Source organism: Nodosilinea sp. E11 (genome assembly GCF_032813545.1).
In the GTDB taxonomy this organism is placed as follows: Bacteria; Cyanobacteriota; Cyanobacteriia; order Phormidesmidales; family Phormidesmidaceae; genus Nodosilinea.
The window spans coordinates 3568246-3798931 of sequence record NZ_CP136520.1 but is presented as its reverse complement, the minus strand read 5'-3'; the positions used below and the strand labels follow the sequence as shown (position 1 = coordinate 3798931).

203 protein-coding genes and 2 tRNA genes (2 of these 205 running past the window's edge) are annotated in these 230686 nt (G+C 56.0%); 106 read left to right on the top strand and 99 right to left on the bottom strand.

What is annotated here, in order from left to right:
- The 4 genes from RRF56_RS19030 to RRF56_RS19015 form a co-directional block, all read right to left on the bottom strand.
- Nucleotides 1-1157, bottom strand: the 5' portion of a protein-coding gene (locus RRF56_RS19030; protein ID WP_317034738.1) for an ABC transporter permease subunit. It extends 22 nt beyond the left edge of the window; 1157 of the gene's 1179 nt are visible here — the first part of the coding sequence; its start codon is at nucleotides 1155-1157; its stop codon lies beyond the left edge, outside the window.
- Between the two features lie 235 nt (nucleotides 1158-1392).
- Nucleotides 1393-2457, bottom strand: coding sequence for an amino acid ABC transporter substrate-binding protein (locus tag RRF56_RS19025; protein ID WP_317034737.1), 1065 nt, complete (start codon nucleotides 2455-2457; stop codon nucleotides 1393-1395).
- A 397-nt stretch (nucleotides 2458-2854) separates the two neighbouring features.
- Nucleotides 2855-3064, bottom strand: coding sequence for a hypothetical protein (locus RRF56_RS19020; protein WP_317034736.1), 210 nt, complete (start codon nucleotides 3062-3064; stop codon nucleotides 2855-2857).
- An 86-nt stretch (nucleotides 3065-3150) separates the two neighbouring features.
- Nucleotides 3151-3918: a ComF family protein gene (locus RRF56_RS19015; RefSeq protein WP_317034735.1), complete on the bottom strand. Its 768-nt coding sequence runs from the start codon at nucleotides 3916-3918 to the stop codon at nucleotides 3151-3153.
- Between the two features lie 434 nt (nucleotides 3919-4352).
- Here RRF56_RS19015 and RRF56_RS19010 point away from each other — a divergent pair, with 434 nt between their 5' ends.
- Both RRF56_RS19010 and RRF56_RS19005 read left to right on the top strand, forming a co-directional pair.
- The gene (locus RRF56_RS19010; protein ID WP_317034734.1) at nucleotides 4353-6749 is read left to right on the top strand and encodes a putative PEP-binding protein; all 2397 of its coding nucleotides are present in this window, start codon (nucleotides 4353-4355) and stop codon (nucleotides 6747-6749) included.
- Between the two features lie 132 nt (nucleotides 6750-6881).
- Nucleotides 6882-7346 carry a glutathione peroxidase gene (locus RRF56_RS19005; protein ID WP_317034733.1) on the top strand — a complete coding sequence of 155 codons (465 nt, stop codon included), beginning with the start codon at nucleotides 6882-6884 and terminating at the stop codon, nucleotides 7344-7346.
- Nucleotides 7347-7364: 18 nt separating this feature from the next.
- Here the strand turns inward: RRF56_RS19005 and csaB are convergent, their stop codons facing one another.
- Nucleotides 7365-8423, bottom strand: coding sequence for a polysaccharide pyruvyl transferase CsaB (gene csaB / locus RRF56_RS19000; protein WP_317034732.1), 1059 nt, complete (start codon nucleotides 8421-8423; stop codon nucleotides 7365-7367).
- A gap of 101 nt (nucleotides 8424-8524) precedes the next feature.
- Between csaB and RRF56_RS18995 the strand changes: the two genes are divergently transcribed.
- Nucleotides 8525-8833, top strand: a complete 309-nt coding sequence (locus RRF56_RS18995; RefSeq protein WP_317034731.1) for a DUF2499 domain-containing protein — start codon at nucleotides 8525-8527, stop codon at nucleotides 8831-8833.
- 145 nt (nucleotides 8834-8978) lie between these two features.
- Complete coding sequence (locus RRF56_RS18990; protein WP_317034730.1) at nucleotides 8979-9314, top strand: DUF3593 domain-containing protein; 336 nt, start codon at nucleotides 8979-8981, stop codon at nucleotides 9312-9314.
- A gap of 89 nt (nucleotides 9315-9403) precedes the next feature.
- Here the strand turns inward: RRF56_RS18990 and RRF56_RS18985 are convergent, their stop codons facing one another.
- The 6 genes from RRF56_RS18985 to RRF56_RS18960 form a co-directional block, all read right to left on the bottom strand.
- Complete coding sequence (locus RRF56_RS18985) at nucleotides 9404-10033, bottom strand: TenA family transcriptional regulator (RefSeq protein WP_317034729.1); 630 nt, start codon at nucleotides 10031-10033, stop codon at nucleotides 9404-9406.
- A gap of 314 nt (nucleotides 10034-10347) precedes the next feature.
- Complete coding sequence (gene lptC / locus RRF56_RS18980; protein WP_317034728.1) at nucleotides 10348-11496, bottom strand: LPS export ABC transporter periplasmic protein LptC; 1149 nt, start codon at nucleotides 11494-11496, stop codon at nucleotides 10348-10350.
- 19 nt (nucleotides 11497-11515) lie between these two features.
- Entirely contained in the window at nucleotides 11516-12166 is a 651-nt protein-coding gene (locus RRF56_RS18975) for an NYN domain-containing protein (protein ID WP_317034727.1), read from the bottom strand.
- 66 nt (nucleotides 12167-12232) lie between these two features.
- The gene (gene metG / locus RRF56_RS18970; RefSeq protein WP_317034726.1) at nucleotides 12233-13840 is read right to left on the bottom strand and encodes a methionine--tRNA ligase; all 1608 of its coding nucleotides are present in this window, start codon (nucleotides 13838-13840) and stop codon (nucleotides 12233-12235) included.
- 260 nt (nucleotides 13841-14100) lie between these two features.
- A complete protein-coding gene (gene lepB / locus RRF56_RS18965) occupies nucleotides 14101-14682 on the bottom strand; it encodes a signal peptidase I (RefSeq protein ID WP_410510641.1) in 582 nt (193 codons plus the stop codon).
- Between the two features lie 196 nt (nucleotides 14683-14878).
- Entirely contained in the window at nucleotides 14879-15877 is a 999-nt protein-coding gene (locus RRF56_RS18960; protein ID WP_317034724.1) for a cysteine synthase A, read from the bottom strand.
- 301 nt (nucleotides 15878-16178) lie between these two features.
- On the opposite strand from RRF56_RS18960, the gene RRF56_RS18955 reads away from it, so the two are divergent.
- Both RRF56_RS18955 and RRF56_RS18950 read left to right on the top strand, forming a co-directional pair.
- Nucleotides 16179-16943, top strand: a complete 765-nt coding sequence (locus RRF56_RS18955; protein ID WP_317034723.1) for an HAD-IA family hydrolase — start codon at nucleotides 16179-16181, stop codon at nucleotides 16941-16943.
- Between the two features lie 105 nt (nucleotides 16944-17048).
- The gene (locus tag RRF56_RS18950; protein ID WP_317034722.1) at nucleotides 17049-17672 is read left to right on the top strand and encodes a TenA family protein; all 624 of its coding nucleotides are present in this window, start codon (nucleotides 17049-17051) and stop codon (nucleotides 17670-17672) included.
- 6 nt (nucleotides 17673-17678) lie between these two features.
- Here the strand turns inward: RRF56_RS18950 and RRF56_RS18945 are convergent, their stop codons facing one another.
- Both RRF56_RS18945 and purT read right to left on the bottom strand, forming a co-directional pair.
- Entirely contained in the window at nucleotides 17679-18959 is a 1281-nt protein-coding gene (locus RRF56_RS18945) for a sugar ABC transporter substrate-binding protein (protein ID WP_317034721.1), read from the bottom strand.
- 262 nt (nucleotides 18960-19221) lie between these two features.
- A complete protein-coding gene (purT, locus tag RRF56_RS18940; RefSeq protein ID WP_317034720.1) occupies nucleotides 19222-20430 on the bottom strand; it encodes a formate-dependent phosphoribosylglycinamide formyltransferase in 1209 nt (402 codons plus the stop codon).
- Nucleotides 20431-20822: 392 nt separating this feature from the next.
- On the opposite strand from purT, the gene pilM reads away from it, so the two are divergent.
- The 4 genes from pilM to RRF56_RS18920 all read left to right on the top strand — a co-directional run bounded on the left by pilM (nucleotide 20823) and on the right by RRF56_RS18920 (nucleotide 25871).
- On the top strand, nucleotides 20823-21923 hold the full coding sequence (pilM, locus tag RRF56_RS18935) for a type IV pilus assembly protein PilM (protein ID WP_317034719.1): 1101 nt from the start codon (nucleotides 20823-20825) through the stop codon (nucleotides 21921-21923).
- A gap of 2 nt (nucleotides 21924-21925) precedes the next feature.
- Nucleotides 21926-22699 (top strand): PilN domain-containing protein, encoded by a 774-nt coding sequence (locus RRF56_RS18930; protein ID WP_317034718.1) that lies wholly within the window; start codon nucleotides 21926-21928, stop codon nucleotides 22697-22699.
- Nucleotides 22696-23586: a hypothetical protein gene (locus RRF56_RS18925; RefSeq protein WP_317034717.1), complete on the top strand. Its 891-nt coding sequence runs from the start codon at nucleotides 22696-22698 to the stop codon at nucleotides 23584-23586. Before RRF56_RS18930 ends, RRF56_RS18925 begins: the two co-directional genes overlap by 4 nt.
- Before the next feature lie 107 nt (nucleotides 23587-23693).
- On the top strand, nucleotides 23694-25871 hold the full coding sequence (locus RRF56_RS18920) for an AMIN domain-containing protein (RefSeq protein ID WP_317034716.1): 2178 nt from the start codon (nucleotides 23694-23696) through the stop codon (nucleotides 25869-25871).
- A 240-nt stretch (nucleotides 25872-26111) separates the two neighbouring features.
- Here RRF56_RS18920 and RRF56_RS18915 read toward each other — a convergent pair whose 3' ends face one another.
- Nucleotides 26112-26660, bottom strand: coding sequence for a hypothetical protein (locus RRF56_RS18915; protein WP_317034715.1), 549 nt, complete (start codon nucleotides 26658-26660; stop codon nucleotides 26112-26114).
- Between the two features lie 281 nt (nucleotides 26661-26941).
- Here RRF56_RS18915 and RRF56_RS18910 point away from each other — a divergent pair, with 281 nt between their 5' ends.
- The 5 genes from RRF56_RS18910 to RRF56_RS18890 all read left to right on the top strand — a co-directional run bounded on the left by RRF56_RS18910 (nucleotide 26942) and on the right by RRF56_RS18890 (nucleotide 31563).
- Nucleotides 26942-28063 carry an ABC transporter ATP-binding protein gene (locus tag RRF56_RS18910; protein ID WP_317034714.1) on the top strand — a complete coding sequence of 374 codons (1122 nt, stop codon included), beginning with the start codon at nucleotides 26942-26944 and terminating at the stop codon, nucleotides 28061-28063.
- Between the two features lie 172 nt (nucleotides 28064-28235).
- The gene (locus RRF56_RS18905; RefSeq protein WP_317034713.1) at nucleotides 28236-29354 is read left to right on the top strand and encodes a spermidine/putrescine ABC transporter substrate-binding protein; all 1119 of its coding nucleotides are present in this window, start codon (nucleotides 28236-28238) and stop codon (nucleotides 29352-29354) included.
- Between the two features lie 28 nt (nucleotides 29355-29382).
- Nucleotides 29383-30282, top strand: a complete 900-nt coding sequence (locus RRF56_RS18900; protein ID WP_317034712.1) for an ABC transporter permease — start codon at nucleotides 29383-29385, stop codon at nucleotides 30280-30282.
- A 72-nt stretch (nucleotides 30283-30354) separates the two neighbouring features.
- Nucleotides 30355-31143 carry an ABC transporter permease gene (locus tag RRF56_RS18895; RefSeq protein ID WP_317034711.1) on the top strand — a complete coding sequence of 263 codons (789 nt, stop codon included), beginning with the start codon at nucleotides 30355-30357 and terminating at the stop codon, nucleotides 31141-31143.
- A gap of 225 nt (nucleotides 31144-31368) precedes the next feature.
- Nucleotides 31369-31563 carry a hypothetical protein gene (locus RRF56_RS18890; protein ID WP_317034710.1) on the top strand — a complete coding sequence of 65 codons (195 nt, stop codon included), beginning with the start codon at nucleotides 31369-31371 and terminating at the stop codon, nucleotides 31561-31563.
- Nucleotides 31564-31797: 234 nt separating this feature from the next.
- On the opposite strand, the gene psb35 is transcribed toward RRF56_RS18890, so the two are convergent.
- A complete protein-coding gene (psb35, locus tag RRF56_RS18885) occupies nucleotides 31798-31992 on the bottom strand; it encodes a photosystem II assembly protein Psb35 (RefSeq protein WP_317034709.1) in 195 nt (64 codons plus the stop codon).
- 23 nt (nucleotides 31993-32015) lie between these two features.
- Here psb35 and RRF56_RS18880 point away from each other — a divergent pair, with 23 nt between their 5' ends.
- Nucleotides 32016-32144, top strand: coding sequence for a hypothetical protein (locus tag RRF56_RS18880; RefSeq protein WP_317034708.1), 129 nt, complete (start codon nucleotides 32016-32018; stop codon nucleotides 32142-32144).
- Here RRF56_RS18880 and RRF56_RS18875 read toward each other — a convergent pair.
- From RRF56_RS18875 to RRF56_RS18860, 4 genes are all read right to left on the bottom strand, one after another.
- Nucleotides 32133-34607, bottom strand: coding sequence for a penicillin-binding protein 1A (locus RRF56_RS18875; protein ID WP_317034707.1), 2475 nt, complete (start codon nucleotides 34605-34607; stop codon nucleotides 32133-32135). The two genes, RRF56_RS18880 and RRF56_RS18875, sit on opposite strands and share 12 nt — an antisense overlap.
- An 84-nt stretch (nucleotides 34608-34691) precedes the next feature.
- Nucleotides 34692-35744: a chlorophyll synthase ChlG gene (gene chlG / locus RRF56_RS18870; RefSeq protein WP_317034706.1), complete on the bottom strand. Its 1053-nt coding sequence runs from the start codon at nucleotides 35742-35744 to the stop codon at nucleotides 34692-34694.
- Nucleotides 35745-35916: 172 nt separating this feature from the next.
- Complete coding sequence (locus RRF56_RS18865) at nucleotides 35917-37017, bottom strand: ArsA family ATPase (RefSeq protein WP_317034705.1); 1101 nt, start codon at nucleotides 37015-37017, stop codon at nucleotides 35917-35919.
- A gap of 345 nt (nucleotides 37018-37362) precedes the next feature.
- On the bottom strand, nucleotides 37363-37563 hold the full coding sequence (locus RRF56_RS18860) for a DUF2862 domain-containing protein (RefSeq protein WP_317034704.1): 201 nt from the start codon (nucleotides 37561-37563) through the stop codon (nucleotides 37363-37365).
- A gap of 144 nt (nucleotides 37564-37707) precedes the next feature.
- Between RRF56_RS18860 and hisF the strand changes: the two genes are divergently transcribed.
- Both hisF and RRF56_RS18850 read left to right on the top strand, forming a co-directional pair.
- Complete coding sequence (gene hisF / locus RRF56_RS18855; RefSeq protein WP_317034703.1) at nucleotides 37708-38478, top strand: imidazole glycerol phosphate synthase subunit HisF; 771 nt, start codon at nucleotides 37708-37710, stop codon at nucleotides 38476-38478.
- A 146-nt stretch (nucleotides 38479-38624) separates the two neighbouring features.
- A complete protein-coding gene (locus RRF56_RS18850) occupies nucleotides 38625-38924 on the top strand; it encodes a hypothetical protein (RefSeq protein WP_317034702.1) in 300 nt (99 codons plus the stop codon).
- 215 nt (nucleotides 38925-39139) lie between these two features.
- Here the strand turns inward: RRF56_RS18850 and RRF56_RS18845 are convergent, their stop codons facing one another.
- Complete coding sequence (locus tag RRF56_RS18845; RefSeq protein ID WP_317034701.1) at nucleotides 39140-39943, bottom strand: peptidoglycan-binding domain-containing protein; 804 nt, start codon at nucleotides 39941-39943, stop codon at nucleotides 39140-39142.
- A 143-nt stretch (nucleotides 39944-40086) separates the two neighbouring features.
- Here RRF56_RS18845 and RRF56_RS18840 point away from each other — a divergent pair, with 143 nt between their 5' ends.
- The 5 genes from RRF56_RS18840 to RRF56_RS18820 all read left to right on the top strand — a co-directional run bounded on the left by RRF56_RS18840 (nucleotide 40087) and on the right by RRF56_RS18820 (nucleotide 46737).
- A complete protein-coding gene (locus RRF56_RS18840; protein ID WP_317034700.1) occupies nucleotides 40087-40887 on the top strand; it encodes a hypothetical protein in 801 nt (266 codons plus the stop codon).
- A 160-nt stretch (nucleotides 40888-41047) separates the two neighbouring features.
- Complete coding sequence (locus RRF56_RS18835) at nucleotides 41048-43588, top strand: HDIG domain-containing metalloprotein (RefSeq protein WP_317034699.1); 2541 nt, start codon at nucleotides 41048-41050, stop codon at nucleotides 43586-43588.
- A 282-nt stretch (nucleotides 43589-43870) separates the two neighbouring features.
- Nucleotides 43871-44833, top strand: coding sequence for an ABC transporter permease (locus RRF56_RS18830; protein ID WP_410510640.1), 963 nt, complete (start codon nucleotides 43871-43873; stop codon nucleotides 44831-44833).
- Nucleotides 44823-45752: an ABC transporter permease gene (locus tag RRF56_RS18825; protein WP_317034697.1), complete on the top strand. Its 930-nt coding sequence runs from the start codon at nucleotides 44823-44825 to the stop codon at nucleotides 45750-45752. The genes RRF56_RS18830 and RRF56_RS18825 overlap by 11 nt, the downstream gene beginning before the upstream one ends.
- A gap of 175 nt (nucleotides 45753-45927) precedes the next feature.
- A complete protein-coding gene (locus RRF56_RS18820; protein WP_317034696.1) occupies nucleotides 45928-46737 on the top strand; it encodes a polysaccharide deacetylase family protein in 810 nt (269 codons plus the stop codon).
- Here the strand turns inward: RRF56_RS18820 and RRF56_RS18815 are convergent.
- The gene (locus tag RRF56_RS18815; protein ID WP_317034695.1) at nucleotides 46658-47491 is read right to left on the bottom strand and encodes a Cof-type HAD-IIB family hydrolase; all 834 of its coding nucleotides are present in this window, start codon (nucleotides 47489-47491) and stop codon (nucleotides 46658-46660) included. The genes RRF56_RS18820 and RRF56_RS18815 overlap by 80 nt on opposite strands.
- Nucleotides 47492-47534: 43 nt before the next feature.
- A complete protein-coding gene (locus RRF56_RS18810; protein ID WP_317034694.1) occupies nucleotides 47535-47942 on the bottom strand; it encodes a hypothetical protein in 408 nt (135 codons plus the stop codon).
- Nucleotides 47943-48289: 347 nt separating this feature from the next.
- On the opposite strand from RRF56_RS18810, the gene RRF56_RS18805 reads away from it, so the two are divergent.
- The gene (locus RRF56_RS18805) at nucleotides 48290-48865 is read left to right on the top strand and encodes a peptidoglycan DD-metalloendopeptidase family protein (protein WP_317034693.1); all 576 of its coding nucleotides are present in this window, start codon (nucleotides 48290-48292) and stop codon (nucleotides 48863-48865) included.
- 75 nt (nucleotides 48866-48940) lie between these two features.
- On the opposite strand, the gene RRF56_RS18800 is transcribed toward RRF56_RS18805, so the two are convergent.
- Entirely contained in the window at nucleotides 48941-49996 is a 1056-nt protein-coding gene (locus RRF56_RS18800; RefSeq protein ID WP_317034692.1) for an MBL fold metallo-hydrolase, read from the bottom strand.
- A gap of 208 nt (nucleotides 49997-50204) precedes the next feature.
- Between RRF56_RS18800 and RRF56_RS18795 the strand changes: the two genes are divergently transcribed.
- Nucleotides 50205-51581 (top strand): sensor histidine kinase, encoded by a 1377-nt coding sequence (locus tag RRF56_RS18795; protein ID WP_317034691.1) that lies wholly within the window; start codon nucleotides 50205-50207, stop codon nucleotides 51579-51581.
- Between the two features lie 369 nt (nucleotides 51582-51950).
- The gene (locus RRF56_RS18790; protein WP_317034690.1) at nucleotides 51951-54614 is read left to right on the top strand and encodes a DUF3536 domain-containing protein; all 2664 of its coding nucleotides are present in this window, start codon (nucleotides 51951-51953) and stop codon (nucleotides 54612-54614) included.
- Nucleotides 54615-54949: 335 nt separating this feature from the next.
- Here the strand turns inward: RRF56_RS18790 and RRF56_RS18785 are convergent, their stop codons facing one another.
- Nucleotides 54950-56323, bottom strand: coding sequence for a flavin monoamine oxidase family protein (locus RRF56_RS18785; RefSeq protein WP_317034689.1), 1374 nt, complete (start codon nucleotides 56321-56323; stop codon nucleotides 54950-54952).
- A 297-nt stretch (nucleotides 56324-56620) separates the two neighbouring features.
- Entirely contained in the window at nucleotides 56621-58357 is a 1737-nt protein-coding gene (gene ribBA, locus RRF56_RS18780) for a bifunctional 3,4-dihydroxy-2-butanone-4-phosphate synthase/GTP cyclohydrolase II (protein WP_410510639.1), read from the bottom strand.
- A gap of 289 nt (nucleotides 58358-58646) precedes the next feature.
- Here ribBA and argC point away from each other — a divergent pair, with 289 nt between their 5' ends.
- On the top strand, nucleotides 58647-59714 hold the full coding sequence (gene argC / locus RRF56_RS18775) for an N-acetyl-gamma-glutamyl-phosphate reductase (RefSeq protein ID WP_317034687.1): 1068 nt from the start codon (nucleotides 58647-58649) through the stop codon (nucleotides 59712-59714).
- Nucleotides 59715-59749: 35 nt separating this feature from the next.
- Here argC and RRF56_RS18770 read toward each other — a convergent pair whose 3' ends face one another.
- Entirely contained in the window at nucleotides 59750-60133 is a 384-nt protein-coding gene (locus tag RRF56_RS18770) for a hypothetical protein (protein ID WP_317034686.1), read from the bottom strand.
- A 145-nt stretch (nucleotides 60134-60278) separates the two neighbouring features.
- Between RRF56_RS18770 and RRF56_RS18765 the strand changes: the two genes are divergently transcribed.
- Nucleotides 60279-61040, top strand: a complete 762-nt coding sequence (locus tag RRF56_RS18765; protein WP_317034685.1) for a metallophosphoesterase family protein — start codon at nucleotides 60279-60281, stop codon at nucleotides 61038-61040.
- Nucleotides 61041-61068: 28 nt separating this feature from the next.
- Here the strand turns inward: RRF56_RS18765 and purL are convergent, their stop codons facing one another.
- The 4 genes from purL to RRF56_RS18745 form a co-directional block, all read right to left on the bottom strand.
- Complete coding sequence (purL, locus tag RRF56_RS18760) at nucleotides 61069-63465, bottom strand: phosphoribosylformylglycinamidine synthase subunit PurL (protein ID WP_317034684.1); 2397 nt, start codon at nucleotides 63463-63465, stop codon at nucleotides 61069-61071.
- A 49-nt stretch (nucleotides 63466-63514) separates the two neighbouring features.
- On the bottom strand, nucleotides 63515-64021 hold the full coding sequence (locus RRF56_RS18755) for an N-acetyltransferase (RefSeq protein ID WP_317034683.1): 507 nt from the start codon (nucleotides 64019-64021) through the stop codon (nucleotides 63515-63517).
- Between the two features lie 37 nt (nucleotides 64022-64058).
- Nucleotides 64059-65045, bottom strand: coding sequence for an FHA domain-containing protein (locus RRF56_RS18750; RefSeq protein ID WP_410510638.1), 987 nt, complete (start codon nucleotides 65043-65045; stop codon nucleotides 64059-64061).
- A gap of 136 nt (nucleotides 65046-65181) precedes the next feature.
- A complete protein-coding gene (locus tag RRF56_RS18745) occupies nucleotides 65182-65889 on the bottom strand; it encodes a DUF3120 domain-containing protein (protein WP_317034681.1) in 708 nt (235 codons plus the stop codon).
- Between the two features lie 378 nt (nucleotides 65890-66267).
- Between RRF56_RS18745 and RRF56_RS18740 the strand changes: the two genes are divergently transcribed.
- The 6 genes from RRF56_RS18740 (at nucleotide 66268) to RRF56_RS18715 (ending at nucleotide 73235) form a co-directional block, all read left to right on the top strand.
- A complete protein-coding gene (locus tag RRF56_RS18740; protein WP_410510637.1) occupies nucleotides 66268-67173 on the top strand; it encodes an undecaprenyl-diphosphate phosphatase in 906 nt (301 codons plus the stop codon).
- A 159-nt stretch (nucleotides 67174-67332) separates the two neighbouring features.
- Nucleotides 67333-68766, top strand: coding sequence for a TIGR03279 family radical SAM protein (locus RRF56_RS18735; protein ID WP_317034679.1), 1434 nt, complete (start codon nucleotides 67333-67335; stop codon nucleotides 68764-68766).
- Between the two features lie 206 nt (nucleotides 68767-68972).
- Nucleotides 68973-70649, top strand: a complete 1677-nt coding sequence (locus RRF56_RS18730; RefSeq protein ID WP_317034678.1) for a TolC family protein — start codon at nucleotides 68973-68975, stop codon at nucleotides 70647-70649.
- A gap of 28 nt (nucleotides 70650-70677) precedes the next feature.
- Nucleotides 70678-71226 carry a M67 family metallopeptidase gene (locus RRF56_RS18725; protein ID WP_317034677.1) on the top strand — a complete coding sequence of 183 codons (549 nt, stop codon included), beginning with the start codon at nucleotides 70678-70680 and terminating at the stop codon, nucleotides 71224-71226.
- Nucleotides 71227-71301: 75 nt separating this feature from the next.
- The gene (moeB, locus tag RRF56_RS18720; protein WP_317038367.1) at nucleotides 71302-72474 is read left to right on the top strand and encodes a molybdopterin-synthase adenylyltransferase MoeB; all 1173 of its coding nucleotides are present in this window, start codon (nucleotides 71302-71304) and stop codon (nucleotides 72472-72474) included.
- A 164-nt stretch (nucleotides 72475-72638) separates the two neighbouring features.
- Entirely contained in the window at nucleotides 72639-73235 is a 597-nt protein-coding gene (locus tag RRF56_RS18715; protein ID WP_317034676.1) for a hypothetical protein, read from the top strand.
- Nucleotides 73236-73270: 35 nt separating this feature from the next.
- Here the strand turns inward: RRF56_RS18715 and RRF56_RS18710 are convergent, their stop codons facing one another.
- The gene (locus tag RRF56_RS18710) at nucleotides 73271-74188 is read right to left on the bottom strand and encodes an alpha/beta fold hydrolase (RefSeq protein ID WP_317034675.1); all 918 of its coding nucleotides are present in this window, start codon (nucleotides 74186-74188) and stop codon (nucleotides 73271-73273) included.
- A gap of 135 nt (nucleotides 74189-74323) precedes the next feature.
- Between RRF56_RS18710 and RRF56_RS18705 the strand changes: the two genes are divergently transcribed.
- Together RRF56_RS18705 and RRF56_RS18700 are read left to right on the top strand one after the other, a co-directional pair.
- Complete coding sequence (locus RRF56_RS18705; protein WP_317034674.1) at nucleotides 74324-75796, top strand: hypothetical protein; 1473 nt, start codon at nucleotides 74324-74326, stop codon at nucleotides 75794-75796.
- Between the two features lie 281 nt (nucleotides 75797-76077).
- The gene (locus RRF56_RS18700; RefSeq protein WP_317034673.1) at nucleotides 76078-76617 is read left to right on the top strand and encodes a hypothetical protein; all 540 of its coding nucleotides are present in this window, start codon (nucleotides 76078-76080) and stop codon (nucleotides 76615-76617) included.
- A gap of 87 nt (nucleotides 76618-76704) precedes the next feature.
- On the opposite strand, the gene RRF56_RS18695 is transcribed toward RRF56_RS18700, so the two are convergent.
- The 3 genes from RRF56_RS18695 to RRF56_RS18685 form a co-directional block, all read right to left on the bottom strand.
- Entirely contained in the window at nucleotides 76705-77481 is a 777-nt protein-coding gene (locus tag RRF56_RS18695; protein WP_317034672.1) for a proteasome-type protease, read from the bottom strand.
- A gap of 199 nt (nucleotides 77482-77680) precedes the next feature.
- Complete coding sequence (gene psbM / locus RRF56_RS18690) at nucleotides 77681-77791, bottom strand: photosystem II reaction center protein PsbM (protein WP_017300174.1); 111 nt, start codon at nucleotides 77789-77791, stop codon at nucleotides 77681-77683.
- 201 nt (nucleotides 77792-77992) lie between these two features.
- Complete coding sequence (locus RRF56_RS18685; RefSeq protein WP_317034671.1) at nucleotides 77993-78313, bottom strand: 2Fe-2S iron-sulfur cluster-binding protein; 321 nt, start codon at nucleotides 78311-78313, stop codon at nucleotides 77993-77995.
- A 355-nt stretch (nucleotides 78314-78668) separates the two neighbouring features.
- Between RRF56_RS18685 and psbB the strand changes: the two genes are divergently transcribed.
- From psbB to RRF56_RS18665, 4 genes are all read left to right on the top strand, one after another.
- On the top strand, nucleotides 78669-80201 hold the full coding sequence (gene psbB, locus RRF56_RS18680; RefSeq protein WP_317034670.1) for a photosystem II chlorophyll-binding protein CP47: 1533 nt from the start codon (nucleotides 78669-78671) through the stop codon (nucleotides 80199-80201).
- Between the two features lie 114 nt (nucleotides 80202-80315).
- Nucleotides 80316-80414, top strand: coding sequence for a photosystem II reaction center protein T (locus RRF56_RS18675; protein ID WP_017300177.1), 99 nt, complete (start codon nucleotides 80316-80318; stop codon nucleotides 80412-80414).
- A gap of 212 nt (nucleotides 80415-80626) precedes the next feature.
- Nucleotides 80627-81142 (top strand): transcriptional regulator NrdR, encoded by a 516-nt coding sequence (nrdR, locus tag RRF56_RS18670; RefSeq protein ID WP_317034669.1) that lies wholly within the window; start codon nucleotides 80627-80629, stop codon nucleotides 81140-81142.
- A 247-nt stretch (nucleotides 81143-81389) separates the two neighbouring features.
- A complete protein-coding gene (locus RRF56_RS18665) occupies nucleotides 81390-82370 on the top strand; it encodes a 30S ribosomal protein S1 (protein ID WP_317034668.1) in 981 nt (326 codons plus the stop codon).
- 6 nt (nucleotides 82371-82376) lie between these two features.
- On the opposite strand, the gene RRF56_RS18660 is transcribed toward RRF56_RS18665, so the two are convergent.
- Together RRF56_RS18660 and glgX are read right to left on the bottom strand one after the other, a co-directional pair.
- On the bottom strand, nucleotides 82377-82739 hold the full coding sequence (locus RRF56_RS18660) for an MGMT family protein (RefSeq protein WP_317034667.1): 363 nt from the start codon (nucleotides 82737-82739) through the stop codon (nucleotides 82377-82379).
- 9 nt (nucleotides 82740-82748) lie between these two features.
- On the bottom strand, nucleotides 82749-84902 hold the full coding sequence (glgX, locus tag RRF56_RS18655) for a glycogen debranching protein GlgX (protein WP_410510494.1): 2154 nt from the start codon (nucleotides 84900-84902) through the stop codon (nucleotides 82749-82751).
- Nucleotides 84903-85164: 262 nt separating this feature from the next.
- Here glgX and aqpZ point away from each other — a divergent pair, with 262 nt between their 5' ends.
- Nucleotides 85165-85929 (top strand): aquaporin Z, encoded by a 765-nt coding sequence (gene aqpZ / locus RRF56_RS18650; RefSeq protein ID WP_317034665.1) that lies wholly within the window; start codon nucleotides 85165-85167, stop codon nucleotides 85927-85929.
- Nucleotides 85930-86055: 126 nt separating this feature from the next.
- Here aqpZ and RRF56_RS18645 read toward each other — a convergent pair whose 3' ends face one another.
- Nucleotides 86056-86577 (bottom strand): zinc ribbon domain-containing protein, encoded by a 522-nt coding sequence (locus RRF56_RS18645; RefSeq protein WP_317034664.1) that lies wholly within the window; start codon nucleotides 86575-86577, stop codon nucleotides 86056-86058.
- Nucleotides 86578-86971: 394 nt separating this feature from the next.
- Here RRF56_RS18645 and RRF56_RS18640 point away from each other — a divergent pair, with 394 nt between their 5' ends.
- The gene (locus tag RRF56_RS18640; RefSeq protein ID WP_317034663.1) at nucleotides 86972-87445 is read left to right on the top strand and encodes an NUDIX domain-containing protein; all 474 of its coding nucleotides are present in this window, start codon (nucleotides 86972-86974) and stop codon (nucleotides 87443-87445) included.
- Nucleotides 87446-87476: 31 nt separating this feature from the next.
- Here the strand turns inward: RRF56_RS18640 and RRF56_RS18635 are convergent, their stop codons facing one another.
- Entirely contained in the window at nucleotides 87477-87872 is a 396-nt protein-coding gene (locus tag RRF56_RS18635) for a hypothetical protein (protein ID WP_317034662.1), read from the bottom strand.
- A 177-nt stretch (nucleotides 87873-88049) separates the two neighbouring features.
- Here RRF56_RS18635 and hslO point away from each other — a divergent pair, with 177 nt between their 5' ends.
- Nucleotides 88050-88961: an Hsp33 family molecular chaperone HslO gene (hslO, locus tag RRF56_RS18630; protein ID WP_317034661.1), complete on the top strand. Its 912-nt coding sequence runs from the start codon at nucleotides 88050-88052 to the stop codon at nucleotides 88959-88961.
- A 65-nt stretch (nucleotides 88962-89026) separates the two neighbouring features.
- Here hslO and RRF56_RS18625 read toward each other — a convergent pair whose 3' ends face one another.
- The 5 genes from RRF56_RS18625 to rsfS form a co-directional block, all read right to left on the bottom strand.
- On the bottom strand, nucleotides 89027-90343 hold the full coding sequence (locus tag RRF56_RS18625; protein WP_317034660.1) for a four-carbon acid sugar kinase family protein: 1317 nt from the start codon (nucleotides 90341-90343) through the stop codon (nucleotides 89027-89029).
- A gap of 114 nt (nucleotides 90344-90457) precedes the next feature.
- Nucleotides 90458-90534, bottom strand: a tRNA-Met gene (locus RRF56_RS18620).
- A gap of 148 nt (nucleotides 90535-90682) precedes the next feature.
- Nucleotides 90683-91645, bottom strand: a complete 963-nt coding sequence (locus RRF56_RS18615) for an asparaginase (protein ID WP_317034659.1) — start codon at nucleotides 91643-91645, stop codon at nucleotides 90683-90685.
- A gap of 80 nt (nucleotides 91646-91725) precedes the next feature.
- Nucleotides 91726-92211 carry a CGLD27 family protein gene (locus tag RRF56_RS18610; RefSeq protein ID WP_317034658.1) on the bottom strand — a complete coding sequence of 162 codons (486 nt, stop codon included), beginning with the start codon at nucleotides 92209-92211 and terminating at the stop codon, nucleotides 91726-91728.
- Nucleotides 92212-92353: 142 nt separating this feature from the next.
- Complete coding sequence (gene rsfS / locus RRF56_RS18605) at nucleotides 92354-92797, bottom strand: ribosome silencing factor (RefSeq protein ID WP_317034657.1); 444 nt, start codon at nucleotides 92795-92797, stop codon at nucleotides 92354-92356.
- A 354-nt stretch (nucleotides 92798-93151) separates the two neighbouring features.
- Here rsfS and RRF56_RS18600 point away from each other — a divergent pair, with 354 nt between their 5' ends.
- Entirely contained in the window at nucleotides 93152-94432 is a 1281-nt protein-coding gene (locus tag RRF56_RS18600) for a hypothetical protein (protein WP_317034656.1), read from the top strand.
- Nucleotides 94433-94564: 132 nt separating this feature from the next.
- Here RRF56_RS18600 and nrdJ read toward each other — a convergent pair whose 3' ends face one another.
- Nucleotides 94565-99076 (bottom strand): ribonucleoside-triphosphate reductase, adenosylcobalamin-dependent, encoded by a 4512-nt coding sequence (gene nrdJ, locus RRF56_RS18595; RefSeq protein WP_317034655.1) that lies wholly within the window; start codon nucleotides 99074-99076, stop codon nucleotides 94565-94567.
- 370 nt (nucleotides 99077-99446) lie between these two features.
- Between nrdJ and RRF56_RS18590 the strand changes: the two genes are divergently transcribed.
- On the top strand, nucleotides 99447-99599 hold the full coding sequence (locus tag RRF56_RS18590; protein WP_317034654.1) for a hypothetical protein: 153 nt from the start codon (nucleotides 99447-99449) through the stop codon (nucleotides 99597-99599).
- Between the two features lie 149 nt (nucleotides 99600-99748).
- Here the strand turns inward: RRF56_RS18590 and RRF56_RS18585 are convergent, their stop codons facing one another.
- From RRF56_RS18585 to RRF56_RS18565, 5 genes are all read right to left on the bottom strand, one after another.
- Nucleotides 99749-101362 carry a B12-binding domain-containing radical SAM protein gene (locus RRF56_RS18585; protein WP_317034653.1) on the bottom strand — a complete coding sequence of 538 codons (1614 nt, stop codon included), beginning with the start codon at nucleotides 101360-101362 and terminating at the stop codon, nucleotides 99749-99751.
- A gap of 118 nt (nucleotides 101363-101480) precedes the next feature.
- Complete coding sequence (gene ytaF / locus RRF56_RS18580; RefSeq protein WP_317034652.1) at nucleotides 101481-102149, bottom strand: sporulation membrane protein YtaF; 669 nt, start codon at nucleotides 102147-102149, stop codon at nucleotides 101481-101483.
- A 110-nt stretch (nucleotides 102150-102259) separates the two neighbouring features.
- Nucleotides 102260-103741, bottom strand: coding sequence for a RecQ family ATP-dependent DNA helicase (locus tag RRF56_RS18575; RefSeq protein WP_317034651.1), 1482 nt, complete (start codon nucleotides 103739-103741; stop codon nucleotides 102260-102262).
- 255 nt (nucleotides 103742-103996) lie between these two features.
- A complete protein-coding gene (locus RRF56_RS18570; RefSeq protein WP_317034650.1) occupies nucleotides 103997-104809 on the bottom strand; it encodes a hypothetical protein in 813 nt (270 codons plus the stop codon).
- 308 nt (nucleotides 104810-105117) lie between these two features.
- Nucleotides 105118-106044 (bottom strand): serine hydrolase, encoded by a 927-nt coding sequence (locus tag RRF56_RS18565; RefSeq protein WP_317034649.1) that lies wholly within the window; start codon nucleotides 106042-106044, stop codon nucleotides 105118-105120.
- Nucleotides 106045-106430: 386 nt separating this feature from the next.
- On the opposite strand from RRF56_RS18565, the gene RRF56_RS18560 reads away from it, so the two are divergent.
- The 5 genes from RRF56_RS18560 to RRF56_RS18540 all read left to right on the top strand — a co-directional run bounded on the left by RRF56_RS18560 (nucleotide 106431) and on the right by RRF56_RS18540 (nucleotide 112127).
- Complete coding sequence (locus tag RRF56_RS18560) at nucleotides 106431-108998, top strand: GAF domain-containing protein (RefSeq protein ID WP_317034648.1); 2568 nt, start codon at nucleotides 106431-106433, stop codon at nucleotides 108996-108998.
- A 154-nt stretch (nucleotides 108999-109152) separates the two neighbouring features.
- Entirely contained in the window at nucleotides 109153-110097 is a 945-nt protein-coding gene (gene accD, locus RRF56_RS18555) for an acetyl-CoA carboxylase, carboxyltransferase subunit beta (RefSeq protein WP_317034647.1), read from the top strand.
- A gap of 223 nt (nucleotides 110098-110320) precedes the next feature.
- Nucleotides 110321-110827, top strand: coding sequence for a photosystem II cytochrome c-550 (gene psbV / locus RRF56_RS18550; RefSeq protein WP_317034646.1), 507 nt, complete (start codon nucleotides 110321-110323; stop codon nucleotides 110825-110827).
- Nucleotides 110828-111049: 222 nt separating this feature from the next.
- Nucleotides 111050-111466, top strand: coding sequence for a plastocyanin (gene petE, locus RRF56_RS18545; RefSeq protein WP_317034645.1), 417 nt, complete (start codon nucleotides 111050-111052; stop codon nucleotides 111464-111466).
- A gap of 142 nt (nucleotides 111467-111608) precedes the next feature.
- Nucleotides 111609-112127, top strand: coding sequence for a GrpB family protein (locus RRF56_RS18540; RefSeq protein ID WP_317034644.1), 519 nt, complete (start codon nucleotides 111609-111611; stop codon nucleotides 112125-112127).
- A gap of 44 nt (nucleotides 112128-112171) precedes the next feature.
- On the opposite strand, the gene RRF56_RS18535 is transcribed toward RRF56_RS18540, so the two are convergent.
- Complete coding sequence (locus RRF56_RS18535) at nucleotides 112172-113767, bottom strand: photosystem II high light acclimation radical SAM protein (RefSeq protein ID WP_317034643.1); 1596 nt, start codon at nucleotides 113765-113767, stop codon at nucleotides 112172-112174.
- A gap of 502 nt (nucleotides 113768-114269) precedes the next feature.
- On the opposite strand from RRF56_RS18535, the gene RRF56_RS18530 reads away from it, so the two are divergent.
- The 5 genes from RRF56_RS18530 (at nucleotide 114270) to RRF56_RS18510 (ending at nucleotide 118270) form a co-directional block, all read left to right on the top strand.
- On the top strand, nucleotides 114270-114635 hold the full coding sequence (locus RRF56_RS18530) for a DUF1830 domain-containing protein (RefSeq protein ID WP_317034642.1): 366 nt from the start codon (nucleotides 114270-114272) through the stop codon (nucleotides 114633-114635).
- Between the two features lie 131 nt (nucleotides 114636-114766).
- Entirely contained in the window at nucleotides 114767-115204 is a 438-nt protein-coding gene (locus tag RRF56_RS18525; protein ID WP_317034641.1) for a DUF4079 domain-containing protein, read from the top strand.
- A gap of 150 nt (nucleotides 115205-115354) precedes the next feature.
- Complete coding sequence (locus RRF56_RS18520) at nucleotides 115355-115942, top strand: hypothetical protein (protein ID WP_317034640.1); 588 nt, start codon at nucleotides 115355-115357, stop codon at nucleotides 115940-115942.
- A gap of 332 nt (nucleotides 115943-116274) precedes the next feature.
- Nucleotides 116275-117414: an ABC transporter ATP-binding protein gene (locus tag RRF56_RS18515; protein WP_317034639.1), complete on the top strand. Its 1140-nt coding sequence runs from the start codon at nucleotides 116275-116277 to the stop codon at nucleotides 117412-117414.
- Nucleotides 117415-117598: 184 nt separating this feature from the next.
- Nucleotides 117599-118270, top strand: coding sequence for an SH3 domain-containing protein (locus RRF56_RS18510; protein WP_317034638.1), 672 nt, complete (start codon nucleotides 117599-117601; stop codon nucleotides 118268-118270).
- A gap of 36 nt (nucleotides 118271-118306) precedes the next feature.
- Here the strand turns inward: RRF56_RS18510 and RRF56_RS18505 are convergent, their stop codons facing one another.
- The 3 genes from RRF56_RS18505 to wecB all read right to left on the bottom strand — a co-directional run bounded on the left by RRF56_RS18505 (nucleotide 118307) and on the right by wecB (nucleotide 121551).
- On the bottom strand, nucleotides 118307-119215 hold the full coding sequence (locus RRF56_RS18505) for an MBL fold metallo-hydrolase (protein WP_317034637.1): 909 nt from the start codon (nucleotides 119213-119215) through the stop codon (nucleotides 118307-118309).
- A gap of 266 nt (nucleotides 119216-119481) precedes the next feature.
- On the bottom strand, nucleotides 119482-120132 hold the full coding sequence (locus RRF56_RS18500) for a sigma factor-like helix-turn-helix DNA-binding protein (protein WP_317034636.1): 651 nt from the start codon (nucleotides 120130-120132) through the stop codon (nucleotides 119482-119484).
- Between the two features lie 291 nt (nucleotides 120133-120423).
- Entirely contained in the window at nucleotides 120424-121551 is a 1128-nt protein-coding gene (gene wecB / locus RRF56_RS18495) for a non-hydrolyzing UDP-N-acetylglucosamine 2-epimerase (protein WP_317034635.1), read from the bottom strand.
- A gap of 327 nt (nucleotides 121552-121878) precedes the next feature.
- Between wecB and RRF56_RS18490 the strand changes: the two genes are divergently transcribed.
- Nucleotides 121879-122355: a CRR6 family NdhI maturation factor gene (locus RRF56_RS18490; RefSeq protein ID WP_317034634.1), complete on the top strand. Its 477-nt coding sequence runs from the start codon at nucleotides 121879-121881 to the stop codon at nucleotides 122353-122355.
- A 70-nt stretch (nucleotides 122356-122425) separates the two neighbouring features.
- Here the strand turns inward: RRF56_RS18490 and RRF56_RS18485 are convergent, their stop codons facing one another.
- Together RRF56_RS18485 and RRF56_RS18480 are read right to left on the bottom strand one after the other, a co-directional pair.
- Complete coding sequence (locus RRF56_RS18485) at nucleotides 122426-123145, bottom strand: EcsC family protein (protein WP_317034633.1); 720 nt, start codon at nucleotides 123143-123145, stop codon at nucleotides 122426-122428.
- 94 nt (nucleotides 123146-123239) lie between these two features.
- The gene (locus RRF56_RS18480) at nucleotides 123240-124082 is read right to left on the bottom strand and encodes a DNA adenine methylase (protein WP_317034632.1); all 843 of its coding nucleotides are present in this window, start codon (nucleotides 124080-124082) and stop codon (nucleotides 123240-123242) included.
- A gap of 299 nt (nucleotides 124083-124381) precedes the next feature.
- On the opposite strand from RRF56_RS18480, the gene RRF56_RS18475 reads away from it, so the two are divergent.
- The 5 genes from RRF56_RS18475 (at nucleotide 124382) to RRF56_RS18455 (ending at nucleotide 131143) form a co-directional block, all read left to right on the top strand.
- A complete protein-coding gene (locus tag RRF56_RS18475; RefSeq protein WP_317034631.1) occupies nucleotides 124382-124909 on the top strand; it encodes a hypothetical protein in 528 nt (175 codons plus the stop codon).
- A 288-nt stretch (nucleotides 124910-125197) separates the two neighbouring features.
- The gene (locus RRF56_RS18470; protein ID WP_317034630.1) at nucleotides 125198-126466 is read left to right on the top strand and encodes an efflux RND transporter periplasmic adaptor subunit; all 1269 of its coding nucleotides are present in this window, start codon (nucleotides 125198-125200) and stop codon (nucleotides 126464-126466) included.
- Between the two features lie 31 nt (nucleotides 126467-126497).
- Nucleotides 126498-129725: an efflux RND transporter permease subunit gene (locus RRF56_RS18465; RefSeq protein WP_317034629.1), complete on the top strand. Its 3228-nt coding sequence runs from the start codon at nucleotides 126498-126500 to the stop codon at nucleotides 129723-129725.
- Nucleotides 129726-129797: 72 nt separating this feature from the next.
- On the top strand, nucleotides 129798-130469 hold the full coding sequence (locus RRF56_RS18460) for a hypothetical protein (RefSeq protein WP_317034628.1): 672 nt from the start codon (nucleotides 129798-129800) through the stop codon (nucleotides 130467-130469).
- A 116-nt stretch (nucleotides 130470-130585) separates the two neighbouring features.
- Nucleotides 130586-131143, top strand: a complete 558-nt coding sequence (locus RRF56_RS18455; RefSeq protein WP_317034627.1) for a Uma2 family endonuclease — start codon at nucleotides 130586-130588, stop codon at nucleotides 131141-131143.
- Nucleotides 131144-131507: 364 nt separating this feature from the next.
- Here RRF56_RS18455 and RRF56_RS18450 read toward each other — a convergent pair whose 3' ends face one another.
- On the bottom strand, nucleotides 131508-133118 hold the full coding sequence (locus RRF56_RS18450; protein WP_317034626.1) for an EAL domain-containing protein: 1611 nt from the start codon (nucleotides 133116-133118) through the stop codon (nucleotides 131508-131510).
- Nucleotides 133119-133562: 444 nt separating this feature from the next.
- Between RRF56_RS18450 and RRF56_RS18445 the strand changes: the two genes are divergently transcribed.
- Both RRF56_RS18445 and RRF56_RS18440 read left to right on the top strand, forming a co-directional pair.
- Nucleotides 133563-134528: an ABC transporter ATP-binding protein gene (locus RRF56_RS18445; protein ID WP_317034625.1), complete on the top strand. Its 966-nt coding sequence runs from the start codon at nucleotides 133563-133565 to the stop codon at nucleotides 134526-134528.
- 206 nt (nucleotides 134529-134734) lie between these two features.
- Entirely contained in the window at nucleotides 134735-135508 is a 774-nt protein-coding gene (locus RRF56_RS18440) for a hypothetical protein (RefSeq protein WP_317034624.1), read from the top strand.
- 121 nt (nucleotides 135509-135629) lie between these two features.
- Here RRF56_RS18440 and RRF56_RS18435 read toward each other — a convergent pair whose 3' ends face one another.
- The 4 genes from RRF56_RS18435 to RRF56_RS18420 all read right to left on the bottom strand — a co-directional run bounded on the left by RRF56_RS18435 (nucleotide 135630) and on the right by RRF56_RS18420 (nucleotide 137857).
- Complete coding sequence (locus RRF56_RS18435; RefSeq protein ID WP_317034623.1) at nucleotides 135630-136313, bottom strand: HAD-IA family hydrolase; 684 nt, start codon at nucleotides 136311-136313, stop codon at nucleotides 135630-135632.
- Between the two features lie 51 nt (nucleotides 136314-136364).
- Nucleotides 136365-136697, bottom strand: a complete 333-nt coding sequence (locus tag RRF56_RS18430) for a DUF86 domain-containing protein (RefSeq protein WP_317034622.1) — start codon at nucleotides 136695-136697, stop codon at nucleotides 136365-136367.
- Nucleotides 136694-136984, bottom strand: a complete 291-nt coding sequence (locus RRF56_RS18425; RefSeq protein ID WP_317034621.1) for a nucleotidyltransferase family protein — start codon at nucleotides 136982-136984, stop codon at nucleotides 136694-136696. The genes RRF56_RS18430 and RRF56_RS18425 overlap by 4 nt, the downstream gene beginning before the upstream one ends.
- Before the next feature lie 84 nt (nucleotides 136985-137068).
- Nucleotides 137069-137857, bottom strand: coding sequence for a TIR domain-containing protein (locus RRF56_RS18420; protein ID WP_317034620.1), 789 nt, complete (start codon nucleotides 137855-137857; stop codon nucleotides 137069-137071).
- A 302-nt stretch (nucleotides 137858-138159) separates the two neighbouring features.
- Here RRF56_RS18420 and RRF56_RS18415 point away from each other — a divergent pair, with 302 nt between their 5' ends.
- On the top strand, nucleotides 138160-139659 hold the full coding sequence (locus tag RRF56_RS18415; protein ID WP_317034619.1) for a glutamine synthetase family protein: 1500 nt from the start codon (nucleotides 138160-138162) through the stop codon (nucleotides 139657-139659).
- Between the two features lie 317 nt (nucleotides 139660-139976).
- The gene (locus RRF56_RS18410; protein ID WP_317034618.1) at nucleotides 139977-141371 is read left to right on the top strand and encodes an acetamidase/formamidase family protein; all 1395 of its coding nucleotides are present in this window, start codon (nucleotides 139977-139979) and stop codon (nucleotides 141369-141371) included.
- Between the two features lie 94 nt (nucleotides 141372-141465).
- Here RRF56_RS18410 and RRF56_RS18405 read toward each other — a convergent pair whose 3' ends face one another.
- The 6 genes from RRF56_RS18405 to RRF56_RS18380 form a co-directional block, all read right to left on the bottom strand.
- Nucleotides 141466-141987 (bottom strand): rhodanese-like domain-containing protein, encoded by a 522-nt coding sequence (locus RRF56_RS18405; RefSeq protein WP_317034617.1) that lies wholly within the window; start codon nucleotides 141985-141987, stop codon nucleotides 141466-141468.
- Nucleotides 141988-142135: 148 nt separating this feature from the next.
- Complete coding sequence (locus RRF56_RS18400; protein WP_317034616.1) at nucleotides 142136-145186, bottom strand: EAL domain-containing protein; 3051 nt, start codon at nucleotides 145184-145186, stop codon at nucleotides 142136-142138.
- The gene (locus RRF56_RS18395; RefSeq protein WP_317034615.1) at nucleotides 145167-146027 is read right to left on the bottom strand and encodes a FecR family protein; all 861 of its coding nucleotides are present in this window, start codon (nucleotides 146025-146027) and stop codon (nucleotides 145167-145169) included. The genes RRF56_RS18400 and RRF56_RS18395 overlap by 20 nt, the downstream gene beginning before the upstream one ends.
- A 377-nt stretch (nucleotides 146028-146404) precedes the next feature.
- The gene (gene glnT / locus RRF56_RS18390; RefSeq protein ID WP_317034614.1) at nucleotides 146405-147769 is read right to left on the bottom strand and encodes a type III glutamate--ammonia ligase; all 1365 of its coding nucleotides are present in this window, start codon (nucleotides 147767-147769) and stop codon (nucleotides 146405-146407) included.
- Nucleotides 147770-147991: 222 nt separating this feature from the next.
- On the bottom strand, nucleotides 147992-148720 hold the full coding sequence (locus RRF56_RS18385; protein ID WP_317034613.1) for a type 1 glutamine amidotransferase: 729 nt from the start codon (nucleotides 148718-148720) through the stop codon (nucleotides 147992-147994).
- A gap of 300 nt (nucleotides 148721-149020) precedes the next feature.
- Entirely contained in the window at nucleotides 149021-149926 is a 906-nt protein-coding gene (locus tag RRF56_RS18380; RefSeq protein WP_317034612.1) for a glycine zipper family protein, read from the bottom strand.
- 433 nt (nucleotides 149927-150359) lie between these two features.
- On the opposite strand from RRF56_RS18380, the gene glnT (RRF56_RS18375) reads away from it, so the two are divergent.
- The 5 genes from glnT (RRF56_RS18375) (at nucleotide 150360) to ftsH4 (ending at nucleotide 157289) form a co-directional block, all read left to right on the top strand.
- On the top strand, nucleotides 150360-151685 hold the full coding sequence (gene glnT / locus RRF56_RS18375; protein ID WP_317034611.1) for a type III glutamate--ammonia ligase: 1326 nt from the start codon (nucleotides 150360-150362) through the stop codon (nucleotides 151683-151685).
- 130 nt (nucleotides 151686-151815) lie between these two features.
- Complete coding sequence (locus RRF56_RS18370; protein ID WP_317034610.1) at nucleotides 151816-153000, top strand: iron-containing alcohol dehydrogenase; 1185 nt, start codon at nucleotides 151816-151818, stop codon at nucleotides 152998-153000.
- A 390-nt stretch (nucleotides 153001-153390) separates the two neighbouring features.
- On the top strand, nucleotides 153391-154791 hold the full coding sequence (locus RRF56_RS18365; protein ID WP_317034609.1) for an aldehyde dehydrogenase family protein: 1401 nt from the start codon (nucleotides 153391-153393) through the stop codon (nucleotides 154789-154791).
- Between the two features lie 95 nt (nucleotides 154792-154886).
- Entirely contained in the window at nucleotides 154887-155177 is a 291-nt protein-coding gene (locus RRF56_RS18360) for a YkvA family protein (protein ID WP_317034608.1), read from the top strand.
- A 246-nt stretch (nucleotides 155178-155423) separates the two neighbouring features.
- Nucleotides 155424-157289 carry an ATP-dependent zinc metalloprotease FtsH4 gene (gene ftsH4 / locus RRF56_RS18355; protein ID WP_317034607.1) on the top strand — a complete coding sequence of 622 codons (1866 nt, stop codon included), beginning with the start codon at nucleotides 155424-155426 and terminating at the stop codon, nucleotides 157287-157289.
- 402 nt (nucleotides 157290-157691) lie between these two features.
- Here the strand turns inward: ftsH4 and RRF56_RS18350 are convergent, their stop codons facing one another.
- Nucleotides 157692-158993, bottom strand: coding sequence for an SUMF1/EgtB/PvdO family nonheme iron enzyme (locus RRF56_RS18350; protein ID WP_317034606.1), 1302 nt, complete (start codon nucleotides 158991-158993; stop codon nucleotides 157692-157694).
- 207 nt (nucleotides 158994-159200) lie between these two features.
- Here RRF56_RS18350 and RRF56_RS18345 point away from each other — a divergent pair, with 207 nt between their 5' ends.
- The gene (locus RRF56_RS18345) at nucleotides 159201-160253 is read left to right on the top strand and encodes a Rieske 2Fe-2S domain-containing protein (protein ID WP_317034605.1); all 1053 of its coding nucleotides are present in this window, start codon (nucleotides 159201-159203) and stop codon (nucleotides 160251-160253) included.
- Nucleotides 160254-160484: 231 nt separating this feature from the next.
- Here RRF56_RS18345 and RRF56_RS18340 read toward each other — a convergent pair whose 3' ends face one another.
- The gene (locus RRF56_RS18340) at nucleotides 160485-161501 is read right to left on the bottom strand and encodes a septal ring lytic transglycosylase RlpA family protein (protein ID WP_317034604.1); all 1017 of its coding nucleotides are present in this window, start codon (nucleotides 161499-161501) and stop codon (nucleotides 160485-160487) included.
- Nucleotides 161502-162374: 873 nt separating this feature from the next.
- Here RRF56_RS18340 and RRF56_RS18335 point away from each other — a divergent pair.
- From RRF56_RS18335 to RRF56_RS18300, 8 genes are all read left to right on the top strand, one after another.
- On the top strand, nucleotides 162375-162581 hold the full coding sequence (locus RRF56_RS18335; RefSeq protein ID WP_317034603.1) for a hypothetical protein: 207 nt from the start codon (nucleotides 162375-162377) through the stop codon (nucleotides 162579-162581).
- A 267-nt stretch (nucleotides 162582-162848) separates the two neighbouring features.
- Nucleotides 162849-165305 (top strand): EAL domain-containing protein, encoded by a 2457-nt coding sequence (locus tag RRF56_RS18330; RefSeq protein WP_317034602.1) that lies wholly within the window; start codon nucleotides 162849-162851, stop codon nucleotides 165303-165305.
- 308 nt (nucleotides 165306-165613) lie between these two features.
- Nucleotides 165614-167005 carry an NAD-dependent succinate-semialdehyde dehydrogenase gene (locus tag RRF56_RS18325; protein ID WP_317034601.1) on the top strand — a complete coding sequence of 464 codons (1392 nt, stop codon included), beginning with the start codon at nucleotides 165614-165616 and terminating at the stop codon, nucleotides 167003-167005.
- Between the two features lie 79 nt (nucleotides 167006-167084).
- Complete coding sequence (locus tag RRF56_RS18320) at nucleotides 167085-168722, top strand: acetolactate synthase large subunit (protein ID WP_317034600.1); 1638 nt, start codon at nucleotides 167085-167087, stop codon at nucleotides 168720-168722.
- A 227-nt stretch (nucleotides 168723-168949) separates the two neighbouring features.
- Entirely contained in the window at nucleotides 168950-169678 is a 729-nt protein-coding gene (locus tag RRF56_RS18315; RefSeq protein ID WP_317034599.1) for a hypothetical protein, read from the top strand.
- Nucleotides 169679-169797: 119 nt separating this feature from the next.
- Nucleotides 169798-170610 (top strand): carbon-nitrogen hydrolase family protein, encoded by an 813-nt coding sequence (locus RRF56_RS18310; RefSeq protein ID WP_317034598.1) that lies wholly within the window; start codon nucleotides 169798-169800, stop codon nucleotides 170608-170610.
- A 101-nt stretch (nucleotides 170611-170711) separates the two neighbouring features.
- Nucleotides 170712-172163 (top strand): cation:proton antiporter, encoded by a 1452-nt coding sequence (locus tag RRF56_RS18305; protein WP_317034597.1) that lies wholly within the window; start codon nucleotides 170712-170714, stop codon nucleotides 172161-172163.
- Between the two features lie 56 nt (nucleotides 172164-172219).
- A tRNA-Thr gene (locus RRF56_RS18300) sits at nucleotides 172220-172292 on the top strand.
- 134 nt (nucleotides 172293-172426) lie between these two features.
- On the opposite strand, the gene RRF56_RS18295 is transcribed toward RRF56_RS18300, so the two are convergent.
- The 3 genes from RRF56_RS18295 to RRF56_RS18285 all read right to left on the bottom strand — a co-directional run bounded on the left by RRF56_RS18295 (nucleotide 172427) and on the right by RRF56_RS18285 (nucleotide 174466).
- The gene (locus tag RRF56_RS18295; protein ID WP_317034596.1) at nucleotides 172427-173428 is read right to left on the bottom strand and encodes a hypothetical protein; all 1002 of its coding nucleotides are present in this window, start codon (nucleotides 173426-173428) and stop codon (nucleotides 172427-172429) included.
- 14 nt (nucleotides 173429-173442) lie between these two features.
- A complete protein-coding gene (locus RRF56_RS18290; protein ID WP_317034595.1) occupies nucleotides 173443-173649 on the bottom strand; it encodes a hypothetical protein in 207 nt (68 codons plus the stop codon).
- A 154-nt stretch (nucleotides 173650-173803) separates the two neighbouring features.
- Complete coding sequence (locus RRF56_RS18285; protein ID WP_317038366.1) at nucleotides 173804-174466, bottom strand: TetR/AcrR family transcriptional regulator; 663 nt, start codon at nucleotides 174464-174466, stop codon at nucleotides 173804-173806.
- A 137-nt stretch (nucleotides 174467-174603) separates the two neighbouring features.
- Here RRF56_RS18285 and RRF56_RS18280 point away from each other — a divergent pair, with 137 nt between their 5' ends.
- Complete coding sequence (locus tag RRF56_RS18280; RefSeq protein WP_317034594.1) at nucleotides 174604-175572, top strand: NAD(P)-dependent alcohol dehydrogenase; 969 nt, start codon at nucleotides 174604-174606, stop codon at nucleotides 175570-175572.
- Here the strand turns inward: RRF56_RS18280 and RRF56_RS18275 are convergent.
- The gene (locus tag RRF56_RS18275; RefSeq protein ID WP_317034593.1) at nucleotides 175559-175795 is read right to left on the bottom strand and encodes a hypothetical protein; all 237 of its coding nucleotides are present in this window, start codon (nucleotides 175793-175795) and stop codon (nucleotides 175559-175561) included. The genes RRF56_RS18280 and RRF56_RS18275 overlap by 14 nt on opposite strands.
- On the opposite strand from RRF56_RS18275, the gene RRF56_RS18270 reads away from it, so the two are divergent.
- Nucleotides 175794-176747 (top strand): hypothetical protein, encoded by a 954-nt coding sequence (locus RRF56_RS18270; protein ID WP_317034592.1) that lies wholly within the window; start codon nucleotides 175794-175796, stop codon nucleotides 176745-176747. The two genes, RRF56_RS18275 and RRF56_RS18270, sit on opposite strands and share 2 nt — an antisense overlap.
- Before the next feature lie 211 nt (nucleotides 176748-176958).
- On the opposite strand, the gene RRF56_RS18265 is transcribed toward RRF56_RS18270, so the two are convergent.
- The 3 genes from RRF56_RS18265 to RRF56_RS18255 form a co-directional block, all read right to left on the bottom strand.
- A complete protein-coding gene (locus RRF56_RS18265) occupies nucleotides 176959-177477 on the bottom strand; it encodes a hypothetical protein (protein WP_317034591.1) in 519 nt (172 codons plus the stop codon).
- Between the two features lie 216 nt (nucleotides 177478-177693).
- On the bottom strand, nucleotides 177694-178572 hold the full coding sequence (locus RRF56_RS18260) for a hypothetical protein (protein WP_317034590.1): 879 nt from the start codon (nucleotides 178570-178572) through the stop codon (nucleotides 177694-177696).
- 144 nt (nucleotides 178573-178716) lie between these two features.
- Entirely contained in the window at nucleotides 178717-178983 is a 267-nt protein-coding gene (locus RRF56_RS18255) for a hypothetical protein (protein WP_317034589.1), read from the bottom strand.
- Nucleotides 178984-179495: 512 nt separating this feature from the next.
- On the opposite strand from RRF56_RS18255, the gene thrC reads away from it, so the two are divergent.
- Nucleotides 179496-180533, top strand: coding sequence for a threonine synthase (gene thrC / locus RRF56_RS18250; protein WP_410510636.1), 1038 nt, complete (start codon nucleotides 179496-179498; stop codon nucleotides 180531-180533).
- 154 nt (nucleotides 180534-180687) lie between these two features.
- Here the strand turns inward: thrC and RRF56_RS18245 are convergent, their stop codons facing one another.
- The gene (locus RRF56_RS18245; protein ID WP_317034587.1) at nucleotides 180688-181656 is read right to left on the bottom strand and encodes a LysR family transcriptional regulator; all 969 of its coding nucleotides are present in this window, start codon (nucleotides 181654-181656) and stop codon (nucleotides 180688-180690) included.
- Nucleotides 181657-181940: 284 nt separating this feature from the next.
- Nucleotides 181941-182759, bottom strand: a complete 819-nt coding sequence (locus tag RRF56_RS18240) for a TIGR01548 family HAD-type hydrolase (protein ID WP_317034586.1) — start codon at nucleotides 182757-182759, stop codon at nucleotides 181941-181943.
- Nucleotides 182760-182846: 87 nt separating this feature from the next.
- Here RRF56_RS18240 and RRF56_RS18235 point away from each other — a divergent pair, with 87 nt between their 5' ends.
- Nucleotides 182847-183146 (top strand): 30S ribosomal protein PSRP-3, encoded by a 300-nt coding sequence (locus RRF56_RS18235; protein ID WP_193967853.1) that lies wholly within the window; start codon nucleotides 182847-182849, stop codon nucleotides 183144-183146.
- A 253-nt stretch (nucleotides 183147-183399) separates the two neighbouring features.
- Here RRF56_RS18235 and atpC read toward each other — a convergent pair whose 3' ends face one another.
- Entirely contained in the window at nucleotides 183400-183807 is a 408-nt protein-coding gene (atpC, locus tag RRF56_RS18230; protein ID WP_317034585.1) for an ATP synthase F1 subunit epsilon, read from the bottom strand.
- A gap of 70 nt (nucleotides 183808-183877) precedes the next feature.
- On the bottom strand, nucleotides 183878-185332 hold the full coding sequence (atpD, locus tag RRF56_RS18225; RefSeq protein WP_317034584.1) for a F0F1 ATP synthase subunit beta: 1455 nt from the start codon (nucleotides 185330-185332) through the stop codon (nucleotides 183878-183880).
- A gap of 257 nt (nucleotides 185333-185589) precedes the next feature.
- On the opposite strand from atpD, the gene ppk1 reads away from it, so the two are divergent.
- Complete coding sequence (gene ppk1 / locus RRF56_RS18220) at nucleotides 185590-187752, top strand: polyphosphate kinase 1 (RefSeq protein ID WP_317034583.1); 2163 nt, start codon at nucleotides 185590-185592, stop codon at nucleotides 187750-187752.
- A 52-nt stretch (nucleotides 187753-187804) separates the two neighbouring features.
- Here the strand turns inward: ppk1 and RRF56_RS18215 are convergent, their stop codons facing one another.
- Complete coding sequence (locus RRF56_RS18215; RefSeq protein ID WP_317034582.1) at nucleotides 187805-189064, bottom strand: DEAD/DEAH box helicase; 1260 nt, start codon at nucleotides 189062-189064, stop codon at nucleotides 187805-187807.
- 435 nt (nucleotides 189065-189499) lie between these two features.
- On the opposite strand from RRF56_RS18215, the gene RRF56_RS18210 reads away from it, so the two are divergent.
- Nucleotides 189500-190285 carry a class I SAM-dependent methyltransferase gene (locus RRF56_RS18210; RefSeq protein ID WP_317034581.1) on the top strand — a complete coding sequence of 262 codons (786 nt, stop codon included), beginning with the start codon at nucleotides 189500-189502 and terminating at the stop codon, nucleotides 190283-190285.
- Nucleotides 190286-190390: 105 nt separating this feature from the next.
- Here the strand turns inward: RRF56_RS18210 and RRF56_RS18205 are convergent, their stop codons facing one another.
- Entirely contained in the window at nucleotides 190391-190840 is a 450-nt protein-coding gene (locus tag RRF56_RS18205) for an SRPBCC domain-containing protein (RefSeq protein WP_317034580.1), read from the bottom strand.
- Nucleotides 190841-191047: 207 nt separating this feature from the next.
- On the opposite strand from RRF56_RS18205, the gene RRF56_RS18200 reads away from it, so the two are divergent.
- Nucleotides 191048-192439: an NAD-dependent malic enzyme gene (locus tag RRF56_RS18200; RefSeq protein WP_317034579.1), complete on the top strand. Its 1392-nt coding sequence runs from the start codon at nucleotides 191048-191050 to the stop codon at nucleotides 192437-192439.
- Nucleotides 192440-192465: 26 nt separating this feature from the next.
- Here RRF56_RS18200 and RRF56_RS18195 read toward each other — a convergent pair whose 3' ends face one another.
- The 5 genes from RRF56_RS18195 to RRF56_RS18175 form a co-directional block, all read right to left on the bottom strand.
- Nucleotides 192466-192939, bottom strand: a complete 474-nt coding sequence (locus tag RRF56_RS18195; RefSeq protein WP_317034578.1) for a GNAT family N-acetyltransferase — start codon at nucleotides 192937-192939, stop codon at nucleotides 192466-192468.
- Between the two features lie 135 nt (nucleotides 192940-193074).
- On the bottom strand, nucleotides 193075-194538 hold the full coding sequence (locus RRF56_RS18190; protein WP_317034577.1) for a lipopolysaccharide biosynthesis protein: 1464 nt from the start codon (nucleotides 194536-194538) through the stop codon (nucleotides 193075-193077).
- Nucleotides 194539-194589: 51 nt separating this feature from the next.
- Entirely contained in the window at nucleotides 194590-195513 is a 924-nt protein-coding gene (locus RRF56_RS18185) for a glycosyltransferase family 2 protein (protein WP_317034576.1), read from the bottom strand.
- 235 nt (nucleotides 195514-195748) lie between these two features.
- Nucleotides 195749-196972, bottom strand: coding sequence for an ABC transporter permease (locus RRF56_RS18180; RefSeq protein ID WP_317034575.1), 1224 nt, complete (start codon nucleotides 196970-196972; stop codon nucleotides 195749-195751).
- Nucleotides 196973-197057: 85 nt separating this feature from the next.
- The gene (locus RRF56_RS18175; RefSeq protein ID WP_317034574.1) at nucleotides 197058-198395 is read right to left on the bottom strand and encodes an efflux RND transporter periplasmic adaptor subunit; all 1338 of its coding nucleotides are present in this window, start codon (nucleotides 198393-198395) and stop codon (nucleotides 197058-197060) included.
- 276 nt (nucleotides 198396-198671) lie between these two features.
- On the opposite strand from RRF56_RS18175, the gene RRF56_RS18170 reads away from it, so the two are divergent.
- The 3 genes from RRF56_RS18170 to RRF56_RS18160 all read left to right on the top strand — a co-directional run bounded on the left by RRF56_RS18170 (nucleotide 198672) and on the right by RRF56_RS18160 (nucleotide 202079).
- Nucleotides 198672-199772 (top strand): Gfo/Idh/MocA family oxidoreductase, encoded by a 1101-nt coding sequence (locus tag RRF56_RS18170; RefSeq protein ID WP_317034573.1) that lies wholly within the window; start codon nucleotides 198672-198674, stop codon nucleotides 199770-199772.
- A gap of 172 nt (nucleotides 199773-199944) precedes the next feature.
- Nucleotides 199945-200742, top strand: a complete 798-nt coding sequence (locus RRF56_RS18165; protein ID WP_317034572.1) for a hypothetical protein — start codon at nucleotides 199945-199947, stop codon at nucleotides 200740-200742.
- 224 nt (nucleotides 200743-200966) lie between these two features.
- Nucleotides 200967-202079: a 4-hydroxyphenylpyruvate dioxygenase family protein gene (locus RRF56_RS18160; protein ID WP_317034571.1), complete on the top strand. Its 1113-nt coding sequence runs from the start codon at nucleotides 200967-200969 to the stop codon at nucleotides 202077-202079.
- Nucleotides 202080-202222: 143 nt separating this feature from the next.
- On the opposite strand, the gene RRF56_RS18155 is transcribed toward RRF56_RS18160, so the two are convergent.
- Complete coding sequence (locus RRF56_RS18155; RefSeq protein ID WP_317034570.1) at nucleotides 202223-202831, bottom strand: CPP1-like family protein; 609 nt, start codon at nucleotides 202829-202831, stop codon at nucleotides 202223-202225.
- Between the two features lie 304 nt (nucleotides 202832-203135).
- On the opposite strand from RRF56_RS18155, the gene RRF56_RS18150 reads away from it, so the two are divergent.
- The 4 genes from RRF56_RS18150 (at nucleotide 203136) to RRF56_RS18135 (ending at nucleotide 207552) form a co-directional block, all read left to right on the top strand.
- The gene (locus tag RRF56_RS18150; RefSeq protein WP_317034569.1) at nucleotides 203136-204773 is read left to right on the top strand and encodes a sodium:proton antiporter; all 1638 of its coding nucleotides are present in this window, start codon (nucleotides 203136-203138) and stop codon (nucleotides 204771-204773) included.
- Nucleotides 204774-205480: 707 nt separating this feature from the next.
- Complete coding sequence (locus tag RRF56_RS18145) at nucleotides 205481-205966, top strand: hypothetical protein (protein WP_317034568.1); 486 nt, start codon at nucleotides 205481-205483, stop codon at nucleotides 205964-205966.
- A gap of 180 nt (nucleotides 205967-206146) precedes the next feature.
- Nucleotides 206147-206695 (top strand): GTP-binding protein, encoded by a 549-nt coding sequence (locus RRF56_RS18140; RefSeq protein ID WP_317034567.1) that lies wholly within the window; start codon nucleotides 206147-206149, stop codon nucleotides 206693-206695.
- A gap of 23 nt (nucleotides 206696-206718) precedes the next feature.
- Entirely contained in the window at nucleotides 206719-207552 is an 834-nt protein-coding gene (locus RRF56_RS18135) for a DUF4388 domain-containing protein (protein ID WP_317034566.1), read from the top strand.
- Between the two features lie 179 nt (nucleotides 207553-207731).
- Here RRF56_RS18135 and RRF56_RS18130 read toward each other — a convergent pair whose 3' ends face one another.
- On the bottom strand, nucleotides 207732-208409 hold the full coding sequence (locus RRF56_RS18130) for a TrkA family potassium uptake protein (protein WP_317034565.1): 678 nt from the start codon (nucleotides 208407-208409) through the stop codon (nucleotides 207732-207734).
- 250 nt (nucleotides 208410-208659) lie between these two features.
- Here RRF56_RS18130 and RRF56_RS18125 point away from each other — a divergent pair, with 250 nt between their 5' ends.
- The 3 genes from RRF56_RS18125 (at nucleotide 208660) to RRF56_RS18115 (ending at nucleotide 211853) form a co-directional block, all read left to right on the top strand.
- On the top strand, nucleotides 208660-209469 hold the full coding sequence (locus RRF56_RS18125) for a glucose 1-dehydrogenase (RefSeq protein WP_317034564.1): 810 nt from the start codon (nucleotides 208660-208662) through the stop codon (nucleotides 209467-209469).
- Nucleotides 209470-209685: 216 nt separating this feature from the next.
- Nucleotides 209686-210114, top strand: coding sequence for a photosystem I reaction center subunit II (locus tag RRF56_RS18120; RefSeq protein ID WP_317034563.1), 429 nt, complete (start codon nucleotides 209686-209688; stop codon nucleotides 210112-210114).
- A gap of 206 nt (nucleotides 210115-210320) precedes the next feature.
- Nucleotides 210321-211853 (top strand): anthranilate synthase component I family protein, encoded by a 1533-nt coding sequence (locus RRF56_RS18115; RefSeq protein ID WP_317034562.1) that lies wholly within the window; start codon nucleotides 210321-210323, stop codon nucleotides 211851-211853.
- Here the strand turns inward: RRF56_RS18115 and RRF56_RS18110 are convergent.
- Nucleotides 211850-212593: a hypothetical protein gene (locus tag RRF56_RS18110; protein WP_317034561.1), complete on the bottom strand. Its 744-nt coding sequence runs from the start codon at nucleotides 212591-212593 to the stop codon at nucleotides 211850-211852. The two genes, RRF56_RS18115 and RRF56_RS18110, sit on opposite strands and share 4 nt — an antisense overlap.
- A gap of 205 nt (nucleotides 212594-212798) precedes the next feature.
- Here RRF56_RS18110 and RRF56_RS18105 point away from each other — a divergent pair, with 205 nt between their 5' ends.
- Nucleotides 212799-213728, top strand: coding sequence for an S-layer homology domain-containing protein (locus RRF56_RS18105; protein WP_317034560.1), 930 nt, complete (start codon nucleotides 212799-212801; stop codon nucleotides 213726-213728).
- 161 nt (nucleotides 213729-213889) lie between these two features.
- Here the strand turns inward: RRF56_RS18105 and RRF56_RS18100 are convergent, their stop codons facing one another.
- Together RRF56_RS18100 and rpsF are read right to left on the bottom strand one after the other, a co-directional pair.
- The gene (locus RRF56_RS18100; RefSeq protein ID WP_317034559.1) at nucleotides 213890-214435 is read right to left on the bottom strand and encodes an Npun_F5560 family protein; all 546 of its coding nucleotides are present in this window, start codon (nucleotides 214433-214435) and stop codon (nucleotides 213890-213892) included.
- A gap of 361 nt (nucleotides 214436-214796) precedes the next feature.
- Nucleotides 214797-215162 carry a 30S ribosomal protein S6 gene (gene rpsF, locus RRF56_RS18095; RefSeq protein ID WP_317034558.1) on the bottom strand — a complete coding sequence of 122 codons (366 nt, stop codon included), beginning with the start codon at nucleotides 215160-215162 and terminating at the stop codon, nucleotides 214797-214799.
- 160 nt (nucleotides 215163-215322) lie between these two features.
- On the opposite strand from rpsF, the gene RRF56_RS18090 reads away from it, so the two are divergent.
- Entirely contained in the window at nucleotides 215323-216099 is a 777-nt protein-coding gene (locus tag RRF56_RS18090; protein ID WP_317034557.1) for a fumarylacetoacetate hydrolase family protein, read from the top strand.
- Between the two features lie 52 nt (nucleotides 216100-216151).
- Here RRF56_RS18090 and RRF56_RS18085 read toward each other — a convergent pair whose 3' ends face one another.
- The 4 genes from RRF56_RS18085 to rimO all read right to left on the bottom strand — a co-directional run bounded on the left by RRF56_RS18085 (nucleotide 216152) and on the right by rimO (nucleotide 220025).
- Nucleotides 216152-216646, bottom strand: a complete 495-nt coding sequence (locus RRF56_RS18085) for a Tic20 family protein (RefSeq protein WP_317034556.1) — start codon at nucleotides 216644-216646, stop codon at nucleotides 216152-216154.
- A gap of 157 nt (nucleotides 216647-216803) precedes the next feature.
- Nucleotides 216804-217001 (bottom strand): hypothetical protein, encoded by a 198-nt coding sequence (locus RRF56_RS18080; protein WP_317034555.1) that lies wholly within the window; start codon nucleotides 216999-217001, stop codon nucleotides 216804-216806.
- 185 nt (nucleotides 217002-217186) lie between these two features.
- Nucleotides 217187-218590, bottom strand: a complete 1404-nt coding sequence (locus RRF56_RS18075) for a DEAD/DEAH box helicase (RefSeq protein WP_317034554.1) — start codon at nucleotides 218588-218590, stop codon at nucleotides 217187-217189.
- Between the two features lie 82 nt (nucleotides 218591-218672).
- Complete coding sequence (gene rimO, locus RRF56_RS18070) at nucleotides 218673-220025, bottom strand: 30S ribosomal protein S12 methylthiotransferase RimO (protein WP_317034553.1); 1353 nt, start codon at nucleotides 220023-220025, stop codon at nucleotides 218673-218675.
- Nucleotides 220026-220398: 373 nt separating this feature from the next.
- Here rimO and btpA point away from each other — a divergent pair, with 373 nt between their 5' ends.
- Both btpA and RRF56_RS18060 read left to right on the top strand, forming a co-directional pair.
- On the top strand, nucleotides 220399-221244 hold the full coding sequence (btpA, locus tag RRF56_RS18065; protein WP_317034552.1) for a photosystem I biogenesis protein BtpA: 846 nt from the start codon (nucleotides 220399-220401) through the stop codon (nucleotides 221242-221244).
- 119 nt (nucleotides 221245-221363) lie between these two features.
- A complete protein-coding gene (locus tag RRF56_RS18060; protein ID WP_317034551.1) occupies nucleotides 221364-222284 on the top strand; it encodes a vitamin K epoxide reductase family protein in 921 nt (306 codons plus the stop codon).
- Between the two features lie 24 nt (nucleotides 222285-222308).
- Here RRF56_RS18060 and RRF56_RS18055 read toward each other — a convergent pair whose 3' ends face one another.
- A complete protein-coding gene (locus RRF56_RS18055; RefSeq protein ID WP_317034550.1) occupies nucleotides 222309-223286 on the bottom strand; it encodes an RluA family pseudouridine synthase in 978 nt (325 codons plus the stop codon).
- A 32-nt stretch (nucleotides 223287-223318) separates the two neighbouring features.
- On the opposite strand from RRF56_RS18055, the gene RRF56_RS18050 reads away from it, so the two are divergent.
- Entirely contained in the window at nucleotides 223319-223786 is a 468-nt protein-coding gene (locus RRF56_RS18050; RefSeq protein WP_317034549.1) for a VOC family protein, read from the top strand.
- 16 nt (nucleotides 223787-223802) lie between these two features.
- Here the strand turns inward: RRF56_RS18050 and RRF56_RS18045 are convergent, their stop codons facing one another.
- Nucleotides 223803-224135 (bottom strand): hypothetical protein, encoded by a 333-nt coding sequence (locus RRF56_RS18045; protein WP_317034548.1) that lies wholly within the window; start codon nucleotides 224133-224135, stop codon nucleotides 223803-223805.
- Between the two features lie 125 nt (nucleotides 224136-224260).
- Between RRF56_RS18045 and RRF56_RS18040 the strand changes: the two genes are divergently transcribed.
- The 5 genes from RRF56_RS18040 (at nucleotide 224261) to RRF56_RS18020 (ending at nucleotide 228715) form a co-directional block, all read left to right on the top strand.
- Complete coding sequence (locus RRF56_RS18040; RefSeq protein WP_317034547.1) at nucleotides 224261-224497, top strand: helix-turn-helix transcriptional regulator; 237 nt, start codon at nucleotides 224261-224263, stop codon at nucleotides 224495-224497.
- Nucleotides 224498-224528: 31 nt separating this feature from the next.
- Nucleotides 224529-224828 (top strand): hypothetical protein, encoded by a 300-nt coding sequence (locus tag RRF56_RS18035; RefSeq protein WP_317034546.1) that lies wholly within the window; start codon nucleotides 224529-224531, stop codon nucleotides 224826-224828.
- A 294-nt stretch (nucleotides 224829-225122) separates the two neighbouring features.
- The gene (locus RRF56_RS18030; RefSeq protein ID WP_317034545.1) at nucleotides 225123-226028 is read left to right on the top strand and encodes a restriction endonuclease; all 906 of its coding nucleotides are present in this window, start codon (nucleotides 225123-225125) and stop codon (nucleotides 226026-226028) included.
- A gap of 50 nt (nucleotides 226029-226078) precedes the next feature.
- Complete coding sequence (locus RRF56_RS18025; protein ID WP_317034544.1) at nucleotides 226079-228208, top strand: GNAT family N-acetyltransferase; 2130 nt, start codon at nucleotides 226079-226081, stop codon at nucleotides 228206-228208.
- Nucleotides 228209-228217: 9 nt separating this feature from the next.
- Nucleotides 228218-228715 (top strand): ASCH domain-containing protein, encoded by a 498-nt coding sequence (locus tag RRF56_RS18020; protein ID WP_317034543.1) that lies wholly within the window; start codon nucleotides 228218-228220, stop codon nucleotides 228713-228715.
- A 344-nt stretch (nucleotides 228716-229059) separates the two neighbouring features.
- Here RRF56_RS18020 and RRF56_RS18015 read toward each other — a convergent pair whose 3' ends face one another.
- Nucleotides 229060-229281 (bottom strand): nucleotidyltransferase family protein, encoded by a 222-nt coding sequence (locus RRF56_RS18015; protein ID WP_317034542.1) that lies wholly within the window; start codon nucleotides 229279-229281, stop codon nucleotides 229060-229062.
- A 107-nt stretch (nucleotides 229282-229388) separates the two neighbouring features.
- A protein-coding gene (dxs, locus tag RRF56_RS18010; protein WP_317034541.1) for a 1-deoxy-D-xylulose-5-phosphate synthase crosses the window boundary here: on the bottom strand, nucleotides 229389-230686 show its 3' portion. The gene runs 610 nt beyond the window's last position; only the last 1298 of its 1908 coding nucleotides appear in the window; its start codon lies beyond the right edge, outside the window — the gene reads right to left on this strand; its stop codon occupies nucleotides 229389-229391.

The window sequence follows — 230686 nt, the reverse complement described above, 5'->3', positions numbered from 1 at the left end:
GTGCGGTTGAGCTGGTTCATCACTAGGGTGATCAGCAGACAAAGAATCAGGTAGGTGGCCATCAGCACCACAAACACCTCCACCGGTCGACCGGTCTGGTTGTAGGTGGTGGTAGCGATGGAATACATCTCGGGAAAGGCGATCGCAAACGCCAAACTCGTGTTCTTGGTCAGGTTCATGTACTCGCTGTTCATCGGCGGAATGATCACCCGCAGCGCCTGGGGAAACACCACCAGCCGCATGACGATACCCGCATGCAACCCTAGGGAGCGGGCGGCTTCCCACTGGCCCTTTGACACCGACTGAATGCCCGCTCGCACAATCTCGGCCACAAAGGCAGAGGTATAAAACACCAAGGCCGTGAGGGCCGCCACATATTCTCGCGACAGGCGCAACCCACCGGTTACCCCCCCCGCCTCCAGCCCCGAGGGAATCGTCCAGTTCATGCCCAGCACGACAATGCCCAGCCACACTACACCGAGCACGGCTAAAGCAATTGATTGGGCCTTGCCACCAACCCCAGTTTCAATGCGAATTTTAGTGCGCCACTGCCAGAGGTATAGAGCCGCGATCGCCGCCCCGATTGTCGCCGCAATTCCCAGCAGAGCTAACACCGCACTCCCAGCCCAAGGAATATAGACCCCTCGGTTATTCAAGAAGGCGATACCCAACACACTAATTTGATCGACAGGTCGGGGTAGGGTGCCATAGATGGCGAAATACCAAAAAAATAGCTGTAGCAGCAGTGGAATGTTGCGCACCAGCCCTACGTACAACCGGCTGAGTTTGTGCACCAACCAATTCTTAGAAAAGCTGGCAATTCCGGCTACGGTTCCCAGCAGCGTGGTCAGTGCAATGCCGCCCGCCACTAGGGTGATGGTATTGCCGAGGCCCACCATCAATGCCCGCCAGTAGGGATCGTTGGGCCGATATCGAATCAGGCTCTCGCCAATACTGAAGCCAGCCGGGTTGCGCAGGAAGTTGAAGCTAAAGGCACGTCCCTGCTGGAGCAAGTTGCGGTTGAGGTTGCCGAGGAAAAAGCTCAGTAGGGCAATGACAACGATTAGCGTAATCACCTGGAAGGCAATCTTCCAAAACCGCTCGTCGCGCAGCATCGCCTTCAAATCGAAGGACCTGCCACCACTATCGTGGGCCATTTATGTCACCTGTGTCGGATTCAACAGGTTGGCTTAGCAGACAACCTGTAAGCAAAATAATCTAAGAGAGATGTCAAGAAAAGTTCAATTTGTTACAAGGTTTTATGAAAAAGGCGCAGCCGCGCTGCGCCTTCTCAGATCGCGTTTCCAAATGTACCGACAGCTAAGTTTTTAGGGAAGCAATGCTTCCCTAAAAACTTAGGCCAGAACCATCAACTGGTTCTCAAGCGTCTTTTTAGCGGAAGGGAGGCGCATACATGAGGCCACCCTCGGTCCATAGCGCGTTTTGGCCACGCTCTAGGGCAAATTGAGAATCTGCACCCAGGTTGCGATCAAACACCTCGCCGTAGTTACCCACCTGGGTAATCACCTGGGCCATAAAGTCATTAGGCAAACCCATGTCGGTACCTAAGGTCCCTTCTTGACCCAAGAAACGGGCAATATCGGGGTTATCAGTGCCTTCGAAGGTAGTGATATTGTCAGAACTGATGCCAAACTCTTCAGCCTGAATCAAACCGTAGGTAACCCACTTAACTACGTCGTACCAGGCAGAATCGTTATTGGTGGTGACGGGGCCTAGAGGCTCCTTCGACATAGTCACTTCGAGCAGGGTGTGCTCGTCGGGGTTGGGCAGGGTGCTACGGCGGGCAATGAGCTGCGACTTGTCAGAGGTCATCCCTTCGCAGCGACCTTCGTCGTAGGCCGCATAGGCCGCGTCGGCATCCTGAAACACCACCGGTTCAAAGTCAACGTTGAGTTGGCGCATTTGATCGGTCAGGTTGAGCTCAGTGGTGGTTCCGGTTTCCACACACACGGCCTGCCCGGCAAAATCTTCCAGACTGGTAATGCCGCTATCGGCACGCACCAACATGCCCTGACCATCAAAAAAAGTAGTGGGGGCAAACTCTAAGCCCACGCTGGTGTCGCGGCTGATGGTCCAAGTGGTGTTGCGGGAGAGCATGTCTACCTCACCCCCGGTCAACGCAGTAAAACGCTCGGTAGAGTCTAGTCGACGATACTCTACAGCTTCGGCATCGCCCAGCACGGCGGCAGCCACGGCCTTACAGACATCGACATCTAAGCCAGAATAGGTGCCGCTTTCGTCGACAAAGCTAAAGCCTGGGATGCCGCCATCAACGCCACAGATGAGTTGCCCACGGCTCTTAACTACATCTAAACGACTACCGCCGCCACCGCCGCCAGCGGTCGTGCTACCGTCTCCACCGGCAGTAGTTGTGCCACCGCCGCAGGCCGCCAAAGTCAGCCCTAAGGCAGCTGCGAGTAAACCCCACTTACGCATACATTGATCCTCACTCACAAAAAAAACATTGCAAAGTTTGTATCCAAACCAGCCGGATACTATTCCTAGGCAAGCCGGAATTAACACCCAAACCATTGGAGTGTTGCACTTGCTTAACACTCCAATGGTTTGGGTTTTCATTTTGCATCAGAGATAACAATATACCGGCAGAGCAATAAACTCAGCCGGCTACTTAATCATTAAACACGGATCCAGTCAGTACTATTAAACTTTTGATAGTGACTGATTTACCTGACTCAATATCAAATTTTTGGGTTTGCTTGGCCTCATGCCAAGTCTAATTGTGCTTAGCTCGGCACCGAGTTTACTACGGCTCAACTCAGCACCAAGCTTGCGGCTTCTTGGCTCAGCGCCAAATTGATTGAAGCAGAAAAGCCTATCGCTCTTGAGCGAGATCGCGAATCAGGGGAATCTTGGCGCGAATGTAGTGGTTGAGCTGGTCAGTTTCAGCTTGGTCAATGGGGCGCTGCCCAGAGAACTGCTCTAGCAGCCAGTGCACTAGGCTGTTGTCATCTAAGGCTAAGAGATGACTGCTTTGGGACCGCTCTACCAGGGACCACAGGTGCCGTAGGAGGTGGGGACTCATAGAAACTGTTAATAATTTCTTTAGATTTATAGTAATGCACTATCTCCCCAGTGCACCAGGGCCGAAGAATTACTAATATGCCCCACTCAGCCACCGTGCCCCATCTGTCGAGGGGACGGTATGTGTTCAGAGTTGGCCTGAGGATGAGTCTGTGCCCAAACTACGGCGCGGGACACGGTGCAAATACCGCCGACGGAAATGCCGCAGCGACGGAGGGTTTGAGCGGCCGATTGGGCGGTAGCTCCAGTGGTAAAGATATCGTCGATCAGCCACACCGTGCTTTGCCGTAGCGCGTTGATCTGCTCAGGGGAGACGGCAAAGGCCTGGCTGAGGTTTCGCTGGCGATCGGCGCGACTGAGGCTGTGCTGGGCTTGGGTGGCCTGCACCCGGAGTAAGCCATGACTGTGCAGCGGCAACCGGGTAAGGCGGCAAAACCACCGGGCGATTAAATCAGCCTGATTAAAGCCTCGCTGCTGAAGTTTAGCCGGGTGAAGGGGAATGGGGACGATCGCCACTGGGCGCGCGCCTTGCCCTGGAGTAAGGCGCTGATCTAGCCAGGTTTGCCCCAGTTCGGTACCTAGATATTGGGCAATGTCGGTATGACCATCGTATTTGAGGTGGCCGATGAGCTGACGCAGGCTGCCTTCGTAGCGCCCCCAGCTCACCACCGGCAGGCCGGGCTGACTGCGATCGCAAGGGGTAGCCGTCTGGCACTGGCTCACCTGGCGACGACAGCTAGGGCACAGGGGAGTTGTGGTAGACCGCTGGCACAGGGGGCAGGAGCTGGCCAAAAATAGACTCAACAGCGGCGGCTGCCCTTGGCGCAGCCAGGTGGCTGGCAACAATCGATGCATAGATTCTTTCCCCAAACTGCCCCGATCGCGATCGCTGGCTAGAGCACCTGGCTAGAAAACGTGATCTTGGGTCTATTGTTGCTGGAGGTCGGGGGGCGCGGCGTGGGTAAAACTAGGGAATTTGAACGCTGCATTACTTTTGAGCGTTGGGCAGTACCAGAGCGTCAGGGCAGTAGTGATTGCGCCAATTAGGTAGAATAAATAGACATAAGATTTAGATTCGATAAAAATACTGACGCCTTGCGATCGCGGCTGAGTCTGGCCGCCCCGGCCTTGAGTAAAAGGTCTGGGGTTGACCACCTGCACCCATAGCCTATGGCCAGACGTAATTACCTATTTAATTAAAGTAAGCGCCACCCATACCTTAAGCGCCCCCAATAATTGGTTGCCCCCGGCAGTCGATCAGGCCTGCCGAATCGCTTTCTTCCCTTTGCATGACCTGGCTTCGATCTCTGGATGAGCTAGATGTAGCGAACCTTCGCGCCGTTGGCCATAAGGCCTATCACCTGAGTGTGCTACGGCAGCAGGGCTTGCCCGTGGCCCAGGGGTGGGTGCTGACAGCGGCGGCCTGGCACCATAGCCTGGCACAAATGCCGTGGCCAGAATCGACGGGCGATCGCCTAGCGCCACTCACCCAAGGTGGGTTTCAAGCCCTACAGCACACGAGTCAGCAGTGGCAACAGGCCCTGCGGGAAATTCCGGCGATCGCCCCCGCCCCTGCCGATTGGCAGAGCCGCACTAGCATCACCGAGTTTGTTCCCGCTGCCTGGATGCTGCGGGCTTCTGTGTGGATGGAGGCTAAGTCGCGGTTCAACAGCACAATCGCTGCCGCCAGTGGCCTTTTAGCGGCCCAAATTGAGGCCGACTTTGACGCTTTACCCCAGGTTTTACCCCAGTTTTGGAGTCAGGCGCTAACAGCCCGTTGTCTTGTCGTTTGGGCAGCCCATTGCCAACATTTGCAAGATCTAAGCCTCGCTACGTTGATTATGCCGGTGTACCCCGCTCTGGTGTCAGGGACCCTGACCTTTGCCCACGGGCAGGCCCAGGTAGCCGTAGTGGAAGGGTTGGGGCTAGCCCTCAGCCAGGGAGAGGCGATTCCGGCGCGCTGCTGCGTTAGCCAGGGCAGAGTAGCTGATGTGGTTTGGGAAGTAGGCTTTCAGGAGCGTCGACATCAGCTGATGCCAGCCTCCAAGTACCGCAGTCGCCAAACCACCATTGCCCAGGCTATTCAAGTAGTGCAGCGCGATCGCCCTGAGCTTTCGCCCCCCCTCGACAATGCCCAACTTGCCCAACTCTTAGCGATCGGCGACGCCACCCAATCGGCACTTAATACGCCCAGCGTGCGCCTTGAGTGGCTGCTCTATCCTGGCCCGAACCCCAGCCGGCCTACGCTGGTGATTACCCAGGCCGACCCCTGGATCGACTCAGCCGGGGTTGCCCCACCCCCCCGCCCCCGCCGCCAACCGCCGCTACTTCCCCTAGCCAGCACTGTTGTACAGGGTATTGGGGCCTCGGCGGGGCGTGCCCAAGGCGTGGCCGTCGTCGCCCAAACTCCTCAAGATCTGCCCAAACCCCTACCGCCCCGGTGCGTTGTAGTGCTGCCTGACCTCCAACCCGATGTATTTTTGCAGCTCGGCACCATCGCGGGCATTGTGACTGAGCGGGGCGGAGCCACCTGCCACGCCGCTATCTTAGCCCGCGAGATGGGCATTCCAGCGGTGGTGGGGGCTCCCCAGGCCACCCAGCTGCTAGACGATGGCATGGTGCTCTGGCTTGATGGCGATCGCGGGGTAGTCTATGGCCTGCCAGAAGACGCCGCTACCGACCGTAGGTTTCAAGCGGCGATCGCCCAGGTGCCTCCGGCATCGGCAACAGTTGGCTCGCTGTCGGTCGAACAGTGGAGCCGCTACCGGCGACTCACCACTAAAGTGATGATTAATCTGAGCCAAACCCGTCAGCTATCGGCGCTGCCCCTCGACCACATTGCTGGCGTTGGGCTACTGCGCTCCGAATGGCTGCTGCTCGATATTTTAGAAGGCCGACACCCGTGGGACTGGATCAACCGGGGTCAGGAAGCTGAGCTACAGGGGCATATTGTGCAACAGCTAGAGCCCATTTTGCAGGCCTTAGGGAACAAACCGCTACGCTACCGCAGCTTAGATTTGCGATCGCACGAGTGGCAGGGACTGGCTGGCAGCCCTCCAGTCGAGCCCAATCCCATGCTGGGCCTGCGAGGCACCCTCAGCTACGACATCGACGATCGCCTGTTTCAGGTCGAGCTCGGGGCACTAGCTACTCTTCAGCGGGCCGGCTATACCAATCTGCAATTGATTTTGCCCTTTGTTCGCACTGTTGAAGAAGTGATTGCCTGTCGCCAGCCGATCGAACAGGCAGGTCTGAGAGACTATAACGACTTTGCCCTGTGGATTATGGCCGAAGTGCCCTCAGTGCTGTTTTTGCTGCCTGCCTACGCCAAGGCTGGAGTGCAGGGTATTGCCATCGGCTCCAACGACCTCACCCAGCTGCTGCTAGCCGTCGATCGCGATCAGCCGATTATGGCCTCGGCCTACGACGAACGCCATCCAGTGGTGCGCCTGGCCATGGCCCACCTCGTACAGGAAGCTGAGCGCTGTGGCCTATTGTGCTCGATCTGCGGTCAGGCACCGGTACGTCACCCCGAGCTGATCGCTGATCTGGTGGCCTGGGGAATTGGCTCCATTTCTGTCGAAGCCGCTGCGCTGCCCTTTACCCTGGAGTCGGTGTGGCAGGCGGAGCAGTCGGGGGCCGAGGTAGATGAGCAAGGCAGCGGGGCACGGGGAGTGAGGGAGTGAGGAGGTGAGGAGGTGAGGGTCTGGGGGCAAACGGCACTGACCCTGGCAAGGGGCAAACACCCAGCAGCATCGCCCAACAACCGGTCGGAGATCACCGATAATAAAAACCGTTGTGCAGACCGTTACTCTCCTATGTCTCTTCCTAGTAATCTAGCGACCCTAGACGGTGCCCCGTTGGCCCCCGAGTCGCTGACTGACAAAGTTGTGCTCTTTGTGAATGTGGCCAGCAAGTGCGGCCTCACCCCGCAGTATTCGGGCCTAGTCGAACTCGATCAGGCCTACGGCGATCGCGGCCTGGTGATTGTGGGCGTGCCCTGCAACCAGTTTGGCCAGCAAGAACCCGGCAGCCCCGACGAGATCAAAGACTTCACCAAAACCAAGTACGACGTCGATTTCACCCTGCTCGAAAAGCAGGATGTCAACGGCCCCGATCGCAGCCCGCTCTACCAGTTTCTAGTCGGCGACGGCCCCGATATCGGCTGGAACTTCGGCAAATTTCTCGTGGGTCGCAACGGCGAAGTGATTGGCCGCTTTGAGCCCCAGACTGCCCCCAACGATCCGGCCCTCAAGACCGCGATCGAACAGGCACTGGGTTAATTGCCTATGGGTTTCACCCTACTGGGTTAGCACATCTCGCAGCAGATCTTGATGCATCAGGGCGCGGTCTACCCGCGACCTGATTTGGTCGGGCGACAGCGGATCGCCGTTGGCATAGACCTCTAGCCAGGTGGTAGTCATCTGCTCGGGGGTGTCTGGCCAGCGGTGGTTCGCCCCCTGAGGGTTGAGATCTGTCCAGGGCAGATCGAGGTCGGTCATCAAGTAGCTGACCTTGGGGTCATAGCTCAGCCCAAAGCAGCGACAGCCCTCAGCGGCCGCCATAATCAAGGCGTGCAGCCGCATAGCGATCGCCATGTCGACCCCGCGAAACAGACCCTTGAGCTGGCAAGGGTCACTAAGGGTATAAATATGGCTCGGCCCCGGTAGCCGGGGCTGGATGTATTCGGCGATCGCCAAGTCTTTAGCAGGCTGAAAGGGCACCAGCAGCAAGCAGGTCTGGGTCGCCTTTTGAAAAGAAGCCAGCGCCTGGGTGAACTGATCGAGGCGGGCTTCAGTCAGCCAGGGATGCGGACGCAGCGCCACCGCGACCCGAGGCGCAGGCAGATCCCACAACCCGTCTAAGGGCGTTCCGGCCAAGGCCCATACCGGGTCAGGGGCCTGCATACCCGGCACTTGCCAGCGCGCCAACCAGGCCGCTGACCCATTGTCGCGCACGCTCACAGCGTTGCAGTGGCCGAGGGCATAGCGCCCCAGCCCCTGACTCAGAGGGTGGGTGAGGGGGCCAATGCCCTGCCCCCAGGCAATGGTTTTTAGCCCTAGCCACTGGGCCAGCACCAGCAGCCCCCCATAGTAGATCGGGTTTTGCAAGCTAGTGGCATCTTGCAGTAGACTCCCCCCGCCCAAAATTAAGACATCGGCTCCCCGCAGAGCTTTAATGACGGCCTTAAGGTCTTTGCGGGGCACGGCTTCGACCCCGTAGCGCTGGGCTGTTTGCACAGGGGTAGCCGACAGCACCACTGGTGTGACCGTGGGCGGCAGCATTTGCAGCAGGGTGGCCAGCAGGGCTTCGTCGCCGCCGTTGCCCAAACCGTAGTAACCACACAAAACCGCTCGCATGCTCACCTGCCCAGAATTAACCCCATCGTCAGATCGCTAAATCGCTATGCGCAGCACACTGACCTCTCTACAATAGAGGCTGTTGTTACCGCCTGAACCCCATGCATGCCCTCTCGCTACCCACCTGGATGATTCATGTCTCAAGCGTGTTGGAGTGGATGGTGGCGATGTGGTTTATCTGGCAGTTTGCCACAGTGACCCAGCGCCCAGTGTGGCGATGGCTGGCGATCGGCATGTTTCCAGCCCTGGTGAGTGCCATGGCCGCCTGCACCTGGCACCTGTTTGACAATGCCCCCACTTTAGCTTGGCTGGTGACTCTGCAAGCCGCGATGACGGTGGTAGGCAACGGAACGCTGTGCCTAGCAGCCTGGTGGATTTGGCGGCAGGAGCAACAATCAGCAGAGAGCTGATCGATAGGGGTTGAATCCCTCTCATTGGCTGGGCAACTGGCGGTTGCCAGACCAAGTTGCGCCTCCATCGCCAATGCGACAGAGGCCGCTAACGCTACAGGCGCACTTCTTCAACGCTTTACCCCTTCCTGTCAGACCTCCAATCATGCTCGACAAAAACACGCTCTTCGCCATGTCTCTCTTCCCCTACCTGGGGTTTTTGTGGTTTATGACCCGCACGAAAACGACCCCCAGACTAGCGCTCATTGGCTTCTACGCGCTGCTAGTCTTTGTGGCGGTGACTATTCCGGCAGGCCTCTACGCCAAGGTAGGCCTCGGGGAAGAATTGGCCAATGTAGACTGGCTCCACGGAAGTGCTGAGGCTTTTTTAACCCTGTCAAATATTTTTGTGGTGCTGGGCTTTCGCCAGGCAGTAGTGCAGGGGCGGGCCGGGGCAGAGCGTGGGGGCGATCGCAGTCCTTCCCCCTCCCCAGCCGAGTAGGAGGTTGCAAGGGTGTAGGCGCAGGTTGGACTCAGGTTGGATATCAGTTGAAGGAGACGGCACGCCAATGCCCCTGACAGTGTCTTTACCTAGGGGTTAGCCGCCTCAAAGGCCATCTGCCAGAAGGCAGCCTCAAGTTCGGCAACTTGCAGAAAAGCCGCCTCTGCCTGAGTCTGAACCTCAGGACTGGCGGTGACAAGGGCATCGTCGGCCTGGGTAGCCAGCAGGTGTACGTAGTCTGTAAAGCCGGGATTCCCCCAGCGATCGGCAAACTCGGTGTAGGGTTCGGGCATTGGGCCGGGCCGCTGCCAGCCCTGGTTGTAGGCGTATTCGATCGCCCACAGGGCCGTAGCCTGAACAGAATAAGGCTGGTTAGTCAGGCTAGCCATAAACTCGCAGTAACGCTGGCAAGTGGGCTGGGGTGGCGTGGCTAAGTCGAGCGATCGCTCAGCCGCCTTGGCCTCAAACCACAGCAGCTCGTCTTTGAGGGCACCCAGCCCAGCCAGCAGCACATCGATATCGGCATCGGGAGCAGCCCCCAGCACGCGCCCCACCATGCGGGTAAAGTCTTTCACAAATAAATAATCTTGCACCAGCCAGGTATTGAACTGGGCCGAGTGCAGGGTACCGCTGTGGCATCCGGTCAAAAACGGGTGAGTGGTGGCCTGGGACCAGGCATTGGGGTGGGTGTGCAAGAGCGATTGGCAAGTGAGCACCATGGTAATCTCCGTGATCAGTGACATATAGCCATAGTCACCTAGGTTAGGACATCCAGAAATCTTAGAAACGTTTGAACGTTCAAACGTTCCTAGGGAGAAATGTCTTAACCGGACTGGCTACAGCTATAGATAATCGATAGAGAGAACAGAGCCCAGTTGGCTCCAGATCGAGAAAGGCCCAGGTCGAGAGAGGCAGCGACGGCTTGCTACCGAATCCGGATCGCATAAACCCAGTTCCCAAAAGGTCAACCTGTAGGGACAAATGACCTTGGCCCTGCCAAATCGGGGGTAACCAAGCAGGATTTAGGATGAGCCTAGTTGGGCACAATCTCGGTGACCACCCGGCCACCGTCAACGACGATGGTTTGGTCGTCGAGGCGACCCACCGCCCGCGCTCCATTGAGGTTCACGGAGGGGTTGACCTGGCGGTAGTTGACCCGCCCTTCGGCCACCACCTGCTGGGCGTTGACATCCCAGGTCAGGCGATCGCTGGTCATGCGAGCCTGGTTTTCTTCGCCCACAGCCACCACCTCCTGGGAGAGGAAAATCTGCTCTTGGGCCAAATCCATCCGGCCCTGACGAGCCGTAACCCGAATTCTATTTTCGGGATGCACGAGAGTCAGGGGCTGGTTGACGGTAACCTGTTCTTCAGCTACCTGCCAATCTAGGGCTTCGCTAGTCATGGTCAGCGGCATCTCTAACATCTGCATAGCCACCTGCCCCCGCAGTTGCACCAGCTGATCAGCCAGATTTACCGTCCCCTGCTGACCGGTGACTACATCGGTAATCGCATTTTGCTTAAACTGCTCAACCCGCAGCGGTTGGGCACTGTCAATGCGCTCTTCCTGCCAAAACCAAACCAGCTCCTGCGCCTGAAGCTTGAGCCAGGGAGTAGTTTGAGGGTTTTCTACCACCGTGCTGGCTACCACATTCCCCGCCAGCTCCATTCGGTTTTCGCGGTTAAAGACTCGGGCTTCACCGGCTGTGGCCCGTAGCTGGGGGTGAGTGCCGGTGATCTGATCGCGCATAATCAGCATGTCATCCTGGGGCCGCCATTCCATCTCGTTGCCCCGCAGAATTGCGCCATTTTTAATGCCAGTGGCCACGATATTGCCCCGTAGCAAAATTACGCTGCCATTTTCGCGCACCTCACCCGTGTCGGCAATCACTTCATAAATGGGCTCACCATCCTGAAACAGTTCGCCATCAGGGCGGGTAATGAAGGCCACCTGCTGGTTGGCGCTGTAAGTAACTTCACTGCCCTTGACCCGCCAGAGCAGCCGCCCCTGGTCATCGGGTTGCTCAAGGGTGACATCGCGCAGGGTGAGCCCAGGTTCGACCTCCTCTCCCACCGGGGTAGTCCCATCGCCAGAGCGAGGCCCCTGGGTAAGCAGACTACTTAGCCCCACGACTAGGGCCGCGATCGCCAGGCCGCCCAGAATCAGTTGTCGCCACCGTGCCATCCTGCTGCGCCTGTAGAGATTATTCGCTAACGGCGATGCCGTCTTCTGGTGTGGGCTCGTTGCTAGAGGCTACGTTAGACAGCGGGCGATAGGTGTAGCTATGGCTCGAGCCGCGAGGCAGCTTGCGAATGTCGTCTTTAACCCCTTCGAGGTCAATGTAGCGATCGGCCACATTGATCAGACTGTCGCTCGTCATCGATCGCAGACTGACCACTTCCACCCGTGCCCCTCGATAGCTGGCAGCATCAGCAGCATAGGCCAGATCGCCATCGCCACTCACCAACACAGCCGTATCGTAATAATCGACTAGAGCCACTAGATCTACGGCGATTTCAACATCTAAATTGGCCTTTTTCGAGCCATCGGGCAGCTGCACCAGGTCTTTGGCAATCACCCGGTAGCCATTGCGCCGCATCCACAGCAAAAACCCCTGCTGCTTTTCGTTGGTGCGATCTACCCCGGTGTAGAAAAACGAGCGAAATAGTCGTGACCCGGCCGTCAGCTTGCACAGCAGCTTGGTGTAATCAATCTCAATGCCTAGTTGCAGCGCCGCGTAGAACAGGTTAGAGCCATCAATAAAGATGGCCACTCGCCCCCGGTTGTCGAGCACCTGCTCGGGGGTAAAGATAGAGTCGTCGCTAAGGAGAGAATGGGCGTGGGTGTCTAACATGAGTTTTTATTAAGTGTGTTAAGCGAGATTTGAAAGAAAAGCTAAAAACATAGATTGAGATCCACCCTAAGCGCTGGCCACTGGCTCAGGCAGCTCTAGCCGCTGAAACACCGGAGACGCTTCTCCCAAGGGTTGGCCAGGGGGCAACAAACCCCAGCCGACTTGATCGTCATAGCCCAACGCTTGACCAATCGCCCGATCGTTAAAGTCAACGGCAAAGCCCAGCTGAGCATAAATCTGATTGCTAATGCCGGGAATGATCGGCGACAGCAGGTAAGCAGCCTGCCGCACCGATTCGAGTACAGCGTATAAGACGACCTCGGTTTCCGCCTGTTTCCCCTGTTTGTAAAGACTCCAAGGAGCTTGGTCATCCAAGAATTTGTTACTGGCCTGCACCAGGGTCAAAACGGCATTGCAAGCCTGGCTAAACGCCAAGCAGGAGTAGGCTTTAGGCACGGTTTCAGTCAGCGATCGCCCGATCGCCCGGAGTGGATGGCCATCCGCCATTGCCTGAGGGTCAACCCCTGGCACCTTGCCGTCGCAGTAACGCCCAGCCATCTTCAGGGTGCGGTTGAGCAAGTTGCCCAAATCGTTGGCCAGATCAGCATTGAGCACGTTGATGAAGCGAGTTTCGTTGAAATCGCCGTCTTTGCCAAACTCAATTTCACGCATGAAGTAGTAGCGGACTGCGTCCGGGCCATAGCGCTTGACCAGATCCACCGGGTCCAGGGTGTTGCCCTGGCTTTTACCCATCTTTTGGCCGTCCTTGGTCAGAAAGCCGTGGCCATAGACCCGCCCTGGCACCGGCAACCCCGCCGACATCAGCATGGCAGGCCAATACACCGCGTGAAAGCGCAAAATGTCTTTGCCAATCAGGTGAATGTTGATCGGCCACCAGTGGGCAATGGCCTGCTCTAGGCTGGGCGGTTCGTTCGAGTCTTGCAGAGCAGTGATATAGCCCAGCAGGGCATCAAACCAGACGTAGAGCGTATGGCCAGGGTCGGTGGGCACCGGAAACCCCCAGTCGAGGTTGATGCGCGAAATCGAGAAATCTTGTAGCCCCCGCTTGACGAAGCTCAGCACCTCATTGCGGCGCGACTCGGGCTGAATAAAGTCGGGGCGTTCAGCGTAGAGCTGCTCTAGCTGCGCCTGGTAGTTAGACAGCTTAAAGAAGTAGTTAGACTCATCGCGCCACTCGACCGTTTTATTGGTGTGAATAGGGCAGCGCTGGTCGGGGAGCAGGTCACGCTCTTCTTTAAACTCTTCGCAGGAGACGCAATACCAGCCCTGCTGTTGCCCCTGGTAAATATCTCCCCGCGCCCAAACCCGCTGAAAAAACTCGTTGACGATGGTGTTGTGGCGGGGGTCGGTGGTGCGAATGAAGCGATCGCAGTTAATGTTGAGCAACTCCCACAGATGTTCAAACCCAGCCACATACTCGTCGCAGTGGGCCTGGGGTGAGACGCCGCGCTCTTCAGCGGTGCGCTGAATTTTTTGGCCATGCTCGTCGGTGCCCGTAATCATCAGCACCGGGTGGCCCATCAAACGATAAAACCGAGCCACTACGTCAGCGGCGATGGTGGTGTAGGCACTGCCAATGTGAGGCAAGCCATTGACGTAGTACAACGGCGTAGTAATGGCAAAGGGCGGCTTATCTACAGGGGAAAGAGTCATACAAAAACCGGAACATTAGCCTTCAGAGAGGCCTCTGAGTAACAGCAACAGCAAACCAAAAAACACATCAGCCCCGAGGAATTAGATCCCTAGGGCTAACACCAACAAACCATAAGGATAGCAGCGGCGGAAAACAGCTAACGACGGCAGCCTCTAAACCATCAAGACAGCTTGCATCCTAGCTTGCTATGTTAGGGTTCCCGATATAAGCCCCGGAAGATTTAAGCATCTGTACTCAGGCCACCTGATTCAACAGTGCTTTAGTCATCGATCAACCCCACCCGATTCACCGGCCAGAAGCGCACCACAGCTCTGCCAATGATATTTTCTTCGGGCACAAATCCCCAGGAGTGGCTGTCATAGCTGCTGTTGCGATTGTCGCCCAGCACCAAATAAGACGCCTCGGGAACCGTTTCAGGCCCCCACTCATAATCGGGGGGCGCTTCGATGTATGGTTCGGTCAACACTTCGCCGTTGCGAATGACTTCACCGTTGCGCACTTCAACCACATCTCCCGGCAGGCCAATCACGCGTTTAATGAAGGCATCGCGCCGCTGACCAGGAGCAGTAAGACTCTCCGGCGGCCAAAACACGACAATATCTTCATGCCTAGGCGGGTTGAAGTGGTAGCTGATTTTCTCGATTACCAAGCGGTCTCTGACCTGGAGCGTGGGTTCCATAGAGCCGGAGGGAATATAGCGGGCCTCTGCCACAAAGTGGCGAATGCCCAAGGCCAGCACAACACTGAGCCCGATGGTTTGCAGGCCTTCGACCCAGGGGTTAGGCTGGGGTGCTTGCTTTTTTGCCGCCGGGGCAGAATTGAGAGCAGAGTCGGGTGGCAGCGAAGATTTATCAGACTGATCGGTCACAGGTGTGTCCCCGAAAGTAGAGATTGAGATGAAGGCTAATCTAGACTAGCTTTTGGAGCGTACGCCCAGAAGATCGTACCCGCCGAATCTGTCCTAGTGTAGTCGATCTGTTCTGTAACCAGGCGACCCCGGTGGACGGTTACGGCTAGCCCCAAAGACCGGAGGTAGCTTAAGCATTAGCGGCGGGGGCCAGATCCTCGGACCACAGCCCTTTGGCTTCGAGCCAGGGGCGACTGTAGAGGCGCGACTGGTAGCGAGAGCCACCATCGCACAGCACAGTGACAATTTTGTGGCCAGGGCCGAGCTGCTGGGCCAGTTTAACTGCCGCCGCCACGTTGATGCCCACCGAACCGCCCATAAACAGCCCGTCGTTATAGAGCAGTTGATAGATAGTACGCAGGGCCTCTGGATCTTCAATTTGGATGGCGTCGTCGATGGGCACCTCGGCCATATTGGCGGTGATGCGGCTATTGCCAATGCCTTCGGTGATCGAGTTGCCCTCACTGTTGACTTCGCCGGTTTTGATGTAACTGTACAGCCCACTGCCCATAGGGTCAGCCACTACACAGCGAATGTTGGGGTTTTGCTCTTTGAGAAACATAGCCACGCCAGCATAGGTGCCGCCAGTGCCGGTGGCCGTAACCCAGGCGTCGATAGTGCCCTCGGTTTGAGCCCAGATTTCAGGGCCGGTGGTTTCGTAGTGGGCTAGGCGGTTGGCCAAATTGTCGAACTGGTTGGCCCAAATGGCATTATCGAGGTCGGCGGCGATGCGACCCGACAGCTTCACGTAGTTGTTGGGGTCGCGGTAGGGCACAGCGGGCACCGGGCGCACCTCAGCGCCCAGGGTCCGCAGCAGGTCAATTTTTTCTTGAGACTGAGTATCGGGAATGACGATCAGGCAGCGGTAGCCCTTGGCGTTGCAGATGTGAGCCAGGCCGATACCGGTGTTGCCTGCGGTGCCTTCGACCACGGTGCCACCGGGCTTGAGTAAGCCCTTAGCTTCGGCATCCTGAATGATGTAGAGGGCCGCACGATCTTTGACCGACCCGCCGGGGTTGAGAAATTCTGCTTTGCCCAAAATGTCACAGCCGGTAGCTTCGCTGACGCTGTTGAGACGAATCAGGGGAGTGTTGCCGACTGTGGCGACAAAACCGTGTTTAATATCCATGCCTTTCGTAACCGTTGATAACAGCCTCCTGCACCGGGGTCAGGCGATCGCCCATCCTGAGGTTAGCTCTGAATATTCCAGTGTAGGTCGCTTCTTCATCCTACGGTGAAACGGCTGGCTTCTCGGCTAGAATCGGGGGGCTTTCTGGGTGGGTTGGCTGGGTGCTGAGACGCGATCGCTCTTGAGACTTAGGTAGGTCTACCGCTGGGTACCCCTCCCTCAGCTCTGGGTGCATGGCCCAGGCCGGGTTAGCCCCTCAACTCTTCCCCAGGTGGGAACCCTTGCTGCGTTTATATCCCCGATGAAAACCCTTGAGGCGCTGATTTTTGATGTCGATGGCACCCTGGCCGAAACTGAACGCGACGGCCACCGGGTTGCCTTTAACCAAGCTTTTCAAGAATTTGGTCTGGCCTGGCACTGGCCCGTTGGCCTCTACGGCCAGTTACTGCGGGTAGCCGGGGGCAAAGAGCGGATTCGCTACTATATTCACCGCTACCAAACCAAGTTTGAAGCTGAGGATATCGACGGGTTAGTGATCGCACTGCACCAGGCTAAGGCCAAGCATTTTCAATCTCTCGTCGAGAACAATGTGATTCCTTTACGGCCAGGGGTGCGGCGGTTAATTGAGGCGGCTCAGCAGGCGGAGGTACGGTTGGCGATCGCCACCACCAGCGCCAAGGCCAGTGTGATTCCCTTGCTAGAAAATTTGCTGGGGCCAGACTCGCCCCGCTGGTTTGAGGTGATTGCCGCCGGAGACATGGTCGCCACCAAAAAGCCCGCCCCAGATATTTACGAACTGGTGATCAACGCCATGGATCTGACTCCGGCAAACTGTCTAGTGATTGAAGACAGCCAGCAGGGGCTAGAGGCGTCCAATGCCGCCGGGCTAACAACCGTCGTCACCGTCAACGACTACACCCGCAACCATGCCTTCGCCAGCGCCCGCCTGGTGATCAATCACCTGGGCGAACCCAACCTGCCCTTTGAAGTGCTCCACGGCGATGCCGCCCAGGCCTATTATTTTTCTTTAGATCTGGCTCAAACCCTTGTGCTACCTCAGAGGTAAGTCAGCGAGTTTGCCCTGTGTTGATAGCCCAAGGCCATGGTGGGCATTGCCCACCCTACGCTCTACTACCCATCCACCCATCCACCCATCTACTCATTCACCCCCATGCCCCTCTCTCAAGCTCTCTGGCAGGCTAACCAAGACCTTGCCACCGCCTTCCTCCAGCATCCCTTCGTTCAGGGCCTTGGCGATGGCACCCTGCCCGTAGAGAAATTTGCCGACTACGTGGGTCAAGACGCCTTTTTTCTCGAAGCCTTTGCCCGCGCCTACAGTATTGCCGCTGCCAAAGCCCCTACCTGGGAGACCTTTCAGGTGTTTCACCGGCTAGCCGATGGGGTGCTGGCTGAGTTGAATCTACACAGCGGCTATGCCCAAACCTGGGGGGTAGATCTCACTACCGTCACCCCCGGTGCCGCTACCCGCCGCTATACCGATTTTTTGCTCAGCACCGCCTGGGGCCAAGCTTCCGATGCTACAGCGGTGGCCATGGCCCCCTGCATGCGGCTCTACGCCTTTTTGGGGCGATCGCTAGCTCAGCTCAACCCACCCCCCCACCGCTATAGCGACTGGATCGAAACCTACAGTAGCGACCAGTTTGAACCCCTGGCCGCCCAGCTAGAAACGTTGATCGATACCCAGTCAGCCGATACCCCTACCCACCATGCTGCCTATCGCTACGCCATGGACTGCGAACTGGCCTTTTTTGAGGCGGCCTGGCAGGGTCAGTGAGGGCCGTTAACGCCCATTCCAGGCGGCAGCGGCATCGGTGACCGCCTGGTCTACGGTTTTTTGGCCCAGCATGGCGGCTTGCAGGTTGTCGTAGATGATTGACTGGAGGTCTTTGACCCCATCCATAGCTGGAATCAACACTTCGGCCTGGTTCATCTGCTCGGCGCTGACCGAGCGGGCCTTGTCAACTCCCTTGGTGCCCTCGGCGGCAAAGTAGCTGTCTTCTAAAGCACCGGCGGTGGAGGGCAACACATTGGCGGCTTGGGCAAAGCTGAGCTGGTTGGCGTCGTTGGTGACATACAGGGCAAAGTCGATCGCCGCCTCGGGCACGTCGGTCGCCGCTGGAATCACCAGATTCATCACCGCCACGTTGGTTTTGCCAGTGTCGCCGGTGATCTGGGGGCCGCTGCCAGTCACAGCAGCAATATCGGGGGCGTTGGCTTCAATAGTGGGGAAAAATTCTGCCCCGGTTGAGAGCAGGGCAACTTCTCCGGCCTGGTAGAGCTCGATCGCACGGCGGTGGCCCTGGGTCAGCACCTCCCGAGGCAGCAACTCTTGCTGGTAGAGATCGGTCCAGTACTGAAAAACGGCCCGCCCCTCGGCAGTGTCAAAGGCGGCCTGGCCCTGGTCATCGACTAGGTCAACTCCCATCTGCACAAAGGATTGCAGCACATCGGCGGCATCTTCGGGCACAAAGGTGGTGAAGAAGGCATACTTACCAGTCGCCTGTTTCACTTGGCGGGCGACCTCAGCTAACTCGGCGTAGGTGGTGGGCGGCTCGACGCCCGCTGCATCGAGCAGCGCCTGATTGTGGAGGGTGACGTTGGTAGTCAGGTACCAGGGAAACCCAAAGCTTTGGCCGTTGAGGGTGTTGGCCTGCCAGATGTTGGGTAAGTAGACCTGTTTATCGGCTTCAGAAACCCGCTCATCGAGGGGCAACCAGGCGTTGCGGCTGGCTAGCTGAGCAGCAAAGTCTGGGTTAAGGTTGACCACATCGGGGGCGGTGCTAGCGGTGACGGCGGTGAGAATTTTGCTCTGCATATCGGCCCAGGGCACATCGACCCAGCGCACGGTGATGTTGGGGTTTTGGGTTTCGTAGTCGGCAATTAGCCCGTTGAAGTAGTCGGTAAAGTCTGGCTGAAGCTGCATCGTCCAAAACTCGACCTCTTGACGGCCATCGGCGGGAGCCGTGGCGGTGGGCTGGCCGCTGCCACAGGCCACTAGCCAGCTCAGCATCAGCCCCAGCAGGGCAAACAAACCAAAGCGGGCATAGGGGCGTAGTTTCATGGGTGGGTTCGGTTTCTAAAGAGAGGGGCTACCGCAACGCAGTCAACCTCAACTCAGCCAAACGCTTAGGGGCGCTGACGAGTGAATGGCTTTCAAACGTCTGTACAGTTAAAACAGGTTAGACGTAGGGGCATTGCAGTGCAATGCCCCTACCAAAGGATTTTTGCTGCAAGATTTTTGCTGCAATATGGTTGTTCATTTTCCCTTAAAGTGGGCGGCATTGGTGGATCTATAGGACCAATCCAGCGAATGCTTGCTTCCCCTAGAGGATGACCTGCACAGCGCTAGCACAGGCGATCGCCCGTTCTTTGGCCTGCTCCACTGTGTCGCCCAGGGCTAAGGCTACCCCCATGCGGCGGTGAGGATGGGCCGTAGGTTTGCCAAACAGCCGTACCTTGCTGGTGGGCACCTGAAGCGCCTGATCGAGGCCGGAGTAGCAGGGATGGTCACTCTGGCCAGGGGCCAAAATTACCGCCGAAGCACCGGGCTGCACCAGAGAAATCTCGCCAATGGGCAGGCCCATGATCGCCCGCACATGCAGCTCAAATTCTGACTGGTGCTGGCTGACCAGGGTAACCATGCCCGTGTCGTGGGGGCGGGGGCTGACCTCGCTAAAATAAACAGTCTGAGGTTGATCTGCCTCTCCGGCAATAAATAGCTCGACCCCAAATAGGCCCCAGCCGCCCAGGGCATCGGTGACGGCTTTGGCCATGGCTTGGCAGGCCGCTAGGGTGTCTGGGTGCAGGGCACAGGGCTGCCACGACTCACAGTAGTCACCAGACTCCTGGCGGTGGCCGATGGGAGGGCAGAAGTGGGTGCCGTCGATCGCCCGCACCGTCAGCAGCGTGATTTCAGCGTCAAAGGGCACAAACCCTTCTACGATGACGCGATCGCTCTTGCCCCGGCCCGCTTCTGCCGCATACTTCCAGGCGGGTAACACCTCAGTTTCTTGCCGTACGGTGCTCTGCCCCTTGCCCGACGAACTCATGATCGGCTTGACCACGCAGGGCAAGCCAATGGCTGCCACCGCTTCTAGATACTCGGCCTCGGTGCTGGCAAAGCGAAAGGGTGAGGTCTTTAGCCCCAGCGCTTCTGCCGCCAGGCGACGAATGCCCTCACGGTTCATGGTTAGCTGGGTAGCGCGGGCGGTGGGGATGATTCGCCAGCCCTCGGCCTCTAGAGCGACCAGGGTATCGGTGGCGATCGCCTCCACCTCCGGCACAATCAGGCTGGGGCGCTCTAGCTCAACTACCCGCCGCAGCGCTTCGCCGTCGAGCATGTCGATTACGTGGCGACGATGGGCTAGGGCCATGGCAGGGGCGCGATCGTAGCGATCGACGGCAACCACTTCCAGCCCCAGGCGCACGGCCTCCAGAGCTACCTCCCGACCGAGTTCTCCCGAGCCGAGCAGCAGCAGCCGCTGGGCCTTGTCTTGCAGGGGGGTACCGAGAACGGTCACAGGATCGGTCATAGGGAGAGACTCCAAGCGTGAAGAAATACGGCAGGCAAGCAATATTTTCTCAATATTAAGTGCTCACTTTTCAGAATTGTGTGTAACATCGCTGGTGATGCCAAGCGATAGTTTGCGCGGCATTCTGCCAGAAGCAGCAACGAAATCATCGGGTGCGTAGTCGGGAGATCGGGTTTTCTATCCCTTAAAGAAGAAAAGTGGAAATTCTGAATTAAATTGTGTACCATTCGTTAGCACTTTTTCCCCAGGGATGGTTGCTAAGCCACTGTAGCTCTCTTGAAGCATCTGCAACGTCGCTTCTCTAGAGAGTTAGCTGGTTTGTTTGGGTCTGCTTGGTTGTCGTATTGACCGGGCAGGTTTTCTGGTTACCCACCTGTTTTTCGGATACTGCCGTGGATAGTCTCAAAGCCATTTTTAATCGCAAGCCTCGGGGTGTTGGCATTGAGCTGACCCCGGAAAAAGTTAACTTAGCCCACATCAAAAAGCAGGGGACAGCCCTCAAGCTAGACACCCTGGCCTCGGTAGAACTGGCGGAGGGCATCTATGAAGAAGGGCAGATCTTAGACACGGCTGCCATGGCCGACGCCATTCAAATGGTGCTGACCGAAAGCAAGCTGAAGGTTAAGCAAGCCACCACCTCAATTCCAGGCCGAGCCATTACCCGCGTGATTCCGGTGCCCGCCGAGCTCGACGATGACGAGCTGCGAGAAATGGTGCTTAACCAAGAAGCCAGTCTCTACCTGCCTTTTCCCCGGGAAGAAGCCGACGTAGACTACCAGAAACTTGGCTATTTCGTCGATGAAGACGGCATTGAGAAGGTGCAGGTGCTGCTGGTAGCCGTGCGCAAAGACCTCACCGATCCTTACATTGAGGTGTTTCAGCAGGCAGGGCTGATGCTCAACGTGCTAGAGACGTCGAGCTTTGCGCTAATTCGCACGATTCGCGAGCAGCTGCGCCAGTTCACCCCCCAAGAAGCCGCCGCCGTGGTCGATATCGAGTTTGAAAGCACCGAAATCTCCATCGTGGTAGATGGGGTACCCCACTTTTCGCGCACCGTGCCCATTGGCACCTTTCAAATTCAAAGCGCCCTCAGCCGCGCCATGAATCTGCCGCCCTCGCGCAATACTGAGCTACTCCAGGGCATGACTGTCCCCATTCAAACGATGGACACTGTAGGTGCGCCCCAGATGGGCAACACCAACCCTGGCACCACGGCCATGCTGCGGGTGCTGGGCGAACTGTCTGACGAACTGCGTCGCTCCATCGACTTCTACCTCAACCAGGGTGACGATATGGAGGTAGCCCAGCTACTGCTGGCGGGGCCAGGGGCGTCGATTGGCCAGCTCGACGAGTTTCTGGCCCAGCGGCTCAGTCTGCCCGCTAGCCAGATTGACCCCATTTCAGCCCTGGCCCTACAGGTCGATGAAGACATCCCTCCAGGGCAGCGAGCCGGGTTAGCAACGGTAATCGGTCTTGGCCTGCGGGAGGTATAGCCATGTATAGTCTCGATATTAATTTCCTTAAAGACCGCGAGGTGCGGGTTTTTGAAGCTAGGCCTCGAGCCCGCGGTCCAGTCGTCCAGGGCGATCGCCGACCGCTGTATCTGGGTCTGGCGGCAGCGCTGATTCCGCTGGCGCTCGTGGGGGGCTACTGGGCCGTCACTCGCAACCAGATCAACCAGCTCCAGGCGCGCAGTATTGAGCTTGATGGTGAACTGGCTCAGCTCCAGGGGCAGCTCCAAGAGATCAGCACTATTCAAGGGCAAATTGAGGCTATTCGAGCCGAGAACAACGCCTTTGTGTCTGTCTTCAATGAGATCGTCCCTTGGTCGGCCCTGCTGCAAGATATTCGCAGCCGTACCCCCGCCCGCATTCAAATCGTTAGTCTTAACCAGGGGGAAGGCACCACCCTAGAGACTGACCCTAATACCACCCCACCCCGAGCTGGAGGCATTGCCATCGACGGCGTAGCCTGCTCCTACGACGACATCAACGACTTTGCCCTGGTGCTTCAGCGATCGCCCCTGTTGCAGTCCCAAACTGTTGCCATCAGCCAGGCCCAGCAGCAGCCCACCCTGCTCGACCCCCAAACCCAAGGCCGCTGCCCTGGTACCGCAGTAGGCGACGCTGACTTTTTAATTGACTACACCATTGGTGCAAACATCACCAACACCCCGGCCTCTCAGCTCGTCGATGAGCTAGAGCGCCAGGGCACCGTTGGTTTAGTGAGTCGCTTGCAGGCCCTACGAGAAAAAGGAGTAATCGAATGACCGCAACCGGTGATTTTCTCCCCGCAGAAGAGAATCAGGGCTTAGAACAAGTTGGCCCCACTTACCCTACGGCCTTTGGCATAGAGCTAACGCCAAAGGTACAGGGCATTGGCATCGCCATTCTGGGCTTAATCGGAGCCTTTGCGCTCTACAACTTTGTCGTTCAGCCAGTCCAAGAGCAGCGCAATGCCCTGGAAGCCGAAGTTAACCAAAAGCAGGCCCAGGTTGACCAACAGCGAGCCAGCCTGCAAAACCGGGCCGAACTCCAGGCCCAGCTCGATGCCGCCCTCGCTCAACGAGTGGGGGTTTATAGCCTATTGGGCGATGCCCAGACCCTCGATACCCTGTTACTCGACATCAATCAACAAATTCAGAATAGCAACGCCGCGATCGCCGATGTCCTGCGGGCCAACCCCGCCCAGCTCGACAACGCCCAACTTGCGGCCCTGGGCTTAACCCGAGAGCAGCTCGAACGGGTTAGAACCGAGTTTGCCGGCGATCCCCAGGTGCGAAATCAACTGTTTACCTCAGAGCTATTGAGGTTTAACCCTAGCCCGTCAGTCCTCGTCGTCGATGGCCCACCAGAGCTGAGCGGCAAACTAGAACGCGTGACGGTTGACGTCTCCATGCAGGCTCTGTTTCCCCAGACCCTCAGCATCATGCGCAACATCGAGCGCCTAGAGCCGCTAATCATCATCCGCGACATGCAGCAGAGCATTGCCCCGCCGCCCGCCGGGGCCAGTGAAGAGCAGCTCCTAGGCATTAGTCGACTGCTGCTCACCGACTACACCCTAGAGGTGCTAGTGCCCGTAGGCGACCCCAACGTGCCACCGCAGCCCGCCGCCGAAGAGCCGGCTGAAGGTGAAGCCCCGCCCGAAGGGGGCTAACCCTCTTAGTCGACCCTCGCCTTGGTCACCCAGTGACCCAATCTACCCTCGCCTAGCCAATCAAAACCCACGCGGCCCTGACCGCACCTGTGATGGAGGAGTGAACCGTGAACCCCCTGATGAAATTGCACCCTATTCTGCTCAGTAGCGCCCTGATAACCCTGGCGGCTCAGCCTGGGCTGGCCTCAATGACCAGCATTACGAACGTCCGCCTTAACCCCACTGCCACTGGGCTAGACCTGGTGTTTGAGACTCGGGGCGGTGACAACAGCAATATCTTTACTGTCAACCAGGGCAACACCCTACAGGCCGACATTACCCGAGCCCAGCTAAATTTGCCCAACGGCAATAGCTTTACCCAAGCCAACCCCGCCCCTGGCATCAGCCAAATTTCGGTGGTGCCCCTCGATGCCAACAGTGTGCGCATCACGGTCAACGGCACCGGCCAGTCGCCGGTCGGCCAAGTAGCATCTAACGGCAACCAGATGGTGTTGTCTATTCGCAGCGATGGTCAGGCTACACAGCCGCCCACGCCAGTGCCCACCGAGCTAGAGACGGTGCCAGCTCCGGCCACCCCGCCTACCGTCGCCCAAGCGGCCCCTACGACACCGCCCGCTACAGCACCCGAGGTGCCCACCCAAGCCAACCCCAACGTGCTGGTGCCCAACCCCGATGTCATCATCGACGGCACCCCAGTGCCCCGGCCCCAGGTACAGCAAGCCCCTCCGTTCTTGCCCCGTGCCGTAGCTCCCCCGGTGGGCGACATCGCCGTCGCCGAAGGGGTACCGGCCTTTGGCAGCATCAATTTGGGAAGCAACGAGCGCATTCCTAAACTCCTGCTTCGCGATGCCCCGGCTCGCGAAGTACTATCGCTGCTAGCCCGTGCCGCAGGCCTCAATTTAGTCTTTACCCCTGGTGGAGCAACCGGCGGTCAGCAAGCTGCTACCGCTGGCAGCCCCGATGGGCCTCCAGTCAGCCTCGATATTGAGAATGAGTCGGTGCAGGACGTGTTTAACCACGTGCTGCGGGTTACTGGCCTACAAGCCAATCGAGTAGGTCGCAGTATTTATGTCGGACCTACTTTGCCAGTTTCCGCTCAGAGTATTAGCGCTCGTACCCTAAGACTGAACCAAGTTGATGCAGGTGTTGCCACCAACTTTCTAGTTGCTTTGGGAGCTGAAAGTGCGGTCAGCCGTGAGCGGTTAGTCACCAATGTCAATGCTGTTACAGTTGGTGAAGGTTCTCCTCCCATTACCGAAACTCAAACATCAACGATTGAGCAAATCGAAGTAAGTCGGGTTGACTACCAAGATAGCCAAGGTATGTTAAGGGGGTTGCAAGTAGTTGGCGATGAGCGGACTAATTCAGTGACCCTTGTTGGCCGAGCAGATCTAATCGCTATTGCAACAGAGCAGCTTACTCGTATTGACGTGAGACGGCGTCAGGTAGCCATTAACGTCAAGGTCATTGATATCGACTTAAATTCTCTCAACGCCTTTGGTACTAGCTTTTCATTTCAAACTGGGAATTTTGGATTTGTTAGTTCTGGTGGTCTAGGAGTACTGAATTTAGGGGCAGGCGTTCCTTCCTTTCCTATTGCACCAACAGTGCCTACAGGAACCCCAATTGGGCCTAGAGCCATAAGTGGACCTGGATCAAATGCTACTTCAACAAATTTCCTAGTTCAACTGTTGGCTACCGTTCAAAATGGCAACGGCAAGATCATCACTGACCCAACGCTCATTGTTCAGGAGGGACAAGTAGCAACGGTCCAGCTTACTCAAGACGTTGTAACTGATATTGAAACCACAACGACCATCGCTGATGGGTTAGTCACAACCGAACAAACTATTGAGTTAACTCCTGCTGGCCTTATCCTGCAAGTCAATGTTGATCGCATTGATGATAATGGTTTTGTGTCTTTGTCTGTAGCACCTAGCATCTCTGCCCCCACAGACACTTTTTCTCTGGGGGATGCCAATACCATCTTCTTGCTATCCCAAAGACAACTAAGTTCTGGACAGGTACGAGTGCGTGATGGCCAAACCCTTTTACTTTCAGGGATTATCCAGGAATCAGAACGCTCTAGCGTAAATAAAATTCCGATCCTTGGAGACATCCCAATTCTTGGGGCGCTTTTCCGTAGCACAGTTACTGATAGTCGGCGTCAAGAATTAATTATTTTGCTAACTCCCCAAATTCTGGATGATTCTGATCAGGCCGTTTTTGGCTATCAATACACCCCTAGTGAGCAAGTGCAAGAAGTCTTGGAACGAGGCCGCTAAAGCCAATCCAAGAATAGACAGCGGAGGTTCAACGTGCTTCTGTAAAGAAGACCATCACATATAGGGATAGGTGCAAGCAATGTCTGCATCTATCCCTTTTTTTAAAAGCCTATTTTTATACTGAATTCTGTTTGGCTACCCCCGGTTCAGCAGGGCGCATGCTATACGCCCCTACGGTTTGGCCTTTTGGGCATCGGGGTGATGCAATTCGGATTTGGTATCAGTCTTTGCAGGCAAAGGCTATTCTGCAAAGTAGGTGCCATACATGATGTATTCATCGTTTTGAAGCTGGCTGGCATCGCTGTAAAACGCCACTTCTATAGAATTAGACGCACCGTTAGTATCGGCTTTGGGAATGAGCTTGATGTAGCGGTTTTGGGTGTCGTAAAAGCTGGGGTTGGCCTCTAGCTGAAGCAGGTAACCACCTTCAGTGCTGATTAAGGTGTAGGGGCTAGTTTGGCCGCTACCCCACTGCACTTGCTCAGGGCCAATAGTCATGGGGCCAAAGGCTAACAGCACATTGCTGAGGGGCTGCCAAGCTTGAACCAACGCATCGGGGAGGGTTGCCCCGGCCTGACCAGGGGCCGGGGTGGTGGGTGCAGGGGCCGATGGCTGGGAGGTAGGAGCGGGCGCAGGTGCAGTAGGTGCAGTCGGGGGCGGAGCAAGATCGTTGGCTGGGGGGGTGGGGCGGCAAGCGGCGATCGCCCCAACAGCCACACCCAACAGCAGCACCCGCCCCAGAGATAAGCCGCAGCGCTGAACCGCTAAGGGTAAAAGTTTTACGGCCATCACGTCACTCCAGGTCAATACCTGGTGACATGGTAGCGTTTTGCCCGACCTCCCAAGACCGTTTTTGCAGCGTCTATTCGCTCTGTTAGCCTGATGGGCGCTCAAAGTTTGAGCTTTTTGGAGGTAAGAATGCGTCGCCAGCGACAAGGCTGGGTAAAGTAGAGGCAGCGCCACCGTCGATAGCCGGGTCAATGTCTTGACCCAGCTATCGGTGTTATGGCGATACCTTGTAGATCCTAGGCGCGATCGCTACAGTTGGGGGGAACCCAGGAGACACAGCCATGGCCCAAACGGTGCAGTCGGCAACAGCGGCGGCAACCACCCAAGCTCAACCAGACGTTGAGCTGCGTCAGGTATTCAAAACCTTTGGCCCCGAAATGGCGGTGAGCCACCTCGACCTAGCGGTGCGTCAAGGTGAGTTTTTTAGCATTCTTGGCCCCTCGGGCTGCGGCAAAACTACTACTCTGCGGTTGATTGCAGGCTTCGAGACCCCCACCACTGGCGATGTGCTGATCCAGGGAGCTAACGTGAGCGCGGTGCCAGCCTACCGTCGCCCCATCAACACCGTCTTTCAAAGCTATGCCCTGTTTGACCACATGACGGTCAAAGACAATATTGCCTTTGGCCTCAAAATTCGGCGAATGGGGGCAGCACAGGTGCGCGATCGCGTTGCCGAAGCCCTGCGCCTAGTGCGCCTAGAACCGATGGCCAACCGCTACCCCGCCCAGTTGTCTGGGGGGCAGCAGCAGCGGGTAGCCCTAGCCCGCGCCCTGGTCAATCGACCGGCGGTCATGCTGCTAGATGAACCCCTAGGTGCCCTTGATCAAAAATTGCGCAAGCAAATGCAGGTAGAACTGACCACGCTGCACCGGCAATTGGGCATCACCTTTATTATGGTCACCCACGATCAAGAAGAAGCCCTGTCGCTCTCCGATCGCATTGCGGTGATGAACAACGGCCAGATCGAGCAGATCGGCACCCCCAGCGACATCTACGACCACCCCCGCACCCCCTTCGTCGCCGACTTCATTGGCGATACCAACCTGCTGCCCGGACGCATCGATCGGGCCAACACCGCCCAGGTGCAGGTGATCACCGAGAGCGGTTTGCGGGTCACCGCCCGCGCCACTGATATGGCCCCCGCGCAGGCCGTAGTAGTCAGTGTGCGACCCGAAAAAATTAACCTCAGCCTTGAGGCCCCCGAGGGCACGGGTAACTGCTACCGAGGGCAGATTAGCCACCTGATGTACTTGGGTACCCATTTGCATTGCATCGTCCGGCTAAGCTCGGGCGAACCATTGACCGTTCGCCAGCCCAACCGCGCCGACACCCCGATCGCCGTCAATACGCCCGTCTATGTTCACTGGGCCGCCAAAGATTGCCTTGCCCTGGGGGCTGCTTAGGCTGAGCCATACACCAATCTAGGGCAAGGGTAGCTCTACCATAGACGCATGCTTCTATACTTTATAGACATTAGCGCTCTGGACGCCCATGGAACCCATTGTGCTGGGTATCCCCCTTAGCTGAGCCATAGCCCACCGTAGTAGACACCCTGGGAGACTATCCGTGCCTGGAATGCGAAGACTGACAGCCTCCTCCCGCCATCGCCCTATTCTCGGTCGACGGCGGTTTTTGCAGGGGTCGGCAGCAGTAGTGGCGGGGTTGGCCGCCACCAACTGTCGTCAAAACCTGGCCGGGCCAGGCGGCGGTGGCGGTGGTAGCGATGCTCTGCATATCTACACCTGGGCCAACTACACCGATGATGGCCTAGCCGCCGCCTTCACCGAGCGCACTGGCATTCCGGTGGTAGTAGATATTTTTGACTCTAACGAGATTATGCTCACCCGCATCCAGGCCGGGGGAGGCGATGCCTACAGCATTATCTATCCCTCCGACTATATGGTGTCGGAGATGATTGAGCTAAACCTGCTGACCGAGCTAGACCAGAGCCGTATCACCGGGCTAGAAAACCTCAAGGCCCAGTGGGCCAACCCCGCCTACGACCCCAACAATCGCCACAGCGTGCCTTTCAATTGGGGCACTACAGGCTTACTCTACAACCGCGATGTCATCCCTACGGCCCCTACCGACTGGAACTTTCTCTGGGAAAACCAGACCGCCCTCTCCCGCCGCATTACCCTGCTTGACGACATGCGCGAAACCCTAGGGGCCAGCCTTAAATCCCTGGGCTATTCTTACAACAGCAACAACCCGGCAGAGATTGAAGCGGCCTATAACCACCTCCTTGAACTCCAACCCCACATTGCGGCCTTCAAGACCACCGGCTTTGAGAATGAACTGTTGGGGGGGGACTTAAGCGTGTCAATGGCCTACTCCAGCGATGCTATTGAGCTCACCCTAGAAGACGATCGCATTGAGTATGTCATTCCAGCCAGCGGGTCATCTCTCTGGACTGACACGCTGGCGATTCCGACCACGGCCCCCAATGTCGATGCCGCCTACCAGTGGATTAACTTTCTGCTGGAGCCGGAGGTGGCCAGCGCCGCCGTTGAGCGTCTCTATTTTGCCACCGCCAACCAGGCCGCCTTTGAACTGCTGCCCAACGAAATCAGAGAAAACCCCGATCTGTACCCTGCCGAAGAGATTTTGGCGAACAGTGAAGGCATTGTTGCCGTAGATGCCACCAGCACCGACCTCTTCGACCAGTTCTGGACTGAAGTAACCAGCGCCTAGCTTCTCTAAGTCGTTATTACCTTGCGCTATGGCCCCTACCCCCGCTCCACCGCTGGCCCCTTGGACCGCTCGCTTTGCCCCTAGGCGATGGGTAGGGCCAAGCCTGCTGCTGGCTCCGGCGGGGGTATGGCTGCTGCTGTTGCTGGTGTTACCTACCCTGCTCATCCTCGAAATTAGTCTGGTGCCAGGGCTGCGTCTGGGGCAGCCCAGCGGTGGCTATGGGCTGGGCAATTATCTGCAAATTTTGCAGCCGGTTTATTTACGGGTGATTGGGCGATCGCTGGCCTTTGCGGTGGGGTCTACGGTGCTGTGTCTGGGGCTGGGGTTTCCAGTGGCCTACTGGTTGGCGCTCATGTCACCCCGACGCTGGCGCAACCTGCTGCTGGTGGCCTTCATCCTGCCCCTGTGGACCTCATCGCTGCTGCGGGCCTACGCCTGGACGACAATTTTGCGCCCCAGCGGAGTGCTCAATACCCTCCTCACAGCAGTAGGGCTGCCGTCCCAAAACTGGCTGAATACGCCTATGGCGGTGTTTATTGGGCTCACCTACAGCTTTTTGCCCTACATGGTGCTAATTCTCTATGCCTCGCTCGAAAAGCTTGACACCCGCCTGCTAGAGGCTGCCGCCGACCTGGGGGCCACCCCCCGCCAGAGCTTTTGGAAAATTACGGTTCCCCAAATCCTGCCCGGTATTGCTGCCGGGTGTCTACTGGTGTTCATTAGCGCCCTGGGCGACTTTGTGGTGCCTACCCTACTGGGGGGCGCGTCCTCAATGAATATTTCGCGGCTGATCTACAACCAGTTTCTTGGCCCCACCCGCGCCTGGGGGTTTGGCTCTGCCCTGAGTATGGTGCTGATTTTGGCCGTGAGTTTGGCGATCGCCCTGCTGCTTCGCTACGGCGACAGAAGCACAATTAAAGAAGCCTGATCACCATCGGCGACGGTGCCTTGCCAATGCACCGCCTAATTTATCTTTAGGTATTCCCTTTCTGTCTTCGCCATGCCCCGCTTCACCTGGCCCAGCCTGTTTACCGCTTTCATGTATGCCTTTATGTACTTCCCCATCATTGTGCTGGGGGTGTATAGCTTCAACGACTCGCGCTACAACGCCAGTTGGGAAGGGTTTAGCCTGCGTTGGTACCGGGCGCTATTTAGCGATCGCCGGTTGCTCTCGGCCCTGCAAGACAGCCTCACCATTGCCACTGTAGCGGTGGCGATCGCGGCGGTACTGGGCACCCTCATGGCCATTGGCCTAGCCCGCTACCGGTTTCGGGGTAAGAGCCTATATCGGGGGGTGTCGTACCTGCCGCTGATTGTGCCTGACATTGCGATCGCGGTGGCTACCCTGGTGTTTTTGGCCTCCCTGGCCGTGCCCCTCAGCCTCAGCACCATTATTGCGGCGCACATTGTCTTTTGTTTGGCCTACATCGCGGTAGTCGTGTCTAGCCGCCTACAGCGCCTCGATCCCAACTTAGAAGAAGCCGCCCTCGACCTAGGGGCGACCCCAGCCCAAGCCATGATTAAAGTGCTGATTCCCCAGTTGGCACCAGGCATTGTGGCAGGCTGTCTGCTAGCCTTTGTGCTCAGCATGGATGACCTGCTGATCTCTAGCTTTACCGCCGGAGGAGGCGCTAACCCCTTACCGATCGAAATTTTTAGCCGAGTGCGAACGGGCGTTAGGCCCGACATCAACGCCCTGAGCGTGGTGCTAATTTTAGGATCGGCCCTGCTAGCGGGCCTAGCCGAATACGTGCGTTATCGGGGCGATCGCACTCAGCAAGCACCCTAGGAAATTTTTGAGAAAGAAAATGCCAGCTTTAATCCAGCGACTGTAGCCGCCGTAGAGTGGGCACTTTGCACCATTAGAAAAATTGTGATTTAAACCACGCCTGCTACCGGCTTAAATCACCGTAGCGCCAGCCTAGGATCATGCTCAGCTCAAGGCAATATCACTGAGCAGGCGGGAACAACAGGGGATATTGGGGTATAGCCCCAACCTGTTCTGGTCACTGCCATGTCTCACGCCACCAGTCAATCTCTCAAAGTTCTCGTCGATCAAATTTTTGCCGATCGCCGCATCAACCGCCAGGTGCAGCAAGAGCTGATGGCGATCTTACTCAGCCAGCCCCACCTGAGTAACCAAGACCACGTCACCGCTCAACGCGTGTTCGACGCTATTCGTCAAGGTCGGCTCCGGGTGGTCGATTGACCGCTTGACCAACTTTCTAACAACTAGAAGACTTCACTAAACACCACTTGATAACCTTAAGCAGCTTTCTCCCCAAAGGCGGTTAAGCGGGGCCTAAGCAAAAACAGCGCCCCAAGGTTGGGAGTTAGAACAACATGAATTGTCCTAACTCCCAAGGAGTTCTATCGTTATGGCTGCCATCCAAAAAGGCTCTATCGGCCTTCTTGCCTAGGCTTGCCAGACCACTGGTAAGGTCTAGCCCTCTTTGCCTTCCTCTGGCTTGACGGTAGGTACGAAGTCGGGCTTTTCTTTGTTTTCCCAACCGGCAGGGCGCTTGGAGTTGTACCAGGCAACCGAGCCGATGGTAACGGCTGCAATGAACCCCACGACATAGACCAGCACAAAGTCAAAAGGTAAACCTTCGCCAGCGACCGCAAACAAGAGTGCCATAGCCAATTAGACTCCAAAATCAGTTGTTTTTAACATCCTACGACGACGCGTCAGCCCTGGGGATCATCCCCAGGGCTGACCTGATGCGATCGCCCAATACCGCCAACTCAGCCCTGCCGCCCAAGCCTCTATCTGAAGGTCTAATCGCCTGAAGACAACGGCGGCGGTGCTTCTAAGGGCGGTGGGGGAGCCACGATGGGCGGCGGTGCCGGGGCAGGCGGCGCTGGGGCCGGTGGGGCCGGGGCGGGTGGAGCTGGAGCCACAGGGGCCGGAGCGACAGGGGCCGGAGCCGCAGGGGCGGCAGGTCGAGGAGCTGGGGCTGCCGCTGGAGGTTCGTTGGTACTGGTCGGCGCTTCAGGGGCCGCCGATTCTGTTGCACCACCGCTACTAGACCCCCTACCTCGGCCGCTACCACCACTAGATTCTGTAGCTCTGCCACCATCGGCAGCGTCAGAGTCTGATGCGGCTGTGGTGGTCTGGCGGCTGCCACCACCGGAGCTAGAGGACGCCTCCGAGGAGCGAGAAGGGCCAGAATCGGCTACGACCCGCCCCGGCTTCACTGGGCTGAGGGTAATAGTGCCCTCGCGCCCGCCCAAACGGGGCAAAGTCGGAAATGGCTCTGACGGAATGTCGTCGGTGAGCTGCGCCATAAAGCTGCGCCAAACCGATGCCGCCATGCTGCTAGCTCCCCGGGTGGGGGTATTGTCATCGTTGCCCATCCACACCCCGGTGGCCAGCTGAGGAATATAGCCCACAAACCAGAGGTCCCGGTATTCTTCTGACGTGCCTGTCTTACCGGCCACAGGACGCCCTATGTAGGCATTGCTGCCGGTACCGCCCTCAACCACTCCACGCAGCATCCAGGTCATAATCGCGGCGCTATCGGCATCGATCGCCTGGACCGACTCGTTAGGCCGCTCATAGATAACCTCGCCATTACGGTCTATTACCCGGCGAATGCCGTGGGCCTCGCGGTGAATACCCTTATTGGCCAAGGTACCGTAGGCACTCGTCAACTCTAGAAGATTGACCTCAGAGGTACCCAGCGCCAGGGAATAGGCGGGCAATAGGGAAGATTTAATTCCCATGCGCTCGGCTAGCTGCACGACAGGGTCAAAGCCGGTATCAACCAGCAGCTTCACCGCCACAATGTTGACTGAGTTACGCAGCGCTTTGAGCAAATCCATACTGCCGCTGTACGTTTCGCCGTAGTTTTTGGGCTCATAGCCATCAACGACGTAGCGGGCATCCACGTAGTCTTTGTAGGGTGACATACCCCCGGCAATAGCGGCAGCGTAAACAAAGGTCTTAAACGTTGATCCGGGTTGCCGCTGGGCCTGGGTAACGCGGTTGAATTGGTTTTCGCTGGTAAAGTCGGTACCGCCCACCATCGCTTTAATTTCGCCGTTGCGAGGGTCTACAGCGACTAGCGCCACCTGTCCTATTCGCTGCCAGCCGCTGTAGCGCTCGGCTGCATCTCTAACGGTTTCTTCAGCCCGGCGTTGCCAAACCACATTGAGCGTAGTTTCGACCGTTAGCCCGCCTGCCTCTAGCTGTTCAGGGGGTAGCAGAGTCTCTAGCTGCTTCTGAATATGAATCGTGAAGTAGGGAAACTCACTGTACAAAAACTTCGGCTGGTTAGTGGCGATCGCAACATCGGCATTGATTGCCTCTTCAGCCTCTACTCCGGTAATCGACTGACTGGCCAGCATGCGGCGAATTACCCGGTTTCGCTGACTGCGCGCCGCCTCGACATTTACCGATGGCGAGTACAGGCTAGGAGCAGGAGCCATCCCGGCGATCATCGCCGATTCGGCTACAGTCAGCTGATCGATGGTTTTGCCAAAGTAGATCCAGGCCGCATCGGCCACTCCGTAGGCCCCTGACCCCAGGTAGACCAGGTTGAGGTAACGCTCAATAATCTGCTCTTTGGTTAAGCTTTCTTCTAGCTTGAGGGCCATCATGGCCTCTTTGACCTTGCGCTGAATACTGCGCTCTTGGTCGAGAAACACAATGCGGGCAAGCTGCTGGGTAATAGTACTCGCCCCTTCGACCACGTCGCGGCTCTGCACGTTGGCCCACACCGCCCGAGCAATGCCCCGATAGTCAATGCCGTTGTGCTCGTAGAACCGCCGGTCTTCTGAAGCAATAAAAGCCTCGACTAAGTGCTCTGGGATAGCGTCGTAGGTGATAGTCTCACGGGTAGCTGGGCCTAGCTTTTGCAAAATTACACCGTCGGCTGACACCATGGTGACGGTGCCATCTCGCTGGTAGATCAAAGCCGTGGTAGGGTCGGGCAGGCTATCGTTGGTGACTTGCAAAACCCGATAGACGCGGGTGCCCCCACCGGCAATACCCGCCCCGGCTAGCACAATCACCCAAAATAAGGGGCGCAAAAACAGCGGCCTGTAGCGACGCGGCGTTGAGCTTTCCTCATCCTGGGTAGACAGGGGCGCTGGCTCTGAGGAGTCAGTTTTTGAGCGGCGCGGCCCTAGTTTACGGGGAGTAGTTGCCCTAGACGCATTTACTGGAGTAGCCCCAGCCGATCGACGCCCTGAGGAACGGGACGACTTCCCCTGCGGGAACGACAGCCAGCTTAACCAAGATCGAGCCATAGCACCGTTGCCCTCTATATCCTCTGTGAACTGTATGGGGTTTCGACCATTTCTTCAAGGGTACAGTCGGGGGATCAGGCTGTGCTAAAGGGCGCTATGCCCCAGAGCAAGGCCGGTTACCAACATTCCTAACACCAAAAAGGGCTGAGCACTCGCCTGGTATTTAACATCGTTCTCCAGGGGGTTGCGGAGAAAGTACATATCTTGGAAGGTGATCTGGGGAATGATCAGCAGTACCAGCAGCACGGCGTAGAGATTTTGGTGAATCGTCATCAGGTAAGCCGCGACGCCCCCTTGAAAAATATCGATCGCCAGCACGCAGATCCAGGCGGCCGTGGTGACGCCAAACATCACCGGCAGCGACTTGAGGCCCATTTGGCGATCGCCCTCGACGCTTTTAAAGTCGTTGACTACCGCAATGCCTAGCCCTGCCAAGCTGTAGAACAGGGTGAGCACCACAATCTGCCAGGTGAGGGTGCCAAACAGGGCATGGCCCGCCCACCAGGGTAGGGCGATGTAGCTGGCCCCCAAGGCGTAGTTACCCAGCCAGCCATTTTGCTTGAGCTTGAGCGGTGGAGCCGAGTAGATGTAGGACACCAGCGACCCGCCCAGCGCCAGGGCCGTGATCGTGGGAAAGCTATGACCTGCCCAGCGATCGAGGCTATAGGCGACGGCAATGCCCCCCACCAGCAGCACCAAAATTTGCGTCACTACCTGGGGAATTGAAATTACCCCGGAGGGAATGGGCCGGTAGGGCTCGTTAATGGCGTCGATGTCACGATCGTAGAAGTCGTTGAGGGTTTGGGTGTAGCCGGTCAGCAGCGGCCCCGAGAGCAACATGCAAGCAGCAGAAATTAGCACGTACTCTAGATTCCAACGGTAGTTACCCGAGGAGGCGGCCCCGCAGACCACACCCCAAATTAGAGGAATCCAGGTGATCGGCTTCATCAACTGGAGACGAATCTTCCAGATCGAGGTTTCGCCAGCCTTGGCTCCTTTCATGCCCAGCAACTGCCGGGCGGCATCGCCCTGACGGGCAGCCACGACCTCGGGGGCTGGGGCTGGGGCGACCTCGGATTGGTCTAGGCCTTGGTCTAGATCGTCGTTAACCGGGGTAGAGGACGGGGGTTCAACCATGGTGACGTGAAACTGCTACAGGTCAAAAAACTATGGGATCAGCGCCATACCTTCCCACGGTGCCACATTTTCTGGTTTAGGATCAAACCTCTGACAGGGGCAAAGCCGCTTTTTTGGCAAATTAATGACATAAACCCCTGGATAAACACCCCGAGAGTACGGTGCGATCGCCCTAACTAAACGAAATCACCAGGTGCTGATCTTGAAACTTGGCTCCGGCCACAGCTTTGCCCTGAAGAGCTTGAGGTAGCAGCAAGTTACGCCGCTGATCGCCCGCCTCAATGGTGACTTCGGGGCCATACTGGGTGAGTTTGACCTGGGTTTTGTCAAAACTGGGCAAGAACAAGCGCACCGACTTAGCCGCTACATCCACACTGACGGGACGGGGAGCCGCCGCCGCCCACTGAGCCGGGTCAGGCAGGGCTTCGATCGCCGCATCCCACCCCTGGTCAGTTACTGACGGCAGGGGCACCTGGGGCAGCGGCGCAAAACTATGTACCTGTTCGGTGTCGAGTACGCCGTGGTTGACTAACACTCCGCCCACGGTCAGACCAATCTGCTGGGCGCTACCCCACAGGTAGCGGGCGGTGGCGACCGCTCCAGCGGTGGGGGTGGTGACCAAGAAAGCCGCAACTCGGTTGGGGTTGGTCACCGCCTGACGACCCTCTTCAAGCTGCGATCGCACCTGCCCGGTGGGCTGATCTAGCACATCTCCCGACCAATCGACGGCCAGCACGGCTGAGGCCATGGGCTGCAAAAACGGCGACAGTCCCCGCCCTACGTCAGACTGCTGAAACACGCCGCGAAACCGCCGCAGATACCAGTCGAGAATTTCGGGCATGCCCAGCATGCGCAGGGTCGCTAGGGCATCGGTACCGTCGTAGATAATCACGTCGTAGCGATCGCTGCCGTCAAACTGGCGCAGGGCATTCAGGGTGAGGGCACTATCCATACCTGGCATGACCCCTAGCTCTTGGCCGTAGACCGCCTTGAGAAAGGGCGTGCGCAGATACTGAGCTTCTAAGGTTTTCACCTCGTCCCAGCTTTGCTCTAGCAGCTTGGCCGACTGAAGCTGCATAACCCACAGGTTATTGTCTAGCTCAGTGGGTTCAGGCCCCAAGGGTTGCCCTAGCAACAGCCCCGGTGCTGGAGTTACATCTTGGATCAGCAGCAGCACCCGCTGGCCTGCCCGCGCCCGCTGCTTAGCCGCCGTTATGGCAACAGTCGTGCTGCCGCAGCCGCCTTTACCCAGGTAGGTCAGAATTAATGCCATAGAAAAATTGAGCCTCGCGTTCGGTCAGGTGCTCACGGTGAGGATGGATTTAGAGACAACTCTTCCACCTCTTCTCACCATAAAACTCTTTAATTCTTACGACTAAGCGCCCGCTGAGCATCCCCCCTTAGCCAGGAGATGGGATTTTGAGGCTTAGAGATAGCCTAATTTGGGAGTTTGCCTGGACACTTTGGCTCAGAAATAAGCTACTGGAAATAGCTGCCATAGGCCTGCCGAGCGTTCACCATGCCAATCCCTAAACTAGAGATTACTTATTGATGAAATCGCATAGACGACGCAGGGCAGGTTCTAGCACGGTAGAAGTGGCCTCAGCCATGACGCTCGCTACTGAATAGCAGACAGCTCATCCTCAAAAAACCAGGTGGAATAGCGATCCTCAAAATCGACCACAACTCCTACACCGCTGCCGTCTACCATTTTAAACTGGCTGATCACACCACGCTTACCGAGGTAAGCTGCTACATCCTTCGAAACCCGATCGCGTAACCGGGTGACCTTTACTTTCTGGCCAATCTCTAAACCCATGTTTACTGAGGGCTCCAACTGCATGTCCAACATAAAACCAAGACACAGTGTATCAGCGTCTTGGCCTCTGTTGATCGTCATAATCCTCTATTGTGAAACCTGGAGATGGTGAAACCTGGGGATGGGTTAAAGGAACAGCGAGACATGCTAGCAAAACGGATTGTGCCCTGCCTAGATGTGAAAGCGGGGCGGGTTGTGAAAGGGGTTAATTTCGTTGACCTGCGCGATGCCGGTGACCCAGTGGAGCTGGCCCAGGCCTACAACCAGGCGGGGGCCGACGAACTGGTGTTTCTCGATATCACAGCCACCCACGAAGATCGTGACATTATCTACGACGTGGTCTACCGCACTGCGGAGCAGGTGTTTATTCCGCTAACGGTGGGTGGAGGGGTGCAATCCTTAGACACGATTAAAAAATTGTTACGTGCGGGGGCCGACAAGGTCAGTATTAACTCGGCAGCGGTCAAACAACCCACGCTGATCAAAGCGGCCAGCGATCGCTTTGGGGCGCAGTGCATTGTGGTGGCAATAGACGCCCGCCGCCGCCCCGACCCCCACCATCCCGGCTGGGATGTCTATGTCCGGGGAGGGCGCGAGAATACGGGCCTGGATGCCCTAGAGTGGGCCGAAACGGTGGTCAACCATGGGGCTGGCGAACTGCTAGTCACCAGTATGGATGCCGACGGCACCCAGGCGGGCTACGACCTTGAACTGACCCGCGCGATCGCCGATCGGGTGCCGGTGCCGGTCATTGCTTCGGGCGGGGCGGGCAACTGCGATCACATTCACCAGGCCCTGACCGAGGGTAAAGCAGAGGCAGCCCTGCTGGCCTCGCTGCTGCACTACGGCCAGCTCACGGTGCAACAGGTGAAGGAGCATTTGCGCGATCGCGCGGTGCCTGTCCGCCTTGCATAGCTCAGGGCAATTAGCAATCTAAACAGGGAGCAAATCCGAAAACATTCTGTGGAATCGTGTCAGCTTTATGAATGCCTGTTACGATGTGTAACATATGGAGTCAGTAGATTAATTCTGACGGTTCACATCGTTACAAACCCGTTTTCATGCTGTTGCTTATCCTGACGATTGTTATAGCTCTGGTGGCCTGGGCGCTCCGGCTGATGGAGCAGGCCGTCAAAGGTCAGGAGTTTTCCCTGATGCTAGCGGGCTTTTTGGTGGCTTCTTCTGCCGCAGCCCTGATGGGCGTTTACTTTCTCATGGGCAACTACATGCTCTATATGGATCAAGCTGCCCAGCAGATGTCGACCCTAGAAGCGATGGACATGCCCTATTCCACCTATGCCAGCGCTACTGTGCCTAACTCAGCCAATTGGTCAGACACTTGGCTCATCCAGGCTGAGTAATCTCTACGGCCTGCATGAAAACGCCTAACTTAGAGAGCTTAAAGAGTCTTTAGAAACACTTGTCTAGCCGCCGGGAGCGATCGCTCCCGGCGGTGTTTTAATGCGGCAACCGCTTAGGCGACTTCTGGAAAACTTTCTCCCTCGTGGTGGGCAATGCCCACTACGGTGGCTACAGTTGCCGAGTAAAGCGGGGATCTTCTTTTCTGGCAATCTTCTTAGTTCAGTACCCGCCAGGTGGCAGGGCCAACGATGCCGTCTACAGTAAGGTTGTTGGCGGTTTGGACTTGGCGCACGGCAGCTTCGGTTTGGCTACCAAAAATACCGTCAATGGTGCCGTTGTAAAACCCCTTGGTGCGCAGGCGCTGCTGCAACTGGCGCACGGCATCGCCCTCCATACCCGGACGGAGTATGGGCAGTGCCGCCGTAGAACCCGCGCTAGCGGGGGGATTGCTGGCCGCCGGAGGAGGAGTGCTGGCCGGAGGGGTAGTACTAGCGGGAGGAGTAGTGCTGGCAGGAGGAGTACTGGCAGGGGGAGTGCTAGCTGCCGGAGGAGTGCTAGCCGCCGGACTGCTGCCACTGGTCGGGGGGGTAGCCGTGGGTGGGTTTGCCTCCCCCGGGGGCGTGGGAAAGAGGCGGCTCCAGGTGGCGGGGCCAACAATGCCATCGGCGGTAATGCCAGCCGCGCCCTGAAAACGACGGGCAGCGGTGGCGGTGTCTTCGGTGTAGACTCCGGTGACCGGGCCAGGATAGTGCCCCAGCAAGATCAGCATCGATTGCAGCTCACGCACTGACTCACCCTGGCTACCCAGCTGTAGGGTAGGCCTGACAATGCGCCCACCGCTAACTGTGGGAGAAGCGATTTGGCCGGCGGCGGGAGCCGCTTCAGGGGCATTGTTTTGGGCGAGGGCCGGAAGAGCCAACCCGCTACCGCCTAAGGCGATCGCTACGGTTACTCCCCAAAGGCTGGAACCCAGCCAACCGGGAACGGTGCGGTTGATCGAGGGGGAGAGGCAAACCATAAACTTTGCTCCAGGCAGAGGTAACGCTCATCGGCAGGGGTTAGACAGCAAGCATTATAGAATTGCTGCCCACAAATGAGCACAGACCTCTATAAAGATAGTGTGACTCATCAACCGTGTGGCCCATTAACACTAGTGCCAGAATGACACCCATTTTGCTCGACCAGTCTGCGGCCCTCTGCGATCGCCTAGCGGCCACCCTAGAGGCCATTGTGATCAGCGATCGCTGGGTTGCACACCACCGGGGGTGCGATCGGCCCTCACGTTGGCAGCAGGGATTGATGCAGACAGCACAGGCCTGCGCTACTGGCGAGCCGCTCACTGCCCAGGTATGGCAGCCTCACTTCCATCGCCTAGGGGAACCAGCGGCGGTGTTGATTAACGCCCTCCCCTACCTGTGGCTCAAGGCCGATGCCCACAGCCACCACCGAGCTACCGTAGAGGGCTGGCTCACCGACCTCCAGTTGCCCCCCGCAGAAGCCAAGGCTTGCAAAGACCTGTTTTTGCTCCTATGTGGGGAGATGCGGCACGCCACCCCTGGCCGTCACCGGTCGCCTGTGGCCCCCGCCTTTAACTGGCGGTTTTCTGGAGAGCCTGAGCCCGAGCTAGGACAGGCCCTCGCTCTTGTGGCCCAAAGCCAGGGGCAGATGGCGGTAGCCCTAAAGGTTGCCGCCCAGCGGGGCTGGGGCTCAGCCACCATTGCCCTCGTGGGTCTGCTGGTGGGGTTGACGGGCGGACGGGCCAGTCTGGGAGCTAAGCTGCGCCAGCGCTGGCTGATCGACTATTCTGATCCTAACGCCGGTACCCCTGACGCCGATCCTTGGCATCTGTTAGACGCTCATCACCTAGAGGCGATCGCCACAGAGCTTCACCACCGCTGGGCAGGGTTAGGGGCTTACTCAACCCTGCCAGAGCCTGCCTTTCCTTTGGGGATAAGGGTTTGAACCTAGGGTCAGGGCGTTGAGCAGAACCGCCACCTATAATAGGCTTCAGAGAGGTCCCAGTTGGGCTGGTCGCCCTGGTGTGTTCGGGGAATAGGGCACTCTCCCACCCTTCTCTCCGAGGTTCCCCGCCTCTGCCCCACCTCTCTAGCCGTCTTAATCTATGAAGGCAATCCAGGAACTTGTGGCTGTGGTTGAGCGCTGGTGGGTCTTAGAACAGCGAGCTTTGAAGCCGCTTGCCCCCCGTCCGACCCTCAGCCCGCCAGCGTCATCTTCCCCCAGTGCGGAGCCATCCCAGCAGGATGCCGTTGTCGTTACCTCCTCTAGTTTGCGACGGACCGGTTCGGGGCGACCGCTGCCCTGTTATCCCCGACGACGGCGCAAAAACATTCGCCACCCTCGGCTGGCCTTTGCCCTGACTGCCCTCAGTCTGACCGCCATCCTGGGCCAAAGATTCTACAATCAGCCGGGTTTACAGGTCGGTAGCATTGCCCCCAACACCATCTTTGCCCCCGGTGATGCTCGGGTAGAAGACAGAGAAACCACCGAGGAGCGCCGTCGGGATGCTCGTAATGGAGCACTAAGGGTGCTACGGGTAGACACCACCACCGATGAGGCGGTACTGCGATCGCTGAATAACCTCATGGCTCAGGTAGGTGACATCCGCCGCCAAGCTGGCAATGTTCCCTTCGTGTCTACGGGTGTTTTATCGACCGAGGTGCAGACCTACCTACGGCAGTCCGACGATGCCACCTGGCTAAAGGTACGCAGCCTCATCGATCCACTGGCCGACGACAACTCAACCCCCGCCATTCGAGGAGAACGCATTGAGCTTGACACCCTACTGCGCAACCAAACCCTCACCCCTGACCAACAGGTAGCTCTGGGCGAACTGTGGGCCTATGGCCAACGCACCAGCAGCCAAGAGTTTGCCCAACTGCTAAATTCGGTAGAGGAAGCCCGCCAAGGCTACCAACAGGCGATGGCTAATTTCACTCTGCTGGCAAGCCAAATTGACGGCGTCTCTGAGACGCCACAACTGTTCGACGTGTCGCTACAAGACTGGACCAACGCTCAAACTAAGATTCGCAGCGCGGCAGAACGCATGCTGGCCCAGGGAATTTCCTCAGGGCTTCCCCCAGAGGTGCTCAACCGCGCGACCCATCTTCAGCTCAAAGACACCCTGCCTCGCGCCATTGAGCCCCTCGCCCGTGAGCTGCTGCTCTCTAGCCTTCAGCCCAACCTCGTAGAAGACAGCGATCGCAGCCGTCTCCAGGCCGATATGGCCGCCGAAGCCGTCAAACCCGTGTATGTGGATGTTCAGCAGGGGGAGTTGATTGTGGCGGCGGGCGAGACGATTACCCAGAGCAAGTTTGTGCTGCTCGACAGCTTTAACCTCAGCCAGCGGCGCTTTAACTACTGGGGGCTGGCCATGTTTGGAGGGCTGGTGGCGGGCAGCCTAGGGGTGTTTCTGCTCATTGAACGCTGGGTACCCCAGCGCCTGAGGCAGCAAGATTACTTTCTGCTGACCGCCATGGTGTTTAGCACCGGCATTATGAAAATGGTGGGGGTAGCGGCCTATGGGTTACCCGCCATTGGCCTGCTGGCGGGCAGCTTCTATGGGCCAGTGCTGGGGGGCACCCTGGTGCTGCTGGTGGCGGTGCTGCTGCCGGTAGGGTCGGCGGTGGGCAGCATTTCGTTTATGGCCGGGGTCTCGGGGGCCTTTGTGTGCAGCCTGATGGCCAGCCGCATGCGATCGCGCGAAGAGCTGGCCCTGCTGGGGGGCGGGGTCGGCCTCACCCAGGGGGTGGTCTACCTATTGCTCACCCTGATTGTCAGCCCAGTTTCGCTGATTTCTGCCTGGTCAGGGATGCTCACCGGGGCCGCCCTCCAGGGGGTCTATGGCGTGATTTCTAGTGTTGCTGCCCTAGGCCTCAGTCCCTACCTAGAGCATCTGTTTGATCTGGTCACCCCGATTCGCCTGGCCGAACTGTCAAACCCCAACCGACCCATGCTCAAGCGGTTGGCCTCGGAGGCACCGGGCACCTTTCAGCACACCGTATTTGTGTCGAGCCTGGCCGAAGCCGCCGCCCGCGCCCTGGGCTGCAATGTAGAGCTGGTGCGGGCGGGCACCCTCTACCACGACATCGGCAAAATGCACGATCCTCAAGGGTTCATTGAAAATCAGATGGGTGGCCCCAATAAGCACGACACCCTCAACGACCCCTGGCTCAGTGCCACCATCATCAAAAAGCATGTCACTGAGGGCATTGTGATGGCCCGCAAATGTCGGTTGCCCAAAGCAGTGCGATCGTTTATCCCTGAGCACCAGGGCACCATGCTGATCAGTTTCTTCTACCACCAGGCCCAGGAGATGGCCAAGGAAGACCCCACCGTCATCGTTAAAGAATCCGATTTCCGCTACGACGGCCCCATTCCCCAATCGCCAGAGACCGGCATTGTCATGCTGGCCGACTCCTGCGAAGCGGCGCTGCGATCGCTCACCGATGCCACCCCCGACGAAGCCCTGGCCATGGTAAACCGTATTCTACGCGCCCGTTGGAAAGACAACCAATTGGTAGAATCAGGCCTCAGCCGCGACCACATGACTCTGATTGCCGAAATCTTTGTGCAGGTATGGCAGCAGTACAACCACAAGCGGATCGCCTACCCGAAGGCGGCACTAGCGCCGAAGGCGGGGTAGGGAAGGGGAGAGTGGGAGGGTGGGAGAGTGGATGGGTGGATGGGTGGATGGGCAGGCTCCGTATCTGTCCTGATGTTGCATAGGGAACTTTGGCTTTGGGAGGATGAGTGGGGGAAGAGATGAGTGGGTAGGTGAAGCGATGGAACGGCGAAAAGGCCAAGCCGAGCAGCAGTGAAGATGCCATCAACTCCCATTCCAATCCCTATTACCCGCCTACCCGCCCACCCGCCTACCCGCCTACCCGCCCACCCATCCACCCATCTACCCATCCACCCCCTGCCAATGCTCGGCTATTTGCTCAAGCGCCTGCTAATCGCCATTCCAACACTACTGGCGATCAGCGCCGTGATTTTTTTTATTCTGGCTCTGGCACCGACCAATCCCCTGGGCGATCTGGCCACCAATCCAGCGATTACGCCGGAGGTGCGGGAGAATATTCGGCGATCGCTCGGTCTCGACCAGCCGATCCCAATTCGCTACTTGAAGTGGACGATCGCATTATTTAGCGGCAACCTGGGCTACTCATTTACCAGTCGGCTGCCGGTGGCCGATTTGATTGCCCAGCGGCTGCCAGTAACCCTGTGGGTAATTGGCGTAGCCTACCTGCTGAGTGTGGCTCTGGCCCTGCCCCTGGGGATAGTGGCGGCCCTGCGCCACAACACCTGGGTTGACCGGGCCATTACCACCGTGGCGTTTATGGGGTTTTCGACGCCGCCGTTTTTTTCGGGGCTGGTGCTGATTATTGTGCTGAGTGTGCGGCTGGGTTGGTTGCCTTTTATCTACGACAACACCCTGGTGGTACAAGATGTGGCCAGCTTTGTCCAGTGGCTGCGGCAGTCGATTATGCCCATTGCCACTCTGGTGCTGTTTCAGACGGCGGTGCTGCTGCGGTTTGTGCGGGCCGCCATGCTCGAAGAAATCCCGCAGAACTATGTGAAAACGGCGCGGGCGAAGGGGCTGGGCCGATGGCGGATTGTCACGCGGCACATGCTGCGCAACGCCCTTATCCCGGTGGTGACCCTGGTAGCGCTAGATATACCCACGATTTTTACCGGGGCGATCGTCACCGAGCAGGTGTTTCGAGTGCCGGGCATTGGGGCGCTGCTGATCGAGGCGATCTACCGGGGCGATACGCCCGTGGTGATGGCGATCGCCTTTATTTATGCCCTTCTAGTGGTGGGCTTTAACCTGGTGGCCGATTTGCTCTACGGGGTGATTGACCCCAGGGTGCGCTATGGCCATTAACTCAGACCTGGTGCCAGAGCCAGTCATAGCGTCAAAGACAGTCGAGCATACCGGCAGCAAGAGCCGGATTTGGGGGCGGCTGTGGGGCGATCGCACCGCCCAACTGGCCCTGGTGGTGCTGGGGGTTTTAATCGCTGCGATCGCCCTCGGCCCCCTGCTCTACCCAGCATCGCCTAGCACCATCGACTTTAGCCGTGCCTTTTTACCACCGGGGGCTGGACAACCCCTCGGGACCAACGATCTCGGCCAAGACCAGTTGGCCCGGCTGTTGATTGGGGGCCGCATTTCTCTGGCAGTGGGGCTGGCGGCGACCCTAGTGGGCATTGGCCTGGGGGTGGGTATTGGCGCGGTAGCCGGGTTCTACGGCGGCTGGGTCGATGGGGTGCTGATGCGTTTAACTGACTTATTTCTGGCGCTGCCCCAGCTACCCCTGGTGCTGCTGGTGGTCTACCTGTTTGGCGACCCGGTGCGCCGTGCCCTGGGGCCAGAACGGGGCATTTTTCTGCTGGTGGTGGCGGTAATTGGCCTGCTCAACTGGATGTCGGTGGCGCGGCTGGTGCGGGCGGGGTTCTTGAGTCTCAAACAGCGCACCTTCGTGCAGGCAGCGGTGGCCCTGGGGGCCAGACCCTGGGGCATTGTCAACCGTCATCTGCTGCCCAACATGCTTGGCCCGGTGATTGTGGCGGCCACCATTGGCGTGGGCAACGCTCTGCTGGCCGAGTCTACCCTGAGTTTCTTGGGCGTGGGCTTTCCGCCCGATGTGCCCACCTGGGGGCGTATGCTCTACGACGCCCAAAACTATATCGAGAATGCCCCCTACCTGGTGCTGGCGCCCGGTCTGGCCATCTTTCTGACGGTGCTATGTATCAATACCCTGGGCGATCGCCTGCGGGATAGTTTGGACCCGACGAGTCGGTGAGTGAGTGGATGGGTGGATGGGTGGATGGGTGGATGGGTGGATAGGTGGATAGGTGGATGGGGCGCACAGCGGTTGGGGCGCACAGCAGTGCGCCCGTACGGTGAGGGGCTAGCGGCGGTAAACTGGTTCTGTTAGCCAGTTCCTATTGGCTCAGCTTGGCTGAGCGATCGCCCCTATGGCTCCTCCCCACCATCAGCTGCTCACCCAGGTTGCCCGGATGTTTCCGGATGCGCTGTTTTATGCGCCGACCCAGGTGCCCCTGGTGTCGCTTACCATTGACGATGTGCCGACACCGGGGGAGCGAGACGATGCCTCGACTCGACTGATTCTCAAAGCGCTCGATACCTACAACCGCACCGCAGAGCATCCGGTACGCGCCACCTTCTTTGTGATCACCGACCACTTCAACCCCGGCAGCACCATTCTGCAAGAGATTCTCGCCAGTGGTCACGAGATTGCCAACCACGGCACCACCGACACCACCCCGGCGATTTTGCAACCGGCCCAGTTTGCCCGCCACTTTCAAGAGGCCCACGATCGCATCACCGACCTCACCCAGCAGCCAATTCGCTGGTATCGTCCAGGGCGGGGCCTCTACAACCGAGCCATGGTCGACCACATTCGCCTCACCCCCGGCTACGAGTCGCTGGTGGCCCTAGCCTCAATGATTCCCTTCGACACCATGCAGCGGCTGAGCACCCCCAACCTCAACACCTGGTACCTGGCTCAGTTTATTTTTCCGGGAGCGATTTTTGTCATGCACGGCGGCTCAATGGCGCGCTGTGTGCAGACGGCCCAGGCCTTGCCCGGCCTGCTCAGGCTGATTGACCGCCAGGGCTACCGGGTGGTGACGCTCTCAGAGCTGTACGACAGTCTGGCCCAAGACGCTACAGATACCCCAGGCCCTAAAGCAGAAACTCCTGCAGCGCCATTGCCACCCCATCGGCCTCTACCCCCGGAGCCACCCAGTCGGCCCCCTGCTTGACCGGCTCTGGGGCATCGCCCATGGCTACACCGATGCCCGCGTAGCGCAGCATTTCGAGGTCGTTGTAGTTGTCGCCGATGGTCATCACCTGGTCGGGCTTGAGGCCCAGCAGGTCTTCGGCCAAAAACCGCACCGCTTCGCCTTTGTTGGCCTTGGGGTGGGTGGCTTCAACAAAGTATTCGACCGATCGCGTCAAATAGAGATCGTCGGTGGGGTAGCGCTGGCCGAGATGGCTCAAAATGTCAGTGAGCAGGTCGATGTTGGTGCTCAGGGTCAGCAGCTTGGTGGTCTCGATCGCGACATTGTTAGCCAGCAGAATCGCTAGATCTCCGGCGGCGATCGGCCGAATGCCCGATCGCTCGGCGTAGGCCTCGGTGTCATCAATGATCGCCCGTACATGGAGCTGGTCATCAATGTAGAGGTGAATCGACAGGTCGTTGTTGGCCTCCATCGGGGCCAGGTAGGCGAGAATTTCGAGCGCTAGCTGCCGGGGTAGGGGGGTGTGGCGGTGCAGTTTTTGGGTGTTGGGATCTTTGATGAAGGCCCCCTGATAGGCCATCAGCGGCAGGGTCGAGCCGACGATTTGGTAAAACCGCAGGGCCGATTGGTACATGCGCCCCGTGGCGATCGCCACGGCAACCCCCCGCTGCTGCACCGCCCGAATTGCTTCCAGCACGGGTGCATTAATTTGGTTAGACACGCCGGCTAGGGTGCCGTCGATATCGAGCACAAGCAGTCGAATGTCGGCAGTCATATCATGAGTCTGTAGAGGGGTTCGCGGGCCTTGGCGGGCAGGCTTAAGATTTTAGCAGCTGGTCTAAAATCGACCGGGCGGGCTGCGCTCGCTCTAGGGCACCCTGGTAGTCACCGTAGAGTTTGAGCAGCTTAGACAGGCCGCTAATGCCGCCGCGGAGTTCTTCTAAATCATCGCCCGAGAGCAGTTCGCCATCGAGCAGGCGCAAGATTAGGGGTTTGATATCGCCGACATCTTGGCGGGCTTTTTGCAGCTTTTCTACGGTGCTCAGCAGGGTTTTGAGATCTTTGAAGAGGTCATCGATCTGGTCGGGGTCTACAGCATCAGAGGCGATCGCGTCATCGTCTACCCCTGGGGCCTCCATCGCCACAGTCGCTGCTGCCAGATCGGCCTCCGCACCGCCTGGAGCTGCGGCTTCTGCCGCAGTGCTATTGGTCTTCGCCTGTGCCATTGCTCTATCTCCCTAAAAACCTAAACCCGCTGAGGCATGCCCCAAACTCAGTTCAATTGTACTGTCGCACTATTCAGTCTGGTTGTCTGAGTTGTACCACGCTCTTTCCTGGGGCGATCAACGAGTTGAATTCAGCTACCTAGCTTGAGGCCGCAGGTAAGGCGATCGCCCCCTCTATTCAAACATCCAGACTGCTTCCTGCCCATCGGGCTGGGGCTAATCAGCAGCGCCAGCAATCCTCCGAGGAGCAGAGGCGGTAGGCAACGTTGTGCCGTCGAGTACTGGGGGTGAGTCAGGCCCAAAAGCTGGGCATTCTGAGCAAAATTCTCTCCCGGATGGAGACACCCATGGGCCCAAGAGCGCAAGGCTACTTCAACGCTATCCTCAAAAACTATAGGACTGGCGCGTTAACCATCATTACCACGCTCTTAGTCCTCGTGAGTGTCAACTTTCACAGCAAGGCCCATGCCACCATTCGGTGGAAAATGCCCTGGCCAGCTGGCTTTACCCCCCAACTCACCCAAGGGGTGCATCAAGACGGTCTAGTTGGCGGCCTGTTGGCGTTTGACCTTTCGCTGCCCGCTGGCACACCAGTGCTGGCCCCCATAGACTCCACTGTGGTGCGCCACTGCATTGCCCAGGGCACCGACAACCATCGTTCTATCTTGCTGCGGACTAGAACTGGGCAGCAATACTCCCTTGGCCACGTCACTACCAGCACCGTGCAGAGAAGCTACCGCCAGGGAGAGCAAATTGGCGTCGTTGCCCCTGAACAGCACGTGGATGATCCTCGGTGCGCCACCTCGACGGGAGCGCACCTGCACTTTGGCTTGCCTCAGGTGCCCACGACCATTGATAACCAAACCCTCACTCGGTTTAGCACCCGGGGTGAGCAACTGACCTCCACCAATCAGCGGCGATAGAGTTGCCGTTGCTGCCAAGCTTCAACTAGTGCTTATCAAGCTGAGGGTGCCAGGCTCAAATCGCTAGGCAGACTCCTAAGCCTCAAACCCAAAATCCCAGACAATCGGCTCCCAGCCGTAGGCCTCGCCTTGGGTGCGCACATGGCCGAGGCCAGGGAAGGGCATGTGGGGCACCAGCAGCCTGCGACGATCGCCCGCGACGGTTTCCAGTAGCTGTTTCCGGGTGGCCACGCCCTGAGTAGGGTCGGTGTCAAAGACTACTTCCCAGTCAGGGTTCTCCAGGTTGAGGGGGTCGCTAAAGAACACATCGCCGGTGGCTAGCAGGCTGTCGTCGCCGGAGGTGATCAGGTAAACGGCCTGGCCAGGGGTGTGGCCTACCGCAGGCACCGACACAATGCCGGGAATGATCTCGTCGCCCAGGGCAAAGCGGGTAGTGCGGCTGGCGATCGCCCCCAACCATTCCTGCGCCACGCCAATCAGGGTGGCTTGAGTGTCCTCATCGACCAAGGTGTTGGGCATGTCTACCGTCGGGGCCGTCCAAAAGTCCCACTCTGGCTCCGAGATGTAGTAGCTGGCATTGGCAAACACCGGGTTGCCGCTGTCGTCGAGAATGCCGCCGATGTGGTCGGGGTGGGCATGGGTGACAATGATCGTGTCAATGGTGTCGGGGGCAATGCCCGCCGCTGCCAGGTTGTTTGCCAAATAGCCGACGGTGGGGCCAAAGGTATTGCCCGCCCCAGTGTCGATCAGCACCCGGTGCTCGTCAGTCTCCAGGTACAGCACATTCAGGTGGACCAAGACATTGTCGGTCGGCAAAAAATTGTCCGCTAGGGCGGCGGCGGCGGCGGCAGGGTCCGCATTAGGCACAAAGAAGCCCACAGGCAGGGTCAGCGTACCGTCGCTCACCACCATGGCTTTGTAGTCGCCCACGGTGAATCGGTAGGCCATGGCATTGGTGGGGGTGGCCCGCTCTAGGGCGGGGGTTTGGGCCAGGGCCTTAGAAGCTGGCAGGTTCAGCCCACCCAGCCCGAGGGAAACGCCGAGGGCCACTGTGGCGACGAGGGCCATCAGTCCCCATCGATTTAAGCCCCACCGCGTTGAACGCTTTGCAGCAGCTAAAAAATTGGGCACGGATCATCTCCTCAGTACAATGTCAGACTTTGATCGGGGAATCGGTCCCGTATTCTCACCTATGGTAAAGCAGGAGGTTGGTTGCCGCAGGCCGTTGGCTTAGGATAAAACCAGCGATCGCCCCCGATCGCCGCCCACCTCGCCACAAGAGGCAGCCAATGCCCCTGCTCACCACCAATCTGCTCAACTAAAAATGCCTTAGATGTCTATGTTTCAGGCGACTCGGCAGCGACTGGCGCTTTGGTATACGGCGGTTACAGCAGTGTTACTGCTGCTGTTCGCCAGTGGGTTTTACCTCTACGTGCGCACCACCTTGGTAGAACGGGTAGATGACACCCTGAACCATGTGGTGGAAATAGTGGAGCGATCGCTGGTGATCGAACCCGATGCCGCTGGGGATCACATCTTCGCCACCGTCAATGCCAATGCCCCCCCGGTGCGGGTGAATGTCGAGGCCAGCTTTCGCGACAACGCCCGCGCTGTCGAAGACGACCACATCGACCTGGAATGGTTTGGCCCCGGTGGGCAACTGCTGTGGTCAACCTTTTCAGAGGTGAACCCGGTACCTCTGCACGTCAACCCGGCGGGCGAAACCGTGCGGGTGGGCGAAGAAACGGTGTTTCGTCAGATCACCGAGCGGGTGCAGGCCGACGGCCAGGTGCTGGGCTACCTGCGGGTTAGCCACCCCTGGTTCGAAGTCACCAAGCCCAGCCGACGACTGATTGTCGATCTGGCCCTGGGCACCAGCCTGATGGTGGCAGCAGTGGCCGCGATCGGCTGGTTGCTGTCGGGGATCGCCATGGCTCCGGTGCGCGACTCCTACCAGCAGCTCAAGCAGTTCACTGCTGACGCCTCCCACGAGCTGCGCAACCCGATCGCGGTGATCCAGACCAATGCCCAGGTGGCGCTGTCAGACCCCAACCCCGACGTAGACATTCAGCAAAAACAGTTTCAGGTGATCGAGCGGCTGACCCGACGGCTGGGGCGACTGGTCGACGATCTGCTGTTTTTGGCTCGCCAGGAGAGCGGGTTGATTGCCCTTACCCCGGCTTCTCTAAGCTTAGAGGGGCTGCTAGAGGAGGTGGTAGAGGAGCAGCAGGTGATGGCCGCCGAGCGGCAGATTAGCCTACGCGTGGAGGCGTCCCATGGGGATTCAGGCAAGCATCGTCCCAGCGGGCAAAAAATCCTGGCGGCACCTCCCACCGCCAGTTCCACAATTTTGGGCGATCCCAGCCAGCTCACCCGGCTGTTTACCAACCTGATCAGCAATGCGGTGCAGTATACCCCCGAGGGCGGCACCGTCACGGTGCAGATCAGGCCTGCGAAGCACCAGGGACAGCCGGGGATCCAGGTAACCGTCAAAGATACGGGTATGGGCATGGATGAGGAGGCGTTGGCCCATGCCTTCGATCGCTTCTACCGGGCTGATCCGTCGCGGCTGCGCAGCGGGGATCAAGGCACAGGGCTAGGGCTGGCGATCGCTAAGGTGATCGTCGACACCCACCGAGGCCACATCCACCTCGACAGCGCCCCCAGGGAGGGAACAACGGTGACTGTGGTGCTGCCCCAGGCGCTTCCCTCTTGAGATGGATGGGCCAGACACTGGGCTGCTCTAACGTAACAGGAGACTAGTTTGGTCACGACTGTGACCAAACATCAACGGAGATTAAGCGCTCCAGCCTGTTTCTCAAAAGAGGGTTAAAATCATTTGAGATTGCAAACATCTAGCAGTTGTGCCCCAACTGAGGCGAATCTTACCGCTTGCCCCCGCTGCTGCTGCAATCCCCACGGTTTTGCTTCCCGGCGTTAAAAGCCGATCACCATGGCCAAGCACCGCCTAGGACCTTGATCCCCGGTTCCCAAGTTTTTTTAAAACCTGATTTCCAGCCACTGCAACGCTCTTTTGAGTCTGCGGCTCGGCTTGTAGCTTCCTCACCCACTTTCTTTTTTACCTATGGCTGATATATCCCAGCATTCAGCGTTACAGGCTACTCCTGCGGCCATCACTCCCCATGAAAGCCTTAACGACGGGCTGATCCCCGCCGTTAGCACAGGGGTGTTTGTCTGTGTGCACGGCCACTTTTACCAGCCGCCCCGTGAGAACCCCTACCTGGATGCGATCGAGAAGCAGCCCAGCGCCGCCCCGTTCCACAACTGGAACGAGCGCATCCACCACGAGTGCTACCGGCCCAACGCCTACGCCCGCATTCTCAACGATCGCGGTGAGGTGGTGCGCATTGTCAACACCTTTGAGTACATCAGCTTTAACATTGGCCCCACGCTAATGAGCTGGATGGAGCGCCACGATCTGGAGACCTATCAGCGCATTCTCGACGCCGATCGCAATAGCTGTGAGCGACTGAGCGGCCACGGCAATGCGATCGCCCAGGTCTATAACCACATCATTTTGCCCCTGGCCAACCCGCGCGACAAAACCACCCAGGTGCGCTGGGGTATCGAAGACTTTCGCCGCCGCTTTGGCCGCCAGCCCGAAGGCATCTGGCTAGCCGAAACCGCGATTGATTACCCCACCCTCGACGTGCTCCACGCCGAGGGGATCAAGTTCACGATTCTCGCTCCATCTCAGGTGCAGCGCTGCCGTCCCATGGTCAGCTACAACGGCGAACGCGACACCTGGCAGGAAGTGGCCGGCGGCCAAATCGATCCTAGCCGCCCCTACCGCTGCTTTCTCAAACAGGCTGACGGCAGCCCCGATCCCAGCCGCTACGTCGATATTTTCTTCTACGATGGCCCGATCTCCCGCGACATGGGCTTTAACGATGTGCTGAGTTCATCCAACCATTTTGCCGGTCGCATCGGCCAAGCCATCCACGGCGATCACCGTCCCTTTCAGCTAATTTCGGTCGCTACCGACGGCGAAACCTTTGGCCACCACCGCAGCGGGGCCGAAAAAGCACTGGCCTACGCCGTCACCGAAGAATTTCCGCGCCAAGGCTGGACGGTGACCAACTACGCCCACTACCTGGCCACCCACCCGCCCACCTGGGAAGCTGAGCTCAAGCCTGTCACCGCCTGGAGCTGCTCCCACGGCGTCGACCGCTGGCAGGATGACTGCGGCTGTGGCGGCGGCGGGGTGTGGCACCAAGGGTGGCGGCGGCCCCTGCGCGATACCCTCGACTGGCTACGCGATCAGTTAGTTACGGTTTTCGAGGAGCATGGCGCGGCCCTGCTGCGCGATCCCTGGGCGGCGCGAGATGCCTATGGGGCGGTGATGGGCGATCGCAGCCCCGAGAGCCTCAATGCCTTCTTTAAGACCCACCAAACCCATAAACTCTCAGCCATCGAGCGGGTCACCGCCCTGCAACTGCTCGAAATGCAGCGCCATGCCCTGTTTATGTACACCAGCTGCGGCTGGTTTTTTGAAGAGATCTCCCGCCCCGAGGGCACCCAAATTCTGCGCTACGCCACCCGCGCCATGGAATTGGCAGGCGAGGTAGCTGGGATCGCTTTGGAGCAAGAGTTTGTCAAGCGCCTGGGCCATGCCCCCAGCAACGTTGAAGAATTCGTCACCGGCACCGGGGTTTATGACTCACTGGTCAAACCCTCCCGCATTTCGCTGGAACAGGTGGTGGCCCACTATGCCATGGGGTCGCTGTTTACCGACTATCGCACCGAGCAAACCATCTACTGCTACACCGTGACGCAGCACGACTACCGCCGTCAGCGCATGGGGCCGCTGTCTTTGGCGGTGGGGCAGGTCGAGATTAAATCAACCGTTACCCGCGAGAGCCTTAACCTTGCCTTCGCCGTCGTTCACCTGGGGGGCTGGGACTTCCACTGCGGTATCAAAATAATGCGATCGCGCCTCGCCTACACCCGCGCTAAAGCGGCAGTGTTTGACAGCCTGGCTCACGCCAGCGCCGCCCAGGTGATTTTGGCCATCAATAGCGCCTTTGGACCCCAAACCTACGGCCTGCAAGACCTATTTGCCGAAGAGCGCCACCGCATGATGGGCCTGCTTTCCCAAGACACCCTGCTGCGCCTCGACCAGCTCTACGCCCAGGTCTACCGCGACAACTACGGCGTGCTGTGCGCCTTCCACCGCGACGGCCTACCGGTGCCCAAAGAACTGCAAGTGGCGGCAGATATTGCCCTCAGCCACCGGGCGATGGAGGTGCTGCAATCCCTCGAACGCGAAACCAGCGATCCCACCGCTAGCCCCCTGGGCCAGGGTGAAGACTATTTGAATGAACTGGAGGCGATCGCCACTGAAGCCAGCACCTGCAATGCTACCCTCTCACTGGCGGCGGCCAAGCCGATGCTAGAGCGGCTGATCGGGCGATCGGTCTGGCAAATTCTCAACCAAGAACCCACTGAATCTTTAGCGGCTGAAGTGGATTGGCTGGGGCGGTTGGTGAACCTGGGCCAGCAGCTTTCCCTGGGTCTTTCGTTAGAACGCCCCCAAGAGCTGTATTACCAGCACCTTAACCGCCAGGTGTTTGCCCTGCTGAAGCAGGCGGCAGTAGCCAAGAAGCCCCTCGGTCCTGATAGCCGTGCCCAGGTCAACGACATTCTCCGCCTCGGCGAATACCTATCGATGGATGTGGGAGCCGTGCTGAAAGCGCTAGACCACCTCGATCCCGGTCGACCTGCATAAACAGACTAAGGTTGGAAAAAGCGCTCCCTTAGAGGAGCGCTTTTTTGTTGCCCACCTACAAATTGTGGCGACGTTCCACGCCGCCATGCCGCCCATGGCGCTCCTGCGCTTTGGGGACAGAGACGCAGAGCGTCTGGGGAGGCGTGTCACCGCAAAGCGTTGGCACGAGCAAATTTCGCTAAATTTCGTCGATCGTTATATTTGGCATGGGCTAACTCCCCATTTCATGATGATCACGTTGACCATCACCCGCCCCAGATACTCAGATAACTTATGCGTCATACCAATCAACCCTCGGCGGTCGATATGCATGGGCATTGTTGGGCACCACCAGATTATATTTCCAGGATTTCTTGGGCTGCACGCAAACCCGATAAATATGCGCCATGAGCAGTCCCGAAATAGTCCTCATTAGATGCTTCGCCCGCGAAAAACACGGACTTTTCGAGCGATGTAGCAAGCTCTTGGCGCATCTTTGGCACGGCACCCACAGGATTATATGAATATGAACCCAACGAAAACGGATCGCTTGCCCAACGGGTAATTTGATAGTCAACAGGTTCGGGGATACTGACTCCATGGATCGTCCTTAAGGTTTGCATGGCACTCGCAACAACTTGTTCATCCGACCATGCTTCAATCGCTCTCCCCCGATCGGCAGCATTAAATCCTAGCAATACGGGTAGATTGGCTGCCTGCTTGAAACTTACCCACTCTGTCCACTCACCATGCCTTGCCGAAACATACTCCAACCAGTCAACATCAGCGCTCCAAAAAACATCGGGGAATCGAAGATAGCACTTGTTCAAGACACCCATGCCCAGTTTGGCGATCGCATCCTGTTTGCTGCGGGGTAATTCAGGAGAGAAACGAACACTTTTAGCTTGCAAAACCCCAAGTGGCAGAGTCACTACAACATGGTCAGCGATGAACTCTGTCTTTTGAGTAATCACTCGAACGGGCGAGCGATGCCATTGAATTTCTTCTACCACTTGACCCAGTTCAATCTGCAACCCTTGTGCTAGCAATTCTGGAATAACTTTGAATCCTTGAGCGAATAGAACATCATCGCCATCAAATTCTTGAGCACTGTCATACCAGAGTGCAGAGAGGTTTTCAACACTTCCCGAATATTCCTGCTCGATCGCGCCACTCAAAATAAAATTGATGAATCGGTAGGATTCTGAGGATTCGTCAAACTGATTTATGAATGGCTCAATCACTTGCCAAATTGAAGCGTCATCATCCTCATCTTGTGCTTTTTGCAATGCTCTAAACACTTGTGTTCTCAAGTCCTCCATGCGGACTTCTTCTGCTTCAGAAAGGGGGTTGCCGGAGGTGTTATAGGTGACTGTCCTGTCGTAACTAGTCGTAAGTCGTTTGGCGTTGATTTGTTCTGCCAAATCTGTCAATGGATTACCCTGCGGTCCATGTATCCATGTTGCTCCAAAATCCAAGGGCATATCAGCCCACTGGGTACTTGTCCAAATTCGACCACCAATCCGCTCACGGGCTTCGACGACAATAACTTCATGCCCTCGCCTGTACAATTCTTGGGCAGCAGCAAGACCAGACAACCCAGCACCGATTACCACAATACGCTTCTTATTTGATGTAGCTATATATCCTTGCGATTCTTCACCACAGGCACTATTGACAGATACCAACAGCGTTAAACCAAATATTTTCAGAAAATTTCGCCTGTGCATAAATAATCTCAATTCACAAGTTGCTGCCCAACAACTTCTTATGCCGACAGCTTCTCTATAATATGAAGTCCGTTTAATTAACCAACAGAAAACGGCTTACCTGTCATTCCCGCAGAGGCGGGAATCCATTTTGGAGTAACTCATCAACCATGGATTCCCACTTCCGTGGGAATGACAGATTAGGAGCATTTAAGCGGACTTGATATAATTCTCCTCAATAAAGGGTAATTACACAGATAAACCTTAAGAAGGATAAGCTCAGGGGGAGCAGCTTTCTTTCAACAAGTTTACCCCTTCCTAATCGGCTGGAAGGTGGCTGGAGAACACGTAAATGCGTTGGCTTTCTAGGCTTTCGCAGAGGTCGGAGGGTTTGACGGTTTCGGCAGTGGGTACCCCATCGCGCTGAAACACCTGGCGATCAAGTTTCACCTGTAAGCCACTGAAGGGGTCGCTGCCATCGGAGATCAGGAAAGCTAGCTGATCAACATCGGGCCAGGCGGCGAGTTTGTCAAGCAGGGTGGCGATCGCCTGCATTTTCGGCTCATTACAGTCTCGATACCAGGTTTCGGCCCCAGCTTCGCTCACCCCTTCTAACCCTAAATTGACAATACTATCGGGCTGGCTAAACAGGGCCGCTGCCACCGGGCGGGCTTCCTCTTGCAGCATCAGCCCCAGCGACTGGGCCAGCCCACGCAGTTGCTCTAGCTTTTGGTAGCGGTCTTGCACGGTCAACTCACCACTGCGCCAGTGAATTGCTACCGTGACCAAGTAGGTGTGCATCAGCAGATGGCCCAGCTTCTGGGCCTTGGTGGCCAGGTAGCCTGAGTTGTGGGCCGTAGCTTCAATAATCAGCGGCACCCGGCTCACCATATCTAAGCCGTAGCCCTTGATGCCTGCGATTTTGCGAGGGTTGTTGGTGATCAGGCAAAACTTCTGCACGCCGATGTCGTTGAGAATCTGCGCGCCGATGCCGTAGTTGCGCTGGTCTACCGGTAGGCCCAGTTTTTCGTTGGCCTCTACCGTGTCGAGGCCCATGTCTTGTAGAGAATAGGCCTTGAGCTTGTTGACCAGGCCAATGCCGCGCCCTTCCTGGCGCAGATAGACCACCACGCCGCGCCCAGCCGCATCGATCATCTTTAGCGCCGCCTGGAGCTGCATACGGCAGTCGCAGCGCAGCGAGCCAAAGGCATCGCCGGTCAGACATTCGGAGTGGACGCGCACCATCACCGGCTGGTCGGCAAAGGTGGCGGGGTCGCCTTTGACCATGGCCACATGCTCTGAGCCATCGAGCAGGTTGCGGTAGGCATAGATGGCAAAGTCGCCAAACTGGGTGGGCATGGTGGCTATGGCTTCTCGCTGCACAAAGCGCTCGTGCTGAAGTCGGTAGCTGATCAAATCGGCAATGCTGATCAGCTTGAGGCCAAAGGTTTTGGCGTAGTCGACCAACTCAGGCAGCCGCGCCATCGAGCCATCGGGGTTTTGAATTTCGCAAATCACCCCGGCAGGGTAGAGACCTGCCAGTCGCGCTAGATCAACCCCGGCTTCGGTGTGGCCCGCCCGCTTCAGCACGCCGCCGTCTTTGGCTCGCAGCGGAAAGATGTGCCCTGGGCGGCGCAGGTCGGTGGCGCGGGCGTTGGGGTTGATGGCGACTTGAATGGTGCGGGCGCGATCGTCGGCAGAAATGCCGGTAGTGACGCCCCAGCTCAGGGCAGCGTCAATGCTGACGGTAAAGGCGGTTTGCTCGTTTTCGTCTTCGAAGGCACTGGGGCTGACCATCAGCGGCAGGTCGAGCTCATCGAGGCGATCGCCCGTCATGGCCAGACAGATCAACCCGCGCGCTTCTACCGCCATAAAGTTGATGTTGTCGGGGGTAGCAAACTGGGCCGCACAAATCACGTCGCCTTCGTTCTCGCGGTTTTCGTCATCAACCACCACAATCGACTTACCAGCGGCCAGATCGTGAAGGGCCGACTCGATTGAGTCAAATTTAAAATCGGGAGGAAGCTCTGGGGTGGGGCGGCTGGCAGGGGGCATCTCCGATTTTGGGTCGAGCACGGTGGGGCTAACCTTCATAAAGTACGTTCACTCTTCAAATTCTAGCCTTACCGCCTGCCCTTCACCCGAATGCCAGCCGCCCCCTCTGGTCCGATTGAGGTAGCCAAAGATGTCACTGCTAGCATTCCAAGCAACCATGTTGATGTGAGATTACTGGTTTACTATTACAGTGCTTATCTAAGGTGATGGTGCTGACACCGTTAGCTACCACTGCCTGCGATCAACCTCACTGCCCTGTCTACCCCGCACCCTAGCCAGCCCCAAAACCATGAGCGAGTCATCCCCAGCAGGAAAAATTACGGTCGGTATAGTAGGCGCATCGGGCTACGGAGGGGTACAGCTGGTGCGGCTGCTGACCCAGCATCCTGAGGTAGAGCTGGTGTATCTGGGCGGCGACAGCAGCGCTGGGCAGTCCTATACCGATATCTATCCCCATCTGGCGGGCTCTGTCAATTTGACCGTTGAACCAGTAGATGTAGAGGCGATCGCCCAGCGCTGCCAGGCTGTTTTTCTCTCGCTGCCCAATGGCCTGGCCTGCACAATGGCCCCCGCATTGCTAGAGCGGGGCTGTCGGGTGCTCGACCTATCTGCCGACTATCGCTTTGAAAATTTGAATACCTACCAATCGTGGTACGGGGGCGATCGCAGTGACCAGGTCACCGTTGCCGAAGCTGTCTACGGGCTGCCAGAACTCTTTCGCGATCGCATTCGCGATGCCCGCCTAGTCGGCTGCCCCGGCTGCTACCCCACCGCTAGCCTGCTGGGCATTGCACCGTTGCTCAAGCAGGGCCTGGCCCAGCCCGAAACCCTGATTATTGATGCCAAATCGGGCACCTCTGGCGGTGGTCGGGTGGCCAAAACCGGCATGCTGCTAGCGGAAGCGAGTAATTCGCTGGGGGCCTACGGCGTTGCCCGCCACCGCCACACCCCCGAAATCGAGCAGATCTGCACCCACCTGGCCCGCCACGAAGTCACCGTGCAGTTTACGCCCCACCTGATTCCGATGGTGCGGGGCATTTTGGCCACCATCTACGCTAATCTGCGCGACCCCGGCCTAGTGCGCGACGACCTACTCACCATCTACACCGCCTTCTACCGCGCCTCTCCCTGGGTGACGGTGCTGCCCAACGGCGTATACCCCCAAACCAAGTGGGCCTGGGGCACAAACCGCTGCTACATCGGCCTCGAAACCGACCCGCGTACCGGGCGAGTTGTGGTCATGTCGGCGATCGACAACCTAATGAAGGGGCAGGCCTCGCAAGCGGTGCAATGCTTCAACCTGATGATGGGCCTAGAAGAATCGCTCGGGTTGCCCACCACCACGTTCTATCCGTAGAGTTTAGCCCCATAGTTAACGGCCGTTGACTGGCCTCAGTCGGTCCACACCACCGGCCGTTCTGATTCGCTTCGGTAACCTGTCTGCTCTTGAATCACCCGCCCGGCTTGGGCTGGGTCAAAGTAGCGATCGAAATCTGAGCGCAGGCGAGTGGTCGTCGCTTCGGTTTCGGCGAGATCTTGACGCACGGTTTCTAGCTGCTCTACCTGAGCCTGTAAATGAGGCACCAACCGGCCCAAAGAGACTGCCGCCACCAGGGCTAAGAAGCTATTGACGCCCAACCGTGCACTGACTTCGAGAACCGGCGTATGACGGGCTAACTTGCGCAACGCCCCTCCTTGGCGACGCCGCCTGCGCCGCTGAGGTGTAGGCAATAGAGACTGAGTGGACGACTGCTTTAGAGTGGGCGAACGGCGCATAGGATGGGGTGCTTGAGGCTGGCCTTTATTATGCCTGAGAACGATGAAAACGCCCGTCAAATCGATCGAAACTCGTTCAGATGGCGGAAAATTGGGAGTTGAGTTGGGGGTTAAGGCATAATAAAGACAACGGACTTACTGCCTCATGCCCCGAAGAATCTTTATCGGCGATATTCACGGTCATTTTGACGGCCTCAAACGGCTGTGGGATGCGATCGCCCCTGAACCTGACGACCAAATCTACTGCGTTGGCGACCTGATCGATCGCGGTCCTAAAAGCGCCGACGTAGTCGATTTTGTCCGTGAGCACGCCACGGGCTGCGTGCGGGGCAACCACGAGCAGCTCATCCTCGACACTTTCATTGACGGCAAAATTAACCCCCCCACTCTCCAAGGCTGGCTCTTCAGCGGCGGCCAAGCCACCCTCACCAGCTACCACGGCTCTGCCTCCACCCTCGAAGATCATCTGGAGTGGCTGCGCCAGTTACCCCTGTTTATTGACCTAGGCGATTTGTGGCTGGTGCACGCCGGGGTTAACCCCATGCTGCCCGTCGCCGAGCAGAGCAGCTACGAACTGTGCTGGATTCGCGAAACCTTTCACAGCAGCCTGACGCCGTTTTTCTCCGACAAGCTGATCATTACCGGCCACACCATTACGTTCACTTTCCCCGGTGTAGACCCCGGCCAGATTGTCGCTGGGCGCGGCTGGCTCGATATTGATACCGGCGTCTACCACCCCCGCAGTGGCTGGCTCACCGCCCTCGACTGGGATAACCAAATCGTCTACCAGGTGAATGTGTTTGAGCCCATCGAACGGGTGCGATCGTGCGCCGAGGCGATCACCTACCTCGACCCGACGCTGATCAAAAAGCGCTCCCGCGATCTGGCCACCCGCGCCGCGTATTAAACCCGCACCGCGTATTAAAGCGGACAGGCTAGGCCTCGGTAGTGGCGGCTAGCCGTTGCTCGATGGCGCTGTGCCAGGTTTGAGCTAGCCGATCAACCGCATCAGCAATAATCGACTGGCTATCTTGACTGACGATCGCCAGCCGATCGGCCTGTACCGTGCCAAGCCGTTGCCATGACTCGGCCAGCTGAGCGTTTAAGTAGGTCTCCCACTCCGCCTGGTGCTCAGGCGCGATCGAAACCACAATGCGGGCACCGCCTTCTCCAAAGAGCAGCCGATCCCACCGTTGCTGGGTCAAGTTGGCGTCTAGGGGCAGTTGAACAGCCGCCCCGTGGCCGCTGCTGATGCAAGACTCAGCCAGGGCGACGGTGAGCCCGCCCTCGGCGCAGTCGTGGGCAGACTGCACCCACCCCTGGGCAATGCCGTGACGGCAGACCGCCTGTACTCGCTTTTCTAGCACCATATCAATGGCAGGGGGCTGGCCAGTGGCCTGACCATGCACGGCTGCCAAATACTCTGAGCCGCCCAGGGTGACCAGCGGTAACCCCTCCACTACAGTTGTCGTAGCTCCTTCGACAGGCACCCCCAGCAGATAAATCAGGTCTCCGGTTTGTCGCCACCCCTGACCACAGGTAAGGCGCAGATCTTCAATAATGCCGACCATACCGACGACGGGGGTGGGGTAGATGGGCTGAGGATTGCCCTGGCTGTCGACGGTTTCGTTATAGAGCGAGACGTTGCCGCCAGTCACGGGAGTCTCAAACTCGCGGCAGGCGTCAGATAGTCCGCGGCAAGCTTCGGCCAGTTGCCAATAGCCAATGGGTTTTTCGGGACTGCCAAAGTTGAGATTGTCAGTCACGGCCAAAGGCAGTGCACCGACACAGCTGAGGTTGCGGGCGGCTTCGGCTACGGCAGCTTTAGCTCCCTCGTAGGGGTTGAGGTAGACGTAGCGGGCGTTGCAGTCTACGGTGGCGGCTAGCCCTCGCTGCACCGCCCCTGGCTGGTAGCCGGGCACCGCTTCTAGGGGCCGCAGGCGAATGACGGCGGCATCTCCCTGACCGGGGCGCTGCACCGTATTGTTTTGCACTTGATGGTCGTACTGGCGGTAGACCCACTGTTTAGAGGCGATCGTGGGCTGGGCTAGCAGTTGGTGGAGTACCTCAGTCCACGACATAGCCCCCGACGCTGATTGGGCTAGGGCTATACCCGCGACAGTGCAATCGGGGAGACTATTTTCGGCCCAGGCCCAGGCGGCTTGGGCATAGTCGGGGGGGGTAGCCAGCAGCTCACGGTGGTAGATCGGTGTATTTTCAGCCAGGGCTAGGGCCGGAATCTCGGCAGCCACACCCCCTTTGAACAAAATCCGCACGATCGGCTTCTCGATCACTGTGCCTGCGACTACCGCATGGAGACCCCAGCGCTCGAAGATGTCAATCACTTCGGCTTCGCGTCCGGCTATTACGACAAACAGCATCCGCTCCTGGGACTCTGACAACAGATACTCGTAGGGCACCATGCCGGTTTCGCGCACCGGAATCAGATCGAGGTCAAGCTCGATGCCGACCCCGCCTTTGGCAGCCATTTCCGCCGTAGAGCAGGTGATGCCCGCCGCTCCCATGTCTTGAGCCGCGACGATCGCCCCGGTCTTAAACGCCTCTAAGCAGGCTTCTACCAACGATTTTTCGAGGAAGGGATCGCCCACCTGCACAGCGGGGCGATCGGCCTCAGATTCATCGGTGAGTTCGGCACTGGCAAAACTGGCTCCGCCCATGCCGTCGCGCCCGGTGGTAGACCCCACGTAGAGCACCGGGTTGCCCAAACCTGCCGCCCCAGATTTGACAATGTCGGGGGTTTCCATAATGCCGATCGCCATGGCATTGACCAGGGGGTTGCCGTTGTAGGCAGCATCGAAATAGACCTCACCACCCACAGTGGGAACCCCAAAACAGTTGCCGTAGTGGGCAATACCGGAGACTACCCCCTGGCACAGACGACGGGTGCGGCTATCGGCTAGATCGCCAAACCGCAGGGAATTGAGCACGGCGATCGGGCGTGCGCCCATGGTGAAGATATCGCGGAGAATGCCACCTACTCCGGTCGCGGCCCCTTGAAAGGGTTCCACCGCCGAGGGGTGGTTGTGGGACTCGATTTTAAAGGCTACCCGCAGGCCATCCCCTGCGTCGATGATGCCGGCGTTTTCCCCAGGCCCGACTAATACCCGTGGCCCCTCGGTAGGAAACTGTTTTAGCAGAGGTCGAGAGTTCTTATAGCAGCAGTGTTCTGACCACATCACCCCAAACATGCCCAACTCGGCGCGGTTGGGGTGACGACCCAGGCGTTGCACAATATCGTCATACTCCTCGGGTTTGATGCCTTCGGAGGCGATTTCTGCGGGGCTAAAAGGAGCGGTAGAAAAAGCTGTCATGCTGGCAGGGAGGAAGTTGCTTACCGATCTTAGCCCTAAGTCGTCCTTGCTACGCGCAGTCTGCAAACTCGGGTCGATACTGCACCAACCCCTGGCACCCCTCTAAGGCTCCAGATTGCAGCTCTAGCACCCGAAATGCCCCGTCTGGCACGGTGTATTCGCACCGCAGTTGCTTCTGGGCTGCCGGGATGAACCCAAACCGAGCATAGAACGCTGGATCGCCCAGAACTACTACCGCCTGGCCGCCCGCCAGGGTGCAATCTTTTAGACCCTGACCTATGAGCTGTGACCCAATTCCCTGGCGCTGATGCTCTGGCAGCACTGCCACTGGCCCCAGTCCCAGTATCAACCCCGGCGCAGTTGCCACAGTTTGAATGGTGACTGGGCTGAAGCAAATAGGGCCCACGATCGCATCATCGGCCAGGGCTACCAACGATAGAGACTTGGGCAATCCTCTGAGCCGATTGACCAGGTTGGCTTCATGGTGGCGACCAAAGGCGATCGCATTGACCCGATAAATGGCCTCACTATCTCCGGCTTGTTCTGCTCGAATCATGGTTATGGGGGATAGGCATGAGCACCACTATGTTCGATCAAGCTTGGGTCGCCAAAAACTGGTTTAGGTCGGTGAATGTGCCCGCTCGAGTCGTGATTGGGTCTTCGTAACCCTTAAAATCGACGGTGAATTGTTTAAAGTGCTGGTCGTTCTTCTGCGCTTTTGGCAGGTACTTGTAGGTGGTTTCGCCCATGGCCAGATCAAGTCCTAGCTGCTTTGTCGAAGATTCGAGCCGAAAGGCAGCATTGACGGTATCGCCCAGGGGGGTATAGTCGGAGCGATCGCTGCTGCCGCTGTTACCCACCATCGCGTAGCCGGTATTGATGCCGGCCCCGATGCGCAGCGGGAACGGCAGCGGAAACTGCTCGTGGAGTCGGCTGGTCATCTCTGCCAAGTTGCTAACCGCCTGCAAAATCTGCATTAAGCTTTCTTGGTCAGCCTCTTCTTTGCCATGGATCCATACAGCCATGACAGCATCACCAATGTATTTGTCCACCCAGCTGCCATGCTGACCAATGATTTCTCCAGCCCGCCGAAACCAGGTGCCAATCGCTTCGGAGAGAATCTTTTCGTCGATTTGGCGAGTTAGGACGGTGAAGTCACGGATATCGACCACCATGATGGAAATCAGCCGTCGCACATGGAGCATGGCCGTGGCCGTGGAGTCTGGCTTAGAAGCACCACCAAGGATGACATCGGCGGCTTCAGGAACTTCGGTGGGGGAGAAAAACTGGAGCTCGGTCTGGCCAAAGGTCAGCAGATCGCCATCCCGTAAGATCATGGGCACACTAACGCGGCGACCATTGATAAAGGTGCCATTCCGACTGCCCAAATCGAGCAGATAAAATTGGCCGTCGTGGGTGCCCTGGAGCATGGCATGGTTGCGCGAAATCCAGCGATCGGGCAACACAAAGTTGTTGTCGTCGCCGCGCCCTACCGTCCAATAATTGCTGCCCACTAGCGAAAGCTGGCGATCGCCGGAACCTGTTTTAAGCGCAAGGTAGGGGCCAGAGGAAAGAGTCACAGCGGTACGGTGAAGCCATAGACTAAACGCAATAGAGCACGATCGCCCCGCAGGGTAGGCTACGATCGCAGCAGACATCCCCGAGGTATCCCTGAGCTGCCCCTATTATGCCAGAGATGCCTACTCTAGGCTTTACCTAGGCCAGCGCCGCCGTCAAAAAGAACAACCCATCGACAATTAAGGTACTAAAAACGGCACCGCCAAAGGCCCACCAGGCAAGCTGTCGAGAGGTAGTCAAGGCGATCGCCGTTGCCACCAGCAAAAAGATGACTAAAACAATGGCTCGACAGGCCGCGACATCCGACTCTAGGCTGGCGCTAGCGGTTCGCAGCACTAAAGGGGCCAGATCGGGGCTAGTCAGCATCAGCTGTCGCCAACTGGGGAATAGGTGCATCCAGTTGATATAGAGATCGGTAACGGCTGTACCCAGCAAAGACCCCAGAAAAAAGTAGCTGCCCACCCGGCCCCAGCCCTGGCGCAAACAGACCAATGCGATCGGTAGCCCCAGCGCCTCAATTGGCAAATGCATCACCGGCTCCCAGCGAAACCAGCCCCAGTACAGCGAACCCGTTAGCCAAATCCACCCAAAGCCAACAATGAGGTCTCCCCACAGGTGCCCCTTCGGGCGCTGCATCATCCAGGTACCCAACCCTAACCAGAAAGGAGTGATGGCCAAACTGACCCACGGAAAGTAACGCACCAGGGGAGCCTGCACAAAGACAGGCAAAATTACCAGAGCCAAAGACGCGGCAAAGACCTGAAGTTGCAGCCGAGAGCTAGCAACCCAAGCTAGGGCTGGGGCTAACCAAGTGGGAGATACTTTTTTGGAGTAAGAAAGACTCAATGGAATCCTGAGAGCTGGGTTAACTGTTGTTAACATAACATGCCCCCCCGGGGCATGCACGGAGCCAAGACCTTGGAAAAACCAAGGTGGGCCTCTGTTAGGGAAATTGACCTAGGTATTAAGCCTGCACAAAGAATTTATATTCTCGCCCTGAGCTACCTTAGGGTTTCGTAAAATGCCAGACAAAGCCAGGTAGTCAAGTGTCGTCAATTTCTCCTTCAGTATATGTATTTATTTGTAAAGGGTTCTACAACCACTGACAGGCAGTCTGCTTGTCAGTGGTTGTAGATTCGGGTCTTAGCTTGTGGCGGCTTGCCCCCAGCTGCGGTAGAGACCGCTCCGTTATGTGCAGAATTTACTGTGGTTGCGTGTATGACAATGAATGTTGTGAACTTTCTACCTTGGTTGGCCCAGGCCAGTAGCCCTGATGACGGTATGCTCACCGATATGTCACTGTGGCAAGCCATTGTGATTGGTGTGGTGCAGGGGTTTACAGAATTCTTGCCGATCAGCAGCACGGCCCACGTCAAGATTGTGCCGGTCATGCTGGGCTGGGGCGACCCTGGGGTGGCCTTTACCGCAGTCATTCAGCTGGGTAGCATTGCTGCCATTCTTTGGTATTTCTGGGCCGACCTGGTGCAGGTCACAACGGGCATGGTCAAGGCTGTAGGCGATCGCAACTTTGACGCCCCTGACTTTCGCCTGGGCATGGGCATTTTAGTGGGTACCCTACCGCTGATTGTGGGCGGCATCTTTGTCAAAGTCTTCATCCCCGACTTTGACAACTCCTTTTTGCGGGGCAGCGCCACGATTGCGATGGTCTCTATTCTGATGGCCGGGCTGTTAGGCGTAGCCGAGACCTTTGGTAAACGCATCCGCACCTTTGAATCGCTCAAGTTCTATGACGGCATCGGTATGGGCTTTGGCCAAGCCCTGGCGATTATTCCTGGGGTGTCGCGGGCTGGCTCTACCCTCACCGCTGGGCTGTTTATGGGCCTAGAGCGGGCCACCGCCGCTCGCTTCTCCTTTCTCATGGGGATTCCAGCTATTGTGCTGGCTGGTCTGGTGGAGGTGAGAAACTTCTTCGACGCCGGTACCGCCTCTGTGAGCCTAATGCCACTGACCGTCGGTCTGATTGCCACAGTGATTTCCTCCTACGTGTCGATTGTGTGGCTACTGGGTTTTCTAAAGCACCACACCACCTGGGTATTTGTGTGGTATCGACTGGCTTTTGGGGTGGCGATTTTGGCAGCGATCGCCATGGGTCATACGCCAAGCCTTTAAGCAATATGCCGCTGGGAGGGGAACATTTTGTCGATGGCGTCTGGGCTAGGGCTGAACAGCATACCCAACACCCTATCCCTTGCACCCAACACCCAACACCCAACACCCAATACCCGACACCCTCTACTATAGAAGGGCAGATTTTCAACCGTTACTTCCATGGGCACCCAGGCCATTCGTCCCGCCCGCATCACCGCCGTGCTGCCCAATTCCATCGCCGAAGAGATTGGGTTTGAGCCGGGGGATGCCCTCGTGGCCATCAACGGCCAAAAACCTCGAGATTTAATTGACTACCGCTTTCTCTGCGCCGACGAAGATCTCTCTTTAGAGGTGCTCGATGGCCACGGTAAAACTCACCGGGTCGAGATCGAGAAAGATATCGACGAAGATTTGGGCTTAGAGTTTGAGACTGCGCTGTTTGATGGACTCATGCAGTGCAACAACGCCTGCCCGTTTTGTTTTATCGATCAGCAGCCTCCGGGCAAGCGTGGCACCCTGTATCTCAAAGACGACGACTACCGCCTCAGCTTTCTCTACGGCAGCTATCTGACGCTCACCAACCTATTGCCTCAGGAGTGGGAACGCATTGCTCAACTGCGACTGTCGCCCCTGTATGTATCGGTGCATGCGACCGAGCCCGAGGTGCGATCGCGCTTGCTCAAAAACGCCCGGGCGGGGCAGATTTTAGCTCAGCTGGCCTGGTTTCAGGAGCAGCGCTTGCAGATTCACGCCCAGGTGGTGGTCTGCCCCGGCATCAACGATGGGGATCACCTGCAAACTACCCTGCGAGATTTAGCCCGATTTCACGAGGGCGAGATACCTGCGGTCGCCTCAGCAGCGGTGGTGCCCGTAGGATTGACCCGGTTTCGGCCACCCGGGGATGAGTTGAGCCCGGTTAGCCCGGCCCAGGCTCAGCAGGTGATTGCCCAGGTGCAGGCCTTCCAAGCCGATTGCCAGCAGCGCTTCGGCACCAATTTTGTATGGCTGGCCGACGAGTGGTTTTTGATCGCCCAGCAGAACGTGCCCACCGAAAGCCACTACGAAGACTATCCTCAGCTGGGCAATGGGGTAGGCTCTATTCGTCAGTTTTTGAAGGCGTTTGAGCAGTCGGCGGCGGCACTCCTACCAACAGCGGTAAGTCCGCCCCGCACCCTGACCTGGGTGGTCGGCAATGCTGTCGAACATGCCTTTCAGCCCATGGTTGACCGCCTCAATCGGGTAGAGGGGTTGACCGTGCGCCTAGCGGCTTTAGCCAGCGACTATTGGGGGCGCGACCTAACGGTAACAGGACTCTTGACAGGCCATGACCTGCTGCTTGCGTTGTCCGACCTGCCCAGTGACCCGTCTCAGCCCCACCCCCTAGGCGATGCCCTATTGCTGCCCTCAGTCATGCTCAAGCCCAGCGACTCGGGCGATCCCCAAGCAACATTATTTCTCGACGACATGAGCGTGGCTGAGGTCAGCCAACGCCTCGGTTGCCCAATCCTGCCCGTGGATGACACAGACGCTCTGATCATGGCCTGCTGCGGCGAGCTACCCCAGCAGCCGTTTGCTGATTTGCAGCCTGCGGCAGGGTACTGGGCACCCAATTGATTGTACTAAACCGTTTAGTTTGTTAAGCTATGAACTGAAAATTCTTTGATCAATTCTTCTGGCTAGGGGAATAATTTCGCCTGTGCCTGAGGGTATAGATTGCGTTGAGCCAGGTGAGCTTAGGTCAGATGCCGATATGCTAAAAAGCTAGGGGTAGAAAATTTCCATTTTTCCCGTTGGTGACTCGATTTTGCTAGTGATAGCCCATGGTGCCTATGCTTTACTCCTACTGCCGTTGTCTTATACCGCTAAGCTTGGGCATTACTCTATCGGGTTGGGCGACGGCGGGGCTGGCTGCCCCTGATTCGCTCACCTCGACTGAAGCATCGTCGGAGGCCAACCTTGCCCAGGTCGAATCTGAGGCTTTAGATAGTCCTACATTTCCCTCGGTTGAGACTAATAGGATGCCCCGCGAAGTCAATACCTTGGGGTTGGAGCCCGGCGAGGAAGCGTTGCCCTTATCTGTCGATAGCGAGGGATCGACCCCCCTTAGACAAGGACAGCGGACCGGACCTGCTTTGCCCCAGTCGGAGCGCCCTACTGAGCAGGGGTTTGAAACGCCGCCCGATTATCTAGAACCTGATCCCAATCCGCTGCTGGTGCCTACCCGCCCAGAGGAAGTTGAGATCCTAGGGACTCAGCCGCTTTCTCTAGAGACGGCGATTGATTTGGCCTACCGCAACAGTGAGCAGCTGCGAATTGCGCTGCTCCAGCTCGATCGCACCCAGGCAGGGCTACGGGCAGAGCGGTCTTCGCTGCTGCCCACCCTAGACCTCGGCAGCAGCCTCACAACCACTAATCAATCTTCTCCCGGCGGGGGGCTGGGGGGCGGCGGTGACTCTACCAGCACCACCCTCTCAGGCAACCTCAGAACCGAGTACGATCTGGGCTTATCTGGGGAGCGAGCGGCCCGCATTCGGTCAGCCGAGCGGCAGGTGCGTCTGGCTGAGATTCAGGTAGAGCAAACCCGCGAAGAACTGCGGCTAGCCACCATTACTGACTACTATGCGGTGCAGGAGGCGATCGAGCAAATTCGCATCAATCAGGCGTTTTTAACCGCCGCCGAGCGCAACCTCAGCGACACGCAGCTGCGCGAAGAAGTCGGGGTAGGAACCCGCTTTGACGTGCTGCAAGCCGAGGTGCAGGTGGCCAATGCTCGCCAAACCTTGACCCAGGCCCTGAGCCAGCGGCAAATTTCCCAGCGGCAGCTGGCTCGTCGGCTCAATATTCAGCCCTCCATCGATCTCACTACCTTGGCTGTCAATATTGCTGGGGCTTGGCCGCTCTCGCTAGAAGAAAGCATTGTGCTGGCTTACCAAAATCGGGCTGAGCTAGAGCAGTTTTTGGTTCAGCGAGAATTCAACGAGGCCCAGCGCCAGGCTAATCTGGCGGCCCTGCGGCCCCGTTTGGGTGTCTTTGGCCAGTACGGGGTGCAAAGCTTGCTGACGTCGACCACCGGGGTGGGCTCTAGTATCAATGATGGGTTCTCGGTGGGGGCACAGCTCAACTGGCGGCTGTTTGACGGCGGTGGGGCCAGGGCCAGGGCGGCTCAGAGCGAGGTCGATATTCAAATCGATGAGGCCGAGTTTGAAGACGCTCGCAACACCATTCGCATTGAGGTAGAAGAGGCCTATTACACCCTCGTGGCCAACCAGTCTAATATTGATACCGCGTCTGTGGCGGTGAACCAGGCCATTGAGGCGCTGGATCTGGCTAACCTGCGGTTTAATGCGGGGGTTGGCACTCAGCTAGAGGTGATCAATGCCATTCGCGATCTCACCGAAGCTGAGGGTAACCTGGTGACGGCGGTGCTCAACTACAACCGCGCCCTGGCCCGCCTAGAGCGTTCAATCAGCAATCTAGACAGCCCCGAGGGGCTCTAGGGGAGCCTATAGTGCCACGGGCGACCTCATGGCTGAACTGCGGATAGCTTCAGATTGTCTCCAGGCGATCGCCCGAGCGGCGGCGGCTAGCTACCCCCAGGAGTGCTGCGGCCTGCTGGTGGGGCAGCGGTTTTTTGCCGCAACTATGGGCTCTGCCCCAGCGATAGAAACCCATCGAGTGGTGACGGCGGTGGTGGCCACAGACAACGCCTGGGAGCCCTCGCTGTTGAGCTACACCGATGCCCAGGGGCAGGATAGTCAGGCCCCTGGTGAGGCTCATAGTGTTGGCGATCGCTACTGGATCGATCCGGCAGTGATGCTGCAAGTCCAGCGCTCGACTAGAGAGCAGGGGCTGGAGATCGTGGGTATTTACCATTCTCACCCAGACCACCCAGCGATTCCATCGGAGTGCGATCGCACCCTAGCCTGGCCCGTTTACTCCTATATCATTGCTTCAGTGAGACAGGGCCAAGTCGTTGACCTCAAAAGCTGGCGACTCGACGGCCAACATCAGTTTCAGCCTGAGCCTGTGAAAATGATTGGATCATCTGCCAACAAAGCCCCATTCTTGTCCTAAGCTGAAATGATGTAAAAAGCGGTCGTGCCCCAGGCCGTTTTTTGTTTTTACCGCCACACTTTTTCTGCCGAGGCCATGCTCAACCCAAACCTGGACGACATTCAGCTAACTAAAGAGGAGTACGAGCGCTACTCCCGCCACATTATTCTGCCGGAGGTGGGCCTCGACGGGCAGAAAAAGCTCAAGGCCGCCAGCGTGCTCTGTGTAGGCACGGGGGGCTTAGGGTCGCCGCTGTTGCTGTATTTGGCCGCCGCCGGCATTGGCCGCATTGGCATTGTCGATTTTGACACAGTCGATCAGTCAAACCTGCACCGCCAGGTGATTCATAGTGAGTCGTGGGTGGGCAAACCCAAGATTGAGTCGGCCAAAAGCCGCATTCTCGAAATTAACCCCCACTGCCAGGTCGACCTCTACGAGACTCGCCTCAGCGCCGAAAACGCTCTGGGCATTTTCGAACCCTACGATGTGGTAGTTGACGGCACCGACAACTTCCCCACCCGCTACCTGGTCAACGACGCCTGCGTACTGCTGAACAAGCCCAACGTTTACGGTTCGATCTTCCGGTTTGAGGGCCAGGCCACAGTCTTCAACTACCAAGACGGCCCCAACTACCGCGATCTCTACCCCGAGCCGCCGCCGCCGGGGCTGGTGCCCTCCTGTGCTGAGGGCGGTGTATTGGGCGTGCTGCCGGGCATCATCGGCGTGATTCAGGCGAACGAGACCATTAAAGTCATTTTGGGCACAGGCAAAACCCTCAGCGGTCGGCTGCTGCTCTATAACGCTCTAGAAATGACCTTTAGAGAGCTAAAGCTGCGTCCTAACCCAGTGCGTCCGGTGATCGAAGGGCTGATCGATTACGAAGAATTTTGCGGTATTCCCCAGGCGCGTATGGAGGCAGAGAAGGAGTTGGCTGAGATCGCTGAAATGACTGTTGCCGAACTTAAACAGGTGCTCGACAGCGGCGACGACAACGTGGTGCTGCTCGATGTTCGCAACCCCAACGAGTACGAAATTGCCCGCATCCCCGGCTCTGTGCTGGTACCTCTGCCCGACATTGAGAACGGCGATGGCGTCGACAAAGTAAAAAGTCTAGCGAACGGCCACCGGCTGATTGTGCATTGCAAGATGGGTGGGCGATCGGCTAAGGCCCTGGGCATTCTCAAGCAGCACGGCATTGAGGGCACCAATGTGAAAGGCGGCATCGCGGCCTGGAGCCGAGAGGTTGATCCCTCGGTGCCTGAATACTAGGCGTCTATAGCACAGCCTGTCTTTGGGCATGACCTGCTAGGCGATCGCCCCCTTAACCTGCCTCATAGAATGCCCCGATGGAGATCATCCACCGGGGCATTCTGTTGATTCGTTCTAGTCCAGAGTTGTTATCATCGGGCACGGGTTCCTTGAGAGGTAGGGCGATGGCAATAGGGTTTAGGCGTGGGCTGAGCTGGGCAATGGTAAGGAGTAGCTCTCTAACCCTGGCCGCTCTTGCGATCGCAGCTCAACCGACCTGGGCAATTCCGGGCCAGACCACTACCCTGGCCGAAACCTGGATTCGCAACAACACTACCCTACGCCCTGCGGCCAGAGAGCGACTGGCGATCAATCGTTTAATTGCACCGGGGCAACGGTTCACTTTTCAGGCATCGGTGTTTCCGGTCAGCGGCGTCAGCCCTGCCATCGACCGTCGCCAGATTCGCACCGAGCGCTTTAGCGTTGTGGACCACGCTAACCCGATCACGCCAGAGCGCCTCGACGAGTCGCTGCGAGCGATCTATGGGCAAGAAATTTTTAATGACTACCGACAGGCCGCAGTGCTACTGCGCTATCCCCCTCGGGGCGCTAGACCGGCTCCTGGCGAGAACGTAGTGCTCCGGGGAGAATTGCGCGAGGGCGATCGCTTTGCCTACTGGCAAGAGATCGCCTACGATCGCGCCGGTACCGCCTACTTAGGCCGCATGGCCGTCTTTCTCAAAGCCGATCTGCCAGCCCTAGAAGCTCAGCTGTCTCCCTAAAATCCAGCCTACTAGGCCAAGCCCCCCACGCCATCTCATCCACCCGCCATCTCATCCACCCGCACACCTACCGTTCCCAATACCCACTCGCGCAGTAGCCCGTTCACCTGGTCAGGCACCTCGTCATGGGGGCAGTGGCCCGCTTGCAGGTAATGTTCGCTCAGAGCGGGATAGTACTGACGAAACTGGGCCCCTTTCGCCCGGCAGTTCATCCAGGGGTCGCCTTCGCCCCAGAGCATCAGCAGGGGGCAAGAGAGCTTTTGCAGCAGTTCATCGACCTTTTCGCCCTGGCGCGACTTAAACACCGAGGCAAATACTCTGGGGGCACCAGGGTCGAGGGCGGGACGGCGAATGTCTTCGACCAGTTGGTCGGTGATCGCAGTTTGGTCCAGGTACACCTGCTTGAGGGTGCGGCGAATGGTGGCGGGCTGGCGCACGTACTGAAACAGCAGCCAACTGGGCAGGGGCTGAAGCATGAGCGATTGAATAGCTTTGGCGATCGGGTTGGGGGGCGGGGGCGGGGTTTGTGCCGGGGTAGAAAACGGCCCGGCACTGTTGAGCAGCACCAGCCCAGCAGCAGATTCGGGGTGGTTGGCCGCTACGCAGAGCGACGCATAGCCCCCCAAAGAATTGCCCGCCAGCACCACCGGGCGACCAATCACCTCAGTAATGAACTCGTGGAGTTGAGCTTGCCACAGGTCACCGCTGTACTGCCAGTCGGGCTTAGCCGATCGCCCAAAGCCAAGCAGATCAATCGCCCACACCTGAAAGTCGGCCCTGAGCCCCTCAATATTTTTGCGCCAGTGGTCGGTCGAGGCACCGAACCCATGGACCAGCAGCAGAGGGGGCCGGGAATCGTGAGCATCCCCGGCTACGACGTAGTGAATCGCCTGGTCACGCCAGGGCCAATAGGTGAGTTGGGAGCGATCGGAGGAAGAAAGGGCGGCGGTCATAGGAGGTTCGCGAACAGCCTTGTAAACAAATGTTAATAATGATGGTAGCGAATCTGAGCAGAACCAGCTTGGTAAGGATGACAAAAGGCCGAAGACCAGGCATTGTTGCAGAGGAATGCACTTGAGTCCGCGACTATGGCTGCCCTATCTCGCCCCCGCAAATCGGCTAACCGCCGCGAATTTTCTAAGTTCGATGCCCGCCGCACCAAATCGCTTTGGTTTGAGCGCCTCATGGCCACAGTGGCGCTGCTTAACCTGGCGTTGGTGATTGGCGATCTCAGCTATATTCCGCTGCGCGATTTATACCTGCGGTTTTTGCCCGAGTTGACAACTTGGTACGGTGAAACCTTTAAAGGCATTGAACCTCACCGATTTACCGCCAACTACTTAGCAACCGTCGATCAACTCGAGCAACAGGTGTCACAAACCGGGCTGACCTCCCCAGCGGCCCAGGCGATCTTGGCCGATCTCCAGCAGCAAAGTGCCGCCATGATTGCTGAAAATCCTTTTCAAATCGCCAATCGGTCAGGCAACCTGGAACGGATTAAGAACAATATGCGCGATCGCATGGACAATGAATCTGCCACCGACGCGTTTACCGAATTTTGGGAAGTTGCTCACTTGGGCCAGGCGGGCTTCCCCACAGAGATCGCGTTTTTCAACAGCGAAATTCGCCCCTTAATGGAGACTAATTTTTTTCGCCACATCGCCGTTCATGGGGGCTTTAAAGACCGCTTCTGGCGCATCGATATTTGGTTTAACCTGCTGTTTGGCTTAGAGCTACTGGCCCGCAGTATCTACCTCGATCGCCGCTATAAAAACTTCACCTGGCGCGATGCCATGCTCTGGCGCTGGTACGACCTGCTGCTGATCATTCCCTTTAGCGCCCTGAGGTTGCCCTGGTTAGCGCTGTCTCGCCTGATCCCTACCACCATTCGCATCAACCAGTCGAATTTAATTAACCTCGACCCCATTCAGAACAGCATTAGCCGATTTGTGATCAGTCAGGTAGCCGTAGAAGTCACCGAGATCGTGGTACTGCGCATTATTGACCAGATGCAGGCGCTCATTCGCGACGGTAGCCTAACTCAGACCCTGCTCGAACCGGCCTCAAACCGGCGCTATATCGATGTCAGCGGCATGAACGATCTTGAGGTGCTGGCCCAACGCCTGGCCGCCCTGACGGTCTATAACGTGCTGCCCCAGGTCAAGCCAGAAGTCGATGATCTGCTCAAGCACACCGTCACTCAAGCCTTTGACCGGGCTCCCGGTTACCAGGGGTTTCGGCAACTCCCTGGTATTGGTAACCTGCCCGACCAGGTGGCCCAGCAGGTGGTCGCCCAACTATCGGCTAACCTCTATAGCGCGGTTAAAGGATCCCTCGAAAACCAGGCCGGTGGTGAGAAAACCCAGGCGCTAATCGACAAACTCACCGAAACGTTCAAAATTCAGCTCAAGGAAAATGAAAACATTGAGGAACTGGAAGCCTTGGTGGTGAATTTCCTCGAAGAATTTAAGCTCAACTACGTTAAGCGTCTGGCCGCCGAGGATGTCGATCGCCTGATTGAAGAGCGCTATCAAATCTACAACGTTACCCAGGGCAATTAGGTACGGCTAATCCGCGAAACTTAAATGCATACGTTCTCTTGCTAAGGGCTTGTAGTTAAGGGCCTTCGCAAAAAGAACTGAGCTTGAGGTTCAATTGCGCTCCAAAAGAGCATCACCTTTCTTTAGATGGATACACCAGGCTACTAATCTACTCCCCTGAATTCCATCCCTTGGTATAGAAAGTTACCTCCCTCCCGTTGTTACAGTGAGCACAGTTTAGAAGGCATCTACACAATCACAAACGCCTTTAGCTAATACCTTCACTGTGGGAGGACAAAACTATGTCTACTCGAAATATTGATCCCAATAATCGGGATCTTGAATCTTCCGTTAATACTCGCCCTGCTACCCAAAACGAAATTGCCTACCGTGACGGCTATGTGCGAGGCAAGTCGGCAGAGCAGCTAGAGCGCGATCGCCGTCGCGCTGCTGAGGCCCGAGTCTACGAAGAAAACGCTCGGCTGCGAGCTGACAACGGCGTGTCTACCGGCGTCGTGCTGGGCTTTATTTTGGCGGCGATCGCCGCAATCTTTGGCGGCGTACTCTATCTCTACAACAACGAAGCTGGCACAGGTCAAGGCACTACAAATCCTACCCCTGCCACCACTACTCCAGCCACCACTGCCCCAGAGCCCCCTACCAACGAGACCACCATCATTGAGCGCACCATCGAACGCACTCAAGAAGTGGTGCCTGCGCCTAGCTCAGCAGAACCGCCTCAAATTAACGTGGAATTAAACAACCCATTTCAACCGGGTACTGCGCCTAACCCCCAGGCTGATCCAAACCAACCCCCCGCTGAAACGCCCCAGGCAGAATAGTCTTGCCATCCTCACCCGTCACGATCAAAATCAAGATCAAAAAAGGAGCCGCTGGCGGCTCCTTTTTTGTGGCTTAGCTTGCTACGCCTAGGTTTCTCCCAAATCAGCAATGCCCAGGGGAGGCATTGTGCCGTCCTGGTTCCAAGAAATATCGGGCATGCTGGCTGAGGCCTCTCGCAAGGCTACTTCCCAGTGTTTGCGCATTTTGATCAAGTACGGATCACCCGCTTGAAACTGGGCTCGATGACGCACCTCAAAACTATCGGTCTGATACAGCACCATATGAATGGGTGGCCCCACCGACAGGTTCGAGCGCATGGTCGAGTCGATCGAGAGCAGGGCGCACTTGGCCACCGCATCGAGGGGCACGTCAAACCCCAGCGTTCTATCTAAAATGGGCTTGCCGTACTTAGTTTCTCCGATCTGCAAAAATGGCGTCTCGGGAGTAGCCTTGATGCAGTTGCCCTGGCTGTAGACCAAAAACAGCTCCGGCGCTTCTCCCCGCACCTGACCGCCGATCAAAAAGCTGCACTGAAAATCGATCTTGTCCTTGGCCAGCCAAGCTCGGTCAGCCTCTTGCAGAGTACGAATTTTATCCCCTAAATAGCGAGCGACATCGTACAGAGTAGGTAGGCTGTGCAGGTTGGGTTCGCAGTCGCGCTTAATGTCTTGGTTGAGCTGGTGAACCACCGCCTGGGTAATCGACAAATTGCCCGAGCTACACAGCAAGATCACCCGTTCACCGGGATTAGAGAAGTCAAATAACTTGCGATACGACGAAATGTAGTCAACCCCAGCGTTGGTTCGAGAGTCGGCGGCAATCACCAGCCCGTCTTTTACCAAAATGCCTAAACAGTACGTCATTGGTTTAATCAAGGATGTGCGATCGCGATTGCGGACGCTGTCAAAGGCCGCCAAAATAAACTCAGCCTACAAAAAAGCGCCGGTCAGACCAGCGCCCGCAGAATACACCTAAACCCTATAGATTTGGCCCTGAGGCCAAACTGCTCTCATCCCTATACCGCTCATCTAAGCAGCTACATCGAGCTTCCAGGCCAGGGGCTTAGGAGCCGGTTTGCTTACTTGAGGTTTGAATGTACAGAATCAGCAGAAAAACCGTCGGTACCAGAACAAAGAGAATGCTGGCCACAAAGCCAAGTTTATTAACTTCCATGCTTGCCTCTACTCTCAACCCAACAACGTCGCATTAGTCCTTTGGTATCGGCAGAGCCTCAGCCCCCAAACCCCACTTGGCCTAGCTGGCTAACGCCTGCACTGCCCAAAGACCTAACGCCCTTAGAATATCACTCTAGCCGATACGAAACGTAGTGGTTGGTCAAAGCTCCCCTGGCAAGCCTAGGTACTTTGAAAAGCTTTAAGCAGACGCCTTAGCCTTGCGGTTGGGCTTAGTCACAACGGAAACCGGCCCATGCACCGTGGTTTGGCAGGCCAAGCGGCAGCTAGAGGGCCATTTCTTAAGCTTGCGCTCTTCTACCTGAGTGCGAGGAGACAGATTTTCGCCACCGGCAACAACATCCACCACACAGGTGCCACACTGCCCGTAGCCACCACAGTTCATCAACTTGCCGCTAAAGGTATAGATGTCGATGCGGTTTTCCAGAGCCTTAAAACGCAGGTTGGCCCCGTCGGCCATGGTGATCTCTGTGTCTTCGTTAACAAACTTAACATTGGCCATCAAGGGAATCTCCTTTGCGTTCTGCGTCAATAATGGCGGTAGATCAAGCCTTTAGCCGTTAGACCAAGGTGCCTCCGTACCGTAGCTGCTGGCGATCGCCCCCGACAACGGTCCAACCTAGTTGCGAGGGAAATTCGGACTGGTTACACTTCGTTAAGTAATTTCATTGTTACATCTCATCTGTACCAAATGATTCACCATCCAAACAATGGCGGTGTCTATCGAGGCACACCGGGACGATGGGGTTAATTGGGGCAATTCTGAGAGCCCGATTCTGATAGGCTAATCAGTATCTGGCATGCTTAAGACAATTCCACAAAACAACATTGTTTTACCTAGAGGAGGAGCGTAGTCAATGGGACTACCCTGGTACCGGGTACATACGGTCGTCGTTAACGATCCCGGGCGACTGATTGCTGTACACCTGATGCATACGGCTCTGGTAGCTGGCTGGGCCGGCTCGATGGCCCTGTTCGAACTATCCACCTTTGACCCCAGTGACCCCGTACTGAACCCCATGTGGCGGCAGGGCATGTTTGTGCTGCCCTTTATGGCTCGGCTCGGCGTCACTGAGTCGTGGGGCGGCTGGAGCGTCACTGGCGCAACCGCTGTCAACCCTGGTTTTTGGTCATTTGAAGGCGTAGCTGCTGCCCACATCGTGTTGTCGGGTCTGCTGTTTCTAGCCGCCTGCTGGCACTGGGTCTATTGGGATCTAGACCTATTCCGCGATCCTCGCACCGGAGAACCGGCGCTGGATTTGCCCAAGATGTTTGGTATTCACCTGTTTCTGTCGGGCCTCCTCTGCTTTGGCTTTGGAGCTTTCCACCTCACTGGCCTCTGGGGGCCAGGCATGTGGGTATCTGACCCCTACGGTCTGACCGGCCATGTGCAGGGGGTTGCGCCCGAGTGGGGTTCTGCAGGCTTTAACCCCTTCAACCCCGGTGGTATTGTGGCTCACCACATCGCTGCTGGGATTGTGGGCATTATTGCTGGCCTATTCCACCTGACGGTGCGTCCACCCCAGCGCCTCTACAAGGCCCTGCGGATGGGTAACATCGAAACCGTACTCTCTAGCAGTATTGCAGCGGTTTTCTTTGCTGCCTTTGTGGTGGCAGGCACCATGTGGTACGGCAGTGCCGCTACCCCCATTGAGCTGTTCGGCCCCACCCGCTACCAGTGGGATGGCGACTACTTTAAACAAGAAATTCAGCGTCGAGTACAGGCCGATGTCAACGCCGGGTACTCCCTGGCCGATGCCTACGCCGGTATTCCTGAAAAGCTGGCATTCTACGACTACGTCGGCAACAGCCCCGCGAAAGGTGGTCTATTCCGGGTTGGCCCCATGGTTCAAGGTGATGGTATCGCCGAGGGCTGGCTGGGTCACCCCGTATTCAAAGATAAGGAAGGTCGCGAACTGTTTGTGCGCCGCCTGCCCAACTTCTTTGAAACCTTCCCCGTGGTGCTGGTCGATAAAGATGGCGTCGTCCGTGCTGACATTCCCTTCCGTCGGGCTGAGTCTAAGTACAGCTTTGAGCAGACTGGTGTCACCGCTACCTTCTACGGCGGCGACTTGGGTGGTCAAACTATCACTGAGCCGGCTTTAGTCAAGCGCTATGCCCGTAAGGCACAGCTAGGTGAACCCTTTGAGTTCGACCGCGAAACCCTCGGCTCCGACGGGGTGTTCCGCACCAGTACTCGTGGCTGGTTTACCTACGGTCATGCGGTGTTTGCGCTGCTGTTCTTCTTCGGTCACATCTGGCACGGGTCTCGTACTCTGTTCCGCGATGTGTTTGCTGGGGTTGACCCCGACCTATCTGCCGAGCAGGTGGAATGGGGCTTCTTCCAGAAGGTGGGCGATACCTCCACCCGCAAAGAAGAAACAGTTTAGTTTCGCTTGAGTTAAGTTGCCCGGCGGTTGAATCCAGACTTTCACCCGTCGGGCACTTTACTTCTAAATACTTGTAAACTGAAGATAACCTGGTCGAGTAGGAGCCTTTTAACCATGGAAGCTGTCGCTTACATCTTCATTTTCGCCTGCATTATTGGCACTCTGTTCTTTGCTATTGCCTTTCGCGAACCCCCTCGCATTCCCAAAGACTAGCCCTAGCGGATTAGTCCCTAAGACAGTCCAACGATTCAAAGTTCGCGCAATTTAAGCGAAACTTCTGAATCATTTCGATTGTTTTCTCACAATTTAATTAATATAGAGGCAAGCCTTCCCTGTATTGGGAGAGTTTGCCTTTATTTTTTTACCAACGCTATCGATCACGCATCGAGGCAGGGGTCAACTTTTCTCCCATTGGGAGTGTGTCTATGCATTGTCCGTTCTGTCAGCATTTAAACAACCGAGTCCTAGAGTCGCGATCGGCGGAGGCCGGGCGCAGCATTCGACGACGGCGGGAGTGTTTGCGTTGCGAACGTCGATTCACCACCTACGAGCGTATTGAGTATGTACCCGTTACTGTGGTCAAACGCAGTGATGATCGAGAACTATTTGAACGTTCCAAGTTGCTCCGAGGCATTGTACGCGCCTGCGAAAAAACGCCCGTGTCGTCCCTGTCCATGGAGGCGATTGTCGATGACATTGAGGCCGATCTCCAGCAGCGAGCTACCCGCGAGGTAACCAGTGCCGAGATTGGTGAGATGGTGCTGATTAAACTCCAGGCAATGAATGAGGTTGCCTTTGTCCGGTTTGCCTCGGTATATCGGCAGTTTCAGGGTATTCGCGATTTTGCCGAAACCCTCAGTCAACTTCAGGATGGCCGGGGCGATCGCCCTACTGGCGGAGCCGAAAACAGTCAGCCATCAACTTATGTGATATCGGCCTAGTGGTTTCTGCCTAATTGATCTAAAACTGAATCGCCGCCTCTTCCGCCGTTGGTTCACCCCAATCCTCGTGGCTGGCGATCAAGAACAGCTTGTCTTCGGCTATAATTTTAATCCTGTGGGTTTATCGGGGCTGTCTACGCCAGCACGCTAGCGCGTGGGGTTTGGGCTGTCACATATCTGAGTTGATTGTTTTGTACGTCTGCAAGGAAACCGCAGTATTACGGAGAAATAATAGGACAACACTAGCATGCTCAATCAGGACGTAAAGGACGCTGACATCGGGTTTACACACGAAGACTTTGCTGCGCTACTAGACCAGTACGACTATCACTTCAACCCAGGCGACACCGTTTCTGGGACTGTGTTTAGTCTTGAGCCTAGGGGTGCCCTGATTGACATTGGTGCTAAAACCGCCGCTTACCTGCCGATTCAGGAAATGTCGATCAACCGGGTTGACAACCCTGAAGAGGTACTGCGCTCCAACGAAACCCGTGAGTTCTTTATTCTCACCGACGAAAACGAAGACGGTCAGCTAACCCTCTCTATTCGCCGCATTGAGTACATGCGTGCTTGGGAGCGAGTGCGTCAGCTTCAGCAAGAAGATGCCACTGTGCGCTCTGGGGTGTTTGCCACCAACCGAGGCGGTGCTCTGGTGCGGATTGAGGGTCTACGTGGCTTTATTCCCGGCTCTCACATCAGCACTCGCAAGCCCAAAGAAGATTTGGTGGGCGAAGATCTGCCCCTCAAATTTTTAGAGGTAGACGAAGAGCGCAACCGCCTAGTGCTTAGCCACCGTCGCGCTCTAGTCGAGCGCAAGATGAATGGCCTTCAGGTGGGTGAAGTGGTGTTGGGTGCTGTGCGTGGCCTCAAGCCCTACGGTGCCTTTATCGATATTGGCGGTGTCAGTGGCCTACTGCACATCTCTGAAATCTCCCACGACCACATTGATACGCCCCATAGCGTGCTCAACGTCAACGACGAGATCAAGGTGATGATTATCGACCTTGATGCCGAGCGTGGTCGGATTTCTCTCTCGACCAAGCAGCTTGAACCCGAACCCGGTGACATGGTGAAAAATCCTGACCTGGTCTACGACAAAGCTGAAGAGATGGCTGCTAAATACCGTGAGGCGATGCGTCGTCAAGCGGCTGAGCAAGCCGGTGAGCTGATCGATGAACCTGAAGAGGTCTATGTCGAAGAAGAGGAAGTGGCTGTGGCCGTTGACTAGGCTAGCCTAGTCTAACTGTTCTCGAAAGACTGCTAGCGCCTGCTCGATCACGGTTTCGGGCGGGCGCCATTTGTATCTGCTGATGTCGATTCGACCACGGTGGTCAAACTCAATGCCCTCGTCTTCAAGCATGGCTCGCTGAATGTAGTCGCTGCCATTGCGCAGGGGTGACTGAGAAACCTCACCCTTGGCATTGATTACTCGCTGCCAGGGGATATCGTCTAGGGTCATATCGACCCGGTAAAGGGCGTAGCCCACTAGGCGAGGTTTACCGACTAGACCCGCGAGTTCGGCAACTTGGCCATAGGTGGCTACCTGCCCCGGCGGAATATGACGGACAATGGCGTAGATCCGTTCGTAGGTAAGCATGCTTTGGCCCTAGGCGAGTTTGGTGCGGCGGCTGGTGAGCACCACCAGGGAAAAGTCTGCCACCGCGATCGCCTCATTGGGCCGATAAACTTCTTTGTCTTCTACAAACCCAGCGGGGCTGTTGGTGTTGAGAATCATAGACCAGCGCTCCTTTTTGACCGATGGAGGGATTTGAAACTCCTGGAGATCAGCTTGGGCGTTGAAGCATAGCAAAAAACTGTCGTCTAGTAGCCGCTGGCCTCTAGCATCAGAAGCCCTTAACTCTTCGCCGTTGAGAAAAACAGCAATAGCCTTTGCAGAGTCATCGTGCCACTGGTGGTCTGTAATCTTACTGCCGTCAGGGTTATACCAACCAATATCATGGATCCCAGACCCATGGATGGCTCGCCCTTGAAACCAGTGGCGATGGGCAAAGACAGGATGTTCCTGACGCAGGCGAATGAGCTGCCGGGTAAAGGCCAGCAGGTCTTGGCTAGCCTGGTCAAAATGCCAATCAAACCACGACAGTTCGCTGTCTTGGCAGTAGGTGTTATTGTTGCCCTGCTGAGTACGGTTTAATTCGTCACCGCCCAACAGCATGGGTACCCCCTGGGAAAGCAACAGGGTGGCCAATAGGTTACGCTGCTGCTTGTGGCGCAGCGCCAAAATTTCAGGTTCTTCAGTTTCGCCCTCGGCCCCACAGTTCCAGGAGCGGTTGTAGCTTTCGCCGTCGCGGTTGTTTTCGTGGTTGGCCAGGTTGTGCTTTTCGTTATAGCTGACGAGATCCCGTAGGGTAAAGCCGTCATGGCAGGTGATGAAATTGATGCTGGCATGGGGACGCTTGCCGTTGGCCTGGTACAGGTCGGAGCTGCCCGTAATGCGAAATGCAAACTCGCCCAACCGGCAATCGTGGTCGCGCCAAAAGTCGCGCATGGAGTCACGGTACTTGCCGTTCCACTCTGACCACAGCAGCGGAAAGTTGCCGACTTGATAGCCGCCTTCGCCAAGATCCCAGGGCTCGGCGATGAGTTTAATGGTCGATAACACCGGGTCTTGGTGGATGATGTCGAAGAACGCAGCCAAGCTGTCTACTTCGTACAATTCGCGGGCCAGCGCCGAGGCCAGATCAAACCGGAAGCCGTCAACGTGCATTTCGAGCACCCAGTATCTCAAGCTGTCCATAATCAGCTTGAGAATTTGGGGATGCCTGACGTTGAGGGAATTGCCGCAGCCAGTGAAGTCCATGTAGTAGCGGGGGGCATCTTCAACTAGGCGATAGTAGGCGGCGTTATCGATACCTCGCAGGCTAAGGGTTGGCCCCAGGTGGCTGCCTTCCCCAGTGTGGTTGTAGACCACATCTAAGATGACCTCAATACCCGCCTGGTGAAGAGCTTTGACCATGGACTTGAACTCGTTCACCTGTTCGCCATGCTGGCCAGCACTGCTGTAGCCACCGTAGGGAGAAAAGTAGTTGAGTGAGTCGTAGCCCCAGTAATTGCGCAGTCCGGTATTGGCCAGGTGCCCTGGGTAGGCGTGGAAGTGATGCACCGGCAATAACTCGACGGCGGTAATGCCTAAGTGAGTCAGGTGATCGATAATGGCGGGATGGGCTAGCCCAGCGTAGGTACCTCGCAGCTCTGTCGGCACCTGGGGATGCTGTTGGGTGAGCCCTTTAACGTGGGTCTCATAGATGATGGTGCGATGCCAGGGGGTATCGGGAGAGCGATCGCCCTCCCAGTCAAAGGCTGGGTCAACCACGATCGCCTTGGGCATATAGGGTGCACTATCGATCTGAGAGAACGACAGATCGAGGCGCTCAAGATCGTCGCTGGACTCGATATCGTAGCCAAAAATGGCTGGATCGAACTGCACATCCCCATCCAGTGCCTTGGCATAGGGATCAATCAACAGTTTGTGGGGATTAAAACGCTGCCCTGCCTCAGGGTCGTGAGGGCCGTGCACCCGAAAACCATAGCGCTGGCCTGGCTTTACCCCGACTAGGTAACCGTGCCAGACAAAGTTATCGACCTCAATGAGAGGAACACGGATTTCTTGATTGCCAGCGTCAAAGAGACAGATCTCGACGGCCGTGGCATTTTCTGAAAACAGGGCGAAGTTTGTACCCGTGCCATCCCAGGTGGCCCCTAGGGGGTGGGGACGACCTGGCCAGACTTGCATTCCCATAATGAGCGCTGTTTCCTACTATCCCTAAGGCATAAAAAGCTGATACTGGGTAGCTCTAGTGATTGTGATCAGAGCAAAGCACCTACCCCAGGGTAGCAGGCTGGGGCAATTGGCGTAGCGAGCCGAGCAAGGTTATAGCGCTTGAGACTTATAAAACTCTTATAGTCTTGCGGTACTGTTGCCTTGAGGTTTTAGTGGCTGATCCAAATCTGTATCAGGCAACACTAATTGACAGAAAAATCGTTGATAGGAGTGGTGAACAATGCCCCTCACAAAGCGTTGTGTGGCTGAGTTTTTGGGTACGTTGTGGTTGGTGCTGGGCGGCTGCGGTAGCGCTGTGCTGGCAGGTCAGTTTTTAGATGGCAGTGGAGCCTTCGATTTAGGTATTGGGTTTCTGGGCGTATCCCTTGCCTTTGGTTTAACCGTATTAACCATGGCCTATGCCATTGGCCATATCTCGGGTTGCCACCTCAATCCGGCAGTGTCCTTTGGTCTGTGGGCAGCGGGGCGTTTCCCAGGAGGAGAGCTGCTGCCCTATATTGTGTCCCAGGTGTTGGGTGCTGTGGTAGGTGCCGGCATTATCTATCTCATCGCTACCGGGCAATCCGATTTTGTGATCGATCCTTCGGTGGGCAACCCCCTGGCGACCAATGGGTTTGGTGTCCATTCTCCCGGCGGCTTTAGCCTGTTGGCCTGCTTGGTGTGCGAAGTGGTGATGACCTTCTTCTTCTTGATGATCATCCTTGGTGCCACCGACTTTCGGGCTCCGGTTGGTTTGGCACCAGTAGCCATTGGTCTGGCCCTAACGTTAATTCACCTGATTAGCATTCCGGTGACCAACACCTCCGTTAACCCGGCCCGCAGTACTGGCCCGGCGCTGTTTGTGGGTGGACCGCTGGTTGCTCAGCTATGGTTGTTCTGGGTTGCTCCTATTTTGGGCGCTCTGCTGGCGGGGTGGTTCTACGCAACATTCTTTGCCGATGACAGCGAGAAAGCGGCACGACTCGAGCGCACGAAACCTGTCTAGGACTATCGAAATGTCTTTGGGCAATCTGGGTAAGACCCAGTCCAGTCTCTAGGAACTGTGAGCTTCATCTAAAAACGTCTTGGGGAAGAATTGTCTCCTGAGACGTTTTTAGCGTATCTGGGGGTGCTACCGCAGCTGATGACCGCAGCTACCACAGAAGCGATCGCTAGCGTCAACCGCTGCTCCGCATTGGGTGCAAAATTTTTGCTTGTCTGTTTGGGTATTGGTGTTGCCTAAACCCAGGGACATAGTGCCCATACGCATAGTCATTGGCTGAGCAGACATGTCCATATCACCCATTTTCATGGGTTGCATAGGTTGCATAGGCTGCATAGGTGAGGTGAGACTCACGGCGGTAACTTGCATGGGCGTTGCCCGATCGCCAGGCCAAGCGGCCGCATGAGTTGTCTCAATCTGCATGCCCTGCACCTGCCAAATAAACACGCCCTGGGCGGCAACACAGCGAATCAGTCTGCCGCCAGAGCCCAAGACGATTTGGGGTGCTTCTGTCCAGGGGCCGGTTTGCACCTGAGTGCTAGACTGCTGCTGCTGACCAGGACCACTGTTGACCAAGGTAATAAGAGTGGCGGTACCGGGGTTGTCAAGATATATCTTTTGGCTAGGGCTAAGGTCGCACTGATAAGGCATAGTTAATTTTGGCAAACGTCGCTGACCGTTTGATGCTTGATCGCTATGGCGGAGGCTAGCTGCTGATGCTACCTCTATAGGTATGCTAAGCCACGGTTTAACCTTCCGGGGATTTTACCCGGTGCTCATACGCTGGGGCTATCTAGAGATGGCTGTCTGAGCTACTGTAGAGGTGCTGTAGGGATAATCTTGGGAACTCTGGAGATCAATGAGCTCTAGCTACTCCGGGTCAACGGGCTGTCCTAAACCGAGTGCCACCTAATTAGATGCAATTTAAATTAGATGCAATCTAATTGGTCGATAGAGTTCCTGGGTGTAGTGTGTAAATACTGATGATCTGAGGCCAGCATGCCTTGGCCTGGGAGAGGTGCTGAGGTATAGTGCGATCGCTGCCATGGCTAAAAAAAGCGCAGGGCTACTCATGTATCGAATCCAGAATTGTCACCTGGAGGTGCTGCTGGTGCACTCCGGTGGCCCTTACTGGGTCAATCGCCGCTGGCAAGCCTGGACCATTCCCAAGGGTGAAATCGACCCTGGCGAAGACACCTTTGCCGCCGCCAAACGAGAATTTTTTGAAGAAACTGGCCAGGCCCCGGTAGGTGACTTTCGCCCCCTGCGGCCAGTGCGTCAGGCCGGAGGCAAGCTGGTATTTGCCTGGGCCTTTGAGGGCAACTTCAACCCTGCTAACCTGCACAGCAATACCTTTGTGCTGGAGTGGCCACCCAATTCAGGGGTGCTAAAGGAGTTTCCTGAGGTCGATCAAGCCGCCTGGTTTCCATTAGCAGAGGCCAAACGGCGAATTATTAAAGCCCAAGCCCAGTTTTTAGATGAGCTGGTACAGACGCTAGGGCCAGTTCTCTCAGTGTGATGCCACCGGCGTAGGCGCTATTGGTATAGGGCTATGTGCTGGGCCTGGTAGACGGCTGTAAATACTGCCGTAGCCGCATGATCGCCAAGCTATGGCCTAGGTTTAGGGGTAAGGCGGTTATTCCTTCGAGGCGCGATTGCACCCACTGATTGCCCCAATACCACTCATGAAACCCGTCGATTCCTCCCGATAGCACCATGTGCAAGCTGTGATCGGTGACCTGGGTGACCTGGTGGTGAACTGCGATGGGGCCAACATAGCTGTTGAAGCTCAGATCGCTGTGCAATTCATCAGGTAGGCCCTGACTAAACCGCTGGGGCCAAAGCCATTGACTGAACTGGCTGGGCTGCACCAAGCTGGATTGAATTTGCCCCTGAGTGGCCTCTAATTCGATGCGAAGGCGGCTGTGTTGAAATGTGCCTAGCATAGGGTGGTGACGTGCCCGCAAACAACACCTTTCAGTATGCCAAAAGAAAACCCGTGAGATGAGAGAGGGGCGGCGCTATGATGCGATCGCCATTGGGTCGGTAACCCCCCTCAAACCTATACCCCTCAAACCTTCTACAATAATTGATAAGCAATATTAAGTAAGGCTAGGGAGCGCATGGTAGATCAACTTATTCGGGCCACCGCTGCCGATGGGGGAATCCGGGTGGTAGGCGTCGTTACCACCAAATTGACCGAGGTAGCCCGGCAGCGCCACCACCTGTCCTATGTGGCTACGGCGGCTCTGGGCCGCACGCTGTCGGCTGGGCTGCTGCTGGCCTCTAGTATGAAGCAGCCCCAAGGACGGGTGAACATTCGAGTGCGGGGCGATGGCCCCTTGGGCGGTATTTTAGTCGATGCCGGTATGGATGGTACTGTGCGGGGCTACGTCGATAACCCTGCCATTGAGCTACCTCCCAATGCCCAAGGCAAACTCGATGTCGGCGGGGCCGTGGGCCACGATGGCTACGTGTACGTCGTGCGTGACATGGGTTTTGGTTACCCCTACTCCAGCACGGTTGAGCTAGTCTCTGGAGAAATTGGCGATGACTTGACCCACTACCTGGTGACCTCAGAGCAAACTCCCTCAGCCCTGATGTTGGGGGTGTTTGTGGGTGCTAATGGTGTAGAGGCCGCCGGAGGACTGCTGCTGCAAATTTTACCCCGAGCTGCCGAAGACACCGAAATGGTGGCTTTAATTGAAAGCCGACTGGCCGCTCTGACGGGGTTTACACCACTGCTGCGAGCCAACAAAACCCTACCGCAGATTTTTGCTGATCTAGTCGGTGATCTGGGCCTAGAGATTCTCCCCGAAACTCAGATGGTGCAGTTTTCTTGCCCCTGCTCCTTCGATCGCATGCTGGGAGCGCTCAAAATGCTCGGCGAAGAGGAGCTGCAAGACATGATCGAAACCGATGACGGAGCAGAGGCCATCTGTCATTTTTGCAATGAAATCTATCACGCCGATAGCGCCCAACTGGCCCAGCTGATTGAAGAGCTGCGGGAAGACCGCAAGTCAGCCAGCCGCTAAGCGTTCCAGGCCGAGAGCGGGGAGAGGTTAGCTCAAACATTCCCCCTGCTCTTGCAATTGGGTGGCTATTGCCCCATCAAGCGTCGGTAGGCGATCGCCAGCGCGTCGTCATCTCCCACATTGCCGGGAAACAGCACCACTGGCAGATCAGGGAACTGGGGGTGATTAACGGGGGTACGCACGACGGAAACGCCAGGGAGAATTTGGCCGAGCAAGCGGGCGGTTCGCAGGGCAAGGCCGGTGCTGAGGGTGTCGTTGGAGGTAATGCCGCCCTTGCTAATCAAAAAGCCGATGTCAGCGGGTAGGCCTTTGATCACATCCATCAGGAGAGATGAGACGGCGACGCCAAAGTCGAGGCGGGCCTGGACAGTGTCAAAGGTAAGCTCTTGGCGACTGGTATAGACCACGGGCACCTGGCCACTGCTGTGGGCCGTTTTAACCTGCTGGAGCAGGGTCGCAAGCAACTCAGCGTGGGTGGCTGTGCCATCGCGCAGCTGGGCCACAGCTACCTCAAGACCGATCACCCCAGGCTCAGCTAGCAGTCGTTCAAGCTGCTGAGTCGTCTTTTTGACGTGGGAGCCCACGATCACCGCCCCAGGTACGCCACCGCGTACATAGGTGGCCATGTGGTCTGCGTCAATGGGTTGGGGGGGCAGGGCCGCCAGGGCGGTGAGAATGCTGGCCGCACTGCGAAACAAAAAGCGCTTGCCCTGGGCGGCGGCGGTGAGTAGATCTTGAGCAAATTGGTTGAGGTCGGCCTGGGTCTCGCCATCGACAGCGCAGCAGACATTGTGCTCCAGGGCCATCAGGCGATCGAGGGAACCCGCCCGCATGTTCGTGAGGGTAAAGCGTTCGACCGCTTCAGCCGGAATGCGCCCAGCGGTTTTTTCGGCCACATAATCGGGTAGGTAGCTGGTGCTGTAGCCAAAGACAGAATCGTTGGCAAACTCAGTTTCGTGGACAGGGGTGGGGTGGCCATCCACCATCAGATAGTGAATGCTGTCTTGCGTGATGCGGCCTCCTTCAAAAAAGGCAGGCACGAGAAAGTGGGCGTCAAAGGGGCCGAGGATAGCTGCGATCGCATCGGTTTCGACCGGGTAATGACCCCGCAGGGTGGAGTCAGACCGGCTGACGACTAGAAAGTCTTGGATGCCTTCAAGGGCGATCGCGGCCTTAAGATTGTGGCAGACCTCGCGGGTAACCTGCTCGGCAGTGGTGGGAGTCAGGGCGCGAGTGTTGGTCAACACAAAGAAAATTGGCGAGTCATCCCGCAGCCCCTGGCGCAGGGTATCGACATCCCACTGCATGAGTAGAAGACAGCTGTGCACCGTCTGGGAACCGGTGGGGTCATCGTCGAGAACAATAATCTTGGGCTGAGCCATTAGACTGGCCTCAATCGGTTGAACAAACCCCACTATCGCCCACTGGGGGGACGTTGGCCAAGCTATAGCCAATAAAAAAGGCCTCTAGAAACCTAGAAGCCTTTTCTATCATGTTGGTGGCGGGGCATGGATTTGAACCATGGACCTTCGGGTTATGAGCCCGACGAGCTACCAGACTGCTCTACCCCGCGTCGGCTTAATCAGTATAGCGATAAATGTGCTCGAATAACAATTTATTTTCCAACTATTTTTTCGGCAAGACCAAAAAATGGCTGTAAGGGTTACGGGGCAAGGGGTTTAGGGTTCAAGTTTTTAGAGCTACCCGCCCCCCTTGTGCCCTTAATACATCATCGGTAGGTCGCCGACGACGTCTAACCGCTTAAAGTCACCAATTTCCATGTAGGTTTCGGCCAGGGTATCGGCCATTGAAGGCGTAATCCAGCCGAGTTGGCGCAGGGTGAAGATGGCGGTGGCATATTTGGCGCGCTTGGCCCCGTCGATTACCTTGATTGACAGGCCCAGCCCTTCGCCCACGCGGCCAATGCACTGAATGCCCTCAGCTCCAGATTTGCTCACCAAAGATCCATGGGTCAGTTTCATCAGGGTGGTGTCGAAGGTGTCGAGGCCGCCCACCATCTCGGGGTGACTGGTCATGGCTCGCACAATGCGCTCCATATCTAAGTTGCTGCCCGACGACAGCATGGCAAATAGGGTGGCCATTTGGCTGAGCTGCATGAAGTAGGTGGGGGCACCGCAGTCGTCGTGGGCGCAGATAAACTCGTCAGAGGGCATGCCCAGCAGTTCTGAAATGCGCCCCAAAATCAGCTTTTGCACCGGATGGTTGCGATCGAGGTAGCTTTCTAGGGGCCAGCTGCGCTGTTGGCAGACGGCTAGCATACCGGCGTGCTTGCCCGAGCAGTTGTGCTCTAGGGGGCTATTTTTGCCAGCCGGGGTGGGGCAGCGCAGGGCAGTGGGGTCAAGATCGGCCTGCCAGAGAATGTGAAAGACCTGGCGTGCCTGCTCGATGGTGCCCTGGTGAGAGCCGCACATGATGGCTAGGTCGCGATCGTCGAGGGCGTAGCGCTCTAAGGCCCCGGCGGCGGTTACGGCAAGGGCCTGGAAGGGCTTGAGGGCCGACCGGCTGAAGGTGCCCAGTTCGCCATTGCCCGCCACCGATAGGGTGCGGCCTCGGTTGTCGCAGACCGCCACGTGGGCCGTATGGGTAGACTCTACAATCCCTTCCCGCAAAAGCTGGATCTCTAGCTCTTTAGTTTGGTGCCGATTAACCCGACTGCTGGTCATAATGAAGGCTCTGGGGTGATGAATAGGATTGGTTTAGTGCGATCGCAGCGTAGGTCGCTGTACCGCTGGGCAAGGGGTTGCTAGCGAGGCCAAAGAATTAGCCCTAGCGCTAACAGGAGGGCCATGCCCCCTAGGGTGCGACGAATGCGCCGGAGCACAGGTTGTACCTGGTAGTCTACGATCAGGCGATCGCGATTCGACACGTCCTCTGGCTTAACCCAGAGCTGACCGTCGTACCAGCCCGATTCTTCGTAGGGCACCGTGGTTTGACGCAGCCGCCCGCCCACATGGGCCCACCCCACGTAGAGCTGGAGCAGGGCCAGCAGCGGCAGCACTAGCGCCCCCATAGCCGCACTAAGGCTAAAGAGGAGAGGATGTTTAGCGGGCATAAAGCTAGCGGCGGCCATTGGCCCGGCAACGGCACCGCCTGCCAGCCACAGCACGATCAGCGGCTTGAGGTAGCCTGTCAAATCGCGGCTGCCCCAGCCGTAAAACCAGGACTCTTGTACGTCTTGGTATTCGTTGAGGGGCTGCTGCTCAGCCGGTACCGGACATCGTTGAGGCATGACCACCGACGCTACTCAAAACTAGCTATAGCCTAAACGAATTGCCTGCCAATAGGAATCGCTGCCCCAGAAATTGACGTTCTGTAGCCTTTTTCGAGGCTGTCAGCCGCCCCAAAGAACACGGTCTGAAATGGCTGAACGTTTAGAACTGGGACGGGCTGAAGTGCTGGCCTGAGGGTTGGTAGACCAGTTGAGTGGCGTGGCCCCAAAAGGCCTCTAAATCATAAAAGTCCCGCGCCTCGGGCATAAAGATATGGACCATCACCTCGCCGTAGTCCATCACAATCCAGCTGCCTTCACCCTGACCTTCGACCCGCAACGGACGACGGTTGTAGTCGGTTTCGAGAATAGCTTCGATCGAGCGGGTAATGGCCCGTACCTGCACCGCCGAAAAGCCGGTGGCTACCACAAAGTAATCGGCTAGATACGATACATCCCCCACCTGCATGATTGTGATGTTGCCTGCTTTGCGCTCGTCGGCAGCAGCGGCAATGGCATAGGCCAACTTCAAGGCGTCATCCTCTGCCTCAGCTGTAGGGGAGGCAGAGGTAGCGGTTGTCGGCTGACGGTGGGAAGAATGGGTCATAAGCAAAGGCGTAAAGGTAAAAATAGACCGTCAAGGGGAGATGTTGGACCCTACCCGCCTGACTAGAATTCGATACATTTATTGTAAAGGATGAGCCCAATGGCCCGCCGAGCTACTCCAGGGTCTAGTCATAAATGTTATGGAAAAGGGAGAGGAGAAAAGGGAGTTTTTGAGCCTTAGATCACCGCTCCTAATCCCTAGGCAGGGGTAAAGTTGAAGATCCCAAATGCGGGGCAGCGTATATGATTGATCGTCAATAAATTGGCGGATAAGGCGGGGTGGTTGGTGGTTTTCTGCCCCTCAGGCGTGGATACTCTACGACTCGTCTTGACGTTCTACAGGGGAAGAAACACCATGCCTCAACTTATGCAGGGTCTGATCGTTGCGGTTTTAATTGGCCTACTGCTAGCGGTGATCGTAGGGTATTACCTGCGTCAGGGGCAGGTAAATGAGCTGACTGAAGCCTTGCACCAAAGCCAAAAGCGCCAAGCCGATCTCGAGCTAGCCCACGAGCAGCGGTTGCGCGATGCGACCCAGCAGCTCCAAAAAGATTATGAGGCGCAGCTGGCCGAAAAAATTGAACAGTATGCCGCCCAGACTGATCAGCAGCGCAGTCAGCTAGAGGCTGAGTACCAGGCTCGTCAGAGTCTGATCGGCGGTGCCCCTATCGATGCCGACAGCTCTACCGAGCAGCGCATTCGCAAGCAATACGAAGCCCGGCTGAAAGAGGTTGCCGCTAAAATGCAGCAGGCCTATGAGCAGCACCTGCATGAGAAACTGGCTGAGGTGCGATCGCAGACCCAGCAAGAGTATGATCAGCGCCTAGCAGAGGCGATCGCTCACTACCAAGACGAAGCTAGCCTGGCCCAGGAGACCAATACCCTACCCTTGGGGGATCTGGTGCCCGAGACATCAACCGGTGGTAGCGGCGATGCGGCTGAGGGGGCTGAGCTAGAAGCCCGGTTGCGAGCGGAGTATGACCAGCGCCTGGCCGATCGCATTGCCCAGTCCCAAGACGAGATGGCTCAGCGCCTCGCTCAAATGGAGCAAGAGTATGAGGCCCGGCTGCAAATGGCCCAGGCCAGCAGCCCGGCCTTTGCCACCCAAGAACCCTCGGTGCCAGAGCTAGAACTCAACCTGCGCCGAGAGCTAGAGACCAGCTTGCGCGAAGAGTATGAACAAAAACTGGCCGAAAAAATTGAGCACTATCAAGCTGAACTGACCCAGCGCACCCAAGAGCTAGAGCAAAGCTACCAGGCACAGCTACAACTGCTGCAACCTGCTGCGCCTGAAACCTCCGCCCCGGTAATCGACGACCCGTTTGATTTAGACCAGGCGATCGCCGCTGCCAACGAAGCTAACCTAACCGCTAGCGCCGACACTAACCTCGACTTTAACGATTTCTCCCTAGAGCCTGAAACTACCCCGCTCCCTGAACAAACCAACCAAGCTGACCTCAGTCTGTCTGCCTTGCTTGATAGGGAACTTGAAACGGGTCAAGACGATGGCTTAGGCCTAGACACCGACTTTGACACTGAAAATCTCGACCTTGATGCGCTGCTCAGTCCTCCGCCCTCAGATCTCGACTCTGATGATTTTCTAGATAGCCTAGATGATCTGAGCAACTTAAGCTGACTTGGCTTGACAGTTGGCTGCATCAGCCATGACGAATGGCCTGTGATCTTCTAATCACGACGCTGTAGCCGCAAAAAAGGGTTGCCTGACTAAGTCAGGCAACCCTTTGCTATCTCCCTATCCAAACCTTGCCTAGTCGGGCTTTTTCTCCGGCATCATGCACTTGTCGGAATCACAGCCCGCAGGGCCAGCTTCGATCACCTCACCCGCGTCGTAGCGCGACAGGGCGGCGTGAAAGTTGTCGGTGCCGCGCCGTGCTTCTACCTGCTGTTTCTGAGCCTCGAAGGTGGCCTTGTCGATGGGCTCAAAGGGCAGCCGGGGGAAGGTTTGCAGGTCGTCAAACCGAGCCAGCAAGGCGGCGGAGATGTAACCCTCGTCGTTCTGGATCACCTGGTAGATGCGCTCAGCCAAGTCTTCTAGCTCTGGCTCGCGAAACTCGATGGTGGCCGAGGTGTTGTGGGTGGTGTAGTACTTCTGCACCTGCATGTAGAAGTCAAACTGGGCTGCCGCCGAGAATTTCTCAATGGCGATCTCATCGGCACCGGGCAGGTTGGCCCAGAGAACTTCGACCGGAATTTCTACCAGCCACTCAGTGCAGCGGGGGTCGAAGGGGTCGTTGAGCAAATTGCCGTTGTCGTCTTTGTCGGCCTGGGAAGGCACGACGGTGTAGCCGTAGTCGATGCAGGCCATCGCCACCGGATCATTTTTGCGGAAGGTGATCCGGCGAATGAATCGCTGAGCCTTGGGGGGGTGCCAGCCGGGACTCGCCCCGGTGAGCAAGGATTTGGTGCCCGCAGGCTGCACAGTGGTGCAGCGGTTGGGGCGAACTAGGTTATGGCGATCGCAGTATTCCCCCACTACCCGATGCACAATATCCTTCCAGCGGGTTAGATACTCTTTCTCTCGGGCTTTGAAATCAAGACCCTGCATGGTGTCGGGGCGACCGGCCTCCCACCAGCGCAGCCACTCGACCCCAAAGGCGAGCACAAAGAAGTCAAACAGCCCAGTGAAAGAGACGCCCACGATTGGGTCTTCCAAACGTGACTTCTGGTAGCGAGGTTCTTGGAACTGGTGGTTGAGCAGCACAGCTACGGAAAGGGCGGCCGCAGTAAAGGCATCCTCTTGATCCTTCAAATTCTCAGGATCGAGCTGGTTGAGGTGCACTTCCGCCAGATTGCAGTGGAAGTTGGAGCCGAGGATTTCGCCGCAGTTGTGAGCGACAAAACCATTGGCATCAAATCGAGCTGGGCCAGGGACGGTGCAGTCGTAAACAGCCTCCACACCGTCGGGCACGAGGGTGGCTACCGTTGCCGTGAACCGCTCCCGGTTGGGACGGCGCTTGTAGTTAGCAAGTAAGTCATCCAACTTGGCGGCTTTGGATGGTTCCCGAAAACCAACTAGGCTCTGAAAAACCTGCAAGTTGTCGTTGGCGATCACTAACTCATGCTGAGCCTGGCAGAAGTAAGGGGCAGGCTCACGATGGGTATCGGGCAGCAATCGATGGCCCTCGGGTCGTCGCTCTTGATAAATGGTTGCCACGATGCCTAGGCGACCCAGCATCCGCTGCACGGCTTCTAGGTTGGCGAGGTTACTCTGGGCCAGACGAATGCTGACACCCTTGGTCTGATGCCCTTGAACGCTACCGTCGGCATCAAAAAAGCCTCGCAAAAAGCCCCGATAGAATTCGTAGCTTCCCTGCTCGATCGCAGCCGTCATGGCTTTTTGCCCTGGAGCAATGCCAAATTCAGCCGCTAACCGAGCCAGACCGGCAGAGTTCACCACGCGATGCTTGAGTTGGGTGTGATAGTGAGCCGAGTCTGTCCGGCGTTCATAGCTGACGGTAGTAGTCAAGAGAGCGATCGCATGTTCGCTCATTTCTACCTGGGAATCGCCCCAGAACCGCAGTAGCGCTGAGTCATTCCACTGAGTTTTGGTGAGACTGCCATCGCCCACGAGGTTCCCCAGGAGCCAGCCAGCCTCAGCATTGCCTAGGCCATCCCATGGCTGCAAGCCCCGATGGTTGTGCAGCATGACGCGATCGCCAGGCTGAAGGGTGTCCGCAGCGACCCATTCTGTGTACTGAGATTTTTGAGTTTGGGCCGTCACCTTCAGCACTCGATGGTTACCGGTTAGACGCAGGGTCTGACCTTCTTGGGTCGTGAGTTTCAGGACTGGCTTGGTTCCCGAATAGAAAAAGCCCTCAGGGGTAGTGCTAAATAGCTCTCCGTTGACATAGGTGCTGTGCTGCTGACCAATTAAATCTTTTACCTGACGGGGTCCATCGCCAGTGTGTACCCAGGTATCGGCGGTTACACAGGGGTTGAGACCGTAGCGATCGTCGGCTCCGGCCCGCTTTTTCGCTTCTCCAGCCCACTGGATCGCCCCTTCGCCTGAGTAGAACTGCTTACGCACAGAATCCACGCAGTCTTGCAGGCTGGGCTTGGTGTGAAAGACGCGGGTGTGGTTGGCCATGCGCAGCACGTCGCGCTCAGGATCGATGCGCCAGTTGCCCTCGGCGTCTTGCTGCCAGAGGTTGTCCTTGGCGCTGGCGGCCAGCTCGTCATTGCTGTCGAACTGGCGCATTCCGGCGCTGTTATGCGTCAGGTAGCCGTCGCAGTAGAAGCAGTGGGCCTCTTCCACCTCAATGTCGTAGGTCTGAATGGAGTTGTAGCTGCCGAGGCCCTTCACCGTCACAGGCACATCTAGGCTGATATCAGCCTCAGCCACATAGCGCTCGTAGTTAGAATCGGTTTGGCGCGATCCTTCAAAGCCCATGGCCCGCATTTCGCTGTAGGTATAGACCTCTCGCATCAGCGTGCCGGGTACGGTAAAGCCATACATCTTTAGCCCCTGGCGCAGCTCGCCTTTGACCGAATGGGGAGCAATTAGGCTGTTGTACTGGCCTTTGAGGGCTGGAATAGTGAGGTTGTACTTGATCTGCCATGACTCGACTTGGGGACGCACCAGGGTCAACCGTCCGGCAATGCCCAGGCTCGATAGCACTGCTGCTACCTGGCGGGCAAAGGCTGGATATACCGTAGTCAGCAGGTGGGGAGGCCGATTGTTGACGGCCCCATCGCTATCAACTAAGCCTGCCAAATAAGCTGCTCGTACCTCTATAGAACCCTGCAAAATGAAGCTGGGAACTACGAGAGACTGGCTGGCCTGCTTGATGTAGCGGTGAAAGTATTCTGCCAGGCGAATAGAAGAACAAACTGATTTAGCAGTGTTCTCTCCAGCGACGACACCGTGGGTGGCGGTCAGACCAAACTGAGCGATCGCCTGATCCAACTTCTGCTGAAGGCGAGTGGTAGTTTCAATGTCGGTGCCGTTCATGGCCCATTCCACACGGCCGTAGGGCTTGTCGTGCTTGTTGCGGCCCAGAGCCACGTAGCCATCCCCATGGGTAAAGCCAATCAGCCAGGCAATCTCTGCGCTCAGCGCCGGAATGATCAGGCCCTTAGCGGTGCGACTTTGGTCGGGCCGAGTGGCGGTGAAATCGGGGGGCAGAGCCGTGGGCGACCCGGACAGGATTTGGGTGCTGTGCATAAGGCGATCGCCTGCTTCCAGCTGATCAACCCGCTTCCACTGCACCTGCCCCTTGGCATCGGTCAAGACGGCTACGCGGTGGTTTAGGGTTGCCCTGGGCAGGGGGCCATTGGTTTCAATCTCGTACACATCTTGAACGCCCTGGTCAAACTTATTGGCCACTCGCCGGTAGCCCAGGGGGGTCTGTACCTGATCGCCCACCTGAACATCTCGAATCGGCACCAGCCCTTTTGAAGTGTGCACCAGGGCATCTTCGGGCAAGCAGCGGCGGATGTTACCAGCCACTACGCAGGCGGCGGCTTCGTCGATGAGCAGGCAGCATTCGACCGAGTTGAGCTGGCGACCGTGGGCTTTGTTGAGAATAGTGGCGCAGCGATCGTAGAGCATCGATAACCGGACAGGGTTGGCGACGCCGCCAAAGCCCTTGAGTTTTTCCCCAGCGGGGCGCACGTCGCGCAGATCGATGGTGACCTGGACTTCCCCGGTGAAGCGATCATCGGTGGACAGCTCTAGCAGGGTCTCGTAGGATTTGACCCAGCCCTGGCGGCTGTCGCCGACGCGGATGGTGACCTGGTTGCCATCAATGGTGACGTCAGTTTTTTCTTGTCGCTCAGCCACAGGGGTTTCGCCAATGTCGCCCGCCATGGTGACGGTGATGCGGTTGCGGATGGCGGGAATTTGGCTGATGTATTTAGGCTCAAGCATCGCCCCGGTGCCGCAGCCCATCATGGCTAGATCCATCATCAGGCCAAAGGCGCGCCAGTCGACTACGTTAGTGCTGGTGCAGTTGTAGGCTCCCGAAAAATTCTCGGGCTGTTTGCTCCAGGCGGTGCCGCCCACCCACAGCCAGCGACCGGAGGGCAGGGCCTTAACCTGACGCTGCATGCGGTTGAGCAGGGCGGCTTCGTCGTCGGTAAGGTTGCCGAGTTCGATTAGACCGGCTAGGGTGCGATCGCACACCTGATCCCAGGTTTCGCGCTGCCCCTCTACCACCTCGCCCCGGCGGCTGTAGGTGCGGTAAAACACGGGAAACGCCGCCGGAGCTGCCTCAGGGAATGGCCCCTGCGACCGGGTCAGAGGAAGTTCTTGAACCATGGGGATCAGCCTTTTGCTAGCAAGAGAGTACGTAGATCGGTGCGTTGTCAAGTCGGTGCGTTATCACCCAGACCGGGCAGTAGGAAACCACATGAATCGGCAGAATCTTACCCCAGGCTTAGCAGATCGCCCCAATGGTCGATCATCATAACGGATTATCTTCAGATGTAGCGTTTGGAAATCAACTTTTCGCTAGATTTAGCGCTACATCTGGGACGGCGACGGCGATCGCCCCCTCAGCCTACCGACCCGTATCTATCCATCCCCAAAAACTCAAGTTGTGTTGCAGAGTTCGCTACAACGGCAGTGTTTCTGGCATTATTAATTTAGGATCCAATGCAAGTTTTTCTGAATAAGCGGCGAGGCCCCTATGGAAGAAAAAGTCTGCTGGGAGCAATTCAAGCACCGCTACGAAGGTCCCAATGGTCAGCTCAAAGCCTGGGCCGACTATCAGCGGGCCTACCAACAGTGGCGGCGATCGTGCCTGACCAATGCGGTGCCAGGGGAGACGGGCGATCGCTAAAGACGTTAGGTGTGTCTAAGAAAGAAGATAGCAGCTCTAATTCAAGCTTAGGTTGGCGACATTCCTTGGCAGCGACCTGCTCAACACAATGGCCGAGGAATTTGAAGTTCCTCGGCCATTGTGTCAGGACTTGCCCATGAAAGCTGAAATTAACTCACGGGTACCGCTACAGATTCGGTGGCGGCTGTAGCCTGATCGGTGGCTTTTTTCGCCTCTAGGTAAGCCGCCAGTTGCTCTTCGATGTTTTGCCGCACAATCTGGCGGAAGTCTAAAAAGTGCTCGGCCTGGGCACACACCGACACGTAGTTAGCCGCCACCGCTGGGTAGCGCCACAGCATAATCGCCAGATTGATCCAAAAGCGCAGACGAGTCTTACGCACCACGCCCTGCCGCCATACCACGATCAAAAAAGCGCGAATGGTGATCCAGTTGATATCGGGGGCACCGGCAGAAGTGGTGCGGTTTTTGTAGTTGCGTTTTTGAGCCTCACCCAGCATTAAGAAATGACGGAAGGTGCGGTTGAGCACCGTCAGCGGGTCATAGAGATCCCAAAACACCTGGATGTACTCTTCGGTAATTTCCTCAATGGGCCGGGTGGGCACGAAGTTCATCAGGGTGGTCTGGTTGATGTCGGCGCTCTTGCCCAGCAGACGGCCTTCTTTTTCGAGCCGGTGCCAGAGGGCAGTGTCGGGCAGGGCTTGCAGCATACTCACTAGAGCAGTGGGAATAGCGGTCTGCTCCACGAATTCATAAATGCGCCGACCGGCCCCAGATTTTTCGCCATCAAAGCCGACGATCAGTCCAGCCATCACCCGCAGCCCTGCCTGGGCAATAGAAATCACCGACTCCGAGAGGGGGTCGCGCATATTCTGAAACTTTTTGGTCAAGTTCAGGCTGTCATCATCAGGGGTTTCGATGCCCAGGAAGACGGTGCCGAAGTTGCAGTCAACCATCATCTGCATCAGCTCTGGATCTTGGGCCAGGTCTACCGAGGCCTCGGTGGCAAAGGAGAAGGGATAGCCGTGCTCCTCCATCCAGGGTTTCATCGCCTTCAGCAGCAGCTTGACGTTGCGCTTGTTGCCAATAAAGTTGTCATCGACCATAAAGATGCTGCGCCGCCAGCCCAGGTCGTAGAGGCACTGAAGCTCGGCTAGCAGCTGCTCCGGGTCTTTGGTGCGGGGTTTGCGACCGTAGAGCACAATGATGTCGCAAAACTCGCACTGAAAGGGGCAGCCCCGCGAAAACTGCACCGACATTTCGGCGTAGGCATCCATCTCTAGCAGGTCGTAGCGAGGCACCGGGGTATCGGTGACGGCGGGCTTCTCGCCACCAGAGCGGAAGGTGCCGCGTTTGTCGCCTCGTTCCACCGCCTCCACAAACATCGGCAGGGTAATTTCCCCTTCGTCGAGAATCAAGAAATCGGCCCCAGCCTCCTCAGATTCGTGGGGCATGGAGGTGGGGTAGGGACCGCCCACCGCCACCAGCTTGCCGTACCGCTTAGCGGTCTGCACGGCGTCAAAAAAGTCAGTTCGGTGAACGATCATGGCCGAGATCACCACGATGTCGGCCCACTGCCATTCGTCCTCGCGCACCTCGCGCACATTGCGATCTACCAGCTTATAGTCCCAGGTTTGGGGCAAGATAGCTGCCACCGTCACCAGACCCAGCGGAGGAAGCTGTGCCTTGAGCCCAACCAGTTCTAGCGTTTTGTCAAAAGACCAAAAGCTTTTGGGGAAACGCGGATAGACCAGGAGAATATTCATAGAGACCGTATAGGTATCCTCGCCATGCTACGAGAGTTATCTGAAATAATCAAACGCAAACCTTGAGAATCTGACACATTATTCAACAAAAGCTTAGCAAAAGAGGATGGGTGGCAACCTATAAAACCCGATGTAATCCAATCACGATCAGCATAGTGCCCGGAAAATAGGGAAGTTGCCGGAACCACTGCCGATCGGCAATCAATAGACCAGTGCGAATTCCGAGATAGATAAAGGCGCTGCTCATGGTCGCCAGGGTAAAGATAATCAGCCAGGGAGAATAGCCCATCAGCCGAATGCCAATACCCGCGACAAACGAATCGAGGGAAACGGCTAAACCCAACAGCAAAGCCCCTTGGGAAGAAATGGATTTAGCCCGATCAACATTAACTGCATTGGGGCGCTGAAGACGTTTAGCGATGGTTTGGAACCCATGTCTGGAAGTCGGGCTATCTTCGGCCTGAACCAGTGGATCAGGCGCGGGCTCCTTTAAGCCGTGGGCAGTTTGAGAGGACCGCATCTGAGATCTGAGCTGGTTTAAAATGGCGACTAGGCCAATGCCCACTAGCAAAACGCCTCCCAAGGTTTGGGTTAGCTCAGGCGACAGGGCTGCACTGATGATCTCGCTGGCAAAGACCGAGAGCCCCAGGGTAACGGCAGTACAAAACGTGATAATCGCCAGCGATGAAACGGGGACTCGAATATGGCGAACGCCGTAGGCCACACCAACGCCAAAGCTGTCGAGGCTGACGGCGATCGCAATGGTCAGTAAAGAGACATAATTCACAGCTTGACTACCATGCTCCTGGCCTCACACCCACTCAAACGGGTCAAGCAAACAGCCAGTATTCTGCCAAAGCCCTAACCGTTGGGGATTCTAGATTTTGTTACATATTGTCACACTTCATTGTGGCTGCCATCCGCCCGGCGGCGGGATGACCGGAGACAATTGTCACAGTGTCCACACATGCCTAGGCGCTGCGCTTCGGTGCGAAAGCCAAAGGTCACTAGCAGCGCCTGCCACCGACATTGACGGCTGTGGAGAAAGTGGTGCATCTGCTGGCTGGGGGTATCCTGCGATCGCATCCTACTCCCCGGCTCCGCCGTCAGTCGGTAGTGAAATGGACTAAGCCACTCTAGCTGCCCTACGCTGTGCAGCCACGACAGGGAGATCGCGCCGTGGTCAAACCGCTGGCTAATGTCGCGCACATCCCCACTGGGGGGAATCTGGCTGACCAAACGCTGAGCTTTTTGTTGCAGCGCCTGGGTTTGGGCCTCAAAGAACTTGGCCCGCTGGCGATCGCCCGGCTCCAGCCAGCCCGTCGGTTCGCTCACTAACGTCAGTGCCTCGGCGGCCTTGCCGTCACGCCCCGCCCGCCCCACCTCCTGCACGTACTCGGTGATCGTGCAGGGGGCCTGGTAGTGCACCACCCAGCGAGTTGATTGCTTGTTTACGCCCATGCCAAAAGCCGAGGTACAGACCACAAACTGGAGCCGATCCGCCATCCAGTCGGCCTCGGTCTGGCGGCGATCGCGGCCGCTCAACCCGGCATGGTACGGCGCAACCCGATAATTAGCCGCCAGCCGCTGAGCCAAGGCTTCGCTATCTCTGCGGGTACGCACATACACCAACCCCGATTGATGGGCATGTGATTGCAAATATCGGGTTAGGGCTGCCTGACGCTGCCCCTGACTAAAAACAGCCTTAACTGTGAGGTTGAGATTGGGCCGATGAGGGTTGAGCCGCACCACCTGGGGCGACTCAAGCTGGAGCACGTCTCGCAGAGTCGTCTGGGCCGCAGGGTCGGCGGTGGCGGTAAACGCGGCAATTGGCAGAGTACTACCCGGCGGACGACAGTCGAGCAACGCTTTTCGCACCGCGCCCAGGCGGCGGTAGGCCGGGCGGAAAGTTTCTCCCCACTGCACTAAGCAATGGGCTTCGTCCAAGATCAGCCCATTGAGCTGAAGCTGGGGCTGACATAGCCGCTCCCACAGGGGTGGACTCAGCAGCGTTTCGGGCGAGACGTAGAGCAACCGTAGCTCACCCCGTTCGAGCGATCGCAGGGTTTTGTGCCGCTGGGGTGGGGGCAGTTGGCTATGGAGCGTAGCGGCGGGCAGGGCTTTGGCTTGCAGCTCTTGCACCTGGTTTTCCATCAGCGCCACTAGGGGCGAGACCACCAAAGTGAGGCCCGACTGCAACAGAGCCGGTAGCTGAAAACAAATCGACTTGCCGCCCCCCGTGGGCAACACCACCAGCACATCTCGATGGTCTAACAAAGCCTTGACGATCGCATCTTGGGGCGGGCGAAAGCTGCTGTAACCCCAGATCTGCTGAAATGCCCGAAGCACTTCGCTCCAAGCAACGGAAGTCTGCACCATACCGAATACTCTGCACCGTGCCTCCAGAGTGCCCACCCTGGGAATGGGGATCAATCAGGTATCAAACCCAAAATTAAAGGGGATCGCTACGTGTAGCGATCCCCTTTAGTGAATCGGTTTATACCAAATCCGAATTCCATGCCCCCGATTCCCAACGGGCGGATTGCGTAAGGGCAAACGGTGTTTGCCCAGCTCAACCGGGGCTAGCCAATCAGATTCAGCTCAGCTTTAGAAGCTAGCTAGTCTTAGCTCAATTTAGTCAAAGAAGAAGGGGAAGTTGTAGCCCACACCCAGAGAAATACCCATGGCAAAGCCGCTGGTAACCCGGAAGTTACTGGCCGCATTGAGGGTAAAGCTAGGGGAGATGGGAATATCAGCGCCCGCATTGATCAGCAGACCGAGATCGCCGCTGGTGGGAATTTCGACCCCAGCTCCCACGTAGGGTTGAGCGACAAACCCTTCGTAGCTGATGGTGTTGAAGTTGTAGGTCACAGGAATGGTGAAGCTCCACCGGTCGTTGGTGGCAGTGGCCCCAGCCCGCACAGAAAAGCGAGGCCCGAGGGAGATTTTGCTGATGATGTTAAAGCCAAAGCTAGATAAAGCGCTCTGACCGCGATCGCCAAGACCAATGTTGCCGCCCACCCCAAAGTAAGCAGGGCTCACAGCCACAGCTCCAGGCGCAGGAGCCTGAGCTAGGTCAATAGAATCGGTGGCTTCAGGCGCGACTTCAATGGTAGCTGCCAACAGCGCCGACTCAATATCGGCGGTGTCAAACAAACCGCTGTTAGGCAGAGGTGCTGCAGCGGGCAGGGTTAGCAGGCTGGCCTCTGCAGCAGGCATCGCTACGGTTTCAAACACCTGTACCGTTTCCGCCCGTTCAGCGACAGGAGCGTCAGCCGCGGGGGTATCAGCCGGTTCAACCACGGCCCCAGGTACGAGCTCTACTTCATCGAGGTGGTTGTGAGCAAGGTTTAGTTCACCTAGGTGGTTATGAGCTAAGGCTGGGGTAGCCATGCCTGCTGCCGCCACTAGGCCTAGCGCTAGGGAAAATTGCTTAAGATACGCCATGATTACGTTCACTCCTCAGGTTTTACAATCAAGTCTCACGGGCATAGCACCCATGATGACTCAATTTTTTAGTTGAAATTCTGCGGCTATAGCAGGGGAAAATCTTAGCTCGAATAGTCACCCCAGCCCCAGATTCACACACCACATTGGCCCACAAAATTTGGCAGAATTGTACCACCTATGACATGGGCAGCAAGGCTATGTTGACAACATTTTGCACCTACCTAGGATAGATGCGACTCTACTCTAAGACAGATCAAATCTGAGGTTAATCAAAATTTGAAAGTTAATCCGGTCTGATGGCTGGGTCAATGGGTTGAGTAGATGAGGCTAGCCAATCGGGGCAGGATGTGACGATTTTGACTGTGTTCGCTGCCCTCTGTAAACGCCACCAGCAGGCCCGGTGTGCCATCGGGGCGCTCAAAGTAGAGCGCATCATGGCGAACGGTACTGGTGTAGCCCGCCTTCGAGTACAAGCGAGTACCAGCCGGTAAACCTGCCCCTAAAAAGCCGGTAACTTGGTCTTCGTCCCCAGGCGACGGGGGGTTAAACGGCAGGGTGCGCTGCATCGACATCAGCATCGACTGCGATCGCGCCGCTGAGACCGCCACCCCCCCGGCAATGCTGTGGATCAGTCGGGCCACAGCATTGGTAGTCAGGCGATTGCGATTGTCGTAGTGCTCACCGACAAAGGCGCGCTCCCGTCCGTAGGGGCCGTCGCCCCAGGGCTTTTGGTTCATATTTACCCCAGTCAGCTCAGGCCACTGAAGCGACTGAAAAAACCGATTCACAATATTGCGCTGGTGGCACCAGGTGGCAAAGGGGCCTGGAGGCAGCTCAGGGCCGCTAGTCGTGCCGCTGAGCGTATCGACCACTAACGAGGTAGCGTCGTTGCTAGAGTCCACGATCATGTCTTTAAGCGCCCGGTCGAATTCTGGAGAGGGCGGAATCATACCCTGCTCTAGCCACTCGTGGGCCGCCACTAGGTAAAACAGCTTCACTACGCTCGCAGGGTAAATCAGCTCGACCCCACGATAGCTAGCTCCCCGAGGCCGATGCTGCCAGAAGTCAGTAGCACTTATCGCCCCGCCGGTATTGGTGATGTAGGGCGGGTCATAGACCACCCAGGTGACAGCAAGTTGGGTGGGGGTGAGGCCAAACTCAGAGCGCACCTGCTCTAGCACTTGATCCAGAGTGGTTTGCAGGGTGGGGTCAGAGGTGAAAAATAGTGACATAGCCAGCGCTTGTGTTCTGGGTAACCGCTTGTTCATCAAACCATTCTGCCTGGGCCAACCGATAGGGCGAAAGACATCAGGGCCGATATGAGGGGCCAAGGGTTGGGCATTCTGTGCAAATCGCAACTTTCTGCCCTACGACCTGGGGTATACGGTTAGAGTAATGAGGTGTTTGGCAGGCTTGCTAGCACCTCAGTAGGGTATTGGCCCGACGGGGCTGCCCCCTCACTGGCTCAATGGGAGTTGGTTTGGCTGCGGCGATGGGAATCCTCACCCCTACACCACCTTCAACCTTCAATTGAGCCAGTTGATCCAGTCGATTGATCCAGTCAATAGACTGCGCCCATTACTTTCGCTCCCATCTGCCACGCTTGAGTAGGGTTCCTATGGCAACTCAGATCGATGGCCTCTCTGGGCCGACCTTCAATCAACGCAGCATGATTACTGCGCTGTCTCTGGTCAATCAACAGAGTTCTTTGACTAACCAGGTGCGCGATCTGCCCACCCCACAGTTCATTCATCTGCTAGATCAAATTACGGCAGAGTTTGAGCATTTTTTGCGCGCCATTGACATGATCAACAATGAGTCATTGGAGATCATGCTGGAGCAAATTCTAGAGGCATTTACCCTCAAGATTGGCCAAATTCTCCAGGCTGAGCGCACCACTATTTTTATGGTGGATCAAGAAAAGCAGGAGCTGTGGTCAAAAATTGCCCAGGATGACGGAGAGCGATCGCTCGAAATTCGGGTACCGATGGGCAAAGGCATCTCGGGCTATGTGGCCACCCACGTTACGCCGCTCAACATCCCTGACGCCTACGCCGACGATCGCTTTGATCGTACCTACGACCAGAAGCATGGCTACCGCACTCGCAACATTCTCTGCATGCCGGTGCTGAGCAAAAAAACCAACAATATTGTGGCAGTAGTGCAACTGCTCAATAAGCTCAATCACACCCCCTTTAATGACCAAGACGAGCGCCATTTCAAAGAATTTGCCGAATCGCTTGGCGTGATTCTAGAAAGCTGCAACTCGTTCTACGTGGCAGCCCGCAACCAGAAGGGCGTCGCCGCTCTGCTCAAGGCTATTTCTTCTCTAGAGCAGAGCTTAGACTTGGAGAAAACCCTGCAATCGGTGATGGAAGAAGCCCGTCAGCTGATGCAGGCCGATCGCAGTACCTTGTGGCTGATCGACGACGAGAGCGGCGATCTGTGGTCTAAGGTCAAGTCGGGCGACGGCAGGTCGATGGTAGAGCTGCGCAACCCAATCAGCAGCGGGATTGTGGGCCATGTAGCCAGCACGGGCGAAGTGCTTAATATTTCTGATGCCTACCAAGATCCCCGGTTTAACCCTGATGCCGACAAGCGCACTGGCTACACCACCCGCACCATTCTCTGCATGCCCGTGTATGACTCAGGCGGCAGGCTGATCGCGGTCACCCAGCTAATCAACAAGGCCCAGGGCACATTCAACACCTCCGATGAGGCCTTTATGCGCGCCTTCAACATCCAGGCGGGGGTCGCCCTTGAAAATGCCAAGTTGTTTGAGAGCGTCTTAGTCGAAAAACAGTACCAAAAAGATATTCTGCAAAGCCTCTCCGATGCGGTGATTTCCACCGATTTAGAGGGGCGCATTGTCACCATTAACGATGCCGCCCTAGAGCTGATTGGCTGCCCCGAAGACACCGATTACAGCCGCAAAATTCGCGATCGCTGGCAATCTGCCCTGATGCACCGCCCAGTGTGGGATGTGATCCCCGTCGATAGCCTGCGTTTTCGCTTAGAAGACAGCCTGGGCAACGGAGCGCGTCACTATGTGCCGGAGCAGAGCTTGCGAGTGGCGGTAGCGCCTGGCCCTGGCACCGGGCTAGACCCCATCTCTGAGCTGGCTCTACCCGATATTAGCCATAGCGAAATTTATCGGGCCTGGGGCGACCCAGCCGCTCCTCCAGTGTCCAAAGACTTGGTGCAGCGCATTGAACGCAGCATTAATCTCACCGTCAACCCCCTCACCAACCCTGAGGGGGGCGTGCTGGGTGGCCTGCTAGTGCTCGAAGATATTAGCCAAGAAAAGCGGATGAAGAGCACCCTCTACCGCTACATGACCCCCGGTGTGGCCGAGCGGGTAATGGCCTTGGGCGACGACCTGCTAATGAAAGGTGAACGTAAAGATGTCACCGTTCTGTTCTCCGATATTCGCGGCTACACCACGCTGACCGAAGACCTAGAAGCCGACAAAGTGGTGGAGATGCTCAATGCCTACTTTGAAACCATGGTGGAGTCGGTGTTTCATTTCGAAGGCACCCTCGACAAATTCATTGGCGACGCCCTGATGGCGGTGTTTGGCGCGCCTCTGCCGCTGACCAACCACGCCTGGGCGGCAATCCAGAGCGCTCTCGATATGCGGCGGCGGTTGGCCAAGTTCAATGCTGAGCGGGGTGCCCTAGGCCAACCTAAAATTCGCATTGGCATTGGCGTCAGCTCTGGGGAAGTGGTCTCCGGCAATATTGGCTCCCAACGCAAAATGGAGTACACCGTGATTGGCGATGGAGTCAACCTCAGCTCCCGCCTGGAAGGGGTGACTAAAGAGTATGGCTGTGACATTGTTATCAGTGAATATACTTACGCCCTTTGTGCCGATCGAATCTGGGTCCGAGAGCTAGACCGCACCCAGGTGAAGGGTAAGCAGCGGGCCGTCGGCATCTACGAATTGATTGACCAGCGCGACACCCCCCTCACCGCTGACACCGAGGCCTTTCTCGACCTCTATGCCCAGGCCCGCAGCGCCTACACCGGCATGCGGTTTGAGCAAGCACTATCTCTATTTGATCGGGCGCAGCAGCTGCGCCCTCAAGACAAAGCCGTGGCGGTACACCTGAGCCGGGCCAGGCAATACCTAGTGCAGCCCCCACCCGACGATTGGGATGGTGTCTACGTGATGACGACGAAGTGAGATGACTCTGGGCCTGGAAGGAATTGCTGCCAGTCCCCCTTCAGGCTCTAGCCTCGTCGATCTATCGCAGACGGAACAAACCCGCTAGGATGGGGGTTGTGTTCAAAACGAACACTTTTAGGTCATTCTGTCGCCGTTGAGCTACGCACCGCGCATGTCTCTGTTTGACTGGTTTGCCAATCGCCGGAAGTCCGGCCCCATTAGCGAAGACCGCCAAGAGCGGGAGATTGCCGACGGTCTGTGGACCAAATGTGAGCACTGCGACGTACTCACCTACACCAAAGATCTGCGCACCAACCAGTGGGTGTGTAGCGAGTGTGGCCATCACCACCGTATCTTTAGCGACGAGCGCATTCGCCAGCTGATCGACACCAACACCTGGCAGGCGCTTGATACCCATATTCAGCCCCAGGATCCACTTAAATTTAAAGATCGCAAGGGCTACGGCGATCGCATCCGCGAGACCCAAGCCAAAACCAAGCTCACCGATGCTGTGCAGACGGGTCTGGGCGAGCTAGACGGCCTGCCTGTCGCCCTTGGGGTGATGGACTTTCGCTTTATGGGCGGCAGTATGGGCTCAGTGGTAGGCGAAAAGCTCACCCGCATGATCGAGCAGGGCACTGCTGCTGGTCGCCCGGTCATCATTGTTTGTGCCTCTGGCGGTGCCCGCATGCAAGAGGGCATGCTCAGCCTGATGCAGATGGCTAAAATTTCTGGAGCGCTGCAGCAGCACCAGGCCGCTAAGCTGCTCTACATGCCGGTGCTCACCCACCCAACGACCGGCGGTGTGACGGCCAGCTTTGCCATGCTGGGCGATATTATTGTGGCTGAGCCCAAGGCCACGATCGGGTTTGCCGGTCGTCGGGTCGTTGAGCAAACCCTACGGGAAAAACTGCCCGATGACTTTCAAACCGCCGAGTATCTGCGCGATCACGGCTTTGTTGATTTAATTGTGCCGCGCACCCAGCTTAAGCAGACCCTAGCTCGGCTGATTCGCCTGCACCAGCCTGTGACCGCCTCAACGGTGGTTGAAGGGCACAGAGCTTGGCCGAATGGTCTCAGTGCGGTAGAACCGAGCCACATTGGGGCTGACCTGTAATCGGCCTCTGGGGCGAATTACCCAGGGGAAATATTGGGAATGGCCCCTTTCGGTGGCATGATAGACATTAACAAGAGCGATTTAATCGGAGTAATTCCGTCAAATCAGATCTAATCCAAGTCTAGACGTGGCGGTTTGCCTGCGGGGAAACTACAAACGTTGACCTGGACTTGGTATAGCTGTGTTGATTTCATACCCAAGCCCTATACATTCGAGGAGAACCATGTTGAAGAGATGCATTTGGCTAGTTGCGGTCGCACTCTTCTTTGTCAGCCACCTGGTAATGGGAGACGCCGTCGCGGCTGAGCTAGATGAGGCTATTCGTACCGTGCAGCTCAACCCCGAAGGGGATACCGTTGTGCTGTCTCTAGAGCAGGTTACCCGGGGTCGTCGCCAGTTTAACTACGCCTGTGGCACCTGCCACGTGGGGGGAATTACCAAAACCAACCCCACCGTTGGCCTTGACCCAGACTCTCTGGCCGGTGCTTTACCCCCCCGTGACAACCTTGAGTCTTTGGTGGCCTATCTGAAAGAACCGATGACCTACGATGGTCTATCGGATATTTCTCAGGTACACCCCAGCAAAAAGAGTGCCGATATTTTTCCCAAGATGCGTAGCCTGACTGAAGAAGACCTGGTGGCGATTTCTGGCCACATTCTGCTTCAACCGAAGGTGATTGGCGACATGTGGGGAGCGGGTAAGACCCGTTTCTCTGCTCCTCAGGTCTAGGGATAATGGGGTAGCTTGAGGGCTAACCCAGGCCTTATGGGTGGCTCTGGAGAAGAGATACGATATCTGGCAGCAGTATGTCGTAGGTCGTCTATGGACGGCTATTACCCCAGGGGTAATGCCCCAAGTTACCGCGCAAAGCAGGTAATATGCCATAGGAAGGTGGTCTGATAACAGCCCCCTTGATTGATTGAACTGGAGATACGAGCTTTAGAGGTAGTTATGCAACGTGTATTTCGTGCCGCCCAGCGCTTGGGCTTGGTTATTCTGTCTGCTCTGCTAGTTGTGGGTACGCTCACCCTGGTTGCTTCGCCCGCTGCGGCCACCAACTACGATGTCAAAATGGGTTCTGACGCAGGTCTGCTGGTGTTTGAACCGAGCACCGTTACCGTCAAGCCTGGCGACACCGTGACCTGGGTCAATAACAAAATGGCCCCCCACAACGTCGTGTTTGATGCGGCCAACGTGCCCGGTGACAAAGCCCTAGCCGACAGCATTTCTCACACCCAGCTAACCTTCGCCCCTGGCGAAAACTATGCCACCACCTTCACCAGCGATATGCCTGCTGGTACCTACACCTACTACTGTGCTCCCCACCGTGGGGCTGGCATGGTAGCCAAGGTCATCCTAGAGAACTAGACTTAGAGGCCAAGATGCTCTAAGCGTCTTAATTTAGGTACAGTTTGTCAAAAAGAGCGTTCTTAGAACGCTCTTTTTTTATGGGGCAGCTCTGGCATGGTTTCATTCGGTACAGTAGCCTCAGCAGGGCGCTAGGTTTGCTATGCAGGTTCAAGTTCACCCACCCAATCCTCAGTGGCCCCAGGCTTTTGCGGCAGAGGCTGCCCAGGTTGCCCTAGCATTGAGCGATAACGTAATTCAGGTCCACCACATCGGCAGCACCGCTATTCTTGGTATTTACGCCAAGCCCGTCATTGATTTACTGGTCGAAGTCAACCAGGTTGAGCGGGTAGACGCTCACAATGACGCTATGGTCGCTCTTGGGTATAGTGCCCTGGGAGAGTATGGTATTGCGGGGCGGCGGTATTTTCGTAAAGAGAGTGGGCAGGGCGATCGCACCCACCATGTCCATACCTTTCAGGTAGGTTCTGCTGAGGTCGTGCGGCATCTGGCCTTTCGAGACTTCATGATTGCTCACCCCAACTGCGCCCAACAGTACAGTGATCTAAAGCGCCAACTAGCGGCGCAGTATGTTCACGACATTGAAGGCTATATGGATGGCAAAGACAAATTTGTAAAAATGATGGAGCAACGAGCGCTGCACTGGCGGGGATTAGCATGACTCAATCGAAATCCCGCCGTTTGGGGCGACAAGCTTAAGTAAAACTATGACGGCACCGCAGCTAAAGGGCGTTGGGTGGGCTCAATTGGGGCACTGAGAGCTTCTTCTAAGGGAGCCAGCCCCAGACGTTCTTCGAGAATATCCATCACCTCGCGGCCAAAGTCGTCGGGGTTACGCTGCCAGGCCTCAAGGCAAACCTGCCCAAAAAACGAGCCTAGCGGTTCTGGATTCCACAGCAGCTTTTTAGACACCCAGGGCAAGTGAATATCTAGCGGATTGTAGTCACGCTTGAGCATATTTTTCTCAAAGGCGTACTCTTCTAGGTGAGTATGGGGCTGAAGACCAATAAAGAAGATCGCAGGCTCGACTTTGTCGCGGCCAAACACCTCCTCTAGGGCGCGGTGATAGGCCAGGGTCTGGCGAATGGTCTCTGGCCGCTCATCGATCACGTTGAACGAGTAGTTGACCGAAACCAGATCATTAAACCCGGCGGCCTTGAGGTCTTTGCAGTTTTGCAGCACCGTGCGCAAGTTGTAGCCCATCCGCATTTTGCGCACCAGTTCTTGGGAGCCGCTGGTAATGCCGATCTCAAAGTAATTCATGCCCGTTTCGGCCATCAGCTTACAGAGGTTTGGCGTCAGGTTGTCGGCCCGAATATAGGCCGCCCAGTGAATATCGGTCATGCCCGCCTCAAGAATCTTCTCCAGCAGTTCCTCTGCATCCCGCATGAAGCGGCGAGCCGGGATAAACTGGGCATCGGTGAACCAGAAATTACGCACACCTCGCTTATACAGCTGCTGCATTTCGGCCACCACCTCTTCGGCGGGGTTAATGCGCACCTGCTTGCCCTCAACCACGGTGTAGATACAGTAGCAGCAGTTGTGGGGGCAGCCCCGTTTGGTCTGCACACCCACGTAAAAATCTTGGTCTTGCAGATAGTAGTTAAACTCGGGCCAGATGGCCTCGATGTAGTCGTAGTTGCAGGCGGTTTTTTCTAGCGGCGCAGGCTCTTCGTGAATCAGGCGATCGCGCGGAGTAGTCTCCCCCGCAATGTAGCAGCGCTGGTCAGCAAAATCTTCGCCCCGCAAGATCCGCTCCAGCAGCATTTCGCCTTCGCCGACAGAGATAATGGTGCCCTTGGGCAGGCGGTTGTGAAGCTGCTCATAGAACACGCTCACCGCGCCGCCACCCACTACGGTGGTGACGTTTTGACAGTAGCGCTGGGCACGTTTAAAGCCTCGCTTAATCAGCCCCTGGTTGCGCCACAGTTCCGCTAAATAAGTGGTGGCCATGCGCAGACCCCCTAGGGCACCGCGCGCCTTGAGCCACAGGTTGCGAGCATAGAAAAATTCAAAGGCGTTTTGTAACGGGTTGCCGCCGCGCCCGCCCACCGGCGCAAAAATTTGGATATCCCGCCAGGAAAACACCAGCAGGGTGGGCTTAAAGTCATCAATGCAGCGATCGAGAGCAGCACCATAGTCCAGGGGAGGCACGGCCCCTAGATCAAAAATTCGCTGTTCTAGAGCAGGAAATAGCTTGTGCACGTGGTCGGCTAAGTAAACCACGCCAATGGGAAAAATGGGATTGCAGGGTAGCCGTACGTAGAGCACACGGGCCTGGCTGGCGGTGGAAAAAGACATGCTTCTCAGGCTGGATAGCTTCTCAGTCTTGATATATATCTTTACGATAACACCGTCCCTTCGCTTGGGTTGAGCCAGAGCATAAATCTCTTCGACCTAATGCCTGACCTATAGACCTCACTCAATCGGCATCTGCTAACTTAACAACGACAAACCCACACACTCGGCTGAGTGTGCAGGTATACCAACGAGGCTATCGATCTGAGGGACAGAAAAGAAATAAAATCCTCTAGCCATGGTATAAAAACACTATTAAACTTTCATCCGATAGATAGATTTTGATAAGTGGAGTGCTAAGAGCAAGATTTGCTTGGAGCTAAGCACCGGGGAAAGGCTAAAAACACCTGCTGAGCGGACGTCATTGCGAAGTCTAAAGCAGTGTGTCTAAATATTCTGAATAATGAAGAGGTTGGGGGGGTTGGTAGTCGCCTTTACAACAGCCGGGGATCGCAAGGTGTTACGCTCTGCGTAGTGATTCTTGCAGTATTGCCGTAAAGCATCAATGGCACAAATCCTTGATCCCCTTCCCTCTGATGGACAGAGTCAGATTCTCTGTTGCTACATCAATGCCACCAGTAAGATTCAGGTTGCTCGCATTACCAACGTGCCGGATTGGTACTTTGAACGGGTGGTTTTTCCAGGTCAGCGATTGCTCTTTGAAACCGTTTCAAAGGCAATCTTAGAGATTCACACCGGCATGATGGCCAGTGCTATTTTGTCCGACAGCATTCCCTGCGAACGGCTTGAGGTAGAGGCCCCTGAGTCATCGACGTTTGAGCCTGCCCCAGGGGCCGAGCTTGAAGCCAGTCGACTAGCTGAGCCATTCAGTGAACCACCAGCAGCAGTTGCTGTGTCGCCGGCTAGCTAGCCTGCTACATTGGGGGTCTAGCGAGTGGTGCCCAAGGCATGGCTGTCGAGCCTGAGCAGTATGTTGAAGGTAGGTTGCCTGCCTCTTCTGGGCCACCGGCACATCGCTGGTGGTGACATTTAGGGAAGACAGTGAACCTACCATCATTTCTGTGGCTCTGGCGCATTGCCGCTTGGTCAATGGGGCTGACGTTGACAGGCTATGGTCTGTTGGCCATTACTGGCGGAGTTTTATACTACACCCGCTCTAAGCCCATAGAACGCTCGGCCTGGCTGCGCCCGTTGCACCTGGGCCTGGGTATAAGCATGGTGACCTTAGTGCTGGTGTTGCTCAGCATCGGCATCGTTGGCACCCTGGGAGAGTATGGCAGTCTGGGGCACTCCATACATCTTCTATTTGGCCTGGCGGTAGTGGCGCTGGTATTGATTTCGGCCTGGAGTGCGAACCGCATTTCGCCGGAGCGCCCCTGGGCCAGGCGGCTTCATGTCACGCTCAATGGTGTGTTGGGGCTAGGGCTGGTGGCGGTGGGGTTATCGGGTTGGCAGGTGGTGCAAAAGTATTTACCGTAATGAGTTGAGGCCTAAGTGAGATTGCCCAGGCTGTATGACGGCTACGGCGGCATTCTCGAAAAAGACGTTTGGGCACGAAAACCCGTGGTGGGTTAGCGAGCCAATCCGCCCCAAATTGCGCTTGTGCTGATGTCATCTCGATCTACTGCTATGGCTGAGTCTTCGTCTCTGGCTGCTCCCTCAGAGGCGGGCAACGCCGACCTAACGCGTCACGTATTCCGAATTGCGCCGCTAATTCGCCTGACGCTGCTGCTGTTGTATCTGTCGCTGATGGGGCCACTTCCCGTTCTCGCTCAGGCTACCCAGGCTGCCGTGCCACCGCTAGGGCTAACAGCAGGGATTTTGCTGGGCGGCATAGGCCTTTATGGTGCTCTAGGTCAGCGGGTTGAGGTCGATAGCGACGGTATTCAAGTGACTTATCCAGCCTGGATTCGTTGGCTGTTTCGCAGCAGCTGGCAATTGGCTTGGGCCGATGTCCAAGCCCTCAAACCTCGGTCTACCGGGCAGGGGGGCATTGTTTACTATTTTGTTGGAGTCGATCAGCAGGCCTACTTGCTGCCGATGCGGGTGGCGGGGTTTGCGCGGCTGGTAGAGTTGGTGCAGACCCACACCGGTCTTGACACTCAGGATGTCAAACCCCTAGCCCAGCCCTGGATGTATTTTATTTTGCTCGGGTTCACTCTGCTGCTGCTGTTAGTCGATGTTTGGACGATTACGACGGCCCTGACCCTGGCCTAACTGAGTGAGCTGAACTTGAGTTTTCACAGCTCTTAATAAGAATTATGCTCACCCTGAGTGCCCCTACAGGACAGGCTCAAACGACTGTGATGGGTGATAATTGACGCTTGATGCTGCCCTGTGGGGAAGGCTGCTGAGGCTTCCAGAATAGCCCCAACGAGGCGGTTCTCCGCTTTGCCCTGTGCTTTTAGCCGGTTTTCAAACGAGCGATCGCTGTCTCGTCAGGCGGTATATTTAGATGAATAGCATTTTCAATAACGATGCTCACAGCGGCTGCTATAGCCTTGTATTGGCTGTAGCCCTTTACCTGTGACCCTTTAACTTGCTTGTCTATGACTCCACTCGATATTCTGCGCCTCGATGCTGTTACCAAACGCTATAGTCCCCAGCTGCCTCCTGCCGTAGACGGGGTGAGTTTGGCCTTGGGACAGGGAGAAATTTTGGGGCTGCTGGGGCCGTCGGGCTGTGGCAAGACCACTCTACTGCGATTGATTGCCGGGTTTGAACGGCCCGATGGGGGCGCTATTTTTTTGGCGGGGCAGTCGGTCGGTGGAGCCACCTGGCTACCCCCTGAGCGGCGCGACGTGGGCATTGTGTTCCAAGACTATGCCCTGTTTCCGCACCTGACCGTAGAAAAGAATGTGGCCTTTGGCTTGCAGCGGCCCGGAGCCAAGCGGTCGTCTCGGCGCGGATCGCGATCGCCCGGGGACATTCAGCAGCAAACGGCAGCGGCGATCGCCCTGGTAGGCCTAGAGGGGCTCAAGCATCGCTTTCCCCATGAGCTGTCGGGGGGGCAACAGCAGCGGGTGGCCCTGGCTCGAGCCCTAGCTCCCCGGCCCGCAATTATTTTGCTTGATGAACCCTTTAGCAACCTAGACGTGCAGGTACGCCTCTACCTGCGCCAGGAGGTGCGCGACATTTTACGCCAGGTGGGCGCTTCAGGGGTGTTTGTCACCCATGATCAAGAAGAAGCCTTGGCGCTGGCCGATCGCGTGGCGGTGATGAACCAGGGCCGTCTAGAGCAGATCGATACCCCAGAGGTAGTTTACGGCCAGCCGACTTCGCGCTTTGTGGCCGAGTTTGTGACCCAGGCCAACTTTTTACCAGCCCAGCCCAGCGCCCAGGGTTGGCAGACCGAGGTGGGCTGCTTTGCTCTAGAGGCCGACGGGGCTGCCCCCACTGCGGCTGATCTCATGGTGCGCCAGGAAGATATTGCGCTGGTGGAAGATGCTGCAGGGGCCGTGGTGGTGCGCGATCGCCAGTTTTTGGGCCGCGAGTATAAGTACTGCCTCCAAACCCCTTCTGGGAGACTGCTCCACGCTCGTCTGCCGGTAGGCAAGCCCATTGCCGCCGGCAGCCGGGTGCAAATCACTGTGCCTTCCCAGCGAATGCGCCTGTATCCGAGCCAGGGCGACGGGGTCGATACAGGTGCCCGCTTGGTTAGTCCGGCATCGGTACTTTCAGGACTCTAGCGATCGCAGCCCCTGCGGCAAGTGGGCCGCAGACGATAGGTCCCCTCGCCTACGGCCTATTTGCACCCCGCGTACTCAGTTGCGACTGTACCCCAGTTAACGGCTCTAAAATTTTGCAGTAAGGTTACGCTTAGGCGCTGGGCCTTAAGCGCCGGTTTGCCATCATCATTTCAGGTCACAGCCTATGAATCGGTCTCAACGAGTTTGCCTGTCTCTAGCGGCTTGCAGCCTACTGTCGGCCCCGGCGCTGGCTAGGGTCCCGGAATCACCGGCAATGCCCCATCCCCAGACCCGCCTGGCCCAAGCCAGCACGACAGCAACGGTGCTGTATTTTGAAACCGAGTCAAGGGTGGTGCGAATTTACCGCACTGACTCAAATCTGTTTATGAACCTCTACAACCGGGCCACCAATGTAGTCGAAGTCAGAGCCGCTCCGGCGCGGCTAGTCCCCAGCACCCGTGACCAAACTGTCTACACCAATAGTCAGGGCGAAGCCCAGCGATTTGCTCGCATTAACAGTCAGGGCGACACCGAGCTAGAAATCATTGCCGCCGATGGTACCGTTGTGCTCCAAGAATCTGGCGTTAACGCTGTGGTGGGGGTGGCATCGGGGTCAAACGACTTTCAGGGCAACAACTTTGCTCCCGGCACTCCGGCCTTAGTCCTATCTGCGGAAGCGGCACGACTGCGATCGGCTCCGCGCCTGGGTAGCGACATTGTGGGTACCGCCCGCCGTCGTGAGGTGGTCGATGTGATCGATCGCATTGGCAACCCCAATGACGGCTTTATCTGGTACCAGGTTGTTTACCAAGGCACCACTGGCTGGGTGCGTGGCGATCTGCTTCAGCCGGTCTAGCCGTTCCTCGTCTAGACGGCGTTAACGCTTAAAGCGCTAAAGCAGATTCAGGGTAATACCTTCTCTGGCCAAGCTAGTTTGAGCATAGCTGGCCTGCACCTGGCGCTCGAGTTGGTCGAGCTGATCGTCGCTGTGGCAGGGGTTGTGGTGGAATAGCACCAGATGCTTAACTTGGCTAGCCTTAGCAATCTCAATGCCCAGGTGCCAGGGCGTTAGACAGCAGTGATTGGGGTCTGAGTAGGCCGTATCGGCATAGGTGCCGTCAAAGATCAAGACGTCGGCTCCGGTAGCCAACATCAATAGGTTCGGGTCAATGCTAGTTTGGGTCGAGTCAGTGTCGGTGGCGTAAACCAAAACCCGGTTTTGCCAGGTGACCCGATAGCCTAAGGCACTGGTGTCGCGGTTGAGGCTCCAGGGTTCGACCAGTACCTCCCCTAGAGAAAGCGCATCACCCGCCGCAATGTTGTGAAAGGCCATGGAGGCAGACATGGTTTGCAGCGGCTTAAAAAAGTTAGGCCGCAGCATTTGATCCATCAGACACTGCTTGATGGAGGCCCCATTCAGGGCTGGTGCGCCGTAGATATCGAGGTGGGTGGCAGAGGCAAAGGCCGGGGCAAAAAACGGGAAGCCCTGAATGCGATCCCAGTGGGTATGGGTAAAAAATAGGTGGGCGTTAACGGGCTGCCCCTGCTGCATCAGATAGCAACCCAGTACCCGTAACCCGGTGCCGCCGTCAAAAATCAGCCGCTGCCCCCCGACCACTACCTCGACGCAGGCGGTGTTGCCCCCGTAGCGCACCGTATCAGCCCCCGGGGCTGGAATATTGCCGCGCACACCCCAAAACTTCAGCGTAAAGAGCTGAGCTGAGGTGGGGGGCTCCAGCGGAGAGGGTTCTCCAGCGTAAGCCGGAGTTGAAGCATCGAAAGGGCTGACGGTATTGGTCATGTAATTTTCAGGTCACCAAGTTCAGACGGTGGTGGTCGCGATTGGGTGCCCCTGTTGTCAGCTTAGATGATTGCCGAGTGTATCACCCGACAGGATCCACCTAGGGAGCTTCTATAAAGTTTACTGCCCAAACGTTTACTTCCCAAACCCGAACTTAATTATGCCCATTTGGGTGTTTTCGACAAACTGCCATAGCGTGAATTTATACAATCTTCCTAGCTAATTATGGGGAGAAACGGGTGGGCAGACAGGATGGGTTAGGAATCCTAGGGCTGCTCGTCGAGGTGATCAGAAAGATCGTCGGCAAGCTCACAGGAACCGGGCTCGCCGTTAAACAGGTGGTAAGCCCGTCGCAGGCGCTCCAAGGCCCGCTGGCCCCGCTTGCGTAGGGTAGCTTGAGACACACGGTCTTCGCCCTGGGCCACGAACCGGGTTTGCACCTCTTGCCAAGAGAGCCCTTCGACCACCTTCCATTGGATCAAAGCGCGATCGCCCGGTGAGAGGGCGGCCAGGGCCTGGAGCACTGCACTGATGGCGTTACTAATGGCCTGATCATCGACGGCGGCAGGTAAGGGGGTATCCCCCGCTAGCTGTCCCTGATCCATCAGTTCGTCAAAGGCCAGCGCTGAGTAGTGGAGGCGATCGCGCTTGCACTCGCGGATGATGTTGTAGGCGGTGCTGCGCATCCAGGCCTTAGGCTGGTGAATCTCGGCTTGGTGTTGCTGGGTGTACTTAACGCCCCGCAGGTAAGCTTCTACAAAGATATCGATTTCGGTGATGTAGGCCTGTAACCCAAACTGCCTGATAGTGCGCTGAATGAAAGCCAGCAGCGATCGCGCGTGGGGGTTGTTGGGCTTGAGCAGAAACTGCACATCGCGGTTGAACTGCTGCGTTTCTGATGGAGGTTGAGAAGGCATGGCTCTGGGTAGATGACCACCGTTAAGTTCTAATGTAGCTGCATCAAGTTTCTGTAAAGTACGCGATTCTGCAAACTAGCTGCGTGATCTTGCGGAAATACCAGTGTGATACTGATCGCTGGGGTCAGTGTCGGCATTGGCAGCAAGTAGGCTCAAATGGGCTGGTTAGACGCTGTGAGCAGGGTTTCGGTTGGGTATAAAACGTGAACTAGCTCAAGAACTAACGGGAGCATTCACCGAGAAGGCTGGATCAATGTCAGGATTTCATGATGCGGCCTAGGTCTGAGCCCATCACCGATCGGTCTGGCCTGCATAGTAGTCTTTGACAATGGCCAGAATGCGATCGGCAGCATGGCCATCGCCAAAGGGATTCACGGCTCGGGCCATGGCGCTGTAGGCGACGGGGTCGGTGAGTAGCTCAAGGGCATTGCTGCTAATCGCCTCGGCGCTGGTGCCAATCAAGCGAGCGGTTCCAGCGTCAACGGCCTCGGGGCGCTCAGTCGTATCGCGGAGTACCAGCACAGGCTTACCCAGGCCAGGAGCCTCTTCTTGCAGGCCACCGGAGTCAGTCAAGAGCAGGTGACAGCGGCTCATGGCTCCCACCAGACGGCGGTAGTCGAGGGGCTCGGTCAAAAACACCCGAGGATGATCGCCCAGCAGCTTGGTCAACGGGTCGCGCACCACCGGGTTGCGGTGGAGCGGCAACAGGAGCGCGGTATCGGGCTGGTCCTGGAGAATCGCGAGAAACCCGGCGGCAATCTCCGCCAGGGGCGCACCCCAGTTTTCGCGACGGTGCACCGTGGCTAGCAACACTCGGTGGTTTTCCCAGTCGAGGCCATCGATGGGGCAGTCGGGGTTTTGCTCGGCCACAGTCAGCAGGGCATCGATTACCGTATTGCCCGTGTGGTGAATGGTGCCGACCACGCCAGCAGCTTTAAGGTGACCTACAGCGGTGGTGGTAGGGGCAAAGTGCAGAGTGGTGAGCTGAGAAATCAACCGTCGATTGGCTTCTTCAGGGTAGGGGCTGTAAATGTTGTCAGTCCGTAGGCCCGCCTCTACGTGACCCACCGGAATTTTTTGGTAGAACGCGGCTAGGGCGGCAGCAAAGGCCGTCGTGGTATCGCCTTGAACGATCACGAGGTCGGGGCGATGGGTTTGAAAGTGAGCCTCTAGCCCCTTCAAACTGCGGCTGGTGATGTCGGTCAGGGTTTGCTGCGGCTGCATAATAGCTAGGTCAGCGTCGGCAGTCAGCGCAAACAGCGCCATCACCTGATCGACCATTTCGCGGTGTTGGCCCGTGAGCACCACCTGGGTATCAAGCGCGGGATCTTGCTGAAAGGCGCGAATCACCGGAGCCAGTTTGATAGCCTCGGGCCGAGTGCCCAAGATGATGCAGACGCGCAGGGAAGAATCAGACATAGAGCCGCCGCGATGAACGTTACAACACAAAGCTGTTTGGGTTGGGCGGTGTCGGGCCTAGGCCCCCGACCACTATCCCCAAAGCGATATCTATGATTGCACGGCCTCTCCTCTCTGACTATAGCCATATTCACCTGGGTTAAGACATCGAGAAACCCTAAAAACGTTGAACGTTCAACGTTTTTAAAGAAAATGTCTTAACCGGGCTGACTACAGCTACGTGCCCTAGGCCTTGAGCTTTGCCTTCGAGGGCAGAAATTTGGGGACTGGGAGACCTCCCTCTGCGACAATGGGCTGTAACTGTAGTCGCGCGCTCGGATCTCGTCCATGGCTCACACCATTACTCTGCATGAGTCTCACCTGCAATCGCTGGATTTGGCCCCAGCCCACGAGATCATTGAGCCGCTGCTGGCGGCGGGTAAGGTATTGGAGCAGGAGCCCGCTTTGCGCTTCGTGATCGACATCAGTCGTGACCCCGCTGACCCCAGGGAGCTGTCGGAACTGCCGGAAGTGCGGCTGTGGTTCATTCGGCTTGATACGGTCTATCCTTGGTTGCCTCTAATACTGGACTGGGAGGCTGGGGAACTAGGGCGCTACGCAGCCATGCTGGTACCGCATCAATTCAGCCCTACCGAAGGAATTCGCTACAACCCCGAAGGCCTAGAAATTTTTATGATGGCAAAGATTTTTGCGATCGCAACCTGGCTTCGTTCCCAAAAAATTACGAACTATACTCGGCTCAAGTTTATGACCCAGATGCTGGGCTACGAAATTGAGGATGGCTTGTTTGAATTACTGGCTTAAGAAAACCAACCCTTCAAACAAGCCAAACACGCCGTGAACCGATTGTCAGTCGCCTTCTAGAGGCCTAGCCTCAAACCACTATTTCGGTGGGGGCCGATCGCTTGGTTTCGTAGTAGCGGCAGGCAAAATAACCGACGCTGTAAAGCAGGGTGGCGTTGCTGGCTACGCCCAAAATGGCCCCTAAACCAGGAATCAATTCAGCTACGCTTAACCCCGACTTGAGCATGCCACCGGTGGTGGACGACAGCAGCCAAATAGCTAGCACCTCACCCCGGCGATCGTGGTCGGTGGGCGAATAGCCGTAGATGGTAGCAATGCGGTAGATCATGTTGGCCTGAAGAGCCGCGATCGCCCCAATATCTACCAGCGCTAGAGCCAGGGCCACGGGAGGGATAAAGTTGGTAGCTAGACCTACGCCTGCTGCTTTAACGGCAGTTTCGGCCATGACCCGCTGGGCCAGGGCACGTTTGGTTTCGAGCGGGTATTGGTGACGCAGCTCATCGACCTGCGATCGCACCTCTTCCACATTCACCTGACCAATAGCCGCCATCAGCCACCTCATCCCCGGCAGCACTGTGGCGAACTTCATAAACGGCAGATTCGCCAGGGGGCCAACCACACTGCCCACGGTGGCAGTGGCCGGTTCTAAAAAGGGCTGCAATGTCGATACCAGCGCGTTGCCGGTGCTGGCCGTAGCGTTGTCAAGCACGGTCACAATAGCCTGCATGACCTGAGTTACAGCCTGAAAGGTGTTGCGGTTAGAGTCAGAACTATTAAAGGAGGAGGTCACGAGCTGACAGCCTTTACGGAACGAAAACGTACTCTTATTTGTACCGAATGTCTCTGTTCACTACATCCATCCCAGGCAGTATCACGGGGCAACATTAGGGAGAGGTAATCAAAAGCTCGCTAATTTTGCCCCGCCGCCCCGCCCGCGAATTGATCGCTCGGGCCGCCAAAATTGGGTGCTGCGTAAACCCCCGATAGAGCTCACGGATCAGCTCACAATCAGAATTGGACAGCATAACCCGCTGCCCCTGGGCCGCCAGGGTGCGAAACAGCTGGGCCAGGCGCTCTTGATCGGCTCCAGTAAAGCCGTGGCGACTGTAGCCGGTAAAACTGCTGGTCGAGCTAATCGGGTGGTAGGGCGGGTCAAAGTAGACAAAATCGCGGGGCGAGAGCGATCGCTCCGCCAGCTTGTCAAACGAAAACGTTTGAATTTCTGCAATTTGCAGCGCTGCCGAAGCCGTCCGCAGCAGGGAAGCATCGCAGATGGCCGGATTTTTATAGTTACCCACAGGCACGTTGAAATGTCCCTGGGAATTTTCGCGGTAGAGGCCGTTGTAGCAGGTTTTGTTGAGGTAGATCAGCCGGGCGGCCCGCTCAATTGCCGTTGGTAAGGCCCGCTGCTGGCGCACGTGATAGTAGTAGTCGGGGCTGTGCCACCGCTGGTGATGACGCAGATGGCGAATCAGCGCCTCAACATCGTCGCGCACGCAGCAGTAAACATTCACCAGTTCTGGGTTAATGTCTCCCAGTACGGCCCGCCGAATCCGCCCAACCAGGTAAAAAAACACGGCTCCGCCGCCTAAAAATGGCTCGTAGTAGGTGTCGATTGCCATCGGCAAAAACGGCTCATACTGGCTGAGCAAACGCCCCTTGCCCCCGGCCCATTTAAGAAACGGACGAGGCTGTAAAGACGGGGTGATTGAAAGGGCCGCGGTCACAGAACTACTTGAGATCAAATGTACTCTTTAAAATCTACACCAAACTATAGCAAAGGCTTTTCAAAGCAGCACATTGACCCTGATTTATCCTAGGTTTTACTATGGCCACCAGTGCGGCAGAGGCGGGCAGCGCGGGTGCTCAGAGAGGGCTCTGCATTCAGCAAGAAGTTTGGTTTGGGCGCTGTCATCGTTGGGCTGACCAGTCTGTAGGCCGGTTTGACGAGTAGTTTCTTTCAGGAGACTAAGGCAGTAGCCTAAAGGTGGTGGGTTCAACAGGGGCAGAGCTGATGGCGAAACTCATGGCAAAACTGGCGTTATTGCGCCCAATGCGCTGGTTGTTGGTAGGCGTGATGTGCCTGGCGCTGCTGGGGTGTGGTTTGACGAACCCCCGACCACCACGAGCTGTCATTGAGGGGGCGATCGCCCAAAAGCTGGCCCAAACCCAGGCGATTCTCTATCGGCAAATTACTCCCGCCGCCGCTGCTACCGACCTGGCCCAGGTGGGCCGCCTTCGCATTGCCGACCACCACTGGACCGAGGTGGCGGGTCAGCCCACGGTAGAAGTAGCCGGCACCTACCACCTCAAGGGGGGCAGCCTCACCGCTGCCCAACGCCGCCAAACCCGTGATTTTGACGTCTATCTGCGGCGAGGCGACACCAAGGAGCAGTGGCTGCTGCTTGAACCGACTTCCAGCCAGCCTGGTGAGGCCCTGCGCTGGCGGGCTACGCCCATTCTGCTGGCAGAGCCCAAGGCTCCTCAGCCGTCTACCCCATCGGCGGCCAATCCGTCTCAGCCCAGAGCTGCTACCAACCCTACCTCAGACTAGGTCTAGCTACAGCTGGGATGGGGCACAGGCGCTGCTGCTTCGGCGGGAGAAAAATTACAGAGCTGTCATTTTCTAGTCATCGTTCTGTCATCGTTTTGCGGGATGACATAGAGGAGTTGAACACCGTCTAACCAGAGTTAGGCCAGTATTAGGTCGTAGCGGTATCGATGCGATCGCAATCAAAATCAAGGCTTAAAACAAAGCAGTCTGGATGGCATCTGCTGAAAGACAGACGCTGGCCTGAGAAGTGTAAAGTAAGGTAAACCTAACAGGCTGGGGAAATAGCGCATGGTGATGAAGCAGTTAGGGCAGTCAAGGCGCGTTTTTGGACCCATATTTGGATATTTGCTGCTGGGCGGCATGGCGATCGCCACGGTAGCCTGCGGCCAGCCGGTAGAGCCCACGGACCAAGCCCAACCTGAGCGAGACTCAGGCGTGGTGGTTGATGTCGCGGTGGCTGAAGCCGCCGATGCCGGCGGCCGGGTCTACACAGGTACAACCCGCCCGGCGCGACAGGTGTCGCTGCGATCGCAGGCCGAAGGCCGATTGCTGTCGCTCACCCGCGACGTGGGCGATGTAGTGCAACAAGGCCAGGTCGTGGGCACCCTCGACAACGTGCTATTGCAAACCGCCGTGGGTGAGGCCCAGGCTGAGCTGGCCGCCCGCCAATTTGAAGTCACCCAGGCCGAGGCCGAACTCGCCGACATTCGCACCTCCATCGAAGACTCCAGAGTGCGCCTTCAGCAGGCCAGCAACGATGCCCAGCGCCTTCAGACCCTGGCCGACCAAGGGGCTGTGGCCGCCCAGGCCGCCGAGCAAGCCCAAACCACCGTACGCACAGCCGAGCAAGCCCTGGCGTCATCTCAAGAGCAGGTGCGCACCCGGCAGCAGGCGGTCTCGGCAGCCCAGCAGCGGGTCGAAGCCCAGCGCTCAATTCTTCGAGAAACCCAGCAGCGGCTCTCCTTTGCTAACTTAACCGCTTCGCTCTCGGGGGTGGTGCTAGAGCGAGTTGCCGAACCCGGCGATTTAGTCTTACCCGGCGAAGCGGTGCTCACCCTCGGCGATCTATCGGCGGTGCTGGTGGTGATTGAAGTCGCCGATAGCAACCTGAGCGAGTTCAGCGTGGGGCAGTCGGTTGAAATCGAGATCGACGCCTTTGCCAACGAAACCTTCACCGGCCAAGTCACCCGCATTTCGCCCGTCGCCGACAGCACCTCCCGCCAGCTGCCGGTAGAAATTACTGTCGCCAACCCCGGTGGCCGCATTGGCAGCGGCCTATTGGCTCGGGTGACTAGCGCTGGCAGCCAGGCCAATGCGGTCGTGGTGCCCGAAGATGCCCTCGGCAATGCTGAGGAGGCTGAGGACCAAATTTTTGTCGTTACCGAGGCCGATGGGCTCTCGGTGGTCGAAGCTCGCACCGTGCAGGTGGGCGATCGCGCCGATGGTCAGGTGACTATTCTGGCTGGCCTGGCCCCTGGAGAGCAGTACGTCGTGCGCAGCAGCCAGCCCCTAGCCGGCGGACAGACAGTAGAGCTCAGTTTAACGTCCGAATCGTAACGATCCCAAGCTCCCTCACACCCATCTATCCATGACTCCCCCCTCCTCCCTTTCTGGCAGCCGCTTTAGCATCAGCGGGCTAGCCATTCGGCGGCACATCGGCACCCTCATGCTGGGGCTAACGGTGCTGGTCATGGGCTTTTTTATTACGACCCAGCTGCCCGTCGATCTGCTGCCGTCGATTACCTATCCCCGCATTGGCGTCCGGGGTGATGCCCCCGGTCTATCGCCCCAGGTGGCCGTAGATGAGATTACCCGGCCCCTAGAAGAGGCGCTATCGACCACCGAGGGGGTGGTGCAGGTTTTTTCTCAGACTCGCGAAGGACAAGTCAGCATTGACCTATTCTTCGCCCCCGGCGGCGATATTGACCAGGCCCTGAACGATGCGACGGCTGCCCTCAACCGCGCCCGCAGCACTCTGCCCGACAACATTGAAACCCCGCGCCTGTTTAAGTTTGACCCCTCCCAACTGCCCGTCTACGAGATGGCGCTCACCTCCGATCGCCTCAGCCCCCAAGACCTGCGCATCTTTGCTGAAGAAGAACTAGAGCGAGAGCTGCAGCAGGTGCCCGGCGTAGCCAGCACCGATGTCTCGGGCGGCGTTAACGAGGAGGTGCAGGTGAATGTGGATCTGCGCCGCTTGCAGGCGGTGGGTATTGGGGTAACAGATGTGATCGAGGCCCTGCGTGAGCGCAATCAGGACATCTCAGGCGGTCGCCTGCGCGGCGGCAGTGAAGAAACCCTGACCCGCTTGGTGGGTCGGTTTCAGTCCGCCGATGAGATTCAAAATCTGCAAATTACGGTGCCAGGCACCACTCCGCCCCAGCAGGTTTACCTGCGAGATGTGGCTACGGTAATCGACGGTATCGAAGAGCAGCGGATTGCGGTGCGTCTCAACGGTCAACCGGCGGTTAAAGTGAGCATTCAAAAGCAGCCCGATGCCAACACCATTGACGTGGTAGACGGGGTCAAGGCCAAGCTCGACCAGATGCGTCAGGGCGGAGCGATGCCTGAGGGCATGGATATGACCGCCACCCTCGACGAGTCGCGGTTTATTCGCAACTCGATTCAAAACGTGGCGATCGCAGGGTTGACCGGCGCTACGTTGGCAGGCGTCGTGGTGCTGCTGTTTTTGGGCTCGCTGCGGCAGACCTTCATCATTGTCACCGCTATTCCCCTGGCTACCCTGGTGGCCCTGGTGCTGATGGGGCTGTTTGGGCTATCGCTCAACGTTTTTAGCCTGGGCGGTCTGGCCCTGGGGGTGGGCATTGTGGTGGATAACTCCATTGTCATGCTCGAAAACATGGCCAAGCGGGCCGAAGAAATGGAGGCCTCCCGCCAGAACGAAGGCTTTAGTACTCGCGAGGCCATTTTTCAGGCCGAGGCCAGTAGCCAGGAGTTAGAAAGTGCGCTGCTGGCCTCAACTACTACCAACCTGGTAGCGGTGCTGCCCTTTTTGCTGATCGGCGGCATTATCTCGCTGGTGTTTAACGAGCTGGTTTTGACCATTAGCTTTTCAGTGGCGGCATCGCTGGTGGTGGCCCTCACCGTGGTGCCCACCCTGGCCTCGCGGTTAATTATGGGCCGACCGACGCGATCGCTGCAAAGCTGGGGACCATTTCGGTGGTTTAATACCCGGCTGGAGGGCCTAACGCTAGGTTACGGCCGCCTGCTGCGTCGAGTGTTGCAGCAGCGCCTTTTAGTGATTGGGCTGGCGCTGCTGGTGTTTGGCGGTGGCAGCTTCTGGATGGTGGGCCAAATTCCCCAGGAAATTTTGCCGCGCATCAGCACTGGGCAGGCGCGGGTAAACGTGCGGCTGCCCGCCGGTACCACCCTTGAGGCCAACCAGCGGGTGATGCAGGCCATCGACGAAGTGCTGCTGGCTCAGCCCGAAACCGACTATGCCTTTACCACCGCTGGCGGGTCGTTGTTTGGCAGCAACACCAACGAAAATACCCTGCGCGGCAGCACGACCATCACCCTCAAACCAGGCACCAACACCGTTGCCTACGTAGACCGCATCAATACCGAACTCAACCGTCTCCCCCTAGTCAATACTCGGGTTAACGTCAGCCCTGAGTCAGTGCGAGGGCTCAACTTGACCAATTCTCCGGTGCGGGCTGATCTTGACCTGGGCCTCCAGGGCGAAGACCCCGACGCGCTGTTTGAAGCGGGGGAGCAGGTGCTAGCGGCCCTGGGTCAGCAAGCTACCCTGGCCCGATTCCGCCCCGATGGCGAAGACCCCCAAGACGAAGTACGCATTACCCCAGACTGGGCGAGAGCCACCAACCTCGGCCTCTCCTCGGGCGATATTGGAACGACCATTCAAACCGCGCTGAATGGCTCAGTGCCCACCCAGCTTCAGCGCGGCAATCGCCTGGTCGATGTCAAAGTTCAGCTCGAACCGGGCACTGTGCAGCGATCGGCTCAGCTGTTAGATATTCCTTTGTTCACCAGCGGGGGTCAACTGGTACAGCTGGGCGATGTGGCCCAGGTGGGCCGTGGCCCTGCCCCCGGCCAAATTCAGCGCATCAACCGACGGCAGGTATTTTTGATTGCGGGCGACCTGGCCGAAGGGGCTAGCCTGGGCGATGCCTTGGCTGAAGCCACCGACATTGTGGCGGGGCTAGACCTGCCCGGGGGCATTACCCTACTGCCCAGTTCGGCGGCTGAAACGAATCAAGAGCTTCAGCAGTCGCTCTCGGTACTGGGTGGTTTGGCGGCCTTCCTGGTGTTTGTGGTGATGGCCGTGCAGTACAACTCCCTGATTGACCCGCTGGTGATTATGCTGACGGTGCCCTTAGCTCTGGCCGGAGGCATTCTCGGTTTGTTTTTGACTCAGACGGCGATCGGAGCCACGGTGGTAGTGGGGGCAGTGCTGCTGGTGGGCATTGTGGTAAACAATGCCATCATCCTGGTGGAATTGGCCAATCAAATCTATGAAGCCTCAGGCTGCACGCGGCAGGAGGCAATCTTGCGGGCCGCTCCCCGTCGCCTGCGCCCAATTCTGATGACCACCTTTACAACGGTGCTGGGCCTGTTTCCTTTGGCGCTGGGGGTCGGTGAAGGGGCAGAATTTTTGCAGCCCCTGGGCATTGTGGTGTTCTCAGGGCTGTCTCTGGCAACGGTGCTGACGCTGTTTATTATTCCGTGCTTCTATACTCTGCTCCACGGGGGGCTGGGGTCGGGGGGCAAACGGGCGATCGCCACCGATAGTCAGTTAGAAACGGTAGATAGCTCAGAGGTATTGCAGCCTTAACCGCCCCTGGCCCAATATGGAATGTGTCATTGAGCTAGCAGTTGACTAGATGCTGTTTTCTCGCAATGAGCTATGACACTCCATACCTACCAGCCCCCGGTTGATGCCCTGTTACACTATGGCGAATGCCAGGGCGTCAACGCTAAAGATTGGCCCAACTACGTCCAAGAATTTGGCCTGACTGCTGACTACGTTCCTGCCTTGATTCAAATGGCCCAGGACGAGCAACTGTGGGCCTTTTTTGAGGGCGACTACGATCGCGAAGACGAGTTTCGAGCGGCGGGCATCGACCCAGACGCGGCGCTATGGGCACCGGCCCACGCCTGGCGATCGCTGGGGCAACTGCAAGCCGCCGAGGCGATCGCTCCCCTGGCGGATGTGTTGCAGCGCTACGACCTCGCGGCAATGGAGGCGGCCTACAGCGCCAAAAAAGTGGACGAAATGTTCGTTGGCTCCTGGGCTCGGGTGCAGGTCGATCTGGGGCTCAAGCAAGAATCGGACTTTACCGCTGAAGAACTAGCGATTCACTACACCCCCAAGCAGGAGCAGATGATGGCCAATATCAAAGCCTTTGTGAAGCAGCAACAGGCCCCGCCGCCGCAGAGTTTACCTAGACAACTGGGCACCAAACCGCCAGAGTTCAGGGATATTGCGGCTCAGAAGGGCGGCAAAAAGCTAGCGGCTAAGCCTGGCTTTGGCGGCGGAGCGGTGTCTGGTTCAAAGGGCAAGAAAAAGAAAAAATAGCGCCCCACCCTCATTTCCCCAACCCCAATTTGACCCCTGCCTATGTTTCTAGAGCCGCCCAGAACGCCATAGGCTTAAAATAGAACAGTGAACGATACAGCAGGGTCGTTGGTGCCATGTCTGGATTACCCATGATTTTGAGTTTAGATCGGGTAAACCTAACCGATGACCAGTTTTATCGACTGTGTGAAGCTAACCCAACGACACCGTTGGAACGTTCAGCGTCGGGGGCTTTGGTAATTATGTCTCCAGTGGACGGAGAAAGCGGAGAGCGTGAAGCCGATTTAATTACTGATTTAGCCCTCTGGAATCGACAAACTAAGCTGGGCAAGGTATTTAGTTCATCGACGCTGTTTAAGCTGCCGGGCGGCGGTGATCGCTCTCCAGATGTAGCCTGGGTTGAGCTGTCGCGCTGGAATACGCTGACTCCAGACGAGCAGACTGGCTTTCCGCCAATTTGCCCAGATTTTGTGATCGAGCTGCGCTCTAAAACGGATACACTGCCTCCCCTAAAAGACAAAATGCAGGAGTATCTGTCCAGTGGGCTGCGGTTGGGCTGGCTGATTAACCCCCAAGGGCAAACGGTGGAAATCTACCGACCAACTTTATCCGTAGAAACGGTGCCGTTTCCGGCTAATTTATCTGGGGAGGCGGTGTTCCAGGGTTTGCATTGAGGTGGCCGCTGACTTGACCCCTTAATACTAAATCCTGAATGAATACCCCCGATTTGTAGGGGGGTAGCATGCTACCCCCCTACGGGGTTCCTGATTATGAACCGGGGTTTACCAAATCGGATTTGGTATAAGATCATTAAGATAAGTAAATACCCCACCTGTCGTTGGGAGCCTAATCCTTTCGTGCAACTTGTCCATGGTCCAACCGATGATTGGGCTCAGTGCGTGCTCTGCTACAAATTGAATTGGACATCATGAGGCGTGACAACTTGCATAACCCATTAAGGCTAACCCAATTCACCTACTTTTCAGTTATTCCTTGCAAAGGGATCTGGTTGTTGCGATACCTAACCTACTCACAAAATTAGTCGTCAATAAGTGATCTTGATTTAATAAGGAACTGCTCAAACTCTTGGATAGGAATCGGCCTAGAATATAGCCAGCCCTGACCATACTCAACATGGTGACTGCAAAGAAATAGGTGTTGTTCTTCAGTTTCAATACCCTCTGCCACCATAGTGAATCCCATTTTATGACCCAAATCAATAATGCTTTCTAGAATATTAGTAATTTGGGAATTTTTGTTAATGGCTGCAACGTAGAACCGATCAATTTTCAATATGTCAATGTCCAACTGGTGCAGATAACTTAAACCTGAATATCCCTGCCCGAAGTCGTCTAGAGCAATACGAGATCCCAATGTACGCAGACGAGATAAAATATCAGTTGTAATAGTTCCAGATCTAATTGCTGCTGCAGATTCAGTTACTTCAAAGACAAATCGACTAGGTTGGCAGAGTTGATTTGTCTCTGATGGTTGCTGAAACCAGTTTATAAGATTATCTAGGCTGCCAGAGTTCAACTGACCTGGCGAAACATTAATAGATGTATATAAATCTGAATATTGATTATACAGATGTTCTTGCTCCTGGGCGGCCTGCTTGACCACCCATTCTCCGATTTTGTTAATCAAGCCAGTTTTTTCGGCGACAGGGATAAATACTCCAGGTGATAAAACCCCCTGCTTGGGATGATACCACCGCAGTAACGCCTCAGAACCGACGCATTCACGGGTCATTAGGTTGAGAATGGGTTGATAATGAATCACCAATTCTTTATTTTCTAGTCCAATTTTTAGTTCACAATCTAATCCTTCTAACTGCTTAACCAGTTGCAGAGCCAACACAAACATAAGTCCACTGCATAATGTGGCTATCGGGCCGCTGATAAATAGCATCCTGCGCCATCTTTTTAAGACCAAACTTCTGGGCACCTCGCTAATGACCAGCACATCGCCATTGTACGATGTTCGACTAAACCGAATCAATTTATTCACTTCTTCATGCTTTATTGTTTCAAGAGAAGGGATGTTGCCAATTCCTGCTAAAACTTCGCCACTTCTTGTATTGATATAGGCAAAAAAACCGTCAGTGCCAAGGTGTAAAGAGCGGTCAGTTCCCCATGGTTCTGTTAAGATAATCGGATTTACTAGAGCATTTACCTCGCCAAGCCCTTGGGTAGGCAGACTTAAAATAATAGACTCTTCTCCCATGATAGCTGTTTGAAGTGGCCCTAGAATTTGCAATGAATCATCGTTAGGATTAGAGCGTTGATCAAACGAAATCTTTTTGGGAGGGTCAACCAAGCCAAAGCTAGTCAAAAGCAAAAAACCTTGGTCATTAATGATGCCAATTTCTCGAAAAGTAGGATTGTCATAAACTATTCTCTCTAGCATTGCTTTGGCCATGGGATCGTTGGGATCAACGTTTCTTGCTACATCTAGTAGGACATCGTTGCCATTCTTTAGTAAGAAGTCAATTCGTTGAACACCGTTGTCAACATTTGCTCTTAGTGATGCTCTGGCAGTGCTGATATAGTCGAAATAGGAAATGCTTAAAAATATGGTGGGCGGAATTAGGCTGACTCCCAAAATACTTGCTAAAAGTGGAAGCCGTCTTTTAAAACGACTGATCATAAACCATTCCTCAAAAGTGACTTATAAATATAATCTCATGCCAAGTCCAGCTCGGGATCTGTAGTTTTCCTACAGGCAGAACTCCACTTCTGGACTTGGGTGAGGTTTGTTAGAAGATATTTGCAGGGTGCATCCCAGTTTTGAAAATGTCATTTTGAACGTAGCGATAGCGAAGTGAAGAATCCCGATCTTGCGTGAGGACTGAGATCCTTCGCTACACTCCGTTCCGCTCAGGATGACAAAAGTGGGATGCACCCTATTTGCAGGAGGGTGGGAGTAGGTTGCTTCGCATAGATTCCCGTGAAAACGGAAATGAAAGCTGCAGCTTTATGGGTTCATGAATAATCTAGGCTAGGCCAATTGCACCTGGCTCCCGCCGCCCTATAGGCAAAAGACTTTAAGATAAGTAAAGATTCTACCTATCGCTGGGAGCTTAATCCTTTCGTGCAACTTGCCCATCGCTCAACCGATGATTGGACTCAAAATTCTTCGTCAGGCTCCATCGTGCTAGACACCCGCGATCTCTCGAAGGTCTATGGGCGAGGCAAACAGCGGTTTGAAGCCGTAAAGCAAGTCTCCTTAACCCTGCACCAGGGCGAGGTGCTGGCCTTTTTAGGCCCCAACGGAGCCGGTAAAACTACCACCATCAAGATGATCGCTGGTCTGGTGCGCCCCACCCAGGGGCAGGTGACTGTGGTAGGAGAAGACCCCCACCGCCAGCCCCGCGCCCTGCGCCACATTGGGGCCGTGCTAGAAGGCAACCGCAATTTGTACTGGCGCTTGACCCCAGAAGAAAATCTGGACTATTTTGGTGCCCTGCGGCAGGTGCCCCGCAAGATAGCTCATCGCCGGGGGCTAGATTTGCTGGCCCGGTTTGGGCTAGAAGACAAGCGCCATACTCCTGTGCAAAAGCTCTCTCGGGGCATGCAGCAAAAAGTGGCGATCGCCGTTGCCCTGATCCACAACCCTAAACTGCTGCTGCTGGATGAACCCACCCTGGGGCTGGATGTGGAGGCAGGCGAAATGGTCAAAGCCCTGGTGCGCCAGATCGCCCAGGAAGGCCGCGCCATTTTGCTCACCACCCACCAGCTCGATGTGGCCGAAGAACTCTCGGACCGGGTGGCGATCATTCGCCGGGGCCGAATCATTGCTGAACAGTCTACCGAAGCCCTGCTGAAAGAATTTTCAAGTTCTACCTACCACCTGGAGCTAGAACACGAACTGTCCCCAGCGCAAATCCACGCCGTCACCCAGTTGGGGGCAACGGTGCAGGGCACCCAGGTTGCCTACGCGGGCACCCCAGAACATCTCTATGGGCTACTGGGGGCGCTGAGCCCCGTGCCACTGGTGTCGGTGCAGCGCGATCGCGCCGATCTCACCCAGGTATTTCTCAAACTGGTCAAAGACTAATACTGGAAGACAGAAGGATGTAGGGCTTTGCCCGTGCGGAGCAGGCAGAAAAGGACAGTTTATTAAAGCTTTCCAGCCGCATAACTTGGCCTACCGTTCCCGACACCCGCCACCCAACACCTAACACCCGAATTAACCCACCCCTGCCCCTCCCAGGAGGGGATTGCCCGACACCCGGCTTGCCGACACTAACCCTATAGTTTCCCATGATTGATCTGCTACACGCCGAACTCAAGCGCACCTGGATTCAGTTCATTCGCTACCCCACCGAGGTGATCTCGGGGATCGTGATCATCATGGCGGTCTTCTACGGGCTGTTTGCCAGTGCCCAGTATATGGCCGGGCCGGGGTTTGCCTTTGGCGATCGCCTCGATGCCGTGGTGCTCGGCTACGCCCTGTGGACCCTGATTATTTCGGTCAACAACGACATTGCCATTAACCTCCAGATCGAAGCCGAAACCGGCACCCTGGAGCAGGTGTTTCTCTCCCCCTACGGAGCACCGCGCGTGTTTTTGGCCCGCGCCTTTGCCAGTCTGGCCCTGCGGTTGGTCATCTTGATGGTGGTGTTGCTGCTTTTGATGGGCATCTCCGGCAGCCGCCTAGCCTTCCCGCCGCTGCTGCTGCTGCCGCTGGCGTCGCTGCTGCTGGCCGGTTACGGGCTGGCCTTTTTGATGGGGGCAGTGGCGCTGGTGTTTAAGCGGGTGCAGCAAATTTTGGGAATTTTTCAGTTTCTGCTGCTGTTTTTGCTGGCGGCCCCCCTGGAGGAGGCCACCGGCCCGATGCAGTATCTGCGGTTTCTCATTCCCATGCTGCCCAGCACCGGACTGCTGCGCGATCTGATGGCCCGCGATCTGGGACTAGACTGGTTGACCTACGGTCTGGCCCTGCTCAACGGAGTTGTCTATTTTGCCCTGGGGCTGCTCGTTTTCCGCTGGGCAGAATCTACCGCCAAGCAGCGGGGGTCACTGAGCGGGTACTAGCCCAAATTCTGCTCGGTTACCCGCGTTTAGAAGGGCAAATGCCATAGAGCCTCTGGCTCGGCTACGCCTACGCCCCTATGGTTTTGCCTGTTGAGCATTGGGGTGCGATTCGGATTTGGTGTTAGGTGGGTACTCTTTTCTGCTCGACCCGAACCACCAGTCCCTGGGGGACAACGCTAATTTGGATGGCAGCTAGGGTAGGGGCGATCGCATCGGCCAAACCCAAAGCCTCCACCCTATTCGTTGTCGTCACGGCAATCACCGTTGCCCCGGCAGCTTTTGCTGCCTCCACCCCGGCGGGGGCATCTTCAATGACCAGGCAGTCAGCCGGAGTCATGCCCATGCGCTCAGCCGCCAGCAGGTAAGGGTCGGGCGCTGGCTTGCCTCGCTGCACATCGTCGGCGGTCACCATCACTGAGGGTTCTGGCAGACCCAAGTAAGGGAAGCGAATCGAAACCGTTCGGCGGGTGCCACTGGTGGCTACCCCCCAGCGATCGCGCGGCAGCCCAGCCAAAAGTTCTAGTGCTCCGGGGTAGATCATCAGCCCATCGGTATCGTCAGCCTCAGCGGTTTCTTTGAGCCGGGCTTCCTCGACTACATCTAGATGAGACGCGACCTGGCGCATGGTTTCGACCGTGGGGCGACCGTGGTGAATGCGGGCGATCGCCTCATAGTCAACCCTGTGGCGATCGGCCCAGGCCCGCCAGTGGCGATCGGCTACCGGGTCAGAGTTGATCAGCACCCCATCGACATCGAAGATAATCGCCTGGCAGAGCAAGTCCATGATCGGCTGTATAAACGCCATAGGCCATTGTAGGCTCTCCAGGTTAAGGCCTCGTCAGCCAGTACAACATCGCTATAGAGACGCTAAAATTGATGCTATATTCTGCTTTAACGCAGGTAGTTCTTGATCGATAACCGTCCAAACAATATCGACATCAACCTCAAAATAGTTGTGCGCCAAAACATTACGCATTCCAATAATTTGCGACCAGGGGACTTCAGGATGCTGCTCTCTGATTGATGCTGACAAACTCCGGGATGCCTCGCCAATCACTTGCAGGTTTTGGATAAACCAGACTTGAATCAGCTCACTTTGCTCAAACGCCTGGACGCCTTGAACAGCGTAGCGCTCAATGCGTTCAATGGCTTCCAGAATATCTTCTAGTTTTTCGCGATCGCTTCTCATAGAGGCACAGCTTCGCTCAGAACGCGATCGCGGATCTTAGCCCGCAGCCCTTTTTCAGTCACGATATCTACTGGGCAACCCAGCAGGTCTTGCAACTCCATCAATAGCCCACCCAGATCGAATAGACTGCGTCCCGCCTCCATATCGACCAAGAAATCAATATCACTTTGAGCATCTGCCTCGTTGCGTGCTACAGAACCAAAAACTCGAATGTTGTATGCTCCGTGCTGCTCTGCAAGAGCTAAAATCCTGTCACGCTTCTCTCGAAGTTGTTTATCAATATGCATGAAAAATGCCGCAAATCAGAGCAAATTAGATGACCACCAACTTTAAGCTAAGTTTTTGCCTCAAGAAATATTCACAGAGAATGTTTATTTACTCAGTTTATTAATAATTCGAGACGCAAGATACTCAGGAGTAACATCATGAATGTTGAGATATGCGACTGTAAACGGAAGGCCAGGAAGTTTAGTCGAATCAAAGTGAACTGGCAAAACGCTATCATCTCGGCGTGAGATCCTGCCAGCTAAGGCGCTCTGTCGTTCATGATTTGTCCAAGATTTATTAATGTAGTTTTGAGAGACAAAAATGACGATGTATCGTGAATTAGAAGAATAAACTTTTTCAAGCTCAATAGCGAGATCCTTACCCCAAAGATCCTCAAACTCATCATAAAAGATAGAAATTCCTGACTCCTTAAGATATTTTGCAACGCTGGAGACATAATTTCTCTGTTCTCCCGCGAAGGAAAGAGAGACATCGTAAAGAAAGTTTGTTCCTGCGTCAGAACTAGCTGTTCTTACGGTACTCTGGCTATTCCTTACTGATATCTCTGGAGTTTTGTCTCCTTTTAGCCTAGAGACAATTTTACGGGCAGCAAGAACCTGCTTTGTATCCGATGATGAGTCATCCTCAGCTAACTCAATAAGATCTTCTAGGACTTGAGACACAAGATCATCTGATTCCTGCATCCAAAAGGTTCTGAGACGATTTGCCTTTGAACCGCTTGCATATTCGTATTTAGAGTCATAGATGTCGACTCCGGCTGCATCATGCATGAAATCTGAAAATGTTCGGTTGCTGAAATCCAGAACATAACCAGATGCCATACCGAAAAGCTTTTCTAGCTTTCGCTTATCGCTGTGAGAAAGAGAAGACAACGGCTTAGAAATACTTTCTACAAGAGAGCTAACATAAGGTTTGCATAAAGAAGACCTTTCAACTTATGCAAAAGGCACACACTCTTTAAAGCGCATGTCAATGCTGCGGGGACACACCACTAAGAGTATCAAATGCAATCCTACTCTGACCACGTTTCTTCAAATATGGCTACACGGAGTGGCAAAGCTTGTATGACAGAACAGATGCCCCGTATCTAGTCGTCGTATCAATGGCTACAAACTTGTTATAACAAGTTGGCTTTACTGAGACCATTCCGCTCTGCAAGCTAGGAGGTCTCACGGTGACTGGAGTGCTAACGCGGGTCGATACCTCGACCGATTTGGAGCGCTACGTTGTCGCCGAGGGGCGCGACGAGTTGGTTAAGCAGGTGCGAGCCAAAATCGACGAACTGGGCATTCAGTACATCTATTACCAGTTTGTCTCGGTCACCGGGCGTGTTGTCGGTAAAGGCATTCCCGCTGACTATTGGGAAACTACGGCTGCCAATGGCTTTCAACTGGTCTACGGGGCCACCGTCAACCTGGCGATGGATCGCAATAGCCAGTACCTGGGCTACGGGCCTGAGGCCGCCGAACTGGTGGCTATTCCCGACCCGGAAACCTTTTGCCAACTGCCTTGGGACAAACGGGTAGCAAGAGTTTACTGCGTCTGCTTTCGCAACCGTGAAGAAGAGGAAGACGCAGCGGCGTTTTTGACCGGCGACTGTCGCGGCAACCTCAAGCGCATCCATGCCGAGTTTCAGGCGAAGCACGGCTTGCAGCTGCGCCACGGCTGCGAACCCGAGATGATGTGGCTGAAAAAAGGCCCCGACGGCAAGCCTAACGGCGGGGTGACCAAGCCCAACTGCTACCACATCGACCAGTTTGAAGAGCTGCGTCCGGTGTTTCTGCGGGTGATCGAGTACGGGCGGGCTATGGGGCTCGACATGATCCAGGGCGACCATGAGGATGCGCCGGGGCAGCTAGAGCTGAACTTTATGTTTGACGATGCGCTCAGGACCTGCGATCGCCTCACCACCTACCGACAGATCTGTGCCCAAGTGGCCCGCGAGTTTAACCTGATCGCCTGCTTTATGTCGAAGCCGTTTATGGGGGTGTCGGCCTCGGGCTGTCACCACAACCTGTCGCTGTGGCGGGGTGGCGACGAGGCGATCAAAATGTTTGGCTTTGACAGCCTGCCCGGTTTAGAGGGCAATTTCACCTACCACCAGGGCGGCGAGAATACCTTTATGCCGGTCGAAGGCACCTCCAAGCGCATCCCTGGGCCGGTGGGGCTGCACTGCATTGGCGGCGTGATCGAGCATTTGCCTGCCTTGACGGCGATCGGTTGCTCGACGGTCAACTCCTACCGCCGCCTGTGGGATGCGGGCTTTTGGGCACCGGTCTACTCTGACTGGGGCTACCAAAACCGCACCTGCGGCCTGCGGGTGTCGGCTCCGGGTCGGTTTGAGTACCGCGCGGTCGACTCAATGGTGAACCCCTACCTGATGGCGGGGGCCATTCTCAAAGCCTTTGACGACGGCCTCAGCCGCCAGCTCGACCCCGGCGAGCCGGAGCAGCGCAACATCTATGAGGCGATGGACAGTGGCAAGCAGGTGAAGAAGCTGCCGATGTCGTTGGGAGAGGCGCTGGATGCCCTGGCTACCGATGCGGTGATCCAGGCGGCGCTGCCGGGGGAAATGTATCGCCTCTACGACCAGTACAAGCGCGACGAGTGGATTCGCTTTTTGGCTACTACCACCAACTGGGATGTGGAGAACTATATGGACTGCCTGCCGTAGATTTGGGGAGAAACCCGGTTTCTGGATGCGTAGTCTTTTGACGTAGACCATCTAAGTCTTACCCATAGAGAGCGTTGTGGCAGGAGAGATCCCAGGGTTCTGCTGTCTTGGGCTCTGTGTCCTTGTTTAGCCCTAAAAGAACCCTGGGATCTGTTCAGCAGATGTCATTCATCCTTAGACTAGGCAGCGCCCACCAGCCTTGGGCTCACAACACTTCACCTAATGAAAAAATGCGTTGGCTAATATACAGAAGTTAGGTGCTGTATACAGAACCATGAAAGAGGTCTATGGTCAAAAATCCTCTGAGGAGGCTTAAAATGTCTGAAAATCGCAAAAAACGGTGGCCAAAGCTGTGGCCATCGCTCTTCATCACTACGATCGCACTCTGCTTTGGGGCCAGCTTTTTGCCTACGGGTATGACCCAAGCCAGTGCGGCGGTGCCCCCCCTCGAAAGCACCCTGCCCACCAGTTGCCCCAGCCCGGCTAGCAATCCCCGCCACTACAAAGTCGCCGCCAGCCCCGAAACGGTGCACTGGGGCTTTTACAGCAAGAATTTGGCCCCGATTGTTTCAATCAATTCCCAAGACTACGTGACGCTGGAGACCATCACCCACCACGCAGGCGACGACTACGATCGCATGATTGCAGGCGACCCGGCGATCGAGGCGATCTACAACTGGACGGCGGAGGAAAAGACAATCAGCGATCGCGGCCCCGGCGTCCACATTCTCACTGGCCCGGTGTATGTGTGCGGGGCCGAGCCCGGCGACCTGCTGGAGGTGAAAATTGTTGACCTGAAGCTGCGGCCCAGCGGCAGTGACCCCACCAAAACCTACGGCTCCAACGCCTCGGCCTGGTGGGGCTTTCAGTACGACAACTTTAAAGAAGAGCCTAAACCCCGAGAAGTGATCACCCTCTACGAGATGGATGCCACAGGCGAGCAAGACTACGCCACCGCCGTCTACCGCTATAAATGGACGCCCCAAACCACCCCCGACGGCACGGTACACGAGACCATCGACTACCCCGGCATCATCGTTGACCATGACACCGTGGACGAAATTGGCGAAACCCTAGAAGGGGTGAAGGTGCCCCTGCGCTTGCACCTGGGCTCTATGGGGGTAGCCCCCAACGAGGCTGCGGTGGTTGACTCGATTCCGCCCAGCTACTTTGGCGGCAACATTGACAACCGCAATATCGGCATTGGCACCGCCATGTACTACCCCGTAGCCGTACCAGGGGCGCTGTTCTCCGGCGGCGATGCCCACGCCTCCCAAGGCGATTCTGAGCTAGACGGCACTGCCATCGAGACCTCCATTACCGGAGTGTTTCAGTTTGTGCTGCACAAGCAAGCCGATCTGGCGGGCACCATTCTCGAAGGGGTCAATTACCCGCTGCTCGAAACCCCCGATAGTTGGATTGTCCACGGCTTTACCTACCCCAACTACCTTGAGGCTCTAGGCGACGATGCTCAAAGCGAAATCTATACCCTGTCTTCACTAGACCCGGCGCTAAAGGACAGCTCAGCCAAGCTGCGCGACTTTTTGATGAACGGCATGAATCTCACGGAAGACGAAGCGTTCTCACTGATCACTGTTGGGGCCGACTTTGCCATTACCCAGGTGGTCGACGGTAACTGGGGTGTGCACGGCATCATCCCTAAGGGCATCTTTGACCCGGCGAATGTGAAACCCAAGCCAGCGGTGAGTTGAGCTATAGCTATAGCTCATTACCTTAAAAAGGCCTACGACCCTAGGGTCGCAGGCCTTTTTGAATGGCTCTGCTAGCGATCGCTCAGGGGAAGACCTAAGCGCTGACCGGCGATGAAAAGGCCTTGATGCCTTCGGTCGGTCCGCTAATGCCTTTCCAGGCTGGAAGACCACCTTGCACAACCGCAACGCTGGTGTAGCCTGCCTGGCGAAGCTGGCTAGCCGCTTGGGCCGCCTGGTCGTTGCTATCGCCGTAGATGTAAATATCGCGCTTGGGCTCTAGGGTTGACTCAATGCCGCCAGGAATCTGCTCTATAGGCATGGGTACAGCACCCGTAATGCGCTCGTCATTAAAGGCTTCCCGGCTGCGTACATCTAAAATAGTGAGGGCCGGCTCACCCCAGTTCAACCGCTTCAGCAATTCATCGGGGGAAGCCTGGGACTTGGACATATCGGGAGGAGTGGGCAGAGGCTGGGTGACTTTATCTTTGACCGACTCGATTCCTTCTGCGACGCGGTCAGATGCCTCCTCGGCCTGCTCTGGAATGTGCTCCGCTTGGTGGGCCATTCTTTCGACTTGGTTAGGAATGTTTTCAATCGGATCGGGAAGATTAGTCATGCTAATACCTCTGTAATCAGCCAACAGTCTCACCTTAACGAGTCCTCTCCCTGGGCTCATCCGTCAGCGGGCATAACCAAACGTAGCGGCCCCATCCCTCTCGGGAAGGGGAACCCGTGGCCACAGGCGATCGCACCACTCTACCTATCTACCCTTCCTCAAGTGCTCTGGCTCGCAGATATTGACTAAACTGGCTGACGCTGAGCGGGCGGGCAAAGAAAAACCCTTGACCAAACTCACAACCCAGTTGATGGAGCGCCTCTAGCTGTGCCAGTTGCTCGATCCCCTCGGCAATTACCTGCATATTGAGGTGAGTCGCGAGGCGAACGATGGTTTCAACGATGCCGTACTGCTGAGCACTCTGGTGAATATTGGCAATAAAGCTGCGGTCGATTTTGAGAATATTCACCGGCAGCTGTTGCAGGTAGCCCAGCGACGAGTAGCCGGTGCCAAAGTCGTCGATGCTGAGGCAAATGCCGCGATCGCGCAGGGTTTGCATCACGGGCACTACCTGGTCGGGGTTTTGAATCACTACGGTTTCGGTGATTTCCAGCTTGAGGTTGGCAGCGGGTAGGCCGCTGTCTTGCAGCGTTCGATCGACTTGGGCAACAAAATCGGCCTGGGCAAACTGGGTGGCCGACACATTCACACTGACGACCGCGCTGGCCGTAATTAGATTACGGCGTCGCCAGCGCTGCATTTGGGTACAGGCTTCCCCCAGCACCCAGCCCCCGATCGCTACCATCAGGTCAGCCTCTTCGGCAAGGGTCATAAAGTCGTCAGGAAACAGCAGCCCTCGATCGGGGTGCAGCCAACGCAGCAGTGCCTCACAGCCCATGAGTTGTCGGTTTGCTAGGTTAACCATCGGCTGATAGTGAAGCTGAAACTCCTGCCGTTCTAGCGCCTGGCGTAGAGCTGTTTCGGTCTGTAGCGATCGCCGCACATTGAGATGCATGCCAGGCTCAAACAGCGCGTAGCCGAGGCCATGGGTCTTGGCCTGGTACATGGCGGTGTCGGCATCGCGCAGCAGCTCATCGGGGTGGTGGTAGTGGGGGCCACCGATAACAATGCCAATGCTGGTGTTGGTAAACAGCTGGTGCGACTGAATGATCAGCGCTTCACTAAACCGTTGGCGAATGCGCTGGGCCACCACGATCGCGTCGGCCACCTGGTCAAGGGTAGTCAGCAAAATCGTGAACTCATCGCCGCCAAACCGAGCTACCACGTCGGTGGGGCGCACACACTCTTGCACAATGGTGGCCACCCGCTTCAGCAAGTCATCGCCTACCCCATGACCAAAGGAGTCGTTGATCAGCTTAAAGCGATCGCAGTCGAGAAACAGCACGGCAAACAGGTCGCCCGCGGGCTGGTCAAACTGGGCACTGAGATGGTTCAAAAACTGGCGACGATTGGGCAACCCCGTCAGCACGTCATGTAGGGCCTCGTAGGTCATTTGGTTTTGAGCCCGCTGGCGCTCGGCGATCTGCTCTTGCAGCGATCGGTTGAGCTGTTCGAGCTGGCGGGTGCGCCCCTGCACCTGCTCTTCGAGGGTATTGTTGAGCTGCCGCAATTCAGCCTCCAGCCGCTGACGGTCGGTGATGTCTTCGATCAGTACGATCGCCCCTGGAGGCCAGTCAGCCGGACTGTGGGTATCGGCAAGCAGCGGCTCAAAGCGAAGCTCGTACCAGCGATGCGGCGATCGCGTCTCGCCCCCACCCGAGGCGCGATCGCGCTGCCCAACCTGCTGCCGCACCTGGGTCGGCACCCGCTGCCCTTGGGCCACCAAGGCCCAGAGCTGTTGCCAGCCCCCCGACTCAAACCAGGCGATCAGCTGGCTGGCTGCTAGCTGATCGCCTGCTGCCAGCCCCAGCCACTCCTGGGCTAAAGGATTGACAAACCAGACAGTGCCGTCTGCCGCCGCCACCACCAACCCCAGGGGTAAACTGCGGGCAATGGCGGCCTGAATGGCCTGGGAGCGCCCAAGTTGCTGGGTGAGTTCGACCAGCTGAACGACCCCTGAGGTGCGATCGAAGGGAAGCGCTGGCGGCATAGCTGCTGAGTCTGGCTGGGAAGGAAAGGGGCTGGGCAGCAGCAGTGAGTGATGGCGGCGTTGCAGTCCGGCGGTCATGCGTGTTAGCCAGCGGTTTTGCCGCAGCCCCTGCTGGCCCATGGTCAGGCCACCAACGCTGCTCACCAGCAGCATCGGCCCCACCACCGGCAACCAAACATTTGCCGTCAACAGGCCCAGGGCTAAAGCCCACCAAGCCATCAGAAAAAAAACCACTAACCCCAGCTGCTGAGGCAGCGATCGCCGCTGTAACCCAACCACCAACGCCAGCGCCAACGCTAAAACCAGCCCCCAGCTCCCAGGCATTGGCCTCAGCCAGCGTTGCAGCAGCAGGTTATCGATCAGCGCTCCATGCAAATAGACGCCGCTGGCGGGCGGCTCGGTGTCAAAGGGGGTCACCCAGTCATCGAGGCCCAGGGCAGTGGCCCCAATCAACACCACCTTGCCCTCAAACACCTGGGGCGACACCCGCCCTTCTAGCACCTCCACCAATGAAACAGTGGTCAGGTGGCTGGCCGAACCGGGCCAATTGACCCACAGGGGGCGATCTAAGGGCGGCAATGTTACGGACTGCTGAGTCAACCTCAGGGCCTCCGCCGTGACCACCGCCAGGGCGGGCTCAGCGCCGACTATGGGCTTAACGCTGTGAAGGTAGCCGCCCTGGTGCTGCTGCAAGATGTGGCCGCTGGCCAGGGCGGCGGTGGCCAGGGTCGGAGTTGGCCCCAGGGGGGTGCCCTGCCGATCCCATGCGGAGGCCAGCAGGACGGCAGGATGAGCCGCGATCGCCTCGGACAGCAGGCCATCGTCGGTGCTGATATCGCTGAAGATCAAGTCAAACACAATGACCCTAGGCGGTGCCGCCTGCAATCTTCGCAGCAGCTCAGCGTAGTGTCGTCGGGGCAAAGGAAAGGCCCCCAAGGCTGCCAAGCTGGGCTCGTCAATGGCAATTAGCACTACCTGGTCTGCCCAGGGGCGTGGCCCCCGCAGGCGAAAGCGTAACTTAGACTCGGCTTGTACTAGGGGAGCTAGCAGCCCTAGTTCGCTTACGGTTAAAACGAAAAGACCGGCAAGACCCAGAGGAAGTAGCCATACCAGTCTTTGGTGAAACCAGTTAGAGAAGGTAAATCTCATGAAGTTGTTGGCGGCCAAGGGGAGTGATCACAAGGACCTCGACTCGCAAGCGGGATGTTGCCAAACGCGTGAGGCGAAACTCGCCCTGGCGATCGACATCCTGGGGTGCTCCATTCACAAACACAGTGTTGACGGGGTCAACCTGGCCAATTAGGGTGACATAGCGGGTGTTATTGGTTAAAAACACCTCACGCCTATACTGTAATCCTGGATCATCGCGGAGGGGCACCGGCTCGGTGGGCGGCTCCCCAGGCCAGATCGAGTTTTGAAAACCCGCAGGCAATGCTACAGATTCTCCAGCAGCGCTGGTCTCGACGGCCCCAGAAAGGGTGGCAATGCCGGTTTTGCCGTTTTCCTGCACGCTGACGCCAAACTCGGTACCGCGCACGCCGCTAATGCCGGCGGGGGTCTGAATTTCAAACTGAGAGCCGGTGTTGGTAAAACGCCGCAGCCGCGTACGTACTTGCCCCCGCGACACGTTGAGATGCGTGATGCGACCTCCATCGGAGGCCATCTCTAGGGTGCGAATGCGCAGCTCAGTCCGCTCAGACACATCTAAAAAGCCTACGTCAGTATCGACTTCGAGCACCACTGCCGCTCGACTGCCAGTGCGCAACCCATCGCCTACCGCTGATAAGCGATCGCCCACTGCCGCCGGAGCAGACCGCTGCGATCGCAGCAGCACGACTTCGCCCTGTATCTGGCGCACCGATAACCCCCGCTCTACCCGTACAGGGATGGCCTCGGTATTTAAGGCTACGAGTAAAACAGTAATAATACTGATCAGTCCTAGGACTGGCCAGCGCAGCCAGCGATCGCTCATAGCCGGACGGTAAGGCATTGACTTGCAAGTAACAATTAACTATGTGTATCTTTTACCACGTTCAGGCTTCAGGTCAGTTAATCTGCGCAGCATTTCTTCAGGCACTAGCCTGCTTTGTCTAGGGCAATTGTGCTGTTCTTTAAAGTGCTAAAACCAGGTCAGCCTAGCTATCTCAGTTCTGCCTGACGTAGCCGCCTAACTAGTCTAAAACCAACCATAAAGACAGCTAAGTTGACCTGTAAAACGCCTGTAGCAATTGTCACATCTATTTTTTGGGGTGTTGTGTCGAGGTTTTCCTTGCTTTGAAAAGTGGGCAAAACTGTGGTGCTAGCTGTGTGGTTTAGGCTTTAAGTGGATCGCCTGGGGCGAGCCAAAATTACCAACATCAGGCCTGTTTAGAAAAACTTGAGGTAGCGCTGAAGTTCCCAGTCGGAGACGTGGCTGTGGTACTCTTCCCACTCTTGAGTTTTGAAATCAACGTAGGTTTTATACATTAACGGCCCCATCACTGCCTCACTAAGCGGGTCGGCGGCAAAGGCGCTGACAGCTTCACCCAAGGTGCGTGGCAGCAGGTCAATGTTCATGGCTTCCAGTTCGGCCAACGAATAGGTGTACATGTTTTCGGTGTGTGGGGCACCGGGGTCGAGCCCCTCGCGAATGCCCTCCAGCCCGGCAGCCAAGATCATCGCCGCCCCCAGGTACAGGTTGGTAGAAATGTCGGCGGCGCGGCACTCCACACGGCCCCCACCCAGGGGAATGCGCAGCATGTTGGTGCGGTTGTTGTTGCCGTAGCAGATGTAGACCGGCGCCCAGGTAAAGCCTGACATGCTGCCCTGACGCACCAGCCGCTTGTAGCTATTCACCGTGGGGCAGGTGACGGCGACGATCGCCTTAGCGTGCTTCAGCACCCCGGCAATAAAGTGGTAGCCCAGCTTCGAGAGGCCGCAGGGGTCGGTGGGGTCTTCAAACAGATTTTTGCCGGTTTCTAGATCGGCTAGGGACATGTTGTAGTGGGCACCGCTGCCGGTCTGGTTAGCGTAGGGCTTGGGCATAAAGCTGGCGAAGTAGCCCTGGGCGCGGGCGAGTTCTTTCACCATTAATCGAAAGAAGGTGAGGCGATCGGCCATCTTCAGGGCGTCGCAGTAGGTAAAGTCGGTTTCAAACTGGCCCTGGGCATCTTCGTGATCAAACGAATACACATCCCAACCCAGGCCGTTCATGGCGCTGACGATGGTGTCGAGAATTTTGTAGTTGTCGAGCACCGTGGGGATGGCGTAGGCAGCTTTGGCCAGGGTGTCGCGATCGCTCACCGGCCCAAATCCAGTCTCGGTATCTTTCAAGATAAAAAATTCGGTCTCAATCCCCAGGTTAAACCGGTAGCCCATTGCCGCCGCCTGGTCTAGCGCCCGCTTGAGAATAGTGCGGCAGCAGGCTTCAAAGGGCTGACCCACCAAGTGCAGATCGCTAGCAAACCACACCACTTCCGGGTTCCAGGGCAGCACCGTGGCGCTGTCGGGGTCGGGCATGGTGCCCACTTCATCGTCGTTAATTGCTTGCGGTACACCGTCGAGGGCCGCGCCCGTAAACAGCTCAGAGCCCTGCATCATGCGATCGAAGTGGCTCAGCGGCACCACTTTGCCCTTACATAGACCGTGAATATCGACAAAACTGGCCAGGGCATACTTCACACCCTGCTGTTCTAGACGGTGCTGGAGAGCCTGAAGGGCGGGAGAAAGCGGCTGGATATCGGGATAGGCCATGACCTGTGATCCTCGTAACAACAACTGACTCCCAGCGATGGGAGCAAAAACAAACGCCTTTAACCTGTCTGGACTACTTAGGAGACTTCTGAAAAAGAGTTTCCCCAATGGTGGGCAGTGCCCACTCTACAGCGGCGACAGTCGCGGGATTGAAGCTGGTTCTTCTTTCCTGGAAATCTCCTGAGGCCAAGCCAGCATGCTATATCTAGCCACCGTGATGGCTCATGTCTGCCGCAGCAGCGACCCCGTTTGGGAGGCAGCAACAACCTGGCCGTACCAGGCATTGGCGAGCTGCTCGGTAAACTGGGCCGACTGCACCCAGTGCATGACCAGCTGCTCCCGCAGTTGCTCAAACAGGTGGGGGTAATGGGCCTCAATCCAATCGGTCTTAAAGGCGATCCAGTTCATCACAATTTCGGGCGTGACTTCGGGATGAAACTGCAAGCCGTAGGTGTAATTGCCTAGGCGAAAGGCCTGATTGGCGCAGACTTCGTTGGTCAGCAGCAGCTTGGCCCCAGCGGGCAAATCAAAGGTGTCAAAATGCCACTGCATCATCGGCATACCCGGTGGGTAGTTCTGAATCCAGGGTTCCTCACCCTCAGCCACCGGAAACAGCGGCGTAAAGCCCAGTTCTGGCCGATCGTTTTGGTAGACCCGGCCACCAAAGGCCCGCGCAATCAGCTGCGCCCCCAGGCAAATGCCCAACACGGGCTTACTCTGACGATGAAACTCTCGAATCAGCTCTGTCACCCGCACCAAGTGAGGAAAGGTGTCGTCTTCACAGGCGTTCATGGGGCCACCCAGTACGATCAGGCCATCGTAGTGACCGGCTGGTGGGGTTGGCTGTTGCGGCACCAGCCAGGTATGCAGCCAGGCCCCTTTCACCTCCAGGTATCGACCGAGGATGCCAACGGGGTCCGCTTCGACATGTTGAATAACGAGAATATCCATGGGGTTGAAACCCAGCCTTTATGGGTGCTTGGGGTGAAATCCGTTTTGGCCGTAGCCGTTAAACCTGGCTCCAACGCCCTTGAAAAGGCTGCGCAGAACTTGTTATATCAAGTTATCTCAGAAATTTTCGAGATTGGCAAATAATTCGTTGACATGAGACGTTTTGGCCTGAGTCTGCATGATTGACAAGGCTAAGCCAACGCCTGTCCAATAGGGGTGCGATCACAAACCGCCAAGCCAATAGAGGATTGGCTCGGCGGTGGTTTCGGTTCTACCGATAGTTATTGAATGGGCAACAGGCTATAGCCGGTCGCGGGTGCTTGCATCACTCCGGCGGGGGCTGTCGATGGTGCGATCGCCCGAGATAGTGCGATCGGAGACTGATCGACGGTCAGTATCAACGCGTCGGTTATCGTTGGCATCATCGGTGAAGGTAGACTCTACCCGATCCCAGGCGTCTTGCACGGCGTGCTTGGCTTTTTCCCAACCCAGAGGGCCATTGCTGTTGCGGCGTTCGTAGTCTTGACGCAGGTGAGGCTCAGCCTGGCTGAAGGTCATGCCCTGTCCGGCATAGGTAGAGTACCCTTCGTAGCCAGTGCGATAGGCCGGGCTGTAGTCGTCATAGCTATAGTCGGTCTCGCGGTAGGGGCGAGCCGAGAAATTAGTGCGCCAGTAATTATCTTCAGTCTGGTACCGGGAGGTATTGGTGTCTAGACGGGTCCAGGCATCGCGGCTGGCATGACGAGCTTGGTCCCAACCCAACGAACTGCCGCTGTACTGGCGTTCGTAGTCTTCTCTGAGCCGAGGTTCAGCGTCGTCGTAGGTTAGCCCCTGCTGGGAGTAGTTGCCATAGCCTTCGTAGCCGGTGCGGTAGGCTGGGCTGTAGTCGTCATAGCTGCGATTCGGCTCTACGTAAGACCGGGTTTTGTAGTTGGTCCGCCAGTAGTTATCTTCCACAGTAGGGTCGATAGTCTCGGCCACGTTTTTACCCGCTAACCCGCCAGCCACTGCGCCCACGGCTGCTCCTACAACGGCACCGACTGGGCCAGCTACTAAGCCACCCACTGCCGTGCCGATCGCTCCAGCCCCAGCGGCTCCAACTCCAGTGCCGACAGGATGGGCACCAGGCTGGCCAGTGATGGGGTCAGGATTGGCATCAGAATTGCGTTTTGAGTTCTTATTATTAAGGTCTCTATCGCTTTTCATGGGACTTAAATTCCAAATTAAGAGCAGCGTTGGGTGTGGGCTAAATAGATTGGCTCACAGCTAACACGTCTTTTACCTTAGACATTTTGGCGCTTAACCGATTCGGTAGTAGGGCAGAGGTTAGTCTATGCAATGGGGCTGACTCTGGTGACGGTGGTGGCTACTGTTGGTCAAGTTATTGTTTAGAAAATTGTCTAAAACTAGCGATCGCAAAATTGTCTTTTGGTTTTATAGCTTTAGCCAGTCCGGTTAGAACATTTTCTTTAAAACGTTCGAACATTTCTAAGGTTTTTGGAGGTCCTAACCCAGGTAACTATGCCTACAGACCCCTTTGTCAGTGTCTGGGCGATCGTCCTACTCCACCTCGTATCTCCAGCTACAAAAGCGCCTTCGTCAGCCTGTTTTACTAAGCTGAAAATCTCGGAGTCGTTCTATGGTCGGCATGTTAACCCAGGTACAAAGCCTGGCGGAAAGGGCCAAGGCCCTCGGCATCAAGTTTTTTCTGGTCTCCTATACCGATTTGCTGGGGGGCACGCGAGCCAAGCTGGTGCCTGCCTCGCAGATTGCCTCGGTGGAGAAAGATGGCGCGTTTTTTTCCTCCTTTGCCTCGAACTTGGGGCTGGGGCCAGAGGCAGCAGAAATTGCCGTAGTGCCCGACCCCAACTCCCTAATTCAGCTGCCTTGGGAGCCGTCGGTAGGCTGGCTAGCCAGCGACATTTACTTTGAGGGCGCACCCTTCCCCGCCGCGCCACGAATGATCCTCAACCGGGTGTTAGACCAGGCGGCGGCCCTGGGCTACACCTACAAAACCGGGGTTGAGGCCGAGTTCTTTTTGCTCAGGCAGACTGAGCAAGGCTATGAAATCGCCGACCCCAAAGACACCGCCGAGCGCCCCTGCTACGACCAGCTCAACCTGATGCGCCAGTTTGATCTGATCTCCACCATCGTCACCTACATGGAGGACTTGGGCTGGGGGCCGTACCAGTGCGACCACGAAGATGCCAATGGCCAGTTTGAGCTGAACTGGGCCTACAGCGATGCCAGAACGACCTGCGATCGCCACGTGTTCTTTAAGTACATGGTCAAAACCCTGGCCGAGCAGCGGGGCTTTGTCGCCACGTTTATGCCTAAACCCTTTAGCCACATCACCGGCAACGGCGGCCACGTGCACAACAGCCTGTGGCAAGGCGACACCAACGCCTTCGCCGAAGGTGCCGACAGCGGTGGCCTGTCCCCCCTGGGCTATAACTTTTTGGGTGGCGTGCTGGCCCATGGCCAAGGTCTCGCCGCCCTCTGCGCCCCCACCTGCAACTCCTACCGCCGCCTGGGGGCCAGCACCACCGCCAGCGGCAGCACCTGGAGCCCGCGCTACATCTCCTACGGCGGCAACAACCGCTCCCACCTGATCCGCATCCCCGATGTGGGCCGGTTTGAGTGCCGCATGATCGATGGTGCGGTGAATCTGTATTTGGCCAGCGCTGGCATTTTGGCGGCTGGTTTAGAGGGTATCAAGCAGCAGACTGACCCCGGCCAGCGCATCGACGAAAACCTCTTTGCTCGCGGCGACGAGTTTCCCGACTTGAAAACTCTGCCCCACAACCTCTATGAGGCCATAGAAGCCCTGAAGCAGGACACCCTGCTGATGGCAACCCTGGGCGAACTCGGAGCCAAAACCTTCCTCGAAATGAAAGCCAAGGAGTGGAACGCCTTCAACGCCCAGGTCACGGCCTGGGAAATGAACCAGTACGTGAATATTTAGGAGGTTGATCTCCGTCTCCTCCTGGGAGGGGTAGGGGTGGGTTAGCCCAGTCTTTGAACCCACCCCGCCCTCGGGGCACCCCTCCCAGGAGGGGAAATTAAGTGCTGATTTTTTCAGGTACCAAATTTTTATGGCTTCTACCCTTCACACTTACAACTTCCCCACCCGCATTCGCTTTAGCCCAGGGGCACGGCACGAACTCGCCGCCGAACTCACCGCCCTGGGAATCCAAAGAGTTCTGATTGTCACCGATAAGGATATTGCCCAACTGCCCTGGTTTCCCGAGTTAGAGACTGCTCTGGTGGGTTTCGGAGCCGTTACGTTTAGCGGCGTCTGGGGCAACCCAGTAGTTTCCCAAGTCAATGCAGGAATTGAGGCCTGGAAAGCCAGCGGAGCCGATGGCATTGTTGCTATTGGCGGCGGCGCACCGATGGATGTGGCCAAGGCGATCGCCCTCATGGCCCACCATCCCGGTCATCTGTTCGACTACGAAGACGGCAATAGCACCCGCCCGATCGATCAACCGATTCCGCCTATTGTGGCTATCCCTACCACGGCGGGCACCGGCAGCGAAGTGGGCCGCAGCGCGGTGATTTCTGACGATGACACCCACGCCAAAAAGATTGTGTTCGACCCGCAGCTCTTGCCAAGGGTGGTGCTGGCCGACCCCGAGCTATTGCTGGGCCTGCCCGCCAAAATTACCGCTGCGACGGGTATGGATGCGCTGACCCACCTGATTGAGGCGTTTTTGGCTAAGGGGTTTAACCCGCTGTGCGATGGCATTGCCTTGGAGGGCATTCACCTGGTAGCGGAGAATCTCTGGGCCTGTGTGGAGTTTGCCCAGCGATCGCGCGATGGCGAAACCTTTGACGAGGCGACGGCGGCATCGCACTTGGCGGCTCGGGGAGGAATGTTGAATGCGTCGATGATGGGGGCGATCGCATTTCAAAAGGGGCTTGGCGTCACCCATTCCTGTGCCCACGCACTGTCTACGGTGTATGACACGCACCACGGCTTGGCCAACGGCATTATGCTGCCGGCGGCGATGCGGTTTAATCTCGCCGCTGCCCCTGAGCAATTCTTGAGAATGGCCAGGGTTGTGAAGCCAACAGCTATGGATGGTCAGGAGTTTGTGGATTGGATTGTGGCGCTATCGGAATCCATTGGCATCCCGGCTTCGCTGGGGGCTTTGGGGGTGGAGCCCGATGGGTTGGAGCCGCTGGTGGCGGTGGCGATCAAGGATGGCTGTCATCCGCTGAATCCTAGACCCGTTACAGAGGATGATTTCTACGCCATTTACCGAGACGCCTTTTGATCGCTCTGCGCTTTGCCCTCCAACCGTAGGGTGCATCCGCGCAGCGATGCACCACTCAAGCAAATTCTCTACTTTGCTAATCTCCTGCGATCGCGGCGCACAATCTGGGTCTAAAGCCAAACCTATCGCCGGGGCCATTTCGCTGGCCCCAGACCCCCGTCGACAAGGACGTTCCGTCGTCCTTGACCTCACGGAAAGGACTGACTGATCATCGGTTTAAACCACTGTTCCGCTAATGAACCTGTCCTTCTCTGCAAGTCACCTCAGCAACCGTAGAGTGGGCATTGCCCACCATTTACCCCAGCCAAATAACCACAACCCTTGGGGCACTGCCCACCATCCACCCCGCGCCAAAACCATCAACCAACGACTCACTTAACTCCCCGCGCCATGGCCAACCTACTCTCGATCATCAACCCCGCCACTGAGGCATTGATTCAAGAAATGCCGGTAGATGATAAAGCCGCCGTCGCCGAAAAATATGCCCGAGCACGGGCGGCTCAACCGGGGTGGGCGGCGCTGCCTCTGGCCGATCGCATCAAGCCCATCCTGCGGTTTCGAGAGCTGCTGGTGGAGCGGGTGGATGCTCTCGCGGCACTGCTAACCTCAGAAACCGGCAAGCCGATTACCCAGGCCCGCAACGAAATTCTGGCGGTGCCGGGGCGGATCGATTTCTTTGTGGAGAATGCCGATCGCGTGCTGTCCCTAGAGCGGGTTTATGCAGAGCCAGCGGGTGCTCTACCGGGAATGGGGTCATTGGAGGAGGTGATCGGCCACGACCCCTTGGGGGTAATCGCCAACATTTCGGCCTGGAACTATCCCTACTTTGTGGGGGGCAATGTCTTCATTCCGGCGCTGCTGATGGGCAATGCGGTGCTGTATAAGCCGTCGGAGTTTGCCACGTTGACCGGAGGGGCGATCGCAGATCTGCTCCACGCATCCGGCATTCCCCAGGACATTTTCATCCCTGTAATTGGCTCAGGGCTAACGGGGGCGGCGCTGCTGGAGCAACCGATCGATGGTGTGTTCTTTACGGGCTCCTACGCCACAGGGCAAAAGATTGCGATCGCCACGGCTCCCAAATTAATTCGTACCCAGCTAGAACTGGGGGGCAAAGACCCAGCCTACGTCTGCGCCGATGCAAACGGGGCGGTGGCGGCGGCGGCGCTGGCAGATGGCGCATTCTACAACAATGGCCAGAGCTGCTGTGCGGTAGAGCGCATCTACGTTCACACCGAAGTCTATGACGAGTTTTTTGAGGCATTTCTGGCAACGGTACGAGGGTTTAAGCTGGGCGACCCCACCGATTCAGACACCTATCTTGGCCCGGTGAGCCGCAAGCCGCAGCTCAGCGTCTTGGCAGAACAGGTCACAGATGCCCTGGCGAAAGGAGCCACGCTGTGCTGCGGTGGGCAAACCCTCGATCGCCCCGGTTGGTACTTTGCCCCCACGGTGCTCACCGAGGTCAACCACACCATGACTGTGATGCAAGAAGAAACCTTTGGCCCAGTAATTGGCATACAGCGGGTGGCCAGCGATGCAGAAGCCGTGGCGCTGATGCAAGATACGCCCTACGGGCTGACGGCGGCAGTGTATGGGACGGAGCGTGATCGGGCCGTGGACATTCTGCGCCAGATCAAAACTGGGAGCGCGTATTGGAACTGCTGCGATCGCGTCAGCCCTCGCCTGCCCTGGAGCGGTCGTGGCCACTCGGGCCTGGGGACCACCCTTTCACAGGCAGGCCTTTATACGTTTTTGCAGCCCCGCGCCTGGCACCTGCGGGCAGGTTAGGGTTCGGCCCTCGCCCCGTTACCGGGCGGCTATCCACCAAGGGGCAACCCAGGGGTTCCATGGCACCATAAAGCCATCGCGTTCAACCCAGCCCCATGAGTTCCCCCGTACAATCTTTCTACACCTGGTACAAAACCACCCTCGAAAATCCAAAATATCGCTGGCTGATGGTAGGGGCAACGCTGTTGTACCTACTCAGCCCCATTGACGTGCTCCCCGACTTTATCCCCATCTTGGGGTTGGTGGATGATGCCGTGGTGGCTTCGATGTTTGTGGGTGCCCTGTCGCAGATTGTGCTGTCGGGGTTGACCAACAAAAAGCAGTCGGGTCTGCGGGCCGACGCCCCCGATGCCGCCAATACCACTGTCGATGTGGATTTTAACTAGCAGAGATTCCCTAGCGGTGGGTTATCCCAAATCTGAATTGCATAATCCCGGTTCTCAAAAAGCCAAACCGTAGGGGCGCATGGCCTGCGCCCTGCTGAACTGGGAGTAACCAGACAGGATCCAGTATGGTAGCGAGACTAAACAGTGCAAAATCCGGAAAAGCCTAGCCCACCCTAATGCCGCAAGCCTAATAAAAGAGGCGATCGCCCCGCCACAATCCTCAATCCAAAATTCAATACTTGACCTATGCCTGTTAATAAAAATCCTCAGCCGCCGCGATCGCGGCAAATCGCCAACATCGTCCTCTGGGCCGCCACTGGTTTATTGCTGCTCAACATTGTCTTTTCGGGCTTCGGTAGCCAAACCGCCCGCGAACCCTACAGTATGTTCATCCACCGCATCGACGAGCAAGAAGTCGTGCGGGCCTCGGTGGGGCAAAACGAGATTCGCTACCAGGTCAAAGACCCCACCACGGGCGAACCGGGCGATATCTATACCACCACCCCAATTTTCGACCTACAACTGCCCCAGCGGCTAGAAGACAACGGTGTCGAGTTTGCCGCCGTGCCGCCGCCCAAAGGTCAGTGGTTTGGCAGTTTGCTCAGCTGGGTGATTCCGCCGCTGATCTTCATTGGCGTCTGGCGATTCTTTTTGGCTCGCGGTGGTGGCGGTCCTCAGGGGGCGCTCTCCATCGGTAAGAGCAAGGCTAAGGTCTATGTCGAAGGTGACGCCGGTAAGATCACCTTTGATGATGTAGCCGGGGTTGAAGAGGCCAAAACCGAGCTAGTAGAAGTCGTTGACTTTCTGAAAACCCCTAAGCGTTTTACTGATCTGGGAGCCAAAATTCCCAAAGGCGTGCTGCTGGTCGGCCCTCCCGGTACCGGTAAAACCCTGATGGCCAAAGCCGTAGCTGGTGAGGCGGGAGTTCCTTTCTTCAGCATTTCCGGTTCAGAATTTGTCGAGCTGTTTGTCGGCGTCGGCTCTTCCCGCGTGCGCGATCTATTTGATCAAGCCAAGAAACAGTCGCCCTGTATTGTCTTTATTGATGAGCTAGATGCGATCGGCAAATCGCGCTCCTCCAACGGCATGTACGGTGGCAACGACGAGCGCGAGCAGACCCTCAACCAGCTGCTCACCGAAATGGACGGCTTTGAGGCGGGCGACACTACGGTGATCGTCCTGGCTGCCACCAACCGGCCCGAAACCCTCGACCCCGCCCTGCTGCGTCCCGGTCGTTTCGATCGCCAGGTCCTGGTCGATCGCCCCGATCTCAAGGGTCGTGAAGCCATTCTCAAAATCCACGCCAAAGATGTCAAGCTGGCCGACACCGTCGATCTCAAATCTACGGCTACTCGCACCCCCGGTTTTGCCGGCGCTGACCTGGCTAACCTGGTGAACGAGGCTGCCCTGCTAGCCGCTCGCCGTGGCAGCACCATGGTCGAGCAAGAAGACTTTGGCGAAGCGATCGAGCGTGTGGTCGCCGGTCTAGAGAAAAAGAGCCGCGTGCTTAACGACAAAGAGAAGAAAATTGTCGCTTACCACGAAGTTGGCCACGCCCTAGTGGGCGCAATGATGCCCGGCACTGACGAAGTTGAAAAGATCTCCATCGTGCCGCGCGGTATGGCGGCTCTGGGCTACACCCTGCAACTACCTACCGAAGATCGCTTCCTGCGCGATGAGGCCGAGCTCAAGGGGCAAATTGCCACCCTGCTAGGCGGGCGCTCCGCCGAAGAGATCATCTTCGGCAGCATCACCACTGGCGCATCGAATGACCTGCAACGGGCTACCGACCTGGCCGAGCAAATGGTCACCACCTACGGCATGAGCCAGGTGCTGGGTCCCCTCGCCTACGATCGCGCCCAGCGCAATGCCTTCCTCGACGGTGGCATGCCCAACGCTCGCCGCCCCATTAGCGAGGAGACCGCCAAGGCGATCGACGAAGAGGTTAAGTCCATCGTTGAAGAAGGCCACCAACGCGCTCTCGACATTCTCAAGCAGAACCGTGAATTGCTAGAAACCCTAGCTCAGCAGCTGCTAGAGGACGAGGTGATCGAAGGCCCACCCCTGCGGGAACAGCTCAAGCAAGTGCAAGACCCCCAGCTAGTGGGTTAATCACTATCACAGCCAAGGGAATCCATGTTTTAGGGGTTCCCTTGGCTGTGTTCGTCGTAGCTTAGGGCTGGGCCTGCTGGCGATGATTACCGTTCTGAATTCTCAGCTAAACCCTCGCCGCTGGCAAATTAGACGCCTTGTTGTACTATTGAAAAAGCATTACTTTTTTCTTTTTTTGCGTCGCTTGTAACCCCTGACTGACACTTTTCTTGTGTGAGGAGACACATAGGTCTTTTCAGAGCCATCAAGAAAATCAAAAAGCCTCTTCATCTTTCTCGATATTCTTTTCAACTGCTTGTGAAAAGAGTTGAAAAGAACTGCACCTAAAAGCATTGCTATCAAGAAATAGATTAATTGCATAAATTTTAATCGTGATTAAGAAAAATATTAACCATTGATCAACTAAAGCTGATCTGAAGCTACTATTCGAAATCCGACAAAGTCTTCTTTTGAAATTGACTTTTTTCTCTGCCTGTGAGATGAGTGACATCCTGAAGATAAATCTCGCCATGACCCACCTCTGATCACGCGAATACTTTCTGTTAAAAGATTCTCCTGTAAATCAAAGGGTTCTGTGGAAAGACTCGGCTTGTTACGCCAGTTATCTAAGCACCACTCATAAACATTTCCATGCATATCGTATAGGCCAAATGAGTTGGGATAGGGGAAGAAATCTACAGGAGTTGGACTTCTTCCAGAACAAGAGTCATTATCTCCCAGGAAATTGGCGAATTTTTTACTAACGGAGTTACCGAAATGAAATTTAGAAGTTGTTCCTGCACGGCATGCGTATTCCCACTCCGATTCTGATGGCAATCTGTAAGAGATGCCAGACAAGAATGAGAGTCGCTTACAAAATTCTATTGCCTCATGCCAGGAAATGGATTCAACTGGATTCTTTTCCCCCTTAAACTTAGAAGGCAAGGAACTTAAGGTAATGTCGATTTTCGGTAGGCATGAGGCAGCTTTCCATTGCGCTTGAGTGATTGGATATTTGCTCATGAAAAATGATTCAATTCTCATGCCCTCTACACTCAAAAGATCTTCCTTGGGAATTAGGATCATTTCCAATTCAATTCCTCCTCCCATCTCTTGAACAAAAAATCTTATCTGACTCACCCTTGTCTGGATATTATCTTTGCCCTTCAATAAAGCTGGCAAGCCATTGCCAGGCTTGAGTTCAATATATTGAATTTTGGATGAACGAATTTCGCTTTTCTTAGACAAGCTGAGTGAAGCTTTTTCTCTGGCATTTGAATCATTTTTATTTTTCTCAGTTTTGTTTAGAGGCTGCTTTCGGCCAGTAATCCCCCAAATTAATTGGGACAATGGATCGGGATTCTCTTTCCGAAAGTCTACCCAATGGCGATTTCGCAAGAATATAGGAAGCTTTGGTTGGCTTCTAGCATTAGCTAAAATTGCAGGAATAACTGGTCGTTCAGTGCTTTTGAATTCTTGGAGAAACGCTAAGATCTCTTCTCTTTGCCACGGTCCAATTCCCCGCTGACCTACAAAGACTACTGCAGAACTGATGGTCTCAATTTGGTGCTCTAGAGCAATTTGCCAAACTGTACCTGGCTTTAGTTCCCATTCATCTAACCATGGTTTTAGTCCTCTTTCCTTAAGCTGCTTGGCAATTTGAATAACAAGATGCTTGTCCTCACTGTTATGGCACAGGAAAACATCATATTTCTGTTCCGTCATTTACCATTACGTTCCGAAGTAGAGTTGAGTTAGCATTCACATGTAGTTTGCTTATGCTGAGGGGTTTTTAAAGCCCTCAATGAATCATTGTTAAACCTTAAGGATCTATGATAGGCCTGCTTCCTCAACTGGTCTAGGATTGCTTTGGACCTACCAAACCTCTGCTACAGTATTAATCGCTTCAATCCCTAACCCTCTGAAAAACTTGTGGTTGCCGTCAACGACATCTACCTGCTACGCAACATCTGGTACCATGCCATGCCCAGCCACGCGCTCAAGCGGGGCAAGATGGTGGCCAAAACCTTGCTCAACGAGCCGATTTTGTTTGGCCGCACCGAGCAGGGTAAAGCCTTTGCCATTCGCGATATTTGCCCCCACCGGGCGGTGCCCCTCAGCTGCGGTCGCTTCGACGGCACCGAGGTCGAGTGCTGCTACCACGGCTGGCGGTTTAACGAAAATGGCCAGTGCACTGAAATTCCTTCCCTGATGCCCGAGCAGCAGATGGATCTCAGCCGCTTTGATGTGCGGAATTATGAGGTTAAAGAGGTGCAGGGCAATGTGTGGGTCTATATCGTTGACCCTGCCAACCCCCAGCCTCCCCGCTTCGACATTCCCCGTGTACCGGGCTTTGACGACGAGGTAAAGCCCCAGGTTACCTACACCATGCGTTTCCCCTGCTACCTCGACCACGCCGTAGTCGGGCTGATGGATCCGGCCCATTCACCTTTTGTGCATCGCTCCTGGTGGTGGCGTGGGGCCACCCTCAACGACGAAATTAAGTGGTTTGACCCTTCCACCTACGGCTTTACCATGCGTAAGCACCGTATGGGCGAAAGTATGGGCTATGGCTATTGGCTGATCGGCGGCGTACCCGACAACGAAATTATCTTTTACTTGCCCGGCGTGCGTACCGAAGAAACCACCACCGCCAAGCACCGGGTGGTAAACCTCACTACTGTAACGCCGCTCACCGATGACCAAACCGACGTCACCTTTCAGCTGTACTGGGATTTGCCCTGGGGTGGTCTCCTTAAACCCATTCTGCCAACCCTGATTCGCTCATTCTTGGGCCAGGATCGCGATGTTGTGATCAAACAGCAGGAGGGGCTCAAGCACGAAACGGTGCTGCGGCTGATCAAAGATTCTGACACCTTGGCCCGCTGGTACTACCAGCTCAAAAAAGAGTACCAGCGCTCCCAAGCCGAAGACCGCGAGTTTGTGACTCCGGTCAAAACGCAGCTGCTCAAGTGGCGAGCCTAGAACAGTTCTCACCGAGAGCTTGCGGGACTTGGCATCCTGCTTATGGCCATAGCCGACAGGATTAGGACGCTTGGTTTGCAACGATCGCGGTCTGTCATTCCCGTGGCGACGGGAATCCATTCGAGAGCAATGACGGGCTAGTGGATTCCCGTCCCACGCCTTCGCGGGGGCAGGCTCTAGGCAGGAATGACGGACCTGGCTTAACCTGATTGGCTAGAGCTATGATTCCGGCTAAGGCCGTGTCGCTACTACGTTTTCCCGCCAGGCGTGGGGATATCCGGGGGCCAAGATCGTCGCCTGGTAAGGGATGACGCCCACTTCATCGCCTCCCAGGCATTGGGCGGCAGCGTAGGAGAGATCGAGCGATCGCTCCTCAATGTAAGGACCGCGATCGTTAATGCGCACGACTACTGTTTTGCCGTTGAGTTGGTTACGCACCTTAAGATGAGTGCCAAAGGGCAAGGTTTTATGGGCGGCTGTTAGATCATGTTGATTAAAGGTCTCGCCGGTAGCCGTTTGCCGACCATGAAAATACGGCCCGTACCACGATGCTATGCCACCGAAGGTCTGATGGGTTTCGCCTAAGCCGTGGGCGGCCATCTGCATCTGACTCGTATCTAAGGGAGCAGCCCCAAAGGCCAAACGCAGGTTGTTTACCCACTGAGCGGCCTGGAGAGCAAGCGGCTTACCCTCTGTGGTTGCTGCCGTTTGATCGGGGCTAACTAGCGTCAATACGGTTTTACCGTCTACTTGGGCAGCGGCGTGGTGCTGGCTCAGGCTAGGCATCAAACTGCTGGGGCTGGCTTCTAAAACGGGGATTGCTTGGCGAAGCTGCTGGGCAATGGCATCTGCGACAGGGCGAGACGTGACTCGGCCAATGACTACATTTTTGACTTGAATGGTGAACCCTTCTGCGTCACTAGATAGGGCGACATCAGAGGAGACATCGCTAGATAGGGCGACATGATAGCCACCACAAACATTGGCAGTGCGGACAACCTCCGTTACACCGCTACTGGCGTGGGCCGTGTGGTCGCGATCAACTACGGCAACGGCGGCAGTTGCACTCCAGTGCTGCCAGTCTACAGTAGCGGTAGCCGGCCAGGTGAGCTGGGGTTGCAGTGTCAGGGGCTGGTTCGCCAAAGCCTGTAGGTGGCGAGGAGTATAGGGGGATGAAGCGCTTAGATCTACCGTAGATTGGCGTTGTAGGTGTGCTGCTGCGTAGGGGTTAGCCGGTTGCAACGTCACAGGTTCAAACTGGGGAACGATAGCAGAGTAATGAGGTAGAAATGCAGCCCAGACTAGTCCAAATAACGTCATTTGTGCGTGTGCTGAACTCAACGCCCACGGCGACCACCAGCTCTACCCTGTGATAGATCTAGCCACAAGCAATGCCATGGACAAAACGGTCACCAGCTACCCTTGCGATCGCGCCTGCTCAACCGTAAGGGCCAAAAAAGCTGGTTTTCGGGTTTATTCGCAAGATAGCGAACAGCATTCTAGGCTAACACCTTAAATTTGTATCTGCAACGACATTCTTTACGCCTTCTTTAAGGTAAATAGCGCAATCGGTTCTAGGGCAAGGGTTTGAGGTCACTCACAAGGGCGATCGCCAGCGCTACCGCAACCTAGCTTTGCTGTATTCAAAAGGCACAACATAGACCGGCGCTAGCAAAGCTGCGCCGGTCTGCAAAAAAGTCTGATTACTGTAAAGGTTGACTGCAAATCGTCTAAAAGTAGCAGCCCCATCTAAATGACACCAACAGAGGGAGTCAGACGGGGCTGGAGACGCAGTTAGGAGGTATCTTGCGTACCAGCATATCTGGGGAATCAGTCAGTGGGGCTTTCCCTTAACAAGTTTTTAAGGCTCAACGAGTGGACCCAGTTCTTGGCTTGGCTCCTGCTAGACTCTGGCAACAGTGTTTATCGCTTATCAAGATAGGGGCCACTGAGCTTTACCCGACTATAAAGCTTCCGTAAAAGCCAGAGACTTTGAGTATCGAATATAACCTTCAAGGTGAAGAATCACACCATGCCTTCCTGGGGTAAAGGTCTGCTTGGGCAGCTTTCCTGCAAGAGCAAGTTTAGGGGTTCTGTCACTATTCTAGGGGTCATTGGGTTATGAAAGCAGCACTCATTCGAATCTTTATTTGGCCCAGTGGTATAGCCGTCTTAGTAGGTGTGAGCGTGTTAAGTTTGCTACTGCTGCACTGGCCTGATCTGGGTGGCGATCGCCAGGCAAGTAACCCCCGCGAAGAGTTTCCAGGGCAGCGACGGGGGGGTGGCACCCATTGGGACAATTCTATACAAAATGACACCATGGCCTAAGCCTCTATAGCACTGGTAGGGAAAACTGCCTACGGGTAGTTGGGGCCCTCACTGCCCTGACACCGTCCGGATAGGGCCGATTACCGTTGTATATCTCGGTATTCGAGGATTACAAGTCCGTGCCTACCACTGCTACATCTACCGGTGTCAAGTTAATCCATGGTGCACTTTCGGGCCTTGCCTTTTAGGCGGCAGCTTCAACAGTGGGTCTCCCGTTTTTCAAAACCGATTAGTTTTGGTAGTCGTGCGGTGCTGGTTTCCAGCCTAGTGACTCTTGCGATTGTGTCTGGGGCTAAGCGATTACAGCTGTTTGAAACCTCAGAGATGTCGAGTTTTGACCTGCTCACTCGATTTTTGGTTCAACAGTCTTCAGACCCACGGCTGCTGCTGGTAGAGATAACCGAAGCCGATATAGCCGCTTACGGCTGGCCCCTAAGCGATCAGGTCGTAGCTGATATTGTGGGCGAGATCCAGCGCCACGAGCCAGCCGTGATTGGCCTAGACCTCTACCGCAATACGCCTCATTCGATGCCAGGTCAGGCGGCACTGGCCGCACAGTTTGAAACTCCCAACGTCATTGGTATTTTTAACGTGGGGCAGACTGACGGCATTGAGGTGCCAGCCCCAGACACTTGGCCAACCGACCAAATTGGCTTTAACGATTTTGCCATTGACCCCGATGGAGTGCTGCGTCGCAACCTGCTCTACGTGGCGGCTCCAAACAATCCCTTTTATTCGTTTCCGCTGCGGGTGGTACTGGCTTACCATGCCGATTTAGAGTTTCAAGTTGATCGAGATAATGATCTGCTACGCATTGGCGAGACAGAGTTGCCAGCTCTGCTGTCAGGGGACGGCGGCTATGCCAATGTTGATAACCGGGGTTACCAGGTGCTGCTCAGGTATCGCACCCCCTACGAGCCAGCCCCCACCCTAACGATTACCCAGGTGCTGGCTGGGGCTGTGCCCCCCGAGTGGGTACAGGGAAAGGTTGTGCTGATTGGTTCGACGGCGTCTAGTCTAAAGGACGAATTTTTTACCCCCTTTAGCAAAGAGCAGGCGTCTCGATTTGTGATGGCTGGGGTAGAAATGCATGCCCAGAGCATTAGCCAACTGCTGGATGCGATCGCAGGCCAGCCTGCCCTCTACCGATTTTTGCCTCAGTGGGGCGAGTTTCTCTGGCTATTGGGCTGGACCTTAGTAGCTGGGGTGGTGGGCTGGCGAGTGCGGCAACCCACCCTGCTGCTGTTGTTCACCGGGATTGCCATTGTCGGCCTGTGGGGGCTGAGCGGCTTAGCCTTGGCCAATTTGCTGTGGGTACCTACGGTAGAGCCTCTGGTAGCTTTTTTACTGGCTCTAGGGCTAGTTTTAACTCAAAAAGTGCTGTACCGCAGCAGCTACGACCAACTCACGCTGCTGCCGGGTCGCGATATGTTTCTACTTCAGGTGCAACGAGCCTTGGGTCAGCAGCCCGCTACGGCGGTGACGGTGGTGTTTTTAGATATCGATCGCTTCAAGCTGATCAACCAGTCCTTTGGGCACATCGTCGGCGATCGCGTGCTGCGAACCATGGGTCAGCGGCTGCGGCAGTTTTTACCCACCTCGGCTCATCTCGCCCGGGTGGGCGGCGACGAGTTTGCTTTTTTGCTGCCGGTGCATGACCAACCCGTTGTCGATCAGTGGCTCAACAGTCTCCAAAGCGAGCTGTCGGAGCCATTCTCTATTGCCCAGCGACGACTCTCGGTGACCAGTTCGATGGGGGTTGCTATGGCCCATGGCGACCATCCTCCCATTGCCCAAGATCTGCTGCGCGATGCTCACACCGCTATGTACCGTGCCAAGGCACTGCACGAATACCGCTATGAAGTGTTTGCTAGCACTATGCACGAAGAGGCGGTGCGCCGCCTAGAACTAGAGAGCCACCTGCTCAACGCCTTTGATAACGATGAGTTTTTGCTACATTACCAGCCGATTGTATGTTTACGAACTGGCCGCATTGCCGGGTTTGAAGCTCTAGTCCGGTGGTATCGCCCCGAGGAGGGGTTTGTGTCGCCGGGGCAGTTTATTCAAGTCACCGAAGAAACTGGGCTAATTGTGCACCTAGGCCAGTGGATTTTTCGAGCCGCCTGCACCCAGCTCAAAGCTTGGCAACAGCAGTTCTCTGACTATCCTCTGACGATGAGCATCAACCTGTCGCGGCGGCAGTTTCATCAGTCCAACTTAGTAGACCAGTTTAGCGATACCCTCCGCGACTTAGATTTGGCGGGTAATCGGGTGCAGCTAGAGATTACCGAAAGCATGATCATGCGTGACGTCGATGGGGCCACCAACCTGATGCACCGGCTGAAAGAGCTAGGGCTTAAGCTGGCGATCGATGACTTTGGCACTGGCTACTCATCGCTCAGCTATCTGCACCGCTTCCCCACCGATACGCTGAAAATTGACCAGTCGTTTGTCGGCCGCATGGAGGAGAACCACGACGATCGCGAAATTGTTCACACCATTGTGGCTCTAGGCCAGAAGTTAAATATGGACTTAGTGGCTGAGGGTATTGAAACTGAAAATCAGCTGCATCGGCTGCGAGCGATGGGCTGTCACCGGGGGCAAGGTTACCTGTTTTCCCAACCCCTGGGCCGAGATGCCGCCACCGCGCTACTGAGCAATCCATTGCCCTGGACTCGCTTTGACACCCTAGAAAGCTCCTCAGAGACGGCCAAAAAAGGCTAAAATTCGGCGTTCTCGTCATCATTACATAACACTATGTTTTGTGCAGAAGTAATAGGATGAGGGGGTAACTTTTTGTGCTTCAAGGCACAGTTAAGAGAGACTCAGTTTAGGGGTTGGCGGCCAAAGCTACGTTTGTGCCAAGGGCTAACACACTCCATCCGCTATCTGGCCTAGGTTGCCGAGATTTAGACCTAGGTTGTTAGGCTGCCTGCGATCGCGTCCACCGTGCCGCTATCTAGGGTTAGCCAGGGCAACAGGAGCAAGCGGACCATTGGCCGCCGACCTCACGACCAACAGGAGGTCAAACCATGCCCATCGCTAGTATTAACCCCGCCACCGGAGCGGTGCTCAAGGAATTTGCTGCTCTAGAAGACAGCGAGTTAGACGACAAAATTGCCCAAGCGGCTACAACATTTGTTACCTATCGCCACACCACCTTTGCTCAGCGGGCCACCTGGCTGTGCCAAGCCGCCCAGGTGCTCGACGACAACAAAGCGGCCTACGCCAAAATCATGACCCTAGAGATGGGCAAACCCCTGGCCGCTGCCGTCGCTGAGGTCGAAAAAAGTGCCCTAGTCTGCCGCTACTACGCTGACCACGGAGCCGAGTTTTTGGCCGATGAGCCTGCGACGACCGACGCCAGCCGCAGCTTTGTTCGTTACGAACCCATGGGGCCAGTGCTGGCGGTGATGCCGTGGAACTTCCCGTTTTGGCAGGTGTTTCGCTTTGCTGCTCCAGCCCTAATGGCGGGCAATGTGGGGTTGCTCAAACATGCCTCAAACGTACCCCAATGTGCCCTGGCCATTGAGGAAGTGTTTCAAAAGGCGGGGCTACCGGCGGGGGCGTTTCAGACCCTGCTGATTGGCGGCGATCGCATCGCCAAGCTCGTCACCGACGATCGCATTAAAGCGGCCACCCTCACCGGTAGCGAGCCCGCTGGAGCCAGTTTGGCCGCCGCCTGTGGTCAGCAGATCAAAAAAACCGTGCTAGAGCTGGGCGGCAGTGATCCATTCATCGTTATGCCCAGCGCCGATTTAGACAGTGCGATCGCCACCGCTGCCACGGCCCGCATGCTCAACAACGGTCAGTCCTGTATTGCTGCCAAGCGGTTTATCGTCCACGACTCGATTGCCGATCGCTTTGAGCAGGGGCTGACCGAAACGTTTGCCGCTCTGGTGGTGGGCAACCCGCTGGATGCAGAGGTTACCGTTGGCCCCCTGTCAACACCCGATATTGCTGCCGAGCTAGAGCAGCAGGTTAATGCCTGCCTAGAGGCCGGGGGCAAAGCGCTGATCGGCGGCGATATTGCCGCGCTCAAGGCGCAGCTACCCGCTGAGCTACAAAACGGCAACTGGTTTCCGCCCACTATTTTGGCCGCCCTGCCACCGGGCACCCCCGCCGAGCAAGAAGAATTTTTTGGCCCGGTAGCCCTGGTGTTTCGGGTCGGTAGTCTGAACGAGGCGATCGCACGGGCTAACGACATTCCCTTTGGCCTTGGGGCCAGCGGTTGGAGCCAAGACCCCACCGAGCAAGAGCGCCTGATTGCTGAGCTAGAGGCCGGGGCAGTCTTTATTAATGGATTAGTCAAGTCTGATCCGCGCCTGCCCTTTGGCGGCATCAAACGCTCAGGGTACGGTCGCGAGCTGGGCCGCCAGGGCATGCTCGAGTTTGTCAACCTCAAGACCGTGTGGATTAAATAACTTCACGGTAGAACCTTCTAACGTTCTAATCTCCCAATCGTCAACCCTTTCCCCCCCCCCTACTCCCCAGAATCACGCTATGAACACCGCTGAATTGCTTGTCCAGTGCCTTGAGAACGAAGGCGTCGAATACATCTTTGGTCTGCCGGGGGAAGAAAACCTCCAGTTGCTCCAGGCCTTAAAGCGATCGTCGATTCAGTTTATTACCACTCGCCACGAGCAGGGGGCGGCCTTTATGGCCGATGTCTACGGGCGGCTGACCGGTAAGGCCGGGGTCTGCCTATCGACTCTTGGCCCCGGTGCGACTAACTTAATGACCGGCGTAGCCGACGCCACCCTCGATCGCGCCCCATTAGTGGCGATTACCGGCCAGGTAGGCACCGATCGCATGCACATTGAGTCGCACCAGTATCTCGACCTGGTAGCTATGTTTGCCCCGGTCACCAAGTGGAATGCCCAAATTGTGCGGCCCAGCAACACCCCCGAGATTGTGCGTAAGGCCTTTAAGTTGGCCCAAAGCGAAAAGCCCGGTGCCGTGCACATTGATCTACCCGAAAACATCGCCGAAATGGAGGTGGTGGGGGCTGCCCTCCGCAAAGACAGCCAAGAGAAAACCTACGCCTCATTGCAGAGTATTCAGCAGGCTGCGGTGGCGATTTCTCAGGCCAGTAACCCCATGATTTTGGTGGGGAATGGGGCGATTCGAGCCAGCGCCAGCGAGGCCCTCACCGAGTTTGCCACTCAGCTCAACATTCCAGTGGCCAATACGTTTATGGGCAAAGGGGTCATTCCCTATACCCACCCGCTGGCGCTGTGGTCCCTGGGGTTGCAGCAGCGCGACTACATTAGCTGCGCTATGGAGCAAGCCGATTTAATCATTGCCGTCGGCTACGACCTAATCGAGTATTCGCCTAAAAAGTGGAACCCCGACGGCAATCTGCCGATTCTGCACATCAACCTCACCCACGCCGAGATTGACAGCAGCTACATCCCTAAAGTGGAAGTGATTGGCGACATCTCTGACTCGCTCGAAGAAATTCTTAAGCGGGTGAAGCGCCAGGGTCGCCCTGAACCCACCAGCCTGAAGGTGCGCGACGAAATTCGCGCCGACTACGAGCAGTATGCCGACGACTACGGCTTCCCGATCAAGCCCCAAAAGCTGATTTACGACCTGCGCCAGGTGCTCGACGCCGAAGACATTGTGATCTCTGATGTAGGGGCTCACAAGATGTGGATGGCCCGCAACTACCACTGCCTGCGCCCCAACACCTGCCTGATCTCCAACGGGTTTGCGGCCATGGGCATTGCCTTGCCGGGGGCACTGGCGGCCAAGCTGGTGCACCCCAACCGCAAGGTGGTGGCGGTGACCGGCGACGGCGGCTTTATGATGAACTGCCAGGAACTCGAAACGGCTCTACGGGTGGGCACGCCCTTTGTCACCATCATCTTTAATGATGGCGGCTACGGGCTAATCGAGTGGAAGCAGATGAACTACTATGGCGAGTCAACCTATATTCACTTCACCAACCCTGACTTTGTGAAGCTGGCAGAAGCCATGGGGCTGAAGGGCTATCGGATCGAGTCGGCTGAAGACTTTATTCCGACGCTAAAAACGGCTCTAGAAGACGATGTACCGGCGGTGATTGACTGTCCGGTAGACTACCGCGAAAATCTGCTGTTTAGCCAGAAAGCGGGCGATCTGAGCTGCTTGACTTAAGCCGAGGGAGGGTTGAGTTATAAGCCTAATACGAAATCCGAGTTGGGAAACTCCGATTCATAATCAGGAACCCCGTAGGGGGTATTCAGTTAGGATTTGGCCTAAAAAGAGGCTCTGATTGCAGCAGGCAACCCAATCAACTGCTGCAATCCACTCTGTCGCTAAAAGTTCCCGGTTGTCACCCCAACACCACCGAAAACCTAAAGGTCTACTTGTGGTGCGTGGCTATGGTGCAGAACCTACGGAAGTTTTCTCTGTTTTGGAGCATTGGCGGGGTTGGAGCGATCGCGATCGCTCTCCTGGGCCTCTTTTCTCCGGGCTACGACCCTACTGAGCCCCAGATCACCCTCAACTCTCTCTCCCCGGCACCCTGGCAGCAGGGTACTGCCCTGGGCTGGCAGGCTGCCGTTGCTGCCCAGACGGCCCAGAGCCCAGCCGAGTGGCAGCAGGTGAGCGATCTCTGGGGTGAGGCGATCGCGGCCCTAGAAAGCGTGCCCAGCGATGACGCCAACTTTGCCCAGGCCCAGGCTAAAGCTGAGGAATACCGGGGCAACCAGGCGATCGCCCTGGCCCGCCAAGCTGTGGCCCGCCCGGCTGCCGCCCTAGCCGATCTCCAACAGGCACTAGCGGCTTCAGACCCGGCCTTTACCTTCACTCCAGATCCCGCCGGTCGCCTGGTTGGGCAATCGGCGGATGGCTTGGCCACCGTAGAGCTGGCTGGCGACCGGGCGACCCTCGTTTTACCCCGCAGCGACCAAGGGGCGCTGACTATGGCCCAGGTGGTTTATGCCAACCAATTTTTGGCCCTGACTGCCCCCGAAGCTGCGAACCAGCCTTGGCTGCTGACGGGGCTGCGGGATGTACAGGGCGATCGCCCCGTGACTCTGCCTGTCTCTGCCCCGGTCACCCTCAGAACCCAAGCCCAGGCCATAGAGATTATGGTTACTCAGCCTTAGCCCGCAGTCATTCCCAGGCTGTTTTTGGCTAACTGGGCAAACCGTTCCCCTGAGCGAATAAAATTGAAGGTCATGGAACGCAGATGTTCCACGATTCCTCAACTCCAGCCAGGTAATTTATGAGAGCGTATCGGGTCGCCGCCGTTCAGATGACTAGTGTGCCAGATTTGGCTAAAAATTTGGCCCAGGCCGAAGAATTGATTGATTTGGCGGTGCGTCAAGGGGCAGAGCTGATTAGTTTGCCCGAAAACTTTTCGTTTTTGGGCGATGAAGACGCCAAAATTGCCCAGGCTGAGACCATCAGCCAGGCCAGCGAAGCCTTTCTCAAAACCATGGCCCAGCGCTATCAAGTCACCCTGATTGGCGGTGGCTATCCCGTCCCGGCGAAAGAGGGCAAGGTGTTCAATACAGCCCTGCTGGTTTCGCCCGAGGGTCAAGAGCTGCTGCGCTACGAAAAAGTGCACCTGTTTGATGTCAACCTGCCCGACGGTAACACCTACCGCGAGTCAAACACAGTAATCTCTAGCCATCTGCTGCCCGATGTCTTTCCCTCTAAAGACTTTGGTATTTTGGGCCTTTCGGTGTGCTACGACGTGCGCTTTCCAGAGCTGTACCGCCATCTATCGCAGCAGGGGGCCGAGGTGCTGGTGGTGCCCGCTGCCTTTACTGAGTTCACGGGCAAAGACCACTGGCAGGTGCTGTTACAGGCCCGCGCCATCGAAAATACCTGTTATGTGATCGCCCCGGCCCAAACCGGATTCCATAACGCTCGCCGTCAGTCCCACGGGCACGCCATGATTATCGACCCCTGGGGTATGGTGCTGGCCGACGCTGGCGTTGAGAAGGGCGTTGCGATCGCCGAAATCACCCCCGATCGCATTGCCCAGGTGCGACGCCAGATGCCCTCTTTATCCCACCGTGTTTTCCCCTAGCCCGGTTGCCACTCGCCAAACTGCTGCTGGAACGATTTCTGTGAACTCTACAGCAAGAGAAATCTCATGTACATTGGACAGGACGAGTTAGAGCGGTCTGCATGGCAAATTGGATGAGTGGCCTCATCGGCAGCGACCTGATTACCGGTATTCAAAGCAGTGATATATGTCTCAGGCCTCTGACTAGCCCCTGGCTAGCAGAGGTGTCAGAGACCGAGATCGAACCCCTAGTGCTAGCCAGCGTGCTGCTCAGCCTAATTGTGGTTTATCTTGCTGCCAAACTTGGTGGCGAGTTGTGCGCTCGCATTAACCTGCCCGCTGTCCTCGGTGAACTTGTAGGCGGCGTCATCGTCGGCGTGTCGGCCCTGCATCTGATTGTCTTCCCCGAGGGCGGCGGCGAGGTGCAGTCTCTGCTGATGAACCTAGTCGGCATGACCACCGGCTTAGAACCCGAGGGCCTGCTCCAGGTATTTCGGGGCGAAAGCGAGGTGATCTCCATCCTGGCCGAGTTGGGGGTAATCATTCTGCTCTTTGAAATTGGCCTTGAATCTGACCTGAAGGAATTGATTCGAGTTGGCCCTCAGGCGGCGGTGGTGGCGATCGTAGGCGTGGTTGCCCCCTTCGCTGCGGGCACCGCTGGGTTAATTGTGCTGTTTGGGATTGACACCATTCCTGCCGTCTTTGCCGGAGCCGCTCTGACCGCTACCAGCATTGGTATTACCGCCAAGGTGCTGGCCGAAATGCAAAAGCTCAGCTCCAAGGAAGGGCAGATCATCATTGGGGCCGCCGTGCTGGACGACGTGCTGGGCATTATTGTGCTGGCGGTAGTGGCTAGCCTGGCCAAAACTGGTGAGATTGAAATTCTCAACGTCGTCTACTTAATTGCTGGAGCCGCCACATTTTTAGTCGGGTCAATTCTCATTGGTCGATTGCTCAGCCCCTACTTCGTCATGGTGGTCAACCAGATGCGCACCCGAGGCCAGGTGCTGATTAGCTCATTAATTTTTGCCTTTGTGTTGGCCTATATCGCTGCTGCAATCCAGCTTGAGGCCATTTTGGGTGCCTTTGCCGCCGGGTTGATCTTGGCCGAAACCTCTAAACACAAAGAGCTAGAGGAGCAAATTAGCCCAATCGCCGACATGCTGGTGCCCATTTTCTTCATCACCGTAGGGGCTCGTACCGACTTGAGCGTGCTCAACCCGCTAGAGCCTGCCAATCGAGCTGGGCTAGTGATTGCCTCGTTCTTGGTGGTGGTGGCCGTGGTCGGCAAGGTGATTGCAGGCTTTGCAATCTTTGGCCAACCCGGCATCAACCGCCTAGCGGTTGGCGTGGGCATGATTCCCCGAGGCGAAGTGGGCCTGGTATTTGCCGGAGTCGGAGCCGCCAGTGGTGTGCTGACCGAGTCGCTCGATGCAGCCATTATTGTGATGGTGATCTTCACCACGTTTATGGCTCCCCCTTTGCTGCGGCTTGTGTTCAAGGAAGACGATGGCACCATTGCGCCGATGGAGCCCGCCCCCGAACTAGAAACTGCCGACGAGGTCGGCCCTTAGAACGCAAGTTTGGTTATAAAGCTACCCGATTACATTGCTATACTAGGTATGCTTTTGCTGGTGTAGCTCAGTTGGTAGAGCAGCTGATTTGTAATCAGCCGGTCGCAAGTTCGAATCTTGTCACCAGCTTTCAAGCAGAACGATCACCCCCCGTGTTTAAAAGGGTTTTGGTCGTTCTCTGGTGACCGATGCTAAAAAAACATAAGGTCAGCGGGTAAGCCCAAAGACCTCCAGCACCTTGAAAAGCTGTCCCGTCTTAGCTCCTACTCAGACAGGCTTTCTGACAGCGATCGCCAGCCTGCTTCAGTACAGACACCCGCCTCAACGTCAGGGAGCATGCACCAGTAATGTTCCCCATCGAAGATCACATTGTCTTGACTCAGGGTTAGATCTGAAAGCGGGTGCCAGTCGTAGTGCCCCATCTCATCGTAGTAGCGGTACCGATCGCCCGCGACTTCTAGTCCCTGAGCGGTACCCCCCATCACGTAGTACCCATCCGGAATCAAAGCCGAGGGTGTGGCTTCGTAAAGGGCCGACTCACAAAGCTCATTCTCACCGTTACAGCCCTGCATAACCTGGCCACTGGCCGACACTATAGATATCCGATCGCCGTCGATCTGTAGCCAGTCTCCTTCGCTAGTCAGAATGGGGTTAGAGAACGGACCACGATAGAGGACAGAACTGCTGACCGTGCCGTGAGCACGAATCGTCGTAGAGCCATCTAGCTCGATAATAATGGACTGTTCAGTGCTATTGCCGCCGTAGAAATTAAAATAGCGTTCCCCAAAAAATGGAGGCGCTGCGTCGGTAGATTGAGCGATCGCCTCGTCCAAACCCCAGCTCAGAACGAAGCGTTCTCGATTAGTGCCAGAGCCGTTTTGAATGGTCGAGACGACAAAGACATCTCCAGCTTCATTCACAAATTCAAAACGACAAGGTCCCAGGCCTGTCCCCGCGCAGTCTTTGACTTCTGGGTAGCCCAAATTAACCAGCTCTCGGACGGTGGCATCGCTGAGGTTTGGCGCATCGCCATCGGTGCGAGGCTCCCAGCCCTGCCGAAGTAAGCGATCGCGGGCATCCTTATAAGGCATGTTTTGCTGAAGCCCCAGCTGATCTAGGGAATGAGCGGACTCTTTTAGGCCAGCTTGATCGAGCACGGTTTGGGTGGCAGGAGCGGTGTTGGTACAGCCCACCATCAGCCCGACGGCCCCGATCAGCGCAGCGACTGAAACAGGAACGGATAGCGATCTAAACGGTCTTTTCATGATCAAAATCCTGGCTAATAGGCTGTGTTACCCAAAAACAACGGCGATGCATGGAAAACGTCAACGGCGACAGCTCCGGGTTCAACGTCAAAGCTATACATCCCATACGCATTAAAGGTTGACGGCAACTCTAAGCCCGCCGCCCTAGGGGCCTGGGCCAACACCGTCGTAGCCGTTAAGATCAGCGCGGGAAACACCAAGCCAAACGACCAAATTTTCATCACAGAAATCAAAGTCAACGTGTCGTTTAATTGTGAGACTGTTCACTGCATCTTGGCTAATCTTCCCCAACTAATGCCCATATTCCGGAAATTGGCAGCAAAAAATGACATCGTGCCGGAGCAGCAGAACGCACTACACAGAGAGCTAGCCAGGTCATTTTGGTAGCCGGTCTAGGCCATCGAGAATGAGGTCTAGACCAAACTCAAAGTTATGCAGGCCATCATAGTCGCCCTGAATCACCTGGTGCGTCAGCTGATTCATATAAGGATATCGATCGCTAGGGATCTGCGAGAGGTAATCTGCGGCAACGTCTGAATAGTCCGACGCTTCGATGGGAAAGTTTAGCTCCTGAAGCGTAAATCCGTAGATATGGCTATCGATAGCATTCCAGACATGGTCGGCCATTTCAAACGAAAAGCCTGCTTCTTTTAGGCACCCTAGCGTTGAGTCCACGTAGCGCAGCATGGCTGGCCCTACATTGATCCGCGACACCAGCGGCATTGTGGCCCAGGGATGGCGCAGCAGCACCTCATGGGCAGAAATGGCTCGCTGACGCATGGCCATCTTCCAATCAGCGCCAGGGTTGGGCACCTCTATTTCACTCACCACGCTATCGACGATGCCATCGATCAGATCATCTCTGTTTGTAATGTGGTTGTACAACGACATGGCCTTAACACCTAGGGCCTTCGCCAGCTTTCGCATAGAGAGCGACTCCAGTCCGCCTTCATCGGCTAAACGGAGCGCCGTCTGCAATATTCGCTCTCGACTCAGGGGAAGACGCTCTAACTTTCCCGAACTGGTTTTCTCCACCATCGTGATCTGATTACGGTCACACCGAAACAGCTCAAAACTAAGCTCGATTGCTAAGTTTTGTTGTTCATAACTCATTGTTACATACAGCGTAAGTTTATGCTGGGCTTACGCTGTAAGTTCATCTAGAGGATACGACCATGAAAGCGATTACCCAGGCCAAATACGGCCCGACAGAGGTGTTACGGCTCACAGAGATAGATCGGCCTGGGGTTAAGGCGAACACGGTGCTGGTGCGAGTTCAGGCGGCATCGGTCAATGCGGGCGACTGGCATTTGATGCGGGGCAGTCCGTTTCTCGCGCGGCTGATGTTCGGGGGCCTGCTGAAGCCAAACATTAAGGTGCTTGGGTTTGATGTGGCGGGGACGGTTGAGGCTGTCGGCCAAGCGGTGACACGCTTTCAGGTCGGCGATCACGTGTTTGGTGACCTGTCGGAATGTGGGTTTGGGGCGTTTGCCGAATACGCTACTGCAACCGAAGAGGCTTTAGCCCTCAAGCCCAACAATCTCACCTTTACAGAGGCGGCGGCGGTACCGGGTGCCGCGATGACGGCCCTGCAAGCCCTGCGTGACATTGGCCAGGTTCAGCCTGGTCAGCGGGTGCTGATCAACGGCGCTGCCGGTGGGGTTGGCTCGTTTGCGGTGCAACTTGCGAAGGCTTTTGGCGCTGACGTGACCGCTGTATGCAGCAGCGCCAAAGTAGCTCGGATCAAGTCGCTGGGCGCAGACAGCGTCATTGATTATGCACAAGTAGATCTGAGTCAGAAAGAGGTCTACGACCTCATCATGGATGTAGCGGCCTATCGATCAGTGTTTGACTATTTGCCCTTACTTAAACCTCAGGGCACCTATGTATTGGTAGGCGGTGCGATCGCCCGCTTGTTCCTAGTTATGATTTTAGGCTCTGCCATTTCAACCCTGAGTAACCGCCGGGTGAAATCCTTGATTGTAAAGCCCAATACGACAGATTTGACCGTGCTGAAAGACCTGATCGAAGCAGGCAAACTGGTGCCCCTAATTGACCATCTTTACAGCTTAGAAGAGGTTCCTGAGGCCATTCGTCGCCTTGAGCAGCGACAGGTAGTCGGCAAGGTTGCTATTCGCATCTGAAAATAGGTTTTCCCACCAATGCGACAATGAAACGCAGTTTGATTAGCCTTGCTTTGGTCTCCTGCTGGGACTCAGCGGCTGCCCAGACCGCGATCGCAGGATCAGTCCGCCACTGGGGTGTTGCCCAATAGTTGCCACTGGGTTGTTTGGTCACTACATCCAAACCGCGATCGAAGCCGTAATGTTTTAGGAGATGTTTGACGTTACCCTCATTCGCTTCCATGGTTAAACCTGTCCCCTCCCACCAGCTGCCCCACCGCTATCCCCCGCCGCTGGGGAGCAAGGCCCGCAGCCTGGCAATGGCCAGTTTGAATCAGTCTTTAGCGATCGCCCTCGGGCTACTGAGCGGGATGGCCCTGCCTGTTGGAGCCACATCGGCTCCCCTTATAGCCCCTGATGCTAGAGACGGCGGCAGTCCAGCCATGCAAAACAAGCAAGATCCTTCAGCCCCCCCAATCCCCCCCCAGCCTCCCAATCTTCCCCGTGCTATCACCCCAGACGAAACCGGCATTGTCGGTTTGACCCCGGCCCCTAGCGACAATGTCGGGATTGGGCATCTGCGCCCTGCCGTTTCTACCCTGGGCAACAGCAGCGGCGCTACCGGGGCTAGCTGGCTACGGGGCGTAGCCCTACCCATTTATCCCAGCCCAGACAGTGATCATTGGGGCTGGCTAATCAACGGTTGGTTAGTGCCTAACGATGCCCCACCCTTAGCCATCGGCCGCGATGCTACCTTTTCAATGGTACAAACCGAAGCCCAAGCTTACGCCTTTCCAGTGCTAGAAATCCGCCCCGATGGTTGGTTTCGCTTTCAGTACACCCAAGCTGGGGCCGCCTGGGCTCACCGCTCCCATTTAGGTTTAGGCACTCTATCCCTGACCCTAGAGCGTTGGGAAATCTCCATGAAAGAGGCCACTCGGCTAGAGTTTCGCCGTCCTGGGCTATCGCAGCCGATGCGGTTGGCCCCTAACAATGCTGCGCCGCTCCAGGCTTTGGTTGGCCCCAACAGCATTATGCGACCCCTAGCCGTCGAAGGCGATTGGCTACGGGTACGCGTTACCCAGCCAGCCCTAGGCTGCGCCCCTCTGCCGGGGTCTAGCACCGCAGAAGGCTGGGTGCGCTGGCGCAACGATACCGATATACCGCTGGTGTGGTTTCCAGCCAATGAGTGCTAGGGCGTGTCATCCGTTTTGGCTTGGAACCGGGGTCATGCAGTTCGGGTTTGGTATCAGCGGTTAATTGATCACAGTCCCTAGTACTCTGCGGCATAAGTCAGCCAACTGTTCCTGAAACCTGAAACCCAGCACCTGAAACCCTCAGCAATGGTTGCTCTATTTCTGCCAATCCGTACTCGTCAGTCTTAGTGGCATTAGCGTCAGGATTTGCCTAGTCTGGCAGACTATCTAATAGCCGTTGCAACCGAATTTTGACCATGACATAGAAGGGGAACTGGTAGTGCTCAGCCATTAGCCAGCCAACCATTGTGCCATGGGCCACCAGCGTACCTACAGCCCAGACCAAAGACCAGTTAATACTGGCAGTTGCGTCTAAGGGAGGAAACACATACCCCCCCAAGGCGACAATTCCGGCTGGAAAAATCACCAGGGCTAGCCCCACCAACCAAAGTGTTAAAGTAATGTCGCTCCGGCTTTGGTAAAGCGGCTGCCAGCGTCGTCCCTGCCAGCGCCATCCCATGGGCTGCACGCTATCGACCACATGCACTGTCTGCTGATCAAGGTTAGCCTCAAAGATGTGGCGGCAGAAGCTACAGGCATAGGTATCCATCATCACCATGGGCTGAATCTGTCCATGACGACAAACCGGGCACTCGTAGGTGTCTGCAATCCCTAGCCCCAGCACTCGCTGACCGATCTGTTCCTCAAAGAATGTCTTATCACTGCCCATCGGCCACCTTGTACCCTACCGATTTGCAACTGCAAGCGCTTGAGCTAAATGCAGCAGGTCTTCTAGATGGTAACGTCAGATTGCTCGTTGGTGGGCTACTGACCAACGAGCAATGGGGTGATCTCAAACCCAAATATCAGCATCCCAGGGCTAATGACCGATTACAACCTGGCCGTGCCCAGGGGCTAGCGATCTGTAGGCTGAGCTCAACACGACCTAAAGAGCACTGACCATAGGTGCGCCTACCGAGCGGGTGTAATCTCTGCCATCGTAGGTTAAAACCACCATAGGCTCTTGCCCAGACAAATCGACGGACTTCACCCTAATGCGTCCACCCGCCAACATATCGCCTTGGGAAACCCGACGACTAACGGTGCTACCCGGCTCGGTGACAATCACACTCACGCCACTGCCCACCTGCACCACACCGCTGACCACTACCTGGTCAACCAAATTTTGAAATGTGGGACTACCCGTTGGAGCCACAGCCAGATCTGTAGGGACAGGGGGCAAATTACCTGGCAAGAAGGGTAAGGGTAGGTTAGGAATAACCACCGGCTGAGCCTCTATCTGGGGCAAAGCAGGCAAGCTGGCAGTTGAGGTAACTGGTACTGTAGGCAGCCCTTGGCTGGCGATCGCAGGCGGGGCCGGGGTCAGCACAGCGGCAGCGGGGGCAGGGCGGGATACGCGAGGGCCGGGTAGGATGACCGACGCAAAGGGATCAGAGCGCCCCGCAGAAACCGCCTCTACCCGAGCTTGGGGAGAGGTTGAGCGCAATAAGCTTGGGTCTGCCAACCGCAGAGACCTCGAAGCTTGAAAGAAAGGCTGAGACGACTGGAAGGGGGTAGCGGCATCTCCGGTCGCAGGTACCAGTGCGCCATCAAAGTCGGCATCGGCAGTGGCAACGCCTTGATCACTAGGGGCAGATGTCCCAGTGGCTGGACTGTCGGTGGCGGTAAGGGTGGTGAGCTTGAAGGTTGCACCAGCGGCCACAGCCAACAGTAGGCCCCCTGCGATCGCCGAATAGAGCTTTCGATTGGCCAGGCCTTGAAGCTTGGCTTCGCCAGGTTGCCTGGGCTTAGCAGAGTAAGTCATCGCAGCATCTCCCCACAGAATCACCTTAACACTAGCGAATTCTTCAGAAAGTGGCGCACTTTCGCCCTAACCAAGTCAACAATTGCCAAACACAGGCTCCTTCGACCGTGACTCGGTCTGAGGTATGGCGACCGGCGTTTCAGACTACCCCTGACGGCGCTGGTGCATGGCTTGAAGCTGTAACAATAACGCCTCAGCCTCAGCTTGAAGGTGTAATAACTCGACCTGCTGGTTGGGGAGATAGGCCGATCGGTGCGCCTCAATCAAACAGATTTTTTCATCGGCGGCTGGGGTGGTTTCGCGCCCAACGGAGGCCATATTTGCCCTTGCATGGACATCTGTAGCCGATTCAGTAGTTCTATCAGCAAAGACCGTTACTGGGGCCTTAGCGCGATCGACGGGGGCGTTCATGGGCGCAACTTAATAGAGAATTGTACTCAGTCAGAAAGTTAAGGCATTTTAACCGTCCTGTCTAGAGGACAATCTTAAACTGGCCTCTGTACCCCTTAGACCACCGCTAGACAGTTTGGCAATTGGGTAGAAACTTGGAGTTGACCTGATCACCTGGCTTAACCCAAATTATTCATGAGCACAGAGGTTAAACGCTGTCAGTCCCGCAGAGGCGGGGTTTATTCGCGTAGATTCTCGCTTTCACGGGTATGACGGGTATTGCTTTGGCGTTTCTGGCCTTAGCGTTTATGAATAATGCAGGCTAAAATATCGCCCGTCGATCCGTTGGGGTCGAGGCTCACGGTAAACTAGGAAACATACCGTGTTGATGGGGTACGGGGTCATTGTGGCTCGAACCCATCAGCCTCCTATTACACCGCCGACCTACCGTGACCCTAAGCGTAAATCCTGCCACCGCCGTTCCTGTTACTGCCCCTCGCGTCCCTGCCGCTGGGCTACAGCCTTGGCCAGGGCTGATTGAGGCCTATCGAGCCTATCTGCCTGTTTCAGATCAAACCCCGGTGGTTACCCTATGCGAGGGCAACACGCCTCTAATTCCTATGCCTGCCTTAGCCCAGCACATCGGTAAAGATGTCAAGGTGTGGGTTAAGTATGACGGCCTCAACCCCACGGGCAGCTTCAAAGACCGGGGCATGACTATGGCCATCTCTAAGGCAAAGGAGGCCGGGGCCGAAGCGGTCATTTGTGCCAGTACCGGCAACACCTCTGCTGCGGCTGCGGCCTATGCCCGTCGGGGCGGCATGCGGGCCTTTGTCCTGATTCCCGATGGCTATGTGGCCCTGGGTAAGCTGGCCCAGGCCCTGCTCTACGGGGCCGAGGTGTTGGCCATCAATGGCAACTTTGACGACGCCCTGACGATGGTGCGCGAGCTGGCGGAAGATTACCCCATTACGCTGGTCAACTCGGTTAACCCCTACCGTTTAGAAGGGCAAAAAACTGGGGCCTTTGAGGTGGTTGATGCCTTGGGCGACGCTCCCGACTGGCTGTGCATTCCGGTGGGTAACGCGGGCAATATCACCGCCTACTGGATGGGCTTTTGTGAGTATCATCAGCAGCGCAAGTGCAGCCGACTACCCCGCATGATGGGCTTTCAGGCCGCAGGGGCTGCCCCTCTAGTCAATGGCCATGTGGTGCGCGATCCCCAAACCCTGGCTACAGCCATTCGCATTGGCAACCCCGCCAGCTGGACGAAGGCCGAAGCTGTGCGCGATGCCAGCCAGGGGGAGTTTAACGCGGTCACCGATGAGGAAATTCTGGAGGCCTACAGACTGCTGGCCCTAGAGGGAGTGTTTTGCGAACCGGCCAGTGCAGCCTCCGTCGCTGGGTTGCTTAAGGTCAAAGACCAGGTGCCCGCTGGCATCAATATTGTCTGCGTGCTGACCGGCAATGGCTTAAAAGACCCAGACACAGCGATCGCCCACAGCAACAACCAAGTCAAAGGCGGCCTCAACCCCGATGCTGCAACCATAGCCAAAGCCATGGGCTTCTAGGCCAGATCGTCCTCGCTTCCATCCTCTGTACTGTCCGGAATCGGCTAGAGCCAGGTTGTAGCCTGCTATGGAGAGTATGAACAGCGTTCAGTATCCCTCCAGAACAACAACGACCTGCTGCCCCGGCCTAGCGTCGGGGCATTTTTCAGGTTTGCTACAACCGCCGATTGCCTTGAACCTTAATATTTTCAGCCCCAGGGCTAGCGGAGGGGTGTTTGACCTGCGACTGGGGCCAAATTGCCTTCAGCCGAGCTAAAAAGGCATAAACCGGGGGTGGCAACAGCGCATCATGCAGCACAATCATGCCAATTACCCGTTCTAGGGGCTGGGGCAGTTCAGCTATTCGTAGCCCAGCCGGAATGGGCTCAGCGGCTAAGGACGCCATAATGGTTGCGCCTAGGCCCCGCTCTACCATGCTAAGAATGGTGGAGTCTTCGCGCACCACATAGGCGGGCTGGATCTGCTGCCCCCAGCGGTGCAGCAGCTGGTCAACATACTGGCGATCGCCGTCGTCGGGGGGCGGCAAAATCAGCGGATAGGTCGCCAACTCTGCCCAGGTTAGCGGCTCAGGCACCTCTGGAGCACCGGGAGGCAGCAGGACAATATAGCGATCGCGTAGCAACTCCCACTGGTCGAACTCGTCGCGGGTGGGCAGGTAGGTGAAGCCCACATCGGCACGGCCCTGGCGCAGGTCGCTCTCGACCATCTCGTAGTGAAATTTTTCATCGATGGTAATGGTGACTCCCGGGCACTGCTGGCGAAACTGGCGAATCACCTCCGGCAGAATGTGCGTTGCTACGCTCCGAAAGGCGGCAATGCGCACTTCTCCGGTTTCTAAGCCCTTGGCCTGGTCAGCTTTGTGGCAGAGGCTATGGAGCGATCGCAGCACCTGCCGGGCTTCTGCGGTAATGTGTTCGCCCACGGGCGTTAACACCGCTCCCTGACGCCCCCGATTGAGCAACAGCACGCCCAATTCTTCTTCCAAAGTGGCAATGGCGTGGCTCACCGCTGACTGGGAGAGGTCTAGATGTAATGCCGCATCACTAAACGAACCCTGATCAGCAATAGCCACTAGCGCCCGCAGTTGCGAGAGCTTGAGGCGATGAGGGTCAGCTTTAGCCATTGCACCGTCCTAGATGAATGCCGATAAGCTAGACACTAACTCCTGATCGCTCTCAGATGAAAGGGATCGCCAGAAATTAGCTGGCGATCGCCAGTTATAGCCATAGCCACGTTGGTTAGAACATCAGGAAACCCTAAAAACGTTCAAACGTTTGAACATTCATCTAAGAACTGTCTCACCAGACTGGCTACAGCTATAATTTCTGGCGACACTGCACCTTAAATTTGTGGTGATGATCACAGCCAACGGCTTCAACAGCAGACTGCTGCTACGGAGAAGAGGTACTACCCCCCGATAAGCGACTTAGCGTAGGCGGCGGTCAACTCAGTCACTTGACTAACCACCCCATCAGCCCCAGCTTGCTCTAGCGCGTCTGCGTAGGACTGGCGATAGGAATCGGCCCCGGTCGCCACATGGGGCGGCAGCACCCCAACCCCAATCCAGCGGCGCTGGTCACTGAGCATGACTCTGGCTTGCTCAACGGTCTGCATATCGGCCACAGTATCTCCGGCATAGATCACGGGAAGGTCAAGGGGCAGCTGGTAGTGCCGCGTTAGGGCTTCTACCACCCCTTGTAGCCCGGTGGGGTCAGGCTTACCGGGAGCATCTTCCATAGCCACTAGCACTGGATCAGCTAAGCCCAGCCGCCGCTGAAGCACAAAGTGGGCTGAGCCTCGGGTTGCGCCACTAAAGAAACCCCAGGCAATGCGATCGCGCGTCAAGCTTTCAAAGTACTCCGCATCGACCAGCAGCGGCTCCTGGAGGATGTACCCCGTCCATTGGTCAGGGTCTTCGGGGTTAGGCCCCCGGTAGCGCCGCTGAAAGAAGCCGACAATCTGGTCATAGTCAAGGGCGATCGCCTCTCGCCGTTGGCCCTGCCCCTCAAAATAGCGATACACCAGCTCCTGAGAGCCCTCCCAATCGTTGTTCCACACCCCTTCCCCTTTGAGCCGATCGATATCTTCTGAGCTGGGGCGATACTGGCCACCGGTAAATTCTTCTACGGTGTCAGCCAGCGCACGGCGGTAAGAATTACCGACATCCCGCAGAACACCGTCGATATCAAACACTGCGATCGCCAATGGATGAGCCAGAGAAGTCATAGAACACAGACTTGGGGTAGAGAGCGGGGAAGCAAGGTGATAGAATTATAGACTGTAGTATTTTTTTGAATTGCAGCGGAGGTCTACTTGTCCAGATTTGTCCTAAAAGTACTCTGGCTCGAAAAAGACGTTGCGCTGGCGGTTGATCAGGTGGTAGGCAAGGGCACCAGCCCGCTCACCTCTTACTTCTTCTGGCCCCGTAACGACGCCTGGGAACAAATGAAAACCGAGCTTGAAAGCAAGCCCTGGATCGAAGAAGAGGAGCGGGTTGAGATTCTCAACCAGGCTACCGAGATCATTAACTATTGGCAGGAAGAAGGTAAGGGTAAGCCCCTAACCGAGGCCCAAGACCGCTTTCCCGAAATTACCTTTACCGGTAGTTCGTGATTGCAGTACCAGCGTACAGGTCCCATCGAAAGTTGGAATCAGGCCTATCTATGATGACCGCAATTGTCTGAACCTATTTAGATCTGCGGATTCCTTAAAAAGCCCATCAAATCTAACGATTTGATGGGCTTTTTAAGAGGTATAGCCATAGTCATTTAGATGAGGACATCCAAAACCCTAGAAACGTTCGAACGTTTTTAGGGGAAATGTCTTAATCAAATCGGCTACAGCTATAAATAAAAACGCAGAAACCCTACTTGAGGCCCCCAGCCGCCTGAAGTCTAGCCCTAGCCCGCTTTAGGCCCTGACGAGCTTGAATAGTGGCCTGTCTATCGTCGGCGTTGGTCTGACTGACACGGGCCTCTGCTTCTTGATAGGCAGCTTGGGCTTTAGCGACATCAATCGCATCCCCTCGCTCGGCTCCGTTGACCAGAATGATCAACTCATTGTTATCAACTTCAGCAAATCCACCCATCAGGGCAATGGGTACCCACTCTTTATCAGCCCTAACCCGCATGACGCCCACATCTAGAGCCGTGAGCAAGGGGGCGTGGCCAGCTAAAATACCGAGCTGACCCGTAGTGCTGGGCAGAATGACTTCCTCGGCCTCAGCGTCCCAAACAGTTTTGTCTGGGGCAATTACACGAACAGTTAATGCCATAGCAAGGATGAAATAGGGACTATCACAGCATGGTGGGGGGCAAGCCTGAGCTTAACCCCCCAACCCGACTCTACTTCTCGGCCTTGAGTTTCTCAGCCGCTTCTAGCACTTCTTCAATGCCACCCTTGAGGTAGAAGCACTGCTCAGGAATGTCATCTAGCTCACCAGACAGAATCTGCTTAAAGGCTTTGATGTTGTCTTCCAAAGACACGTACTTACCGGGGGAACCCGTAAAGATCTCAGCCACAAAGAAGGGCTGAGACAGGAATCGCTCGATTTTACGGGCGCGCGCTACCGTCAACCGGTCATCTTCCGAAAGCTCGTCGAGGCCCAGAATGGCGATGATGTCTTGTAGCTCTTTGTAGCGCTGTAGGGTAGACTGCACAGCCCGAGCGGTTTGATAGTGCTCTTCACCCACAATGCTGGCTTGCAGCATGGTAGAGGCAGAGTCGAGGGGATCTACCGCCGGGTAAATTGCCTTAGAAGCCAGAGCCCGAGACAGTACCGTAGTGGCGTCTAGGTGGGCAAAGGTGGTGGCCGGAGCCGGGTCGGTCAGGTCGTCTGCCGGTACATATACCGCTTGAATGGAGGTGATAGAGCCTTCCAGGGTGGAAGTAATGCGCTCTTGCAGGTCACCCATGTCGGTACCGAGGGTGGGCTGGTAACCCACAGCGGAAGGCATGCGGCCCAGCAGCGCCGATACCTCAGAACCGGCTTGTACAAACCGGAAGATGTTGTCGATGAACAGCAGCACGTCTTGCTTGTTGACGTCGCGGAAGTATTCGGCCATGGTCAGCGCCGATAGAGCGACCCGCATACGAGCCCCAGGGGGTTCATTCATCTGACCGTAGACCAGGGCGACCTTAGACTTGCTCAGGTCGTCGGCGTTGATCACGCCCGACTCGATAAATTCGTTGTAGAGGTCGTTGCCTTCGCGGGTGCGTTCGCCTACGCCGCCAAACACTGACACACCACCGTGCTCTTTAGCGATGTTGTTGATCAGTTCTTGAATCAGTACGGTTTTACCCACGCCCGCACCGCCAAAGAGACCGACCTTGCCGCCACGACGGTAGGGAGCCAGCAGGTCAATGACTTTAATACCGGTTTCAAACACCGTCGGCTGAGTCTCTAGCTCAGTAAACTTAGGCGCTGACCGGTGAATGGGGGAGGTGGTGTCAACATTGACAGGCCCTTTTTCATCTACAGGCTCACCCAGCACGTTGAAAATTCGGCCCAGGGTAGCGGTGCCCACGGGCACGCTGATGGGAAGGCCAGTATCGACAACTTTCATGCCCCGCACCAGGCCATCGGTGGTGCTCATCGAAACGGCCCGCACCTGGGAATCGCCCAGGAGCTGCTGCACTTCGCAGGTAACGGCAACTTCATTGCCAGCGGGGTTTGTGCCCTGGATTTTGAGGGCATTGTAGATTCTTGGCATTTCGCCAGCTGTAAATTTAATGTCTACAACTGGGCCAATAATTTGAGTGATGTAGCCAACGTTTGTTTGTTCTGCTGTGGTGACCATGCTTGCGCCTATCTCGTATGATCAGCTGTTTGGTCGCTTTTAATTAACTGTTACATTCTAAAGCGCCATCATTCAGAGTATCACTAGAGCGTGACAGCCTACGACGATCGCGCTGACTTTATCTAATCTCTAGAGGTAAGCGACGCAAATCTGGCTTTTTCGTGGAGATGTCAGGGATCGCCTGACCTAGGTTTCTTAACCCAACTATCAAGTTGGGTGGCTAAGATGCGTTGATAACCTTGGGGGTGGAGGCCACCATGACTAAAGCTGACCTGGCTGAGCAGAGTGTCAACTTGAGCGACTCTCGCTATTACATCAACCGCGAGGTTAGCTGGCTAGGGTTTAATGAGCGAGTGCTGCATGAGGCACTGGATCCGCGTACCCCGCTGCTAGAGCGGCTGAAGTTCTTAGCGATTTATAGCTCTAACTTAGATGAGTTCTTTATGGTGCGCATCTCTGGGGTGATGGAGCAGGCTGAGGCGGGGGTGCACCCTGAAACCCCGGATCAGCTGCCACCCGTGAAGCAGCTGGAAATCATGCGATCGCACCTGCTGGAAAAGGTGCAGCTTCAGCATCACACCTTTGAGCATGATTTGCGACCGGCGCTGACTGAGCACGGGGTGTATCTGCAAAACTACCGCGATCTGGACAAAGAGCAAATTTTCTTTCTCAGGGACTACTTTGAGAAGCGCATCTTTCCGGTGCTGACGCCCCTCAGCGTCGACCCATCGCACCCGTTTCCACGCATGTCGAACCTGAGCCTGAACCTGGCGGTGCGGGTGGTTGATCCCGAAACTGGCATTGAGCGCTTTGCTCGCGTCAAGGTGCCTAGCAGCCTGCCCCGGTTTGTGAGCATGCCCGAGTCGCTGCGCACCTACCAGGGCGACCCATGCGTGTGGATTGGGGTACCCCTAGAGCAGGTGATTGCCGAAAACCTGGGCTACCTGTTTCCAGGCATGACCATTGTGGGGCACCACCTGTTTCGCATTACCCGCGATGCCGACTTTCCGGTTTTAGAGGACGAGGCCGACGATCTATTGATCGCGATCGAAAAGGAAATCAATAAGCGGCGGCTGGAGGGTTTTGTCTGTCGGGTGGAGCTAGAGGGCGCTATGCCTGAGGACCTTAAAGAAGGTCTGATGCGGGAACTGCAGGTCAGCCCCGATCGCATTTACGAAATTGACGGTTTACTCAACCTAGCCGATCTATTCTTTTTTCTCTCAATACCACTGCCCGAGCTGAAGGATAAGCCCTGGACAGCTCTGGTTCCGCCGCGACTCAAGCCGGTGATTGAGCAAGACGATGACGGGGGCCGTAGCTACGCAGAGCACCCGCCCAATATCTTTGCTGCGCTGCGGGAAGGCGACATTTTGGTGCACCACCCCTACGAAGCCTTCAGCGCATCGGTGCAGCAGTTTATTACCCAGGCGGCCAACGACCCGAAGGTGCTGGCCATCAAGATTACGCTCTACCGCACCTCCGGTGACTCACCGATTGTCAAGGCGCTGATTGCGGCGGCGGCCAACCGCAAGCAGGTGGTCGCCCTAGTCGAACTCAAGGCTCGCTTCGACGAAGCTAACAACATTGAGTGGGCTAAGAAGCTGGAAGATGCTGGCGTGCACGTGGTCTATGGCATTGTGGGGCTCAAAACCCACACCAAAACTACTTTAGTGGTGCGCGAGGAAGGCAATGAGATTCGTCGCTATGTGCACATTGGCACCGGCAACTACAACCCTAAAACCTCGAAGCTTTACACCGATCTGGGGCTGTTTAGCTGTCGAGAAGATCTAGGAGCTGACCTGAGCGATTTGTTTAATTTTCTCACCGGCTACTCGCGGCAAAAAGCCTACCGCAAACTGCTGGTGGCCCCGCTGACTCTGCGCGATCGCATGGAAGATCTGGTTCGCCGCGAGATTGACCACGCCCAGAGCGGGGGCCAGGGCAAAATTGTCGTCAAAATGAATTCTTTAGTGGATTACGCCATGATCAAACTGCTCTACGAAGCCTCTCGGGCTGGAGTAGAGATTGATCTGATTGTGCGCGGCATTTGCTGTCTGCGCCCCGGTTTGCCCGGCATTAGCGAAAACATTCGGGTGATTAGCATTATTGGCGGGTTCTTAGAGCACTCGCGTATTTTCTGCTTCCACAACAATGACCAGCCTGAGTACTACATCGGCAGCGCCGACTGGATGACGCGCAACCTCGATCGCCGGGTCGAAGCGGTGGTACCGATTGAAGATCCAGCCCTCGTCATTGAGCTACAAATTATTCTCGATATTATGCTGGCCGACAATCGCCAGGCCTGGGAAATGGATGCTGAAGGCAACTTTACCCAGCGCCGACCCCGCGACGACAATGAGGAACGGGGCACCCATAGAGTGCTGAAAGACTACTTTCTCAAGCGCGATCGCGTTTTGTAAATCGGGGTTGTAGCCGTTCCTGAAAACAGGCAACGGCTACAACCCAGAGTCTCTAGCCTCTGGCCCCCGCTCCAGCCCGACGCGGGGCGCTGGGGCTGCCACCAGTGCGTCGTCGAGGACGCTGACGACGGGGCTTGCCAGGGGCTGCTGCGGACCTGACGTTGGAGGTGTCTGAGGAGAAGGAAGGCTCGTAACCCGCTACCACATCTTGGGTGATGGGCTGCTTGAGCATGCGCTCAATGCTGATCAGCAGGGGCAGTTCATCGTCGCTGATCAGCGAGATGGCGCGCCCTTCGTTGCCCGCCCGGCCAGTGCGGCCAATGCGGTGCACGTAGTCTTCGGGCACGTTGGGCAACTCAAAGTTGACCACATAGGGCAGCTGATCGATGTCGATACCGCGGGAAGCCACATCGGTGGCGACTAGCACCCGCACGCGGCCCTGCTTAAAGTCTTTGAGGGCACGGGCGCGGGCCGCCTGAGTTTTGTTGCCGTGGATGGCGGCGGTTTTGAGGCCGTCTTTGGCCAATTGCTCGGCCAGGCGGTTAGCGCCGTGCTTGGTGCGGGTAAATACCAGCACCTGCTGCCAGTTGTGGAAGCCGATGATGTGGGAGAGCAGCTCCCGCTTGCGGTGGCGATCGACGGGGTGCACCACCTGCTCTACCCGCTCGGCGGTGGTGTTGCGGGGGGCAACCTCAATCTGCACGGGTGATTTCAGCAGAGTGTGGGCTAGCTGCTGAATGGGCTTGGAGAAGGTGGCTGAAAACATCAGGGTCTGGCGTTCGTCGGGCAAACGACCCATGATTTTGCGAATGTCGTGAATGAAGCCCATGTCAAGCATGCGATCGCACTCATCGAGCACCAAAATCTCAACGGCACTGAGATCGACGGTGCCCTGGCTGACGTGATCGAGCAGACGCCCTGGGGTGGCGATCAGAATATCAATGCCCTGGCGCAGCTGGCGGGCCTGGCCACCAAAGCTGACGCCACCGTAAACCATTGCGGCCCGAAAGGGCATGTGCTTGCCATAGGTGATCACGCTTTCGCCCACCTGGGCTGCTAGCTCGCGGGTGGGGGTGAGCACCAGAGCCCGGGGAATGCGTTTGCCAGTGGTTTTGGTTTCAGCCAGCCGCTGCAAGAGCGGTAAGGTAAAGCCCGCCGTTTTGCCGGTGCCCGTTTGGGCGCTGGCCAACATGTCTTGACCGGCTAAAATAGCGGGGATCGCCTTTTGCTGAATGGGGGTGGGCTCAGTGTAGCCCTGATCGGCAACCGCGCGAAGTAGACCGGTCGTAAGACCGAGTTGTTCAAAACTCATGAAATTTTATGCTCCTAGTGGTGCCCCTATCCCAAATCAAGTACCTGGGCCCAGTCTAAGAGCAGTGAATTTTAATCAAAAGAACGGCTGCTAAGCAAATTCTGTTGGCCAGCGCAGACCGGATGGCTGGACGAAGCTACAGTCTAGCAGATAAAACCAAGAAGTTAGAGGTTGGCCATCGGGAGTTATAGCTGTAGCCAATTTGGTTAAGACATTTCTCTTAAAAACGTTGGAACGTTCGAGCGTTTCTGCATGACCCAACTCGGTGACTATGGCATAACCGTAGTCAGCGTTTTATATAGATGGCGCTTGCGAAAAGAGCAGCCCTGCTGCCAGAAGTTCGAAGACAACCAAAGCAGCGTAAAATTCTCTCAAGAGAAACTATTGCCGACCATGGGCTCAGCCTAGGACGTGCCACAGCGTCTTGGGAGCCGCATGATCGAGAACAATCGAACCCTCTACGATAGCGATCGCATCGTTGGTTATTACAAGCAACTCAATCGACTTCAGCCCGCCGAAGCAGCCATTCTGGGGCAGTTAAAAGATCGTCTGCCGACTATGCGCATGCTGGATATTGGCATTGGCGGCGGGCGCACCACCCAGCACTTTTTGCCTTTAGTTGGCGAATACACTGGCATCGACTATGCCCCTGGCATGATTGCCGCTTGTCAACAGCGATTTGCTCACGCGCCCCAGCGGGCGCAGCTGGCGGTAGTCGATGCCAGAGACATGGGGCAGTTTGCCAATGACTCCTTTGACTTTATTTTGTTTAGCTTTAACGGCATTGACTATGTGTCGCACGGCGATCGCCTGCGCATTCTCCAAGAACTTCACCGGGTAGGTAAAGCAGGAAGCTATGTGCTGTTTTCTAGCCACAACCTGCAAAGCATGGCTAGAGCCTTTGACTATCGCCAGCACCTGGGTCGCAACCCGCTAAAAACCTATGAGAATTTAGCTATGTGGGGAATCACCCGATTCTTTAATCGATCGCTCAGCCTGAGGGCGGTGCAGTCGGCGGGTTATCTGGTGCTCAGGGATGAATCGCACAATTTTCGGCTTCAGACTTACTACATTCGGCCAGAAACACAGGTTGAGCAGTTGGCATTTGGGTTTGACACTATCGAGATTTACCCCTGGACTCAACGCACCAAGGTGAAGGATTTGAGTGACGGTTGGCTTGAGTCTGACCTGTGGCTCTATTATTTCTGCCGGATTAGCTAACGGTTTTCTGCAAAAGTTTAGATGGGACGGTCTGCCGCACTCTTAAAAGATATAAGGATGGGCACGCGATGCTTTGCCCATCCTACGGTTAATGCAACCACCGACTTACCACTGTCTGCGGTAGTGGTGCTCAACGTAGCGCTTAATCTGCCGAGCCATCCGGCGAATGCCCTCTTTTTCGTCGCGGCGAATGAAGGGCAGAAACACCTGGGACAGTAGGCCAGAGATGCGTTCTTGGTGGATGTATTTGGTGCGGTTGGGGCCAACATCTTCAAGCTCAAACACATGCTCACTTTTAAAACCAGGGCCTTTAGAGACCCACCGCAAGCAGTGGTTAGGCTGTACCAGCAGAATGCGGGGCTGAAATTCGGTTTCATCTTCGCCCTCAAGGCGGCGCAGGGCGAGAAAGACTTCGCCACCGGGTCGGATGGGCAGGTTGGGGTCGCAGTCGTAGAGAAAGGTATTCCATCGGTGCCATTCTTCTTTGCGCACCAGGGCATCCCACACGGCAAAGCGAGGGGCATTGATCGTGACTTGGCTGTAAAAGCTGGGCATGGCAGTTGAAGGGGTAGCCAGGAACCGTGCGTGAGTAACAGACGCTACTGCTATCTTCACACACACTGAGGATACATAGGGGAGGGGCAGTCGTTCAAGAAACTCAATCGATCAGGAGACTCGGTCGCTTAAACTGAGTGATTAGTCTTTATTCTTCCCCCAAGACAGTATTTTTATTTCGCTGGCGCGATCGCCCAAAGGTTTTCCATGGCAACTCTTACTCCAAACCCCAGTTACAGTCTCAGTCTACGGCTCAAGCTACCCAACAAAACCGGTATGTTAGCCCGCGTTACTCAAGCGATCGCTGAGGCCGGCGGCAACCTGGGCGATTTTGAGCTAATTAGCCGCAGCCGCTACGATATGGTGCGGGTGTTGCATGTCGATGCCTCGGGCGAAGAGCATGTCGAAAATATCATTGCAGCGGTGAAAACCGTTGAAGAAATCGAAATTTTGGAGATCTGCGATCGCACCTTTGCGATCCACGAGGGCGGCAAGATCAGCGTCGAGAGCAAGCTAGAGCTGCATAGCCAAGATGACCTGGCCATGGCCTACACCCCCGGCGTTGGGCGAGTGTGTGTAGAGATCGCCGAGCACCCCGATCGCGTCTTTGACCTCACTATTAAGGGCAACACGGTAGCGATCGTCACCGATGGTAGCGCGGTATTGGGTCTAGGCAACCTTGGCCCCGCCGCCGCCCTGCCGGTGATGGAGGGCAAGGCGCTCCTGTTTAAGAAGTTTGCTGGTTTAGATGCGTTTCCCATCTGCCTCGACACTCAAGATACTGATGCGATCGTCACGGCGGTCAAGCAACTGGCTCCGGTGTTTGGTGGCGTAAATCTGGAAGATATCAGCGCCCCTCGCTGTTTTGAAATTGAGTCTCGGTTGCGCAAAGAGCTAGATATTCCTGTCTTCCATGACGACCAGCACGGCACCGCCATTGTTACCCTGGCGGCCCTAATCAACGCCCTCAAGCTGGTGAATAAGTCTCTCACCCAGGTCAAAGTAGTAATCAACGGGGCCGGAGCGGCAGGGGTGGCGATCGCCAAACTGCTGCAAAAGGCTGGGGCCGCTACCATTTTGCTGTGCGACTCAAAGGGCATTATTTCGACCAGCCGCGACGACTTAAACCCCCAAAAGCAGGAACTCGCTGTAGAAGAATCGGGCCTCTTAGCCGACGCGATGGTGGGAGCTGACATCTTTCTCGGTGTTAGCGCGCCAGGCGTGGTGAGCGTCGAGATGGTGGCCTCAATGGCAGCAGACCCCATTGTGTTTGCCATGGCTAACCCAATCCCCGAGATTCAACCGGAGCTGGTGACGGGCAAGGTAGCGGTGATGGCCACAGGCCGCAGCGACTACCCCAACCAGATCAACAATGTGCTGGCTTTCCCCGGTGTGCTGCGCGGCGCGCTAGATTGCCGGGCGCAGGAGATTACGCCCTCGATGTATTTAGAGGCGGCCTATGCGATCGCGGCCTTAGTCAACCCCCACGAACTCAACCGAGAGCACATTATTCCTTCAGTATTCGACGAGCGCGTAGCTGCCGCAGTCGCTTCGGCGGTTAAACATGCCGCCCGCGTCGATGGCGTCGCCAGAAAATGACCTTAGGGGCAGAGCCTGCTCTGCCCCTAAGGGGTTTCGGCCAGAACCCGCTCCATCAGGTAGCGACTAAATTGCACACCATTGTGCTCAACCACCTCGGTGTCGTATTGGCTAAAGCCAAACTTGGTGAACAGCCCCAGGCTAAACTCACTGGCCTCAGCGTAGAGTCGGGGAATCTGTTTTTCTTGGGCGTGGGTGAGCACTGCCTGCATCAGCAGTGAGCCAATGCCCTGGTGTAGGCAGTCGTGGCGCACGTAGGCAGAGGCCACATGGCCATCATCGCCAATGCCCGCAAAGCCCACCACGCCCGTCTCGTCTTCGGCTACATAGGTGGTAACAGCCAAAATAAATTGGTGAAAGCGAAGGCTCTCGGCCTCCACCGCTGCCCAGGCCGTGACTTGGTCGGGACTATAGTGCTGGGGGGCATTGGCCAGCACAGTCTTACGGTATAGCGCGGCCAGATTCGGCAAATCGGGTTCAATTGCGGTGCGCAGGTTCATGCTTGAGTGACTAGTTAACTAACAACGGTACAGCGGGGCGAAAGTCGTGGCGTTGTTCCCCAGGCGCTCTATCAGAGCCAAGCTTCAATGAACGGGCTGGCCCAGCCTGGATTTTGATGTCATAATCCAAGAGTTTCAGCTAGTGGGCGGATTAGACTTTGACACCACAACCTGCGCTATATCCATCAGCTGACCGAAGAGTTGTGGAGCCAGCAGCCGAATTAAAGCAACGTAGAAAGCTGCCCCAAAACCAGTGCTGACAACAATCAGGAAGAGGGGACCCAGAGCAGCACCAAGCATTGTTTTAAGCCCTAACATGGCCCCTGCCATAGCCAAAGCACAAATTAGAGGGGAGATAAAGACGCGGAGATACTTCCCTAAGCTGTCTTGAATGAGGTGGCACACCGCCCATTGGCCAATGGGGAAGACAAGATAGGCTCGAATAACTGACGCTGCAGCAACAGCAAAAATGCCCCACCGATAGGCAACGGCAAACGCCAATAAGTTCAGCACAACGTCGAGAACGCTGAGCCAAAACCACCAGGCAGGCTTCCCCATGGCAACAAATACTGACCCTTTGAAAAAGGTAATGGAGCGCAAAATACCGAGTAAAGCGAGTACCTGAATGAGTGGCACCGAAGGCAACCACTGTTCCCCAAACAAAATCCGCACCAGTTCTGGAGCCAGCACAGCCATGCCTAAGAAAGAGGGCAAAGCAATGGCACTAGTTACCTGAGTAGCCAGATAAAAGGCGCGGCGAAAGCGCTCGGGATCTTCTTGGAGACGAGAGAAGGTTGGTAACGCAACATCGCGGCTGGTCTGAACCAAAAGTTGGGTCATTGCGTACAGAACCCGATTAGCCACGCTGTAGAAGCCCAGATCAGCAGGGGTAAAAGCGTAGCCGACTAAGAAATCATTGGCGCGGGTGCTAAAGAAGTTTAGGTAATGAAAGCCCATGATGGGCATACCGACCCCAAAAAGATCGCGAAAATGGACCCTTGAGGCGCTTAGCCTCGGTCGCCAATCGCTGCACAGCCAGAGGGTGAGTGTACCAACCGCTTCATGGACAATTTGCTGGCCCACCAGACTCCATACACCTGCCCCCATCAGCGCCATAGTGATGCCGACCGCGCCTCCCACAACAGTAGCCATGAGCCAGCGAGCCGCGATCGCCCGGTACTCAAACTGACGTTCCAAAATTGACTGCTGCACCTTTCCTAGGGCAGAAATCACAAAAAGAATAGAAAACCATCGAAGAATAGGCGTAAGTGCAGGCTGCCCAAATAACCCGGCTATAGGTGTAGCGATAGAGACGCTAATAACGGCTAGAAACAGACCAATCGTTAAGTTAATCCAAAATGCGGTGTCAAGGTGTCCTGGCTCAAGGTTTTGCCGTTGAATAATTGCGTGGCCAAAGCCCTGCTCTGAAAACAACTGCATGAATGCCAAAAACACATTGGCTAAAGCCACTAACCCAAATGCTTCAGGTGACAGCAACCGTGCCAAAATAAAAAAAATCAACAGCGACCCAATCTGGCTTCCCCAATTTTGAATAGCAGACCAGGCAGCACCTCTAATAGCCTTATGCTTTATACTCATAGGGCTTTCAAAAAAATATTTAGAATAACAGTAAATTTCATAGACAATTGTTCAACCACGTTGTGAGGCTCCCCCGAATTTGAGACGAATCTTTTCTCCAGCACTAATAAAGCCCACATACAATCTAACGAGAGAAACTTTAAACTTATCCTGCCAGCATGTTAGGTCTGGACTGCGACAGGCCTTAATCACAAAATCTATTGGCGATGTAAGGTCGTCTAATAATAAGCGGGCAAACATTCTCTGCTTCTGAATAAATGAATCGTCTGGCTTAATCAGACGGTCGAATGCACCTCCAGACAACCGCACTGTACGCTTATGCAACTCACTAAGCGATCGCCGAGCAGGATGAAGCACCTGTACATCGGGGGCGTAGACCTGTGTGTAGCCAGCCTCAAACACACGTTGCCCCCACTCTAGATCGCCGTTTGACTTAAGGCGAATGTCAAAGGGTCCTACCTGATCAATCACCCGCCGCCAAGTCAAAACATTGGCGGTTGCTCCACCGTGAGAGTCTTGCAGAAGCAGCTCTTGCGAAAAAGCGGTCAAGCTTTCATATAGCTCTACAACCGTAGGATGCTGCGGGTCAGAAAAAAACAATCTAACATTACCAACGACCTGCCCACAGTTGGGAGTCTGACGCAGATGAAAAATACCGCGCTCTAGCCAGTCAACAGCAGGAATGCAATCAGCATCGGTAAAAGCAATAATCTCACCCTGGGCTAGGGAAAGACCATGATTACGAGCAGCATACGACCCGGGGATCAATTCATGGGCAAGAATTATATTTTTGTAGCCATTTAGAACATGTTTAAGCTGATCTAAATCATCGGATCCATTATCAACCACAATGATCTCGAAGCGCGATTTTTCATAGGTTTGTTGGCTCAAGGCCATCAAGCACTTGCCTAATCGTGCTGCATCATTAAAGATAGGAATGATGACTGATATAATGGGATTCATAGCATCTACCATGATGTTTGCCTCTATAGCTATTGAAAAATACAAGACTGAGCAAGCAGTCAGCAGACATCCTAAGTTGTATTCACAATTTATTTATAAAATTTATGCCGATCTAAAATGAAGAAAGGTAAGGGTCACAGGCTCCTGACTAACGGGACAGTCTTCCAAGAGCAATTGCCCTCACGGTACAGCGAATTCTGCCTTGAAGGTATTCTCTAGCCTAGATAGGGCTGCTTGCGTTTATTTTTTAGGCAGTTCTCAATGCCACAATGGGGTCGAGCTTGGCGGCCTGACGGGCAGGGAAAACGCCAAAGAACAGCCCAATACCACCAGAGATGGTCACCGTGACCACGATCGCACCCACCGAAAGGCCCGCCTCAAAGGGAGTGATTGCGCCAATTAGCAAAATGCCGCTGACGCCCAGGGCAGTGCCGATGATGCCTCCCGCGATCGACAGAATAATGGCCTCAATTAAAAACTGGCCTAAGATATCGCTCTGGGAGGCCCCGATCGCCTTGCGCAGGCCAATCTCCTGGGTGCGCTCGCGCACCGACACCAGCATGATATTCATAATGCCAATGCCGCCCACAAACAGAGAAATGCCCGCGATCGCGGCCAGCATCAGCGTTAGCGCTCCGGTAATGGTGTTGGCGATCGTCAGTAGCGAGTCTTGACTGCTGATGGAAAAGTCGTCTTCGTCGCGAATGTTGTGGCGCAGGCGCAGCAGGTTGGTGATCTGGAACTCGGCAGTAGCCATGCTGGCGCGATCGCGGGCCGACACCGTAATAAACGAAACGTCGATCCCGTAGGGCGATCGCTCGGCCCCGGCTAGTCGGTTGGCCTTCGTCGTCAGGGGCACTAAAACCGCATCGTCGTAATCGAGGCCCAGGTTAGATCCCTTTTTCTCGAGTACCCCCACCACATCAAAGGTAATGCCCCCTACCCGAATTTGTTGACCTAGGGCGGGTTGATCGTCAAACAGGCGCTCTCGCAGGGTGCCGCCAATCACCGCCACTTGGGCGCTACGAGACACATCTAAATCGCTGATAAACCGCCCGTTGGCGATCTCAAAGCTGCGCACGGTGAGAAAAGCGGGTGTGGTGCCTACCGCGTTGACGTTGGTATTGCGGTTGCGGAAGGTCACTAGCTGGCGACCACTCGATTCGGCGGCTACTCCCGTCACTGCTGGCACCTGCTGGGCGATCGCCTCTGCATCGGCCAGAACCAGGGTGCGCGGCACCTCTAGAGAACCCAGCTGCCGGGTCTCACGACTGCCTGGCACAATAAACAGCACATTTGGCCCCAGGGTTTCGAGCTCGGCGTTGACAAACCGCTGTGCCCCTTCCCCCAGACCCACCATCGTAATCACCGAAGCATTGCCGATGATAATGCCCAGCATGGTGAGGGCGCTACGTAGGCGGTTGGCGGCCAGGGTTTTAGTCGCCATGGTCAGGCTTTCTTGCAGATTCATGGGGCGAATAGGCTCAGAGAAATTACGCTGGGGAATGCACGCTGGGGAGTTTGGCCGAGAGGCTATCTAGCAGCCCGCCTCAGGGCTACCGATCTTGGCGGATGGTGATGTTTTCGAGGGAGCGACCGGGCGGCAAATCAATAAAAACGCGATCGCCCTCTCCCAGCCCATCGACGATTTGAATTTGGTTGCCTACCTGCGGTCCCAGGGTGACGGGTTGAAAGACAATATCGCGGTTGGCCCCCGGCACCAGCACGCCGCTTTGGCCCGCCTGGGTCACGACGGCTACCGTTGGCACAACAAGAGCATTGGCCAACTGATCGCCAATAAAGGCCACATTGACATTCATATTCGATCGCAAAATATCTTTGCCGTCGAGCAGCTCAATGCGCACCTGAAATAGCGTGACATTCTGACGGTCGATCGCCTCGGGCGCGACCAGTTTGACCCGCCCCTGAAAGGTTTGATCGGGGAAGGCATCGGCGACGACATTGACGGCTTGGCCCGCCGCAATCAGGCTGATATCGGCTTCGGGCACTTCGGCTAGCACCTCTAGGTCTTCGGCTAGGGCAACAATGGCCGTGGAGGTCGCCGAAGACAGGTCAGAGGCAGAGGTGGTTGGGGTGACGAAGGCTCCCTCGGTGGCAAATTTTTGAGTAACAATGCCGCCAAACGGAGCACGAATTAGGCTTTCATCCTGACGAATCTGGGCTCCGGCTAGCTGGGCACGGGCCTGGGCCAGGCGGGCTTCGGCCTGGGCGATCGCCTCGGGGCGGGGTAAGTTCCGCAGGTCATCGACCCGGCGCAGCGATTCGGTGACCCGGGCCTGGGCCTGTTCTACCGCCGCCTGGGCGCTGCGCTGTTCGCGGGCGGCATTGTCGAGATCAGTCGCCGCTACAGCTCCCCGGTCAAACAGCTGCTGACGGCGGGCCAAGTCACTGGTGGCGAGATCGAGCCGGGCCTGGGCATCGCGCACCTGGGCACGGTTAGCCGCGACGGTGGCTTCGGCCTGGGCGATTTCTTCCGGACGACTACCCCGACGCACATCGGCTAGGGCCGCTGCGGCTTCGGCCACGGCGGCCTGGTTTTGCTGTACTTGGGCAGCGGTGTCGCGGCTGTTCATGCGAGCAATAATTTGGCCGGGCTCAACCCGATCGCCCTGTTCGACAAACAGTTCTTCCAGAATGCCGGCATTCTCAGGGCTAAGGTTAACCGTCTGCACAGGCCGCACCGTGCCGCTGGCCGCTACCTGCACGGTCAGTGGTTCAATAGCCGCCGGGGTCGTAAAGGCTTCGACATCGTAGGCGCTTTGGCGGCTGCGCCACCCTAGCCCCGCTGCCCCGGCCACCAGGGTGGCGGCAGCTAGCCCCGCCAATAGCCAAACCAGGGGGCGACGCATCTTACCAATCAACGGAATCTGCATGGGAAAAGAAAGGTTGACTCCTGATGTCTAAAACCTGAGCAGCCCAGCCATAGCCGTTGTCAGTTCGGTTGCGCCAGGGATGAAATCTAACTGTTCAACCGTTTGAACGAATTTAGAGAGGCCTGATGGTTTAACCGATCTCCTCGCCACCGCGACGGCTGCCATCAATGGTCCACATTAAACTGCTCAGTTTAATTGTAGCGAGTGTAGATCGACCCTTACTCTGAAGAAGGGCACTGGTTTGTTAGGTTGCCTGTTACATATGGCGAGGTTGCTATGGCAGAAACTCCGGTTCAAGTGGCAGTGGTGGGCACTGGCTTTGGCCAAAAGGTCCATATCCCAGGGTTGCAGGCCCATCACCGCACGGCGGTGGTAGCGGTCTACCATCGCGATTTAGCTAAAGCCCAAACGATCGCCGCTGAGCATGCTATTGCCCATGCCTGTGACAGCATCGAGGCGATCGTGGCGCTGCCCGAAGTACAGGCCGTCACAGTAGCTACACCTCCGTTTCTGCACTACTCCCAAGCTAAAACCGTGCTGGAGGCGGGGAAGCACCTGCTGATAGAGAAGCCTACGACGCTCTCTGGAGCCGAGGCCGAGGAAATTGCCGCCCTAGCGCACAATCGCAACTTGGTAGCCACCATGGACTTTGAGTTTCGCTTTGTGCCCGCCTGGCAGCGCCTGGCCGAACTGCTGGCTGAGGGCTACGTGGGCAACCTCCGGTTCGTCAACATCACCTGGACGGTGCCGGGGCGGGCCGATCCCAGTCGCGCCTGGAACTGGTACTCGCGCCAAGACCAGGGGGGCGGTGCGCTAGGGGCCTTTGCGTCCCACAGCTTTGACTACATCACCTGGCTGTTTGGGCCGATCGAGCGTCTGTGCGCCCGCCTCAGCACCGCCATCCCCCAGCGCCCCGACGCTGCTGGCGTGCTCCAGCCTGTAGACGCCGACGACACCTGTAGCCTCATGCTCGACCTAGAGAACGGTGCCCCCTGCCAGGTGGCCATCAGCTCCGTCACCTACGCCGGACGGGGCCACTGGGTCGAGGTCTACGGCGACCAGGGCACCCTAGTGCTGGGCAGCGACAACCTCAGCGATTATGTCCACGGATTTCGCCTTTGGGGCAGCCAGGGGGGCGGCCCCTTGGCCGAACTGCCCATTCCCGATCGCCTTCAGTTTCCCACCACCTATAGCGATGGCCGCATTGCTCCCTTTGTGCGGGTGGTCAACCACTGGATCAGCGACATTGACCGAGGACAGGCCACTGCGCCCTCGATCTGGGATGGGGTGCGATCGCAGCACCTGATGGATTTAGCCCGCCAGTCTCACCACCAAAATACCTGGCTCGATGTGCCCAAGCAGCGATTTCAGGTATAGAAATGTTCTTAATTTAAACAACTAGGCACGCTTGACTTGCAGCTAAGGGGTATTCTCAGGGCACCCTTAGTCATAGAACCTCTCAGGGTGCTTAGCTAAAGGGTTTAGCATTTAACCTTCACTTAGACCTGTCTATCGTTTATTTTCTAGCTAACCGCCGCCTCGGTGATTCATGTCGTTTCAAAGATATCCGCTATCTACAGTTCAAAAAGTTAGCCAGTTTATTCGCGAAACCCTGGTACTGCCCCCCCACGAACAACAGCCGGGCACTATCGCTGTAGAGGCTGACGAGGATGGACCGCTGCCAGATTCTCTCAACGCCTTGGGAGACCTATTTCGGGTAGGCGATATGCCCGAAGATAACATTCCTGCCCCCAATGCTGAGGGGCGCTGGTTTGTCAGCACGATTGATCCTGCCGAAGCTCTGGCCAAGCTGCCGGGGCTATGGATTCGTCCAGGCATTCGCCTCGTTACCTATCTGCGGCAAGATTCCAACGGCGGTCTGGGGAATACAGTAGCCCTACCGGGGCTGCTCAGCACTACAGAATATCTCGAAGACGCCATTAGCAAAGTCACCGCTGACCAGCCTCCCGCCCCGATGGGCGCGCTCCCCAGCCTGATGGCTGGCATTGAAGGTGATGGCTCTCTGGCCTCGTTTCTAGCAGCCTCTATCTTTACTCGCGAAGTCCGCGAGTTTGGCCGCTTTAACCGCTACGCTCGGTGGACCCATCACCGCTTTGTGGCCGCTCCGCCCCCGCAAATTCCTTGGCAGTGGCGCACCAAAATCCCCGAAGACTTTTCCCCTAAGGTAGTGCTGCGTCAGGATGCGGAGGTGATTGTAGAGTTTTACTCCTGTCGGGTTCAAAAGCCGATTGCGCTCTTTCGCCACCTCGATCGCTATCCTCCCAACACCTACACGGCCAACAATCAAGATCAAGTGGTGGCCGTAGCCGGAACTGCGCCGAGCTAGGGCGGTGAGCCAGTGACACGGGGGCAACATCTGTAGGCGACTGGCCGTTGGGCTAGGGATTTATCCAGCTAAAACCAGCGTCGTAGATTAACCTCTGAAGGGAAGCGAACTTTCGAAACCCCGACGTCACTTCAGGAACTAAACGAAAATCTTCTTAGAGATAGGGCGTTAGCGGGGTGGTTTGTGCTCCAATAACAGCGAGACCAGCACGGTGACACAGCCCTATGGAGTTCAACCATCTGAGTTTCTATGTCGATGCGGTAGCCCCCTGGCGTGACTGGTTTGTCAACGCCTGGGGGGGAGTTTTGGTCACCCCAACGGCGAGTGACACCTCGGCGCCAACCCCTACGGACCAAGCGTTAGTCCTTGTGGGCCAAGTGCCGCTGCTGCTGCTGGCCAATCATCCGGTGGTCGCCTCTTACCTCAGCCAGCATCCGGCGGGCATTGGGGATGTTGCTCTGCGGGTGCGTGACCTTGACCAAACACTGGCTCGGGTTGTAGCCGCTGGGGGGACTGTAGCGCAGCCCAGCCAAGCCGATGCCTGGGGTCGGGGGCGCTGGGCGCAGATTCAAGGCTGGGGATCGCTGCGTCATACCCTCGTTGAGTCGTGGCAGACGGCGGTTTGGGTACCCGCGATCGCCCCTAGTCTTCTCCCAACCGCCTCGCCGATGGTCAGCACGATTTCTGCCATTGACCACGCCGTGGTCAACGTCCCCGCTGGCGAACTCTCCCAGGCCGTGGACTGGTACCAGCGCCAACTGGGATTTTGTCCGCAGCAACAGTTTGTAATCGATACGCCTCGCTCAGGGCTGCGCAGCCAGGTATTGGCTCACCCCGAGGGCAATGCCCAACTGCCCATTAACGAACCGGCCACGGCCAATTCCCAGGTGCAAGAATTTCTCAATTTCAATCAGGGCAGCGGTATTCAGCATGTGGCCCTGCACACCGACGACATTGTTTGTACCGTAGAGCATCTACGGGCGGGGGGGGTAAGCTTTTTGTCGGTGCCCCCGAGCTACTACGAGGCTCTGCGACAGCGTCCCGGCTACTGGCTCACTGGCGACACACCGTCATCGTGGCTGCGCCAGCGCGAGGCCGCCATTGCCCAACTGCAAATTTTGGTTGACTGGGACCCCCATCTGCCCCAGGCCCGCCTGCTGCAAACCTTTACCCAACCCTTTTTGAATATTCCTACCGTATTTTTTGAGTTGATTCAGCGGCAGGTAGTGTGGGCCAATGGCGACGAAACTCGAGCCCAAGGGTTTGGGGAACGCAATTTTCAGGCGTTATTTGAGGCGATCGAGCGTGAGCAGATGAAGCGGGGCAGTTTGGCCTAAGGGCGTCTTCTACCAAATCCTGCTTGGTTACCCCCGATTCGAAACCGATACCTCGTAGGGAGGATTGCACTGCAATGCTCCTACACTCCCACGGTTTTGCCTGTTGAGAATCGGGGGTAACAAATTTGACGGCCAACCGGCAACTAGCGGAGGAAGCTACTGATTGTCCATAGCGATAGGCAGGTGACTGCTGCCGCTATGGCATCGGGACTGGCCCAGGCAAACTGTGCTCCCTGGGGAATTAGCAATTGCCCCACGGTGAGGCCCAAAGCCAAACCAGCAGCCAGACCACCAATGGTGAGCAGCACCGATCGCCAGAATTTGTTCTCTTTGCGGTTGAGGAAGTAGATTGCCGCCCCAATGGCTACTGCCAGAGAGAGCGAGGGGGCCGCAAACCCGAGCAATGCCAGGCCACCATAGGTGACAGCAGGCCAAAGAATGTCGTCGCGGCTGGGGGTATCGACCAAACCGCTGAGCCAGTCAGGGCGGGGGAGGGATGGGGTGGCCTTACTGGGCGGGGGTGTCTCCGGGACATTTTCAGCAAACCGAATGCGATCGGGCACTTTGATTTTGCCCTCTTGGCGCAGGCGCAGGCGCTCCATCAAAATGGCGTCGTAGGCGGCTTCGACGGCGGCTTGCTGCTTTGGTTCTTCGACATACTGATCGACCAGGCGATCGCGGGCCGCCTGAATTTCTTCAAAGGTTGAGGCCTCAGTCAGCCCCAACAGTTCGTACGAATTTTGGTCGCTCATCTGCAAAACTCCACAGCCCCCAGACGACTTGAGAACAACAGCCAGTCCACACTACACCAGCTAAGGCCAACTTACCGCCCTAAGTTAGCCAATGATCTCTGTCAATCACTGACAGCGATCGCATTTAGATCCAGTGTAACCAGCCACCCCGGAAATAGGAAATACTCGCTGCGCCGGTTAGCCCTAAGGCCCATCTTACGGTGTGACTCGATCCACAGCCACCCTATGCAATTTTTGTTTGCGTCGTGCGCAGGCCAAGTTCTCCCCCTAGGATGGAAAATAGTTTTGGCGTTTGACTGGCCCCATGGGTATAACTCCGACAAGGCTTTGGTGGCTAGCCCAGCTGCCTGCGGGGGGAGACCCTGCCGCCGCCCTCACCGCTTCGAGTAGCAACGTCACGGGCTTGGTCAATACCCTGATTGTGCTGCTGCTGGTGGCTACGGTAGTCGCCCTGATCACCCGTCGGTTGCGCATTCCCTATGTTGTAGGGCTGGTGCTGGCGGGGCTTACCCTGACCAAATCCCTGTTGCCCCAGGCGGTAGGGCTCAACCCAGAGATCATTCTCAACCTGTTCTTGCCGATCTTGATCTTTGAGGCGGCCATCAATACCGACATCAGCCGGCTGCGGAGCACCATTAAGCCCATTGCTCTGCTGGCTGGGCCGGGAGTGGTGCTGGCGGCGGTAATTACGGCCACGCTGCTGCATCTGGGCCTGGGCCTGGCGATCATTACCGCCGCCGCCATTGGCGTGATCTTGACGATTACCGATACCGTCTCGGTGATTGCAGCCTTTAGGAGCGTGCCAGTGCCGCCGAGGCTGGCCACCATCGTAGAAGGCGAAAGCCTGTTCAACGACGGTATTGCGCTGGTGTTGCTGGGGATGATCACCACCCTTCACCTCCAGGGGGCATTCACGGTTTGGGAGGGGTTGCAGCAGGTGATTATTGCCTTTGTCGGGGGCGGGGTGCTGGGGCTGGGGCTGGGCTATCTGTGCGTCGGCCTCTTTCAGCAGCTTGACGATGCCCTCAGCAATATTTTGCTGACGGTAGCGGTGTCTCTAGGCACGTTTCAAATTGGTCAGGGGTTGGGGGTTTCTAGTGCGATCGCTGTTGTCATCGCCGGACTGGTAATTGGCGATCTGGGCTTTCGCCACACCTCGGCGTCAACCAAGGTCACCCTGCTCAACTTTTGGGAATACGCTGGCTTTGGGGTCAACACCTTTATCTTTTTGCTCGTCGGCCTGGAGGTCGATCCTGGAGTATTGCAACAGACTATCCCGGCGGCACTGTTTGCCATTGTGGCGTACCAGGTGGGCCGGATCTTCGCCATTTACCCGCTGCTGTTTTTGCTGCGCTTTTTCGATCGCCCCCTTCCCCTACGCTGGCAGCATGTGCTGATCTTGGGCAACATCAAAGGGTCGCTATCGATGGCTCTGGCCCTGAGTTTACCCCTCAATCTCCCAGGGCGACCGCAGGTAGTGGCCCTGGTCTTTAGCACCGTCCTGGTGTCACTGGTGGGCCAGGGGCTGAGCCTACCAGTGCTCGTCAAACGATTGCGGCTTACCGCCCCATCGCCCACTAGGCAGCGCATGGAAACCCTACAGATGAACATAATCGCAGCCAAAGCAGCCCAGCAAGAACTAGCCACCCTGCTACAGTCGGGCAGTCTGCCCAAGAACCTCTACGAAGAGCTGTTTGCTGCCTACCAGGCCCAGATTGCCACCGCCGATCGCGACCTACGAGACCTCTACAACCGTCGCAACCTCAGTGACCTCACTCGCCTTGAAGACCAGAGCAGCCTAGATGGTCTGCGCCGCCGCCTCTATCTAGCCGAGAAGGGGGCCGTCAACGATGCCCTTCGCAAAGGACTCCTGTCCGAGGACATCAGCCAAGCCTATGTCAGAGTTCTCAACGAAAAGCTGCTGTCTCTTAAGGACGATTAAAGAGAGACGGGTGGGGTCAGGCTCTGGGTTTCAGGTCACGGGAATAGTTGGCCAACTTATACCGCAGAGTACTAGTACCCCCTGATAGAAAACTTAAACAAAGTAAACGGAACTCAACGGCGTCTCCATATGGTCGAAGCCTGCTTGTGGCAAAGAAATATAGATAGGCCGTCAGGCTATTTGATGACTGATTCCATACGTAAGTAAACCAATCACATCATCAACAACAGACTTGCGAGACTAGGTATACCCGTCACAAGAATGTCACTTTCCTAAATTAAGATTGCCTATCTAAATGAATGAAAGAATCGAATCATTCTTTAAAGTTTGTAAATTTTTGGCTTCAAGAAATCTCTTCACTCCTGAATCTATTTGCGCTTAAATGCTGATTACTTTGGCTAGTGTGTATGTGAATAATGATTTATATCTGCATCACTGAATTCAATGAAAGATCGCCTTAAGGTGTTTTGATCGGTTCTGGCTCGATGCGGTTTCTTATGCCGTTTATCTAAACTCGAGATCTTTATTGCTCTATATCTCACTGCAAATAAGGTTGTCGGCTAGCTCTTTGGCCTCATGACCAAAAGGCTGTTGCAGATTTCTGGATGCCCTTAATTTACTTTTTTATTCAAGCATGGGTAATCTGCAAGCAAAGATAAGCAGCGCAAAAGTTATTTGGTTAAAGTTGTTTTTTGGATTTTTTTGATATGGCCAGCACCACCTTGACGGAAACTCAATTTCGCTCTGAATTAGGTGATTTCAGCAGTATCGTCTGCTTTAAAGCCTTAATATCTGGTTTAGAAGAAGCTCTCGGAGAAAAGGCAGCCTATATTTCTGTTGTTGCAGCAGGACGATTGCGCGGCAAAACCCTAGTCACTGAGCTCGGTTTAGCTGGGCAGAAGCCTGATCTGGCAGCAGCAGCGATCGCGATGAACCAAGCACTTGGGAAAGAAGGAACTCGGCTTTGCATCGTTGACAAAATTGAAGCGTTTGATGATGGCTATCGAGTCTATTGCCGTGAAACAGTCTGCTCTGCTGGTGAACCGCAAGGGGCATCAACTACCTTGTCATTTACGTTAGGTGCTATTCAAGGTGCCTTAGAAACCATGATGGAAAAACGGCTTCGCGGCACCCAAGTCGAATCTGTATTAAGAGGTAGTCAACACGATATCGTAGAACTGAATTTTCGTTAGACCTTAACTTGAATTTTCTTGAATTCTTAAGACTCTAATACCAATTCAATGTGAAGATGAACAGAAAGGCTCAGGCTAGAGCCCCTTAGCTTAAAGGTTTCTTTTTCAGGATGGCCAGCTTTTAATTTGATCTATTTTAAGCTTGGTTGTTACCAATTTCAAGCAGAACGGGTAACCACAATGGAAGTTTTACGTTTAGTTGTTACTGGACCAGTTGGAGCAGGAAAGTCTACTTTTGTACGTTCAATTAGTGAGATCAAGGTGGTTGATACTGATCGCAAAGCCACTGATGAAACGGCCCAACTTAAGCAAAAGACGACAGTTGCTTTAGACTTCGGGCGACTAAAGTTTAGCAAAGATATGGTGTTACATATATATGGCACACCTGGACAAACTCGATTTAACTTTATGTGGGATCTGCTAATCCACAAAGCTGACGCCTACATACTTTTGGTTCCGGCTAATCGTCCCGCAGAACTTCGCAATGCCCGAGTAATTAGCAACTTTATGCAGCAGCGAACCCAAGCACCTATGATCGTTGGCTTTACTCATATGGATTGCCCAGGAGCCTGGGGTGCTAAAGACATAGCTATTGCTATGGGATATGGACGTGTTGATATCAAGCGTCCTCCCATTATCCGAGTTGATCCCACAAATAAATCTTCCGTTGCCCAGGCTACCATCAAATTGGTTGAGCAATTTTCTCAAAATCTAATGTTGAAACGATAAATATTTTCAGGGCAATTTAAATCATGGTAGTTAGCGGGCAGTTATCTAATTTTTCATTACCAGAAGTTTTACAGCTAGTGGAGGATGGCAACAAGAACGGCTTGCTAACGGTGCGCGATCTTCCAGATGCAGCAGATTTTTCTCAGCACCATTTTATTTGGCTGAAGCAAGGGCGTATTGTTGCCGCAGCCAACCGCAATGACCGTCGAGGATTAGCTCACTTGATTGCTCGTCGCAAGCTTCTATCGAAGGCTCAACTTCTACAGCTAATTCAACAGTGTCCAGATCATATGCCCCTCGGTGTTTATATCAAGTCTCAAAAGTTGTTGACGAAAGAACAATTGCAGGGGCTATTCTCTATACAAGTTATTCAAGAAGTTTGCACGTTGTTTGAGCTTCCCGATGGTACCTTTCACGTCACTAGTGATGTCCAAATGCCTTATCTGGAAATGATTGGTACGAGTGTTCCAGCGACTGAAGTCACACTGCCAGGTTTACGCAGTTTGCGAAACTGGTCAGCGCTAAAAGATAAATTACCTGATTTGAGCTCGGGCTTGCTCAGTACAACGGATGAAAAGCCTCGAACACGACTAACTCGTCAGGAGTGGAGTGTTTGGGACTTTGCCAACGGCAAGATTTCTCTGAGTGAGATCGCTCGACGCTTGAAACTGCAAACTGAGACTGTCCGTCGTGTTGCCTTTCGTCTTCTGCTTACAGGCCTTGTGGAAGAGATGCCAGTAGCAAATTGGACTCCACCTAAAAATAAGGAGGACTCTCGGATTGGGGTAGCCTCGTCTAAGGTGCCAAGCGCAGATTTTCTGACTCAAATGATCAGCTTTCTGGAAAAACAGTGTTAACAGGAGAGAGTTTGAGGGCTCACAGGGATCAAGATGACGTGCAACAACTGCTGAGCTAGCGGTAGGCTGACTTAAATAGCTAATGGGTAACCAAACAGAATTCAGTATCAGTGGCTTCCCATAGATTCCCGTTTCTACGGGAGTGACGGGCATCTCTCTAGCGTTATAGGCAACGCAAGCTAGGCACAAAGCCCCATAAAGTCGAGCATTTTTCTCACCAGGCCAGGCTTGGTCACCGCCAAAATGGTTGAGCCACTCTCGAGCACTGTGCTGCCGTTGGGAATAGTCAAATCTTCGTGGGGGTGGGCCTGATAGCCAATAATCAGCGTGCCTGCCGGAAACCGGGGGTCCTGGGCAATTTCGGCTAGGGTGCGACCCACGATTGTGCACTGCTGAGGAATGGGCAACTTTAGCACCTCGACCTGACCCTGCTCAAAGTGCATCATTGCTTCAACCTGGGGATACTCAATGGCGCTCACGATGCGGTTAATGGTGAGTTCGGTGGTGCTGATGGTGTGGGTGGCCCCGGCTAACTGGTAGGGTTCGGCAAAGTCGCGATCGCTCATGCGCACCACTGTCTGCGGCACCCCGTTGTGCTTGGAAAGGGTAACGAGAGCCAGGTTCAAGGCATCTTCCGGCAGAGCCGCAATCACCGCATCGGCCTTGCGAATGCCTGCTTCCAGCAAGGTTGTCGTATTGACTGCGCTGCCCTCAAAGGCCATTACCCCAATCTTTTCGCGGGCATACTGGCAGGCCAGCGGGTCGGTATCTACTATCGCCACGGTATGCCCCTCATCAAGCAAGGTTTTAGCCAAGTCAAGGCCCAGCATGCCAGCGCCGCCAATTAAAACGTACATGACTTCAAAACTCCTAAATAGACGACGAGAAACGACGGTCAAGCTCAGAACGAAATAGCTCCCCAGAGAGATAGATCAACGTTTTGGGCTTTAGTATGCTCACCCCAGGGGACGGCTGTGTCAGGCGTTGGCCCTTTAATTATTGCGTTTTAATGATGATTGCGTTTTAGTTATTCGGGTTTATAGAAATTGTCTAGATGGCATCTCTATGACGTACCCTCCCTTTGTTTACCACCCACGGAGCTACACCATGAAAGGACTCACCGGCAAAACCGCACTGATTACCGGAGCCTCCTCTGGCATTGGTCAGTCTATTGCCATTCGCTTGGCCAAGGAGGGCTGCAACGTGGTGATTAACTACCGCAGCGACAGCGAGGGGGCCGAAACTACTCGCCAGAGAGCTATGGAAAAAGCTTGCCAGGATGTGGAAAACTGCGGTGTCAAATCCCTGCTGATCCAGGGAGATGTGTCTAAAGAGGAGGATGCTGTCTCCCTGGTGCAGCAGACCATCGAGCACTTTGGTCAGCTAGATATTTTGATCAACAATGCCGGTGTGCAGACCGAAAGCCCCTCCGATGCGATCGAGGTTGATGACTTTGACTGGGTGCTCGGGGTCAACCTGCGCGGGGCCTACCTGTGCGCCCGCGAAACCATTAAGCATCTGCTGGCCCAAAACCGCCCTGGCAGCATCATCAACATCTCCAGCGTCCACGAGATCATTCCCCGCCCCCAGTACCTAAGCTACTCCATTAGCAAAGGCGGCATGGGCAATATGACCAAAACCCTGGCGCTGGAATATGCCGCTAAAGGCATTCGAGTCAACGGCATTGCCCCTGGTGCCACCATCACCCCCATCAACGAGGCTTGGACCGAAGACCCGGAAAAGCAAGCCGAGGTTGAGAGCCATATTCCCATGGGCAGAGCCGGCACCAGTGACGAGATGGCCGCTGCCGTTGCCTTTTTTGCCTCTGACGAAGCGGCCTACATCACCGGGCAAACGCTCTATATCGACGGCGGACTGACGCTATACGCCGACTTTCAAGAGCCGTGGTCGGCTTGATAAAACGGGGTGTTGGGCGTCGGGTGCAAGGTGACGGGCGGAACTGTGAGTCGGATACTCGATGATCAAAACCTTTAATTCTGATTTTTGGATCCGACTCCGCGTCACACATCCCAGCCCTTACCTGAAGAACTGTTACACTTCCTCAACAATCGGTATTACCCCCCACTCCCGCGATGATACGATGCCCATCAAACGGTTGAGAGATAGGACTTCATGACTGAAACGCTGACAGGTCAAACACCTATTTTTGGAGGCAGCACCGGCGGTCTCCTCACCAAAGCCCAGGTTGAAGAAAAGTATGCTATCACCTGGACCAGCCCCAAGAAGCAGGTTTTTGAAATGCCCACCGGTGGCGCAGCCTTCATGAACGAAGGTGATAACCTCCTGTATCTGGCTCGTAAAGAGCAGTGCTTGGCTCTGGGTAGGCAGCTGCGCAACAAATTCAAGCCCAAAATCGAAAACTACAAAATTTATCGCGTTTACCCTAGTGGTGAGACTCAGTACCTGCACCCGGCAGATGGGGTCTTCCCTGAGAAGGTAAATGAAGGTCGCGGCGCGGTGAATAGCATATCGCGCAATATTGGGGCTAACCCCGACCCAGCTACCATTAAGTTTAGTGGTAAGACCACCTACGAAGTTTAGGCACGTCATCCTCGGGCTTGGGATAGAGCCGTTTGAGGATGAGACTTTTCAGTGCCGACTGTGACTGTTGTGTTGTTAGGGGCGTAGCTTAGGCTATGCCCCTTTTGCTGTGAGCGAGGCTGTGCTGAGATAGAAGTTGTGTGCGATAGCTAAAGACAGTCCTAGAATAATCGCGTTTTCTGCGGCCCGGCTATAAAATAATTGCCATGATTTTCCCCGACTTTGAGCAATTTAAGACCTACGCTACCCAGGGCAACTTTGTACCCGTGTACCAAGAGTGGCTGGCCGACCTCGACACTCCTGTGTCGGCTTGGTATAAAGTGTGTGCTGGTCAGCCCTACAGCTTTTTGCTGGAGTCTGTAGAGGGGGGCGAAACCCTTGGCCGCTACAGTTTTTTGGGCTGTGACCCGCTGTGGGTGCTAGAAAACCGGGGCGATCGCTCTACCCAGACCCACCGCAATGGCACAGTGGTCGAGCACCAGGGCAACCCCTTCGACACCCTGACCCACTGCCTGGCTCCCTACCAGCCGGTGAAGCTGCCGGCACTGCCTCCCGGCATTGGCGGGCTGTTTGGCTTTTGGGGCTACGAGCTGATCCGCTGGATTGAGCCGACGGTGCCCATCCATCCCCCCAGCCCAGATGACCTACCCGATGGCCTGTGGATGCAGGTGGATAGTCTGCTGATTTTTGACCAGGTGCAGCGCAAAATTTGGGCGATCGCCTACGCTGATCTGCGCGACCCGGATACCGATATGCAGGAGGCCTACGAGGGAGCCTGCGATCGCGTCCGTCAACTCCTCCACAAGCTGACTCTGCCGCTGTCACCCGAGCAGGCTAGCTTGCCCTGGCAGCCGCGCAGCCAGGCCGCCCCGGTCAACTACACCAGCAACCGCACCGCTGAAGAATTTTGTGCGGGCGTCGAGCGGGCCAAAGACCATATCCGGGCCGGCGATATCTTTCAGGTGGTGATCTCCCAGCGGCTTGACACCACCTACCAAGGTGATCCCTTCGATCTATACCGCTCTCTGCGGCAGATCAACCCCTCGCCCTATATGTGCTATTTCAATTTCTATGATTGGCAGCTGATTGGCTCTAGCCCCGAGGTGATGGTCAAAGCTACCCTGGCCGACGACCCCAGCCAGCCCCAAATTGCCACGGTGCGCCCCATCGCCGGTACGCGCCCTCGGGGCGAAACCACCGCCGCAGACATCGCCTACGAGCAAGACTTGCTAGCCGACCCCAAGGAGCGGGCCGAGCACGTCATGCTGGTTGACCTGGGCCGCAATGACCTGGGCCGGGTGTGTCTCAGCGGCACTGTGCAGGTCGACGAGCTGATGGTGATTGAGCGTTACTCCCACGTAATGCACATTGTCAGCAATGTAGTGGGTCACCTCAGCCCTAGCAAAACCGCCTGGGATTTACTCAAGGCCTGCTTCCCCGCAGGCACAGTCAGTGGGGCACCAAAAATTCGCGCCATGCAGATCATCCACGATTTAGAACCCTGCCGTCGGGGTCCTTACTCGGGGGTTTACGGCCACTACGACTTTGAGGGGCAGCTCAACACCGCGATCACCATTCGTACCATGGTGGTGCGATCGCAGCCCGAGGGTGGGCACAGGGTCAGCGTTCAGGCGGGTGCTGGGCTCGTCGCCGACTCAGTACCGACGCTGGAGTACCAGGAAACCCTGAACAAAGCCCGAGGCATGCTAGAAGCGATTCGCTGCCTGGGCGAACTCTAAAGGCACCCTTCGGCCCAGGTTACCGACGGAAACTGCCCAGCGCGGAACTGTAAAACCCGACCTTGGTCGTCAGTTTCAAACACCAGCCGAAACACATCTTCGCCGGGGTCTTTGGGGGTAAAGATTACGGTTTTGCCGAGGGTGACGGGGTTAGCCGTGGCCTCAAGCTGCTGACCATAGACCCGGACTAGGTCGCGCTCGGTGGAGCCAATTCTGATGCCGCTACGCGTGGTGGTCAAGCTACCTGGCCACACATCGACCCGCAAGACTTTATCGTTGATGACCATTAGCCCAATCGGTTCACCATGATCTTGAATTCGGTAGTACTCGCACTCGCCGTTACTGGCATCTGCCATGGTCACTGGGATTAACCCTTTAGCTCGCAGGTCATCGAGCTGCATACCAATGCGAATTGGCCCCAAACCAGTAGTTTTGAGCGGGGCCGCCAACAGCGCCAGGGTGGGTACGGTGTCTACATCAGTGCCAGGGGCCAGAGCGATCGCTCGCTGCATGACTCGCAACGAGCTGAGAGGAGCCAGCACCCCAGTGAGTAACGTATCGGCCTTCGCTAAATAGGGGGAAGCTTTTGAGGGCGTAGCGGCGATGGGTGCCTGACTATGGATAGCTTGAGCAACGCCACGGGGCTGTCGGCTATACCCCGCAGTCACCAGACCAATGAGCGCTATGGCCCCAGCGATCGCGGCTACAGTCCCTGGGTGTTGTTGTTTCCCCTTCACCATTACGATTCAACCAATGTGTGACGAAACAGTGTTACCGCCACCAGCGACTACCCAAAGGGTTAGATTTTAGGCTGGTGTAGCGTTTAGGCATCAACTTGCCCCAGATCAAACCTCAAGCAAGAACTATCATAGTGGGCAAGCTCAGTCAATAATAATTGTTACTGGCTACCCGCCCTAGTGTAGCAGTCTCAGCCCGTTTCCCCCAATGCCCCCGTTATTTCGCGTTTCAACCCAGTCAAAATCGCGGGTTAAGGGATCCCGTAAACTACCCTGGCACCTGCTGATCCCGGCCTGGCTACTGGCGATCGCAGCGGGCGGTGCCCTAGTTGCTTCAAGCCGCCAAGACCCTGGATCATTCATTTATCCCGTGGCGTCCCAACCTCAAGGGCGGGGCCTACGCTCCCTGTTTAACGTTCGTCGTCAGCAATCAGCACCCCACCCCCACCGCCAACCCCTGACGGTGCCACCGCCCGTAGTGCCCCAACCCTTGCCACCCCAGCAGGCCTGGCCCGACCTTCCCCAGGTGCAAACTGAAGCGCGCTTTATCGATCTAGACCCTGACCACTGGGCCTGGCCCATTCTGGCAGACCTAGCTCAGCGAGACTTAGTAGCGGGCTTTCCCGACGGCACCTTTCGCCCCGCCGACCCCATGACCCGCGCTGAGTTTGCCACCCAGATAGCCCAGCTATTTGCCGGACCCCAGGCCTTCTCCTCAGGCACCAGCGCAACGCTCTACCCCGATCTGTCGCCCAGTCACTGGGCCTACGACAGCGTCCAAAAATCAGTCCATATGGGGTTTCTTAACGGTCATCCCGACGGCACCTTTTTGCCCGACCAAACCATCAGCCGCATTCATGTGATTGTGGCGCTGGCCAACGGATTGGCGCTGAAATCGAGTAGCGGAGCAGCGGCAGTATTGGCTCCCTACAGCGACCAAAAGCAAGTGCCCCCCTGGGCCATTCACCAAGCTGTAGCCGCCACCGAAGCTGGTCTAGTGGTCAACTACCCTGATCTCAAGGTCCTCAACCCCAATCAGCCCGCTACCAGAGCTGAGGTCGCCACCATGCTTCACCGGGCACTGGTCTATACGGGCAAGCTGCAAGATGTCCCTTTGGCCTACGTGGTAAGGCAGTAGCAAAAAGGCTGACGTTTGGAGCCTACCTAGAACAGGCAGCCGTCACCTTAAACAGCAGACAGGTCTCTGCCGTTCAGAACCGAGCCGCTGTAGGGTGGGCACTGCCCACCATTAGCGAAACTCTTTTTCAGAAATCTCCTTAATTGAGCTTGTGCCTATGCCTAGAACGAGGGTAGAGAAATGCCGTCGAGGCCGTCTTGTTCTAGAGTCGGTAGCTCTAGACGCTGGCTGCGGCGGGTGCGCATCGCCAACCGATAGCTGACACTCTGCAACTCGGCTTGAAGCTGGCGATTTTCGCGCTGAATCTCGGCTACGCGCTGCTTGACGGCGGTCATGCGATCGGCAAACTTTTGGCGATACACCGTGGGCAGTTCTTGCACCACCTGCTCTAGCATGCGGGTGCGATCGGTAAGTTCTTGAACGGTTTGCCGCAGTTGCAGCACTTCGCCATCCCGGTCTTCGAGCTGGCCCTGATAAAAATCAATCTGTTTTTCTACCCCCCGGAGCTGGTCGCGTAGGGCAGCCATTTCAGCTTGGTGCTGCTCAGTGACTTCTGGGCTAGGCACAAACCCAGCATTGCCCTTCACGAGGCGAAACAACTCCTGGGAGAGCTGCTGAACCAGCTGGTCACGGATGGCTAACTCAGACTCAAGCCGGGCAATCTCGGCCTGGTGCTCACCCATGTCTGTAAATGAAGACTGTGTCACAAGACTACTCCCACACCAACAACTAACCTGCTACTCGATGCCCCAAAACTTGAATCAACTACCCTACCTCAGCCAAACCAATATCAGCTACCGACTCAACCGCCGCACTAGGCTCATAACGGCCTGAGACAAATACCGGAACTGGTCTAACTAGACCCAGGTTTACCAGCAGGGATAAGTTGCTGCTAATTTATAGCACCTGTCAGAAAAGTTGGCACACTAAATTTGTTCAGACTGGCCTAAGGGTTCAAACTATCGCCGGTTCAGCGCGCCCAAAATTGAAGTACCGCCGACCAGTCTTGCCCCTTAGGGTAAACTGGCCGGCGGCACAAGGTGTCATGGGGAACTGAGGTTCCGGGGGCTACTCTTCTTCGCTAACGGCGGCAACCGCGACAGCTTCAGCGGGTTCTTCGACCTCGGCGGGCAAGGGTTCGTCAGACTCTTGCTTGACGGTTAAGAAACGAATCACCTCTTCGCTAAGGCGCATGGCACGCTCTAGGGGCGCGATCGCAGCCCCAGGTCCGGTATAGTTCATCTGAATATAGATGCCTTCACGGTGACGGTCGATTTCGTAGGCCAGGCGGCGCTTACCGCGGTGCTGGGTTTCCAAAATGGAAGCCCCCTGGTCTTTCAGCATGGTCTGATATTTGCCGATGGTGGCATCAATGGCCTCGTCATTGAGATCGGGCCGCAAAATGTACATGGTTTCGTACATGTAAGCTGTCATGAAAACTCCTTGTGGACATAGTGGCCTTTAACAGCCAAAAATGGGCATAAATAAGCGTCTACAACGGCATAGCCGCCCGCTTACCCAAGCCTCCGGGATTGGCGCAAAGACAAGGATCTACAATCATACCAAGAATTAGCAGGCCAAGAGTTAGAAAATTATGGCGCAACGCTACGTTAGGGTCCAATCTCAAACTGGGCAACTGCACTATGGGCTGCTGCGCCCCGATCGCAGTGTGCAGGTGCTAGATGCGCCACCGTGGCTTCAGGGACAGCCCACGGCGATGGAACTGCCCCCGGAGACGTATGCTCTGCTTGCCCCCTGTGCCCCTTCCAAAGTGGTGGCTGTCGGTAAAAACTATCCCGACCATGCCGCCGAAATGGGCACCACCACCCCGCCCGAACCGCTGCTGTTCATTAAGCCCTCAACAGCAGTCACCGCGACGGGGTCACCGATTTACTACCCTTCCCAAACCACCCAGGTCGACTATGAAGGCGAGCTGGCAGTGGTGATTGGCGATCGCTGTGCTCATGTGCCGCCCGAAGAGGCCCGTAGCAAAATCTGGGGATACACTATTGCCAATGATGTCACCGCCCGTGACCTGCAAAAGCGCGACGGGCAGTGGACCAGGGCCAAGGGCTTCGACTCCTTTTGCCCCCTGGGCCCCTGGATTGTGCGAGAGCTTGGCCCCGACGCCAAACTTCAGACCTTTCTGAACGGTCAAGCAACGCCTGTACAGTCGGCCTCCGTTGAGGAAATGACCTACAGTCCAGACTTTTTAGTGGCCTACATCAGCGAAGTGATGACGCTACTGCCGGGGGATGTCATTTTAACCGGCACCCCGGCAGGGGTTGGCCCCTTAACGGTGGGAGACCAGGTCAGAGTCGAAATTGAAGGCATTGGAGCCCTCGACAACTCAGTGGCGTTGCGACTCTAACGCCCCCCTGCCAAGCGATCACCAGCATGAGTTGTGGGGGCAATTACAACGGCTACCGCACCTGCATGTGCACAGCTTCAGACAAGGTTGGAATTTCAGCGTAGAGGCCCCTAAAGGTCTGTACCAGAGAGAACCCTACCGAAATCAGCATGCCTAAAAACAGCACATTGGCCAGGGTGCTAAAGAGTAGCTCTCCAAAGATACTGGGGTCGAGCAGACCCAAAATGAGACCACATACCGCCAGAATAATGCTCAGCAGAATAGCCTGCATTGTGTTAAAGCGAATGAATCGGCTGATGTTTTCGTTGCGCACTACCAGCAAAATCAGGGCAAAGAACACAATCAGGCCAAAGAACGGAATTGTGCCCTCTAGAGTGCCATAGAGGGTAATCAGCGGAGCTAGAGGCAGTAGCAAAAACCCAAACACCGGAAACTGATTAATCAGCTGAAAACCGTAGGGCAACCCAGCCGTAATCGGCAGAATGTAGGGAAGAGCCGCCAGAATGCGATCTAAAAAGGTGGGGTTGGGGGAACTGCTCCAGGTCATGATGTGTCTCCAGACGACAGGCTAAAGGCTACGGGGCTATAGCCATACCATATCGTAAATCCAAAATTGACGAGGGTGCACGAGAAACTGCCAGCACCCAGTCTGAGGTTAAGGCGACCCTTCAACCCTGGAGCTTCGTACCACAGTCCCTAACCGTTTAGCTAATATCGGCTACCCGAAAACCCATCTCGCACTCAAACTGGGTGGGCTGGGCCTGGTCTAGACTGGCCACCTGATGGCCACAGCGCAACACCCCTTGATGCCAGCGAGGTTGGCCGTGGCGATCGGCCATGAGGCAGTTACAGCAGACTTTTTGGGGCGCGATGAGTTGGTTATCGGTCATTATTACCAACATGACGGTCACCTCCTGTGATCCAGAGTTAACCTAAGCTTCTCCTAATCTTAGGATGCCCTAGAGAACCGGTTGTGTGCTGGCATACGCAATCAAACGCAACTGGCTGCACAAAACTTAGGGCGATCGCCACCGTAACAGTCGCGATCGCCCCAACTGACCAACCTTAGCCGATAAACCCCAGGCGATTATTCCTTCGCTTTGCTTACCTGGCGCGGCTCAGCCGACGTCCCTTTGCGCTTTTTAGGCATGGGGGTACCGCTTTCTTCGGGTTCGCTGCTGTGGTGCTCTCGCTGCCAGGCGGGTACGGTTTTGTCGTAGGCCATTTGCAGAGCGGCAGCGGCCACGGTGCGCAGGTCATACTCTTCGCTTAGCTGAGACACAATCGGCAAAAACGACGCCAGCCGCTCGCTGGTGATCGCTTCACGCACCTGGCTACGTAGCCGCTCTAGGTTGCGGGCCGCAATTTCGGCCCGGGTGGGAATTTTAACCAGGGTCATCGGCTGCTTGGTGTGGCGCTCAATCTGCCGCAGCTTGTACTTCTCTAGGGGAGTGACCAGGGAGATGGCGACGCCTTTTTTGCCCGCCCGCCCGGTGCGGCCAATGCGGTGCACATAGCTCTCCATGGCGTCGGGCATGTCGAAGTTGATCACGTGGGTGAGGTCATCGACGTGCAGGCCTCGGGCCGCGATGTCGGTAGCCACCACCAGCTTCACCTGCTGCTGACGAAAACGCATCAGCAGCCGCTCGCGCTGGGACTGGCTGAGGTCGCCGTGGTACTCATCAACGCTGTAGCCCGCTGCCTGAAGTTGGCGGGTGAGGTCCCCAGCGGTGCGGCGAGTGCGCACAAAGATAATCGCGGTTTCAGGGTCTTCTAGCTCAAGAATAGGCTGGAGGGCGCGTACTTTAGTCCAGCCGCGAGGCACGATGTAGCTCACCTGCTGAATCTGCTTGGGCGAAGCCTTGGGCGACTGCACCGTGACTGTCACCGGAGACTGCAAAAACTTGGTGGCCAGTTCGCGGATAGCAGGGGCCATAGTGGCCGAGAAAAAGGCGGTTTGCCGGTCGGCAGGAGCCTTGCTGAGAATTTTCTCAACGTCCTGAATAAAGCCCATATTGAGCATTTCGTCGGCTTCGTCGAGCACCAGCCAGCCCAGGCTTTGCAGCGACAGGCTACCCCGGTTAAGCATGTCGAGCACGCGCCCAGGGGTGCCCACCACGATCTGGGTGCCCCGTCTGAGCTGCTCTTGCTGACGCTCGATCGACTGACCGCCGTAGATGGCTAGCACCTTGGGGCGACCGCTGATGCGAAAGCCGCGTATGGCCTGACACACCTGAATCGCCAGCTCACGGGTGGGGGTTAGCACCAGCACCTGCACCGCCGGGTTGCTGGCATCGACCTGCTCCATCAGGGGTAGGGCGAAGGCAGCGGTCTTGCCGGTGCCGGTTTGGGCCTGGCCAATCAGGTCGCGCCCTGAGAGCAAATGGGGAATGGCCTCTGCCTGAATGGCGGTGGGTTCTTCGTAGCCCATGGCCTCTAGATGGCTAACGCGGGCTTCAGACAACCCCAAACTGGCAAACGATAAGGTCATAGTGGTTCCTCAAGACGGTGGACAAAAGACTGTGAAACAAACTCAGTTGGGTCAACTTAGCTGGGCAAGCCAGGAGGCCCATTCAATGGGCCAAGCTCAGGGAAGGCTCTGGGGCAGGCACGGTGGCTATTTCACCAAACAGGTCGTAGGTATCGGCGGCGGTGATGGTAACCGGCACAATTTGGTTTAGAGCGGCGGTGCCAGTCACATAGACCAGGCCATCAACCTCGGGAGCAAAGCGGGCCGATCGCCCGATCGCCATCCCCGTCGCTGGATTTTCTTGCTCGATCAGCACATCGACGGCTTGACCAATGTGAGCGCGGTTGTGCTCCCAGGCGATGGGCTGCTGGGCCAGCATCAGGGCTTCGCGACGGCGATCGCGCTCAGACTGGGGCACCTGGTTGGGCAGACTATAGGCCGGGGTGCCCTCCTCAGCGGAGAAGCTAAATACGCCGACGTGATCAAACTGATGGCGATCGACGAATTCGAGCAAATGCTCAAAGTGGGCCTCGGTTTCCCCAGGAAAACCGACAATAAAGGTTGTGCGCAACACGGCCTCAGGCAGCGACTCTTTGATGCGGTAGATGACATCGTCGTTGACCTGGCCCTGCCAGGGGCGGTTCATCGCCCGCAGCACCTCGGGGTGAGAGTGCTGTAGGGGTAGATCGAGGTAGGGCAGCACGTTAGGGGTTTCACGAATGGCGGCGATCACTTCGGGGGTGAGGCCAGTGGGGTAGGCATAGTGCATCCGTACCCAGGGCACATCGACCTCGCCCAGCGCCCGCAGCAGCTCGGCCAAGCGGGGCTTGCCGTAGAGATCCATACCGTAGTTGGTGGTGATCTGGGAGATCAGCACCAGTTCTTGCACCCCTTCGGCGGCCAGTTGGTGGGCCTCGGCCACGATCGACTCAATGGAGCGCGATCGCTGATTACCGCGCAGATGCGGAATAATACAGAAGGCACAGCGGTAGTCGCAGCCCTCTGCTACCCGCAGGTAGGCCACGCTGGAGGCCGTAGTACGGTAGCGTGGCACCGTTTCATCGGCAATGTAGGTGGGCTCTGGCGAGACGATTTTCACCCGTTCTCCGGCCTCGGCCCGCTCGATGACCTCGACAATGCGGTTGTAGTCGCCGGTACCCACTAGAGCGACCGCTTCAGGAATTTCTTCTAACAGCTCATGCTGAAAGTGCTGGGCCAAACAGCCGGTGATTACCACCTTCTTTTGAGCGGCGGCGAGTTCTACCAGGGTGCGCACCGACTCTTCTCTTGCTTCTTCAATAAAGCTACAGGTGTTGACCACCACGTAGTCGGCCAGTTCTTCGTTGGCGTCTACCTGGTAGCCCGCTTGCACCAGCAAGCCCAGCATATGCTCGGTATCAACTCGATTTTTTTCGCAGCCCAGGTGGTTGAACGCGACTGTTGGCTTTAGCCCCATGGTGTTTCTCGGTGTCTCTCAGTGGGTGAACACGCCAGTCTTACCAAAACTCGGGGTCGCAACACCGACTTAGCTGCATCAGGGCCATTAGCTGCCGTTTGCATCGGCACTAATACCCCCAACCCTGCCCCTAGATTTGGCAATCAGGCATCCATCAATCCTGTGTTGACGAATTGCCCAGCAAATCTTTTAGCCAATGGCACCGGGGGCAATACAAATTAACACTCATAAATAATACATCACAAAAGCAGGGGGTGACCTAAATCCGGTCCCAGGGATTGATATGCTGATAGGGTAGATAAGCCTGAGTTTGCCGCCGCAGCCGGGTTTCTCTACGGTTCTATAACGTTGTGCGAGTCCAGGCAAAATTCACGTGGACTTAACTGAAGTCTTTAACACCCATAACCCAGTCATCGGGGTATTGCACCTGCTGCCCCTGCCCACTTCTCCCCGCTGGCAGGGAGACCTCCAGGCCGTGATCGATCGCGCTGAGCAAGAGGCTACGGCCTTGGCCTCAGGCGGTGTCCACGGCATCATTGTCGAGAATTTCTTTGATGCCCCCTTTACCAAGGGTCAGGTTGACCCAGCGGTGGTCAGCGCCATGGGTATGGTGGTGCAGCGCCTACAAACCCTGATCACGGTGCCCATTGGCATCAATGTGCTGCGCAACGATGCTCGCAGTGCCCTCGCGATCGCCACCTGCACCGGGGCCGCGTTTATTCGAGTCAATGTGTTGACCGGGGTAATGGCCACCGACCAGGGCCTGATCGAAGGCTGTGCCCATGACCTGCTGCGCTACCGTAAGGAGCTGGGCAGCTCGGTGAAAATTTTGGCCGATGTGCTTGTCAAGCACGCCCGCCCCCTGGGATCGCCTAACCTGACCACGGCAGTGCAGGAGACTATTCACCGGGGCATGGCCGACGGCATTATTCTCTCGGGCTGGGCCACCGGTAGCCCCCCCAGCCTCGAAGACCTGGAATTGGCCAAGGCGGCGGCTGGGGATCACCCTGTCTTCATCGGCAGCGGAGCCGATTGGGAAAACATTGGCACTCTAATGAAGGCTGCTGACGGCGTGATTGTGGCCAGCTCGCTCAAGCGCCAGGGCGACATCAATCAGCCCATCGACCCGATTCGGGTGGGTCAGTTTGTGGAGTCGATGCAGGAAGGGCTGCAAGCTCTGGAGGGTACCCTAACCATGCCGACGATGGTGGCTCCCTAGGAGGGCTGCCTATCCCCCTATCCTGAGGGGGAGGCTACTATAGACACTAAGCAAGCAGGCCGACCCTGCCCAAGTTTGCTGTAGAGTTTGGGTCAATTGTTGTGGAAGAGAGGCGCATCATGAGACGTCGTCGTCAGGACAGCCGTTGGATTCATCGCTGGTCGCGTTGGCTGGTTGCAGGCATTGCCCTGGTGGGTGCGCTAGGTACCGGCTATCTGACCATTGGCAAGCTGATGGGCGGTGGCACCTGCCCGACCGAGGGCTGCGATCGCGTGCTCTCTAGCCCCTGGGGTACTGTATTTGGCCTGCCCCTGACGCTGTTTGGCTTCTTGGCCTACGGCACCATGGTGGTAATGGCCGTTGCCCCCCTGCTGATCAATGCCGACACCAGCAAAGACCTGCGCCAAAAACTTGAAACCTGGACCTGGCCGCTGATGTTTTTGTTGGCCACCGCCATGGTGGTATTCAGCGGCTACCTGATGACGGTGCTGGCCTTTGAGCTTCAGACCTTCTGCCCCTACTGCGTGGGTTCAGCACTGTTTGCCCTGTCTATGTTTGTGATTATTCTGCTGGGCAATCGGTGGGATGACCTGGGGCAACTCGCCTTTATGGGCTTTATTGTCGCAGTGCTGACAATCACCGCTACCCTGGCCGTCTACGCCCCGATCAATGCCGGAGGTAGCCCCAACGGTGATGTGGCCGGGCAGGTAGGGCCGCCGATTACTACGGCCTCTGGCCCGGCTGAAGTGGCCCTGGCCAACCACCTGACCGACATTGGCGCAGTCATGTACGCCGCCTGGTGGTGCCCCCACTGCCACGACCAAAAGCAGCTCTTTGGGGCCGAAGCGATCCAGGCGCTCACTACGGTAGAGTGCGCCGAAGACGGGCAAAACTCCCAGACCGCTCTATGTCGCTCTAAACCAGAGATTACCGGTTTCCCAAGTTGGGAGATCAACGGCGAATTTTATGCGGGCACGCAGAGTTTGGCGCGGCTAGCAGAGCTATCGGGCTATACCGGCCCGACCGATTTTCGTCGCTAGTGCAGTATGTGGCCGGGGCTGCACTTACCCCGATCGACCTCTCAAGACCGTGAGCAGCTTGAGAAAATGGGCGGGCAGGGGGGCGATCGCCACCACCTGTTCCCCCGTGGCCGGATGGCGTAGTTCTAACCGCTCGGCATGGAGAGCCTGACCGGGCAACTTTACCCCCACATCGCGCCCTGAACCGTAGGTGAGATCGCCCACCAGGGGGTGGCCGATGTGGGTACTGTGGACCCGGATTTGATGGGTGCGCCCCGTCTCTAGGCGAAAGCGCAGCAGTGAGAAGTTGCCCAGGCGTTCTTCTACCTGCCAGTGGGTGATGGCGGTGCGGCCTTTTGCTAGCGGCACCACGGCATTTTTTTTGCGATCGACCGGGTGGCGACCCAGGGGCGCGTCGATGGTGCCTGAGTTGGCTTTGGGCGCGCCGTAGACGACGCCAAGGTATTCGCGTCGGGCGGTTTTGGCTTTCATTTGGGCCTGGAGGTCGCTGTGGGCCAGGTCGGTTTTGGCCACCACGATCGCCCCGGTGGTGTCTTTGTCGAGCCGATGCACAATGCCGGGGCGCTGCACACCGCCAATGCCGAGCAGCTGATCGCCGCAGTGGGCCAGCACGGCGTTGACCAGGGTGCCGCTCATGTTGCCGGGGGCAGGGTGCACAACTAAGCCAGCGGGCTTGTTGAGAATGATCAGGTGCTCGTCTTCGTAGAGGATGTCGAGGGGAATGTCTTCGGCGGTGAGTTCGAGCGGGCGGGGTGCGGGGATGGTGAGCTGGATGCGATCGCCCACCTGCACCGCTTCTTTTTTGTTGGTGCAGAGCTGGCCGTTGATTTGCACATATTCCCAGTCGATCAGCTTTTGTACGCGGTTGCGAGACAGCTCTTTGACGTTGGCCGTGAGCCAGCGATCGAGCCGCTCGGGGTCGGGATGTTCAACGGTGAGTTCGAAGGTTTGGTCGGCGATGGCGTAAAGATTGAGCGCGGTAGGATTTCTATAATCAATCATAGTGCGCCCTATCTTTGGACAATTTTGCGCCCATGAACCCTAGCTCTACCGCTCAAACTCTGGCGACCCTGGCTCTAGGTCAACTCCGCCGCATTCATCACTTGGCCCTCAACGTCAAGGATATGGACGCCTCGCGCCAGTTCTACGGCGGGCTGCTGGGGCTGCGGGAGCTGACCGGCGACGAGGTAGATGACACTCTGAAAGAGTTGGTCGCCACGGGGAAGGTGGCTAACTTTGTGTTGCCCGACGGGCTAATTCTTGACTTATTTGGGGCTCCAGACCTGGAGCCGCCCGACCCAAACCCCGATAAAACCTTTACCCGCGCCTACCACCTGGCCTTTGACATTGACCCGGCAGAGTTTGACGGGGCGCTGGCGGTGCTGGCGGCGAACCAGATTGAAATTGCCCACGGCCCCGTCACTCGCCCCACCGGGCGCGGCGTCTATTTCTACGACCCTGATGGCTTCATGGTAGAAATTCGGTGCGATCCGGCCCTGTAGGGGGGCACGGCCAGCCCTACGCTTCGCGGGGCAAGAATTTAACCAACGCCTTCATCACCTCTCCAGGGGCGAACTGGAGGGGCCGATCGGCATTTGGGGCACTGAGAAAGTCTGTCCACTCGAAGATTTCGGCAAAGCCGAGTTGGTGGAGGGCGACGACAATGGAACTCACCGATCGCTTGCTGCCGATGACGAGGATTTTGACGGGTTCGCGATCGGGGTTGGGGTAGCTGTGGAGTTTGAGGGTGAGTTCGAGATGGATTTGGTTGGAATCGGCAGGCTCTGAACCTGTGGCAGGGTCGGGGGTGACAATGCGGGCACTGTAGCGCCTGGTGGAGTTAGATTGCATCGGGAAAACCTTGTTTTAGAGTCAACAACGCGATTATAGTAGCCGTTTTGGATGTCGTCAACAGTTGGGCTCTCGTCTACCGAATGGACATTTACTCGGTTATAGTCCTCTGACACCATGAAGGCATGGGAAAAGCAGGATTTGTGCTCAGGCAGGTGCTTGAGGAATATGAGGTGAGCCAGTACAGCCTTGCGGCGGCTCTCGACATTGAGCGCAACAGTGTGTACCGCTGGGCGAATGAGAAGCGCGACCCATCGGCTGAAACAGTGTTGGAAATCGTTAGAGCGTTGAAAACGCTGCATCCCTTAGCGGCTAAGGCTTTTGTGGAGCGCTACTTGGGCAATGAAGTAAAAGACGTTTGAGATCTGGCTGCATTCAGGAGAGGGTTGATACATGCCAGCAAGAGATTATCAGGCCGAATTATTGGTTCAACTGGCTGACCCAGACTATGCTGCTTTGTGTCTCAAGGCGTCGCTAGACGAGACACTGATGGATGGCGATTGGGAGGCTTTTGGGCTGGCGCTCGACAATGTGGTCAAAGCTAGACAGACAACGACAGCGGGGGCGATTAATGGTGATGTTGCCGGTCAGACACTGCAACGGCCATTCAGAAATGGGGCACCCCTAACGCTGGAGTCTTTTGTAGCCGTGCTCAGCTCGGTGGGGTTAACGATCGACATTAAACCCGCTTGAGAGCAAAGAGAGTACCGGGTTAGGGTTGTACTGTCAACTATAGCACTTTTCGTTGGTGCGAGGTACGTGCACAGGCTTGGAACCTTTATTCAGCAAGGCTCCTGCTGTACTGCATCCGATCAGGAATCGCTATATTCGCTCCAACAACCGGTGACTAAAAAACGACCCTTGAGGTTAAGGGGAACCCGAATGACCAACCTTTAGAGTTTCGCCACTTAACCTTTGTACGATTCTGAGCTGTATGGGTAAGCTAGGGCATGAATAGCGACACATAGAATCCTTTAGGTACATCTCGTGACGATACCCGATTACCAGTCCATAATGCTGCCCCTGATGGAAATGGCGGCCGATGGGGGAGAGTATTCTTTACGGGAAGCCATTGAAAACCTTGCTCAGTACTTTTCGCTCAGTGATGAAGATCGTCAAGTAATGCTGCCTAGCGGTCGGCAAGCCACCTTTGACAATCGAGTCGGTTGGGCTCGTACGTACTTAAAGAAAGCCAATTTGCTTCAGACAACTCGCCGTGGATATTTTCAGATAACGCCTCAAGGAAAGACAAGTCTTGCAGAAAGACCTTCTGAGATAAATGTCAAATATTTAGAGAGGTTTCCTGAATTTCTTGAATTCAAAAATCTTAAACGTGAGCCATCTGGAAGTGAAAATCTGCCAATCCAAATTCAGGATAAAACCCCAGAGGAAAATCTAGAAACGATTGTTCAAGGCCTTCATCAGGACTTAGCCTCTGAACTTCTGGATAGTATCAAAATATGCTCACCTAGCTTTTTTGAGGCTTTAGTAATTGATGTCTTAGTAAAGATGGGCTATGGAGGCACTCGTCAGGATGCTGGCAAAATTGTTGGTCGTAGCGGAGACGGTGGAATTGATGGAACTATCAACGAAGACAGACTTGGGTTAGATATCATCTACGTTCAGGCAAAGCGTTGGGAGAATCCCGTTGGACGGCCCGAAATTCAAAAATTTGCAGGGGCTTTACAAGGCTTCCGTGCAAAGAAAGGGATTTTTATAACATCGTCTTCATTCACAACTGAAGCCAAAGATTTTGTCTCCCGCATTGACAATAAAATCATTCTTATTGATGGCCATAATTTAGCTCAATACATGATTGAATTTAATGTAGGGGTAACCACGAAAGATACCTATCAAATAAAGAAAATTGATTTTGATTATTTTACAGATTAGTTAGTTAAATGTATTTTTATATTTTGTAAGGGAGTTTACGAGTGATCAACTTGGAAGAAAACGATCTTGTATTTGAATGGATAAGATCTGACTCAAGATATATGGAGGAAATTATAAAATTAGCCAACAAAAATTCTTCAACACTTGGCTTTCTTCCGTATGAAGCTTTCTATAAGCATGCTGAAAAGGATCATCTTATTGCTTGCATTGACAACAACAAAGACAAATGCGCTGCCTATACGCTTTACACAATAGGAAAAGGAAGAGTAAAATTAACCCACCTTTGTGTTGATGATGAATATAGGGGACGAAATATAGCTAAAACTCTGATTGCAAAAATAAAAAACAAAACAGACCATTTGCAAGGTATTTTAGCTTCGTGCCGAAGAGATTACAATCTCTCAAGCATGTGGGAGTCTCTAGGTTTTTCTGCCATTCATGAAAGACCTGGAAAAAGTAGAAGCGGTTCTACTTTAACTGAATGGTGGCTAGATTATTGTAATCCCAACCTCATTACTCTTGTTCACGACAAATTAATTGAGGATAAAATTGTCATCGCAATTGACGCAAATGTCTTTTTCGTTCTAGCAGATGAGGAAAACAGAGATGAATATAGTAGGGATGCTCAAGCGTTGCTGGATGATTGGCTCACATCGGAAATCGAGATTTTTGTAGCCAGCGAGATGAATAATGAAATAAATAGAAACGACGATCCCAAAAAGAGAAATAAGCTAAGAAATAGGCTAGGAAAATTTAATATACTAAGTTGTCCTAAAGAAGATCTAGACAAATTCAGCAAGGAAATAAGACATTTATTCCCCAACAATCTGTCGCCCAGCGATTCATCTGACATTAGACAAATAGCCACATCGATATGCTCAAATATAAAAATAGATTTCTTTGTCACAAAAGACACGCGACTACTTGAAGAAGTAGAGGAAGAAATATTTGAGAAATATCAGCTAAAGATCATTAGTCCTCTTGAGTTAATTATCAATATTGACGAGCTAAGACGAGAGATAAAATACCAGCCAGCTAGGCTTGCGGGCACCAGTATTAGAAAAAAGTCGGTCAGGGGCGAAGATATTGAAACTTTAATGGATTGCTTCCTTAATAATGCAAAAGGTGAGCACAAAGCACATTTCAGAACAATTCTGAGACAGCATCTGTCAGATCCAACAAAGAATGATTGTTGCTGGATTGAAAAAGATGCGGATCAGGGTCCAATGGTGGCATATCTAATTAACAGAGAGTCACCAGAGGAACTGAGAGTTCCTATCCTTAGGACTAAGAAAAATGACTTGTTAGCATCTATGTGCGCTCAGCACCTTATTCTAAATTTAATTAATGTTAGTGCATCCGAAAATCGGATTTTTACAATAATATCAGATATTTATCTGGAGGAGGAGATAGAAGTTTTTTTAAGAGAAATTCATTTTTATCGCACTGAAAGAGGCTGGGTAAAAGTAAATCAAAAAGGTTGCCATACTGCTTGTGAGATGGCTAAAATTCTTAGGTCTTCATCTGCTGGCAAAGATGGCAATTTAAGAGATTATTTAAATACCTTATCTAATAATTTAAATCTTCCAGGCATTCAGTCAAGCTTTGATGTTATTGCAGGTATCGAACAAGCTATCTTTCCAGGGAAAATAACGGATTCACTTATACCAAATTTTATGATTCCAATCAAACCTTGGTGGGCTAAAGATCTATTTGATGAAGAGCTTGCAGAGCAAGTGATCTGGGGTGCGCACAGCATATTAGCACTACGCAGAGAATTGGTTTATTACAGATCAAAAATGGCTTCTGGAGGGCTTAAGGCACCTGGAAGAATCCTTTGGTATGTTAGTCAAGATAAGGGATTTAAAAAAGCTAATGTGACCCTCAGTGCAATAAGAGCGTGTTCATACATCGATGAAATTATAATAGATACGCCAAAATCTTTATACAAGAAATTTAAACGACTAGGAATCTATGAATTTGACGATCTTGTTGCCGTATCAAAAGGGCAAGACAAAGAACTGATGGCCATAAGGTTTAGCAATACTGAATTATTTAAGAATCCTATAAGCTTGAAAAAGGCTGAAAATTTAATTGGGAAAAATATTCATATTCAAGCACCAATTCAAATTGACGCAAGATCTTTTGAGTTGATATATAATGCAGGGGTACTATGTTGAGAAACTGTTATGAGCCCAAGCATAGCCTTACTCTCAATTCAGCATGAATACTCTGAGATGATCTTTGAGGGTATTAAGCAGGTTGAGCTGCGAAGAGTGAGACCTCGAAGCTTGGGTAGTGGAGATTTGATAATTGTGTATGCTACTTCTCCTCAAAAAGAGGTGGTAGGTATTATTGAAGTTGATCGAGTAGTTGAAAATACTCCTGCTCAGCTTTGGGAAGTAGTAAAAGATAAGGCTGGTATTTCTCATCAAGATTTTTTGAATTACTTTTTGAATTCATCTCTTGGTTTTGGAATTTTTATCAGGAAAGTTCATAGGTTCAAGAAGCCATTGAGCTTGACTAGCCTAAAAAAGAGATGGAAAAACTTCCATCCGCCTCAATGTTATAAATATCTTTCCGATAATGAGCTAAGTGTTTTCGAGGATATGACTCGCTTTAAAATAGTTGATTTCTCTGGCAAATCTAATAGCTACTTTCAGTCTGAGATTATAGCCACTATTTAATTTTAGAAGTTTATTTAATTGTTTAATCTCTAAATTTGGTTTACTAAAGCAAGTTATCTATCTCTATCGAATATTTAATTTTCTTGCCCTCAACTCGTTAGATGAGTTCTTAGTTACTTCGCCATTTATCTCAAAATTTTTGATCACTGTCCTCTGAATGAGCGGAGTATGCAAGAAAATCTCTCCCCCCTCCTAGATACAGTCCTCAATTCTCCTTATAGCTTCGTCAAGATGCCTCAGGTAAAGAGAATTCTTTTTTTACTGTAACCCGATCGCATTCCTCAAAACCCGATCGTGAATCAGGTTATATAGCGTAATTGACTCTGTAACATTAACCGATTGCCCTAGTAAATTCTCTGAATTCTGTTTAAACCAATGTGATCGAGTAAGCTCCGGCCTGGCTCTAGACCGATTAAAAAATCGACATCACTATCTGCCTGGGTTTCTCCATGGGCAACCGACCCAAACACCCGCACGTTGTACGCCCCATACTGCTCAGCGATGGGCAAAATGCGATCGCGCTGAGTTCGTAAACGTTCATCGATCGATATTGCTTCTGGGGCCATGGGTGGGATGGTGAGCACTGCCCACCCTACTGCTTGGGTGGCCAAACTTAAGCTAAAAATACTGTTTCGGGTGGCAGGAGGAAATTTCCTCCTGCCACCCGAGGGGCTTATCGCACCAACGCGGGTTTCTCCACCTGGTAAGTGGCCAAAATGCGCTCGGCCATCTGGGACGGGGTCAACCCCAGCGCCGCCTTCGACTGGTCAGGGGTAGCGTGATCGACCAAAATGTCGGGCACGCCAATCCGCAGCACCGAGGCCTGCACCTGGGCATCCAAAATTGACTCTGCCACCGCAGAGCCAAAGCCACCCATCAAACAGCCCTCCTCGAAGGTGACGACCTTGCCAATTTGCTTAGCTAGGGGCAAAATCAGCGCTTCGTCGAGGGGCTTGGCAAAGCGGGCGTTGACCACCGTGGCCTCAATGCCGTGCTCGCTGAGAATCTCAGCGGTCTGCATGGCCGGGTAGACCATCGAGCCGTAGCCCAGTAGCAGCACATCGTCGCCCTGGCGCAGCACTTCGGCTTCGCCAATGGGCAGGGGTTCCCAACCCTCGTCCATCAGCGGGGCACCATAGCCACTGCCTCGGGGGTAGCGCATGGCGATCGCACCCTCCTTATAGTCAATCCCGGTGACAATCATCCGCTGCATTTCGGCCTCGTCTTTGGGGGCCATTAGCACGATGTTAGGAATGCAGCGCAGGTAGGCGATGTCGTAGAGACCCTGGTGGGTCGGCCCGTCGGCCCCGACAATGCCCGCCCGGTCGAGGCAGAAGAACACCGGCAGCTTTTGAATGCACACATCGTGGACAATCTGGTCGAAGCCCCGCTGAAGGAACGTCGAGTAGATCGCCGCTACCGGACGCATACCCTCGCAGGCCAAACCCGCCGCCAGGGTAATGGCGTGCTGCTCGGCGATGCCCACGTCGATATACTGCTTGGGCAGCGCCTGCTGGAGCTTATCTAACCCCGTGCCCGTGGCCATGGCGGCGGTGATGCCGACAATTTTGGGGTTGTCTTCAGCTAGTTTGATCAGGGTTTCGGCAAACACCTTTGAGTAGCTAGGAGGCTTGGGCTTGGTCGAAGGAATGCCCTTGCCGGTCGAGAGGTTGAAGGGCGACTGGGCGTGGTAGCCGACCTGATCTTTTTCGGCGATCGCATAGCCCTTGCCCTTAGTCGTCGCCACATGCACCAGCACTGGGCCGGTGTGCTTGTGGGCCTCTTTGAAGGTGGCGATCAACTCTTGCAGGTTGTGACCATCCACCGGCCCCATGTAGGTAAAGCCCAGCTCTTCAAACACAGCCCCTACCTTGGGTACCGCCAGCCGCTTCATGCCTTCCTTCACCCGATCGAGCTCGGGCGACAGCGACTCACCTAAAAAGGGCAGGTGCTTAAACTGCTCTTCCAGGT

Coding starts and splice junctions, on each gene's coding strand:
- RRF56_RS19025 (WP_317034737.1), bottom strand. CDS start 2,457: ATGCGTAAGTGGGGTTTACTCGCAGCTGCCTTAGGGCTGACTTTGGCG.
- RRF56_RS19020 (WP_317034736.1), bottom strand. CDS start 3,064: ATGAGTCCCCACCTCCTACGGCACCTGTGGTCCCTGGTAGAGCGGTCC.
- RRF56_RS19015 (WP_317034735.1), bottom strand. CDS start 3,918: ATGCATCGATTGTTGCCAGCCACCTGGCTGCGCCAAGGGCAGCCGCCG.
- RRF56_RS19010 (WP_317034734.1), top strand. CDS start 4,353: ATGACCTGGCTTCGATCTCTGGATGAGCTAGATGTAGCGAACCTTCGC.
- RRF56_RS19005 (WP_317034733.1), top strand. CDS start 6,882: ATGTCTCTTCCTAGTAATCTAGCGACCCTAGACGGTGCCCCGTTGGCC.
- csaB (WP_317034732.1), bottom strand. CDS start 8,423: ATGCGAGCGGTTTTGTGTGGTTACTACGGTTTGGGCAACGGCGGCGAC.
- RRF56_RS18995 (WP_317034731.1), top strand. CDS start 8,525: ATGCATGCCCTCTCGCTACCCACCTGGATGATTCATGTCTCAAGCGTG.
- RRF56_RS18990 (WP_317034730.1), top strand. CDS start 8,979: ATGCTCGACAAAAACACGCTCTTCGCCATGTCTCTCTTCCCCTACCTG.
- RRF56_RS18985 (WP_317034729.1), bottom strand. CDS start 10,033: ATGGTGCTCACTTGCCAATCGCTCTTGCACACCCACCCCAATGCCTGG.
- lptC (WP_317034728.1), bottom strand. CDS start 11,496: ATGGCACGGTGGCGACAACTGATTCTGGGCGGCCTGGCGATCGCGGCC.
- RRF56_RS18975 (WP_317034727.1), bottom strand. CDS start 12,166: ATGTTAGACACCCACGCCCATTCTCTCCTTAGCGACGACTCTATCTTT.
- metG (WP_317034726.1), bottom strand. CDS start 13,840: ATGACTCTTTCCCCTGTAGATAAGCCGCCCTTTGCCATTACTACGCCG.
- RRF56_RS18960 (WP_317034724.1), bottom strand. CDS start 15,877: ATGGATATTAAACACGGTTTTGTCGCCACAGTCGGCAACACTCCCCTG.
- RRF56_RS18955 (WP_317034723.1), top strand. CDS start 16,179: ATGAAAACCCTTGAGGCGCTGATTTTTGATGTCGATGGCACCCTGGCC.
- RRF56_RS18950 (WP_317034722.1), top strand. CDS start 17,049: ATGCCCCTCTCTCAAGCTCTCTGGCAGGCTAACCAAGACCTTGCCACC.
- RRF56_RS18945 (WP_317034721.1), bottom strand. CDS start 18,959: ATGAAACTACGCCCCTATGCCCGCTTTGGTTTGTTTGCCCTGCTGGGG.
- purT (WP_317034720.1), bottom strand. CDS start 20,430: ATGACCGATCCTGTGACCGTTCTCGGTACCCCCCTGCAAGACAAGGCC.
- RRF56_RS18930 (WP_317034718.1), top strand. CDS start 21,926: ATGTATAGTCTCGATATTAATTTCCTTAAAGACCGCGAGGTGCGGGTT.
- RRF56_RS18925 (WP_317034717.1), top strand. CDS start 22,696: ATGACCGCAACCGGTGATTTTCTCCCCGCAGAAGAGAATCAGGGCTTA.
- RRF56_RS18915 (WP_317034715.1), bottom strand. CDS start 26,660: ATGGCCGTAAAACTTTTACCCTTAGCGGTTCAGCGCTGCGGCTTATCT.
- RRF56_RS18910 (WP_317034714.1), top strand. CDS start 26,942: ATGGCCCAAACGGTGCAGTCGGCAACAGCGGCGGCAACCACCCAAGCT.
- RRF56_RS18905 (WP_317034713.1), top strand. CDS start 28,236: ATGCGAAGACTGACAGCCTCCTCCCGCCATCGCCCTATTCTCGGTCGA.
- RRF56_RS18900 (WP_317034712.1), top strand. CDS start 29,383: ATGGCCCCTACCCCCGCTCCACCGCTGGCCCCTTGGACCGCTCGCTTT.
- RRF56_RS18895 (WP_317034711.1), top strand. CDS start 30,355: ATGCCCCGCTTCACCTGGCCCAGCCTGTTTACCGCTTTCATGTATGCC.
- RRF56_RS18890 (WP_317034710.1), top strand. CDS start 31,369: ATGTCTCACGCCACCAGTCAATCTCTCAAAGTTCTCGTCGATCAAATT.
- psb35 (WP_317034709.1), bottom strand. CDS start 31,992: ATGGCACTCTTGTTTGCGGTCGCTGGCGAAGGTTTACCTTTTGACTTT.
- RRF56_RS18875 (WP_317034707.1), bottom strand. CDS start 34,607: ATGGCTCGATCTTGGTTAAGCTGGCTGTCGTTCCCGCAGGGGAAGTCG.
- chlG (WP_317034706.1), bottom strand. CDS start 35,744: ATGGTTGAACCCCCGTCCTCTACCCCGGTTAACGACGATCTAGACCAA.
- RRF56_RS18865 (WP_317034705.1), bottom strand. CDS start 37,017: ATGGCATTAATTCTGACCTACCTGGGTAAAGGCGGCTGCGGCAGCACG.
- RRF56_RS18860 (WP_317034704.1), bottom strand. CDS start 37,563: ATGGGTTTAGAGATTGGCCAGAAAGTAAAGGTCACCCGGTTACGCGAT.
- hisF (WP_317034703.1), top strand. CDS start 37,708: ATGCTAGCAAAACGGATTGTGCCCTGCCTAGATGTGAAAGCGGGGCGG.
- RRF56_RS18850 (WP_317034702.1), top strand. CDS start 38,625: ATGCTGTTGCTTATCCTGACGATTGTTATAGCTCTGGTGGCCTGGGCG.
- RRF56_RS18845 (WP_317034701.1), bottom strand. CDS start 39,943: ATGGTTTGCCTCTCCCCCTCGATCAACCGCACCGTTCCCGGTTGGCTG.
- RRF56_RS18840 (WP_317034700.1), top strand. CDS start 40,087: ATGACACCCATTTTGCTCGACCAGTCTGCGGCCCTCTGCGATCGCCTA.
- RRF56_RS18835 (WP_317034699.1), top strand. CDS start 41,048: ATGAAGGCAATCCAGGAACTTGTGGCTGTGGTTGAGCGCTGGTGGGTC.
- RRF56_RS18830 (WP_410510640.1), top strand. CDS start 43,871: ATGCTCGGCTATTTGCTCAAGCGCCTGCTAATCGCCATTCCAACACTA.
- RRF56_RS18825 (WP_317034697.1), top strand. CDS start 44,823: ATGGCCATTAACTCAGACCTGGTGCCAGAGCCAGTCATAGCGTCAAAG.
- RRF56_RS18820 (WP_317034696.1), top strand. CDS start 45,928: ATGGCTCCTCCCCACCATCAGCTGCTCACCCAGGTTGCCCGGATGTTT.
- RRF56_RS18815 (WP_317034695.1), bottom strand. CDS start 47,491: ATGACTGCCGACATTCGACTGCTTGTGCTCGATATCGACGGCACCCTA.
- RRF56_RS18810 (WP_317034694.1), bottom strand. CDS start 47,942: ATGGCACAGGCGAAGACCAATAGCACTGCGGCAGAAGCCGCAGCTCCA.
- RRF56_RS18805 (WP_317034693.1), top strand. CDS start 48,290: ATGGGCCCAAGAGCGCAAGGCTACTTCAACGCTATCCTCAAAAACTAT.
- RRF56_RS18795 (WP_317034691.1), top strand. CDS start 50,205: ATGTTTCAGGCGACTCGGCAGCGACTGGCGCTTTGGTATACGGCGGTT.
- RRF56_RS18790 (WP_317034690.1), top strand. CDS start 51,951: ATGGCTGATATATCCCAGCATTCAGCGTTACAGGCTACTCCTGCGGCC.
- RRF56_RS18785 (WP_317034689.1), bottom strand. CDS start 56,323: ATGCACAGGCGAAATTTTCTGAAAATATTTGGTTTAACGCTGTTGGTA.
- ribBA (WP_410510639.1), bottom strand. CDS start 58,357: ATGCCCCCTGCCAGCCGCCCCACCCCAGAGCTTCCTCCCGATTTTAAA.
- argC (WP_317034687.1), top strand. CDS start 58,647: ATGAGCGAGTCATCCCCAGCAGGAAAAATTACGGTCGGTATAGTAGGC.
- RRF56_RS18770 (WP_317034686.1), bottom strand. CDS start 60,133: ATGCGCCGTTCGCCCACTCTAAAGCAGTCGTCCACTCAGTCTCTATTG.
- RRF56_RS18765 (WP_317034685.1), top strand. CDS start 60,279: ATGCCCCGAAGAATCTTTATCGGCGATATTCACGGTCATTTTGACGGC.
- purL (WP_317034684.1), bottom strand. CDS start 63,465: ATGACAGCTTTTTCTACCGCTCCTTTTAGCCCCGCAGAAATCGCCTCC.
- RRF56_RS18755 (WP_317034683.1), bottom strand. CDS start 64,021: ATGATTCGAGCAGAACAAGCCGGAGATAGTGAGGCCATTTATCGGGTC.
- RRF56_RS18740 (WP_410510637.1), top strand. CDS start 66,268: ATGAATGTTGTGAACTTTCTACCTTGGTTGGCCCAGGCCAGTAGCCCT.
- RRF56_RS18735 (WP_317034679.1), top strand. CDS start 67,333: ATGGGCACCCAGGCCATTCGTCCCGCCCGCATCACCGCCGTGCTGCCC.
- RRF56_RS18730 (WP_317034678.1), top strand. CDS start 68,973: ATGGTGCCTATGCTTTACTCCTACTGCCGTTGTCTTATACCGCTAAGC.
- RRF56_RS18725 (WP_317034677.1), top strand. CDS start 70,678: ATGGCTGAACTGCGGATAGCTTCAGATTGTCTCCAGGCGATCGCCCGA.
- moeB (WP_317038367.1), top strand. CDS start 71,302: ATGCTCAACCCAAACCTGGACGACATTCAGCTAACTAAAGAGGAGTAC.
- RRF56_RS18715 (WP_317034676.1), top strand. CDS start 72,639: ATGGCAATAGGGTTTAGGCGTGGGCTGAGCTGGGCAATGGTAAGGAGT.
- RRF56_RS18710 (WP_317034675.1), bottom strand. CDS start 74,188: ATGACCGCCGCCCTTTCTTCCTCCGATCGCTCCCAACTCACCTATTGG.
- RRF56_RS18705 (WP_317034674.1), top strand. CDS start 74,324: ATGGCTGCCCTATCTCGCCCCCGCAAATCGGCTAACCGCCGCGAATTT.
- RRF56_RS18700 (WP_317034673.1), top strand. CDS start 76,078: ATGTCTACTCGAAATATTGATCCCAATAATCGGGATCTTGAATCTTCC.
- RRF56_RS18695 (WP_317034672.1), bottom strand. CDS start 77,481: ATGACGTACTGTTTAGGCATTTTGGTAAAAGACGGGCTGGTGATTGCC.
- psbM (WP_017300174.1), bottom strand. CDS start 77,791: ATGGAAGTTAATAAACTTGGCTTTGTGGCCAGCATTCTCTTTGTTCTG.
- RRF56_RS18685 (WP_317034671.1), bottom strand. CDS start 78,313: ATGGCCAATGTTAAGTTTGTTAACGAAGACACAGAGATCACCATGGCC.
- psbB (WP_317034670.1), top strand. CDS start 78,669: ATGGGACTACCCTGGTACCGGGTACATACGGTCGTCGTTAACGATCCC.
- RRF56_RS18675 (WP_017300177.1), top strand. CDS start 80,316: ATGGAAGCTGTCGCTTACATCTTCATTTTCGCCTGCATTATTGGCACT.
- nrdR (WP_317034669.1), top strand. CDS start 80,627: ATGCATTGTCCGTTCTGTCAGCATTTAAACAACCGAGTCCTAGAGTCG.
- RRF56_RS18665 (WP_317034668.1), top strand. CDS start 81,390: ATGCTCAATCAGGACGTAAAGGACGCTGACATCGGGTTTACACACGAA.
- RRF56_RS18660 (WP_317034667.1), bottom strand. CDS start 82,739: ATGCTTACCTACGAACGGATCTACGCCATTGTCCGTCATATTCCGCCG.
- glgX (WP_410510494.1), bottom strand. CDS start 84,902: ATGGGAATGCAAGTCTGGCCAGGTCGTCCCCACCCCCTAGGGGCCACC.
- aqpZ (WP_317034665.1), top strand. CDS start 85,165: ATGCCCCTCACAAAGCGTTGTGTGGCTGAGTTTTTGGGTACGTTGTGG.
- RRF56_RS18645 (WP_317034664.1), bottom strand. CDS start 86,577: ATGCCTTATCAGTGCGACCTTAGCCCTAGCCAAAAGATATATCTTGAC.
- RRF56_RS18640 (WP_317034663.1), top strand. CDS start 86,972: ATGGCTAAAAAAAGCGCAGGGCTACTCATGTATCGAATCCAGAATTGT.
- RRF56_RS18635 (WP_317034662.1), bottom strand. CDS start 87,872: ATGCTAGGCACATTTCAACACAGCCGCCTTCGCATCGAATTAGAGGCC.
- hslO (WP_317034661.1), top strand. CDS start 88,050: ATGGTAGATCAACTTATTCGGGCCACCGCTGCCGATGGGGGAATCCGG.
- RRF56_RS18625 (WP_317034660.1), bottom strand. CDS start 90,343: ATGGCTCAGCCCAAGATTATTGTTCTCGACGATGACCCCACCGGTTCC.
- RRF56_RS18615 (WP_317034659.1), bottom strand. CDS start 91,645: ATGACCAGCAGTCGGGTTAATCGGCACCAAACTAAAGAGCTAGAGATC.
- RRF56_RS18610 (WP_317034658.1), bottom strand. CDS start 92,211: ATGCCTCAACGATGTCCGGTACCGGCTGAGCAGCAGCCCCTCAACGAA.
- rsfS (WP_317034657.1), bottom strand. CDS start 92,797: ATGACCCATTCTTCCCACCGTCAGCCGACAACCGCTACCTCTGCCTCC.
- RRF56_RS18600 (WP_317034656.1), top strand. CDS start 93,152: ATGCCTCAACTTATGCAGGGTCTGATCGTTGCGGTTTTAATTGGCCTA.
- nrdJ (WP_317034655.1), bottom strand. CDS start 99,076: ATGGTTCAAGAACTTCCTCTGACCCGGTCGCAGGGGCCATTCCCTGAG.
- RRF56_RS18590 (WP_317034654.1), top strand. CDS start 99,447: ATGGAAGAAAAAGTCTGCTGGGAGCAATTCAAGCACCGCTACGAAGGT.
- RRF56_RS18585 (WP_317034653.1), bottom strand. CDS start 101,362: ATGAATATTCTCCTGGTCTATCCGCGTTTCCCCAAAAGCTTTTGGTCT.
- RRF56_RS18575 (WP_317034651.1), bottom strand. CDS start 103,741: ATGGTGCAGACTTCCGTTGCTTGGAGCGAAGTGCTTCGGGCATTTCAG.
- RRF56_RS18570 (WP_317034650.1), bottom strand. CDS start 104,809: ATGGCGTATCTTAAGCAATTTTCCCTAGCGCTAGGCCTAGTGGCGGCA.
- RRF56_RS18565 (WP_317034649.1), bottom strand. CDS start 106,044: ATGTCACTATTTTTCACCTCTGACCCCACCCTGCAAACCACTCTGGAT.
- RRF56_RS18560 (WP_317034648.1), top strand. CDS start 106,431: ATGGCAACTCAGATCGATGGCCTCTCTGGGCCGACCTTCAATCAACGC.
- accD (WP_317034647.1), top strand. CDS start 109,153: ATGTCTCTGTTTGACTGGTTTGCCAATCGCCGGAAGTCCGGCCCCATT.
- psbV (WP_317034646.1), top strand. CDS start 110,321: ATGTTGAAGAGATGCATTTGGCTAGTTGCGGTCGCACTCTTCTTTGTC.
- petE (WP_317034645.1), top strand. CDS start 111,050: ATGCAACGTGTATTTCGTGCCGCCCAGCGCTTGGGCTTGGTTATTCTG.
- RRF56_RS18540 (WP_317034644.1), top strand. CDS start 111,609: ATGCAGGTTCAAGTTCACCCACCCAATCCTCAGTGGCCCCAGGCTTTT.
- RRF56_RS18535 (WP_317034643.1), bottom strand. CDS start 113,767: ATGTCTTTTTCCACCGCCAGCCAGGCCCGTGTGCTCTACGTACGGCTA.
- RRF56_RS18530 (WP_317034642.1), top strand. CDS start 114,270: ATGGCACAAATCCTTGATCCCCTTCCCTCTGATGGACAGAGTCAGATT.
- RRF56_RS18520 (WP_317034640.1), top strand. CDS start 115,355: ATGGCTGAGTCTTCGTCTCTGGCTGCTCCCTCAGAGGCGGGCAACGCC.
- RRF56_RS18515 (WP_317034639.1), top strand. CDS start 116,275: ATGACTCCACTCGATATTCTGCGCCTCGATGCTGTTACCAAACGCTAT.
- RRF56_RS18510 (WP_317034638.1), top strand. CDS start 117,599: ATGAATCGGTCTCAACGAGTTTGCCTGTCTCTAGCGGCTTGCAGCCTA.
- RRF56_RS18505 (WP_317034637.1), bottom strand. CDS start 119,215: ATGACCAATACCGTCAGCCCTTTCGATGCTTCAACTCCGGCTTACGCT.
- RRF56_RS18500 (WP_317034636.1), bottom strand. CDS start 120,132: ATGCCTTCTCAACCTCCATCAGAAACGCAGCAGTTCAACCGCGATGTG.
- wecB (WP_317034635.1), bottom strand. CDS start 121,551: ATGTCTGATTCTTCCCTGCGCGTCTGCATCATCTTGGGCACTCGGCCC.
- RRF56_RS18490 (WP_317034634.1), top strand. CDS start 121,879: ATGGCTCACACCATTACTCTGCATGAGTCTCACCTGCAATCGCTGGAT.
- RRF56_RS18475 (WP_317034631.1), top strand. CDS start 124,382: ATGGCAAAACTGGCGTTATTGCGCCCAATGCGCTGGTTGTTGGTAGGC.
- RRF56_RS18470 (WP_317034630.1), top strand. CDS start 125,198: ATGGTGATGAAGCAGTTAGGGCAGTCAAGGCGCGTTTTTGGACCCATA.
- RRF56_RS18465 (WP_317034629.1), top strand. CDS start 126,498: ATGACTCCCCCCTCCTCCCTTTCTGGCAGCCGCTTTAGCATCAGCGGG.
- RRF56_RS18460 (WP_317034628.1), top strand. CDS start 129,798: ATGACACTCCATACCTACCAGCCCCCGGTTGATGCCCTGTTACACTAT.
- RRF56_RS18455 (WP_317034627.1), top strand. CDS start 130,586: ATGTCTGGATTACCCATGATTTTGAGTTTAGATCGGGTAAACCTAACC.
- RRF56_RS18450 (WP_317034626.1), bottom strand. CDS start 133,118: ATGATCAGTCGTTTTAAAAGACGGCTTCCACTTTTAGCAAGTATTTTG.
- RRF56_RS18440 (WP_317034624.1), top strand. CDS start 134,735: ATGATTGATCTGCTACACGCCGAACTCAAGCGCACCTGGATTCAGTTC.
- RRF56_RS18435 (WP_317034623.1), bottom strand. CDS start 136,313: ATGGCGTTTATACAGCCGATCATGGACTTGCTCTGCCAGGCGATTATC.
- RRF56_RS18430 (WP_317034622.1), bottom strand. CDS start 136,697: ATGAGAAGCGATCGCGAAAAACTAGAAGATATTCTGGAAGCCATTGAA.
- RRF56_RS18425 (WP_317034621.1), bottom strand. CDS start 136,984: ATGCATATTGATAAACAACTTCGAGAGAAGCGTGACAGGATTTTAGCT.
- RRF56_RS18410 (WP_317034618.1), top strand. CDS start 139,977: ATGTCTGAAAATCGCAAAAAACGGTGGCCAAAGCTGTGGCCATCGCTC.
- RRF56_RS18405 (WP_317034617.1), bottom strand. CDS start 141,987: ATGACTAATCTTCCCGATCCGATTGAAAACATTCCTAACCAAGTCGAA.
- RRF56_RS18400 (WP_317034616.1), bottom strand. CDS start 145,186: ATGAGATTTACCTTCTCTAACTGGTTTCACCAAAGACTGGTATGGCTA.
- RRF56_RS18395 (WP_317034615.1), bottom strand. CDS start 146,027: ATGCCTTACCGTCCGGCTATGAGCGATCGCTGGCTGCGCTGGCCAGTC.
- glnT (WP_317034614.1), bottom strand. CDS start 147,769: ATGGCCTATCCCGATATCCAGCCGCTTTCTCCCGCCCTTCAGGCTCTC.
- RRF56_RS18385 (WP_317034613.1), bottom strand. CDS start 148,720: ATGGATATTCTCGTTATTCAACATGTCGAAGCGGACCCCGTTGGCATC.
- RRF56_RS18380 (WP_317034612.1), bottom strand. CDS start 149,926: ATGAAAAGCGATAGAGACCTTAATAATAAGAACTCAAAACGCAATTCT.
- glnT (WP_317034611.1), top strand. CDS start 150,360: ATGGTCGGCATGTTAACCCAGGTACAAAGCCTGGCGGAAAGGGCCAAG.
- RRF56_RS18370 (WP_317034610.1), top strand. CDS start 151,816: ATGGCTTCTACCCTTCACACTTACAACTTCCCCACCCGCATTCGCTTT.
- RRF56_RS18365 (WP_317034609.1), top strand. CDS start 153,391: ATGGCCAACCTACTCTCGATCATCAACCCCGCCACTGAGGCATTGATT.
- RRF56_RS18360 (WP_317034608.1), top strand. CDS start 154,887: ATGAGTTCCCCCGTACAATCTTTCTACACCTGGTACAAAACCACCCTC.
- ftsH4 (WP_317034607.1), top strand. CDS start 155,424: ATGCCTGTTAATAAAAATCCTCAGCCGCCGCGATCGCGGCAAATCGCC.
- RRF56_RS18350 (WP_317034606.1), bottom strand. CDS start 158,993: ATGACGGAACAGAAATATGATGTTTTCCTGTGCCATAACAGTGAGGAC.
- RRF56_RS18335 (WP_317034603.1), top strand. CDS start 162,375: ATGAAAGCAGCACTCATTCGAATCTTTATTTGGCCCAGTGGTATAGCC.
- RRF56_RS18325 (WP_317034601.1), top strand. CDS start 165,614: ATGCCCATCGCTAGTATTAACCCCGCCACCGGAGCGGTGCTCAAGGAA.
- RRF56_RS18320 (WP_317034600.1), top strand. CDS start 167,085: ATGAACACCGCTGAATTGCTTGTCCAGTGCCTTGAGAACGAAGGCGTC.
- RRF56_RS18315 (WP_317034599.1), top strand. CDS start 168,950: ATGGTGCAGAACCTACGGAAGTTTTCTCTGTTTTGGAGCATTGGCGGG.
- RRF56_RS18310 (WP_317034598.1), top strand. CDS start 169,798: ATGAGAGCGTATCGGGTCGCCGCCGTTCAGATGACTAGTGTGCCAGAT.
- RRF56_RS18305 (WP_317034597.1), top strand. CDS start 170,712: ATGGCAAATTGGATGAGTGGCCTCATCGGCAGCGACCTGATTACCGGT.
- RRF56_RS18295 (WP_317034596.1), bottom strand. CDS start 173,428: ATGAAAAGACCGTTTAGATCGCTATCCGTTCCTGTTTCAGTCGCTGCG.
- RRF56_RS18290 (WP_317034595.1), bottom strand. CDS start 173,649: ATGAAAATTTGGTCGTTTGGCTTGGTGTTTCCCGCGCTGATCTTAACG.
- RRF56_RS18285 (WP_317038366.1), bottom strand. CDS start 174,466: ATGGTGGAGAAAACCAGTTCGGGAAAGTTAGAGCGTCTTCCCCTGAGT.
- RRF56_RS18280 (WP_317034594.1), top strand. CDS start 174,604: ATGAAAGCGATTACCCAGGCCAAATACGGCCCGACAGAGGTGTTACGG.
- RRF56_RS18270 (WP_317034592.1), top strand. CDS start 175,794: ATGGTTAAACCTGTCCCCTCCCACCAGCTGCCCCACCGCTATCCCCCG.
- RRF56_RS18275 (WP_317034593.1), bottom strand. CDS start 175,795: ATGGAAGCGAATGAGGGTAACGTCAAACATCTCCTAAAACATTACGGC.
- RRF56_RS18265 (WP_317034591.1), bottom strand. CDS start 177,477: ATGGGCAGTGATAAGACATTCTTTGAGGAACAGATCGGTCAGCGAGTG.
- RRF56_RS18260 (WP_317034590.1), bottom strand. CDS start 178,572: ATGACTTACTCTGCTAAGCCCAGGCAACCTGGCGAAGCCAAGCTTCAA.
- RRF56_RS18255 (WP_317034589.1), bottom strand. CDS start 178,983: ATGAACGCCCCCGTCGATCGCGCTAAGGCCCCAGTAACGGTCTTTGCT.
- RRF56_RS18245 (WP_317034587.1), bottom strand. CDS start 181,656: ATGGCTAAAGCTGACCCTCATCGCCTCAAGCTCTCGCAACTGCGGGCG.
- RRF56_RS18240 (WP_317034586.1), bottom strand. CDS start 182,759: ATGACTTCTCTGGCTCATCCATTGGCGATCGCAGTGTTTGATATCGAC.
- atpC (WP_317034585.1), bottom strand. CDS start 183,807: ATGGCATTAACTGTTCGTGTAATTGCCCCAGACAAAACTGTTTGGGAC.
- atpD (WP_317034584.1), bottom strand. CDS start 185,332: ATGGTCACCACAGCAGAACAAACAAACGTTGGCTACATCACTCAAATT.
- ppk1 (WP_317034583.1), top strand. CDS start 185,590: ATGACTAAAGCTGACCTGGCTGAGCAGAGTGTCAACTTGAGCGACTCT.
- RRF56_RS18215 (WP_317034582.1), bottom strand. CDS start 189,064: ATGAGTTTTGAACAACTCGGTCTTACGACCGGTCTACTTCGCGCGGTT.
- RRF56_RS18210 (WP_317034581.1), top strand. CDS start 189,500: ATGATCGAGAACAATCGAACCCTCTACGATAGCGATCGCATCGTTGGT.
- RRF56_RS18205 (WP_317034580.1), bottom strand. CDS start 190,840: ATGCCCAGCTTTTACAGCCAAGTCACGATCAATGCCCCTCGCTTTGCC.
- RRF56_RS18200 (WP_317034579.1), top strand. CDS start 191,048: ATGGCAACTCTTACTCCAAACCCCAGTTACAGTCTCAGTCTACGGCTC.
- RRF56_RS18195 (WP_317034578.1), bottom strand. CDS start 192,939: ATGAACCTGCGCACCGCAATTGAACCCGATTTGCCGAATCTGGCCGCG.
- RRF56_RS18190 (WP_317034577.1), bottom strand. CDS start 194,538: ATGAGTATAAAGCATAAGGCTATTAGAGGTGCTGCCTGGTCTGCTATT.
- RRF56_RS18185 (WP_317034576.1), bottom strand. CDS start 195,513: ATGGTAGATGCTATGAATCCCATTATATCAGTCATCATTCCTATCTTT.
- RRF56_RS18180 (WP_317034575.1), bottom strand. CDS start 196,972: ATGAATCTGCAAGAAAGCCTGACCATGGCGACTAAAACCCTGGCCGCC.
- RRF56_RS18175 (WP_317034574.1), bottom strand. CDS start 198,395: ATGCAGATTCCGTTGATTGGTAAGATGCGTCGCCCCCTGGTTTGGCTA.
- RRF56_RS18170 (WP_317034573.1), top strand. CDS start 198,672: ATGGCAGAAACTCCGGTTCAAGTGGCAGTGGTGGGCACTGGCTTTGGC.
- RRF56_RS18165 (WP_317034572.1), top strand. CDS start 199,945: ATGTCGTTTCAAAGATATCCGCTATCTACAGTTCAAAAAGTTAGCCAG.
- RRF56_RS18160 (WP_317034571.1), top strand. CDS start 200,967: ATGGAGTTCAACCATCTGAGTTTCTATGTCGATGCGGTAGCCCCCTGG.
- RRF56_RS18155 (WP_317034570.1), bottom strand. CDS start 202,831: ATGAGCGACCAAAATTCGTACGAACTGTTGGGGCTGACTGAGGCCTCA.
- RRF56_RS18150 (WP_317034569.1), top strand. CDS start 203,136: ATGGGTATAACTCCGACAAGGCTTTGGTGGCTAGCCCAGCTGCCTGCG.
- RRF56_RS18145 (WP_317034568.1), top strand. CDS start 205,481: ATGGCCAGCACCACCTTGACGGAAACTCAATTTCGCTCTGAATTAGGT.
- RRF56_RS18140 (WP_317034567.1), top strand. CDS start 206,147: ATGGAAGTTTTACGTTTAGTTGTTACTGGACCAGTTGGAGCAGGAAAG.
- RRF56_RS18135 (WP_317034566.1), top strand. CDS start 206,719: ATGGTAGTTAGCGGGCAGTTATCTAATTTTTCATTACCAGAAGTTTTA.
- RRF56_RS18130 (WP_317034565.1), bottom strand. CDS start 208,409: ATGTACGTTTTAATTGGCGGCGCTGGCATGCTGGGCCTTGACTTGGCT.
- RRF56_RS18125 (WP_317034564.1), top strand. CDS start 208,660: ATGAAAGGACTCACCGGCAAAACCGCACTGATTACCGGAGCCTCCTCT.
- RRF56_RS18120 (WP_317034563.1), top strand. CDS start 209,686: ATGACTGAAACGCTGACAGGTCAAACACCTATTTTTGGAGGCAGCACC.
- RRF56_RS18115 (WP_317034562.1), top strand. CDS start 210,321: ATGATTTTCCCCGACTTTGAGCAATTTAAGACCTACGCTACCCAGGGC.
- RRF56_RS18110 (WP_317034561.1), bottom strand. CDS start 212,593: ATGGTGAAGGGGAAACAACAACACCCAGGGACTGTAGCCGCGATCGCT.
- RRF56_RS18105 (WP_317034560.1), top strand. CDS start 212,799: ATGCCCCCGTTATTTCGCGTTTCAACCCAGTCAAAATCGCGGGTTAAG.
- rpsF (WP_317034558.1), bottom strand. CDS start 215,162: ATGACAGCTTACATGTACGAAACCATGTACATTTTGCGGCCCGATCTC.
- RRF56_RS18090 (WP_317034557.1), top strand. CDS start 215,323: ATGGCGCAACGCTACGTTAGGGTCCAATCTCAAACTGGGCAACTGCAC.
- RRF56_RS18085 (WP_317034556.1), bottom strand. CDS start 216,646: ATGACCTGGAGCAGTTCCCCCAACCCCACCTTTTTAGATCGCATTCTG.
- RRF56_RS18080 (WP_317034555.1), bottom strand. CDS start 217,001: ATGTTGGTAATAATGACCGATAACCAACTCATCGCGCCCCAAAAAGTC.
- RRF56_RS18075 (WP_317034554.1), bottom strand. CDS start 218,590: ATGACCTTATCGTTTGCCAGTTTGGGGTTGTCTGAAGCCCGCGTTAGC.
- rimO (WP_317034553.1), bottom strand. CDS start 220,025: ATGGGGCTAAAGCCAACAGTCGCGTTCAACCACCTGGGCTGCGAAAAA.
- RRF56_RS18060 (WP_317034551.1), top strand. CDS start 221,364: ATGAGACGTCGTCGTCAGGACAGCCGTTGGATTCATCGCTGGTCGCGT.
- RRF56_RS18055 (WP_317034550.1), bottom strand. CDS start 223,286: ATGATTGATTATAGAAATCCTACCGCGCTCAATCTTTACGCCATCGCC.
- RRF56_RS18050 (WP_317034549.1), top strand. CDS start 223,319: ATGAACCCTAGCTCTACCGCTCAAACTCTGGCGACCCTGGCTCTAGGT.
- RRF56_RS18045 (WP_317034548.1), bottom strand. CDS start 224,135: ATGCAATCTAACTCCACCAGGCGCTACAGTGCCCGCATTGTCACCCCC.
- RRF56_RS18040 (WP_317034547.1), top strand. CDS start 224,261: ATGGGAAAAGCAGGATTTGTGCTCAGGCAGGTGCTTGAGGAATATGAG.
- RRF56_RS18035 (WP_317034546.1), top strand. CDS start 224,529: ATGCCAGCAAGAGATTATCAGGCCGAATTATTGGTTCAACTGGCTGAC.
- RRF56_RS18020 (WP_317034543.1), top strand. CDS start 228,218: ATGAGCCCAAGCATAGCCTTACTCTCAATTCAGCATGAATACTCTGAG.
- RRF56_RS18015 (WP_317034542.1), bottom strand. CDS start 229,281: ATGGCCCCAGAAGCAATATCGATCGATGAACGTTTACGAACTCAGCGC.